This is a genomic window from Mariprofundus ferrinatatus, from assembly GCF_002795825.1.
Classification (GTDB): domain Bacteria; phylum Pseudomonadota; class Zetaproteobacteria; order Mariprofundales; family Mariprofundaceae; genus Mariprofundus; species Mariprofundus ferrinatatus.
The window spans coordinates 2,085,886-2,301,665 of record NZ_CP018800.1 but is presented as its reverse complement, the minus strand read 5'-3'; the positions used below and the strand labels follow the sequence as shown (position 1 = coordinate 2,301,665).

Here is a 215,780-nt window from a genome sequence, read left to right as displayed (position 1 = left end):
ATTATGCGCGACCCTTTTTAAGCGACTGCTTATCAAGGTTGCTAGGTATCAGGAGACATAACCATGAGCTTTACATATAAGCCAAGCCGAATTCGCCGCGCACGCCGTCATGGTTTCCGTGCACGTATGGCAACCCGTGCCGGTCGTGCAATCATCAACCGTCGCCGCGCTAAAGGTCGTAAGAGCCTTTCAGTTTAATTCGGTCTGAACCAGCGATTCCCCAAGTCAGGGCGCTTGCGCTCAAAAGCTGATTTTTCCGCTATGCGGAAAGGTAAGCGGATCAATGTTGGTGGAATACGTCTGGCCTATCGTTTTAACGGTTCAGGGAAATCCCGCTTAGGCCTTGCTGTTTCAAGAAAATTCGGCAATGCTGTCCAGAGAAACCGTTTAAAGCGCCAGCTGCGCGAACAGTTTCGCCGCAGCGATTGTAGTTCACTCGGTGTAGATCTGCTGGTGATACCGACTGTGAATGTGGATAGAATGGTGGACGCTATACATGACTTTTCCGAAGCATTGGCCAAGATTCGTCAGTAAGTCAGGGGAAATAAATTCCAATGCGTAAACTGATTCTTCTACCGGTTCGTTTTTACCAGCTCTGTATTTCGCCAGTAATGCCATCGCATTGCAGGCATTATCCTACCTGTTCTCACTATATGATGGAGGCCGTGCAGCACCATGGTGCTTTGCGCGGTGTTTGGCTTGGCATCAAACGTCTGTTACGTTGCCACCCGTTTTCAAAAGGTGGGTTTGACCCGGTGCCGGAAGCAGAGGCGATCACGGGTGTTAAAGTTTTGAGGGAGAAATAATCATGGATCAACGGAATATGATTCTGGCATTTGCACTGTCGATGCTGGTGCTGCTGGGTTGGGGAGTGCTTTTTCCGCAACAGGAACCGGTCGCGACACAACAGGTTAAGACAGAATCCGTCATCCCGGCCGACTCCTCCAGCGAAGTGGTTACCGCTCCTGAAATGAAGCCATCCGCAGAGAGCAGTGAGATGCAGGCGGTTGCCAGCGCGGTCGCACCCGTGCAGCACGTAGCCATCACGCCTGAGTCTTTTGAGATCAGCAATGATCTGATGAGACTGTCAGTCAATGAAAAGGGTTGGCTCACTCGAGCTGTCCTGACCAACTATAAGGAGTCTCTTGAAGCTGATTCTGCTTCTGTTGCAGTGCTTAAAATGGAAGATGGCCATTCCGTATATGTGAACACCGGTGTGATGGGGAGACGTCTGGTGCAGCCCTTCACCGTAGTGAAAAAAGAGGCGAGCACTCTGCTTTTGCGCAGCGTACTAGATGATGGCCGGATGTGGGAACGGCAGGTTGATCTGAGCCAGGGATCCTACGTCATCAGCATACACGACAGGATTATCGATGGCGGAGGCCTTAAACTCTATCGTCAGGTGGTTGAGCGCAATCCGGACAAGGAGGCGAACACCTTCTATGAGCATATGGGTCCGACAGGCCTGCTTGATGGCAAGCTTCAGGAGCCAGATTATGATGAACTGGATGAGAAGGGCTCCATTCGGATGGCTTCCATGGGTGGTTGGACTGCGATCATGAACCGCTATTTTATAGCTGCTCTGCTTTCCAACCCCGATCAGGATTACCCCTATTACTATAAAGGCGATGGACGTTCATATCAGGCTGGTTTGATTGATGATGGAACGGTTGAGGGAAGGGATGCGGTTTTCAAGACACGCATCTATGTAGGTCCCAAATCAATTCCTCTGCTTGAAAGTGCCAATGCTGAGCTGGAGCGCTCTGTAGACTTCGGTTGGTTCTCCCCTATTGCCCAGCCAATGCACAGCTTCCTCGGGTGGTTGTATAAATATCTGGGTAACTACGGCTGGTGCATTATTGTGCTGGTGATCTGTATCAAGATTCTCTTTTTCTATCCGACCCAGAAATCCTACGAGTCGATGGCGGCAATGCGCAAACTTCAGCCAGAAATGACCCGCATGAAAGAGCAGTATGGCGATGACCGTCAGCGCATGGGTCAGGAAGTGATGCAGCTCTACAAGAAACACAAGGTAAATCCTCTGGGCGGATGTCTTCCAATTATCATTCAGATCCCGGTTTTCTTCGCGCTATATAAGGTGCTTCTGATGTCGATAGAGATGCGCCAGGCACCATTTATTGGCTGGATTGAGGATATGTCCGTTCAGGATCCCTTTTTCGTATTGCCGGTCATCATGGGTATCTCCATGTATATTCAGCAGAAACTCAACCCACAGCCACCTGATCCGGTACAGGCCAAGGTAATGCAGTTCCTGCCTTTCCTGTTTACTGCGATGTTCCTCTTCTTCCCTGCAGGTCTGGTTCTTTACTGGGTTGTGAACAACGTGCTCTCCATTATCCAGCAGCGTCTGGTGATGAAGAGGATGAACGTCGATTAATTCTATAATCGAAAAACCTACAATTGCAGCTATCGCCACCCCGCCAGGCAGGGGTGGCGTTGGCGTTATTCGAATTTCCGGTGCTGAAGCCCTGACCATGCTCAAGCAACTCTGTTGCTCTGACCGGACTCTTCAGCCGAGGATGGCAACATTAACCAGCTGGCTTGATGCTGGTGGCGACATACTTGATCAGGGTCTGTCACTCTATTTCCCTGCGCCATACTCCTATACTGGAGAACATACGGTTGAACTTCAGGGTCATGGAGGCCCTGTAATTCTTCGGGCGCTTCTCGATCGCCTCTACCAGCTGGGTTGCAAACCCGCTGAACCGGGAGAGTTCACTCGCAGAGCGGTTGAGAATGGCAAGATGGATCTGGCGCAGGCAGAGGCTGTAGCAGCATGTATTGATGCAGCCACTATCCGAGCGGGAAAACAGGCTCAGCGGCAGTTACAGGGCGCTTTTGGACAGCATATAGAGCTATTGATGCAGCAGCTCACATCTCTGGTGGCACATGTGGAAGCCAGCCTGGACTTTCCGGAAGAGGAGATCCCTGCGCTCTACTTTGACCAGCTTGCAGAAAAGATGCAGCAGCAGTTGATAATGCCTATTCGTGCCATGCTCGATTCCGCACCGCTTGGCGAGCGGCTGTTTGATGGTGCAACTGTTGCAATTATTGGTGCTCCTAATGTAGGAAAGTCCAGCCTTCTTAATGCGCTGGCAGGGCGGGAGCGCGCCATTGTCAGTGATATTCCAGGAACCACCCGGGACGTGCTGGAGGTGGACTTTGAAATTCATGGTATTCCAGTGCGGCTTGCAGATACAGCAGGACTCAGGATCAGTGATGATCTTATTGAGCAGGAGGGCGTACGTCGCGCCGAACTGACTGCTGCCCATGCTGATGCCACGCTGTTTATTGCCGACGCCTCCAGGCCAGAGACATGGGATTGCGCCATTGATGCTGACATATTTATGATGAATAAGATGGATCTCGCGCACAGCAACATTCCTGAACGTTTTATTGCAGCCAGCGTTGCCGATGGCGTTGGAGTAGAGGAGGTGAAGGATGCACTTGCCACTACTCTTGGTGATATAGAGATAGCTGACGAGTCAATGATGGTGACTCGAGAGCGGCATCGCCAGAACCTTCTGGAGGCTCTTTCGTGTGTTGAAGCAGGCATGCATACCCTGCACAGCGAAGAAAAGCTGGAGATCACAGCGATGCAGTGGCGACACGCATGGTCGGCGCTGGGTGGAATTTTGGGAATTGGGGATGTTGAACATATTCTCGACCGCGTATTTTCCGAATTTTGTATCGGTAAATAATTCTCACCCCACTATTTCTGGTTATAAATTACTCTATTGGTGCTTTTCCTTGAATGTTGGGGGTGCTTTGCGTCATAATGGCCAACCTTTTTGAGAGATAAGTCAACAAAAGGACAGGGGAGAAGGCAGACGAGGGGTCTGTAAATACCTGATTTTAAAGAGTTTATTTGGGAGATGTCATGTCAGCAAATCATCCAGTGATTTCCGTAACGGGTTCATCAGGAGCGGGTACCAGTACAGCCAAGGTGGCACTTGAGCATATCTTCAGGCGTGAAAAGGTTACACCTGCGATTGTAGAGGGAGATTGCTTCCACCGTTTTGATCGTTACGAATTCCGCGAGAAATCTAAAGAGTTCGAAGCTGTAGGTAAGCGTCTGAGTCACTTCTCGGATGAGGCCAACTTATTCGACAAGATTGCCGATCTTTTCAAGGATTATGGCGAAAAGGGTGTCGGCAAGGCGCGCACCTATATCCATGACGATGAAGAGGCTAAAATTTACGGTGTTGAGCCAGGCCGCTTCACAGACTGGCGTGATGTCGGAGAGGGCTCCGACCTTCTTTTCTATGAAGGCCTTCATGGCGGTGTGGAAGAGGTTCTTCCTTATGCCGACCTGCTGCTCGGTATCGTCCCGGTTGTGAACCTGGAGTGGATTCAGAAGATTCACCGTGATACCGAAATGCGCGGATACTCTCCTGAGGCAGTTGTTGAAAATATCCTCAGCCGTATGCATGACTATGTTCACTTCATCACACCACAGTTCAGCAATACCGACATCAACTTCCAGCGCGTTCCGCTGGTTGATACATCCAATCCGTTCATTGCTCGCGATGTTCCAACTCCGGATGAGAGTGTTGTGGTGATTCGTGTTCGTAAGCCTGAGAAGTGGGGGATCGATTTCCCTTGGCTCAGCTCAATGCTTCACGACTCATTCATGTCCCGCCGCAACACCATCGTCGTTCCGGCTGGTAAGATGATGTTTGCCATGGAGCTGATTCTCTCACCAATTATTCACGAATTGATGGAGAAGAAGCGCAAAGGTTAAGTTGTTAATGTTCTGAAGGGGGGCCAATTGGCCCCCTTTTTTATTGCTTAGAATTTATTTGGCCCTACGCTTTCCCACCCTTTTGATTTTATTGATGGAGAATGGTTTCACGTGAAACATCCGCAGCAAGTTGATGTGATTGTTATTGGTGCCGGACATGCCGGTTGTGAGGCTGCGTGGGCAGCTGCGAGCCGGGGTGCGCGAGTACGCCTGATCACTCAGAACCTGGATACGATTGCCAAGATGTCGTGCAATCCGGCAATTGGCGGCATAGGAAAGGGGCATCTGGTTCATGAGGTCGATGCGCTTGGGGGGCTGATGGGGGTCGCCGCAGACCGCTCGGCGATCCAGTACCGCGTCCTCAATCGTCGCAAGGGCCCTGCCGTACAGGCTACTCGTGCCCAGTGCGACCGCAGAATTTACCATATGGTAATCAGGGGGCTTCTCGACTCACATCCGCGTATACACCTGCATCAGGGAACGGTTTCCGAGCTTATTTTTGATGGCGGCAGGGTCTGTGGTGCTATAGACGAGCTTGGAGTGGAGCACCATGCCGGCGCAGTTGTTTTAACAACCGGGACATTCCTGGGGGGGCTGATTCATGTGGGAGAAAAAACCATGCCGGCAGGACGAGCGGGAGATGCTGCTGTGCATGGTCTGACTGACGAGTTATACCGGCGCTCCTTCAGGCTGGGTCGCCTTAAGACCGGAACGCCTCCCCGCCTGGATAAGGGCACCATAGATTGGGCCTCTCTTGAGTCGCAGCCTGGAGAATTGGATGTTCTGCCTTTTTCAGCCCTCCATGAAAAAGTCACTGAACATCAAATTCCTTGTGCAATTACTAGAACTACCGAGAGATCCCACGAAATTATCAGGAAGAACATCTCCAGGGCGCCGATGTACTCAGGCCAGATTGAAGGAACCGGGCCAAGATACTGTCCTAGTATTGAAGACAAGGTGGTACGTTTCGCTGATAAATCAAGTCACCAGATCTTTCTCGAGCCTGAAGGCATAGACCATGATGAGGTTTATCCGAATGGGATATCAACCTCGCTGCCTATTGATGTGCAGTGGGATTTTATTCGTTCTATTCCTGGATTAGAGAATGCAGTCATTATTCGACCTGGTTACGCTATTGAATACGATTATGTGGACCCGACTGAGTTGAAGCCCTCATTTGAGAGTAAAAGGGTGGTTGGCCTGTTTCATGCCGGTCAGATTAATGGAACGACAGGGTATGAAGAGGCTGCGGCACAGGGGCTGCTTGCAGGCATTAATGCCGCGGCAAGGGCAATTGATATTGAGGGGTGGGTTCCAGACCGTTCTGAAGCCTATCTGGGCGTTATGGCCGATGATCTTGTAACCAAGGGTGTGACGGAGCCATATCGGATGTTTACTTCCCGTGCTGAGTTTCGCCTTCAATTAAGGGAGGATAATGCAGACCTGCGCTTGGGGGATACAGCCATCCAGCTTGGTTTGTATGATGATGCGCGTGTACGTCGGTTCGAGTCCAGAAGAGCGCTGATTGGGCGTGGAATCGAGGCGGCGCGTGCGACAGTGGTAGGCACCGGGGCTGCTTGGCGGGAGCGCCTGGCGGCAATGGATTTGCCGCTGCCTGCGCAATCCATGCCTCTCTCCTCTTACAGTCATAGGGACGATGTTGCGGCATCCGAAGCGCTCAAGCTTCTGGATGTATATCCGGAATTATCCGTTCGAGACTTGAAAAGCCTGATTGCACTGGTGCATTACGAAGGGTATCTGGACAAGCAGCATGTTGAAATTGAGCGATTCAGGCAGCTTGAGAGTCAGAAAATACCTCCGGATTTTGACTTCTCGGTAGTAAAAGGGCTAAGTATCGAATGTTGCCAGAAGCTCTCATCTGCGCAGCCAGAGACGATTGGTCATGCCTCTAGGTTGTCAGGCATTACGCCTGCAGCTATTACATCTCTGATGTTGCATCTGAGGAGAAGGCAATGAGTTGTGACGCATATGTGCAGGAGGTTATGAAGTTTCGTCGCGCCTTGAATCTTACCTCGATATCCGACCCGGCTCTATTTAACGCCCAGTTTATCGAGCCTTCGCTGGCGCTGGCTGAGTGGCTTCCCCATGAGGGGCGTATGCTGGACATCGGCAGCGGCATGGGGGTTCCAGGAATTCCGCTGATTATTGAGCTTCCCGGGTTGGTTGGTGTTCTGGTCGAGAGAAGGAAGAAGAGGGCTGAGTTTCTTCGACATGTCGTACGTAAATTGCATTTAAATGCCGAGGTGTACGATGCGGACGTTAACGACCTCCCGAGCCTGAAGATCGACGTTTGTGTGGCACGGGCTGTTACCGATGAGGCCGGCTTACTCAATATGTGCACGCCTCATGTCAATGCCAATGCCACGGCTGTGTTTCCAGTGCCTGTCTCCAGGCAGCCTGCTGCTGTGGAGGGTTGGCGGCTGGAAGGGGAGCATAATTTAAACATTGCTGGAGGGGATGGCATCCAGCGCATCCGGTGTTATCGTTATTGCGACGGATTACAGGGGGGTTTCACGTGAAACATCAGCAATTCGGGCCGGTGACTGCAGTGGCAAACCAGAAGGGGGGCGTTGGTAAAACAACGACCAGTATTAATCTGGCAGCCTCACTTGCTGCGCTTGATCAACGCGTTCTGCTCATTGATTTGGATCCGCAGGGCAATTCAACATCGGGCCTTGGTATCGACCAGGCCAATGTTGAGACAGGAACCTACGACGTATTGATGAGCGAAAGCGGGGTGTCAGATGCGATAGTAACTACCGATTGTGAAAACCTTTTTTTACTACCTGCGACCATGGACTTGGCGGGGGCAGAAGTTGAACTGGTTAATGAACCGGGTAGGGAACAGCGGATGAAAAATGCTTTTGCAGCATATGCCGGCGAGCCGTTTGACCACGTGTTTATAGATTGTCCACCTGCATTGAGCCTTCTTACAGTAAATGCACTCACAGCCTCTGATTATATTATGGTGACACTTCAGACAGAGTTTTATGCAATGGAAGGGCTGACCCAGTTGATGGATACCATCCGCCGCATTCGCCGGGGCCTTAATCCCGAGTTGAATATGGAGGGGATTCTTCTGACCATGGTGGATCGGCGCAACAACCTTTCGTGCCAGGTTGAACAGGATGTGCGCGCATATTTCGGTTCACAGGTCTATGAAAATGCGATTCCGCGCAATGTGAGATTGTCGGAAGCTCCGAGTTTTGGCGTTCCGGCCATGTACCATGATCTTAAATCGAAAGGTGCCCAGGCCTATCTGGCCGTTGCACAGGAACTGATGCAGCGCAGGGCGCTCTGATGGAAGCGGAGGATAGTTTGGAAATGATGGGAGAGTATCTATGGCAGCAGTGAAAAACAGGGGGTTAGGACGCGGTTTAAGCGCATTGCTTGCTGATACCCCTACACCTGAGGTAATGCGGCAGGCGTCTCAGGTTCCGATTTCCAAAATTAAACCGAACTCGTATCAGCCCAGGACCCGTTTTTCTCACGATGAACTGGATAGTTTAACTGAATCAATACGCCGAGAGGGGGTTTTGATGCCCATTCTCCTTCGTCCACATGGGGATGGCTATGAATTGATTGCCGGCGAACGACGTTGGAGGGCCTCCCAGGCCGCCGGATTGAAAGAGATTCCGGCCGTAGTCAGGGATGTTGGCGACCTGCAGGCGCTGGAGTTGGCAATCATAGAAAATGAGCAGCGTGATGACCTTACCGCCATTGAGTCTGCCAGGGCTTATCGTCGTATGATGGATGAGTTTGGTTGTACGCAACAGCAGGTTGCAGAGAAGGTCGGAGTCTCCCGCGTTCAGGTGAGCAACCTGATCCGTCTCTTACAGCTCTCTCCGGTTATTAAGGAGATGATTGAAACGAGGGAGCTCAGTATGGGACAGGCTCGCCCATTGGTTGGTCTCTCGAGCCATGTGGCTGAATCGCTTGCCCGTCTCTGCATCAGCAAAGGGTGGAGTGCAAGGCAGATGGAGCATGAAGCCAAGCGAGCAGCAAAGGAGCCGGTCGCGAAGGCGAAGCAGGAACCGGACGCTGATGTTGTTGCACTGCAGGATGAGCTGACACGCAAGCTCGGTTTGCCTGTAGAGATCGTCTGTCGTAAAAACGGTTCAGGAGAGCTGAGAATTGCATATACGCGGCCAGTTGAGCTTGATGGGGTATTAAGAAAGCTCAGGAAGAATTAAAAAGCCTTATAAAACAACAACTTGGGTATAAAGCATGCGGATAGGAAAAAGGTCATATCAGGCCGTTAACTGGCACTCTGAATCAGGCGGAGTGCAGTGGATAGAGCAGCGCTTGCTGCCGCACCGGTTTGAGCAGATTGTAAGCCCTTTTCCAGAAGAGGTTGCCGTTGCCATCGAAACGATGCAGGTGCGAGGGGCTCCCACCATAGGCGCTACAGCGGCTTATGGACTGGCTCTTGCCTGGAAAGCGGATCGAAGCCGTTATTTTGATTACTGGGTCCCCAGATTTCGATCTACCCGGCCTACTGCAGTAAATTTATTTCATGCCTGTGATGCGATGCAGCAGTGTGCAGAAACAGACCCCTCAAATGACGAGATGATCGAGCGGGCAGAGGCCTATGCTGAGGCTGAAGTAGCTGCCAATCGAGCGATTGGGGCAGGGCTGGCCGAGTATCTTGCTGTCGGAGAGCGGCGAATTCTTACTCACTGTAATGCCGGTTGGCTGGCAGCCGTTGACTGGGGAACGGCGACTTCTGGAATATATCATCTGGCGCATGCGGGCGAGAAGCCGTTTGTATGGGTTGATGAGACAAGGCCGCGCCTGCAGGGAGCCAGATTGACTGCCTGGGAGCTTCATCAGGAAGGCATTGATTGCCGCATACAGGCAGATAGTGCTGCGGCCTGGATGATGGCACAGGGCAAGGTGGATGCGATAGTTGTTGGTGCCGACCGTATTGCCGCCAATGGCGATGTTGCCAACAAGATTGGTACCTATGCGCTTTCGCTGGCAGCAAAAGCGCACGGGGTGCCGATGTATGTGGCGGCTCCTAAAAGCACATTCGATTTGGGATGTGCCAGCGGAAAGGGGATTCCCATAGAGGAGCGGGATGGCGGTGAAGTGGTTGAGATGGATGGAGTCGATTGCAAAGGGGAGGTTCAGCAGATACGTGTTGCTGCAACCGGCGTTGGAGCCAATAACCCGGCCTTTGATGTAACACCGTTTGAAAATATAACGGCGATTGTTTGTGAATCGGGTGTCTGGCGCCCGTAACCTTGTGATTACTGTTCCTTGTTGCTTGAATAAGGCTATGAGACGCCTTTCAAAAATAGCGGGGCTTCTGTTGCTCTCGATATTGATCATTGATGCGGTATATGCCCAGCCGCTCGAACAGGTTCATGGTATTAATATTGAAGGTATAGATCGGACACAAGAGATAACCGTGTTGCGCGAATTGCCATTTTCAGTTGGTGCTGTTTGGCGGGAGGGGTTTGCTGAGGTTGCTGAAAGGCGTCTTCGCAATCTTGGTATTTTCAGTAAAGCGGTTGTGACTGCTCCGGATGAAAACGGCAATGTGACGGTGTATTTGAAAGAGCGTTGGTCACTTTGGGTTCTACCGCAGGTTTCACGAAAAGATAATGGGGCATCATCTGCAGCTGTGGCTGTTGATGAATATAACCTCTGGGGTTTAAACCACCACGCACGCATGGCTTACAGGCGCGATACCGGGAGCAACTTCTCTGCATTGCAGGGAAGCTCCTACGAAGCTGCTTATGATTGGCGCAGGGTAGACGATTCAAAACTGAATATATCTGTAAGTGGCAGCAGTGGGCGCTCTCTGTATGATACTTATAATCAGGGTATTCATTCGGCTCAGTATCTTCAAACAGGTAGAAGTGCAACGCTTCTTCTTTCCTATGCATTAGGAGACGTACCGGATGAGGGGTGGAGCGTCAGGGGAGGGTTTACTGCCTCTAATGCCACCTACCGCTTCATTTCAGGGACCCCTCAGGCCGACGTGGTGGGGCATCGTATCAGGGCGCTGCTGGCAGGGGTGAGCTATAGCAGAATGAACGATCGAATCACCTGGTTATCAGGAAATGCATTTGATTATTCACTCTCGGCCGCTCACAAGGGATTGGGCTCAACAGTCAACAGCTACAGCCACACTGCATCGTGGCGCGACTACTATACGTTTTCAGGGCAGAACACCTTTAATGTGCGATTGAATGGCGGCTTGGTGACCGGCAATGTGCTGCGCAGCGGCCTTTTCGATCTTGGCAACAGAGATGGGCTGCGTGGTTATTACCCGGGAGAGTTGCAGGGCACTCACTATTTGTTCGGCTCCCTCGAGGGACGCTTTCCAATCCGGGAAGACTCCAACCTTCAGCTGGTTACATTTGCCGATCTTGGTAAGATCGGAGGCAGGGCAGGAGCATCTGTTACACGCGGCCTTGCAGTTGGTGCCGGCGGCGGTTTCCGCTGGACCTTGCGCTGGTTGGCCAGAGGAACCATTCGAGGCGATGTGGCGTATGGCTTTGCCACAAAAAAATGGCGTTTTTACCTCGGCACGGGACAGGCATTCTGAAAACAAACGCATACAAATCCATGCCAAGCTATTATGGTGCGCATCTGTTGATGGGGGAACATTGAGCAATACAGCCATATATCCGGGTACATTTGATCCAATTACGCTGGGACATGTTGACGTGGTTCGACGTGGCTTAAAGATGTTTGATCGCGTGGTGATCGGAGTAGCTGATAATCCCGGTAAAGGACCGATGTTTAATGCGGAGACCCGTCTTGCCATGGTTCGCGAAACGTTCGCTGATGAGGAAAATGTTGAGGCCGTTCGCTTCTCGGGGCTGCTGGTGGATCTTGCCCATGAGCATCGGGCTGCGGCTATTTTGCGCGGGCTCAGGGCCGCATCCGACTTTGAATATGAGTTCCAGATGGCAACGATGAATCGCAGGCTGGATGAACGAATCGAAACTGTTTTCGTCATGGCGCGCGAGGACTATACATTTGTATCCTCCCGCTTTATCAGGGAGATCTCCAGCATGGGTGGCGATGTCTCCGAACTCGTGCCAGGCGCAGTTATTCCCTTCCTGGCAAAGAAGCAGCCCTGAACTAAAGGGTAAAGCGCTTCTCCTCAAAAAGTTTCAGGCAGGCATCTACAACTTCGGGATCAAAAGCGCTGCCGCGATGGGTTCGGATTTCATCCAGTGCCGCATCTATCCCCAGCGCCGGACGATAGGGGCGGTGACTGCTCATGGCTTCAACAACATCGGCTACGGCAACTATTTTGGCTTCCAGGCATATCTCATCACCCTTTAAACCCTGTGGATAACCCGAGCCATCCATGCGCTCGTGGTGCTGATGGGCCACCTCTGCCACGGGCCATGAAAAACTTATACCCTTAAGAATAGAATATCCTGCTTCAGAATGCTCCTTTATCAGCTGGTACTCAGCATTGGTGAGTTTTCCCGGTCTGCTCAAGATATCTGCCGGCAGTTGAATCTTACCGATATCGTGGATGGTGGCACTCAGGAATACGCCTTTGACCCGTGCCTCATCCAGCCCCATCTCTCTGGCAATGGCTTTGGCAAGTTCAGCTACACGTTGCTGGTGGCCGGACGTGTAGGGGTCCCTTGCGCCAACCGCATTGGAGACCGCGGCAATCGTGCCCTCCAAAGCGCTCTGCAGCTGTTCGCGACTCTGTTTCAGTGCACTTCTTGAACTTACCTGTTCTGTGATATCGAGGAAGGTAACCACGGCTCCAATCACAGACTCATCGCTATAGATCGGATGCACCCAGTAGGATATCGGGAAGCTGCTGCCATCTTTGCGCCAGAAGACTTCATCATCTACATGCGCAGCTTCACCTTGCCTGTAGGCCTGATATACCCTGCAATGCTCCTCGGATAGGGGGGTGCCATCGGCATGGCTGTGATGGATCCTCTTATGCATATTTTTTTGCAGCAGCTCGGATTCGCTGTCGTAGCCCAGCATGGATAAGCAGGCTTTATTGAGCATCGTGCAGTTGCCATCTACGTCGACGCCGTAGATGGCTTCCGCAGCAGAGTCCAGCAACAGGCGTATCTGTTTTTCACTTTCATGCAGCTTCGCTTCAGAACGCTTTCGCTCGCTAATGTCACGAACAGAAGCCATGAGCAGCTGTTTGTCATCAAGGGTGAGCCTGGTAAGCAGTACCTCTGCGGGAAAGATCTCCCCTGATTTGCGCTGATAAGTCCAATCGAACATCTCATACCCATTGATGAGGGCTGTTTCGATGTGTCTGTTCGCCGCCTCTGGCGACGGCGTACCATCGCTTTGCACTGCAGGAGAGAATTCCATCGGATGATGGCCGAGAAACTCACCCCTGTTTGCGCACCCGAACATATGCAGGGTGGAGTCATTGCAGTCGAGGAAACCGTTCTGATCTAGCAACATAAAGGTGTCACGCGACGACTCAAAAATTGAACGGTACTTGTGTTCGTTTTGTTGCAGCTCTTTTTCTGCCTCTTCCCGGGCTTTAACCTCTTTGGCCAGATCATCCCTAGAGACGATGGTCTCTCTAAGCCCGGCCGCCATGGAATTGATGTCGGAGGCGATCTCTCCCAACTCATCACTCGAATATACTTCAACCCTGGTGTCCAGCTTCCCCTGCCCAAGCAGGCCGGTCGCCTGATGCAGTCTGGTAATGTTGGCAGAGATACTTCTCATGATATAGAGAGCCAGTCCAATCACCAGGGTGACAGAGATCATGCCGACCAGGGCTGTGGCTGCCATGTGGCGTTCGAGTTGGTCCTGGAGTTTAACCAGCGCTAAATCTATCTCTTCCTGGGCATCCACTTCCAGGTCGCTGATGATGCCATGCATTTGAATTGCAAGAGGTTCGATTTTATTCTCTATTACGGCCCTGGATCGCTCGACCTCTTCGGCTTCAAGAGATCTCTTGAGCTCATGTGCATGACCGGAGAGTGAAACAAGCAATCTTTTTAAGTGAAAGATTTCCTGAAGTTCATCTTCCTCACCCTCTGCATCGCCATTTTCAATTTGAATCAGCGTCTGCTTCTCCATTAAGGTTACGGCACGCTGTGCCATGTTCAGGCTGCTGTTGAAGTTGCCAATAATTGTCGCACTCGATTCAGCATCATAAGTACCAGTCGCTACTCCATCCATAGCGATCAGCAAGGCATTTTTCTGAAGGTTTTGAATGGCATGGAAGAAAGCTTCTGCATATTCCAGCTCTGAAAGGTTGCTGGAAATAATCTGGTTGATGTGATCTCTTGAATGCTTGAGTTGTACAAACTGTACGGTGCTCACCAGAAAAAACATGATGACGACAGGTAGAAAGCCCAGGGAGATCTTATGGCCTAGCTTCATAACTCCTCTCTATCTCTGGCCACGATCGATCCTGAACGTACCCATGTCACTTTTCTAAAGTGATGCGCGATACGGCGCGCGGGTGGCGAAAATTAACTTGCTACAGACGAGTATAGCAGAAATCTGGAAATTCAAAGTGGCGTGCAGGTGACTGACGGTGGGTTCGACACAATTTCCCGGTCTACAGGCAGCGCTGCCAAACAGAGACGGCTGAGAGGCCTGGGGCGAAGAGGAAAGCCGCCTGAACAACGATATTTCGCTTCCTGCAATCCATTATAAAGCAGGGCTATCTGATGGAAAGAAAGATAGTTTTCAAATAGTGCTTGAGTTCATATTAATGATCGTTATGATGCGCCACCCTTGCCGGCATAGCTCAGTTGGTAGAGCAGCTGATTTGTAATCAGCAGGCCACGGGTTCGAATCCTGTTGCCGGCTCCAGTTTGACCGCATTTTTGCTCTGCTGTTTGACAGTGTGTGGCAAAGGTGCAGAATCGCGCGCCCTTTTGGGCTGACCCGCTTGCGGGACAGTGGCCAAACGGAGTGCGAGATGGAGAGGTTCCCGAGTGGCTAAAGGGGGCAGACTGTAAATCTGCTGGCTCAGCCTACGTTGGTTCGAATCCAGCCCTCTCCACCAGTTTTGAGCTTGATAAAGGCCGTTGCGGGCGTGGTACAATGGTAGCACCTCAGCCTTCCAAGCTGATGACGCGGGTTCGATTCCCGCCGCCCGCTCCACTTTATGGGGCACGGAGCAGGCCCAGGTAGCTCAGGGGTAGAGCACATCCTTGGTAAGGATGAGGTCGCGAGTTCAATTCTCGCTCTGGGCTCCAGAATTTGATGGAAATCTGCATGCAGGTCTCCATTGTAGTAAATACATGTATGGAGAATAAATATGGCAAAGGAAAAGTTTGAGCGTACGAAACCGCATGTGAACATTGGTACGATTGGTCACGTTGACCATGGCAAGACCACGTTGACCGCTGCGATCACCAAGGTTCTGTCTTTGACAGGCGGCGCTACCTTCAAGGATTACGGCGATATTGACGGTGCTCCTGAAGAGCGCGAGCGCGGTATTACAATTGCTACAGCTCACGTTGAGTACGAGACAGAAGCGCGTCACTATGCACACGTTGACTGCCCGGGCCATGCTGACTACGTGAAGAACATGATCACCGGTGCTGCCCAGATGGACGGTGGTATTCTGGTTGTATCGGCTGCAGACGGCCCGATGCCACAGACCCGCGAGCACGTACTTCTGGCGCGTCAGGTAAACGTACCTCACCTGGTTGTATACCTGAACAAGGCTGACATGGTTGATGATGAAGAGCTTCTTGAGCTGGTAGAGATGGAAGTTCGTGAACTTCTGGACTCATACGACTTCCCTGGTGATGACACTCCGATCATTATCGGTTCTGCACTGAAGGCGCTGGAAGGCGACCAGTCTGAAATTGGTGAGGCATCTATTCTTCGTCTGATGGAAGCGGTGGATTCATTCATTCCTACGCCTGAGCGTCCAATCGACAAGACCTTCCTGATGCCAATCGAGGACGTTTTCTCGATCTCAGGCCGCGGTACTGTTGTAACCGGTCGTATTGAGCAGGGTATTGTTAAGGTTGGTGACGAGATCGAGATCGTTGGTATCAAGGCTACCACCAAGACAACCTGTACCGGTGTTGAGATGTTCCGCAAGCTGCTGGATTCCGGCGAAGCTGGCGACAACGTTGGTGTACTGCTGCGTGGTACCAAGCGTGAAGATGTTGAGCGTGGTCAGGTACTGGCGAAGCCGGGTTCCATCACGCCTCACACCACTTTCAAGGCAGAGGCATATATTCTGACCAAGGAAGAGGGTGGTCGTCATACGCCATTCTTCAACGGTTACCGTCCACAGTTCTACTTCCGTACAACTGACGTGACTGGTTCCGTACAGCTGCCAGAGGGCACCGAGATGGTGATGCCTGGCGATAACATCTCTATGGATGTTGAACTGATCACTCCGATCGCGATGGACAAAGAGCTCCGTTTCGCAATTCGTGAGGGTGGTCGTACGGTCGGCGCTGGCGTCGTAACCGACATTAGTAAGTAAAACGTTAAAGACGTGCGGCGGCGGTAGACTTGTGCTACCGCCGCTTTGCCGTCACTGGAGAATAGGAAATGCGTGATTTGTTGGCTTTGGCGTGTGAAGAGTGCAAACGCAAGAATTACACCACTGATAAGAACAAGCGTACCATGACAGATAAGCTGGTGCTGAGTAAGTACTGCAACTCCTGTCGTAAACATACGCCACACAAGGAAACAAAGATTAAATAACACCCTAGGCCAGTAGCTCAATTGGTAGAGCACCGGTCTCCAAAACCGGGGGTTGGGGGTTCGAGCCCCTCCTGGCCTGCCAGTGTTTGTATGTGTGGTTAGTAGGAATAGGAGCTTAAGTATGAGTCGTGTTGCTGAGATGCAGAAATTCATGAATGAGGTGAAGGTCGAAGCCAAAAAGGTGACCTGGCCTGACCGTAAAGAGACGATGCAGTCAACGCTGATGGTATTCGTGATGGTAATCTTTATCGCTCTGTTTCTGTGGCTGGTTGACTGGGGCTTAAGTTCGCTTGTGAAGCAGGTGATCTGATGGCGATGCGTTGGTATGTGGTTCAGGTCTACTCCAATTATGAAGATAAAGTGGAGCAGATGCTGAGAGAAAATGCTGAACGGGCAGGCCTTTCCGACAAGTTCGGAAAGATTCTCGTTCCCCGTGAGGAAGTGGTTGAGCTGAAAGAGGGTCAGAAGGTGACATCTCAGCGCAAGTTCTTCCCTGGTTACATTCTTGTCGAGATGGAGATGAACGATGATACCTGGCACGTGGTAAGAGATACCCGCCAGGTAAGTGGTTTCCTCGGTTCCGGCAACAAGCCGATGCCGATGCCGCAACGCGAGGTCGACGCCCTGATTCAGCAGATTGAAGAGGGTATCGAGCGTCCGAAGCCGAAGGTGATGTTTGATATCGGCGATGCCGTTCGCGTGATCGACGGGCCTTTTGCATCCTTTAACGGCGTTGTCGAAGAGGTGATGGAAGATAAGGCGAAACTGAAGGTGAGTGTTTCAATCTTCGGGCGTCCGACTCCTGTCGAACTGGAGTATATACAGGTTGAGAAGGGCTGAGGGCGCTACCTTCAGTTGTTCAGAAAACGCTTTCACATGGATGTGAAGGATTTACCACAAGAGTGGGAGCAGAGTCACGGATAGTGACATGCGAATAAAGGCGGAGGGCAAGAGGCCCGAAACCGGTTGGAGATATAAATGGCTAAGAAACTACAAAAAATCGTGAAGCTGCAGGTTCCTGCAGGTTCCGCAAACCCATCCCCACCAGTTGGACCGGCACTCGGTCAGGCTGGCGTTAACATTATGGAGTTCTGCAAGGCGTTCAACGCCAAGACCCAGGAGATGGAGAAAGGTCTGACACTGCCTGTTGTGATCAGTGTTTATGCAGACAAATCATTCGATTTTATCATCAAAACCCCACCGGCATCCGTGCTGTTGCTGAAGGCTGCCAAGATCCAGAAAGGCAGTGGCGAGCCGAACAAGAAGAAGGTCGGTACCGTAACGAGCGCTCAGCTTCGCGAGATCGCTGAAACCAAGATGCCTGACCTGAATTGCTATGACGCTGAAGCTGGCATGAAGATTATTGAAGGCACCGCCCGCTCCATGGGTCTGGAAGTTAAGGGCTAAGGGGATATTAAGATGGCAAAAGTAACCAAACGTATGAAAGCAAGCCTTGAGTCCGTACCGGCTCAGGCAGTTACCGTAAAAGCAGCTCTTGACGCGGTACTCGCTCAGCCAAAAGCAAAATTCGACGAGTCTGTTGATGTTGCAATCAAACTGGGTGTTGATCCCCGCCATGCAGACCAGATGGTCCGTGGCTCTATTGCGCTGCCAAACGGTACCGGTAAGACCGTACGCGTAGCAGTGTTCGCCAAGGGTGCGAAGGCTGAGGAAGCGACTGCAGCAGGCGCTGATTTCGTCGGTGCTGATGACCTGGTTGAAAAGGTTCAGGATGGCTTCATGGACTTTGACCGCGTGGTCGCAACGCCTGACATGATGGCTCAGGTTGGTAAGCTGGGTCGTGTTCTGGGTCCTCGTGGCCTGATGCCGAATCCTAAGCTGGGCACTGTAACCATGGATGTGACCAAGGCTGTTGAAGCGATCAAATCCGGTCAGATTGAAGTGCGTGTTGATAAGGCGGGTGTAATTCATGCTCCGGTCGGTCGTCGTTCATTCGACGCTGCCAAGCTCAACGAGAATGTTGAAGCACTGCTTTCAGAGCTCAACCGTATGAAGCCAGCTTCCGCCAAGGGCCGTTATATGCTGAAGATGAGTATCTCTTCAACCATGGGTGCCGGCGTACGCGTGGATGAAACCACTCTGTAAATAATTCACGTGCCGGCCCATGGAGGGCCGGCACGAACTGTTTGCCGGCCACAAGCTGGCGTGCCGAAAGGCAGAAGAATCGATCGAACTGACCCGGGAAGAGCCGGGGAGGCGAAATCGAAAAAAACGATCCGTCCTAGACTGCTGGAGCCAGACTCATCAAGAGCGCGGCTTAATTGGGGTGACCCTTCCTGCATAGATGGGGTGCAAGCTCACTTGCGCGGGTCGAAAAGCAAGGGGGTAAATGTGGATAAACAAGACAAACAACGCATTGTCGAAGAGCTTCACACTGCCTGGTCCGAATCTACAGCTGGCGTAGTAACACACTACCGCGGTCTGAGTGTTTCCCAGATGGGAGACCTTCGCCGTGCTCTGCATAATGCAGATGTGTCGATGCAGGTTGTAAAAAACACTCTGGCGCGTCGTGCGGCAGAGGGTACGGGCTTTAAGGCTGCTGAAGAACTGTTCACTGGTCCTGTCGCGATCGCTTATGGTAAGGATCCGGTTGCAATGGCAAAAGCCATTTCCGAGTTCGCCAAAAAGAATGATGCGCTCAAGGTCTGTGGTGGTGTGCTCGATGGCAAGATGGTTGATGCTGCTGGTGTAAAAGCACTGGCTGATCTGCCACCGCGCGAAGTCCTGCTTGCCAAGATGCTCGGAAGTATGCAGTCGCCAATCAGCGGATTCGTTCGCACACTGGCAGAGGTACCTGCATCGTTCGTTCGCACACTGGCAGCTATTCGTGATCAGAAACAAGCCGCATAACATTTACTACTAATCATTAAACTTTTTAACTTATAGCAAGAGGAGCTAATACAATGGCAATTACAAAAGATGAACTGATCTCAGCAATTGAGTCTATGACCGTTCTGGAGCTGTCCGAACTGGTTTCCGCACTGGAAGAGAAATTCGGCGTTTCTGCTGCTGCACCTGTAGCAGTTGCAGCTGGTCCTGCTGCTGGTGGCGAAGCCGCTGCTGCTGAAGAGCAGACCGAATTCAACGTCGTTCTGGTATCTGCAGGCGAGAAGAAGATCCAGGTAATCAAGGCAGTTCGTGAAGCAACTGGCCTGGGCCTGAAAGAAGCCAAAGCACTGGTTGACGGCGCACCTGGCAACGTCAAAGAGGGCGCAGCTAAGGCAGAGGCTGAAGAGCTGAAGGCTAAGCTGGAAGAAGCGGGCGCAACTGTAGAGCTGAAGTAATCTACTGTTGTTTTACGTTTCGTACGTAAACGTATCGGGTTAATAACCCCGGTGGCGGGCGCCGCCGGGGCTTAGCCTTTTTCGCATTTTAGAGTTTTGGAAAATCTGTACGTCGTTCGAGGTCACCATGGGCAAACAAGCATCACTGAAACGTATTCGTAAAAATTTCGGTAGTATCAAGTCTCCAATCAGCATGCCGAACATGCTGCAGCTGCAGACAGAGTCCTATCACGAGTTTGTCGGCTATGGCGAGGCTGTAAATGATTCAAGGCTGGCAACTGTGTTCCAGTCTGTATTTCCGGTGCGTGACTATGCCGGAAATGCCGAACTTTGCTTCGAGGGACTGGAGTACAGCCCTCCCCGCTACGATCTGGATGAGTGTCGCCGCCGTGACCTTACCTATGCGCTGCCTGTAAAGGTGAAGTTGCGCCTGAAGATCTTCGAAAATGAGGGTGAGAAGCGAAGCAAACGCAAGGTTCGCGAAGTTCGCGATCAGTCTGTATACATGGGCGAGATTCCGCGTATGACCGAGCACGGCTCGTTCATCATCAACGGTACCGAACGCGCCATCGTTTCACAGATGCACCGCTCACCGGGTGTGTTTTTTGATCACGACAAGGGTAAAACCCATGCTTCGGGCAAGTTCCTGTTCAAGGCGCGCGTGATTCCTTACCGCGGTTCATGGCTCGACTTTGAATTTGACGCCAAGGACAAGGTTAACTTCCGTATCGACCTGCGTCGTAAGATGCCTGTTGGTATTCTGCTCAAGGCTCTGGGCCTCTCCACCCAGGAAATCCTCAACCGTTTTTATAACCGCCGTACCTATCGTTTTTCCGATAAGGGCGTGCAGGTAAAATTTGACCCTGAGCTGTTTGAGGGCACCCGTGCGGTGACCACCATCAAGCTGGACAACAAACGCATTGTCGCTGAAGGCAAGAAGTTCACCAAGGTGGCGATCAAACGGTTGTCCGAGGCCAATGTCGAGTGGATTGATGTGCCGATTGAAAGCGTTATCGGCGAGACTGCAGCCGAACCGATCATGATCGAGGGCGGCGAGATTCTCATCGACCACAATCAGGAACTGACTGAGGATTCCATCTCAGCACTGCAGGGTGCCGGAATCGAGCAGTTCGACTGCCTGCTGATCGATACAGCGGTTCGCGGGCCATGGCTGGCGGATACGCTGCGTCTGGATATGGTGCAGTCACGTGAAGAGGCGCGCGTAGAGATCTATCGCATGATGCGTCCTGGCGAGCCGCCGACAGTTGAAACAGCCAAGGCTCTGTTTGAGTCGCTGTTCTACGATCCATCCCGTTATGACCTCTCCCGTGTCGGTCGTATGAAGCTTAACAGCCGTCTTGGCATCAGTAATGATGATGTGCCGCTTGATCAGGGTACACTGCGTGATGAAGATATTCTGATGGCGCTCGATACCCTGCTGAGCCTGCGCGACGGTATTGGTGAAGTGGACGATATCGACCATCTTGGCAATCGTCGCCTGCGTTCTGTCGGCGAGCTGCTGGAGAATCAGATTCGTGTCGGTCTTGTGCGCATGGAGCGTGCAGTGCGTGAGCGCCTGAGCTCGGGCGATCTGACCGAGATGATGCCTTCCGATGTGGTTAACGCCAAACCGCTGATTGCCTCGGTGAAGGAGTTCTTCGGTTCTTCACAGCTTTCACAGTTTATGGATCAGACCAATCCGCTTTCCGAGGTGACGCACAAGCGTCGTCTGTCGGCACTTGGCCCGGGTGGTCTGTCACGCGAGCGTGCAGGTTTTGAGGTTCGTGACGTACATCCGACCCATTACGGACGTCTCTGCCCAATTGAGACGCCTGAAGGTCCGAACATCGGTCTGATCAACTCGCTCGCCACCTACGCGAAGGTGAATGACTTTGGCTTTATTGAATCTCCTTATCGCAGGGTGATCGATGGCAAGGTAACCGATGAAGTCGAATACCTTTCTGCCATCGACGAGAGTACACCTGTGATTGCACAGGCTAACGCCAAGGTGGATGAAAACGGCAAGTTCGTTTCAGATCTGGTTCAGTGCCGTCAGGGCGGTGAGTTCATTATGGCAGAGGCTGATACGATCGATTATATGGACGTATCACCATCACAGGTGGTTTCCGTCTGTGCTGGCCTGATTCCATTCCTTGAGCATGATGATGCGAACCGAGCTCTGATGGGCTCGAACATGCAGCGTCAGGCAGTTCCACTGCTGCGCTCTGAGAAGCCGCTGGTCGGTACTGGCATGGAAGCCCCTCTGGCGCGTGACTCCGGCGTATCGCAGGTGGCGCGGCGCGGCGGTGTTGTTGAGCGTGTCGATGGTGAGCGTATTGTTGTCAAGGTGTATGAAGATGAGCAGGTCGAAGGTGAACCTGGCGTGGATATCTACCGCCTGTTCAAGTATCGCCGCTCCAACCAGAACACCTGTTTTAACCAGCGTCCGCTTGTGAAGACCGGTGAGCTGGTAGCCAAGGGCGATATCATCGCGGATGGTCCATCCACTGATCTGGGTGAGCTGGCACTTGGCCGTAACGCACTGGTCGCACTGATGCCATGGCGCGGCTACAACTTCGAGGATGCAATCGTAATCTCCGAGAAGCTGGTGAAAGAGGATGTATATACCTCGATCCATATTGAAGAGTTTGAAGCAGTTGCCCGTGATACCAAGCTCGGTGCCGAAGAGATTACCCGCGACATCCCGAATGTGGGTGAAGAGGCGCTGCGACATCTGGACGAGTGTGGTATCGCCTACATTGGTGCCGAAGTTAAACAGGGCGACATCCTGGTTGGTAAGATCACACCGAAGGGTGAAACACAGCTCTCTCCTGAAGAGAAGCTGCTGCGTGCAATCTTCGGCGAGAAAGCATCCGATGTTCGTGATACCTCCATGCGCGTCAAGCCGGGCGATGAGGGCGTCGTTGTTGACGTTCAGGTCTTCACCCGTCGTGGCGATGAGAAGGATGATCGTGCCAAGGTGATCGAAGAGGCCTCTATCGAGCAGCTCTACGCCGATAAGGAAGAGGAGCGTCGTATTCTTGAGGGCAATGCCGTGAGCCGCCTGCAGGCTCTGCTTTCCGGCCAGACGGCAGCCAAGTTCAAGGGACTGAAGAAGGGCGACACCATCAAGGAAGAGAACGTCAAGGCGCTGAGCCTGCGCGATCTTTCCGGCGTTTCTGTTGCCGACGATGCCATCAATGTTCGCGTTGCCGAGATTCTCGAGTCGATGGACAAGGAGCGGGGCAGGCTTGAGTCACGCTTTGAAGAGAAGGTTGCCAAGGTTCGTGAAGGCTCCGAGCTGAAGCCCGGCGTGATTAAGGTTGTGAAGGTGTTTGTTGCCGTGAAGCGTAAGCTTCAGCCTGGTGACAAGATGGCTGGCCGCCATGGTAACAAGGGTGTGATTTCGGTAATCGTTCCGGAAGAAGATATGCCTTATACCGCCGACGGCACCCCTGTTGATATCTGTCTGAATCCTCTGGGCGTACCTTCGCGTATGAACATCGGACAGATCTTCGAGATTCATATGGGCTGGGCAGGAAGTGCGCTCGGTAAGAAGATCGACGGCATGCTCAAGGATAAGATGCCAACTGAAGAGCTGCGTTCATTCCTGCTTGAGTGCTACCTTGAGGATGAGCAGGCATGCAGTGACATTAAGGGTATGGATGAAGAGTCCCTGCTCGAGCTGGCGAACAACCTGCGTGGCGGCATTCCGATTGCAACCCCTGTGTTCGATGGTGCCAAAGAGGCTCATATCCAGCGCATGCTGAAGCTTGCCGGTGTTCCTGAATCAGGTCAGACCACCCTTTACGATGGCCGTACCGGAGAGGCTTTCGACCGGCCTGTAACGATCGGTCACATGTATATCCTGAAACTTCACCATCTGGTGGATGAGAAGATTCATGCCCGTTCAACTGGCCCATACTCGCTTGTGACACAGCAGCCGCTCGGTGGTAAAGCACAGTTCGGTGGTCAGCGTTTCGGTGAGATGGAAGTGTGGGCACTGGAAGCATATGGCGCTGCCTATACGCTGCAGGAGATGCTGACTGTGAAGTCGGATGATGTTCAGGGCCGTACGAAGATGTACGAGTCGATTGTGCGCGGTGATATGTCGTTTGAGGCGGGAATCCCCGAGTCCTTCAACGTCATGACCAAGGAATTGAATGCTTTGGGAATTGACCTTGCCATGGTCAAAAGCCCAACAGAGAACGAAGGAGAATAAGTCATGCAAGAGCTTCTCAAGATGTTCCAGAAACCTTCAAGCATCGAGGATTTCGATGGTCTGAAGGTTCGTCTGGCCAGCCCTGAAAAAATTCGTTCCTGGTCCTACGGTGAGGTCAAGAAGCCTGAGACGATCAACTACCGTACCTTCAAACCGGAACGCGATGGTCTGTTCTGTGCCAAGATTTTTGGCCCGATCAAGGATTACGAGTGCCTGTGCGGCAAGTATAAGCGTCTGAAACATCGCGGCGTGGTATGCGAGAAGTGTTCCGTTGAGGTGATTCAGTCCAAGGTGCGTCGTGAGCGCATGGGTCATATCGACCTGGCTGCACCTGTAGCACATATCTGGTTTCTGAAGAGCCTGCCGTCCCGTATCGGCCTGCTGCTCGATAAGACTCTGAAAGAGCTGGAGCGTATCCTTTACTTTGAATCCTACATCGTTCTCGATCCTGGCCTGACCAGTCTGGAGCAGTTCCAGATCCTGACCGAAGAGGAGTACATCGAGGCATTCGAGGAGTATGGTGAAGAGTTCCGTGCCGGTATGGGTGCGGAAGCACTGCGTGAAATGCTCAAGAACATCAACCTGGAAGAGGAGCGCCAGTCTCTGCGCGCCCAGATTCTGGCAACCAAGGCTGTTACCAAGCTGACCAAGCTGACCAAGCGTCTCTCTACCGTTGAGGCAATGCTCGGTTCCGGCAATCGTCCTGAGTGGATGATTCTGGAAGTGATTCCTGTTCTTCCTCCTGAGATTCGTCCGCTGGTACCGCTGGATGGTGGCCGTTTTGCGACTTCCGACCTGAACGATCTCTACCGTCGCGTGATTAACCGTAACAACCGTCTGAAACGACTGCTGGAACTCAATGCGCCTGAAATCATTACCCGTAATGAGAAGCGCATGCTGCAGGAGTCCGTTGACGCGCTGTTCGACAACGATCGCCGCAGCAAGCCGATCACTGGTAACAACCGTCGTCCTTTGAAGTCACTCTCCGATGTTATCAAGGGCAAACAGGGACGTTTCCGTCAGAACCTGCTCGGTAAGCGCGTGGACTATTCCGGTCGTTCGGTGATTGTGGTCGGTCCTGAATTGAAGCTGCATCAGTGCGGCCTTCCCAAGAAGATGGCACTGGAGCTGTTCAAGCCGTTTATCTATAACAAGCTCGAATTGCGCGGTCTGGCCAATACCATCAAGGCTGCCAAGAAGCTCGTTGAGCAGGGTATCCCTGAGGTATGGGATATTCTCGCTGAAGTGATCCATCAGCATCCGGTGATGCTCAACCGTGCACCAACCCTGCACCGTCTTGGAATCCAGGCCTTTGAGCCGATCCTGATTGAGGGCAAGGCGATTCAGTTGCACCCGCTGGTATGTACCGCATTCAACGCTGACTTCGACGGCGACCAGATGGCTGTACATGTGCCGCTCTCAATTGAGGCACAGACCGAAGCACGTGCGCTGATGATGTCGACCAACAATATTCTCTCGCCTGCAACCGGTAGTCCGGTAATCGTTCCTACCCAGGATATGGTTCTTGGCATCTACTACCTGACCCGTGAGCGTCCGTTCTGCAAGGGCGAGAACATGGTATTCTCCTCTCCGGATGAGGTTCAGCGCGCGCTGGATGCTGGCGCTGTTGAGCTGCACAGCCGTATTGTCTGCCGTGTACGCGGCAAGCGTGAGCACACCACGGTTGGCCGTGCCATTCTCTCCACCATATTGCCAAAAGAGCTGCCGTTCTCGTCGGTCAATCGTGAGTTGACCAAGAAGGATGTGGGCACCCTGATTGAGGAGTGCTATCGCTTTGCCGGCAACAAGGCGACTGTTCTGCTGGCTGATCGCCTGAAAGTGTTCGGCTATACCTATGCCACCAAGTCGGGTGCATCCTTCGCTCTGGGCGATGTGGTTGTTCCTGCGAGCAAGCATGAGATTGTTTCCGCTTCCGAGGCTGAGGTGGCCAAGGTTCAGAAACAGTATGCCGATGGTCTGATTACCGCTGGTGAGCGCTACAACAAGGTGGTCGACCTCTGGACGCATACCACCGACAAGGTTGCCCGCGGCATGATGGACAACCTGGCAACAGAAACATTGACCAGTGCCGATGGCAAGGAGACGGAGGAGACGAAGACGTTTAATCCAGTCTATATGATGGCCGATTCAGGCGCCCGTGGTTCTGCTCAGCAGATTCGCCAGCTGGCCGGTATGCGCGGCCTGATGGCCAAGCCGGATGGCTCGATTATTGAGACGCCTATTACCGCCAACTTCCGTGAAGGCCTGACGATTCTGCAGTACTTCATCTCTACCCATGGTGCGCGTAAGGGCCTGGCGGATACCGCACTTAAAACCGCTAACTCCGGTTACCTGACCCGTCGTCTGGTAGACGTTGCACAGGATGCTGTTGTCCGCATTCAGGATTGTGGCACCGATAGTGGTGTGACCCTGACCGCACTTGTTGAAGGTGGTGAAGTGATCGAGCCGCTCTATGAGCGTATTCTCGGCCGCGTTCTGCTTGAGTCTGCTCTGGATCCGATTTCGGGAGCCGAGATTGCACCTGCGGGCGCCATGGTTAACGAAGAGCTGGCCGATAAGATTGATGAAGCCGGTGTTGAATCCGTTCGTATCCGTTCGGTGCTGACGTGTGAAGCAGAAGAGGGCGTCTGCGCCAACTGCTATGGCCGCGACCTTGCTCACGGCACACCGGTTTCCATCGGTGAGGCCGTAGGTGTTATCGCAGCACAGTCGATCGGTGAACCGGGTACACAGCTGACCATGCGTACCTTCCACGTGGGTGGTACTGCATCACGCTCTGCTGAGCAGGCGCACGTTGAAGCGAAGTTCGGCGGCGTTGTGAAGCTTGAGTCTTCGATTACCGTTACCGACAGTTCCGGTGCGGAGATCGTGATCAACCGTCATACCGAAGCTGTAATTACCACAGATAAGGGCAAAGAGCTTGAGCGCCACCGTATCCCTTATGGTGCGCATCTTGTGGTCAAGGATGGGGATGCCATCAAGGCCGGAAACAAGCTGGCCGAGTGGGATCCGTATACCATGCCTCTGATTGCCGAGACCGATGGTAAAATCCGCTTTGTCGACCTCGAAGAGGGCATCACCATGCGTGAGCAGTCCGACGAGGTGACAGGCCTCTCTAGCCGTGTGGTAACGCAGCAGGCTGATACCCGTAAGGATGCCCTGCGTCCTCAGATTCACCTTGTCGATCCTAAGGACCCTGAGGGTGATCCAATTGTCCTTGAGCGTACCGGCACACCGGCACGCTACTTCCTGTCACCAGGTGCGATCCTCAATGCCGATCACGATGTTGAGGTGAAAGCGGGACATGTGCTGGCACGAATTCCTCGTGAAGCAGGCAAGACCAAGGATATTACCGGTGGTCTTCCACGCGTTGTCGAGCTGTTCGAGGCGCGTAAGCCGAAGAACCTAGCATTTATCGCGGCTGCTGACGGAGTCATATCCTTTGGTAAGGATATTCGCGGTAAACGTCGCGTTTATGTTGAGCCAACAGATGGATCCGATCCGCTTGAGTATCAGATACCCAAGGGTTCTCAGATCCTTGTTCAGGAAGGCGACCGCGTACGTCGTGGTGAGCGTCTGATGGAGGGCTCTCCTGCACCTCAGGACATCCTTAAGGTGATGGGCGTAGAGGCTCTTTCGACCTATCTGACCGATGAGATTCAGGAGGTTTACCGACTTCAGGGTGTGAAGATCAACGATAAGCATATCGAAGTGATTGCCCGCCAGATGATGCGAAAGGTTCAGATCAACGATCCTGGACAGTCTAGCTTCGTGGCAGGCGAGCAGCTGGTGCGCAAGCATGTGCTGCAGACCAATCGCGATCTGGAAGCCGAAGGCAAGGCACCTGCAACATTTGAGCCGATCCTGCTGGGTATCACCAAGGCGTCACTGAATACCGACTCCTTCATCTCTGCAGCATCATTCCAGGAGACCACGCGTGTGATCACCGAAGCGGCTCTGGCCGGCAAGGTTGACTGGCTGCTCGGCCTGAAAGAGAACGTGATTCTTGGTCGTCTGCTGCCGGCAGGTACCGGTCTTGCGACCCGCAATGCACCGAAGCCAGCCGTTGAAGAGGTTGAGGTTGCTGAAGAGATCATCGAGAAGGCTCCGGATGCGGATATTCTCGAGGAGCTCAGCCAGGTCATAGATGATAGTGATCTGGGTGCAGCAGAGGATGAAGCCGCGTAAGTTCACTTATGCTGCTACAAATGAAAAGGGCGCCTAAGGCGCCCTTTTTTTGTGCCTGAGAATCCATATTCAAACAGGGGGATTTTTTCCACCTTTTAGGCCGATATCTGACCAGAGTAGCCTGAACCGTCGGCGGGGAGGTACTCCGTCATATTAACTTAGGAGAAAATTATGAAAAAAGCACTGTTTGTTGCAGCCGCGGCTGCATTCGTAATGGGTGGTGTGATGACTGCTGAAGCCAGCGCACTGGGCAAATGCAAGGCATGCCACAATCTGGATTCAGCTGACAAAAAAGTTGGCCCCGGCCTGAAAGGCATTGCCGGCAAGGCACAGGGCGGACTTGAAGGCTTCAAGTATGGCGCATACCTGGAAGCGCAGAATGCAGCAGGCGCAACCTGGACAGACGAAGCTCTGGAAGCATGGGTATGTGACTCCAAGGGCGTTTCAGGCAAGAAGACCAAAATGCCTTCTCAGAAGGTTTGTGGCGATGATGCCAAGGCTGCAGTTGCCGAGCTGAAGGCTCTTTAAAGAGAAGAAGCAGGGATTATGAATGAACGGCCCGTGTCAAACACGGGCCGTTTTTTTTTACGGCAGCCGGGGTGAGGAGCCAGCGGTCTCGTCCAGGCAACTACGCATCTGTGCGACGGTTCCCTGCAGCAAGGGGTCGCTCTCTTTGCCGGCAAGCATGGCCGCATAAACGGGCCTGACGATAGCCGGCGTACCTTCAACTGGAAAAAGTTTGTGCTCCGATATGTGGCGGGAAACCATCTGCTGCGGCAGGTAGGCAGCTCCCCCGGATTTCAGGATCAATTCAAGCGCCACCTTGCCAACACTTGTATGCAGCAGTGACGGCACGCTGTGGCTGTAGTGCTGTTGCATGGCAACGGCAAACGACTCCCCCCAGTTGACATCGACAAATCTGAATTGGAGCGCCTGCTCGGCATTGAGCCCCTTTCGGTCGGCAACCATGATCAGTGATATGGAGCCAAGCTCTTCAACATAGAGTCTTGGCAGTGCAGGGGCATCAAACATCACTGCGATATCGAGTGAGCCGTCAAGCAGTGCCGGCATCAGCGATTCGGGTGTGTGCAGCTCAGAGCGGATCATCATCTCTGGAAAGGCTTTGCTTGCTGTAATCATCCAGTCGGTCAGGAAGATATTCCATAACGTGTCGGTAGCACCGGCCACAAGAGATGCTGTTGCACGCTCGGGCAGGCGCACTTCCTGACAGGCGTGGGCCCATGCAGCCAGAAGCTCTTCAGCATGCGCCATAAAGCGAACGCCTGCAGTCGTCAGAGACACCTGATGTTTGCTCCGTTCAAACAGCTTGGCGCCCAGCCTCTCTTCCAGAAGCTTTATGCGGGCACTCACCGCTGATTGGGTCAGAAACAGCTGTTCAGCAGCTTTGCGGAAATGGCGGGCCTTTGCCACCTGAACAAAGGTTCGTATCAGATCAACGTCCATAAATGGACCACCTCTCCTTGATCACCGTGATCAAGATTATTTGATTTACTCGCAACCTAATAACTGAAGATCATTCCGCCATCGACAATCCTCAAATGGTGAGTGAGAACTGATGAAGTATGAAATCAGGAGGGCAAATGAGAAACAAAAAGCACCGTTTGCACAACACAAAAGATCGACAGGATCTGGACGAGAAGAGCAGGGCGGGGAAATCCGGTAAAGAGAGCGACGATTTCGACAGCTGGGACTACTGGGATGCAGATGATTTCTCGGACATTACGAATCACTTTGAATCTTCGCTCGACAGATAAGAAAGAGAATCACGCAACACAAAACAAGGAGAATTCATGAACAAAATCATTTTGACCACACTGATGCTTTCCGGCCTGGCGCTGGCGGCACAGCCCATTGCTGCTTACGCTGATGAGGCTTCCGAGCAGATTGAAGAGAGCATTGTCATTGATGATGGTGCAGCAGGCGATGCAGAGGCTGCTGAGGAGAGTTACGAAGAGAGCTCTGGCAACTAAGAGGTGACCTTCGTCGATGGTGGCTGCCCTGTTATGAAAGAAGAATTAATTCCTCTCGAATTTGGAAAGCAGGGCGGCTTCCGTCATACTCGAGCCCAATATGAGTGAACACGAATTAGAATTTAAGTTAAGCGGAGAGGCGGCCACTGGCCGCCTTCCTGTTCTTGAGGGGAGCGAAGGACCGTCGGCTGTCGATGTTCGCCAGCTTTACAGTGGCCATGGGCTGCTTACCTTCGATCCCGGATTTAAATCAACCGCATCGTGCAGAAGTGCAATTACCTACATTGACGGCGATAAGGGTATTCTTCGCTACAGGGGATATCCGATCGAAGAGCTCGCCGCCCACTGCAGTTTTACGCAGGTCACCCACCTTCTGTTGCATGGCGAACTTCCGGATGCCTCTGACCTTGATGCATTTAATCGTATCATCCATGACCATAACCTGTTGCATGAACAGGTACTCAGCTTCTACAGGGGTTTTCGCCGCGATGCCCATCCGATGGCGGTGATGGTGGGCGTGGTGGGGGCGCTTTCTGCCTTTTACCAGGATCTGCAGGACTACAGCAAGCCGGAGCAGCAGATGAAGGCGGCGATTCGCCTGTTTGCCAAGATGCCGACAATTGCCGCTTCCTGTTACACCTACAGTATCGGTCGCCCAGCCCGCTATCCTGACAATCGCCTGGATTACGCCAGCAACCTGTTGCAGATGATGTTCGGCAAGCCCAACGAGCCATATGAGGTCGATCCGGTCATTGCCAGAGCCCTCGACCTGATCCTGACGCTTCACGCTGACCACGAACAGAATGCTTCAACATCAACTGTCCGCATGGCCGCATCTTCAGGCGCCAACCCGTTTGCCTGTATCGCATCCGGCATTGCTACGCTGTGGGGCCCTGCGCATGGCGGCGCCAACGAGGCAGTGCTGAATATGCTCGAGCAGATCGGCTCGATCGAAAACATTCCCAATGCCATCAAGCGCGCCAAGGATCGCAATGATCCGTTCCGCCTGATGGGTTTTGGTCACCGCGTTTATAAAAATCACGATCCCCGTTCAGCAATTATCCGTGACATGACCAAATCGGTACTGAAGCACCTGAACAAGGAGAATGATCCGCTGCTGGCGATTGCGCTGGAACTGGAGCGCGTGGCGTTGAGTGATGAGTACTTCATCGAGAAGAAGCTTTATCCGAATGTCGACTTCTATTCCGGTATCCTGCTCAGCGCCATGGGATTCCCCCGCCGCATGTTCACCGCCCTCTTTGCCGTGGCGCGCACTTCAGGCTGGGTAAGTCATTGGCTGGAACTTAAGGGCGACACCGCCCACGGCATTGATCGCCCGCGCCAGCTCTATGTAGGGCCGACCCTGCGCCATGTGGAGAAGCCGCACTCCTGACCACCAGACAAAATAGCCCGGCATGAGTGAGGCCGGGCTAGAAGTCAGATCAATACTCTGGAAGAAATCACTATAGAGGTTTGTGCGAACACGAAGGCCGGCTTGGCTTAGACCGTCCTCCGTGCCCGACTTCGCCAGAATATTATCGCAAGGGGTTTATCAGACAATATGGCAAACTGTCGCATCTGTCTTTCGTCTTCGTTGAGCCCCTTCTTTCGACTGGGTTCGAGTCTTGTTGCTGTCGATAACGCTGGGGCGTACGGCGTTCAGAGGATGCGCTGCTTTAGAGAACTCCTCTAATAGGACATGCTCTTGTCATAAAACCTGAAAGCATTCTTGCCGCTTTTTTTAACGGCATACATCGCTGAATCCGCCTGATTAATGAGATCCGACATATCCTCACTATCTTCCGGGTAGATGGAGATGCCAATGCTTCCGCCAATAATGCATTTATGGTCATTGAGCTTGTATGGTTCAGAAATCAGAGTGATCAGCTTGTCGACAATGGCGGTTACATTTTCCCTGCCTTTCACATCGACAAGAACGAAGGCAAATTCATCGCCACCGAAGCGAGCAACAGTATCGACTTCGCGTGTGGACCGAAGCAGTCGACAGGCGACCTCCCTGAGTAACAGGTCGCCGATCTCATGGCCATGTGTGTCGTTTACGGCTTTGAAGCCATCAAGGTCCAGAAAGAGTGTGGCCACCTCTTGTTTCTGTCTCTTGGCCTGTGCCATCGCACTGCTGAGTCGGTCGTAGTAAAGTGTCCTGTTGGCAAGCCCTGTGAGCGGATCGAAGTGGACCAGCTTTTTCATCGATGCTTCATTCTTCTTGCGCTCGGAAATGTCAGCCACAATGCCGACAAATAAATTCTCATTCTCACTTTCTGAAACCATCTCACTCACAGAGAGTGAGATGGGAAAAATGCGCCCGTTTTTATGCATGGCATCAACTTCGCGTTCAATGCCAACAACATGGGCCGATCGCGTCGACAGGTAGCGTTCAATGTAGCTATCGTGTGCACTCCTGTCCGGCTCCGCCATCAGCATGTTGATATTACTGCCGATAACCTCTGCCTGGCTGAAGCCGAAAAGCCTCTCTGCTGCAGGGTTGAAAACCTTAACGATTCCTTTGGAATCAATGACAATGATCCCCTCCAGTGCACTGGATACTATTGCCTCGGTCAGGAGCATGCTTTTTTCAAGGCTGTTTCGTACATCCTGCATCTGGATGGCCATCTTCCAGATCAGGTACGCCTCATGACCCCCGATGATGCTGCTTGGCCCTATGATTGCCGCTGCAGCTTCCGAGATGGTTTCATTATTTGTAAAATTAAAAGCAGTACACGGGCGGCATGCGTTCAATGCCTCTTCGGCATCATGGTAAATAGGGATATTGAACTTTTCGGCTATCTTAAAGGCCGGGGCATCAGCATTAATATCTGCAATGCCAATAATATCATACAGCGGCACATCTAAAAGCAGCTTAAGGAACTCGGTTCCGCCATGACCGCCGCCAATGATCAGTGTCGGCTGCGGTTTTGATTCCATATCTTGCATTCGACCCTCCCCATGAGGCGTTGAACGGTTTGTTGGATGATTCATCATAACAAGGTTATTTCGCTAACCTGCTTTTCTGCCTGCAATGGCAAAAGTATGACTTGGGTATATCAAAAAGCTAGAGCAGCTCTCTGCCATGGGTGGAGGTTGCGATGATGCCCTCAAAGCTATGCAGCGGAGGCGAATGCATGCGGTTTCGGCGCGCAGATTACTAAGCATAAAGTGCTTCGAGAACCTTGCGATACATTTCATAGACCTTGCGTCGCTTGATCTTCATGGTCGGGGTCATAAGCCCCGATTCGATGGTGAAGGGTTTGTGCAGCAGGTGAATACGGCGCACCTGCTCGAAGGAATTGAGCGGTTTCAGCATGTTGCTGATGCGCATCTGCAGGTGCTTCTTCAGAATGCCCGAATCGCAGAGTTGATCCCAGTCGGTTTCGGGCAGGCCCTGCTCTCTGGCCCATGCAACACATGCCTCCTGATTGGGAACGAGAAGCGCAACGAGATAGGGTTTCTGGTCGCCATAAACCACGACCTGATCAATCTCTTCATGTGTCACCAGTAACCCTTCGATGCGTTGCGGGGCAATATTCTCACCACCCGAATTGACGATGATGTCTTTCTTGCGGTCGGTGATCCTGAGGTATCCATCCTTGTCGAACTCGCCGACATCGCCGGTATGCAGCCAGCCATCGATCAGCGCCTCTTTGGTCGCCTTTCTGTTTTTCCAGTAGCCGGGCATGATGTTGTTTCCGCGGGCAATGATTTCGCCGTCCTCGGCAATTTTGATCTCTACCCCCTTACCTGGCAGGCCGACTGAGCCGATGCGCCGGTCATGCATCGGGTTGGCGGAGAGCAGCGGGGCTGATTCGGTAAGGCCGTAACCCTCCAGTACCGGCAGTTTCAGTGCTTCGAAAAATAGAGCGACCTCCGGATTAAGAGGTGCTCCACCGGAAACCATTACGCGCATCCTGCCGCCAAAGCGTGCGCGGATCTTCTCGCCCACGAGTTTATCCAGCAGCTTCAGCATCCACCCCTCTACAGGGCCGCAGCTCTTTTTGCAGGCCAGGTCGAAATAGGTGTTGAACAGTTTCTGCTTAAGTGGCGACTGTTTTGCGATCTGCCCCAGGATGCGGCTGCGCACCACCTCCAGCATACGTGGAACTGCCACCATAATAGTCGGCCTGGCTTCAGCCATGTTTTTGGCGACGGTGTCCGGTCTCTCGGCAAACGCGACCGATATGCCGTAGGTGTAGGGGAGAAAGTGGCTGGCGGTTCGCTCCAGCGTATGCGCAAGCGGCAGAAACGAGAGCATACGCTCTTCGCGTAGCAGCTCGATGACATTGGGGACTGTTTCAAGGTTGGTGAGGATATTGCCATGCGTGAGCATGACACCCTTCGGGTTGGCTGTGGTGCCGGAGGTGTAAACAATCGTCGCCAGCTGCTCCCGCTCGATTCTGGTCAGCCGCCTGTTCAGCCGCTCTTCGTCAACATCGCCGCCCTCAAGCTTGGTCAGGTTGTGTACAAGCTTGCCATCGCCGTCCTCATCAACGGCATAGATGCGTTTCAGGGCAGGGCATTCGGAGGCCGCTTTTTTCAGGTCGCGCAGCAGGTGGCCGCCAGAGGTGAGAGCCATAGTGGTGCCGGAATCCTCCAGAACATAGGCAATATCCTGTGGCCGGTAGGTGCAGTAGAGCGGAACAGTCACAGCACCGATGGCGAGGATAGCGTAATCGACCACCGCCCACTCCGGCCGGTTCTCCATCAGCAGACCGATTCGGTCTCCGGGGTTGATGCCGGCGCTCATCAGCCCTGAAGCAACACGGCGTACTCTTGTGGTCAGCTGGGCATAGGTGATCGGCAGGTACTCTCCATTTTTGCGATACCACTGCGCGGGGCGTGCAGCCGCAACATCGGTAGTGCGAAACAGTGCCTCCGGGAGGTTGCGAATACTGTCGATATCAGGCATTTCTAGGATCAATACTGTCTCAGAAGCCTTGTGGCCAAGTGATCGTGGTTGCGGCGCATGACATGCCCTCCTATCCGTGAATCCTAGCTTAGCAAAATATTTGCAGCTGGGAAGCGATTCCATACCTGCGGACGCATTGACCTAATCTGCGTCAGGCTCATACTTACCACTGTAAACAACTTCACAGAGGAGAGGATGATGGGAAAGCGCGTATGTATTATCGGTGGCAGCGGCTTTGTGGGTCGCGCTATTGCACGTCAGGCGGTAGCAGCAGGGCATCAGGTGACAGTAGCCTGTCGTCATCCGGCCAGGGCTCGGGATCAGTTGGTCAAGGGGGTTCGTCTGGCACGTGTGGATGTGACCGATGGCAGCGGCCTTGCCGAGGCTGTTGCAGGCGTCGATGTGGTCATCAATCTGGTCGGACTTCTGTTTGAGAAGGGGCGGCAGAATTTTGAAGCAGCGCATACAAAAGGTGCAGGCCACGTGCTGGAGGCGTGCAGGAGCGCGGGCGTAAAACAGCTGCTTCATATGAGCGCGCTTGGGGCAGGTCAGGTGGAGGGGAGCAAATACGCCGGCACCAAGGCTGAAGCGGAAGCGCTGGTGGCCGCGTCAGGTCTGAATTACACAATTTTCCGCCCCTCGATTATCTACGGAGCGGGTGACTCCTTCTTCAATAAGTTCAAGGCGATGAGCCAGATGTTGCCGGTGTTGCCGGTGATTTCAGGCGAAACCCGCTTCCAGCCGGTGTGGGTAGAGGATGTGGCGCGTGCCTTTGTGGCTTCGATCGGTAACAGCCATGTTGCAGGCTGCACCTTCGAACTGGGCGGTCCTGCAAGCTACACCTTCCGGGAGCTGCTGGAGCTGATGCTTAAGGAGCTTGGCATCAAGCGCACCCTGATTCCAGTGCCCGGAGTGGCGGCATTCCTGATGGCTGCGTTTACCTCGGTGTTGCCGACACCGCCGATTACCCGCGATCAGCTGGTGCTTCTGGGGCGCGATAACGTGGTTGAAGGCGATGAGCCGTTCCCGGCCATTTTCGGTAAGGCCGCACCCCTTGAGCAGGTATTGCCGAGTTATATTTGCGGCAACCGTGCCGAAACGATTCAGCATGATCTGGATGATATGCGTACGCGTTATCGTAAGGGCGGCGTTTGAGCCTAAACCTTTCCCTTTCAGTTATTGCGGCTTACCTGCTTGGAGCAGTGCCCTTTGGGCTGCTGCTGAGCAAGTTGTTGGCAAAACGCGATCCGCGAGAGTACGGCAGTGGCAATATCGGGGCCACCAATGCCATGCGCACCGGCGGGAAGCTGGTGGGCATTCTGACGCTGCTGGCCGATATTGCCAAAAGCCTTGTTCCGGTCGCCATTGCGGTTGCCTTGGAATTGCCCGAGGCGTGGATAGCTGCGATAGCGGCTGCAAGTTTTGTTGGCCATGTGTTCCCGGTCTATCTGAAGTTCAAAGGGGGTAAAGGCGTTGCCACAATGTTGGGGGCTATGTTGCCATGGCAGCCGCTTGCATCGCTGCTTGGCGTTATAATTTTTGCTCTGCTGATCTGGCGGTTCAGGTATGTGTCACTGGCCTCAATAGGAGGTGCAGTGGCACTGCCGCTGCTCATCTGGATTACAGGCGGTTCAATCCCGGCATTGATAGTTGGGCTTCTTTTTGCTTCACTGGTGGCAATAAAGCACGCTGGCAACATTCGCAGGCTGATTGATGGTAGCGAACCGGCCCTTGGCGAAAAGCGCAAGGCCAGTCCGAATGCGTAGAATTTCGCCGGATCAACCAGAGAACATGCAGGTACAGTTACGGCAACAGTGTGGAGGCAGTTATGAAATTTAGTCCGGTAATCCTGATCGTCGCGCTGTTCAGCATATATGCATCACCTGCCGCTGTTCAGGCAGATGAGCTTGTGGTGAATGAGGTGGTCACGGCCAGTGATCTCAAGCCGAATGTGCCGCAGCCCTATATCGTAAAGAAAGGGGATACCCTTTGGGATATCGCCGACCACTTTTTCAAAGACCCATGGAAATGGCTGAAAATATGGGAGCGCAACCTGTATATCACCAATCCGGATCTGATCTACCCCGGCAGCGAGATATGGTTCGATGGCGGACGCCCTGGTGGGCTGAGAGTGGTGAAGCTTGCTCCGCACATAGTGGTTAAGCCAGTTGAGCGGCTGGAGGGAGCTGTCGACTCCTCAATCGTGATGACAGCCCTCATGCGGCAGGATTTCATCCACCCGGACCAGTTGCAGGGGGTTGGGCATATCCTTGATGCAAGAGATGAGCGCATCAATTTCGGCCTGCACGAACTTGTCTATGCGGAGCTGAATCAACCGGCGAACTCCGGAACGCTGTTCGATGTTTTCCGTACCACCAAAACAGTTGTTGATCCGGCCAGCGGCGATGCAGTGGGCGTGCTTGTCGAACACCTTGGCCAGATAAGGGTGACTTCCGAAGAGGGTGGTGTACATCGTGCCGTTGTGGAGAAGGTGTTTCAGGAGATCTCGCGCGGAGACCGCCTTAAGCCTGCTCGCGATCCCGACCTGAAAGTCGTGCCGCAGAGTGCTGCGCGGCCAATGTCCGGCTCAGTGTTATATATCCGCCACAATGGCGAACTGGCGGGCCAGCATCAGGTGCTCGGCATCAGCCTCGGCATAAGGGACGGCATCAAGGCCGGAACGGTGATGTCAATCTACCAGAACGGCCGTGTCATCAATGATGCGGTGAGCGGAGAGAAGGTTCGTCTGCCAAGGGAGAAGGTGGGTCAGGTGATTGTGCTGGTTCCTCAGGAACAGGCCTCTCTTGCTCTGATTACCGATTCGACTGCCCCTATCAAGATCGGCGATACGGTGCTGAGTACCGGCCAGCAGTAGTACCTCTTCTGTGGCAGTAGCAGCTGCGAGCAGGCAGGCGATTGCATGGCTTCGGCTGTCACTTGTTTCAGGCATAGGGCCGCTGCTTGGCCGCAAGCTTGTCGATGCGGCGGGCAGCGTGGAGGGAGTCTTTTCTGCCGGTGACGAAACCTGGTCGAATGTTGCCGGTATCGGCCCCTCATTGCGAACTGCTCTGAAGGGTAGCCATCCCGAGCACGCTGTTGCCGTTCTGAAACAGTGTGAGGTTGCAGGCATCAGGCTGATCTCTCCCGATGATGATCTCTGGCCCGAAGCGCTGAAGGGAATTGATGACGCGCCACTGCTGCTTTTCGCGAAAGGCGATGCGGTCGCTCTTAACAGTGAAAAGATGCTGGCTGTGGTCGGGGCGCGACGGGCAAGTCGCGAGGGGGCCCTGATTTCACGGCGCTGGAGCCGTTACCTTTCCGATCAGGGGGTCACCATTGTCAGCGGCATGGCCTGCGGGATCGATGCGGCATCCCATGGCGGTGCACTGGAGGGAGGTTCACCAACCATAGCTGTTCTTGGCTGCGGACTGGCCAGCCTGAGTGGGGAGCAGCAGGCGCAGGCAGAGGCGATCTGCAGGCAGGGCTGTGTGATTTCAGAATTTCTTCCGGACCAGGGTGCGCGCCCTGAGCAATTTCCCCGGCGCAACCGGATTATTGCCGCGCTGGCTCCTGCGACGCTTGTTGTGGAGGCGGATGTACGATCCGGGTCCCTGATTACGGCACGGCTTGCGGCGGGATATGGCCGCGAGGTGTTTGCCGTACCTGGCTCACTGCAGACAGGCAATCACGCAGGATGCCATCAGCTGATTCGGGATGGTGCCGTGCTGGCCACGGATCCATCCTGCATCATGTCAGAGCTTGGCTGGGATGCAGGCAAAAGCGTGCGCAACCAGAAGCAGAGAAGCTACCAGCCGGTCAATGAATATGAGGCTAAAATCGTTGCGGTCCTAGGCCATGAAAGACTGCATCTGGATGAACTCACAGAAACTTGCGGGTTGACCCTGCCAGAGCTTTCCCCCATCTTGCTCGCCCTTGAGCTGCAGGGTGTCATCGAACGCCTGCCCGGCAGCCGCTATCAGTTAAGCGCGGAGTAACAATTATTCATGAGTGCTGTTGTTGTGGTGGAGTCGCCCGCCAAAGCTAAAACGATCGAAAAATACCTGGGAAAAGGCTACAAAGTTCTGGCCTCCTATGGCCATGTGCGCGCCTTTCCCAAGAAGGATGGTTCTGTCGACCCGGACAACGATTTTGCTATCAAGTATCAGGTGATTGCCGATAAGAAGAAGCGGCTGGATGCCATCAACACGGCCATGAAGAAGGCCGACACGCTTATTCTCGCAAGCGATTTGGATCGCGAGGGAGAGGCGATTGCGTGGCATGTTGCCGAGGTGCTCAGGGAGCGCGGCAGCCTGAAAGGTAAAACGGTACAGCGCATTACCTTCAATGAGATTACCAAGAAGGCGATTACCGAGGCCATTGCGAACCCATCGGAGGTGGACATGCAGCTGGTCGATGCCCAGCAGGCCCGAAGTGCGCTTGACTATCTCGTGGGGTTTACGCTTTCGCCGCTGCTGTGGCGCAAGGTGCGCAGCGGCCTCTCTGCCGGCCGCGTTCAGTCAGTCGCGCTGCGCCTGATCTGTGAGCGCGAACAGCATATTCGCGAATTCAAACCGAAAGAGTTCTGGACTATCAATTCCGAATGCGAGGTCGCTGATGGCCTTTTTCAGGCCCAGTTGCATGCGGTCGAAGATAAACCGTTAGGCAAATTTGCTATTACCGACGGTGTTAATGCGAAGGTGATGGCGCGACGGGTGGCAAAAGGCGACTTTCTCGTTTCAGAGGTGCAGAAGAAGCAGAGCAAGCAGCAGCCGGCCGCCCCGTTTATCACCACCACTTTACAGATGGATGCCTCCCGCAAGCTGGGCTTTACAGCCAGGAAAACGATGCAGGTGGCGCAGAAGCTTTATGAAGGTATCGAGGTGGAAGGAGAGCCTGTCGGCCTGATCAGCTACATGCGAACCGACTCCGTCTCCCTCTCTGAAGATGCCATTGTCGAGATGCGCGACTATATCGGCAACAACTACGGTGACAGTTTTCTGCCTGCTCAGCCTCGCCGTTTTAAGACCAAGAGCAAAAACGCGCAGGAGGCCCATGAGGCGATTCGCCCTACCTCTATCCATCGCACGCCGGATTCACTGAAACGCGTACTCGATAGCGATGGTCTGAAGCTTTATAAGCTGATCTGGAAACGTGCGCTGGCCTCGCAGATGGCGCCCGCCATTCTCGACCAGGTGCGTGCTGACATTGAGTCGGGCACAGGCGCGGACAAGCTTACGCTGCGCGCTACAGGCTCTACGCTGGCATTTCCGGGTTTCCGTAAGCTCTATATTGAGGGCACTGATGAGCCGGGCAAGCAGGAGCAGGAGAAGTTGCTGCCACCGCTGGCTGCCGGTGATGCCGTAACGATTAAAGAGGCGGAGGCAAAGCAGCATTTCACCGAGCCCAAGCCGCGGTTCTCCGAGGCGACGCTGGTCAAGGAGCTGGAAGCGGACGGCATCGGTCGCCCCTCCACCTATGCATCGATCCTCAACGTTCTGAGGGAGCGGAAATATGTCGATATGGAGAAGAAGCGCTTTGTGCCGACCGATACCGGCGAGCATGTGAACGACTACCTTCTTGGCAAGCTCGAAAACACGATCAGTTTCGATGATATCATAGACGTAAAGTTCACTGCCAATATCGAGGACAGACTTGATGGCGTGGCGCGTGGTGAGCAGGAGTGGAAGCCTGTATTGCGAGACTTCTGGACTCCATTCAAGGCCAAGGTGGACAGCGCCATGGGGCGCCCTAGGCCCGCAGGTGAGATGACCGACGAGAAGTGTCCCGAGTGCGGCAAGCCGATGGCAATCAAGCTGGGTAAATATGGCAAGTTCCTGGCCTGTACCGGTTATCCCGAGTGCAAACAGGCCAAGCCGCTCAATGGAAATGGTAACGGCGAGGCAGCAGAGGAGCCCGAACTTTCCGACCAGAAGTGTGAAAAGTGCGGTGAACCGATGGTAATCAAGAGTGGCCGCTACGGTAAATTCCTCGGTTGTTCTGCTTATCCGGCGTGCAAGAATATCCAGCCTATGGAGAAGCCGGTGGATACCGGCATCAAATGTACAGCGTGCGGCAAGGGCACCTTCCTGGAGAAGAAGTCGCGTCGCGGCAAGGTTTTCTACTCATGTTCGGGTTATCCGAAATGCAAGAGTGCGCTGTGGGATAAACCGATCGACAGACAGTGCCCCGAGTGTCAGGCGCCGTTTGTAACAGAGAAGAAGACCAAGCGCCGTGGTACCGAACATGTCTGTGTCACGGAAGGTTGCGGCTGGAAAGAGCAGGTGGAGTTACCTGAATCTGCCTGACCGATATTCACTGCGTAGTGGCGGCATCGAAGACCTTGATGCCGTTTACCGCCTGAGTCGAGAGAGTTTCGACTCCAGCTGGTCTTACGAGTCACTCTATTCGGCCTTGGAAACAGGTTATGACCTGATCATCTGCGAGCGAGGCCATGAACTGGCCGGATACCTGCTGAGCATGAGTATCCTTGATGAAACACAGATCATGCAGATTGCCGTAGGCGAGCAGTTTCGCAGACGAGGGCTTGCCGAAGCGATGACACAGGCGCTTATCGAATCCAGTAGCGGTATTGCAGTTATCATGCTGGAGGTGCGTGTTTCCAACGCGGCAGCGCGAAGCCTGTATGCCAAACTGGGCTTCAGAGAGAGCGGCTACCGAAAAAACTATTATGCGCCGGATGCGTCGGGGCTTTCAGAGGATGCCGTTCTGATGGAGCTTAAGCTCGATTAATTCCCTTATTTTCAACGGGTTTAATCGAACTCGCTTTCTTGACCCTCAGGCGGACGGGGTGCAGCTTTCCGGATTCTATTTTTTCCTTCTGAGAGTGGTAAAACGACCATGAAACTGAGCGGCGCTGAAATCTTTGTTGAATGCCTGAAACGTGAAGGCGTGGATACCATATTCGGATACCCCGGTGGTTCGGTGCTGCAGATCTATGATGCGATTTTCCAGCAGAGCCATTTCAAACATTACCTTGTCCGCCACGAACAGGCTGCACTGCATGCAGCCAACGGCTATGCGCGCGTCTCAGGAAAGTGCGGCGTGGCACTGGTAACCAGCGGGCCCGGGGCCACTAATGCAGTCACAGGGCTTGCCGACTCGCTGGCCGATTCGATTCCGACCGTATGTTTTTCCGGGCAGGTGCCCTCGGCACTGATCGGAAACGATGCCTTCCAGGAGGCAGATGTTGTCGGTATTACCCGTTCGGCCACCAAGCACAACTTCCTGGTTAAACGTGTTGAGGATCTGGCGCTGATTATTCGTCAGGCTTTTCATATTGCCACGACAGGGCGACCGGGGCCGGTTCTTGTCGATATTCCCAAGGATATCAGTATCGATATCTGCGAATTTGTCTGGCCGGAAAAAGTCAGCATGCGCTCTTACCAGCCGGTCACGCAGGGACATCCGGGCCAGATCAAGCGGGCGGTCAGGTCAATGGCAGCGGCCAAGCGTCCTGTTATCTATACCGGCGGCGGCATTATGAACTCGCATGGAAGCGCGGCACTGCTGCGTGAGCTTTCGCATGCGCTGAATGCACCGGTGACCAATACGTTGATGGGATTGGGCGGTATTCCTCATGACGATGAACATTTCCTCGGCATGCTCGGCATGCACGGCACCTATGAGGCAAACATGGCAGTTTCACACTGTGACCTGCTGGTTGCCATCGGTGCGCGCTTTGACGATCGTGTAACCGGACGCCTTGATGCCTTTGCACCGGATGCAGAGGTGATCCATATTGATGTGGATCCATCCTCAATTTCGAAGAATATTCGCGCGCATCTGCCTATCGTGGGTGATGTCGGCGTGGTCCTGAAGCAGCTTCTCGAGGAGATTGCCCGCCGCAATATCACCCCCAACGGTGAAGCGCTCGAGCTCTGGTGGGAGCAGATTGAAGAGTGGCGTGCCAAGGATTCTCTGGGCTTTGTTCAGGCCGAAGATGGGCCGATTAAACCTCAGACGGTGATCCGCAGGGTATATGAGAAAACTGAAGGTAACGCGATTGTAGCCACTGACGTAGGTCAGCATCAGATGTGGGCCGCTCAGCACTACGGATTCAATCGCCCCAACCGCTGGCTCACTTCCGGGGGTCTCGGCACGATGGGTTATGGCCTGCCGGCAGGGATCGGGGCCCAGGTTGCCAAACCGGATGAGAAGGTCGTGATCTTTACCGGCGACTCATCGATCCAGATGTGCAGTCAGGAGTTCTCCATGGCCTTCCAGTATAACCTGCCGGTTGTCGTGATTATTCTTAACAACGGATACATGGGCATGGTTCGCCAGTGGCAGGAGATGTTCTACGAGTCCCGCTATTCGCAGTCCTATTTCGACTCCCTGCCGAACTTCATCAAACTGGCAGAAGCCTATGGTGGAACCGGCATTCGCGTGGACAGGCTCGATGAACTGGATGCGGCGCTGGACAGGGCATTGGGTGAGAATGATCAGTTTGTCATTGTCGATGTTGCGGTATCCAAAGAGGAAAATGTGTTCCCGATGGTTCCGGCCGGAGCCGCTCTGGATGAGATGGTGCTGTCATGAGACATACGATTACGATTCTTGTTGAAAACGAATTCGGTGTTCTGACCCGTGTGGCAGGGCTCTTCTCTGCGCGTGGCTATAATATCGAAACGCTGAATGTGGCGCCGCTTAAGGATAGAACGGTAAGCCGCATGACGCTGGTGACGATTGGTGATGAGCATGTGATTGAACAGATCAAGAAGCAGCTCAACAAGCTGGTTCCGGTGATCAAGGTGGAAGATATATCACATACCGTTCATTTTGAGCGGGGCATGCTGATGGTGAAGGTCAAAGCCGATGGTGACAGCTACGATGGCCTGCTTGAAGTGGCCGAGAAGCATGATGCCAGAGTGATTGATGACCATATCGATAGCCACATGATTCTTGAGTTTACCGGCAAGGTGGAGCTGCTTGATAGTGTGCTCGAAGAGCTTGAACCATTCGGAATCATCGAGATGACACGAACCGGTCCGCTGGGGATGCGTCGCGGCGTTGAAGGTTTTAACGTCGATTAACAAGGGTCGCCCGCCATCCTGGCTGGGCTCAAGCTATTGCTTTAGCTGGTCGCTGTGCCGGAGAATTTCTGCCACGGTGATGAATGAGCCCAGCACTAGAAATGATCCGTCTGGGTGCAGACAAAGCTGCTCCTTCAGGGCAGCTGGTGCAGAGATCGACTCCAGCCTTGTAACTACTGATTTCGTGTAAGGCGCAAGCAGCGGGATGCAATCCTCAAGGGAGCGGTCCTCCCGGGTAAAAACCAGGATTGCATCTAACGGGTCAGCCAGCATCTTCAGCGTAGGCAGCAGGGCTTCAACGGCGTGGCGGTTATGTGCCGCATCCAGCCAGACTTCAGCCCTGCCAAGCGTGATTTTCTGCAGTCTGCCGGGAACATGGCAAGCCGCGATGGCTTCTCTGGCGCGCTTCAGGTCACAGGAGATACTCCCGTGATCAGCCAGAACCTTTACAGCGGCATAGGCGAGGGACGCGTTCACCAGCTGGTGCCGGCCTGTAACTGCGAGCGAAGGCCATGGTTCAGTCGTTGTTTCGACGAGCTCCGGATTGAACAGCCTGAGCTGTACCATCACATCCGGTGGTTGCGGTGCAGAGAGACAATAGCGGCAGCCAGCCATCACAAACGCCTTCTCATCGGAGATCTTGCACAGTGTGTCGCCCAGCCATGCCTGATGATCGATGCCTATAGGTGTGATCAGTGCCATATCCGCATCCACCGCCGTGGAGGCATCAAGTCTTGCTCCGACTCCTGCTTCGAGGATTTCGACATCCACGTTGGCTATCGCGAACTGATCCAGCGCCAGCGCAGTCGCCGTTTCAAAGTAGGAGGCGCCAGCGGCAATCGCATGCGGCATCAGTCTGGAAAGACCCTGCTCAAGCGCTTTGGTTGCTACCGGAACCCCATCAATGCGGATGCGTTCGTTGAATTCGAGAATGTGAGGCGAGGTATAGAGCCCGACCTTAAGTCCGCAACTTTTCAGGGCCGCAGCCAACATGAAACAGGTGGAGCCTTTGCCATTGGTGCCGGCAACGCGAATGCGCAGCTTCGGGCGAAATGGCCGGATGTGTGACAGCAGCTGGCGGACCCGTTCATGTCCCGGCTTGTAATCGCGGTCGGCGGACGGATTCCCCAGCTCCGCCAGCCACGCATCGATGCTGGAGGGTTTCTCTCTGTTCAGAGTAAAACCTGCTTCAGCCTGCCTGGCGGAATGAACGGTCGGTAAGGTGATTGAAGAGCGTGGCCAGATAGTCGCGCAGGTCGCGTCTGTCTACCACAGCATCGATCAGGCCGTGCTCAAGCAGGAATTCGGAGCGCTGGAAGCCTTCGGGCAGCTTCTGTCCTACGGTTTCCTGAATCACGCGAGGTCCTGCAAAACCGATCAATGCACCTGGCTCGGCAATGATCACGTCACCCAGCCATGCATGTGATGCAGAAACACCACCCATGGTCGGATCGGTCAGCAGGCAGACAAAAGGCAGCTTGGCACTGTTAAGCTGGTTGACGGTCGAAGATGTTTTTGCCATCTGCATCAACGAGAGGACGCCCTCCTGCATGCGTGCACCACCGGAGGCCGTGATCAGAATATAGGGGCAGTTGCGCTTCAAGGCATGCTCCATGCCACGCACGATTTTTTCACCTGCAACAGAGCCCATGCTCCCGCCCATATAGGCAAATTCGAAAATCGAAGCCGATACGGTGCGTCCCTGAATATCACCAAGGTAGTTGCGAACAGCATCTTCAGGCCCGGCCTTCTTATTCGCGTCGCGGGTGCGATCCTTATATTTTTTCTTATCCTTGAAGTTCAATGGATCTTCGGAACGCAGCTCTTTGTCGAGCTCCTCAAATGTGTTGGCATCGAAAAGCAGTTCGGCTCGCTGCAGGGAGGACATGCGCATGTGATGGCGGCATTTCGAGCAGACCATGCCGTTGCGTGCCAGCTCTTTGTTGTAGAGCGCTTCGGAACATCCCGGGCATTTGACCCACAGTCCTTCCGGCGATCCTGAATCATTCGATTTCAGAATGTTTTTCGGTGTTTCAATCAGGCGTGTAAACCAGCTCATAGTGGTGACCTCAACCTATCCTTAGAAGAGAAATTCATCTACTTGCGTCAGCATGCGCAGAAGCGGGATATTCATTGCCTCCACCTCAGCGGTCATGACATTCAGCGTCTCCGGCTTCATATGATACAGATAGACCGGAACCCTACCAACTGCATTGAACTTTTGCAGTTCCCGTTTGACACCATTCGGCGTCAGGTGACCGCTGATATCGGCAAGGTTCTGGTAACTGTTCGGGAATGAGCAGTCCAGAATCACCGCCTTCAGATTGGGCTGCCGGTTGGCAATTTCCCAGATGCGGTCGGTGTTACCCGTGTCCGCACTGTAGAGAAGCTGTTTCCCTTCCTGTTCCAGCAGGAATCCTGTGCAGGGTACAGGATGGTTCACGCCGATGGCTGTAACTTGCACGCCGTCGATCTCAAATGGCTGTTCGGCCACGATGTCATGAAGCTGGATGATCGCATCCTCCTGCGTCGGGATGGATGTGAAATCGGGCCAGATGTCATCGTTAAAGAAGTGGCTGCGCAGGGTTTCATTGTTCGGCGGGAGGCTGTGGACATGCACTGTACGGTTGGCTTTATTGCCGCCGAGACGTTTGAGCGAGCGGTTGTCGGCGAGAAAAGCGATATCCTTGATATGGTCAAGATGCGTATGCGACAGGCAGATGTGTCGAACGCTGTGCTGCTCTTCAAGCGTCAATACCTCGGTGGGGGAGCCCGCATCAAGCAGGATGGAGTCGTTTACAAGAAACGAGGTCAGGCGAAAGCCAAGCAGCTGGCCACCATAACATCCTAGAACCTTGAGCCTCAAATCCTCTCCTTATCCTTTTTTAGCGATGGCGCTTTTCATGGCCAGAGCGGATCTGTCTAGCGCAGTTATGATACTTCCGCTGTCCGGATTTGATGTGATTTGCGATACGAAATGGCTGCCAACCACAACACCATCCGCAAAGGCACCAACTTCTGCAACTTGTTCGGGAGTCTTAACTCCGAATCCGACACAGACAGGCATGTCGGTCATCGACTGGATATGGGTTGTCTTCTGGCGAATCTGATCGATGGCCCCCATCTCGGCGCCGGTAATGCCGGTCAGCGAAACGTAATATATAAAACCGGTGCCCTTGCTGCAGGCGAGGCGAATGCGCTCATCTGTCGATGTGGGCGATAACAGCAGGATGCGATCAAGACCGTGGCGCGCAAAGATATCATCACAGATACCCCCCTCTTCAGGAGGTATGTCGACAAGCAGAACCCCATCGGCGCCAGCCGCCACTGCCCTTTCGGCAAAGGTGTCAAAGCCCATGGCGTAGGCAATATTGGCATAACCCATCAGCACGATGCCCAGGTCGGGATTGGCCGAGCGCAGTTCTGCAGTAAGTGCAAACACATCGGCAATTTTCGTGCCGGAGGCAAGGGCGCGTTCGCTTGCCGCCTGAATCACCGGCCCGTCCGCCATCGGATCGGAGAAGGGCATGCCAACCTCGAGAATATCGACATGCTTTGCCAGCGTTGCCAACAGATCACGGCTGGTGGACACGTCTGGGTCGCCTGCTGTCAGATAACCTACAAGGGCGGCGCGCCCCTCGTTTCTGCAGCGTGTGAAGACCCCGCTTAATCGCATCGCGCTCATGCCTGCTCCCCTTCGATCTCATCGCCAAGCAGTTCGAAAACAGTTCCCATATCCTTGTCGCCGCGACCCGAGAGGTTGATCAGTACGGTTTGCTCGGGAGACATCGCTGCTGCAATGCGCATACCCGCGGCCAGTGCATGGCTCGACTCCAGGGCAGGGATAATTCCTTCGCAGCGGGTCAATATTTTAAAAGCATCCAGCGCCTGATTGTCGGTAGCTGAATCAAGGTCAAGACGTCCGGCATCGAGCATGGCGGCAAGTTCCGGCCCGACACCGGGATAATCCAGACCGGCTGAGATACTGTGTGTACCTTTGACCTGACCCTCATCATCCTCAAGAAGGTAGCTGAGGCTGCCGTGGATAATTCCGGGTTTGCCTGCAGCCAATGATGCCGCATGCTCATCTCCATCCAGCCCGTGGCCTCCTGCTTCAACGGCAACCAGTCGGACATCGTTATCATCATAGAAGGGGTGCAGCAGGCCGATAGCATTGGAGCCGCCTCCAACACATGCCACGGCGACATCGGGCAGTCGACCGGTCTGAGCCAGACACTGGTGACGCGCCTCCTGTCCTATGACGGTATGGAACTGTCGCACCATCAGCGGGAACGGATGCGGGCCGGCTGCGGTTCCGAAGATGTAATAGGTATCTTCACAGGTGGCGACCCAGACCCTCAGCGCTTCGTTGACGGCATCTTTTAGCGTGGCGGTTCCGGAATCAACCGGCACCACTTTGGCACCGAGCAGCTTCATGCGGAATACGTTGGGTGCCTGGCGCCTGATATCTTCGCGTCCCATATAGATATTGCACTCCATGTTGAACATGGCTGCAACTGTGGCCGTTGCCACGCCGTGCTGGCCGGCTCCAGTTTCGGCGATCACCTTCTTTTTGCCCATGCGACGTGCCAGCAGCGCCTGCCCGATTGTGTTGTTCACCTTGTGGGCGCCGGTGTGATTAAGGTCTTCGCGTTTCAGATAGATCTGGGCTCCGCCAACCTCTTTGGAGAGGTGTCTGGCATGGTAGAGGGGTGTGGCACGACCGACATAGTTTTTCAGCAGGTCGATTCGCTCCTCATGGAATGCAGGGTCGGCCCAGGCCTCAAGAAACGCCTCTTCGATCTCCTTTAGCGGCTGCATCAGCGTTTCAGCGGCAAAGCGGCCGCCAAAACGGCCGAAATGGCCGCCGGCATCCGGCGCATGTTTGATCTCCAGATTGTAGATCGACGAAAGATCTCTGTTTTGATCTGACAAACTCACAGACTCTCCTTGGGGTCAGCCGTTGTTCACGGCCGCGATGAAAGCGCGCATTTTTTCAGCACTTTTGATGCCGGGCGAAGTTTCCACGCCGGAGGATACATCCAGCGCAAACCATTGGCGAACGGCGAGGGCTTCCTTGACGTTGTCCGCATTCAGGCCGCCGGCAAGTGACAGCGGGTAGTTGTGTTTAAATCCTTTGAGCAGGGACCAGTCGAATGAGGTGCCGGTGCCGCCGTAAACGCCTGCAGGCGCTTTGGCATCAAGTAGCAGCGGGCAGTTGTAGCTGGCAGCCCGTTTCAGGTCATCAGGGCCGGAAACAGGAATCGCTTTCAGGACCCGGCGACGCTGCGCCTGGCAGAATTCGGGCGACTCATCACCATGCAGCTGGATGACGCCCAGCGGCACGCTTTTCAGAATCTCGGCGATCTGCGCCTGATCCGGATTAACAAACAGCCCGACTGCAGAGACGAAAGGGGGGAGCTGGCGGATAATGGCAGCTGCTTTGGCGGGCTCAATGTAACGCGGTGATTTGGGATAAAAGACAAATCCAACCGCATCCACTCCCAGCTCAGATGCGGCAAGGGCATCCTCAAGGCGGGTGATTCCACATACTTTGATGCGGGTGCGAAGCTGTGGTGTGGGCCTGCTCATGGCGCCATCCTAACCGGAAAGCGGGGCGTTTCCATCATTGTGGTACAGAAGGAGCTGAAGAAAAAAGGCGAAACCGTCGTCTTTATGCGTATTTTTGCGTGAAATGGGTGCGAAACGACTCCGCCTGACGTAAACTGTGCCGCATGAATGCTGTCATGAATACCTATGCCCGGTTCCCGCTTACACTGGTGCGCGGCCAGGGCGCCCGAGTCTGGGACGATGCGGGCAACTGTTATCTCGACTTCATCTCCGGCATTGCCGTGGATACGCTGGGCCATGCCCACCCGAAAATGACAGAGGCTTTGAGTGCTCAGGCGGCCACCATGTTGCACTGCTCCAATCTCTTTCATATTCCCAAACAGCAGCAGCTGGCAGAAAAACTGACCTCACTTTCAGGTCTTGCCAGTGCTTTCTTTTGCAATTCGGGGGCGGAAGCCAATGAGGCGGCCATCAAGCTGGCGCGCAAATATTTTTACGATCAGGAGTCAGGGCGGCGCACGGTTATTTCGGCCACAAAGTCATTTCACGGACGGCTTCTCTCGACGCTGACGGCGACGGGGCAGGATAAGGTTAAGATCGGTTTTGACCCGCTTCCACCCGGATTCATTCATGTGCCGCTGAATGACCTTTCTGCACTGGAGGGGGCGGTGAACCAGCAGACAGCAGCCATTCTTCTGGAGCCCTTGCAGGGTGAGGGCGGCGTCAACATTGCTGACCCGGCCTATCTGCGGGGGGTGCGCAGCCTTTGTGATGATCTGGGTCTTCTGTTGATTCTCGATGAGGTGCAGACCGGCATCGGCCGTTGCGGCACGATGTTTGCCTTTGAGGCGGCCGGCATCCGGCCGGATATCCTGACCCTCGCTAAGGGGTTGGGGGGAGGCGTGCCCATCGGAGCTATGCTGGCAGGCGAGCATGTGGCTGCCTCTTTCGGGCCGGGCACACATGGCTCCACTTTCGGCGGCAATCCCCTGTCCTGCAGTGCGGCATTGACCGTTCTTGATGTGATTGAAGAGGAGTCGCTGCTGGAGAATGTGAATAAAAGAGGTGAGCAGTTGATGAAGGGGCTGAAAGCGATGCAGTCGCGCTTTCCTATGATTCAGGAAGTACGAGGCAAGGGGCTGCTGATAGGCGCCGAGCTGAGCGGTGAGGCTGCCCCCCTGATTGCCGATGCGCGCGCGCGTGGCTTGCTGGTGCTTTCAGCAGGGCCCAATGTGGTCAGGCTATTGCCTCCGCTTAATATTACCGAAGAAGAGATCGATGAGGCGTTGGTCACACTGACTGCCGTCATGGAGAACGCCAAATGAGACATTTTCTGACTCTGCTGGATGTCTCGCCTGAAGAGGCGCGCTACATCCTCAAGCGCGCTGCCAAAATCAAGCGCAAGCTTAAAGCCGGCAAGGCTACCCATTCGCTGGAGGGTAAAACGCTGGGCATGGTTTTCGATAAGGCGAGCACCCGTACCCGTGTTTCGTTCGAGACAGGCATGTATCAACTTGGTGGCCATGCGCTCTTCCTGCATTCTGGGACCACGCAGTTGGGCCGGGGTGAGCCGATCGAGGATTCGGCACGTGTGCTTTCGAGCATGGTTGATTGCGTGATGATACGCACCTACGGCCACGATATTGTGCAGAAGTTTGCAGAATACTCGAAAGTTCCCGTGATCAACGGACTGACCGATCTTACGCACCCCTGCCAGATTCTTGCGGATGTCTTTACCTATGAAGAGCAGCGTGGTTCGATCGAAGGAAAAACAGTGGCCTGGATCGGCGATGGTAACAATATGGCCCACTCATGGATCAATGGCGCCGTCTCTTTCGGATACCATTTGAAGATTGCCAGCCCAGAGGGTTATCGGCCGGATGCAAAGCTGCTGGAGGCTGCCTGTGCCTTGGGGGCGAATGTAACACTGACTGATGATCCCATTGCTGCGGCTGATGGTGCAGACCTGGTGACTACCGATGTCTGGGCATCTATGGGGCAGGAGGAGGAGCAGGCTGAGCGTGAGCAGGCTTTCGTCGGTTTCCAGGTGGATGACCGTGTTATGGCGCACGCCAATTCCGATGCCCTTTTCATGCACTGCCTGCCCGCCCATCGCGGTGAAGAGGTGAGTGCGTCGGTCATCGATGGTCCGCAATCGGTGGTCTGGTCAGAGGCTGAGAATCGCCTGCATGCCCAGAAGGGGTTGCTTGATTTCCTGCTGCGCGGTCAGGACTGATAGCGCGCAATCAAAGGCGGGTGTAGTCTGCGCCGCCGAATCGCCGTAAAGGCAGATATTCCAATGTGTTGAGGGCTTAATGATGTCGCATTCCGATGTAAAGAAGGCAGTGCTCGCCTACTCCGGGGGTCTGGATACCTCCATTATCCTGAAGTGGCTGCAGGATACCTATCACTGCGAGGTGGTGACCTTTACTGCCGATCTCGGTCAGGGCGATGAGGTTGAGGATGCGCGTGCCAAGGCGAAGGCCGGCGGCGTAAAGTCGATCTATATCGAAGATATGCGTGAAGAGTTCGTGCGCGACTATGTATTCCCGATGTTCCGCGCTAATGCTATCTATGAGGGCGAGTACCTTCTCGGCACCTCGATCGCACGTCCGCTGATTTCAAAGCGCATGATTGAGATTGCCAATGCCGAGGGTGCTGATGCAGTGTCGCATGGCGCCACCGGCAAGGGTAACGATCAGGTTCGTTTTGAGTTCGGCTTCTATGCCCTCAAGCCCGATGTGAAGGTAATTGCGCCGTGGCGCGAGTGGGATCTCGTATCGCGTGAAGACATGCTCAATTATGCTGAAAAGCACGGCATTCCGGTTGAGCGCAAGCGCGAAGGTTCCAAATCCCCCTACTCGATGGATGCCAACCTGCTGCACATCTCCTATGAGGGTTACGACCTTGAGGATCCTTGGTGCGAGCCTTCTGAGGAGATGTGGCGCTGGAGCGTTTCCCCTGAAGCGGCCCCCGACGTGCCTGAATATGTTGAGCTGAGCTATAAAGGTGGCGATATTGTAGCGATCAATGGTGTTGCCATGACGCCTGCCCAGGTGCTGACGGAACTGAACCGTCTGGGTGGCAAGCACGGAATCGGGCGCATCGATATTGTTGAAAACCGCTATGTCGGCATGAAATCACGTGGCTGCTACGAAACACCGGGCGGCACCATCATGCTGAAAGCACATCGTGCGATTGAGTCGCTGACCGTGGATCGTGAAGCTGCCCACCTCAAAGATGAATTGATGCCACGTTACGCCAAGCTGGTCTACAACGGTTACTGGTTTGCAGCAGAGCGTGAGATGCTGCAGCAGGCGATCGATGCTTCGCAGGCCACTGTCAACGGCGATGTCAGGCTGAAGCTCTACAAGGGCAATGTCATGGTGGTGGGCCGCCGCTCCGATCAGTCGATGTTCGATGAGCGCCTCTGCACCTTCGAGGATGATCAGGGCGCATACGACCAGAAAGACGCGGGTGGCTTTATCAAACTCAACGCTCTGCGTCTGCGCATGCGGGCTCTGGCAGGCAAGTAATCCAGCTGGATGTCTGCGGAATTGGATGAAAGGAGAGGGGGGCAATCGCCTCCCTCTTTTCATTTTTACCTGTAGGCAATTGATTATAAACGTGCTATGAATAGGTTAAGCTCGCAGCCAAGGAGGGAAACCATGATCAGAAGTGGTAAGATTGTCGTTCCGACGGATTTCACGGAGCAGTCGAGTGAAGCGCTCAGGCGGGCATGCGTGCTGGCAAAGAAGTTCGATGCTGAAGTGCATCTGGTACATGTGATTGATCCCTCCCTCTATTTCGAAACAGACATGATCTCAATCATGCCGCTCGATGAGATCAGTGAAGCGCAGCATGAAGGCGCAAAAAAACGACTCGATGAGCAGGCTGCTACGGTGGATTGCCCGGTAATCACGCATCTGGAAGATGCGGTAACCGAGGCGGCGCGCACAATATCCATATTTGCGGGGAAAATGGATGCGGATCTGATTGTTATCGGCCGACATGGTCGTCAGGGAATGCTTGAGCATATGCTGCTTGGTTCTACCGTTGAGCGGGTCGTCCGATATGCACCGTGTTCAGTGCTGGTGGCCATGCCACATGGGCTGGTCGGGGCAGCCGAAGCTGAATAAACCCGATGGGTCTCGACAGTCAGGAAAGCTCGGAGCATCTGCGCTCTATTTTTAAAGCACTGGGCGACCCGATCCGGCTCAGACTTTTTTCACTACTGACTCATGAAGAGTTATGTGTATGTCACCTCACTGAGTCACTCAAGCTTCCGCAGAGTACCGTATCGCGCCATCTTGGCGTATTGCGCTCTGCTGGCCTTGTAAGCACCAGACGTGAAGGTAAATGGATGCATTATCGGCTGGCAGAGGATGTGCCCAAACAGCTGATCGAAATGGCAGGGCCATTAGCTGATCGCCCAGCTGACGGTGAGAGAGGGGAGTGTTCCTCCCTGGCATAACCATTTACACATCCGCATAGGTGGATATCATGCTCCTGCTCAGGAGAAGCATGATGTCCGGTTCAAAATCTATGGGCCTGTTCGCCCGCTATCTAACCCTCTGGGTTCTGCTCGCAATCGTGGTCGGAATTGCACTGGGGTCACTTTTCCCCGCGCAGCTACATGCACTGGGCGGAATGGAAATGGCCCATATCAACCTGCCAGTGGCGTTGCTGATCTGGGCGATGATTTTGCCGATGCTGCTCAAGATCGACTATTCAGCACTACATGAGGTATGGGATCATCGGCGTGGTGTGGGGGTGACGTTAGCCATCAACTGGCTGGTCAAACCCTTCTCAATGGCGCTGCTCGGATTCATTTTCCTGAGGGTTCTGTTTGCCCCCTATCTGGATGAGGGACAGATCGACAGCTATATCGCCGGTCTGATTCTTCTGGCTGCAGCACCATGCACGGCGATGGTCTTCGTCTGGTCCAGGCTTGTAGACGGTCACCCTCAATTCACGCTTTCGCAAGTTGCACTTAATGATGTCGTTATGGTTTTTGCGTTCGCCCCGATCGTCGGCCTGCTACTTGGCGTGGCATCAATCACAGTGCCATGGGACACCCTCTTTCTCTCAGTTCTTCTCTATATCGTCATTCCAGTGATTCTGGCTTATGTTGGTCGCAGACTGTTGCTGGTCAGCGGCAAGCTGGATGATCTTCTGCATGTCATGGACCCGATCTCCATGGCGGCACTGCTGATGACGGTTGTGCTTCTCTTCGGATTTCAGGGCGAGCAGATTCTGGCGCAGCCGCTGGTCATTTTATTGCTGGCGATTCCAATTACTATTCAGGTCTATTTCAACTCAATGCTGGCCTACTGGCTGAACCGGAAGCTGGGAGTGGCACATTCGGTTGCCGGTCCCTCAGCTTTGATTGGAGCCTCCAATTTTTTCGAGCTGGCAGTGGCTGCTGCTATCGCACTGTTTGGCTTTGAGTCAGGTGCAGCTCTGGCAACCGTAGTCGGTGTTCTGGTCGAGGTGCCAGTTATGCTCACTGTTGTTGGTATCGTCAACCGCAGTAAGGGGTGGTATCAGCGAGGTAAGGTCGTGACATTTCAGTGACATATTCACTTGGCAGGATCTGTTTCGAATCGTTTTCAGGAGATGGTAGATGAAGGTTAAGGTGGGCATTAACGGTTTTGGACGCATGGGTCGTCTTGGTCTGCGGGCAGGTTGGGAGATGGATAATTTTGAGGTGGTTCAGGTCAATGAAACCGCCTGTCGTGCCGAGTGTTCGTCCCATCTGCTGAAATTTGATTCGGTACACGGTATATGGCCTTACGAGTGTAGTGCGGATGGCGAGACGATGCTGATAGATGGCAGGCAGATTGGCCACTCAGGCAATCATGCCATTGGCGACAGCGACTGGTCGGGTTGCGATATCGTAATTGAGGCGACCGGGCAGTTCCGCAAGCCGGAGCAGCTGCAGGCCTACTTCGATCAGGGGGTGAAGAAGGTGATTGTGGCAGCACCGGTGGATGGCGCACTGAATATTGTCTACGGCATTAACGACCACCTCTATGATCCTGCGCAGCATGATCTGCTGACTGCCGCCTCCTGCACCACCAACTGTTTGGCACCGGTAGTCAAAGTGATGCAGGAGCGGATTGGCATCAAACATGGCTGCATGACCACGATACATGATATCACCAATACCCAGACGATCATTGATAAAGGGCATAAGGATTTGCGTCGGGCACGCGCTTGCGGTCAGTCACTGATCCCTACCAGCACAGGCTCCGCGAAGGCGATCAGCAAAATCTTTCCTGAGCTGGAAGGCAAACTCAATGGCATGGCGGTGCGTGTGCCACTGCTCAATGCATCACTGACCGATTTCGTCTTTGAAGCGGAACGGGCAGTGACCGTCGAAGAGGTTAACGGTTATTTCAAAGAGGCGGCTGAGGGCGAGTTGAAGGGGGTTCTCGGTTACGAAGAACGCCCGCTGGTATCGGTTGATTACACCAATGATCCGAGATCTGCGATTGTTGATGCACCGAGCACGATGGTGGTGAACGGGACACAGGTCAAAATCTATGTCTGGTATGATAATGAGTGGGGTTATGTGAACCGGATGATGGAGCTGACGCAAAAGGTAGCAGGTTCTATCTGATGCAGGCGCTATGATGGATCAGGGGTTTAAGCACTACCTGACCGTCACCGGCGGTTACTGGGCTTTTACCATTACCGATGGTGCCATCCGTATGCTGGTGGTGCTCTACTTTCACGGCCTCGGTTATTCGCCACTTGAGATCGCCATGCTGTTTCTCTTCTATGAGTTTTTCGGCATTGTCACCAATCTGATCGGCGGTTGGCTGGGGGCTCGCGTTGGCCTCAATCGCTGTATGAATATCGGCATGATAATGCAGATCGGGGCGCTGTTGATGTTAACCGTGCCGGACCCATGGCTGTCGGTGGGCTATGTGATGGCAGCCCAGGCACTCTCCGGCATCGCCAAGGATCTGAACAAGATGAGTGCCAAGGCGGGTGTGAAACTCTTCCTGCCTGATAAATCGGAGAAAAAGCTCTTCCGTTGGGTGGCAATCCTCACCGGTTCCAAGAATGCATTGAAAGGGGGCGGTTTCTTTATCGGTGCGCTGCTGCTGGCGTGGCTGGAGTTCCGCGGAGCACTTCTGGCCCTCTCCGCACTGCTTCTTGTGGCGCTGATCATCACCTCGATCCTGCTACCGGGTGAGCTGGGCAAGAGCCCCTCTAAGCCGAAATTCTCACAGATATTCTCCAAGTCAGCGCAGGTGAATCGACTATCAGCCGCCCGCTTCTTCCTCTTCGGAGCACGAGACATCTGGTTTGTGGTGGGGCTGCCTCTCTTTCTCTATACGGAGCTGGGCTGGAGCTTTACCGAGGTGGGCGCTTTCTTTGCGTTGTGGGTGATCGGTTACGGTTTTGTGCAGGGCTCTGCACCGGCAATGTTGCGCACTTTTAGCAGCAGGGATCCCGATGGCTCTCTGGTGGCAGGTGCAGCGTTTGTCCTGCTTGTGGTTCCAGTCGCCATTGCCCTGGCGATGAGTCAGGGGTGGGATCTGCAGCTTGTGATTATCTTGGGACTCTCCCTGTTCGGCATCGCCTTTGCGATCAACTCGGCTGTGCACTCCTACCTGATTGTCTCATGGTCAGAGCGTGAACATGTCTCGATGAACGTCGGTTTCTACTACATGGCCAATGCCGGTGGCCGCCTGAGCGGGACACTGCTCTCCGGCTGGGTCTATCAGAGTCAGGGTCTGACAGGTTGCCTCTGGTGGTCGGCTGCTTTTGTACTGGCCGCAGCTTTGATTTCTCTTTTCCTGCCCAGGCAGTCGGGGCATGCCACCTAGATCGAGCCTGTCGATACATTCCGTTGTGCTCTATAATGTAGATACTCCTCCGGATTCCTGCACAGGACATCAGGTGTCCGGCGACCTCATGGAGGGCAGAATGAGTGCATCAAATATGATTAGACCGGAACCGGGGTGAGCCATTTCTGTCCTCGATGTCACCTGCAAGGTGAAGGAGTAGGTGCTATCACCGTCATTTTCTGCATAAGCAGGAGCGGATCCTAGATGGAAGCGAGCGAATTCTTTCTTTCTCTGGTGTTGATTCTCCTCTTTGCCAGGCTGCTCGGCGAACTGGCCGCCTGGATGAAGGTGCCTCCGGTAATGGGGGAGATGCTGGCTGGCATCATTCTCGGGCCGAGCCTGTTTGGCTGGGTTGAAGTCAATGACATCATTCTAACCCTGGCTGAAATCGGATTGATTCTTCTGCTCTTCGAGGTGGGTCTGGATACCGATATCTCCCGCCTTGCGAACCGCGGCAGCAAGGCGGTGGTCGTAGCGCTCGGCGGTTTTATCGCTCCATTTGCCGGCGGTTTTATCCTTGCCTATCTTGTTTTTGACCTCTCCCTGCTGCTCTCTCTGTTTATCGGTGGAACCCTTACAGCTACCAGTATCGGTGTGACGGTGCGCGTACTTCGCGACCTTAATCGGCAACATTCCCAGGAAGCGCAGGTGGTGCTGGCCGCCGCCGTTCTTGATGATGTAATGGGCGTAGTGCTTCTGGCTCTGCTTTACGAATTTTCAGTTTATGGCGGCATCAGCCTGGCGAATGCCAGCAAAGTTCTCGCGTTCATCGCTATCTTCATGATTCTCGCACCGGTGGTGGCCAAGATCATGGCAGAAACAATCGGACGCTATAATAGTCGAAGCCGCATTTCAGGATTAATTCCAACCACCATTGTGTCGCTGGTACTGTTTTTCGCCTGGCTCGCCCATCTTGTCGGGGCACCTGCGCTGCTTGGCGGATTTGCAGCAGGCCTTGCCCTTTCCCGCCGTTTCTTCCTGCCGTTTGGCGTTGCCCTTTCCAGGGTGTTCCACTCCGACGGAAAATTTGTTCACCGTATCGATGACTCTATAAAGCCGATCATCCAGCTTTTCACACCGATCTTCTTTGTCACAGTGGGGTTGTCGCTAAACCTGCAGGAGGTCGACTGGGGTTCAGTCTCAGTATTGATGATGGGTTTCGTGTTTATCGTGCTGGCGATGGGCAGCAAGCTTGCCGGTGCATTTATGATTGATGAGCCGCTCCATTTTAGATGGGTCGTTGGCCTTGCAATGATTCCGCGTGCCGAGGTGGGGTTGATCTTTGCCGAGCTGGGTCGTGTTTCCGGTGTTTTCGACAATACCCTCTATGCGGTTATGATTATTACCATTGCAGCAACGACCATACTTCCGCCGTTTATTCTGAAGTGGTACTACGGTCGCTACGGCCACCTTATACCAGAAGATCAGGATCAGGGCTGACGATTGACCGGGTTTAGTTAAGTATTCATACGATGTTCAGATTCTACCGCCACTTTCTCGATGGCATGCCCATCTATCTGGTACGCCACTACTGGTGGGCCTACCTCTGGCCGAAATCGGTCTGGTTTTTCGATCACCAGCCGATCATCAATGCAATCCTCTTCGGTCAGTACCGAGGCCTGATGCATGCAACGCTGGAGCGGCTGAAACAGGCGCCGCTGGAGCGGGTGCTGCAACTTACCTGTGTCTACGGTTCTCTCACACCCAACCTGATCTGCCAGGTACACCCTTCCCCCCTACACATCATCGATGTGGCCGATGTGCAGCTCGATCTTGCAAGAAGCAAGGTCGAGGCGGGGCAAAAGCTATGCGGAGCCCGTATGAATGCGGAGTCTCTTGGCTATAAAGCCAACAGTTTCTCGACAGTGATACTTTTCTTTCTGCTGCATGAGATGCCTGCAGAAGCGCGCCGAAACACACTTGCTGAGTGCATGCGAGTGATACGCGATGGCGGCGTGTTACTGGTGACCGAATATGGGCGGTTGCCGAAACAGCACTGGCTATACCGTTTCTATCCCATCCGCTGGATTACGACCAGGCTCGAACCATTTCTGGAGAGTTTCTGGCATGATGACGTCGAGGCGCTGCTAAATGAACTAGGAGAGGCTTACGAAAAAGAGGTGAGAGTCACATCGCACAGGGATATCTTTTCGGCATTCTACCGCGTAACTGAGTTTACTGTTACGAAGCGCGGCGGTTAAGGAGGGGCATGGAAGATCTGATTACACAAGGAAAGGCGTTTTTCGATGCCTACGGTCTCTGGATCGCGGCTGGCTCGATCGCAATGTTTGTCATCAGCCTGGCCTCGATTCCGTTTATCGTTGCCCGCATTCCGGTCGACTATTTTCACCACCATCATCGACACCGTCTAAACGGTGATCTTCGCCACCCGCTGGTGAAGCTCATGCTGGTGATTCTCAAGAATATTCTGGGAGCTATCCTTCTCGTAGCCGGATTCATCATGCTCTTCACACCTGGCCAAGGTCTGCTCGCAATCCTTTTCGGCCTGATGATTATGAACTACCCCGGCAAATACAGGCTGGAGTGCTGGATTATCGGCCGCCCGATGATTCTCTCTGCCGTGAATAACATGCGCGAAAAGCATGGCCAGCCGCCTCTGATTCCTCCTGAATCATCATGATTGGTTGAGGGAAATATCCCCTCAATTCAGCATGAGTGGGGCAGTTTCCTCGTCCACCGATCACCTTCACATGTGCCATTTGTGTATATTGGGCTATAATAGGTAAGTGACAGTTTATTCCTTCTGTTGGAGGGTTTATACAAGTGGTGCGCCCAACAAGCCTAAAGAAACGAATACTGGTACCGCTTGTCACTGCTGGCTTGTGTGTTGCTGTAGCCGGCGGCTTCTTCCTCAACAGTACTGAAACGCGACAAAAACATCATGCGGTAGAGCAGCAGGCCGAGGCGATGGAGAGTCATCTCCTTTCATCTATGCAGATTAAGGCAGAGGTGATGGAAGCAATGCTTGCCTTTATAATTGAAGACAGGCGGATTATTGCTGCACTTGAGTCGGGGGATCGCAAGCAACTTCTGGAGTTGGCCACCCCGATATATGAGCGCTTTAACCAGCAGAACAACATTACGCACTTCTATTTTCATGATGGGCAGCGGGTTAATCTGCTGCGTGTCCATAAACCCGAGAAATATGGGGACACCATCAATCGCTTTACAGCACTTGGCGCGGAGAAGAGCGGATCCCTCTTCTCCGGTATTGAGCTGGGACCTCTTGGCACATTTACGCTTCGTTCAGTACTTCCTGTGTTCGGTGGGGGAAGGTTGCTCGGCTATATTGAGCTCGGTCAGGAGATAGATGGCATCATTGAGGAGGCCCACACCATGTTTGGTGTTGAGCTTCTACTGCTAATCGCCAAGCAGTACCTCTCCCAATCCGATTGGGAGGAGGGCATGCGCATGCTTGCCCGCCCGTTCGACTGGAGACTTCTCACTAACATGGTGCTGGTGTCACAAAGCCTTGAAGAGGCACCTATCGTGCTGCTTAACAGGGTCGATTCTGAGCTGGTGGAAGAGATCGATGTTCACAGGGATGTTGAGCTAAATGATCGCAACTACTGGGCAGCTGTCATTCCCATTAAGGACGCAGGAGAGCGTAAAGTGGGTTCGCTGATCATGCTGCATGACATGACATCGCTCAACCAGGATTCGAAAACTGAAATGCTCTGGTTTGCAGCGCTCTCCACACTGATTAGCTGGATAATATTCCTGCTCTTTTACCGGGTTCTGGGAAATACTGAACAGGAACTGAGTGATGCCAGGGCACGACTGATCGAAGAGGGGGAGGCGCGAACAAGGCAGGTTGAACAAGCTCTGAATATTCAGCGCGTACTTGATGAGATGCTCAATATCTCGCTTCCTCCGTTAACGATGAAAGAGGTTTTGTCGAAGTCGCTTGATGCGGTTTTGACAATTCCTATTTTCACGCTGCAGCAGAAAGGGGCAATATTTTTTGTGGCTGAAGATGGCAAGAGCCTTGAAATGGCAGCACAGCGGAATCTTTCTGAAGTCTTGCTGCAATCATGTGCCATGCTCCCATTCGGAAAATGCCTTTGCGGCAGGGCTGCGGCAACACGTGAGCTTGTGTTTTTTGACCACCTCAATGCGCAGCATGAAATCAGCTATGATGGTATTGAGCCGCATGGGCACTACTGTATCCCCATCATCTCAGAGGGACGGTTGCTCGGTGTGCTCAATGCTTATGTGGATGCCGGCCATGTCAGAGAAGCTGCCGAAGAGGGCTTCCTTAAAAACGTGGCGAACACCCTTGCCGTAGTTATTGAGCGCAAGCAGGCCGAAGAGAAGCTTGAAGAGATGGCGCATCACGACACCCTTACGGGGTTACCCAATCGCATTGTTCTTTATGATCGGTTGGACCAAAGCCTGGCACTTGCCCGGCGACACAGGGAATCCTTTGCGGTGGTCTTTCTTGATCTGGATCACTTCAAAGAGGTCAATGATACCCTGGGCCATGATGCCGGGGACCAGCTGCTTATCGATGCATCGACCAGAATTTCAGGCTGTATCCGAGAAGTGGATACGCTGGCCAGGGTTGGCGGCGATGAGTTCTGCCTTATTCTGATGGATACGCGTGATCCTGCCGGCGCAACAGTTGTTGCTGAAAAGATTCTCAAGGCCCTTACCACACCATTCGATATTTCTGGACAGTCGTGCCAGGTCGGAACAAGCATTGGTATAGCCATATTCCCTGCTGATGGCGAGGATAGTGAAACCCTGATCAAGAATGCCGATGCGGCGATGTACCGTGCCAAGAGGCAAAGAAACACCTACTGCTTCTTTAATAACAAGGGTTAGAAAGTCCGCATCAAATGCTGCGGGGACGCTCGGTTTGCCGCTTAGATCATGCTCTCTATGCCTGTGAGGGACAGGCGGACGATCAGGGCGGTAATCAGAGCGACACCGATCGAGAGGAGGATGGAGAAGATAGCCTCCTTCCTGCCGATCACCTTCAGCATCACCGCGAAGGTGGAGATGCAGGGAATATAGAAGAGCAGGAATACCAGGAAGGTGGTGATCTGAATCCAGTCCATCACCAGCCCTACCTCGAAGGTGCCGAGCGCCTGATAGACCATCACCAGCGACAGCTCTTTTCTCAGGACACCAAAGAGGATCGGAACACCGAGAACGGCGGGCAGGCCAAGTGCCCATAGTGTAATGGGGGCAAGCGCAGTGTTGATCCATACATCCGCACCGAAGAACTGCAGTAGTGCAAGCACCACGCTGCCGCCGACAAGCAGTGGCGTGACAATCGTGAGAATATCGCTGGTACGGTTCCAGGTGGAATGCATTAACGGTCTCCACTCAGGCCAGGCATAGCTTGGAATTTCCTGAATCAGCCCGGGGCTGATCTCGGGATAGCGATGTGAGAGCAGGCGGCCAAGGATGGCGATGACCAGCAGGCTTAATACGAAGAGAAGAAACACACCTGTGGCACCAAGGTATTTGGCACCCAGCGCCAGTACAATGGCAGATCTGGCCGAACAGGGAACAAAGGTGATTAACAGGGATGCTACAACACGGTCACGGCCACTGGTTAATCCTTTGGTGGCCGCGATGCCGGGCACATTACAACCAAGTCCCAGCAGGAACGGAACGGCCACCTTGCCATGCAGGCCGATGGCATGGAAAAACCGATCCACAACAAACGCGATTCGATGCATGATCCCTGACTCTTCCAGCGCAACCAGCATCAGAACCAGCGGTAGCATGTAAGGTACAACGATGCCGACCAGCCCGATCAGGCCATCAACAACGGCGCGTCCAACTACGCCGGAAAGCGTATCCGGCTGCCAACCGGAAACCATATCAGCAAGCCTTGCTGCGGACATCGCATCCAGAGCGGTACTTACCTCAAACACCATGAACAGCACCGCGGCAAATACTGCCATCGATCCAACCAGGCCCCAGCGTGGATGCAGGAAGAGCATATCCAGCTTCTCTTCCCATGTGACCTCAGGTTTGTGTACAAGACTCGCAACCTGTTCAAAGAGACGTACTGCCCGGTGATGGCGGTCGGCTTCGATCTCCTCAGGCAGAGAGCGGGGTAGCACTTGTGCCGCCTCTTGCTGTAGCGCCTCGACATCGGCAACGGCTTCAGGAAAGTGGCTGGCCAGCTCACTCATGAAATAGGTGTCTGACTCAAGCAGGTGCATTGTCAGCTGGTTCTTTGGCATGGCAAAGGCATCCTGAATTTCAGGAATGTCCACCCGCTTCTGCATGATTGAGGCCCATTCCATAATGTGAGGGTTGGGAGGCTGAGGCAGCGGACAGCTGCGAGCGCGGGCACTTCTCAATACCTGATCAAACAACTCAGTCAGGCCGTGGCCCTTAAGGGCGACAGTAGGGATCACTGGCACACCAAGCTTCTCGGAGAGGGCATCGATCTCAATCTCGACGCCCTTTCGGTGCGCCTCATCCATCATGTTCAGGGCCACCACGATAGGGAGGCCCAGCTCAGCCAGTTCCAGTGTGAGTTCAAGACTGCGCTGAAGTACGCTTGCATCGATAACATGGACAATGATATCCGGCCTTGAAAAAGGGGCCGGGGGTTTATCCCGTTCATGGCGGGAAACCAGTGGACGGGCATCGCCCCATAGCAGGTACTTCAGAGCCTCAAGGTCGGCCCCCGTCAGGTTCCGTAGCGAGTTGATATCAGGCAGGTCAACCAGATGAACTTCATCAACGCCGATCTGTACCGGGCACTCTGCATAGGGTTTCTGGGTGCCGGCCAGCTTGCCGGTGCGGTAACTTGTACTGGCCACGGCATGAAAAATGGTGCTTTTGCCACTGTTGTGCTGGCCTACAAGCGCTACGCGCAGACGATTCTCTCCACGATAGACATGGGTGTGAATAGTGATTGGCTGGCTGTTCATATCAGGATCTTGCATACTCAAAACGGAGTCACACTGAGATGCATTGGCGGCAAGTCAAGATTATCGTATGTAACTTGCAGTTTTTCCTGTTCTGCAATACGTTAAAGACAGGGGGGTGCTGCTCGATTGCGAGGAAGAGAGACAAACAGGCAAGCCTGGTATCGGAGGTGCGATGGACTACAGCTATCTGAATGAAGCCCTGATTATCCTGTTGGCTGCGGTTTCGGTTGTCACCCTGTTCCTGAGAATCGGGCTGCCTCCGATCATTGGTTATCTGGTTGCCGGGCTTATGGTCGGTCCGTTTGGAATTGGTCTGATCTCGGATGTTGAACACATTAAGACGTTTGCTGAATTCGGAGTGGTATTCCTTCTTTTTACAATCGGCCTTGAATTTTCCATCTCGCTTCTTATCCGGATGAAAGGAACCGTGCTGGGGTTGGGTGGCGCGCAGGTGTTTGTTACTACGGCAGCTGCCACGGCGATTGCCTACACTTCCGGCATTGCCTTTGTAAATGCGCTGGTGCTGGGCGGCGTGGTTGCCATGTCCTCCACCGCACTGGTGACCAAACAGCTTGTCGACCAGGTTGAACTGCATACCCGTCATGGTCGAAACAGTCTCGGAATTCTTCTCTTTCAGGACATGATGGTTGTGCCGTTCCTGATTCTTGTGGCCAGTATGAGCAGGGATGCGATTGAGCCCTCCCTGGCTGCTCTGCTCATTATCTTTGCCGAGGGTGTGCTGGTGCTGGGGCTGATATTCGTGCTCGGCAGGTGGGTGCTGCAGCCGCTGTTCCATATGGTGGCGCATTTCCGCTCGGCTGAGCTGTTTACCCTGACAGTGCTGCTGGTTGTGATCTGCTCCTCATGGCTTACCCATGCGATAGGGCTGACCTTTGCGCTGGGCGCTTTTCTTGCCGGCGTCATGCTCAGTGAGACCGAGTTCCGGCATCAGGTTGAGTCTGAAATCAGGCCATTCCGTGATGTGCTGCTTGGACTCTTCTTTATCACCGTAGGCATGATGCTAAATACTGGTTTCTTGCCTGAGGTGTGGCCTGCGGTTCTGCTTCTTCTGGTCGGGCTGGTGATATGTAAGCTGCTGCTGATTGGCGTGCTCTGTCGACTTTCCGGCTGGAACAGCGCGGTTTCGATGCGTACCGGCCTGATTCTGGCACACGGCGGAGAGTTCGGTTTTGCCATACTTCTCTTGGCGATGGATGGTGGCTTGCTCGATAGCCGTGTAGGGCAGACCATGCTGGCCGCCATGATCTTAAGTATGGCACTGGCCCCGCTTGTTATACGCTACAATGGCTTGATCAGTACGCATCTGATGCCCGCTGCTGCTGCGCGCAGCAGGCAGGAGATCAAAGAGAAAATCATGGATGTGTCGCGCGAGATGCGTCATCACGTGATTGTCTGCGGCTTCGGCAGGGTTGGGCAGCACAGCGCCAGCATGCTGGATGAGACGAAAGTGGCCTATATGGCGATCGATCTCGATTCGGGTAAGGTACAGGAAGGCATGGCTCAGAAGCGCCCTGTCTCCTACGGTGATGCGGGCAGCCTTGAGCTGCTGCATGCCTGTGGCCTGAAGCAGGCATCAGCGCTGCTGATCACCATTATTGATTTCAATACGGCGATGAAAATCATCTCAAGGGTGCGCCCACTCTATCCGGATCTTCCCATCATTGTACGAACCCGCAAGGAGATGCACCTTTATCAGCTCTATCAGGCCGGCGCATCCGAAGTGGTGGCAGACACCTTCGGAAGTGACCAGATGCTGACCCGTGAGATGCTGCGCCGCTTTAAATTAGGGCAGTGAATGGCTCCACCCCGCTCGCAACAGGAGTGTCAGGACTGGATATAGAGCAGGAACAGGTATGCGAAGAAGCCGCAGGCAAGCAGGCCTCCTTCTATACGGGTGATTCTTCCACCGACCTTGAATCCGAATGAAACTGCCAGCAGGGCGATGGTGAACGCGATCATGATGGGAAAGTCGCGAAGCAACGCTTCGGGAGCAAAAATGCCCGGTGCAAGCAGCCCCGGCATGGCAAGTACGGCCAGCAGGTTGAACATGTTGGAGCCGATCACGTTGCCGACGGCAAGATCGGCCTCGCCCTTAACCGCACTGGCAACAGAGGCAACCAGCTCAGGCAGACTGGTGCCGACGGCAACGATGGTCAGGCCGATAATCAGATCGCTGACGCCAAGGAAGTGGGCGATTTCAACTGCTCCCCAGACCACCATGCGCGAACTGACCATGAGAACAATCAGGCCGGCCACAAACCAGAGGATGGAGGATTTCATATCCATCTTTTCGGGGATGGATTCGGTAAACTCCTCGATCATCGGATCGTGGCGATCTCTCATGGCGATACGGGATATCCAGAAAAGCATCAGCACAAGTCCGATAGCCAGGATGGCACCATCGATCTGACTGAGTGCTCCATCGGCCAGCAGCGCAAAGGCAAGAAAGGTGACAAGAAACAGCACCGGAATTTCGCGGCGCAGTGTCATGGATTGAACTGTCAGAGGAATAATAAGGGCGGTAATACCGAGGACAAGGCCGATATTGGCGATGTTGGAGCCAAGCACGTTGCCGATGCCAAGGTCGCGATTGCCATCCATGGCCGCCATGGCGGCGACGATCATCTCGGGCAGGCTGGTTCCCAGGCTGACGATTGTCAGGCCGATCACCATCGGAGGAACACGAAGGTTTTTTGCTACTGAGGCAGCGCCATCCACGAAGCGATCGGCTCCCCAGACCAGTAGTGCGATGCCAATGGTCATGGCTGCAGTTGCCAGTAGCATGAAAGGTTTCTCCTCCTGTCCGTCTGTTTCTAAATTACTCAGCCCTGGCATCAATGGATAACGATGCCGAACCGGAAGAGCGGGTTAGCAGCTCAACTTGTCAGTGTGCGCAGTGCCTCAAGGTACTTTTCCGAGGTCCTGTTCTTGATCTCATCGGGTATGACAGGTCCCGGTGCCTGCTTATTCCAGTCGAGTGTCTCCAGCCAGTCGCGAACGATCTGCTTGTCAAAGCTGGGTGGGCTTACTCCTGGCTTGTATTCAGAAACAGGCCAGAAACGGGATGAGTCCGGAGTCAGGGATTCGTCGATCTGGTGCAACACGCCATTGGAATCCAGTCCGAACTCAAACTTGGTGTCGGCAATGATGATGCCCTTCTCCAGCGCGTAGGCGGCAGCCTCTTTGTAGAGATTCAGGCTGACGTCTCGCACCTGCTCGGCAAGCTCGGTACCGAGAATGCCGCACATGGTGTCGAAATCGATATTTTCGTCGTGATCACCGACAGCCGCCTTGGTGGAGGGGGTGAATATCGGTTCAGGAAGGCGGTCCGCCAGAACCAGCCCTTCCGGCAACGGGATGCCACAGACAGATCCTTTGCCCTGATACTCTTTCCAGCCGGATCCGATTAGATAGCCGCGTACGATTGCCTCGATGGGTAACGGCTTCAGCCGTTTTACGATGATGGCGTGGGAGCGGACGCGTTCACGCTCTTCGGCATCAGGAATGGCCTCCTCCAGCGTCATCTCTGCAGTATGGTTCGGAACAATATGGCCAAGCTTTTTGAACCAGAAGTCGGAAACGGCGTTCAGGACGATGCCTTTACCCGGGATTGGCGTGGGCAGGATTACATCAAAAGCGGACAGGCGATCAGTGGTGACAATCAGCAGGTGATGATCATCGATCTCGTACATATCGCGAACTTTGCCGCGATGGAGCAGCTTCAGGCTTTTAATATCGGCATTCAACATAGCATCCATGTTGGGATCTCCCGGTGTTGTCAGGTCTTGAAAGTGGCGAAAAATGCCCGAATGAGGCAAAACAGACAAGCTGCGGCGAGATATTCTGCCACAGAAGCAGACAGGGTGTTATCTGTTTGTGTCTGATTTACTGTGCATTTAAATGGAGATAAAAAGCGTGCAGGATTAGCGCAACACGATTCACCTGTTCGATTAATATACGGCAAAGGAATTTATCATGAAACAGCTTACTCTATTATTATCAATGCTGGTGGCGCTATTTCTGCCGGGCCTGGCGATTGCCTCAGGCGGGGCTGCCACACCGCTGGATCTGACCGCAACCTGGTTCGGTATCACGGCATTGATCATTTTTGTCTTTGCCTATGCGCTGGTGATTGGCGAGGAGGTGCTGCATCTGCGTAAGTCGAAACCGGTGATGGTTGCAGCTGGCCTGATCTGGGTTCTGGTGGCGATCGCCTTCAACAGTCACGGCGACACAACCAGCGCGCATGAGATGATTCAGCACAATATCCTTGAGTATGCTGAACTGTTGCTATTTCTCCTTGCCGCGATGACCTATGTGAACACCATGGAGGAGCGCAATGTATTTGCAGCGCTACGGTCATTTCTGGTGTCGAAAGGGCTGTCCCTCAAGGCGATATTCTGGCTGACGGGCCTTTTGGCCTTCTTTATCTCTCCTGTTGCCGACAATCTGACTACGGCGCTGGTAATGGCGGCTGTCGTCATGGCGGTGGCCAGGGATAATGCAAAATTCGTAACACTTGGCTGTATCAACATTGTTGTTGCTGCCAATGCAGGCGGCGCATTCAGCCCCTTCGGCGATATCACCACGCTGATGGTATGGCAGAAAGGGATGGTTCACTTTCAGGAGTTCTTCGGGCTGTTTATCCCATCGCTGGTCAACTGGTTTGTTCCGGCAGCCATCATGGCCTTTTTCCTGCCCAATGCCGTGCCCGAGAGCATGAGTGAAGAGGTGCGGGTGAAGCAGGGCGGCTATATTATCATTGCCATGTTCCTTGGCACCATCGCGCTGGCGGTCTCATTCCACAGTGTCCTGCACCTGCCGTCGATGCTCGGCATGATGACCGGCCTGGGTTTTTTGAAGCTTTACGGATACTGGCTGAAAAAGTCGGGCTTCCGTGCCCAGGAGCCATTTGAAGAGAACACTCAGATCGACACGAATCCGGGGGGTGCCCCGTTCGACATTTTCCACCAGCTGCAGCGCTCGGAGTGGGATACGCTGATGTTCTTCTATGGCGTGATTCTCTGCGTTGGCGGCCTGGGCGCACTCGGGTACCTCAACCTCACCTCCCAGCTGATGTATGAACAGCTGGGAGCCAGCTGGGCCAATATCCTGGTCGGTTTCCTCTCCGCTATCGTCGACAATATTCCAGTGATGTTTGCTGTACTTAGCATGCTGCCTGATATGGGGTTGAATCAGTGGCTGCTGGTGACACTGACTGCGGGAGTTGGCGGTTCGCTGCTCTCTATTGGATCTGCGGCCGGGGTGGCACTGATGGGTCAGGCACGCGGCATCTATACCTTCGGCAGTCACCTGAAATGGACATGGGCGATTCTCCTCGGCTATGTCGCATCCATCGCTACGCACTACTGGATTTCCGGGATGGCATTTTAGGATTCAAATGAATTCGACTGATATCTATATATTAATAGGAGGAGCACATTGCGAATTCTGCATGCCATGATCCGGGTGGGTGATCTGGAGCGCTCCATCGACTTCTATACCCGTGTGCTGGGCATGCGGCTGTTGCGCAAGAAGGATTATCCGGAAGGGAAATTCACGCTCGCCTTTGTCGGTTACGATGATGAAACGGAAGGCGCAGTGATCGAGCTTACCCATAATTGGGAGAAGGAAAGCTATGATCTTGGGGACGGGTTTGGGCATGTTGCGATTGGTGTGGATGATATCTATGCCGTCTGTGATAGGATTCGCGAAAGTGGCGCTTTGATCACCCGCGAGCCGGGAGCGATGAAGCACGGCAGTACTGTGATCGCCTTTGTGAAGGATCCTGATGGATATGCAATTGAACTGATTGAAAGATCCAGCCAGGTCTAAAAATGGTGCAATTTGCCTGATCTGAGAAAAACTGCGTAATAGTGCTTGATTAACCGACGCAAGGACGCTAGAAATCGCGCCCCTTAAAAATTGACGGAGAAATGACGTGAAAGCTGACATTCATCCAGAATATCTCGCATCCAAGGTAACTTGTTCATGCGGCAACACATTCGAGACGCGTTCGACCAAAGGCGATATCCACGTGGAAATCTGCTCTTCCTGCCACCCGTTCTACACCGGTAAGCAGAAGATCATTGACACGGAAGGTCGCGTTGAGCGCTTCTATAAGAAATACGGCAAGCCTGGTAAGGCTGCGTAAGGCTATTGGAGTTTTAGATGTACGCTGTAATCAAGACTGGTGGCAAACAGTACCGTGTTCAGGAAGGCGATATCCTGCGCGTTGAAAAACTGGATGCCGAAGCTGGCAAGAAAGTCACCTTTGACGACGTTCTTATGGTAGGCGAAGGCGAGTCCATCAAGGCAGGCGCAGATGCAGCCAAGGCCAAGGTGACTGCAGTCGTGACCGAGAACGGCCGTGGACAGAAGGTTGTTATCTTCAAGAAACGTCGCCGTAAAAACTATCGTTTGACCCAGGGTCATCGCCAGAGCTTTACCTCTGTGCGTATCGAAAAGATCAAGGAGTAAACCATGGCACATAAGAAAGCTGGTGGTTCAAGTCGTAACGGACGCGATTCCAATTCCAAACGCCTTGGCGTGAAAAAATATGGCGGTGAAGCAGTCATTGCCGGAAACATCCTTGTTCGTCAGCGCGGCACTAAAATCCGCCCGGGCGATAATGTTGGTTGTGGTCGCGACTACACCCTGTTCGCTCTGACCGACGGCAAAGTCGAGTACTACAAGAGCAACGGTCGTACGACTGTCCGTATCACTGCCTAAGGGCAGGTTCTGAACGTTGAAAGGGGGGTGCGCTTGTCGCACCCCCTTTTTTGTTTGTGAGAAATTTTACTGCAAATGCGCCGGAGTTGTTGTCCGATATCTTTGTGGTTCAGGTTAAATATGGTGTAATACAGCATGCGTTTTATTGATGAAGTCAAAGTCGAGGTTCGTGCCGGAAATGGCGGCAAGGGATGTAGTTCATTCCGGCGGGAAAAGTATGTTGCCAAAGGTGGCCCTGATGGAGGCGACGGCGGACGTGGTGGCCATGTGATCTTTGTGGCCTCAGGCAGCAAAAACACCCTGCAGGAGCTCTATTTGCGAAAGCGGCTGGTTGCAAAGAACGGCCAGCAGGGCATGGGATCCGATTGTCACGGCAAGTATGGGGATGATGTGATTGTGCAGGTCCCGGTAGGCACCATCGTCAAGGATGAGGATGGCCATATTCTTGCCGATCTGGCACACGATGGTCAGGAGTTCTTTGTTGCCCGCGGCGGCGATGGCGGCATGGGCAATGCCCGTTTCGCCACCAGCACCAACCGGGCACCGCGCTACTGTCAGCCGGGCAGGGAGGGTGAGCAAGGCATCCGCTATCTGGAGTTGAAGCTGATGGCCGATGTCGGTCTTGTGGGACTCCCCAATGCGGGCAAGTCCACGCTTCTTTCCCGCATCTCCAATGCGCGGCCCAAGATTGCTGATTATCCATTCACCACTATTAAGCCGATGCTGGGACAGGTGTTTATGGATGATGGTGATGGTTTTGTGGTTGCCGATATTCCCGGGCTGATTGAAGGAGCGCACGAAGGCAAGGGGCTGGGGCACCGCTTTCTGAGACATATCGAACGCACCGCTGTTCTGCTGCATCTGGTTGATGCTGCATGCGAGGATGGCAAGCCTGTTCGCGAACAGATCAGCGAGATTCAGGGTGAGTTGGAGGGCTATGGCGAAGCGCTGACCAGCAAGCCGCGTTTACTTGTGTTCAATAAATCCGATGCGCTGCTGGATGATGAACGGGCAGCTATTGAGGAAGAGATTGCGACGATGGGTGTTGAGGCCTATTTTATCTCGGCTGTAAGCGGCGAAGGGGTTCAGCAGCTGTTGCACCGGATATACGAGCAGGTTTTGAAGCTTCGTGAGCAGCTGGCAGCGAAGGATAGAGAAGAGGCTGAGGAGATAAATGATTCGTTCGAGAAGTGACCTGAAGCGTGCCCGACGGGTGGTGGTGAAAATCGGCAGCTCACTGCTTGCCGATGCTGAGCACGGCATTCGTCAGGATGTGATCGATCACCTTGTTGATGAGCTGGAGGAGTTTATCGCCGCGGGCATGCAGCTTGTGGTTGTTACCTCCGGGGCTGTGGCGCTCGGACGAGTGCAGATGGGATGGCTGGAGCGCACACTCTCAGTGCATGAAAAACAGGCGGCAGCAGCAATTGGGCAACCCAAATTAATGGATGCTTACGGCAGGGCCTTTGCCAGGCACGAACGGACTGTCGCCCAGATGCTTCTCACCAAAGACGATCTCAGGCACCGTCGCCGATACCTCAATGCCAGCAATACCAGTGAGACGCTTTTCTCAGCAGGTGTCGTTCCGATCGTTAATGAGAACGACACGGTGGTCGTGGCAGAAATAAAATTCGGGGACAATGATTCACTGGGCGCGCTGGTCAGTCTGGTTGTTGATGCTGATCTGCTGGTCATGCTGACTGATGTTGATGGTCTCTATGATAAGAATCCAGCCACGCATCCTGATGCGCAGCGTGTGGGTGTCGTCGGCCATCTTGGAGAGGAGCATGCTGCAATGGCTGGTGATGTCGGATCATCGTTCGGCACAGGCGGAATGGCGAGCAAGCTTTCGGCAGCACGGGTGGCCACAACCGGAGGCGTTACAGCAGCCATCATCAGCGGTAAGGAGAATGGAAGACTTAGCCGGCTTCTGGCTGGAGAGGATGAAGGAACTCTGTTTCTTTGTGGTGTGGACAGACAAACCCGCCGTAAACACTGGATTATGGAGATACTCTCGCCACGCGGGGAGATTCATGTTGATGCCGGTGCGGCCAGGGCGATTGTGGCTCAGGGAAGCAGTCTCCTTCCGGTCGGTGTGAAAGATATCAACGGCATTTTCGATAAGGGCGACTGCGTAGAGATTGTAGATCCGGACGGTGCGGTGATCGCACGCGGCCTCTGCAATTACGCCGTTGATGAGTTGCGCCGGATTATGGGTCACTGCAGCAGCGAGATCGAATCCATACTTGGATTCCGGGATTTTTCATCGGTGATTCATCGCGATAACCTGGTGTTAAGCAGAGAGGAGTTGGAGCGAGCTGAATAGGTGCCGGTGCGCACCAGTCAGAATGCCTTTTGTGGGAGAATAGAATGGAAACTGATGCACAATCGATCATGAACAAGCTGGGCAGGCAGGCAAAGGATGCAGCCAAGGCGATGCGAATGGCGAATACCCGCTCCAAAGATGAGGCACTGCTTCTTGCGGCGGCCGTGATGCGCCGGGAGATGAACGAAATTCTTGCCGCCAATGCACTCGATATGAAAGCAGCGGATGAGAACGGCCTGGATAGCGCAATGAAGGATCGTCTGATGCTAAATGGCGACCGCGTAGAGGCGATGGCTGAAGGGCTGGAGCAGATTGCAGCGTTGCCTGATCCGGTTGGTGCGATCGACAATCTGCGTTATCGCCCCTCCGGTATTCAGGTTGGTCATATGCGGGTGCCACTGGGCGTGATCGGTATTATTTTCGAGTCTCGCCCCAATGTCACTGCCGATGCTGCGGGCCTCTGTCTGAAATCGGGCAATGCAGCGATTCTACGCGGGGGATCGGAAGCGATTCACTCCAACCGTGCTATTGCCGCCTGTCTGCGCCGCGCACTCGTGGACAAGGGACTGTCTCAGAATGCTGTGCAGCTTGTCGATTCGACCGACCGTGCACTTGTCGGGGCTCTGCTGAGAAGCGATAGCTATGTCGATGTGATTATTCCACGCGGCGGCAAATCACTGATCGAGCGTGTCTCTGCCGAGTCGCGCGTGCCCGTCATTAAGCATCTGGACGGCATCTGTCATGTTTATATTGATGCCGCAGCAAATACGGAAATGGCACGAAATATCGCGTTGAACGCCAAAACGCACCGCTATGGCGTTTGCAATGCGATGGAAACATTGCTGATCCATCGGGATGTTGCCACAGATGCGGTGCAGTCGCTGATACAGGCCATGCTCGACAAGGGTGTTGAGGTGCGAGGCTGTGAACAGACGATAGCCCGCTGCGCCGGCATGGGTGTGAAAGAGGCCAGCGATGCGGACTGGGCCACAGAGTATCTTGCCCCGGTACTTTCGGTACGCATTGTCGACTCGCTGGATATGGCCATGGACCACATCGACGCATATGGATCAGGCCATACCGAAACGATCGTGACCGAGGAGTACGAGGCGGGCAATCGCTTTCTGCGGGAGGTCGACTCCTCTTCGGTGATGTGGAACGCGAGCACCCGTTTTGCCGACGGCTTTGAGTACGGACTGGGCGCTGAGATCGGGATCTCGACGGATCGCCTGCATGTTCGTGGCCCCGTTGGCCTTGAAGGGCTGACAACACAGAAATGGATCGTGCTCGGCCACGGCGAGATTCGAGGATAGAAGCGGTCACCCATCTATTGTCCTGTAGCGGCATTATGGCTGTGTTCGAATCCTCGCGTATCGCCAGTACGCTATGGCTCTGTTCGCCTCCTGCCTTGCTGCAGAATAAAACTCTGACAATCTCTCAATTGTCCGGGGAGACAGGATGAATTCAGATGCTGTTCTCAGGCATATCGGGTTGTTTGGCGGAACGTTTGATCCCCCGCACAACGGCCACGTGGCACTTGTTGAGGCGGGCCTGAATGTGATGGGGCTTGATGAGGTGTGGGTGATACCTGCAGAGCCCGTGCACCGAGAGTTGTCGGGCTTTGCCGATGGTGCAAAACGCCTTGGCTGGTTGCAGGAGATTTATAAAAGCAGGCCGGAAGTGCAGGTGTTTGACTGGGAAGTGAGGCTGGGCAGGCCCGTTGCAGCGGTGGAAACCCTGCGTGATTTTCAGCAGCGTTACCCCGGCACTGTGCCATGGCTGATGCTGGGTGCCGATGCATGGGCGGGTCTCGAAAGCTGGCGCGAATATCCGGCGCACCTTGAGCTCTGCAATATCGCCGTATTTGCCCGAACCGGGCTTGATGTGGAAGCGCTTCCAGATCATGCAGGTTGGCAGCAAGTTGACGTACGGCAGTGGCAGGAACGCAATGCTCCAGGCCACTGGTGTTATCTGCCGGTAGCGCTGCCGGATATATCGGCCACCATGTTGCGCAGTGATGCGAGGCAGGGAATATCGCTTCTCGGAAGGGTGCCTGAGCAGGTGAGAAGCAGGATTGAGATGAGTTACAGGGTTCCCCCGGACAGGTAAAGGAATCCCTATAAGGAGAAGATGTGACACAGGTAGCAGTTAAAGATAGTGAAAGATTCGAGCAGATGACCGAAGCACTGGTTGAGGCGCTTGAGGATAAGAAGGCACAGGATGTGCTGGTGATTGACGTTCACGGCAGGTGCGATTTTACCGATCGCTTCATCGTCGCAAGTGGCCGTTCTGATCGCCAGATCAAAGCGCTCTCTCAGTCGGTGTCTGAGGTGGCGCATCAGTACGGGCTCGCTGCCAAGGTAGAGGGGCTGGAGGCGATGGAGTGGTTGCTGGTTGATCTGGGCGACATTGTGGTTCACCTCTTCCTTCCCGAGGTTCGCGAGAGTTTCCAGCTCGAGCGGCTCTGGCGTGTGCCCCATAAGGAGTCGGACAGCGCATCGTGAAGCTCAGGCTGCTGGTGATTGGGCGTGGATCGCGCGAACTCTCCGAGTTCGAGGCGCGCTTTCTTGAACGCCTTAAACCGTTTGCAGCCTGTCAGGTCATCGAGTTGCCTGAAGGCCGGGGCAAACAGGTCTCCCAGCGTAAACAGGAGGAGGCCAAGCAGATCCTCAAGCACGCCGGCAGCGGCTTTGTGCTGTTCGATGAGCGAGGCCTGCTCAACGGCAGTAAACAGTGGGCGGGGCATCTGGGCTCGCTGGCGGGTGATGCTCAGCTGGATTTTGTGATTGGCGGTGCTGACGGTGTTGCCGATGAGGTGCGCAGAGCTGCTGGTGCATGCTGGAGCCTCTCCAGGCTTACCCTGCCGCACCAGCTGGTGCGGGCGGTGGTGCTGGAGCAGCTCTATCGGGCATTTACCATTATTCAGGGACACCCTTATCATCGCGTATGAGCACTCTTTTGCGGTATATCTCTTCTCTTTTGCTGCTGCTCATGCTGTCGTGGGGTCTGCCAGGGATAGTTGCTGCAGAGACGGACACCCAGGGGAAAATTGAAAAAATCAAGGCTGAACGACAGCGCCTGGCCAAGGTGCGCAGCCAACTTGAAGGACAGATGGGCGATATCGGGCGTGAACTTCGCAAGCTCGACTCAGGCCTGATCTCTGCACGCAAGGCAACCGGCGCAGCAAGAAAGCAGGTAAAAGAGGCGGACATACGTCTGGCCAGGCTGAATCGGGAGCGGGATCAGCTGCAGTCACGAATCAAACAGCTGAAGAAACAGATGCTAGATGAGAGTGCTGCAGCATGGCAGCGCAGTAGTCGTGCATCTGAGTGGATGGGTATCTTTACCGGCGTGCCGGTCAGTGATATTCCACACCGCAGATATCTGTTGAACCGGGTTATGAATTCTCAGGAGCAGGATCGCCTTGCATACCTTCAATCTGTGCAGGATCTGGAGCGCGTTGAGGTCGAGCTGCTGGAGGAGCGTGAGCGGCTTGATGCTTTACGCAGGGAGAAGCAGAAAAGTGAGCAGGAGCTTGCCGGAAGGGTGCACGATAAACGTGCCATGCTTGATCGGATACGCGGTGATGTTGTCTCCAAGAAAAAGCGTGACCAGCAGCTGGCGCGCGAGGAGAAGGCGTTGCTCAGGCTGCTCGATAACATGAGTGAAGGGCTGCTTGCCACGGATAAGTCCGCTTTAGAGCAGAAGATTCGCAAGCGTAAGGGGCATTTGAAGTGGCCTGTTACAGGCAAGATCGTTGCAAGCTTTGGCTCTCGTCCCAGCCCCTCGATGCCAGAATTGCAGGGCGTTCAGCTCAGGCCGAATTCGAGTGCGCATGGAGTGAAGGCCATGGCATCCGGACAGGTGCGTTATGCCGACTGGTTTGGTGGATTCGGACTGATGACGATTATTGACTACGGCGACGGTATCCTCGGGGTTTATGCCCATAATGATGTGCTCTACAAGCAGTTGGGAGACTGGGTGGAAGAGAATGAGACGATTGCCGAGGCGGGGAGCACGGGCTGGATCAACAGCGTTGCGGTCTATTTTGAAATAAGGGATCGCGGGAAAGCCGTAAACCCGAAAGGCTGGTGTCGGCGCTGATGCGCTGGCATGCTGCTGCTTCACGCAGCATGTGGCGCAGAAACATGATGACAAGGCAGTTGCGGCTGCCGGAGTGTTGGAGAAAGGTATGTCTTTGAAGTTTCGTCGAGTTTTATTAGGTACAGGCGCTCTCGCTCTGCTGGGCGCGGGTATTATGGCGTGGGAGCCCGGAACGGGTCACCGTCAAGCCAATGCCGCCACCGATTATCAACAGCTGCAGAAATTTTCACAGGTGATGGAGATGGTGCGCCAGGCTTATGTCGAGGAGGTCAGCGATGAAAAGCTGATCGAGGGTGCGCTCTCAGGCATGCTCTCCAGCCTGGATCCACACTCCACCTATCTTGATAAAGAGATGTACAAGCAGATGAATGTGGATACCAAGGGCGAATTCGGAGGCCTTGGCATCGAGATTCAGGCTGCCGAGGGCGGCATCCGAATTATTGCACCGATTGAGGATACCCCGGCAGATCGTGCAGGCGTCAAAGCAGGTGACCTGATTATCAAGATCGATGATGAACTGACACGTGATATGTCCCTGATGGAAGGGGTGAAGAGGATGCGTGGCAAACCCGGTACCAGCACCGTGCTGACGATTTACCGTGAAAGTGAAAACATTTCACTCGAGGTGAAGATTACCCGCGCCATTATCAAAGTGGAGTCGGTAAAGGGCGATATGCTGGCGCCCGGTTATGCCTACCTGCGTATTACCCAGTTCCAGCAGCCGACGGTAACCCTGCTCTCCAAGCAGATCAGGGAGTTGAAGAAACGTGCCGGTGGCAAACTTTCCGGTGCCGTACTTGATCTTCGCAATAATCCGGGCGGCTTGCTTAACCAGGCGGTGGCAGTTTCCGACCTGTTCCTGGAAAAGGGCAATATTGTTAGCACCAAGTCGCGGGCGGGTAACAACCTCTCATTCGATGCGGAGCCGGGCGATATCCTCAATGGCTTGCCCATGGTGGTGCTGATGAACAATGGTTCTGCATCGGCATCCGAGATCGTCGGTGGCGCCCTTCAGGATCATCACCGCGCAATTGTGATGGGAACCAAGAGCTTTGGTAAAGGGTCGGTGCAGTCAGTCGTTCCGCTCAATGACGGTACTGCAATTAAGGTGACCACGGCGCTCTACTTTACCCCGAGTGGCCGCTCCATTCAGGCGACCGGTATCGACCCCGATATTCTGGTTGAGCAGGTGGTATTGAAGAAGGACGAGCAGAGCAATGGTCTCATTCCCAGGGTAACTGAACGTGATCTGAAGGGGCATCTTGAGAATGGCAACGGCAAGTCCAAGAAAACGGTAAAAGAGGTTGCCGGAGACGGTCCGAGCGACAAAATGAAGGAGCGACTTGAGCTTGATGCCCAGCTGCAGCGTGCGCTGGATCTTCTCCGAGGTCTGCATGCGCTTCGTGGATGATAAGCCCGCTTAATGCCGGGTATCGTACAGGAAGTGTGAGAGGATCATGAGCCATAAAAAAATGCAGCCGCAATGGCTGGCGCTGCTGTTCCTGATTGTTTTGAGCCTGCTTCTTGTTGTGGTGTCTCTGCAGGGGACTGCGTCCCAAAAGCGGGTTGAGGTGCCTGATGCTACGGTTAAGGCCGTCGCACCCTCCCTCCCCGAACCGGAGAGGGATGCACTGTTAAACATGGAGCCCGGTTTGCAGCATCCTGAGTCGGGTCTGGCTCTGATTATGGATGATGTCGGATATGATCTGGCTGCACTCAGGCGGATTCTGGCACTCCCCATGCCTGTGGCTATTTCGATTATCCCTGATGCGCCATTCGCACATGATTCGGCAGAGATGGCACATGCAATGGGACAGCTGGTGATGCTGCACCTGCCGATGGAGCCGACATCGGAGAAGTACCGGAACAGGATGACGCCCTATTTCCTGAATGAGAAAATGGACAGGAGTGAGTTGCGCCAGACTTTTCTTCGCGGCCTGACTGCGGTTCCCTACGTCCAGGGGGTTAATAACCATATGGGCTCCCACCTGACCGAGCTGATAGAGCCGATGCGCTGGGTTATGGAGGTGTGCAGGGAGCAGGGGCTGTTTTTTGTCGATTCTGTAACCAGCAACAGAAGTGTTGCAGCGGAGGCCGCCGAACTGGCCGGAGTGGCCTGGGCCAGCAGACGCATATTTCTAGACCATGATAAAAGTCCCGAAGCGATGCAGCGTGCATGGCAAAAGGCAGAGCGCTGCCTGGAGCAGGAGAAGCAGTGCATCGTGATTGCCCACCCATACCGAAGCACAATCACCTTTCTTGAAGAACAGCTGGGAACAGAGCTGATGGAGTCAGCATCATCGGTGAATCAGCTGCTACATGAGAGCAAGCCTGTGCATCAGGCGAAAATCAAACCTGAGGTGCTGCTGTAGTGGCTTCGTTACGTAAATATCTGCTGGCAGGTGTCGTTGCCCTGGCGCCACTGCTGGTTACGGTTGCATTGATCAACTGGTTGATCGAACTCTCTGATGATGCGCTTTCGCTGCTGCCGGCAGGATATGCCCCTGAGACGCTGATCGGCATCGATATCCCGGGTCTGGGTATTATTCTGGCCCTGCTTTTCATTATCACCATCGGCATGCTGACCACTCACTTTATCGGGCACCACCTGATGCGCCTTGTGGATCGAATTATGGGGCGTATCCCGCTGGTGCGATCGATATACAAGGCAACCCGCCAGCTGCTTGAAGCGACTTTGAGCGATAGCTCGAGCGCATTTCAGAAGGTGGTCATGGTACCATTCCCTGACAAGGCAACCATGGTGATAGGCTTTGTCACCGGTGAGACCGCAGTCGCGATTCATGGGGCCAGTGAAACACGGGTGTCTGTCTTTGTCCCCTCTACACCTGTCCCCACGACCGGCTGGCTGCTGTTTGTCGATCCTGTGCAGATTGTCTATCTCGACATGAGTGTCGAAGAGGGGATGAAGCTGGTTCTTTCCGGAGGCACGCTGCCCGCCGGAAATGGAGGCAAGCCTGAGGAGCAGGGCAAATAGAACTTGTTCATCGCTTCAGCCTAATTACGATATCTGTATGGAGCCGAATTTATAGGTTGGAGCTGATCATGGTTCAGCCGCCAGGTACGGAAGAGGGAGGAGATAATTGATGAGCAAGGAAGAGAAAGCCTCCAAGGTGGAGAGCCTCTCGGACCGCCGCTTTCAGCAGATGGCCGATGAGAACAGGGAGCTTAAGGGGTATGTCGCCGAGGTGATGCAGCGTCTGCGTCAGAACGAGCGGCTGTTTTCACGAATGTTTGATCTTGAGTCACAGGTGCTAAAGTCCACCGACCCCGAAGATCTCTGTTTCACCCTGCTGCGTGGCCTGCGTTCCAATTTTGAACTCGACTTTGTCCGCTTCTGGCTCGACCGCTCCAGCTTTATAGGTGGCCATAAGCTCGATGCACTCTCGGAACGCGATCTGGTCTGGGTTGAGAATGATGAGATAAGGCAGATGGGCATTTCACGTAAGCAGGCATGGCTGATGCAACTCTCCCCGGAACATGAGTTCGACTGGCTCGATTCACAAGATCGCCATCTCGGTTCGATTGCACTGCTAACACTGGGTGACCTCGACAATCCTTTCGGCGTGCTGGGGGTAGGGTCGATCGACCGTGACCGTTTCGCGCCCGATCAAAGCAGTGATTTTCTGCAGCACTTGGCGCAGGTGGTCGGTCTTACTCTCGAGCATGCTGCAGCACGTGAGCACCTTGCCCGCCTGTCGGTTACCGATACTTTGACCGGCAGCCAGAATCGCCGCTTTCTGCAGCCTCACAGCCATCAGCCGCTATCGCAGTGGTTTGGCAGTGAAACGGAGGTGGCGTGTATTTATGCCGATGTGGATCGGTTTAAGTCGCTCAATGAACGCCTGGGCGATGATGCCGGCGATAGGGTGCTGGGCATGGTCAGCAAGGCGATGCGCCAGTATGTGCGCTCTAATGACCCGCTGATCCGTATGGGCGGCGATGAGTTTGTTCTGTTGCTGCCGGGCTGCAGTCAGGAGAAGGCGTGTGATATTGCAGCGCGTGCTGTCAACTGCGTAGCAGAGAGTGAACTGTTGGAGGATGAGAAGGTTACGGTAAGCATTGGTGTGGCCTACTCTCCTGCCGGCAAGGATCCTGCCGTTAAGCAGCTGGTCGCCAAGGCAGATCAGGCAATGTATGTCGCCAAGGCCCTGGGCGGCAATCGGGTTGAGATCGCCGAATCTGAACAGGGAGATTCCGACGGCAGCTGAGATGTTACTCAGCAAGGCGATAGACCAGTTTCTTCATGAACTGGCCGATGTCCGCCTTGCCTCAGAGCATACGGTTGCCGCATATCGCCGCGATCTTGTACGGTTTGTCGCGTTCTGTGGTGAGGATGCGTCACTCTCAGCAATCAATCGAACCCAGGTGCAGGACTGGCTGGTGGATAGCCATGCAGCGGGACTTGCCGCTTCAACGCTGGCCAGGAGGCTTTCAGCGCTCTCCAGCTTTTTCGATGCAGCCGTGCAGGCGGGCTGGTGCAGGGCCAACGTGGCGGCTGGTGTGCGTCCTCCCAAATTGCCGAAACGACTGCCGCGCACCCTGCCGCCGGAGCAGACCGCCGCCCTGATGAACCATACCGATCGCGCCAGCGAGTTACGGGATCTGGCACTGCTGGCTGTGATGTACGGCTGCGGCCTGCGTGTATCCGAAGTGGTGGGACTGAACCTTGATGATATTGATATGGATCAGTTTGAACTGCGGGTTTTCGGAAAAGGGCGTAAAGAGCGCATCGTGCCACTGCCGCAGGGCGCGGTGGAATATCTTCAGGCCTATCTAGGTGAACGTATCTCAGCCGTCGAGGAGAAGGCGGTATTTCTTAACCGTTTCGGAAGGCGTTTAACCGTGCGCAGCGTGCAGCGCATGCTTAAAGACAGGGCACTGGAGAATGGCGCTGATATTTCGGTAACGCCGCACCGGCTGCGCCACTCATTTGCCACACACCTTCTCGCCAGCGGTGTTGATCTGCGCGCCATACAGGAGTTGCTCGGCCACGCATCGCTTGCCACTACCGAGCGCTATACCCATCTCGATATCGCCAAACTCACCGAGGTTTATGACGAAGCCCATCCCAGAGCCAGACGCAAAGGTTAAGCCGAACAATAATTTGTTGCCCACATCACAGCGGAATCATCATCCTGCCTGTTAATCTGTATCTGCTTCTCCAGTTTGGCATATTGATGGAGGCAAGTATGGCTGCTTCTCTATACAGACTATTCAATTTTGAGGAACTTGAACGACTTAGGATCAGGGAGGGTGGTGTTTCGTTTAAGCTGAAGGGGATCGCACGGATTATCACCATTCGGGCTCACTGGGATATTCTTACGACCCGGCCTCAGCACAGAACATATAAAATACAAGCCAATTTTGCACTCAAGACCCCGGCAATGTCACACGCCTATATCCCTGAGAAAATAACGGCCAATGATGAGAATCAGGCGATTCTTGAGTATGTAGCACGTATGCTGGAGTACTATCGTGAGGCGACCATCCAGCGGCACCACAGGCCTGGCGTATCGTGGTTGCGTCCTCTGCCGGGTGGCTGGCTGTAAAGTTAAACTCCGGAAATGAGCGGAAGCATGCCGAGATTGGCTTCGGGCATTGGATAACTCTCCAGTTCATCAATGGATACCCATGCATGTTCTGATTCGGCATTCAGGGTTCCCGGTTCACCGCAAATGCAGCTGAATAGGAGAAAATGGAGAATCCTGTCAGGATATTCAAAGTGGTGCATGCCGAGCAGCTTCCAGTTGTCCCCCGACAGCCCCGTCTCCTCCTGAAGCTCGCGCATGGCAGCCTCTTTTGGCTTCTCTCCGACCTCAATCTTGCCGCCTGGGAATGACCAGAGGGCTCCGCAGTGCTGACTGGCGCTACGCTTGAGAAGCAGTACGTTCCCTTCGCGATCAAAGGGAGCGATCAGTGCGATATTGCGGGTTCTCAGGTCCGGTACTCTGCGTTAATGGTGATATATTCGTGGGTCAGATCTCCAGTCCAGACGGTTGCTTGCGCATCGCCCATGCCGAGGTCGAGCGAGATGGTGAACTCATCCTGACTGAATACCGCCATACCCTGCTCATCGCTGTAATCCGGATGCAGGTTGCCCTTCTCGAACATCAGCACATCATCGGCCGAGAGGGTGATGCGGTTGGTGTCGATGGCTATGCCCGAATTACCTACTGCGGAGAGTATGCGTCCCCAGTTGGCATCACTGCCTGCAAAAGCGGTTTTTACAAGTGGAGATACAGCAACTGCTCGACCGACAGTACGGGCATCCGCCTCGCACGCTGCGCCGGAAACCTCAATGGTGACAAACTTTGAGACACCCTCACCATCACGAACGATCTGCGTGGCAAGTTCGATGCAGAGTTCAGTCAGCGCATGCTCGAAGAGGGATGTGTCTGCAAGCGGTGCATGACCGAGCCCTATGCCGGAGGAGAGCAGATACAGGGTGTCGTTGGTTGAAGTGTCGCCATCCACCGAGATGCAATTGAACGAGCGGTCGGCGGCACGTTTGAGCATAGGGCCAAGTTCGGCCGCTTTGATCGGTGCATCGGTGGCAACAAAAGCGAGCATCGTTGCCATGTTCGGATGGATCATACCGCTGCCTTTGGCAATGCCTGTCAGCGTATAACGGTTGCCCTCGATCTCTATCTCAGCCGAGGACCACTTGGCGAAGGTGTCGGTGGTGCGGATGGCATGTGCTGCGGCCTCCCAGTTATCCGCAGCAAGAGAGTCAGAGGCTTCATGCATCTTCTCCTGAATACGTTCGATTGGGAACGGAGTGCCGATGACGCCGGTCGAGGCGGAGAGTACGCTGTCAGAAACGACGCCTGCAGCCTCGGCACCGGTCTCAATAAGCTGGCGTGCCCAGACCGTTTCCATTTCACCAAGCCCTGCATTGGCATTGCCTGCATTGGCTACAATGGCACGTACATTTTCACTGTTTGATGCGAGGGTCTTCTCGCCGCTGCGAACGCAGGCAGCGCGGAAGCGGTTTTTTGTAAAAACGCCGGCCGCGTGACAGGCGCACTCGGCGACAATCAGTGTCACATCCTGGCGCTTTCCACGCAGTGCAGGCGACTTCACGCCGCATGAGGCAGTGCCGACTTTGAAGCCGGGAACAGGCAGCGGATGCTTCTGGTTCGGTGGGTTTACAGACATGATGTATGGGCCTCGATCGTAATCCTAATCTTGTGCAGCTTTCCCATTCGGTCGGCGATTAATTCCGCCTGCCGTGGCACTGCTTGTATTTTTTTCCGGAACCGCACGGACATGGATCATTACGACCAACCTTGGGGTGCTCTCGTTTGTAGGTGTGGTGATCTTCATCCGTTTCGTCAGCACCGTGGCTGTAATTGACCTTGGATGGGTCCTCGCGTGCAGGTTCTTCCACGATGGGTGCCTGCTGCTCTACCTGTACACTGTGCAGGGCGACCATGGTCTGTTCGCGCACTTTATCGAGCATGCCTTCGAACAGTTCGAATGATTCGCGCTTGTACTCCTGAATCGGCTGCTTCTGGGCGTAACCGCGAAGGCCGACACTCTGGCGCAGGTGGTCCATCGCCAGCAGGTGCTCTTTCCAGTGGTGATCTAGAATGTTTAGCACGAGGTACTTCTCGAAGCCGCGCATCTGCTCAGCCCCTGTGATTGCCTCCTTGGCAGCCATATGCGCCTGCAGCGCTTCCTTGATTTTGACAGCCATATCGTCTGCAGTATCAACATCATCACTGGCCAGCCATGCCTGAGGGTCGCTCTCCACAGTCAGCCGCTCCATCAGCGCATCTTTCAGCTCATCCATGTGCCACGCTTCAGGATGGCCATCGAGGAACTCGGCAGCAAGGTGAGCTGCAAGGTCCGCCTGCATGTCGTCAATGACATCGGCGACATCATCGGCTCTAAGCAACTCACGGCGCTGCGAATAAACCACATCGCGCTGCTGGTTCATTACATCATCGTACTCAAGCAGCTGCTTGCGAATATCAAAGTTGCGACCCTCAACCTTCTTCTGTGAGTTCTCAATAGCCTTGGTGACCCATGGATGTTCGATCGCTTCGCCCTGTTCGAAGCCCATCTTGGTCAGCATCGACTGCATCTTTTCTCCACCGAAGATGCGCATCAGGTCATCTTCAAGGGAGAGGTAGAAGCGGGTTACACCCGGATCGCCCTGACGACCGGAACGGCCTCGCAGCTGGTTGTCGATGCGACGGGATTCATGACGCTCGGTACCGAGAATATGCAGGCCTCCAAGCTCTACTACCTCAACATGTTCTGCCTGACATGCTTCACGAATCTCCTTCGCTTTGGTCTTGCGGTCGGCCTCCGAGAGGCCCTGTGGGAGCTGGGAGATGAGCATGTCGGGATTGCCGCCGAGCATGATGTCGGTACCGCGGCCGGCCATGTTGGTGGCGATGGTAACCGCATTCTTGCGACCGGCCTGGGCAACGATCTCCGCCTCGCGTTCATGGTGCTTGGCGTTGAGAACCTCATGTTTGATGCCTTTCTTTTTCAGCAGCTCGGAGAGGTATTCGGATTTTTCGATCGAGGTGGTGCCGACCAGTAGCGGGGCCCCCTCTTTGTGCACGGTTTCAATATCGCTGACGATCGCGTTGAACTTGTCCTCGGTATCGCGATAGATCACATCGGCGACATCGTTACGGATCATATCCTTGTTGGTCGGTACGATGACCACTTCCAGGCTGTAGATTTTCTGGAACTCTTCCGCTTCCGTATCTGCCGTGCCGGTCATGCCGGCCAGCTTGTCATACATGCGGAAGTAGTTCTGGAAGGTGATTGAAGCCAGTGTCTGGTTTTCAGGCTGAACCGTTACCCCCTCCTTGGCCTCCAAAGCCTGATGCAGGCCATCGGAGTAGCGGCGCCCCGGCATCATGCGGCCGGTGAACTCGTCGATGATGATCACCTCATCGCTACGCACAATATAATCCTTTTCGCGGGCAAACAGGTGGTTGGCGCGCAGTGCCTGTGTGGCGGCATGCATCAGATTGACGTTTTCAGGATCATAGAGGTTGCCGTTGATCAGCAGTCCCGCGTTGCGGAAGAGTTCCTCGACATGATCGTTGCCGATCTCGGTATAGGAGATGGCGCGATCTTTTTCATCCTTTTCGTAATCCTCTTCGTTAAGCTGCTTGATCAGGCCGTCCGCCTGCTTGTAGAGCTCGGTCGCCTGCTCGGCAGGGCCGGAGATGATCAGCGGCGTACGTGCCTCATCAATCAGGATCGAGTCCACTTCATCGACGATCGCGTAGTGGTGGCCACGCTGTACCAGCTCCTCGGCGGAGAATGCCATGTTGTCGCGCAGGTAATCGAAACCGAATTCGTTGTTGGTGCCGTAGGTGATATCGGAAGCGTAAGCCTGCTGGCGCTCTTCATTGCTGATGCCATGCACGATAACGCCGGTGGAGAGGCCCAGGAATCCATAGAGTTTGCCCATGTTTTCCGCATCGCGTCTTGCCAGGTAGTCATTCACGGTAATGACATGCGCGCCCTTGCCGGGCAGTGCATTGAGATAAACAGGCAGGGTTGCGGTCAGGGTTTTACCTTCACCGGTCTTCATTTCGGCAATCTTGCCCTGATGCAGGATGATGCCGCCGATCAACTGTACATCGAAATGGCGCATGCCGAGGGCTCGCACTGATGCTTCGCGTACCACGGCAAAGGCTTCGAAAAGAAGGTCATCAACGGTTGCACCATCTGCAATACGCTGACGGAACTCAACAGTTTTTCCGGCCAGCTCTTCATCGGAGAGTGCCTGCATGTCGGCTTCCAGCGCGTTAATCTGTTCGGCCATGGGCCATAGTTCTTTCAGTAAACGGTCGTTGCGGCTACCGAACAGTTTGGTCAGGACATTAAACATGATGGTGTGTTCTCCGGTTTGATCTCAAAGCTGTCGACGCCGGCAGGCGTCATTGGATGCGCAGCATAGCATCGTAAGCCGCAAAGACGAAGCGAATCAGGGAATAAAACGGTTATTTCGTGGCGAGGCTCAGGTATCGGCGAATCCTGTCGACACCTTCACGGATATCTTCAAGTCCCGTGGCATAGGAGAAGCGCACATGTTGATCCGACCGGTAACTGCCAAAATCCTCGCCCGGAGTGATCGCCACGCCGGCTTTTTCAAGCATCTGCCAGCAGAAACTGCGCGAGTCATCGGTGAGCCTGCTGACATTGGCGTAAATGTAAAATGCCCCCTGCGGTTCCACCACAATATCGAATCCGAGCTTTGGCAGCTCACTTAAAAGATAGCTGCGCCGTTCATCATAGGCCCTGCGCATGACTTCAATTTCATCACTGGCCGCAAGGGCCCTGATCGCCGCATATTGCGAAAGGGTGGGAGCGGCAATAAAGATATTCTGCATCACCCGGCGGCAGGCATCGATCAGGCTGTCAGGCACGATGACCCAGCCGATGCGCCAGCCGGTCATGGCCCAGCGTTTGGAGAAGCCGTTGACGATAATGGCGTCATCACTGAACTCCAGGGCACAGCGCGCTTTGGCGCCATAGGTGAGGCCATGGTATATCTCATCGGAAATCAGGTATCCGCCCAGCCTGCGGCAACTGTCAGCTACTTTTTTCAACTCCCCATCATCGATCAGTGTTCCGGTAGGGTTGGATGGATTGATCACCACGGCGGCGCGTGTTCCCGCTTTCCAGTGATGCTCGATCAGTCCGGCTGAGAGGTGGTAGCGCGTTTCGGGGCTAACCGGGATGTTGAGAGGCTCGCCCCCTGCAAGGCGAATAAAGTTGCGCTGGCAGGGGTAGCCGGGGTCGGAGAGAAGCACTGATTCACCCGCCTCAAGCAGGGTCGCATAGATCAGGCTGAATGCACCGGATGTGCCTGGGGTGATCAGAATGCGTTCGGGGGCAACGGCAACACCGTATTCGCCCAGATACCACTGCGACAACGCCTTTTGCAGTTTAGGGTTTCCGGTGGACGGGGTATAATAGTTGTCTCCGCTATCGAGGGCGGCTTTCGCAGCTTCGATGACTGAAGGGGGGGTTGGGAAATCGGGTTCGCCGATCTCCATATGGATAATCTTCTGCCCTTCGGCCTCCAGCTCCTTGGCGCGCTCGAGCAGCTGCATTACACGGAACGGTTCAATCTGATCAATTCTTCGCATGCCGGCAGCTTAAACGATGGATTCAGGTTTGTCCTGACGGCACTGAATAGCATAGAGTCGCAGCATGAGTGAGCGATACGATCTGATAGTTGTCGGCGCCGGGATTTCCGGTCTGGCGATGGCATTTGAAGCGAAGATGGCCGGGCAGAAGGTGCTGGTACTGGAGAAGAGCGAGCGGGCCGGCGGCTGCTTTGATTCGGCCACGGTTGCGGGTGAAAAGCCTTTCTGGCTGGAGATGGGGACGCACACCTGCTTCAACTCCTACGGACGGTTATTGAAAATTTTCGACAAACTGGGACTGATGGATCAGCTCAGCGCACGTGAGAAGCAGAGCTACAAGATGCTGGCCGATGAGCAGCTGGTTTCAATTCCTTCTCGGCTGAAATTCCTTGAACTGTTTGCCAACGCATGGCGCATCTTTTCGGCCACGAAGGATGGCAAATCAGTGGCTGACTACTATCGCGCCATTGTCGGGCCGAAAAACTATCAAAATGTATTCCGCCACGCCTTTAACGCCGTGATCTGCCAGCAGGCTGACGAGGTGCCTGCCGACATGCTTTTCCGTAAACGGCCCCGCGATAAAAGTGTGATGCGCAGCTACACCTTCCCTGAAGGGCTGAGCCGTATTATCAGCGAACTGGAGAAGCGCGTGCAGTGCAGGACAGGGGTAAAGATCGAGGAGATCACTTTTGACAAGAATCATGGATTTGCCGTTGCACTAGCCGATACAACCCTGCATGCCGAGCGACTGGCGATTGCAACGCCGGTTCTGGCAGCCTCTCGTCTGTTGCAGGGGGCTTTTCCTGATGTTGCAGAGCAGCTTGGCTGGGTGAATGAGGTGGAGATCGAGTCGGTCGGCATCGTCATCAACAGGAATGATCTGGAGCTGGATCCGGTCGCAGGCATTATTGCAGTCGATGGTGATTTCTATTCCGCTGTTTCCCGCGACTATATTGCAGATGCTGAATTGCGAGGCTTTGCATTTCATTTCAAGCCGGGGATGCTGGACGATGAGGCGAAGGTTGAGCGTATCTGCAAGCTTCTGAATGTGAAAAGAAGAAAGCTGGTGGCGGTTTTCCATAAAACCAACCGGCTGCCGGCACCCGATATGGGGCATCACACACTGATGGCTAAGGTGGATGAGCTGCTGGATGGGAAACCGCTGGCGCTGGTTGGCAATTACTTTGAAGGGGTAGCGGTTGAGGACTGCCTTGCCCGGGTGGAGAGCGAATTTAGTCGTCTGTCCGGCCAGATATGAACCTCAGGCCTGTTTTATTCGCATTGCCCCTGCTGCTTATGTCCGGTTGCGGCAGTGAAAAAACCGATATTCTCTTTGAGTGCCCTTCACCGGATGGGGGCGAAATCGCCACAATCTATCTGGTTTCAGATGGGGTGCAGGATGTGAACCGGGAAACGAAGCTCAACGTTCGCCCTGCCTCAGAGTCATTTAACAGTAGCATGTTCAGCTTTTCCATGCGCCATGGCTTTGACGCGATCATCCGCTGGCAAGGTGATGATCAGCTTGAGCTTGTATATCCGCAACATGCCATGCTGACGCACCAGGAGCAGGTGATCTTCGGTACCAGCCAGACCTTCAATCCGGATGCGCGCATTCGCGTAAGTTACAGCGAGCAGCCCTCAACCCACGGTTATTTCGTGGTCGAAAAGCGCTGCTTTAGCGGATCATTTGAGTAGATAATCCCCTCTCAACACCCTGCTCAACGCAGTTTAAGATCTGCCGGATGTTGGCTGAAAGGTCGCTGATGCCTAGCCATTGCGTCGCTGATTCCAGGCCATCACCATGCAGCACCAGAATTTCGCTGGGTTCAACTTTTTCAGTCGCCATCTGATACATCTTGGCAAGACCAAAACCCACCCTGCTTCTGGCGATAATGGCCAGTTTTCCGCGGTGTTGTCGATGCCTGCCGAGACGCATCCTTTTTCCTGCGGCGCATATGGTGTGATACCTCAACAGGGAGGCGGATGCACCCTCACTCAGGATCGCCAGTCGCACTTTGTCTTTGGTGTCATATTTATCCAGAAGCAGCTCATCTACGAAGCTCTCTAACTCATGGGCCGTCACGGGACCATGAAAGATGGCGAGAATAAAGTTACGACCTGCATGAAGCGTGATGTGAATGCCCATATATTTCCGCCCTGTTAATGATGATGAAGCAGAGAACTGCATCACCTTATTCATAGCAGACATTCACAATTTAGCTATACAGGCTTCTCCTGGTGAAGCGTGATTACTCCTGCCAGACCAGTACCGGTTTTCTTGCTGCCTGGGTCTCATCGAGCCTGCGGCGGAACGGTTTGACCGGCGCATCGTGCAGCATTTCTGTTTCACCGGCTTCACACTGATCCGCAATCTCCAGCATTGCATCGCAGAAGGCATCAAGCGTCTCGCGGGACTCGGTTTCGGTCGGTTCGATCAGCATCGCCCCATGTACGATCAGCGGGAAGTAGACGGTCATCGGATGGAAGCCGAGATCGATCAGCCGTTTGGCAATGTCGAGCGTTTTTACGCCGTGACTGTTCTGATATTCGTCGGTGAGCAGGCACTCATGCTTGCAGAGCCCTTCAAACGGTACGTGGTAGCGCTCTTTCAGACGGTGCAGCACATAGTTGGCGTTCAGCACCGCATCTTCGGCAATCTTGTGCAGATGCTCGCGGCCAAAGGCTGAGATATAGGCATTGGCGCGCAGCATGACTCCGATCTGGCCTGCAGAGCCAAGTACCGGGCCAATCGATTGTTGATCATGGTGAATCAGCTTGTACTGACTACCCTGTTTCTCTATGCGGGGAACTGGCAGGTAGGGGGCCAGTGTTTCATTCACAACGACAGGGCCACCACCCGGGCCGCCACCGCCATGCGGAGTAGAGAAGGTTTTATGCACATTGATATGCAGGCAGTCGATGCCCATATCCCCGGGGCGGGCCACGCCGACCAGCGCATTGAGATTGGCGCCATCGCCATAAACGAGGCCGCCGGCATCGTGCACCAGTTGGCAAATCTCCCTGATATCCGATTCAAAAGCACCGGCTGTATTCGGGTTGGTCATCATCAGCGCAGCAGTATCGCCATCCAGATGCGCTTTCAGTTCATCCAGATCGATGCGGCCGTCAGCCCCCGATTTCAGTTCAACCGTTTGCATGCCGCAGAGTGCTGCGGAAGCAGGGTTGGTACCGTGGGCTGAGTCGGGAACCAGTACCTTGCGGCGATTTGATTCTCCGCGAGCATCGAGGCAGGCGCGGATCATCATCAGGCCAACCAGTTCGCCATGTGCTCCGGCAGCAGGCTGCAGGGTGACATGCGGAAGTCCGGATATTTCCCCCAGCCACTGCTGCAGCTCATAGAGCAGTTCCAGCGCACCCTGAACGCTCTCTTCCGGCTGATCCGGATGAATATGGGCGAGTCCCGGCAGACGAACCACTTGCTCGTTGACACGCGGATTGTACTTCATTGTACAGGAGCCGAGCGGATAGAAGCCTGTTTCGATGCCGTGGTTCCACTGTGAAAGGCGAACGAAATGGCGCACCGTTTCCGGCTCCGACAGGCCCGGAATATTGGTTGGTCTCTTGCGTGCAAAGGCGGCGAGTTCAGGGGAGATGTCGCCATCCACACCCGGCATATTGAGAGCTTCGGGTGCATCGTGGGCATGCTCGAAGAGCAGCGGCTCTTCATGCTGGATTCCGCAGGTTCCGGAGTACTTGTAGTCAGGATTGATCATTTGGCCACCTCCAGCGCTGCGATAAAGTCTGCGATATCGGACTCCTCCACCATCTCGGTGGTGGCAACCAGCAGGTGGTTTGCCCCGGCTCCCGGCTCGATCTGCTCAAGTGGAATGCCGGCAAAGATATCCTCAGAACGGGCAGTTGCGAGGAAGCGGTCGCGTGCCGCCTGATCGCTGAAGCTCAGTACGGTTTCGTTGTAACGGGCGTCGAGGGGAGCTGTAACGTGTGCAGGCAGCTTTGTCACCAGCATCTGCAGGGCAGCGGCAGAGTGTCGGGCCACCTTTTCCAGCCCTGCCTCTCCCATCAGCGTCATATAGGTGGCGGCGGCAGTGCACATCAGTCCCTGATTGGAGCAGATGTTGCTGGTCGCCTTTTCGCGGCGGATATGCTGTTCACGGGTGGAGAGGGTGAGCACGAAACCGCGCTTGCCGTTCACATCCGTAGTCAGACCGCAGACGCGTCCCGGCATCTGTCGCAGGTGTTTCTGCTTGCAGGCGAAGAGCCCGAGGTGCGGTCCGCCGAACCCCATCGGGATACCGAGCGCCTGGCCGGAACCAACCGCAATATCTGCCCCCATGGCGCCGGGCGATTCGATCAGCGCGAAGGCGGAAATATCAGAAAAGGCGACCACCATCAGACACTTGGCTGCGTCGCAGGCAGCACGCAATGGTGCCAGGTCATAAACCGAGCCATAGAAGTCCGGGTACTGGACGATTACACAGGCGGTAGTCTCATCAATGGCGGCAATCACCTTGCTGAGATCGGTGCCGAAGCCGCCCATGTCTACTTCAGTATATTCGCCCTCAAGGCGAGAAAGGTAATTTGCTGTAACGCTGCGGTAGCGTGGGTTCACCGATCCCGCCATCACCACGCGGGATTTACGGGTGACCCGGCGCGCCATCAATGCGGCTTCGGCCGTAGCTGTGGCCGCTTCGTACATCGAGGCATTTGAGACATCCATGCCGGTCAGGCGAGCGATCATGGTCTGGAACTCGAAGAGCGCCTGCAGTGTGCCCTGCGAAATTTCCGGCTGGTATGGGGTGTAGGCGGTGAGGAACTCGCCGCGCGAGATCACATAGTCGACCACGGCAGGAACGAAGTGGTGGTAGGTGCCACCGCCCAGAAAATATCGGCTGTTGGTGGCGTTGCGGTTTTTTTCGGAAGCCCTGGTGAACTTGCGTACGATGGCCGCTTCAGAGAGCGCCGGCTCTAGTCCAAGGCTGCCTCTCTCTAGCTGGAACTCAGCAGGGATATCGGCAAAAAGGTCGCGAATGGATGAAGCGCCCATCGCCTCGAGCATGGCTGATCTGTCGGTGTCCGTGTGCGGTAAAAATCTCATGATATTCTCGGTTTATCCATTGAATTAAAATCAAAAAAGCCCGGAAGCCATCTGGCCATCCGAGCCTTTTTCATCAAAGCGATTGATAATTACTCTTCCAGGAAGGTGTTGTACTCGTCGTCACTCATCAGTTCGATGGTGTCACCGCTCATCCTTACCCTGGCAATCCAGCCGGCACCGTAAGCGTCGCTGTTCACCTTTTCGGGCTCACTTTCCAGATCTTCATTGACCTCGACCACTTCACCGGCAGCAGGTGCATAGACATCGGAAACGGCCTTGACTGACTCAACCACGGCATAGGCTTCGCCTGCATCGATAGTGCGGCCAATTTCTGGCAGCTCCACGAATACGATATCGCCAAGTGCTTCCTGCGCATGGTCGGTGATACCGAAGGTGGCGATATCGCCTTCGATACGCACCCACTCGTGATCTTTGGTATATTTCAAATCAGCAGGAATTGTCATGACCTCTCCTCAACCCGGTTAGTGTCGGCTAAATTTAGCGTCGTACGTTGCTGCGCACAAATGGTAAAGTGGTGCGCTCGGCTTCCACCTTATTGCCGCGAATTTCGATGGCAAGCGCAGCCGTCTCGGCATGCTCGGGTTTCACATAAGCGAGAGCAACCCCTCCCGCCATAGGACTAAACATACCGGAAGTCACTTCGCCGGTGTCCACGCCATCGGCAAATACGCGATAGTGCTCGCGAGGAATGCCTCGTCCGGTCAGCTTCAGTGCGATCAGGCGCTGCCTTGGCCCTTCTGCCTTGCGTGCCTCAACAGCTGATTTGCCGATAAAGTCACCCTTGTCGAGTTTGGTGATCCACATCAGTTTCGCTTCCACCGGCGTCACCTGGTCTGATATCTCATGGCCGTAGAGCGCATATCCCATCTCGGTGCGCAGCATGTCGCGGGCAGCAAGGCCGATTGGTTCGGCACCGTTTGCCAGCAGCTGTTTCCACACATCCACGGCGATATGGTTCGGGATATAGATCTCGAAACCGTCTTCACCGGTATAGCCGGTGCGGGAGACAATTGCATCAGCACCACCGATCACAACCTGCGCAAACCTGTAATAACCGATGTTCTCAAGGTCACCATCAACCAGCGGCTGCAGGGCTTTCTGCGCCGCAGCACCCTGCAGCGCCAGCAGCGTGGTCTCGTCGGACTCGTCGCTCACCGTCACATCGAAGCGCTTTGCCTCACCTTGAAGGTGGGCTACATCCTTGTGGCGGTTGGCGGCATTGATACAGAGGTAGTATTCGGTGTCTGAAATCCTGTAGGTGGTGATATCGTCGATGAATGTGCCGGCATTATTGAGCAGGGCAGAGTAGTGCACCTGCCCGTCGGCCAGTTTCGATACATCGTTGGTGGTGACATGCTGCAGGAAAGCGAGAGCCTCTGCCCCCGATACGCGTACCTGCCCCATATGGGTGATATCAAAAATGCCTGCACCACCTTCACGTACGAAGGTATACTCTTTAAGGGCGCCGCTCTTGTACTGCACCGGCATCTCAAAGCCAGCGAAGGGGACCATCTTGCCGCCCATGGCAACGTGCTCCGAGAAGAGCGGTGTTTTTGCAAGTTCTGACATCTACTCGTCTCCCAGATGTGCCTTGAAGGCTTGAATGGTATTGGCCAGCAACATGGTAATGGTCATCGGTCCGACACCGCCCGGTACGGGGGTAATCCAGCCCGCCCGCTTGCTCGCCGTCGCAAATTCGACATCACCGGTCAGCGAGCCGTCCTCGATTCTGTGGATGCCGACATCAACAACAATGGCACCCTCCCTGATCCACTCGCCCTTGATCAGCCCGCGCTTGCCGGCCGCAGCAATGATGATTTCGGCTCGCTCAATATGCTGCTGCAGGTTTCGGGTGAATCGGTGGCAGACGGTGACGGTTGCGCCGGCCAGCAGCAGCTCAAGCGCCATCGGGCGACCGACGATATTGGATGCGCCGACAATCACACACTCCTTTCCGTGCAGATCGATGCCGGTCTCGGCAAGCAGTTTCATGCAGCCGTAGGGTGTGCAGGATCGAAGCGCGGGCTGTCGAGCCGCGAGGCGACCGACGTTATAGGGGTGAAAGCCGTCAACATCCTTGCCCGGATCGATCGCTTCGATGATCGTCTCAGGGTTGATATGGGCGGGAACCGGGAGCTGCACAAGAATGCCATCAACCTTCGGATCATGGTTCAGTTCAGAGATGAGGCCGAGCAGATGTTGCTGTGTGGTGTCGGCAGGAAGCTCGTGTGAAAAGGAGCGGATTCCCGCCTTTTCGCAGCCCAGTTTCTTGTTTTTAACATAGACGTGGGAGGCCGGGTCATTGCCGACAATGATTACAGCGAGTCCGGGCGCGCGGCCATGCTTTTTTGTCAGTAGAGAAGCCTCTTCACCGAGTTCACCGCGCATGCGGTCGGAAAGAGCCTTGCCGTCGAGGATGTTTGCATTTGAAGTGCTCATAAGGATGCGCATTGTTGCAGTTAGCTCCGCTTCAGACAATCATAAGCTGCATGAATGTATTGGATAAAAATGGCCTGCGTATCGGCATCGACCTTGGCGGCAGCAAGATTGAGTTGATTGCCATGGATCGTGATGGGAATGAGCTGCTCCGCTTTCGCCGCGCCACTCCGGCCAAAGACTATATGGCGACCGTTAAAACAGTCGCAGAGATGGTTGGCGAAGCGGACAGGGAACTGGCGGCGGCGGCCAGTATCGGTATCGGCACACCGGGGGCGATTTCCCTGAAAACCGGTCTGATGAAGAACTGCAACTCCACCTGCCTGAATGGACAGATGCTGAAAGAGGATATTGAGGCGGAGCTTCGCAGGGAGGTGCGCATGAGCAATGATGCCAACTGTTTTGCCCTCTCTGAGGCGGTTGATGGCGCAGCTGCCGGTGCAGGTGTTGTGTTCGGCGTCATTCTCGGCACCGGGGTTGGCGGAGGCATTGTCGTCAACGGCCATGTGCTGAGTGGCATCAACAGCATTGCAGGAGAGTGGGGGCATAATCCGCTGCCATCCCCATTCGGCAGCGAACTCACCGGGCATGGCTGTTACTGCGGCCGCAAAGGGTGCATCGAGACCTGGCTTTCCGGCCCGGCCATGGCGGATGATCATCTGCGCTCAGGCGGGGGCCTGATGAGGCCGGATGAGATTGCTGCCGGAGTCGAGCAGGGCGACCCTCTCTGCAGATTTACGCTGGAGCGCTACTGTGACCGTCTGGCGCGTGCGCTGGCGGGCGTGATCAATATCCTCGATCCCGACGTGATTGTGCTTGGCGGCGGCCTCTCCAACATCAAAATGCTTTATGATCAGGTGCCTAAGCTGTGGGGCCGATATATCTTCTCCGATGAGGTAACCACGCAGCTGCTGCCGCCGAAACATGGTGATTCGTCCGGTGTGCGTGGCGCTGCATGGCTCTGGGGCCACGAGTAATGCCGGGCATGAATCCATGAAAATTATGCATGCAGGGTTGATTGTTGCTGAGCTTGAGCGGTCGGCAAGCTTTTACGAGGGCATTCTGGGGCTGAAGCGGATAGAGCGCCCCGATCTCGGGTTCGACGGGCTGTGGTATGGTCTGGATGGCGGGCAGCAGATTCACCTGATGCTGCTGGATAATCCCTATGCCGGATGTGACAAGTCTGAACATGGTGGTCGCGACAACCATCTTGCGATGCAGGTCGATAATTTCACTGAGATCGAAGGCCGGCTTAGTGCGGCGGGAGTCACATACACATTAAGCAGGTCGGGCAGGCAGGCGCTCTTCTGCCGCGATCCGGACGGCAACACCATCGAACTGACCGCCTGAGTTCAGGAGTTAACAGGCTGTTTCCTAAGAACGTAGATAATAACATCCCCGTAAAATGGGACTTTGCCGCGCATCTTTTCCGGCAGTGATCGGGTGAACCATGGGCGCACCAGCTCTTGAAGCCAGAGGGCAACACCTCTGTCCCTGTTCTGCTGCACAGTTTGTATGTCGATGATTTCCAGGCCGGCCTTTTTAGCCGCCCCATGCATAAAGACCATATCTACCGGCTGCAGATGCCCTGATGCTTTGCTCTCCATGTCCATTGGGTTGAAATATTTCGGGTAGCCTTTCCATATTGTGACAATTCGTGAGCGAAAACTGTCCGTATTCGGTGTGCTGATAACCATGATACCATCATCTTTAGTGCACCGTGCCATCTCGCGAAGAAGCTGGGAGCCGTTTTCTACGTGCTCGATACCTTCGATGCTTACCATGAGATCGAATGTGTTGTTGGCAATGGGCAGGAAATCGTTGGCATTGGCGAGGGCACGGGAAGTGGAAGGGCCATAATATGGGCGGACATCTTCTATATCAAAGGCGAAGACTTCAGCGCCCTCTTCATGCAACCGTTTTGAGAAGAGGCCTGCTCCACATGGCAAGTCACATGTCCGCCTGTTTGTTAATGAGGGGAGGTGCTTCCTGATCACACGCATTACGGTGTCATGGGTTCCCACAGCGGCAGCATGAGCCGGCCAGGAGGTTGCTTCTGTCTGTTCGGTGATTAAATCCATTTCAGTCACTCTTATAATACTGGTTTCTTAATTGTTTGTTTAGTTGTGCATCGCCTCAAAGAAGACACGGTCGATATTTCTGTTCCATGCGCCGTTGTACAGGTTGAGCCAGAATTCAGCCTGTGTCTGTCCTGCCGCAATGGCAGTTTCCAGCGGCTTCAGGAATATAGTTTCGTTTTCCCCTGAGCTGTTCAGGGCATTTAGCCGTTCAAGGCCGCCCCGGCTGATCTCCAGCATCTGTTGGCACAGCTGCAATGCGGTTGTCTCCCGGAACGGGGTGGCCAGCGCGGTTTTCGGAACCTCGCTCCGCAGCTTTACCACCTCGCCATGGCTCCAGTCGGCGATCATCTCCCACGCTTCTGTTTGCGACTGTTCATCGTAGAGCAGGCCCTTCCAGAGTGCCGGCAGTGAACAGATCCACGGCCATGGCCCGGCATCGGCACCGCGCATCTCCATGTACTGTTTAAGGCGCACATCGGGAAAGAGGGTGGAGATATGCAGTTCCCAGTCCGCCATGGTCGGATATTCGCCGGGCAGCTGGGAAAGGTTGCCGTTCAGAAAGTCGCGGAAACTGGCGCCGGCACAATCTATATATGTACGATTCCGGATCACGAAGTACATCGGTGCATCCAGTGCCCACTCCGTATATGCGGCAAACCCAAAGTCCTCTTCAAAGGCGCAGGCGGGGATGCCGGTACGATTCGGGTCGGTGTCGAGCCAGCATGCGGCACGGCGCGAGAGGAACCCGGATGGTTTGCCGCCTTCAAAAGGGCTTGCTGCATAGAGGGCGGTAACCAGTGGCTGCAGGCAGAGGGAGATGCGCATCTTGCGCGCCATGTCCGCCTCCGATCCGAAATCGAGGTTGGCCTGCACCGTGGCGGTGCGCAGCATCATGTCGAGTCCGCCACTACCCACCTTCGGCATGTAGTTGCGCATCACCCTGTAGCGGGCCTTGGGCATCCACGGGATATCGGCCTGCTGCCATTTCGGCTGGAAGCCGACGGCGAGAAAGCCGATGCGCAGTTCGTCGGTGATCGCCTTCAGAATCCTGTGATAACCGGTGGTCTCCTCACAGGTCTGATGAATCGTGGCGAGGGGAGCTCCAGAGAGTTCAAGCTGCCCACCCGGCTCAAGCGTGATCGAAGCCAGTCCTTTTTTCAGGGCGATGATGTTCCCGCTCTCTTCAACTGGCTGCCAGTTCTGTTCTGAAAGCAGCTTCAGCAGGCTGTTGATGCTGCGTTCACCCTCGTAGGGGATGGGCTTAAGCGTATCCATGCAGAAGCCGACCTTCTCGTGCTCAGTGCCGATACGCCACTGATCGCGAGGTTTGTTGCCATCGGCAAACCAGTTGGCAAGGTCGGATATGGTAAGGCGCGATGTCATGGTTGCAGATTAACCTATTATTTATATAGAGGCGATTGGATTTGTGGGTGTGGAAGCATGGCCGAATGTCTGATTACGAATTCGACGACGCTTTGATGTATTTCCTGAGTGGGGCAAGCTGCTCTTCGTAGTGCTTCCAGCGAGCGACGGATTTCTGGTGAATGGGCTGTCGAACCTGGAACAGACTTGCAGTATTCACTGATCCTGTGGCTTTATGCGTGGCCAGGCAATCAGGATGCCATTCGAGGCCACAGTATTCCAGTATGCGCCGCAATTCTGCCTCGGTATTGCTGACCAGGTTTTCGTAGCTGGTCTCAAACATTACTCCTTGCGGCAGCACGTTTCTCCAGTGCTGCATGAGCTTCTGATAGCGGGCATATTGACGCCCCAACTCATCGAGGTTGAAGGAGTAGTGTACATTGTCAAAGTTCGCCTGAAACATGGAGAGACAGGAGGCCATGGGCTCACGTTGTATATGGATGATGTGTGCATTGGGGAGAGCTTTGGCAATTGCTCCGATAAAGAGATAGTTGCCCAGAGATTTGTCTACGGCCGTTCCTTCGACTTGATATTCGTTCCTGATTCGGCGGATGTATTCTCTGCCTACTCCAAGCAGGGCTTCGTCATCCAATGTCTTCAGGTTTTCGATGACCAGTTGATTGCTTCTCAAGCGCATGCGACCGGCGATGGATTGACCCAGGGCATCGATTTCGCCGGCATCGGTAAGCATAGGATGGCGGGAGAGGGCCCGTTCAAGCAGTGTGGATCCACAGCGTGGCATGCCAACAATGAAGATGGGAGATGCGCTGCTGCAGTTCTCGGAAGTCTCATGCAAAAAGCGGGGCGCGGGGAATGCCTCGATAGCAGCCTGGTGGATGCTCTCCTGATCCTGCTCGTTGTATCCTGTATGGTTCCTGTGAATTCGGTTGCCTTCACTCCAGTAGTCAAAGGCTTCAGGATAGTGACCTTCCTTGTCTTCAGCATCACCAAGTGCAAAGGCGGGTAAAATGCGATGGCTGCTTTCCGGGGGAGCTTGCCGATAGATCTCGCGCATTTTGGCCAGGTCATCCTCCATTCCCTGATATGGCCCGGTTTTTATGAGAAGGAACAAAGCATCAATAAAGCCTGGCTTTATGGCCAAAGCCTTCTTCAGCAAGGCCCTGGCCTCTTCGTTCCGGTTTTGCTTGATGAGGATGGTTGCAATCTCGTAAGGGATTCTTGGATCAGTCGGCGCTGTCGTTTGCGCCTTCTCAAGCAGTGAAACTGCAACATCGGGCTTCCCGAATTCATTATACAGCCCAGAGGCTTTGATAGCTGTATCTGCATCTTTCGAGTTGGTTCTGGCAACCGCCTGCCCTAAGAGTTTCATGGCCTGCTGGTATTCTCCAAGGTCGATAAGCAGGTCACCAAAAACAGCATGGCCGTTCATTCTCTCGAATAGATCCGGTGCCTTCTCCATGATCCGGGGGAAAATCGCAGCGGTCTCTTCCTTTCTGTCACATAGAGACATGCTGCTGGCAAGATTGGCCAGGCAATCGAAGCGTTTTGGCATGGCGGCGCAAGCCGGTTCCAGCCATTTGCATGAAGTGGGGTAATCCTCCTGAAAAGCGGCAATCATGCCACGCGCATACATGATCTCAGGAAAGTTTTTAAAAATATCGTCAGCCTTGTCGCACAGGGTTGCTGCAGCCAGGATTTTTCCGTCGTTAATATGCAGCAGCGCCTGTTGGGCGATCTGGTTCAGTTGGCGCCTCTTATTGTTGGAAATCTTTCTGGATGAAGCCTTCGTTTTCATGTTACCTGGTCCTTTACGAATTTCATGAGAGGAGCGAGCTGTTCTTCGTAGTGTTTCCAGCGGGCAATCGATTTCTTGTGAATGGGCTGGCGCACCTGAATGAGACTGGCTGTGGCTACTGTACCCTTTGCTTCGTGGGTGGCAAGGCAGGCGGGATCCCACTCGAGGTTGCAGAAGGCAAGAATGCGTCGCAGCTCAGGCTCGGGATCGCTCACAAGACTCTCGTAACTTGTCTCCAGCATAACATGTTCCGGAAGTGCCTGGCGCCAGTGCTGAATCATAGCGTCATACCATTGATAGCGCTGGCCCATCTCCTCGAGATCGTAGCTGTATGGCTGGGAGCTGCCAAAATCCTCCTTGAACATGGAGAGGCATGCCGCCAAGGGGTTTCGCTTTATATGGATAATGCGCGCGCCTGGCATGGCCACTGCGATCAGTCCGGCATACATATAATAGTTCAGTGCTTTGCAAACCGCCCTGCCTGCAATGCGGTGCTCCTCTTGCAGTCGCCGCTGGATCTCGAAGCCCACTTCGCGGAGGAGGGTGTTGTCAGATGAGAGCATCATCTCCAGAGGCTGCTGATCGCGCACCTTGCGCTTGCGGCCGACAATGGCCTGTTCGATCACATCGATCTCTCCGATACTGCTCAGGTCGTGATGATGGATAAGCGCCCGCTCCAGCAGGGTGGAGCCGCTACGAGGAGTGCCAACGATAAAAACGGGTGACGTCCCGGATGTTGAGATGCCGGCATCGGGGGTGGGGGTAAAGCGTGAGGCGGGGAATGCGGCAATGATAGCGTCATGCATCGACTTAACGCTGCTGGCCTCATATGTGAAGGTTTTGCGACGCTGCGCGTTGGCCTCCTGCCAGAGCCCAAAAGCCTGCTCGTAATCCCCATGTGATTCAGCTGCGTTGCCAAGGGTATAAGCTGCTGTAACATGAAGCTGGCTGCCGGCCTCACTCTGGTCATAGACCTGTCTGATTAATGCCAGGGTGGCGTCATTTCCCTCTTTGCTGCTGTTTGCCAGCAGGGAGAGTGCATTGATATGCTGAGGGTTGCGCTCTATTACCTGTTTCAGAAAATTCCGACCCGACTCAATGTTGCCCTGGCCAATCAGGTAAATGGCCGTATCAAATAGAATGTCAATATTATCAGGTGACAGCTGCCGGGCTTTTTCCATGAGATCTATGGAGTTTTCGGTTTCACCTAGATCGTTGTAGATGTCAGCAAGTTTCTTGTACATGCGGAGATGCTTGGGGTTGATGCTCAAGCCATGTTCGAGAACCTTGATGGCCAGACGATACTCACCTGCTGCAGCCAGTGCGGTAGCATAGCCGAGATGGACTTCACCCTGACGCGGCAGTTCCTGTACGACTTTTGGGTAAATCTCCAGAGCCTGCTCTTCCTGGCCGCAAAGAATCAGGCATCCGGCGTAATTGGCCTGAATCTCGATTTGCTTCGGTGCGGCTTCAGCGGCACTGGAAAGCCACTTCAGGGCGGAAGTGTTGTCTCCCTTCAGCAGAGAGATCAAACCACGAACATTCATGATTTCAGGATGGTCTTTGTATATCTTGTCTGCCTGATTGCAAAGTTGATCTGCTGCGGCGTAGTGCTTTCCCTGAAGTCGGGACTTCGCTTGATCGGCAAGCGAGACGAGTTGGCGCCTTTTGTTGTTGGAAAGTTTTGCCGCCTTCATGTGCTGCTTCCTCTCAATTCCGGGCCATGATGATTCGTTCTCGCATGTTGCGATGACGTGCTGATGAGGAGCGGCATGCCCATTGCAGGGGGTAACAGCATAGGGCGATCACTGTGTAAGGTGTTTTTTGAGCGGGGCCAGTTGCGCTTCATAATGCTTCCAGCGGGCGATCGACTTCTGATGGATCGGCTTGCGCACCTGGAAAACACTTGCAGTACTGACTGAGCCGCCCGCCTTGTGTGTCTGCAGGCAGGCGTCATTCCACTCGACATTGCAGAATTCAAGAACACGATGCAACTCAGATTCGGTGTTGCTGACAAGCTCTTCATAGTGAACTTCCAGCATGACCCCCGATGGAAGCACGTCGCGCCAGTGCTGCATGGCTTTCAGGTAGCGGTTGTAGTGACGCCCCAGTTCATCAAGATCAAAGGAGTAGTTGACGCCTGCGGTGAAGTGGGCCTGAAACATGGAGAGGCAGGAGGCCATCGGATCTCTGGCAAGGTGAATAATACGCGCATTCGGAAGTGCCTTGGTGATTGCGCCAATAAGGCCAAAATTGCCCAATGACTTGTCGATTGCACGCCCGTCAATATTGTGCTCTTCAGCGAGACGCCGGGCATACTCTGTGCCGACTTCGAGAAATCCGGCGTCATCCAGGCTTTCCAGTCTCTCCATGATGAGGCCGGTTGATGGTTTGCGCATGCGTCCGGCGATGGATTGCTGCAGGGCACCTATCTCGCCGGCATCCGTCAGGTCAGGATGAAGGGAGAGTGCCCGCTCCAGAAGCGAGGAGCCGCAACGGGGCATGCCAACAATAAATATCGGAGCGGCATCGCTGGCACCTTTGCATGCTGCATGCGTGAACCGCTCAGCTGAAAATGGGGCGATGGCAGCCTTGAACAGCCTCTCCTGCTCGGCATCATGATAGGCGACCTGAGCCCGGCGCATCCGGTTACCTTCACTCCAGTAGTTGAATGCTGCGCTGTACTCTCCACTCCTGTCAGCTTCATCTCCAAGGGCATAGGCTCCGATGAGGCGGTCATTACTGTCAGGTTCTGCCTGCTCGTAGATTGTTTGCAGACGGGTAATATCTGCCTGGCGCTCCTCGTACTCCCCGCTCGCCACCAGTAACGACAGGGCCCCTATATGGCCCGGGTGGATCCGCAATGTCTCGCGCAATAGCGCGCGGGCCTCGTCATGTCTGTTCCATTGCATAAGCAACAGGGCCATCTGAAACGGTATCGAGTAATTTTCAGGATGTGACGACCTTGCCTTTTCAAGCAGTGAGATGGCCTTGTCGCTATTGCGGCGTACATGGCAAATATGGGCAGCCTTTTTGATCAACTCCAGATCCCCCGACTGGATTCGTTTGATGGCCTCATCGAAGAACTGCATCGCCCGGTTGTACTCCCCGAGCTCCGAGAGTGCTATGGCATAGGCGCCATAGCCATTGGCTTTCTCAAACAGCTGCGGGTCGTTCTCAAGAATATGGGCATACAGCGGAACTGCCTCCTCTTCTCTGTTGGAGAAAAGAAGCGCATTCGCGAGATTAACCATCAGGCTGAGGTTTTTCGGCATGGCCTTGCTGGCCTGTTCAAGCCAGGTGCTGGCCGATGGGTAATCTCCCTGCATGGCAGCGCTCATGCCGCGCACATAGACTATCTCCGGAAAGTTCTCGAACAGGCTGTCGGCTTTGTCGCAGATGTTTAGTGCAGCAGCAAACTTGCCTTTGGATGCATAGGCCCATGCCTGTTCGGCAAATTCATTCAGCCGGCGCTTCTTGTTGTTGGAGAGTTTTTGTGTCATGCAGACTCCTTTGGCAACGAACCATAGCGATGTACTCCTGCCTGTTGCAATCGTTGCCTTGCTTTCCGTGGGTTGATTTTACAGGTCAAATGCCGGCATGTGTCATTTTAACACACACCAGATGTGTCTTGTTGACCCAGTGATGCGGGTCACGCAAAGTTCGCATCGTCCACCCGTGGGGACGAGTGCTGAAGCGCTTGGAACGAGGGGCGGGTAATGATTTGCACTGGCTCCACGGAGTCAAATAACTTTTACGAGGATATTAAACATGAAGAAGATGCTTCTTTCTGCTGCTGCCTTCGCTGTTGTTGCTGTTTCTGCTGTTGCAGTTGCTCCAACCACTTCTGAAGCAATTCCGGCGTTTGCACGCCAGACCGGCGCTGCCTGCTTGGCATGCCACCACCTGAGCTTCCCTGCTCTTAACGCTTTCGGTGCTGCTTTTAAAGCTGGCGCTCTGACTGACGTTGGCGAACAGGCTCTGGTTGAAGACGATCACCTGTCAATCACCTCTTCTGTGAACATGACTCTGGTTCTGCGTCCAAACTTCACTTCTGTTAGCACCGCTGCTGGTACTACCAAGACTGCTGCAATCACTGCTGACCAGGTAGTTATCGTAGGTGGCCGTGTTGGCACCAATACCGGTACTTTCGTTGAGATCGCATTCGGCGGCCCAACTGCTACTGGCGGCTTCGGCAACTTCAAGCTGACCCACTCTGTAGATATGGCTGGCGGTAAAGCTGGTGTCTCTATCTTCAACTCTGGCTTCGGCGAGACTTATGCTTACGAAGTAGGTTCTACTTTCGGTCAGCACGGCGGTATGCTGAGCGGTAAAGGCCTGTCTGCTAACAACAACCTGAGCATCGGCACCGGTGGTGCTGGTTTCTTCTACGGCAACGAGCTGGTTCATGCTAACCTGTCTCTGGTCACTACCAGTTCTGCTCTGGGCGTAACCAACAGCTGGAAGCTGGCTCCTGTTGCACGTCTGTTCCTGACTCCTGAAGTTGCCGGCATGCGCGCTGGTATCGGTTTCGGCATCAACTCAGGCAAGACCGGTAACGCTAACACTCTGAACGCACTGGTTGGCGCTCCTGTAGGCACTAATGCTGACATGAAGAAGTGGTTCATCGACGGTCAGCTGCAGGGCGAGATCGGCGACATCGGCATCGGTTTCTATGCTGACTACGCTCACGCTGCTGCATCTACTGCAACAAACGTAAACGTTTACAACACTTCAACTTCTGCTATGAAGGGTTACTCTGCACGTATCGAAGTTAAGCCTACCCACAACATCATCGTTGGTGGTGGTATTGGCCAGCTGAAGAACGCTGCGTCTAAGACTGCTCAGTGGCAGGTTGCTGCAGAGTACGAGATCTACCAGAACTTCGTAGTTGCTCTGATCTACAACAACAGCAAGACCACTCCTACCGGTGGTGTTGGTGCTACTACCAAGACTACTGTACTGGACATCGAAGCACTGCTGTAATAGCGGCTTCCTTACCAGGAAATGTCTTAGAGAGGAGGGCTTCGGCCCTCCTCTTTTTTTTGCGCGAAAAAACTGCGAGACGCCATGCTTGACCTAATGCTTGTCAGGGGATGGAATCGCGCTCCATGAAAAATATCATTCGCCCCCTTCTTTTAATCGCTCTGCTTATCTCCCTGACTGGCTGTGACAGCATGCCCAAACTGTTCTGGAGTACTGATGAAGGCACTGGCCGGCCCGATTACAGATCGGGTGGTGATGTTCCTCTCGATGTGCCCCCGGTGCTGACCGAAACAGCCAGTTCGGATACAAGCCAGATGCCGGATGGCTACAGTCAGGCCGTCGCAGGTAAGGCGGTAGCAGTTCATGCACGACAATACAATGCAGATGCCCGTCACCTCTTCTCAGCCGTAGAGAAGGCTATGCTTTCATTGAATATTCCCGTTACATCCTCTGATCTTCAGGGCGGCGTTGTAATTTCGGAGTGGATTAAAAAGGTGCTGGAAAGTCCCGGTTTGTTGGCTGGTCTGACTGGGGATTCCTCACCGCGCGCAACGCGACACCGGTATATTGTCCGAGTCTTCCGCCTTGAGGGTGAACAACAGAAGAGCAGGCTTGAAGTGCGAACGCTTCATCAGGAGTACAGGGGTCACTGGGTCAACTCCAGAAACCATGATACGGACGATGTGAATCTGTTCGGAGAGATTGAGCGTCAGTTGGCTCTTTTGTAGGGCTTAATTCTCTGCCGGTAGCATGGGTCGGATGGACTGCCTGTTTTGATCAGGCAAACTGAGCTTGACCCAGGGCCGGTGAATGGATGGAATCCGCCTATGAAACATACCGTTCACTACCTTCTTCTGTTAATCACGATCATCTCGTTATCAGCCTGCAGCAGCGTGCCCAAGATGTTCTGGGATAGCGATGACAATGGCGGCTCAGGTGAGGCTTTCCGTGCGCCGCTTAATCTCCCCCCTGAACTAACAGGAGAACTTAATCTTCCGGCAGTGGATGAAAAGGCGACTCTGACTGCTGCGGCAGCCCCGCTGCCTGAAAAGTATGATGTGATCGTTGCGAAAGCAGGTAAAAAGGTAGCCCTGAATGCCCGGCTTTACGATGTTACGGCAGGCCAGCTTCTCTCATCTGCCTTGGATGCAATGACTCAGATGAACCTTCCGGTTAATTCAGTTGACTCGCCAAGCGGCATCATTACCACTGACTGGGTCAGAAAGGGCGATTCAGCACTTTCCGATTCAATTCTCGGGTCAATTGGAATGAGCAGAATCAATGTTGTTCGTTATCGCTTTATTGTGCGTGTATTCCGCCTTAACGAGGGTGGCATTCATCGCAGCCGGGTCGAAGTGCATCTGCTTACGCAGGCATACCAGAATGGCCATTGGCTGAATAAACGAAGCCTCTCAGACAGGAGTGATGAATTGTTTGCCGCTATCGAGGAGCAGGTGGCGAGAATTCCGCCTGCCAGAGAAGCGCCTGCTGAAGCGGCCAGGAGTATTGAACCATGATGAATCCGATGCGAATTGCTTTGATCGCCTCACTTGCCTTGGCGCTCTCTGCCTGCGGTGGAATGCCGAAGCTGTTTTGGGAGGCCGATGGCGGCCAGGGTGCTCAGCAGGATTCAGATCTGCAGGGTGAAGCTTCACATGCGCAAACGGCAGCATCTCCGGAATCTCGTTCCGGCTATGTGATGCCTGTGGCCGGAGTGGTGGGGAGTAAGGCTGGAGCTATGCCTGAGGCCTATAAGGGTATGCTGGCCGGAAGGGCTGTTACCCTGGATGCGCGTACTTTCAATGCACAGCCCGGCAGGGTGCTTTCATCTGTAGTGGATGCTATGTTCTCGCTGAATATTCCGGTTGATGTTGTCGATTCACCCAACGGCATTATCACCTCGGACTGGGTTCGCGAGGGTGAAAATGATCCGACCTTCCAGCCCTCTATAATAGGGTTTACCCGTCATAGCTTTGTGGTGCGCGTGGTTGCGGAAAGTGAAGGCAGTAGCATGCTGGAAGTACATACCATTGGTCAGGAGTATGTAAGCAGCCAGTGGGAGGATCGGCCATTAAAACGCAAGGTGTCTGAGGAGCTGTTTTCCGCTGTCGATGAACTGCTGAAGCGTTAATTCACTCCCTGTTTCAGCCCCAATTGGGACAATACAGTTTCACTTAAAGATTATACGGCAATGAGTTCAGCCAGTGCTCTGCCCGGATCGGGCTGGCGCATCAGTGACTCCCCAACAAGGAAGCCGTAAACAGCGTTATCATTCATCAGCCGGATATCTTCCGGTGTGAAGATGCCGGACTCGGTAATCACCGTTCTCTCATCGTCGATCTCTGCAAGCAGCGAGAGGGTCGTATCAAGGCTTGTTTCGAAGGTGTGCAGGTTGCGGTTATTGATGCCGATCAGCTGCGTATCGAGTTTAAGGGCCCGTTCAAGCTCCTCCGCATTATGCACCTCAGGCAATACAGACAGTCCCAGCTCATTGGCGCATGCAGTCAGTTCAGCAGCCAGCGTATCATCAACCATGGCAAGGATGACAAGGATTGCATCTGCGCCCATCGCACGCGCCTCTGCGATCTGATAGGTATCGAGCATGAAATCCTTGCGCAGGATCGGGAGGCCGACAGCAGCGCGAATCATGCGGACATATTCATCCGCACCCTGAAAATATTTCACATCGGTGAGCACCGACAGGCAGGTTGCCCCGCCGCTTTCGTAGCTTCTGGCAATAGAAACCGGATCGAAATCGGCGCGGATAATCCCCTTGGAGGGGCTCGCCTTCTTCACTTCGGCAATGACGGCGTTCTCTCTGGCTGCAGTCCGGTTATGCAGTGCAGCGGCAAAATCGAGCGGGGTCTTCGCCTTGCCCTGCAGCAGCAGCTCCGCTTCGGAGAGGCTCTGCTTGCATGTCGCTACCCAGCCGCGTTTATATTCGGCAATCTCATTAAGGATCGAGCTCATGCCGCGCTCCGGGTGAACGCAACAAGTTTGTTGAGTGTTGCAGTGACGCGACCTGAATCAATGGCGTCTGCGGCCATGCTGATGCCGTCACCGATTCCGTTTACCTTGCCTGCCACCCAGAGGGCAGCAGCAGCATTAAGCAGTACGATATCGCGACCGGCGCCTTTCTGGCCTGCAAAGATATGTTTCAGGATCTCGGCATTGGTGGCTGCATCGTCACCTGCAAGTGCGGCAGGTGTGGCATAGGGCATGCCGAAGGCGGCGGGATCGATCTCGAAGCGGATCGGCTCCTCACCCGCCTCGATAAGGATCGCATCGGTAATGTCGGTCGTGGTGATCTCATCGAGTCCATCGCGGCCATGCACAACCAGCGCCCGCTTGCTGCCCAGCTGGCCAAGTGCGCCGGCCACCAGTTCCAGTTTGTCGGCGCCGTAAACGCCCAGAACCTGATACTCGGCACCGGCCGGGTTGGTCAGGGGCCCGAGAAGGTTGAAGATGGTGCGTACGCCGAGCTCACGCCGTACAGGCCCTGCATGTTTCATGGCCGGATGCAGCTGCTGGGCGAAGAGAAAGCCGATGCCGGTTTCATCGATGCATTCGGCCACCTTTTCTGGGGTAATGTTCAGGTTGACGCCAAGCGCTTCCAGCACATCCGCCGCACCGGATTTGGAGGACATGGCACGGTTGCCATGCTTGGCAACCGGCACACCGCAGGCTGCGACAACCATCGATACGGCGGTGGAGATGTTGAATGTTTTGGCACCATCGCCGCCCGTGCCACAGGTATCAACCAGTCCGGTCGCGTTCGGTGTGATCTTAGTGGAGGCGGCACGCATCGCTTTCGCAGCTCCGGCCACGACCTCGGGCGTTTCACCGCGGATGGAGAGTCCCATCAATACTGCAGCAATCTGAGCTGGCGAGGCAGCGCCGGCCATGATCTCGGTAAACACCAGTTCGGCAAGCCTGCCGCAGATCTTTTCACCGCTCTGCAGCTGGCTGATCATTCGTGCCACGCCTTCACTCATTGCATTCTCCAGGCTGTTGCCCTCTGCGCCAGAGGCATCATGCCTTCACCGCAAGAAAGTTCTTCAGCATCGTATGCCCATGCTCTGTGAGGATGGACTCCGGATGAAACTGCACGCCGAAAGTAGGGTGATCGCGGTGGCGCAACCCCATCAGCTCCCCCTCTTTTGTCCAGGCCGTTTTAACCAGGCAGTCGGGCAGAGGCTCCGGCACGATCAGCGAGTGGTAGCGGGTGGCAATAAACGGTGATGGCACGCCCTTGAATATCCCCTCGCCGTCATGTTCGATCGGGCTTGTTTTGCCGTGCATCAGTCTTGGCGCACGAATCACCCGGCCGCCGAACACGGCGGAAATCGACTGGTGGCCGAGGCAGACGCCGAGAATCGGGATGGTGCCTGAGAAGCGGCGGATTACATCCATGGAGATGCCTGCATCATATGGGGTGCAGGGGCCCGGTGAGACCAGGATATGGTCAGGGTTCAGTTCCGAGATCTGATCTGGTGTGATCTTGTCGTTGCGGTAAACCTGCGGGGTTTCACCCAGTTCACCCAGATACTGCACCAGATTGAAGGTGAACGAATCGTAGTTGTCGATAACGAGAATCATGAATCCTTCCTCTGAGCCTCTGCCAGTGCGACGGCACGGAACATCGCGGTTGCCTTGTTCACGCACTCAATATGTTCGCGTTCGGGTACCGAGTCGGCCACGATGCCTGCGCCTGCCTGAATATGGACCTCGCCACCGTGGATTACCGCGGTGCGGATCGCGATGGCGGTATCCAGACGCTCCCCGCCAAAGCCGATGTAGCCGACCGTGCCGGCGTAGGGGCCTCGTGCCACAGGCTCCAGTTCATGGATTATCTCCATGGCGCGCACCTTGGGGGCGCCGGATACCGTGCCGGCAGGGAATGTGGCCGCCAGCAGGTCGAGACTGTCGGCATCACTGCGTATCTTCCCCTCAACCTGCGAAACAATATGCATCACATGGCTATAGCGTTCGATGGTCATCGATTCGGTCAGTGAAACCGAGCCGTATTCGCAGACGCGCCCCAGATCATTGCGGCCCAGATCCACCAGCATGACATGTTCGGCAAGCTCTTTGGCATCGGCGAGCAGGTCGGCCTCCAGCGCTTTGTCCTCAGCAACTGTTTTGCCGCGCGGGCGGGTGCCTGCGATCGGGCGTACCACCGCCTTCTCCATTTCTCGCCGCACCAGAATCTCAGGTGATGAACCGACAAGAATCGTTTCGCCAACAGAGAGGTAGAAGAGGTAGGGCGACGGATTGATGTGGCGTACCGCGCGGTAGATATCAAACGGCGCACACTTCAGCGGCTTGCTGAAGCGTTGTGAGAGCACTACCTGAAAGATATCACCGGCGAGGATATATTCGCGCGCCTTGCTGACAGCTGCCTCAAAATCAGCCTGAGTAGTCTGCGGTGTTGGAGGTTCGGAGCGCGAGGTGTCGGCATCGAGCTTCAGTACATGCGCCATCTCTCCCTCGTAAAGGCTTGCCTCCATGCGGTCCAGGACACTCTCGGCCTCGTCCGCTTCATCTTCGGGGAGACGCACGCAGCAGGTCAGGGTGCCTTTGAGATTGTCGAATACCATGAACCGGTCCACCAGCAGGTAGGCGGACTCGGGGGCGCCAACAGGATCGGGAAGGTCGGCAGGAATATTCTCAAAATGGGACACCAGCTGATAACCGAAATAGCCGACGGCACCACCGGCAAATGGCAGATCATCCTCGGGGATAAATTGCTGGCTTAAGACGGCGTCGTGCAGCCAGTCGAGAATGCCGCCCTGAAATATCTCTTCACTGCCGTCGCGGTATCTCAGATGGGTGGTATCGCCATTGGCGGTGGCCCGGCAGGCGGGATTGATGCCGAGGATGCTGTAACGGCCCCACTGCTCGCCCCCTTCAGCCGACTCAAACAGAAAACAGTCGCCGCGATCCACAAGCCGGGAAAAGACTCCGGGAGGGGTCAGGCAGTCTGCGGAAAGGGTGCGCAGGAACAGGCGAACGGGTGTACTCATGTTGACAAGCCTACCTTGCTGTGGCGAAATGCGCCGCCTTCGCAAAAGATCGCTGAAGGAATGGGGCCATAGCTCAGCTGGGAGAGCGCCACACTGGCAGTGTGGAGGTCAGCGGTTCGATCCCGCTTGGCTCCACCATATTGAAAACCGGGCACGTTGTGTCCGGTTTTTTTATGCCCTGAATTTGCGGGCGCGGGAGCAGGCAGAATCTTCATTGCCGCGAAGGTTATATTTTCTGCAATCACCGGGCTACCCCAATTCGCAGTTCGGTGCGCTCTGCGGCTGCTTCGATTTCCATTGCATAAAAGGCGTTTATCGATTCGAATCGCTATTACGTCGAAGGTGGAGGCTGGCAGGAGAGCGAATGAGTTTTGATGCAGGATTGACGGATACGCTGATCAAGCTGTTTGCAGCATGGATGCTGATTGCCGGAGCCGCCTACTGGGCCAACCGCGAGGGGTTCGGCCTCTCCCGGCGCATGCTGATTGCGTCGGGTCGCGGCCTGCTGCAGCTACTGGCTCTGGCCTTCGTATTGCACTGGGTCTTCGATATCCAGTCGCATCTGGCACAGGCGGCGCTGATAGCGGGCTTTTGCATCATGGGCGGACATAACAGCGCCTCGCATTACGATGGCGCATTGGGCACATGGCTGGCGTGCGCAGCCGGGCTTGCCTGCGCATGCCTGCTGACGCTGCCTTGGCTGGCGCTTTCCGGAGCCATATCCAGTGAGACGCGTACGCTGGTTCCCTTGGGGAGCATGGTTGCGGCAAATGGCATGAACGCAATCTCGATCATGATTGAACGGTTGAAGTCGGGCAGCCAGATCGGCGATGGTGTGAAAACCGCAATGATCCCGACGATCGATACCCTGCGCGTGGTGGGGCTTGTGCACATGCCGGGTATTTTTGTCGGTATGCTGCTGGCCGGTGCTGCTGCATTCGATGCTGCAGTTGCCCAGCTGACCGTGCTTTACATGGTCGTCACCTCGAGCTTTGCCGCCTGCCTTGTCAGTTTTCTGCTGATGAATCACCTGAACAAGGCGAAGGCAGGGCAGTAACAACGCTGTTGCGACAGGCGAAAAAACAGCACTGCTTCATCTTGAAATAGATCACTGTTCCTGCGACTCTCTGCCTTATGAGAAGGGAGAGGGGATCCGTACCCGTTAAGACATTGCAGGTGATTTTCAGATGCGGCTGAAGCGGATCGAACTGGCCGGCTTTAAATCGTTTGTCGATCCGACCAGGATCGATCTGGATCTCGGCATTACCGCCATTGTCGGGCCTAACGGTTGCGGCAAATCCAACATCGTTGACGCACTGCGCTGGGTGCTGGGTGAACACTCAGCCAAACATCTGCGCGGCGGTGTGATGGATGACCTGATCTTCCAGGGCTCCGATACCCGTTCGCCCGTGGCCGTTTGCGATGTGGAACTCACCTTTGCCATTGAAAGGGGGGCTCTGGCGACGCCTTACCATGAACTCGAAGAGATCACCATTCGCCGCCGCCTGACCCGCGAGGGCGGCTCCGACGCCTTTATCAACGGCAAGATGGTGCGCATGAAGGATGTTGTCGATCTCTTCCTTGATACCGGCATCTCGACGCGCGCTTACGCCATCGTAGAGCAGGGCTCGATAGCCCGTATGGTGACCGCGAAGCCCGAGGAGCGGCGTGTCATTTTTGAAGAGGCGGCCGGCGTAATGAAATATCGCTCCCGTCGCAAAGAGGCCGAGCGCCGCATGAAGGATACGCAGCAGAACCTTGACCGTGTGCTTGATCTGCTGGAAGAGGTACGAACCCAGTGCCGCAGCCTCAAGCAGCAGGCAGGACGCGCCGAACGTTTCAAGAAGCTGCAGGAGGAGTTCACGCATCTGCAGTCGGTCAGCCTGGGGCTGCGTTACCGTCATTTGAGAGCCGGGTTTGAGGAGACCGAGAAGCGGCTTGCGAAGGCGAGAACGGCGGAAGCAGAAGCATCAAAACTGTTGGCCGCGACAGAGAAGGCGGTCTCCGAAGCACGCGAGAAGGTGATTGGGCATGAGAGCGAGGCGCAGGCGTCGCAGGACCAGCTCAGGGTTGCCGAACGCCGTCGCTCTGACCTGCAGCAGCAGGCCGAACGCGTGGCGGGTGACCGGCGTCTGCTGAGCGAAAGAAAGAGCGCGCTGACCGGACGAATTGATGAGGCAAACCAGTACCTCAGCCGTATTGGTGAAGAGCTTGCAGGGGCAGAGCAGCGTTTGAGCGAACAGGATGACTCTGAACTGCAGTCGCTGAAAACATTGGCTGAGAAAGGTGTCGAGCAGGCACAGCTGCATTTCCAGCAGCAGGGAGTACAGCGCGATGCCAGGCTCTCCGAGTTTGAGCGGCTCAGGCACAGTGGCGAGCAGGCAAAACAGCAGCGGGATAAGGCCGCGGCAGCACTGCTCAGGCTGAGCGAGAGGGAAGAGCGGTTTGCTTCCCAGCTCGCCGAGATAGAGCTGCAGATCGGCAGCAACACGGAAGCGGTGAAGGAGTCAGAGAGGCTCCTGGCCAGCAGTGAGCAGCTCTACCGCAACGCCGAGCAGCAGCTTGTTACGGCCCAGAGCGAGTTGGATCGCAGTCGCAGTGACCGTGAAGCAGCAGCCCGGGAGCTGGCTGAACAGGAAGCTGTCGTGCGCGAACTTAAAGGCACCGTGCAGGAGTTGCGCGGACGCACAAAAAACCAGGATGTTTCCGATGAGCTGCGCGACGGATTGAGGGCGCAGGGCGCTGTATGGGTCGATGAGTCGCTGAATGTGCCCGAAGGCCTTGAAGCCGCCGTGGCTGCAGCACTGCGCGGCCGCTCTGCCGATGCGCGTATTCCGGTCAATCCTGATCTCACCAGCTGGAAAGGGCTGTTCGGTCGCGTCGCGGAGGCACCTGTAGCCCTGTTTGCCGGCAACAGCTCGAAAGCAAAGCCGGCGGTATCAGAGTCGCTGGCAACCGCGATCGGCCTGGATGCGGGGCATACGCTCTATGACCTTTTTGCGCCGATTGCGCTGGTGGAAGACATCACCGAGGCCTTCGGCAGCAGTGAGAGTTGCGTAAGTCGTGATGGCTGGCGTCTGGAACCGGAGGGTTGGCTGGTTCCGCCGGCGGGAAACCGTACGGCAAACCGACTGGCCACGCAGCGGAAACTGCGTGATGCCGAAAGCAAACTTGATCGGGCTGAAGCACGCCTTGTCTCCGTATCCGAAACCTTTGCCAATGCGGAAAGCCGCCTGGAGCTGCAGCAGAAGAGCTGGCAGCAGGCGCATGTTGAGGTTACCCGGGCCGAAGGCGACTGGCACAAGTCCCAGTCCGGACTCTCGCACGCCAAAGCGGAGCAGATTTCACTCAATGAACGGCGGCAGCGACTGCAATCCGATATTCATGAGGCGAGCGGTGAGCGCGAACACTGGCAACAGCAGCTGGATCAGGCTGGCGGTGTTGATCAGGAGGAGCTGGAGAAGGCCCGTCACAGGCTGAGCGAGCAGAACGATGCTGTTGCCCGGGCCGAGCAGGCGCTGAACCAGGCGCGAACGGGACTGTCGCAGGCTGAACAGTCACTCGCCCTCTTCGCACAGGCACAGGATAATATTCACCGGGAGTGCACACGGCTTCAGCAGGAGCAGTCGCGCCTGAACAGTCAGGTGGAAACCGATAGTGAGCGTCTTCGTCAGGCCGAGGCTGAGTTGTCGAGAGTGCGTGCGGACAGTGACCTCGATCAGCACCTTGCCTCCGCAGCAGCAGAGGTTGAGAAGATGCACCAGGCGATGAACGCTATCCGGCAGCGAGGCCATGAACTGCAACAGGCTCAGCATGAGTGCGAGAGAGCGGAACGTCAGGCACGCCAGCAGCTGCATCTGGCTTCCGGGCAGCGTCAGTCGGTCGAACTTTCCGAGGCGCAGGATGCGACCCGCTTACAGGACCTGGAAGGGGAGATTGAGAGCCGCTGCCAGGTCTCTGCAGCGACACTGCTCAAGCGGATTGATGCCATGGAAGGGATCGATGATGCCGAGGCGATTATTGAACGCACCCATGAACTGGGCGACAGGCTGGAGCGTTTCGGGCCGGTGAATCTTCTGGCCATCGATGAGTTTGAACAGGCGAGCGAACGTGAACTGTTCCTCTCTGAACAGGCGGCGGATCTGGAGTCGAGCCTGACGACACTCTCCGATACGATTTCCCGTATCGACCGCACGACAAAGCAGCGTTTTCGTGAAGTGTTTGATCAGACCAATGCCTACTTCAAGCAGACCTTCCCGCAGCTCTTCGGTGGCGGACGGGCAGAGTTGCGTCTGGACTCCGACGATGTGCTGACAGCGGGTGTTGAGGTGATTGCACAGCCGCCGGGCAAGCGGCTGCAGGATGTTACGCTTCTCTCAGGCGGGGAGAAGGCGCTGACGGCCGTGGCGCTGGTATTCTCGATTTTCAAGATCAAGCCGGCACCGTTCTGCGTGCTTGATGAGGTAGATGCACCGCTTGATGATGCCAATGTCGGGCGTTTCGGCGAGATGGTGCGCGAGCTCTCCGACCGCGTTCAGTTCCTCTCCATTTCGCATAACAAGATCACCATGCAGCAGGCCGACCGCCTGATCGGCGTCTCAATGCCCGAGCCTGGTGTATCCAAGATTGTCGCTGTCGATATGGCTTCCGTGCCTCACTAGGCGTTGCCCGGATCGGGGAGCGATTCCCGTTTCTTGGAAATTCAACCTCAGGAGAAGAGTTCGGGCATAATCTGTCTGGTGCGGGCCATCTCTCTCTCGATCAGTCGATAGGTCTCCTCATTATTGAGCGGTATTTGAAGTTCAGATGCAATAAAGCGATCGTTGATGGCTGCATAGGTGCAGCCCTGAGGCGTCCAGATAAGCCTGCCCATATTCTCCTCTCCAGCTGCAGTGAAATGCCGGAGTATGATGTGTGCCAGACTTACCGCGACCATGCCGTGGCGCAGCCCTATAGGGATTGCAGAGGCCGGCAGGCTGGAGGCGTGGTGATGGTATGAGATATACTGTCGTACCTGTTTCGGCAGCCGCCAGTGCAGGGCAAGCGAAATGCCGGCATCGATATGGGTGTATCCGAGTATTTTATGCTCTGCCCAGAGCGTCTCCTCCCCTGACGCGATCGCTTTTTTCAGTGCCGCCAGTTTGTCATCGCTCTCAATATAGAGAATGGCAAGCTTGCCGATATCGTGGAGCATGCCCATCAGGCTTGCATCATGGAGGGAAAGGCGGTGACACGGCGCGACCAGGATGCGGGTGAGCGATGAGATGACCTGGCTGTGCATCCATATTTGGTGAACCTGAAATCGATTCTCTTCACCTTTTTCGAGCTTCGGCGCAACTGTCTGGAAGATGATATTGCTTGTCGCATCGAGGCCCAGTCGCGCAATCGCCAGAGGCATATTTGTGATCTCGGGGCTGGCCGGGCTCCTGTAGGCTGATGAGTTGCATACCATGAGAACCTTGGCGGAGAGTACCGGATCCTTGGCGATGCACGCCCCCAATTCCGTGGCCGAGGCTTCAGGTTTATCCAGAATCTGCTGGATCTGATGCCAGATCTCAGGCATGGGTGGAATGTCGTGAATCTTTGCGCGCAGACGATTCAGGGTATTGCCATGCAGGCCTGGAGGCGAGATCAGATCATAGACATCTGCCGGGGGATTGGCGGTGGCGCGAAGGCTCCTGAGAATGGCGGCGATAGAGGCATCAGCATCCGCCTGTCCGGCGGTGCCCTGATCCGGCGCTGCTTCTTTGGCAGCGGAGGGCAAACGCTTGTTTCTGGTGCCGGCAGAAAGGAGTCGTGAAAAAAAGTCGCCAAGCAGTGGCATGATGGTCTCCGGTAAGTCGATAGTGAGGTTCAATGCGACAAGCAAAAGATGCGCCATTAAGTTGCCTGCACTTGACCGCCACTCTAGCCTGCGCCGCCTGATGAAAACCGAGACGAAAAAAATCGAAAGCCTGGACACGCTGTTTATCAGGACCTACGGCTGCCAGATGAACGAGTACGACTCCGGGCGCATGGCCGACATGATGAAGCAGGCCTATGGCCTGAGGCTGGTCCCTACGCCCGATCAGGCCGATGTCATCCTGATGAACACCTGCTCGGTACGCGAAAAGGCGGAGGAGAAGGTCTACTCCGAACTCGGCCGTTACAAGAAGCTGAAGGAGAAGCGCCCCGACATGATTATCGGTGTCGGCGGCTGTGTCGGTCAGCAGGAGGGTGAACGCATCCAGCAGAGGGCACCCTATGTCGATGTGGTCTTCGGTCCGCAGACCTATCACCGTCTTCCTGAGATGATCAAGGAGATCCGTCGTGACCGCGTCTGCCTGACCGAGATCGATATGCCGGAGATCGAAAAGTTTGACCATCTGCCGAAAGCGGAGAGCCACGGTGTCTCAGGATATGTCACGATCATGGAGGGGTGCGACAAGTTCTGCACCTTCTGCGTGGTTCCCTATACGCGAGGCCCCGAAATATCGCGCCCGGTGGATGATATCATCGAGGAGTGCAGGCAGCTGCTGGACGGCGGAGCGGTGGAGATCAATCTGCTCGGCCAGAATGTGAACGCCTACCGTGGTGACGGACCGGATGGCGAGGAGTGGGATTTCACCATGCTGCTCTACGCTGTAGCCGAGCTTGACGGGCTGAAGCGACTGCGTTTTACAACCAGCCATCCGATGGAGATGACCAGCGAACTGTGTGTCGCTTTTGCCGAGATTCCGCAGCTGATGCCGTACCTGCACCTGCCGGTGCAGAGCGGATCGGATCGCATGCTGAAAATGATGCATCGCGGCCATGACCGTGAAACCTATTTCCGCATTATCGAGGAGCTTCGCAGTCACTGCCCCGATATCGCGCTCTCCTCCGATTTCATTGTCGGTTATCCGGGCGAAAGCGAAGAGGATTTCGAGGCGACACTCGATCTGGTGCGCAGGGTGGTGTTTGATTCCGCTTACTGTTTCAAATATTCACCGCGTCCCGGCACGCCGGCCGCAAAGTCCGAGGACAGTGTATCCGAGGATGTGAAGGATATCCGGCTGCAGCGGCTGCTGGCGCTGATGCGTGAGCAGGCCAGAGAGGGGATGCAGCGCCAGGTCGGCAAAATCATTGATGTGCTGGTCGAGAAAGAGGGGCGCAATCCCGGTGATATGGCAGGGCGCACGCCCGACTTCCGGATTGTCCACTTCAAGGGGCAGATGCGGCAGATCGGCCAGATCATGCCGATGCGGATCATCGAGGCCTACGGCCAGTCGCTGCGCGGAGAGTTGATCATCACCGATGGTTAGAGGCATGATTACCCTGCTATGACAATTTCCCTGCGCCTTGAGGCGCCAGATTCACTCTCCCTGCAGAGCCTGTGCGGCGCAGGTAACCGCATTCTGAACAGGGTGGAGCAGTTCTATCAGGTCCGTTTCCACGGCCAGCCCGGCGAGTGGGAGATCGACGGCGCGCGTGCCGGGGCCGCGCGTGATGCCATGCTGCGCCTTGCCGCCTGTGCCGCATCCCGTCCGGGGGAACTCAGCGATGTCGATATCGAAGGGGCGCTGAAGGACGATGCCGGAAATGCTCCCGAGACAGCAGGGCAGGGGCTGCTGATTGCAGGGCGCCGCCATGTCGGCGGCAAAACCCCGAATCAGAGAAGTTATCTCAAATCAATCCAGAAACATACGCTGACGCTTGCAGTCGGTCCGGCCGGATCGGGCAAAACCTATCTGGCGGTGGCCGCCGCCGTGGCCGCACTCAACAGCAATCGTGTCGAACGCATCATTCTGACCCGCCCGGCCGTTGAGGCGGGTGAGCGGCTCGGCTTTTTGCCAGGCGACCTGCAGCAGAAGGTCGACCCCTATCTCAGGCCGCTATTCGATGCGCTGGCCGACATGCTGGGTGTCGAGAAGATGAATGCGATGCTCGAGCAGGGACGCATCGAGGTGGCGCCGCTTGCCTATATGCGCGGCCGTACCCTCAACGATGCTTTTATCATTCTCGATGAGGCGCAGAATACCACCCGCGAGCAGATGAAGATGTTCCTCACCCGACTCGGCTTCGGTTCGATGATGGTGGTCACCGGCGACGTCACCCAGATCGACCTGCCGAAGCATCAGCAGAGCGGACTGCTGCATGCCCTGCAGGTGCTGGAGCATGTCAAAGATATCGGCATCTGCCGAATGAGCGGACGCGATGTGGTGCGTCACCAGCTGGTTGAGCAGATCGTCAACGCCTATGAAGGGCTGGAGAAGAGAGAGAAGTGATCGAGATCGTCGTAGATGAAGAGATCGAAGCGCGTTTCACTCCGCCTGCCCGGATTGAAGAGGCGGTAGCCGCCGCATGCCGGGCGGCCGGTTTTCAGGGTTCTGAGCCGGAGCTCTGCATCCGCTTTGCCACAGACGATGCTGTGAAGGCGCTGAATGAAGCATGGCGGAAGAGGGAGGGGGTTACCGATGTGCTCTCCTTTCCGATGCAGGAAGGTCCGGATTTCGATCTCGGTGAGTCGCTTGGCGATATCGCTCTTGCCGTTCCTTTTATTGCAACTGAGGCTGCGCGACTCGGCCTGCCGGAGCAGGATCATGCCCTGCATCTGATTGTACATGCCACACTGCACCTGCTCGGCTTTGATCATATCAATGATGATGATGCCGACACGATGCAGGCGATTGAGAGAGAAGCGATGAACAGGCTTGGCCTGCACGACCCCTACCCGTTTGACGTTGAAGAAAACCCGGAGAAGTTATGAGTTCCACCCAGCAGAAATGGCTGCACAAAATAAGAGAGACCCTGATTGAACAGCTGCGACCGGGACGCGATGAAGGTGAGCTGCTTGCCGTACTCGGGCGTGCCGAGGCGGTGCAGTCGGACGAGCTTCGCAGCATGCTTGAGCAGGTGGTTGCTTTCAGCGATACCCGTGTGCGAGAGGTGATGGTGCCGCGCTCTGATATTCACGCCGTCACCGTGGAGGCGTCGCTTAGCGAGGTGGAGAGCTGTCTGGTCGAGCATGGTGTTACCCGCCTGCCGGTCATGGCGGCGGATATCGACCATGTACTCGGCGTGGTCCAGATACAGGATGTGCTGGCGGCCAGGGTTCGTGGCGAGAGCCCTGCACTGACAGAGATACTGCGCCCCTGCCTGCGTGTGCTGGAGATGGAGCAGGTCTCAGGCCTTCTGGAAGAGATGCGCGATCAATCCTGCCATATCGCCATGGTGCTTGATGAGTACGGCGGCACGGCAGGGCTGGTGACGCTTTCCGACCTGCTGGATGAGATTGTCGGCGAGATCGGGGAAGAGGGTGATGATGAGGATACCGAGTGCCAGTCTCTGCCCGATGGCAGCTACCTGGTTCTGGCCCTGATGCATGTCGAGGATCTCGGCAAGGAGCTCGGAGTTCAGTTGCCGCAGGGGGATTACGATACCGTCGGTGGCTGGCTGACCTCCAGGCTGGCACGAATTCCGAAGGTCGGAGAGGTGGTCAGGCTGGATGGTTTTCAGGTGCATGTTCTGGAGGCTGAGCCGCGACGCATCATCAAGGTTCGCATGATGCGTCTGCAGGATATCAAGCAAGTCGCTGCCGGTGACTGACCGGAAACTGCGCATGCTGCTGGCACTGGCCCTGGGCGGGCTGATGCCATTTGCCTTTTCACCCTACGATTATGCCTGGCTGGCCATTCCTGCGCTGGCTGGATTTCTCTGGCTGATCTGCCAGGGCATGCCGTTTCGGATCGGTTATGCGTTCGGTTTCGGCTGGTTCGGTCTCGGCGCCTGGTGGCTGGCACCAACCCTTCACACGTATGGTCACCTTCCATGGGTGGTGGCCGGCTTCTGCGTTATTCTGGTCGGCGCTGTCATGGCGCTGCTGCCTGCACTCTGGGCATGGATTACGGCAAAGTCGGGCGGAAGGTCACACTGGATTATGGTCACCTTTCCCATCGCTGCCGTAGGAGAAGAGTGGCTTCGTGGCCATATCTTCACTGGCCTGCCATGGACCGCGCTCGGCAACCTGATGCTCGATACGCCGGCGATCGGCTGGGCGTCATGGTTCGGTGTATACGGTCTTGCACTGATTCCCTCTTTTCTTGCCGCTTCACTGCTGCTGGTTGTTACCCATGAGGAGAAACGGTGGGGCGCTGCAGGCGTTGTACTGGTTGCGCTGCTGATGCTTGCAGCCCCCGAGCCGTTTGAAAGCAGTGACAGGGTACAGCATCGTGCCGGCCTGATTCAGGGGAATATTCCTCAGGACAAGAAGTGGGATGCTTCGTTTCTGAATGAGACGATGAACCGTTATGCCGATCTCTCCGCTAAAGTAGCGGATGAGAGCGATGTTATCATCTGGCCTGAGGCGGCCATACCCTTCTTTCTCGAGCGGGCGCCGCAGTGGAACCTCTGGCTCAGTGACCGCATCAACTGGTGGCGTACGCCTCTACTCTTCGGCGGGCTGAAGCTGACCGGCAAGGATACGGCCAATAACGGCCTCTTCGCCGAGGATCCGGCCCTCGACTACCGTGAATTTGCAGGCAAGCAGCATCTGGTTCCATTCGGCGAATATGTGCCGTCGTGGGTGCCGTTTCTGCGCACGCTGGTGCCGGAGATCGCCAATTTCGAGCCTGCCGAGGATTCCGGCGTGGTTGAACTGCGGGGCATCCGATACGGTGCCCTGATCTGCTACGAATCGCTCTTTCCTGAACAGTCACGCCAGCGTGTGAATGCCGGCGCCGGGGTTCTGGTCAATGTCACCAACGATGCATGGTATGGCACCTCACCCGCGGCATGGCAGCATTTTCAGGCGGCGCGCATGCGTGCGGTGGAGACAGGACGCTATGTGCTGCGTGTGGCCAATACCGGTGTTACAGCCATCATCGGGCCTGACGGCAGGGTGATGAAGAGTCTTCCATGGTGGAGCGAATCGGCACTGACAGGCGAGTTCTCCTCTTCCGATGCGATCACGCCCTATGTGAAGCGGGGTGATGCTCCTTTGCTGATCCTTCTGGTTTTGATAGTAATTCCTCTGTTTGTGAGGAAGGAGAGCATATGAGCAGGCAGCAGGTTTGTGTATTGGGAGCAGGCTCGTGGGGAACGGCGCTGGCGCTGGTGCTGGCGCGAAGCGGGGCGCGCGATGTATGGCTGGTTGCCAGGGATGAGGCACAGGTGGCCGAAATTGCCGCGATTCGTGAAAACAGCCGTTACCTGCCGGGCATCCATCTGCCCGACAATATCCGTATTACGGCCGATATGGCGCATGCCATTGCAGGTATTGATGCCTGTGTCTATGCCCTGCCCTGCATCGCAGTCGATGATTACCTTCCGCAGCTCGCCGAAGGCGATTTCCCTGTTATTGCCGCCTGCAAGGGGCTGCATCCCGAGACGCTTACCCGAAGCGATGAGATGCTGGCAAAATATATCGCCAAAGATCGCATAGCCCTGCTGTCCGGCCCCTCATTTGCACTTGAGGTGGCGAAGGGTCAGCCGACAGCGATCACCATGGCGGCTGAGAATCTGGAGCTGGCCGCTGCAGCTGCTGCCTTTTTTGACGATACCAATTTCCGCATCTATCTCAGCGATGATCTGATCGGCGTCGCCATGGGCGGTGCGCTGAAGAACGTCATCGCCATTGCCGCAGGCATGGCGGACGGACTCGGTTTCGGCCACAACTCGGTTGCAGCCGCGGTGACCCGTGGCCTGGCCGAGATGGCCCGCCTTACCGTCGCCTGTGGCGGAGAGACCGAGACGCTGATGGGGCTCTCCGGCCTCGGGGACCTGGTGCTGACCTGCACCGGCGAGCTGTCGCGTAATCGTCAGTTCGGTATCGCCATAGCCAGAGGCCAGAGCTGTGAGGCGGCGATTGAGCAGGTCGGTCAGGTGGTCGAAGGTGTGCGTACAGCCCGGGCTGCAAACCAGCTGGCCCTGAAGCTGAATGTCGAGTTGCCGCTGATGCAGAGCGTGCACCGCGTAGTGAGCGGCGAGCTCGGTATCCATGATGCCGTGGCAGCGCTGATGGCGAGGCCGGAGCGACCTGAATAGATGGCGGATGAGGATGAACTGTTTGCCGAAGCGATGGGCAGGGTTCAGCCGCTTGCCGCTTCAAAAAAGATTGAGCCGGAATCCCTGAAGTCGGGAAGAAAGAGGCCGCGGCTCAAGCCTGTCCGCACGGCAAAACTGGTGATCTCCCCTGCATCCCACGCCCCCGCCACAACCGATGATCCCTGGCAGCTCGTTGCCGATGGCGTATCCCGGGAGCGACTGAGGCGGCTGGCTTCGGGGCATCTGCCGGTCGAGTTTACGCTTGATCTGCACGGCGTAACACGCGATGAGGCGCTGCTGCTGCTGGCGGGATCGCTCGAAGCGATGCTGACAGAGGGCAGGCGGGTGGCCCGCATTATTCACGGGCGAGGCCTGCACTCGCAGGGCAAACCGGTCCTGAAAGAGGCGGTTTACCGCTGGTTGCGTGAGGGCCCCCTGGCACATGCGGTGCTGGCGGCGGTGGCGGAGCCGGGCAGCGGCGGTGGCGCCTGCCTTCTGCTGTTGCGCAAGGTGGCGCATAAGTGATCCGTGGCAACAGCTCCGGAATGTAAAAAGTGCTGTGCGAATGCGTTGCTGTTGCTATAGTAGCTGCATGATGATGCGATACCTCCTCCTGCCTGTTTCACTCTTTCTGATGCTCTCTTCCAGCGCTCTGGCTGAAGAGCATGATGTTCCGCCCCCGCCGGACTCCAGTGCGGCTGAGAGTACGCCTCCTGCTGAAAATACGGGCCTGCAGGAGAGCGCTCCGAACCTGCAGGACGAGCTGGCGGCGCCTGACAGTGATGTGGCTGTCGATGTGCGCTCCTATCAGCGAAACGATGGCGCAACCATCACCGAGTATGCGGTGCACGGGCGCGTATATAAGATCAAGGTGCAGCCTGCCGGCGATCTTCCTGCCTACTATCTCTATGATCCGAACGGTGATGGCAACTTCGAGCAGCGCCTTCCCGGTGGCGGCAAGCGGCTCTCTGTGCCGAACTGGGTGTTGAAAGAGTTCTGATCCGTGCGGGCTGATATCCCGTCCCTTATTCTGATTACAGACTGTAACCGCTTTCCGGAAGATCACCTCCTTGAGGCGGTGGAGCCGGCGCTAAAGGGCGGTGTTGATGCCGTTCTGCTGCGGGAAAAGGGGCTCAGCTCCGCAAAGCTGCTGGCGCTGGCATCAGGACTGCGTGCAGCAACTGCGGCACACGGGGCAAGGCTCTACATCCATACGCAGGCCGATATTGCCGGCGCAGTGGGAGCCGACGGCGTCCATGTGGCGAGCGGCGATATCGGAAATATCCCGGCCATCCGGCGCTGGCTGAACGATCCGCAGAAAACCGTCTCCGCCTCCTGCCACAATGAACAGGAGTTGAAGCTGGCCGGGGATAACGGCGCTGATTTCATCTTGCTGTCGCCGGTCTTCCCTACACTGAGCCATCCGGATGCGCCGCATCTCGGGGTGAAGCGCTTCAATGCGCTGGCAGCGCAGAGCACCTTACCGGTGGTCGCACTCGGCGGCATCGACACAGGCAATTGCCTCGAACTGAAAGGGCACAGCATGGCAGTTATCGGTGCCATTCTTGCAGCAGGGGATCCGGCCGCTGCGGCCCGCACGCTCACAGCCGCTGCCCGGGAGGAGTAAACCATGAAACAGCTGATTCTGATCCGCCATGCCAAATCGAGCTGGGATGATCTGGCAGCCCGCGATTTCGATCGCGACCTGAGCGGCAGGGGCCTGCGCGATGCACCAGAGATGGGGCGCAGGCTTGCCGAACGCGGCCTTGTTCCGGATGCGCTGGTGATCAGCGCATCGCGCCGGACAAGGGCGACGGCAGCGCTGCTGGTCGAACCGCTGGGGCTGCCTGATGAGGCGATCGAGGCGAGAAACGAGCTCTACCTGGCAAGCCCCGACACCATGCTGAAGCTGATCCGGCACACCCCCGACCATATCGGACGACTGGCAATGCTGGCGCACAATCCGGGCATTACCGAGCTCGCCAACCGGCTGTCGGAGTCCCGGATCGATAACATTCCCACCTGCGGGGTGGCCATCTTTGAACTGCCGGTTGATTCGTGGCGCGATGCGGGACGCGGAGGGCGTCTTCTCGATTTCGATTATCCGAAACGGCAGCAGCGATAAGGAGAACAGACCCCTCTGTAATGACCTGAAAAACAGAGGGATGCAGTTTTCCGGCGCTTCCCTAGAATTCCGCGCATGAGCCTTGGCGATCGAATCAAAACATTTACCCCTGCACTGCTGCTGGTGCTGGCAGGCTTCGTCGTGGCCTACCAGTTTGTTGATCCCGCTCCGCCAACCACGCTGACCCTCTCGGCTGGCAGCAAGGGGGGCGCCTATTATGCCCATGGCGAGGCCTATCGTGATTACCTGAAACAGCACGGTATCACCGTCACGCTGCTGGAGTCGGGCGGCTCGCTGGAGAACCTGGCGCGCCTGAAGGCGGGCAAGGCGGACCTGGCGTTTGTGCAGAGCGGTATCGCCACCGATGCGGATCAAGGCATAGAGTCGCTCGGCAGCATCTATTATGAGCCGCTCTGGCTGTTTCTCCGCAACGGTGTGCAGATCGCATCTCTTGGAGAGTTGAAAGGCAAATCGATTGCCATCGGCGGCGATGGCAGCGGTACGCAGGTGCTGGCGCAACAGCTGCTCGCGGCCAACGGTATCGATGCAGCCAATGCTAAACTCATGGCAAGCGGCGGGGATGCTGCGGCCGATGCGCTGCTGGCTGGCCGGATTGATGCACTCTTCCTGGTTGCATCGGAAAAGGCCGATACGGTGCAAAGGCTTAACGGCAGCCCTTCCGTGCAGCTGTTCAGCTTCGAGCGCGCCGAGGCCTACACCCGCCGTTTTGAAACCCTTTCGGCGCTGACACTACCCGAGGGGTCACTTGATCTGGCGGCCGACCTGCCATCTGACGATCTCCTGCTCCTTGCCGCCACAGCAACGCTGCTGGTCAATGCCGATCTGCACCCGGCACTGCAGGATCTGCTGCTGCAGGCGGCGGCCGGGATACACGGCGGCCGCACCCTCTTCTCTGCGGCCGGCGACTTCCCTAGCCCGCGCTACTCCGGCATGCCCTTAAGCCGCGAGGCGGAACGCTTTTACAAGTCAGGCCCCTCATTCCTGCAGCGCTATCTGCCGTTCTGGGCGGCCACGCTGGTGGATCGCCTGAAGGTGATGCTGCTCCCCTTTATCGCACTCCTGTTGCCGCTGTTCAAGGTGATGCCGCCGCTCTACCGCTGGCGGGTACGCTCGCGCATCTACCGCTGGTATGAGGAGCTTAACCGCATTGATGAAGCGCTCGGCAACGGCTTCGACCAGGCACTGCTTGACGATCTCGACCGCATCGATCGCGAGATCAGGAAGGTGCATGTGCCGCTCTCCTACTCCGATGAGCTCTATAACCTGCGCATGCATCTCTCGCTGATCCGCAAGTCGGTCAAGCGGGCAAAAGGATAATTGATGACCAAACCACAGATTGAACTGCTGGCTCCGGCCGGAACCATTCGCAATATGCGTTACGCTTACGCCTTTGGTGCTGATGCCGTCTATGCCGGCCAGCCGCGCTATTCACTGCGTGTGCGCAACAACGACTTCCAGCTGGAGAACCTGAAAACCGGTATCGACGAGGCGCATGCCCTGGGCAGGAAGTTCTTTGTCGCCAGCAATCTGCTGCCGCACAACAGCAAGCTCAAACGTTATCTCGAGCACATGCAGCCGGTGATCGATATGGCACCGGATGCGCTGATTATGGCCGATCCGGGGCTGATGATGATGGTGCGCGAGAAGTGGCCTGAGATGCCGATCCATCTCTCCGTGCAGGCCAACACCATGAACTGGGCGGCGGTCAAATTCTGGCAGTCGGTCGGTGTGAAAAGAGTGATCCTCTCGCGGGAACTGTCACTGGATGAGGTGGAGGAGATCCGCCAGCGCTGCCCCGATATCGAGCTTGAGGTGTTCGTGCACGGCGCACTCTGTATCGCCTATTCGGGAAGATGCCTTCTCTCCGGTTATTTCAACCACCGCGATGCCAATCAGGGTACATGCACCAACGCCTGCCGCTGGGAGTACGGCATGGAGGGGGCCAAAGAGGATATCAGCGGCGATGTGATTCCGATCAAGGCGCTGGACGGCATGATGTCGCCACCGGAGCCGTTCGCAGAGACCGGTCATGTGGCGCGCCACCCGCTGGCAGATCAAGTCTACACACTCACCGAGCCGAACCGCCCCGATGACCAGATGCCGGTGTTCGAGGATGAGCACGGCACCTATATTATGAACTCGAAGGACCTTCGGGCCGTGCAGCATGTCGAGCGGCTGGTGAAGATTGGAATAGACTCTTTGAAGATCGAGGGGCGCACCAAGAGCCACTACTACGTGGCGCGTACGGCACAGGTCTATCGCAAGGCGATTGATGATGCGATTGCAGGGCGGCCGTTCGACGAGTCACTGATGTTCCAGCTCGATGCGCTGGCGAACCGGGGCTATACCGACGGCTTCTATTCGCGCAAGCGCGCATCCTCGACACAGAACTACGAGACCGGCAGCTCAACCTGGCTCACCCAGCGTTTTGTCGGCGAAGTGGTCGGCTATGACGAGGAGAAAAAACTTGCCGAGGTGATCGTGAAGAATAAATTTTCGGTCGGGGACTCGATCGAATTGATCAATCCCGGTGGCAACCACACTTTTGTCGTCGAATCGATCAACGATGCCCGCTACGGCAACCCGATGGATGTCGCTCCCGGCAGCGGCCACCAGGTGAAGATTCCGGTGCCTGTAAAACCGGATGAGCACGCACTGCTGGCGGTCAACATTCCCGCATAAGCAGCTGGATGATCCGGTCTGGGCCTGCTATTATGGGTGATAATATTGTTTGCTTGTATAGCTTATGCACAGCCATACAAGCAAAGATCTCCGGAGTATCTGGCTGCCCGAAAAATTGTGAGGAGGCTTAATGTGGCGAGAAAATCGGCAATTTTCAGCTCTTCTACTCTGCTTCTTTGCTTTTTTTTACTCTGCTCCGATGCTTTGGCAGATGAAGCTTCCGAATTTTCTGTCTCCTCCAATATCGGCATAACATCTGACTACACCAGTCGTGGCCTGCGAATGAGTTGGGGAGAGCCTGCCATTCAGCTGGGGGTCGATCTTCTGCATCAAAGCGGATGGTATGTATCCGCCTGGGGTTCACAGGTGTCGGATGACTACTACGCCAATGGCACTCTGGAACTTGATCTGTACCTTGGACATGGCGGCAGCCTTACCGATTTGATCGCTTATGACTTTGGTGTCGGGGCATACTTCTACCCTGGCGCAAACTACAGTCATGCGGCTCCGAAGGGGGCCTATCCGGACAAGCGTTATGACACGGTGGAGGCGTACCTCGGTTTTACATACGACTGGCTCACCCTGAAGTATTCAGTCTGCATCACGGACTATTTTGGCTACGATGAGCGCACGGCGCCGGTAGCGACATGGAACAGCGGCATTGTCGGGGGAGTGCATGCGGGCAATGGCACCAGGGGCTCAAGCTACCTGGAGGCAAATGCCGATTTCGATCTCGGATCCGCATTTACTTTGGGATTGCACGCGGGGCTGCAGTTGGTCACCAACAGCAGTAACCTTAGTTACAGCGACTACAGGGTCAGCCTTGCTAGAGAGGTCACTTCAGGATGGTCCGTTTCAGTTGCTGTAACCACGACACAGGGTGCAGAGATATACAACAACTTCCTCTCCGTGGCAGGCAACGGCAGGGTGAAGAATATCGGTGGTACCCATTGGCAGGCCTACCTTAACAAGGCATTCTGACCCGGAGATGAAGACTTTCCCACGCTCCAGCAATATCTATGTGGCACTGTTCGCGGGGATTGCGTGCACCCTGATCGGCACCATCGGCATTCGTCTTGCCCATGATCCTGTATGGATTCGAATCTTCGACAATCTCCACTGGACAGCGAGCACTTCAGCCGCGGCGGTTGTAGCCTGGCTGGTATTCAAGCGCGCCGAACCCGATGATGCCAAAGGGTTATTCTGGATAGCGCTCGGATTGAGTGGCTATGCGGTCGGGCAGATATTCTGGGATATTCAGGCGGCAACCGGATATACCAATTTTCCCGCTCCGTCGGATATCTTCTATCTCCTGCTGGGGCCGCTTGTCGCGGTCGGCCTGTTTCGTGAAATCGCCAGTTACACCACTCCAGCGCAAAGAAAAACGATCTGGCTTGATACAGCCACCCTTACCGTGGTCCTGCTGACGCTGGTGTTGGCACTCTACCTGCCCAAGCGCGGCGAAACCGACTGGCTCTCCATGCTGGTGCTGGTTGCCTACCCGACCACGCTGCTGACTGCAGCGATTACCGCGCTGACCATGCTCCCGACGCTGCGCCTGAGAATTAATACAAGCCTGCTGCTGTTTATCTCCGGGCTTGTTGCAACCGGCATGAGCTGGATGCACTGGAACTTCCTGGCCCTCGATGGCATTGCTATTGACGGCAGCTGGTTTAATCCCTCGTTCTCTGCAGCAGTGCTGCTGATAGCTGTCGCTCTGGCCCGCTGGAAGGTTGAGGTCAACCCTGCCCCCGAGTGGGATCGGGTATGCGAGTCGGCGTTGCGCCTGCTGCCGCTAATAACGGTGGTGATAGCCTCGGTTTCGGTTGTTTTGTCGCATACGCTTGCTGACCTTCCCTATTTTGTGCAGGTGGTTGCTGATACAGGGGCGGTTGTTGTCGTTGTTCTGTCGATGATAAGACAGGGCACACTGATGAAAGAGCGGGATGAGCTCGTGGCGCTCCAAAAGGCTCTTATCGAGAGCCAGGGTCAGCTGGTGAAGGAGCAGGGACAGCTCAAGACGCTTCTCTCAACGATCCCTGACCTGGTCTGGCTGAAGGATGCGGACGGGGTTTACCTCAGCTGCAACCGGAGCTTCGAAAAGCTTTATGGCTGTTCCGAACATGAGATCGTAGGCAAAAGCGACTACGATTTTGTCAGCAGCGAACAGGCTGATTCTTTCCGCCAGCATGATCTGGCAGCGATGGAGACGAAAGGAAGTCGCATCAACGAGGAGTGGCTCACCTTTGCGGATGACAGCTATCGCGGCCTGTTCGAGACCATCAAGACCCCCATGTATGACAACCACGGCAGCCTTATCGGGGTGCTCGGCATTGCCAGGAATATCACCGAGCGAAAACAGGCGCAGGATGAGATTCTGGCCCAGCAGCAGGAGTTGTCCAGATTGTCACAGGCGCTGCAGCAGGCGGGAGAGTGCATCATCATCACCTCGCCCGATGCGGAGATTGAGTATGTGAATCCCGCTTTCAGTGAAATCACCGGCTACACCTATGATGAGGTGATGGGCAGAAAAACTTCACTGCTCAAAAGCAACCAGCAGGATGCATCCTTTTATCGTGAGTTGTGGCAGACGATCACCGCAGGGCGCAAGTGGGAGGGGAATCTGATCAATCGTCGCAAGGATGGCAGCTTCTTCCCTGCCATGATATCGATCGCCCCGGTATTCAATGATGAGCGGGAGATTGCCCACTATGTTGCCATTATCAAGGATGTCACCGAACTCAAGCAGCTGGAGCAGCAGTTGGTTCAGATCCAGAAGATGGAAGCGGTTGGCACACTGGTGGGCGGCATCGCCCATGATTTCAATAACATGCTGGCTGCGGTGCAGGGCAACCTCTATGTCGCCAAGAAGGCAATCGATGATAAGCTGACCATCGCCGAAAAGCTGGAGAATATTGAGACACTTGTTGGCCATGCTGCCGGGGTTGTCCGGCAGCTTCTCTCCTTTGCCAAGAGGGATATCACTGAAGCCGAGGTGATCAATCTGAATCGCCTGATCGAGGAGGGTTTCAGCCTGGCCCGCAGCACGATTCCCGAGAATATTCAGCACAAGCTGCAGATTTGTGAGGAGCAGCTAAACATCGAGGTCGATCCCGTGCAGCTGCAGCAGGTGATGATCAACCTGTCCAACAATGCACGGGATGCACTTGAGGGGGCGGATCAGCCGCTGATCGAGTGGCGTCTTGAGCACTATGTGGCGGATGAACCATTTATGAACATTCATCCGGACATCAACTCCCGAGAGTTGGCAAAAATCTCGGTCAGCGATAATGGATCCGGTATTGAGAGAGAAAGGCTGGGTTCGATCTTCGATCCGTTTTATACCACCAAGGAGGAGGGCAAGGGGACAGGCCTGGGTCTGGCGATATCTTTCTCCACCGTGCAGAGATTTGGTGGAGTGATCGAAGTTGATAGTATGCCGGGCAGGGGCACTACGTTTGAGGTCTACCTCCCTCTTTCGCAATCGTCACAGATTGAGCCCGCAGCGGAAACGGAACCCGTCTTGGCCTCCGGCAATCAGGAGGGAATCCTGCTTGTTGATGATGAGGAGCATGTGCGAAGCACAACTGCGGAGGTGTTGCGCGATCTTGGCTACCGGGTGTTTGAGGCAGGTGATGGCGAACAGGCGCTTGCGCTCTATCAAGAGCACGCCGATGAGATCGATCTGCTTCTCTCTGATGTTATTATGCCAAAGATGGGCGGCCCTGAGCTGGTGGAGGCAATTCGCAGGATCGATCCGGAGATTCCGGTTATTCTCGCCTCGGGCTATGATCAGGATAATAGCGCCTCCAGAAAGAGGGTGATAGAGAACTGCCGCTTTTTGACCAAACCCTATTCGTTCGAGAGGCTGGGGAACTATATTCAACAAATGCTCTCCTGAACCTGTTGTCGGCCGGACGGCAAAGCCGAGATCATCTGCTATTCGCTCTCTGGCGGAGGTCATATGGTCGAATATCTCCAATCTACAGTGCATGGCGCGTTACCACCGCTGCATGAATGAGGGGCTCTATGTCGGGGTAAAGGAGCAGGATCGCGAGGCCTTTTTCGCTGCGATCCCGTTGCTTGTAAAACCGGATGAGCACGCACTGCTGGCGGTCAGTATTCCCGCCTGACAGGCCTCCTGCCCGCTGGCCGATTTTCAGCTAAGGGTGTTGATTTTTAAGGCGACCCTCGACAGAGGAAGAAAGCTACTCACGATTAAATCGAACTGTGTGCTGGGTGCCGATCGCTTTGATGCGATTCGCGCCTCCATTATGTTGCATCTTGAGGGAACTGAAGGGTGGGCGCTGGTGATTGACCATTCAGAAAGTTTTCCCGACAAGCTCGATTACCGCCAGGTCAATGCGCTGACTGAAAAGTCAAAGGTGTTCGACTCTTTGATGCTTAGAAATTTCATCGTTGTGGTTCATCCGAAGCACTACGGATTCGGCCGCATGTGGGAGATTATGGCCTCGAATAAGATGCGCTGTAATACCCGGGCTTTCAAGTCGATTGAAGAGGCAGCCCTGTTTCTGGAGAACAGCTGATCATGCAGTGGTGAGCAGGAGCGGGGCAGTCAGATGTTCCGGGTCAGAAAATGCAGGGCAGCCACCACTGCTGTGGCCAGAACTACAAGAACAGTTTCCAGCAGGCCCATAACCTTCACCTCCATGGCTAACTTCAGCTTCGTTCGCGATGCCGATATTGCAATCAGATCATGGACAGTTTATCGGGCAGCCGCATGAATACTTTAGCCACAGAGAGCGGATAATCTGCTATGCTCTCTCCATCGGAGGACATATGGTCGAATATCTCCAGCGCATGGCGCGATACAACCGGTGGATGAATGAGAGGCTCTTTGCCAGGGTTAAGGAGCTGCCCGCCGATGCGATTGCTGAGGATCGCGATGCCTTTTTCGGATCGATCCTCGGCACCCTCAACCATATCCTGATTGCAGACATTCTCTGGCTGCACCGCTTCGCCGCAAGCTCCGGTTGCCGCGATGCGCTGGCGCATCCGCTCACCGAGTACCCCACGCCGGCAAGGCTTAACGAGATTCTTTTCGATGACTTCGCCGAGCTGACCGAGAACCGCCGCAGCCTCGACGGGCTGATCCTCGAATTTTCCGAAACATGGACGGACAGGCTGCTGAATGAGCCGGTCCGCTACCGCACGATGAAGGGGGAGAAGCAGGAGCGTGCTTTGGGTGATCTGTTGCAGCACCTCTTCAACCACCAGACCCACCACCGCGGCCAGGCCACGACCCTGCTCTTTCAGGCAGGTATCGACCCCGGCCCAACAGATCTACTCTTCATGATGATGGAAGAGAGCTGAGCTTAACCGCTCATTTCTTCGACGAGCTCTGCACGGGGAACGCTAAGGGGCTCGAATTTCACTATTACCGATGCTATTGGCCATTACACGACTGTTGAAAACCGGCCAATCAATATCGTTCGAAAAGACGATGAATTGACCTCAGAAATTGAATTTCTGGACTTCAGGGTCCAAAGCACCATAGTTCAACGCCTTATGAAGATACAGGTTTCAAAATCCATCGTTTGGCTATGGCTACTAATCCCATCGCCTGCGATTTCTATTGTCTGATTTTTACCTGATTTAAAACATTACAGAGCAATCGCGGAAGTTAGTCGCGTTTTGCTCAGGTCTCTCCTCATTCACTACAAGATTACTTCTGCTTTGCTCCTTAATAGGGAGTAAAAAATGAACGCAATTATTCGTTCAATATCAAATATAAAAGCATTAAATTCACACATAATGTATGGCCTGTTGTTGGCTATCGGGGCTGCGCTTGGCTTTTCTGTAAAGGCTATATTCATCAAGCTTGCATACAACTATGAAGCAGATGCAATTACATTGTTAATGTTTCGTATGGCTTTTGCTTTACCGTTCTTTGTCGTAATTGCGATAGCCGAAGAACGTAAGGCAAGTGTTCCTTTAGGAGCACGGAACACGCTGGTTATATGCATGTTGGGAATGATTGGTTACTACTTTTCCAGCTTACTCGATTTTATTGGGCTTCAATATGTTTCAGCTGGGTTAGAGCGATTGATATTGTTCATATATCCCACCTTCGTCGTGATCATTTCTTCAATCTTTTTTAATAAGAAGATCGGCAAAGAAGCTACCATTGCATTGTTCCTTTGTTACATCGGCATTGCATTTGCAGTGTTTCATGATCTTCATTTCACTGGCGAGCATGTCTTGTTCGGGTGTTTGTTGATACTTGGGGCAACATTGACTTATTCACTATTCTTAGTCGGAAGTGGAGAGATAATTCCAAAGGTAGGAGCCAAACGTTTCACTGCATATGCAATGATAGTGTCATGTGTTGCTGTGATTATTCAGTTTGCATTGATGCGGGACGCCAGCTACTTAGACCAGCCTCTTACTGTATATGGATACGGCTTTATGTTGGCAGTGGTCTCTACTGTCATTCCGGCATTCCTGCTGGCTGAAGCTATTCATCGCATAGGCGCCAGCAGCACCTCCATCATAGGTGCCCTTGGCCCGGTTGCGACAATAATCATGGCAGCATTGATATTAAACGAACCTGTATCAGTAATGCAGATAATAGGGGCCCTCTTTGTTGTGGGAGGGGTCATAACTTTGGGAATGAAGAGGCATTGAATAGATGACTTCGCGTAAGCTCCTTGGCAACTGGTTATCCCATGGCTGCCTTTTGCGTGGCTGGGGTGGAGTGACGGTTCGGATTAGTACTCGTCTATCCTGAGTTCCGGTTCAATTTCATTGTTATCCTCATTAAACTCATCAATGGAGTGGGTGGCATCGGCTTCAATGGTGAAGCTGTAGAGCGCATGGTTGTACTGCGGCGTGAAGTCAAAGCGGACGCTCTCTTTGGCCTCCCCGCACCCCTTGCTTCTGCATGGCGGCAGTGAGTGGATGCTTTTGGAGCCGAGCTGCACCACCTTATCAACCCCCTGCGCCTGCACCCGCATCTCTGCCTTAACCGAGAAGATGCCCGTATCGCACTGGCCTCTGTTCACGACGATAACAGGGACGCTGAATGGCAGTGTGACCGTGATGCCTCCGGAGCTGTTGAGAACGGCGCCACCCTGAATGCCGGATCCGTAGAGCGCTTCGATATCCGGCAGCGGGGCGCCTTCACACGTCGGCTGCTGAAAACTTGCCGAGCTGAGGGTCTGGGGTGATATCGCAGTCGTGGCCTGCACAGGCCTGGTTCTTAGCTCCGGCTTCCTGACGCTGCGTGTATCATGCTGAACAACCCTGCTCCGGGCAGGGGCGGTGGCCTGAACCCCTGCAGCCCCTGCACTGCCGCCTTGAACCGTGAACTCCCTGCTCAGCTCCGGTGGAACCGCTGCGCGTGAGTGGGTGGTGGTCACAATCCTGAAATAGACCTTGTGCGATCCCGCGGTCGCTCTCCAGCTGAATCGCATGTTGCGGCTGCGATCAGCCCTCAGCTCTCCGAGCTCTTTTTTGAACAGCTGTTTGCCATCAATGCCGCCAACCACGGCAAAGCCGGTGGCGGCCTCTCTGCCTGCCCTGACCGTGACCTGAAAGGTGGCCCGCTCTCCTGCTACCGGCGATTGCGGCCGCAGGGTGATATCGGAGGCCCACTGGATATCCTGCGCGAAAACGGGAAAGGCGAAGAGGGGGAGTAGTGAGAGAAAGAGAGAAGCAGTGATCGGTTTTGAGCGATTAAGCATGGCGGCATCCTCGATGTTTGTTGCTTCCCATCCCTGCTATAGTATAGATGATAAATGAAAAAATGGCGGTAGCCGGGTCGCCGTTGCTTAGTCCGCGTCCTCTTCCTGTTCGGGATCGATCTGGCGCAGTTTCCGCTGCCTTGTTTTGGAGGGGGCAATGCGGCTGGCATTTTTTCCCTTTCGCCGTTTCTCCACATAGCCGGTCTGCTTTTTATGGTGGCGCGCCTCGCTCTGGATTTTCAGATAATTTTTATAGTGATCGCTGCGCAGTTCCCCGCTTTTCAGGGCCGCCAGAATCGCACAGCCGGGTTCGCTGTGATGGGTGCAGTTGGAGAAGCGGCAGCTCTGCGTAAGCTCGATAATATCGGCAAAGCTCTCCTCAATACCCTCCTTCACCTCGGAGATGGCCAGTTCGCGCATGCCTGGCATATCCACCACCAGGCCTCCCTGCCTGAGCAGAATCAGGTGGCGGCGTACGGTGGTATGGCGACCCTGCCCCGACTCACTCACCTCCTGAGTGGCAAAGGTCTCCTCGCCAATAAGCCGGTTCATCAGCGTGCTTTTGCCGACACCGGAGGAGCCGAGCAGGCAGTAGGTTTTCTCAGCTTCGATAAAGCGACGCACCCGATCCAGCCCCTCGCCCGTGCTGTTGCTGATGCAGAGGATCTCGATCCCGATGCCGGCAGCGCGGATATTATCGATCAGCTGCTGCAGCGCATCAGCTGCGATCAGGTCGGTTTTGGTGAACAGCAGTACCGGCCTGATATGCGCTTCGTGAATCATCACCAGGAAGCGTTCGAGCTTGGCGACATGGAAATCGTAATTGCAGGCCATGACGATAAAGGCGACATCGATATTGGATGCCAGAATCTGGAACTCTTCATCGTAGCCGACGGTCTTGCGCTTGAGCAGGGTTCTGCGCGGCAGGATACTGTGAATGGAGAGGAACTGACTGGCCGGATCATCGCTCTCGCTGCCGTGATGATCGAGGCATACCCAGTCGCCCACGCAGGGGAACCTGGCCGCGGATTCGGCCGCGTAAAAGAACTTGCCCAGCAGTTCGGCGGAGAGCTCGCGCGCTCCGTCATGCACCACGATACGGCCGCGATCGATGGCCACCACGCGGGCGATACTCTGCCCGCTGCCGCACAGCTTTTGCGCGTGCTCCTCAAACCAGCAATCCAAACCAAGCTCACTTAATCCCATTCGCGATAACCATGCCCTCTATGGCGTGGAGACTAGGTAGATGTGCATATTTGTAAAAGTATTGAGCGGAACCGGGCGATTTGCGGCCTCGCTGCGCTATCCCTGCTGTTTTTAGTGGTGAAGGATTGGCCTGCCGGGGCTAGAGTCGGGCAATGGAAGTAATCATGGCTGAAGAGGGCATTTGTCAGATCTACCCCGTCCTGATCGGGCTGATGGGTTGCGGTAAAAGCAGCATCGGCAAGCTGCTGGCTGCTGAGCTTGGAATCACCTTTCTCGATCTGGATCATTATATCGTTGAAAAGGCGGGCAGAACGATCCCCGAGATCTTCGCTGAAGTTGGCGAGGAGGGTTTCCGCGATCTTGAGACGAAGGCGCTCAGAGAGGTGCTGGGAACGCCTGTAGTGCTTGCCAGCGGCGGCGGCGTGGTGATGCGTGCGGAGAACAGGGCGATGCTTGCAGCGCATGCGCCGGTGATCTGGCTGAAATCGTCGCTCCACTTCCTGGCTGGCCGTATCCAGGGCGATGAGAACCGGCCGCTGACTGCCGGCCGCGATGCCCTGACGGTGCTGCAGCAGCTGGCGGAGATCCGCTATCCCTATTACACGCAGTGCGCCGACTACATCCTCCACCGCGGCGAGATGAACAAGGCGCAATCACTGCATGCGGTGATCGAGTATCTGCGGCAGTGGAAGTTCGAACACAGCGAGGGCTTCGCCAATGCTCCCCGGCACGATGCGGCAGCCCTGCTTGCGCAAGACGATACGACTATTCTGGACGAGTAACTGTCAGCCTTGATCAGGGCCTGATACGGCAGAGCCGCGCCTCCGGCGTTTTCCCCCTGATGCCATCGCAGCGAAAACGGCGTCGAGTTGCTATAATAGGATGATGCCCGGCAGGCATTGCTGCTCTCTGCTGCCGGTGAATGTGAGGATCCTATGCAAACCAGACTTGAACAACTGCGCCGCATGACAACCGTTGTCGCCGATACCGGCGACATCGAGGCGATACGCAAGTGGCGTCCCGTCGATGCCACCACCAATCCATCCCTTCTGCTCAAGGCGGTAAGTCAGCCGGAGTACGAACATTTTATTGACGATGCGCTTGCCTGGGCCGGGAAGCAGGGGAGTGATCCGTCGCGGCTGATCGAGGATGCCGGCGATATGCTGGCTGTCATGGTCGGCCGAGAGGTGCTTGAGATCATCCCCGGGCGGATCTCCACCGAGGTGGATGCACGCCTCTCCTTCGACAGCGAGGCGACGGTTGCCCGCGTTCACAGGCTGATCGATCTCTATGCCGGCCACGGTGTCGGGGTCGAGCGTATCCTGATCAAGATTGCCTCGACCTGGGAGGGGATACGCGCCGCAGAACGGCTGCAGCGCGATGGCATCAACTGCAACCTGACGCTGCTCTTCTCGATGGCACAGGCGCGCGCCTGCGCCGATGCCGGCGTCTTCCTGATCTCCCCCTTTGTCGGCCGGATTCTCGACTGGTACAAGGCGAAAGAGGGGCATGATTTCGCGGCCGCGGAGGATCCCGGAGTACACTCCGTGCAGCGTATCTACCGCTATTACAAGCGCTGCGGTTATCCGACCGAGGTGATGGGGGCCAGCTTCCGCAATATCGGCGAGATTCTGGAGCTGGCCGGCTGTGACCGGCTGACGATCAGCCCGGCACTGATGCAGGAGCTGGAGGCATCGGATGAGCATGTGGAGCGCAGGCTGTTCGACGATGGCGCGCGCCTTGAACGCGAGCCACCGCTGAAGGAGTCCGAGATGCGCTGGCAGCTCAATGAGGATGCCATGGCCAGCGAAAAGCTGGGCGAGGGGATTCGCAGTTTCACGGCCGATCAACTCAGGCTGGAGAAGTTGCTTTCAGCCAGGGTCTGACAGGCCTTCACTGACGCCCCTGCGATACCCGACGGTCTGCGGCGTCTCGCTGATTTTCAGGTTGCCCGTGCAGGCGTATTGCATGCAAAGTTGCAGCCATGCCATTGAACTACCACATGCCGCTCTACCGGCCGCCGAGCGAGGGGGATAACCTGATTATCCAGGTTACACTCGGCTGCAGCTTCAACCGCTGCAGCTTCTGCTCGATGTACCGCGAAAAGGCTTACCAGCAGCGGCCACTGGCGGATCTGGTTGCCGATATCGACAGGGCGGCGCGAAGCTGGCCGGATGCGCGCCGCGTCTTCCTGGCCGACGGCGATGCCCTGGGTCTGCCGACCGCTCAGCTGTCGGCCGTTCTGGATGCGCTGCATGAGCGGCTGCCGAACCTTGCCCGCATCTCCTGTTACGCCACCCCTGCCAATATCCTGCAGAAGAGTGATGCGGAGCTGGCGCAGCTCAGGGAGCAGGGGCTGACGCTTCTCTATCTCGGCATCGAATCGGGTTCAGACAGCATACTCAGGAGGATCACCAAGGGGGCCAGCAGCCGCGGAATCGCCAGGGCGATGCAGCGGGCAGATGAGGCGGGACTGAAGGTGTCGGCCACGGTGATTCTGGGGCTTGGCGGCAAGCGTCGTGCAGATGAGCATATTGACGGCACCATCGCGCTTCTCAACGCAGCACCCGTCACCTACCTCTCCACGCTGCAGCTCTATCTCGATGCGGGGATTTCAGGCGAATTCATGGAAAAGTTTGCTGCAGAGGGGGGTGAGCCGTTCGAGATGCCGGACGACCGATCGATGCTGGAGGAGCAGCTGCGGCTGCTTGCGGGCCTGAATCCGCCAAAGCCGCTGATCTTCCGTTCCAATCATGCATCCAATGCGCTGGCGCTGGCCGGGAACCTGCCGCGTGACCGCGCGCGACTGCTGGCGCAGGTCGAGGGTGCGCTGCACGGCGAGGTAGGGCTCAGGCCGAGCTATCTGCGCGGGATGTAGTGCGCCTGAGCCTGTCGATGATCCCGAACGGGGTGTGGACGTCGGCGAGGTTATTCATGCGCGGCGTGGACTCCATCTGGCCGGGGATTGGCATCTGGCTCTGGTAGGCGGTGGTGATCGCCTCGAAACCGAGCACGATGGAGCCTGAACCATCCCTGTTCTCGAACTTCTGCAGATTCTCGATCTCGCCGATAGCAAGGTAGTGCGCCTGTTTTTTGCGGATGCCGGATAGGATAATGATGCGGCGATCAGTGATGCCGTAGAAGGTCTTTTCGCGAAGTTTTGCATCGTAGTAGAAACGTCCGGCGATCAGGTAGAGGCCGATGGCGACAAACGGCAGGCCGATCAGCGCCATCAGCAGCGGCGCATCGCTTACCAGCACCTGATACTCCCAGATAATGGAAAATCCGCCCCATATCAGGCTGAAGGGGATCATGAAGGCATCGGAGGGGTGCAGGAGAAACCCCTGCCGGGGCTGCGCGCTCCAGAGCCGCTGCTCCCCATCCTCCAGTTCGCCACCGATAACGGCTTTGTGATCATACATCGTGCAAATATCCATCCATTGAAGAAAATTCTCAATGCTGGAAATGGTCCATCGGCGCATAAGGAAACAGCGGAAACGGTACAGGGCTAACAGTTTTGTGAATTTTCTGCGATACTGCGCCGCGGTCGGCGGCAGCCGCACCAGATAGAGTGGGATTCGGGGGCCTGACAGTCATGGCTATGAAGTACAATACAGACGATCTGCGCATCAGCGGCATGAGTGAAATTGCAGCGCCTAAACAGGTGCACGCCGAGCATGCGATCACCGAAACGGCTGCCCGCACCACCCATGATACCCGTGTCTCTATCCATGAGATTCTGCATGGCGAAGATGACCGCCTGCTGGTGGTTGTCGGCCCATGCTCCATCCACAATCCCGATGCCGCGCTCGAATATGCCAGGCATATCAAGCGTATGCGGGGGGAGCTGGGCAAGGATCTGCTGATCGTGATGCGCGTCTACTTCGAGAAGCCGCGCACCACCGTCGGCTGGAAGGGGCTGATCAACGATCCCAACCTTGATGGCTCTTTCGAGATCAATAAGGGCATCCGCCTTGCCCGTAAGCTGCTGCTTGATGTCAACGAGATGGGGGTCCCTGCCGGCACCGAATTCCTCGATCTGATCACGCCGCAGTATATTGCAGACCTGGTCAGCTGGGGCGCCATCGGCGCACGCACCACCGAATCACAGGGTCATCGTGAGCTGGCCAGCGGCCTCTCATGTCCGGTCGGTTTCAAGAACAGCACCGAGGGCGGCTTCCAGATCGCTATCGATGCCATTCATGCCGCCAAACATCCGCATGTATTCATCTCGCTGACCAAGGAGGGTACATCTGCGATCTTCTCGACCGCCGGCAATGACGACTGCCATATCATCCTGCGCGGTGGCAAAGAGCCGAACTACGATGCGGCGAGTGTTGCGCGCGCCGTCAGTGAACTGCAGGCGGCCAAACTCTCCTGTAGCCTGATGGTCGACTGCAGCCACGCCAACAGCCGTAAACAGTTCAAGCGCCAGATAGAGGTGGGTGAGGATCTTGCCAGCCAGATTGCAGCCGGCAACCGCTGCATCTCAGGCGTGATGATCGAGAGCCATCTTCATGAGGGGCGCCAGGATGTTAATCCGGGCGAGAAGCCCGATTTCGGCATCAGCATCACCGATGCCTGCCTTGGCTGGGAAGATACCGAGGCGCTGCTCAACACGCTGGCCGAAGCGGTGCGTAAACGTCGCGAGGTTGCTACCGACTAAACCGCGATAACCGGAAAAATAAAAAAGCGCGGCAACTGCCGCGCTTTTTTTATGATGCAGGGGAAATTCCCTACGATCTTGAATCCCGCTTCTGCGCCTCGTTAACACGCAGGGTACGGCCGGCGTAGTCGGTATCGTTGAGATGATCGATTGCCGCTTTGGCTGCACCGCTCTCCATCTCGACAAAGGCGTAGCCCTTGAAACGGCGGCTTCTGCGATCCTTGACCAGCCGGATATCCTCCACCTTGCCGAACGGGGCGAAGATGTTGCCGATCTCCTCCTTGCCGACATTGAAAGGCAGGTTGCCGACATAGATGTTGCTGGTGCCGCTATCCCTCTTGCTGCCTTCGCCCTTCTCTGACGGGTAGAGCGCGACCAGCAGGCCCCCGAAGATGGTGCCGAGCGTCAGGCCGCTGGCGAACAGGGAAGAGGGGTGTATGCTATCAAGGCCGACCAGCTGGATGGCGTAACTGCCGACCACGGAAACGGCGATGGCCGCCGCAAACAGTTTTGCAAAACATGAAACACTCATTCATTGACTCCATATCTGATTCGAACAAAAAATCAGCGCGAACACTGCCAACAAAGTTTCACAAACGCACGTACGGGCAAACGATTATCCATAAAAGATGGCGGATGTACGCAGGCATCTCATTCGCTAGCATGCCGCGATGAGCAGAAAAGTGATTCCGATCCAGGTTGAGGGCGAGGCACAGCCGATGGCCGGCAAGCCGAAATGGCTCAAGGTTCGCGCGCCGATGTCCAAAGAGTACAAATCAATTGCCGAGATGATGCGCAAGCTGAAACTCAATACGGTATGCGAGGAGGCATCCTGCCCCAATATCGGCGGCTGCTGGAAGCAGGGTTCAGCCACCTTCATGATCCTGGGGCGCGTCTGTACCCGCACCTGCGCCTTCTGCGATGTGGCAACAGGCAGGCCCGACCCGGTCGATGCCGACGAGCCGGTGAATCTGGCGAAAGCTGTGGCGGAGATCGGCCTTAAACATGTGGTGATCACCTCGGTGGATCGCGACGACCTCAGGGATGGCGGTGCCGGCCACTATGCTGAAGTGATCCGCGAGCTGAAAGCGCGCCAGCCCGATGTGACGATCGAGATTCTCACCCCCGATTTCCAACGCAAGCCGGAGAGCTGCCTGAACACGATCATCGAAGCGGGTCCGGATATCTTCAATCATAATCTGGAGACCGTACCGCGCCTCTACCGCTCGGTGCGTCCCGGGGCACGCTACTTTACATCCCTGCGTCTGCTGCAGCGCGCCAAGGAGCTTGATCCGGGCGTGGTGACCAAGTCCGGCATCATGGTTGGTCTGGGTGAGGAGCGCGACGAGGTGCTGCAGGTACTCGACGATATGCGCGAGGCGAATATCGATATTCTCACCATTGGCCAGTATCTCAGGCCGAGCGCCAAACATCATCCTGTGATGAAGTACTGGTCGCCCGAAGAGTTCGACGAGCTCAAATACCTCGCCGAGAAGAAGGGTTTCGGCATGGTCGCGTCAGGGCCGCTGGTGCGTTCATCCTTCCACGCCGACGAGGTGTTCCGGGCGCTGAAGCTCAAAAGCAAACGCAATTGATCCCCTGAGAAAATAGGCTTCTGGCAAGCAGCGCAAAGCGAGGCTAGGTTTCGAGCTCGATTTTTCGGGAGGGCGATTGCCGTGACCTTTCAGGACCTGATCCTAACACTTCAACAATACTGGGCTTCCAAAGGGTGTGTCGTACAGCAGCCCTATGACAGTTCGATGGGCGCCGGAACCTTTCATCCGGCCACATTCCTGCGTGTGCTCGATGATAATGCGTGGAGCACCGCTTATGTGCAGCCGTGCCGTCGCCCGACCGACGGGCGTTATGGCGAGAACCCCAACCGCATGCAGCACTACTACCAGTTCCAGGTGATTCTCAAGCCTGCCCCTGAAAACATACTCGAGCTCTACCTCGACTCTCTGCGCACCATCGGCATCGATCCCGAGGTGCATGATGTCCGTTTCGTTGAGGATGACTGGGAGTCGCCCACGCTGGGCGCCTGGGGCCTTGGCTGGGAGGTTTGGCTTAACGGTATGGAGATCACCCAGTTCACCTACTTCCAGCAGGTGGGCAGTGTCGAGCTGACCAAAACGCCGGGCGAGATCACCTACGGCCTGGAGCGCCTTGCGATGTATCTGCAGGGGGTTGAGAATGTATTCGACCTGGCATGGGTAACCACCGAAGATGGCAAAACCGTCACCTACGGCGAGGTATTTCACCGCAACGAGGTGGAGTTCTCCACCTACAACTTCGATGTCGCAGATGCCTCCTGGCTGCATGAACAGTTCGATCGCGCCGAGGGTGAGTGCAAGCGTCTGGCTGATCACAATCTGGTGCTTCCCGCCTATGAAGAGGTGATGAAGGCATCGCACGCCTTTAACCTGCTTGATGCGCGTGGCGCAATCTCTGTTGCCGAGCGGCAACGTTTTATCGGCCGCGTACGGGGACTTGCTAGAACCGTGGCGCGTGCCTACGCGGGGGTGGACGCATGAGCCTGAAACCTTTGCTGATCGAGATTGGAACCGAAGAGATCCCTGCAGGCGTTGCGCCGCGCATGGGTGCCGCCCTGAAAGAGGCGGTCGAAAAACTTTTGGCGGACGCCAATGTGGCTGTCGATACGCTCCAGCTTGGCGTGACACCGCGTCGTCTGCTGCTGCATGTGGCAGCATGCCCTGTCATGCAGGAGGATCGCGAAGAGGTGGTCTGGGGACCACCCGAACATGTTGCCTACAAGGATGGTGAGCCGACCGGGGCAGCGATCGGTTTTGCCAAAAAATCAGGTATGTCGCTGGATGATTTCGAGCTGGCCGACAAAGGCGATGGCAAGGCACGTTACATGAAGGCGGTTCGCAGTGTTGCGGGTCGCCCTGTGGCCGCGATTATCGCTGAGGCGATGCCTGCGATCCTGCGCAAGCTGCCGAGCCCGAAACAGATGAAGTGGAACGATGGCGAACATCGCGATGATGCCTTTATCCGTCCGATCCGCTGGATCGCAGCCAGAATTGGCGGCGAGGTGATCGATTTCTCCTTCGCCGGTGTTACATCCGGCAAGATCAGCCGCGGCCATCGTGTCCACGGCAGCTCCGGTGAGATCGATGTGAATGATCCTTTTGCATGGCTTGAGTCACAATCTGTTGTCGCGGATCGTGCCAAGCGCCTGACCGATATCTCCAGTCAGCTGAATAAAGCTGCCGATGCAGCAGGCGTCGAACTTGTCGAGGATGCCGATCTGCTTGAGGAGGTCGCCGACCTGACCGAGTGGCCGCATGTGATTACAGGCCGCTATGATGAGGACTTCCTGCGCCTGCCTGAAGAGGTGAGCCGTATCGAACTTAAGCATCACCAGCGCTGCTTCTCCACGCGGGATGCGGATGGAAAGATGAGTAATGTCTTCTTTGCGGTAGCCAATATCGCTTCCAAAGACCCATCTGCAGTGGCTACGGGCAACGAGCGCGTGGTGAATGCGCGCCTTGCCGATGCCGCCTTCTATTTTGACCGCGATCCGAAAGAGACATTGGATGCGCGTGTTGAGAGGCTCTCCGAGATCGTTTTCCAGGATGGTCTAGGCATGGTTGGTGACCAGGTGCGCCGTATGCGCGGTTTTGTGCTCGACAACGCCACCGCCCTGGGTGTGGATGCCAACAGTGCACAGCGCGCCGCCTATCTCTGCAAATCGGACCTTACCACGGGACTGGTCGGCGAGTTTCCGGAGCTGCAGGGGTATATGGGCGGCATCTATGCCCGCATGGATGGCGAGAGTGCCGAGGTGGCGGAAGCGATCGCGTTTCATTATGCACCGGCAGGTGCCGATGATGATCTGTCGCCAAACACCATTTCACGCGCACTGGCGATTGCCGAGCGGGCAGACAAACTGCTCGGTTATTTCCATATCGGCCGTATCCCGACCGCCAGCGCCGATCCGTTCGGCCTGCGCCGAGCCGCCATTGGCCTGATCCGGCTGCTGGCAGATGATGGAATCGCAGTAGACCTCACCCTTTCAAAGGTGCTCGATGAGGCTGCCAAACAGTGGAACCAGCAGCGTGTAACGATCCATATCACCAAGGAGACCAAATCGGCAGTGGCCGAATTTGTGCGTGAGCGCTGGCTTGGCATGACTGGCAGCGGCTACTCAAGACAGGCTCTGGAGGCGGCACTGCATGCTGCCGTTGAACTGCCGTTCCACCAGAGCGTTGCCGTGGCACAACTGCTGACCGGCTTTGCCGACTCCGAGGCGGGCCAGGCTGCGGCTGCGGCCAACAAACGCATTGCCAATATCCTCAAGAAGGCGGGAGCGGTTTCTCTTGAAATCGATAGATCGCTGCTCATCGAGGTGGCCGAGCAGAATCTGTACGACAAGTTGTGCGAGGCGGAGCAGGAGTTCCCCGAAGTACCTGAGCACCAGCTCAATGTGCTGGCCGATCTGCGTGAAGCGGTGGACGGTTTCTTTGATGATGTGATGGTGATGGCCGAGGAGGAGAAGCTGCGCGCCAACCGTCTGGCGCTGCTGGCCCGGCTGCGGGGACTCTTCCTGCGGCTGGCGGATATCTCCCGCCTCTGATGGCGGTTCAGGACGCCGGTTGAGATGAACAGCTTCAGCTGGTGGCGACGGGGCGATCTCGACGGCTTTTTCGGCCTCTTCGTCGACAACCTGATCCAGCTGATCCTGATCTCCGTGCTCTGCACGCAGCTGCTCGCTTTTCCGGCCGAGCTTCTGTACGGGAACATTCTGCCCGGCGTTGCCGTAAGCCTGCTGATCGGCAATCTCTTCTACGCATGGCAGGCTCGAAACCTGAGCCTTGCCACCGGCAAACCGGCAACCGCGCTTCCCTATGGCGTCAACACCGTCTCACTCTTCGCCTATGTGCTCTTCGTGATGCTGCCGGTGGTGAAAAGCACAGGTGATGCCCGGCTTGCCTGGCAGATGGGACTCGCCGCCTGTCTCGGTTCGGGGTTGATCGAACTGGCCGGAGCTTGGATCGGAGCGCGGGTGAAAAAGGTGACGCCGCGTGCGGCCCTTCTGGCTACGCTGGCCGGTATCGCCATCACCTTTATCTCGATGGATTTCGCCTTCCGCATCTTTGCCGATCCGCTGATCGGTTTCGCTCCGCTGGCGCTGATCTTTATGCAGTATATCGGTCGCATGCCGCTGCCGCGCGGCATTCCAGCAGGGTTTGCTGCGGTTATTGTCGGAACCGTTCTGGCCTGGGGGCTGGGGCGTATGGATGCATCCGCACTTTCTGCGGCCATGACGATCTCGCTGCAGCTGCCAACACCACAACTCTTCGAGCTGCTTACGGCGTTCACATCACCTGAACTGATCGGTTCTATCGCCGTGATCCTGCCGATGGGGCTGTTCAACCTGATCGGGTCGCTGCAGAACCTCGAGAGCGCCGAGGCGGCAGGCGACAGCTACGCCGTGAAGCCGTCACTGGCTGCCAATGGTATCGGTACTATTGCTGCAGCCTGTTTCGGCAGCTGTTTTCCCACCACCATCTATATCGGCCACCCGGCCTGGAAGGATATGGGAGCCGGAGCCGGTTACTCGGTTGCCAACGGCATTGTCATAACGCTGCTCTGTACGCTTGGTCTTGTCGGTTTCGCGGCTTCCCTGATTCCGATCGAGGCGGGGGCGGCGATCCTGCTCTGGATCGGCATTATCATTGCCGCACAGGCGTTCCGCGATACGCCGCACCACCATGCCGCAGCGGTGGTTGTCGGTCTGATCCCGGCCATCGCCGCGTGGGGGCTGCTGATGCTGGAGAGCGGGCTGCGTGCTGCCGGTACCACCATTGGCGCAGTGGGGATCGATGCACTGGCCATGCAGTTCCCCGTTGCCGGCATGATTGCGCTGGAGCGCGGCTTTATCTTCACCTCAATGTTGCTGGCTGCGATGACTGCCGCACTGCTGGATGGCAGGTACAGGGTTGCCGCCAACTGGGCCTTTGCCGCGGCCATCTTCAGTGCCACAGGCATCATCCATGGCTATGAGGTGACCGGCTCTGCGATCGTGAACAGTTATGGCCCTGCCGGAAACTGGCCGTTTGTGATCGGATATATGCTGATCGGCGGCTTCTTCCGGCTGCAGTCACTGAAAAGGGAGGCTGCCTGAAATGAAGCAGTGCACTGACCCGCCATCTGAAACGAATGACTATCAGCTTGAGCAGCTGCGGCTGCTCAGTGACAGCCTGAAACGATGGAGCGGCTGCGGCCTGCTTGATGATGATTCCGATCCTGCAGTTGCTGCCCGCAGGGTCTACTTCGCACCATACGCACTGCTTTCACACGGAACCGGGGAGGATCCGGTCATCAACTACGCCAACCATACTGCCCAACAACTGTTCGAGATGGATTGGCATGAGTTTACGCAGCTGCCATCAAGGCTGTCGGCAGAAGCGGGTGTGCAGGCTGAGCGAAATGCGCTGTTGAAAAGGGTCACGGAGAACGGCTATATCGACGACTACTCCGGTGTGCGGATTGCCAGCAGCGGCCGGCGCTTCCGTATTCAGGATGCCACGGTCTGGAACCTGATCGACAAGGGTGGCAACTACCGCGGTCAGGCGGCAATGTTTACCCTCTGGCATTACCTCGGGTAGGGTAACTGCCGGACCATTCTAGGGTGAGAAGTGGTAATAGTTTTTTCTGAGATGCATTTGATCCGATGAGTAGGAAAAGTTCGTTCAACTTTGGCACTTTAATTGCTCTATCTATTTGAATTAGGTAAATGTTTGTTCGCAGATTCCAGTTTTATTGCTGGATGAAGTTGGAACCACAAGTTTCTTCCGGAAACTGGCGAAGGATGGGCATATGCAAGCGGTAATACTGGCTGGAGGACTCGGGACGCGGATCAGTGAGGAGACTCACTTGAGGCCAAAACCGATGGTGGATGTTGGAAGCAAACCGATTCTTTGGCATATTATGAAGAGTTACAGTGCATATGGGATCAACGATTTCATTATCTGCCTTGGCTACAAGGGTTATCTAATCAAGGAGTATTTTGCCAACTACTTCCTGCACATGTCAGATGTCACCTTTGATATGCAAAATAACTCTATGCAGGTTCATCAGAATATGGCTGAGCCGTGGCGGGTAACGCTGGTTGATACCGGTGAGAATACACAGACGGGTGGCCGTATGCGACGAGTCGCTGACCATTTGAAGCCAGATCAGCCCTTCTGTTTCACCTATGGCGATGGTTTGTGTGATGTTGATATCAGAAAACTGATCGACTTCCATAATGCGCAAGGCTTACTGGCTACGGTGACAGCAGTGCAGCCACCCGGACGCTTTGGCTCACTGGAGATCTCTGGTGATCGCATCAACCACTTTAATGAGAAGCCAAAGGGTGATGGTGGCTGGATTAATGGGGGCTATTTTGTGCTGTCGCCGGAAGTGCTTAAGCTGATAAAAGGTGACGCAACGGTCTGGGAGAAGGAGCCACTGCAGCGCCTCTCTGAACAGGGTCAGCTTTCAGCCTATCGCCATGCAGGGTTCTGGCAGCCGATGGATACCCTGCGCGATAAGGTACGGCTTGAAGGACTATGGGAGAGTGGCGAGGCACCTTGGATGGTATGGTGACAGCAGTGTCGTTTGGCGACATCTATCAAGGCAAACGGGTATTGATTACCGGTCATACTGGCTTCAAGGGCAGCTGGCTTTCTGTCTGGTTGAACCGACTAGGCGCCAAGGTGGCCGGAATTGGTTTGGATCCCGATACCGACCCGGAGCACTGGCAATTTTGCCAAGCGCTATTAGATGGTGAAATTGAGGATCATCGGATTGATATTGCCGATATTGAGGCGGTGCGGCGGATTGTTGGAGCATTCGAGCCCGAGGTTGTCTTTCACCTGGCAGCCCAGCCATTGGTGCGTCGCTCCTACAATATGCCGGTTGAAACCTGGACTACGAATGTAATCGGCACGGTGAATGTGCTGGAGGTGTGCAGGAGCGTGCCCGGATTGAAGGCGATCGTGGTGGTCACTTCGGATAAATGTTACGACAACAGATCCCTAGATCGTGGTTATAACGAAGAGGATGCCCTTGGAGGGCATGATCCCTATTCAGCATCGAAGGCCGCTACGGAGTTGGTCGCTTCCAGTTATCGTCGCTCCTTCTTTTCGGAGGCTGAGGCGCCGCTATTGGCGACGGCGCGGGCCGGCAATGTGATCGGTGGTGGCGACTGGAGTGAGGATCGTCTCATCCCCGATCTCTATCGGGCGGTTGCAGCTGGCAGTGAACTAGAGATTCGCTCACCAGATGCCACTCGCCCTTGGCAGCACGTGTTGGATGCGCTCTCGGGTTACCTGCTGCTGGGTCAGCGCCTGTTGCTCGGCGAGCGGGGTTGTGCTGCTGCCTGGAATTTCGGCCCAGATTCGACAGGGACATGCAGTGTACGCGAACTGCTGAGCCGCATGCAGGTCTACTGGCCGGGATTCAGCTGGCATGTGGGCCAAGAGGTGCAGCTGCATGAGGCGGTGATACTGCAGCTGGATATCGGTAAGGCGGTTCGCGAGCTGCAATGGCAGCCTGTCTGGGCTCTTGAGCAGGCGATTGCCAATACAGCAGAGTGGTATAGCGCGTATCTTGAGAACGGTGAAGTCCTTAGTGCCAAGCAGTTGGATACTTTCTTAGACGATGCCCATGCTAAAGGGGCTGTCTGGATATGAGCATGCGCATCCTTGCGTGTGAGATTGATGGAGTATATCAGGTCGAGTCATCGGTTGTGGCTGACAGCCGTGGTCGTTTTGCCAGACTCTATTGCGAAGATGAACTGGCTGCTGTTTTGATGCAACGCAAAATCGTACAGGTCAACCGTTCACTGACCCACAAATGCGGAGCAGTTCGAGGCCTTCATTTTCAGTATCCGCCGCATGCGGAGATGAAGCTGGTTCGCTGCCTTAAAGGGAGGGTATGGGATGTCGCCGTTGATCTGCGTGCCGGTTCACCAACCTTCCTGAAATGGACTGCCTGCGAACTGTCACCGGAGAACGGCAGGATGATGGTCATCCAGGAGGGGTGCGCGCACGGCTTTCAGGTGCTCGAGCCCGATTCAGAGTTGCTCTATCTGCATACTGCTGCCTATACGCCTGAGTCCGAAGGTGCGGTACGCTTTGATGATCCCGCCGTGGCTATTGTCTGGCCGTTGCCGGTTTCAGAGTTGTCGGAGCGTGATCGCAACCATCCCCTGCTGGATAAGAGCTTCCAAGGATTAATGATATGAAGTGTCGCCATTGCGGCAGTGAGCTGAAGTCGCTTTTTCTCGATCTTGGCAGCATGCCGCCATCCAACGCCTATTTGAGCGCAGACCAGCTTGATAAGCCTGAGCCAGCCTATCCGTTGCGAATCTTTGTTTGCGAATCGTGCTGGCTGGTGCAGACCGAAGACTTCTCCCGCTGTGATGAGCTTTTTACCAGTGATTACGCTTATTTCTCTTCTGTGTCGGATAGCTGGCTGAAGCATGCGGCAGACTATTGCCGGATGATTGGCAAGCGGTTGGGTCTGGGAACAGAGTCGAGGGTGGTTGAGGTCGCTTCCAACGATGGATACCTGCTGAGAAATTTCGTTGCAGCTGGTATTCCCTGTCTCGGTATTGAGCCGACTGACAGTACGGCGGCAGCTTCCGAGGCTTTGGGAGTGCCAGTACTGCGCCGATTCTTTGGTGAGCAACTGGCTGATGAACTGGTTTCCGATGGGTACAAGGCTGATCTGATTGTAGGAAACAATGTCTTTGCGCATGTGCCCGATATCAATGACTTCGCGCTGGGCTTGGTGCGCTTGCTTCAGCCTGAAGGAACCATCACCCTTGAATTTCCACATTTGAAGAACCTGATCGAGTTTACCCAGTTCGATACCATCTATCATGAGCACTACTCCTATCTGTCGCTGCATGCGGTACAGTCGGTGTTACAGCTGGCTGGATTGCGACTCTACGACGTCGAAAAGCTGCCAACCCACGGTGGTAGCCTGCGTGTTTATGCAGCCCATACCGGCTCTGCCCATGCGTTGGCGGAAGCTGTGAATAGTGTTCTGCAGGAGGAGCGGCAGGCCGGATTGCTGGATATCGAGACCTATCGAGCCATGCAGTCTCGGGTGGAGAGGATCAGGGAGGAGCTGTTGGCCTTCCTGCATGAGCAGAAGAGGGCAGGGAAGATGGTGGCAGCTTACGGAGCGGCGGCCAAGGGCAATACGCTGCTTAATTTCGCCGGGGTTACCCCCGATCTGTTACCTTTTGTTTGTGATGCCGCGCCATCCAAGCAGGATAAATTTATGCCAGGGAGCCATATCCCGATTTTGCATCCGGATCATATCGCCGAGGTGAAACCCGATTACCTGTTGATTCTCCCATGGAATATTTGTGAGGAGATTATCGAACGTCAGCAGCAGATCAGAGGTTGGGGTGGTTGTTTCGTGGTGGGGGTGCCAAAGCTGGAGATAATCGGGTGAAGGTGCTGGTGACTGGCGGCTCAGGTTTTGTGGGTCGTCATGTGGTGACGCGGTTACTGGAGCGAGGGCATGAGCCGATCGTTCTCGGACGCGATCCGGCCCGAATCGAGGAGATGCCGTGGCGCAATGCCGTTCGATTTGTCTGTTGCGATATCCATGGCAGCCAGACGCCTTTGCTTACCGAGTTGGGCGAGCCCGATGTGTTGGTGCATCTGGCCTGGGACGGATTGCCCAATTATCGCGAGCCATTCCATTACGAAATTAACCTTCAGGGCGATTACCGTTTTATCAAGAGGCTGGTCAGTCAGGGGTTGAAGCAGGTACTGGTAAGCGGCACCTGTCTCGAATACGGCATGCGAGAAGGGTGTCTGGATGAGTCGTTGGTGAGTGATCCGCAACTCTCCTATCCGCTGGCCAAGGATGTGTTGCGGAAGTTCTTGCAGCAGTTGCAGCAAAAAGTGCCGTTTCAGTTGGTTTGGGCGCGACTCTTCTATCTCTTCGGTGAGGGGCAGAATCCCAACAGTCTGCTGGCACAGCTTGATCGTGCGGTTGCGAGTGGCGATAAGAGATTTAACATGTCCGGAGGCGAGCAGTTGCGCGACTATCTTCCGGTCGAGAAAGCAGCGCTTATTCTCTCTGAACTTATTGAAAGAAAAGAGGATTTTGGAATTGTGAATGTCTGTTCCGGAAGCCCGGTAAGGGTGCGCGATCTGATTGAGAAGCGCCTGCGTGAACAGGGTGCATCGATGGCGCTTAACCTTGGCCATTATCCTTATCCTGACTATGAGCCGATGGCATTCTGGGGGTCGACAGCAAAGTTGGAGTCCTGCTTGCTAGGGCATAAAGATACCCATGGCATATGAATAATGCCGTGGCACCAAGGAGCCATAGATGAAAGCGGCAATCAAGCCACGTATCAACCTGGATGACCGGACACCTTTGCAGGAGGTTATTCCGCTAGCTACGCCATTCGTACTGTTTGTTGATCCGGCCAGTGCATGCAATTTTCTCTGCCCGTTTTGCCCGACCGGCCATCGCGATCTTATCGAGCAGACCGGTCGTTTTCAGGGGGTGATGAAGTTCGACCTGTTTTGTAAGGTGATTGATGAGCTGGATGGGTTTGCTGAGCCGGTCAAGGTGCTGCGTATGTATAAGGATGGTGAACCGTTTCTTAACAAGAACCTGGCACGCATGGTGGCCTATGCCAAACAGAGCGGCCAGATCGGTTACATCGACACCACCACAAACGGATCTCTGATGACGCCCGAGCGGCTTGGGCCGGTTCTGGAGGCAGGGCTGGATAAGATCAATATCTCGGTCGACGGCATGAGCAACGAACAGTATAAGCGCTTCACTGGATTCGACTTTGACTTTGATGCGTTTGTTGAAAACGTGAAGTGGCTGGACGCAAACAGGGGCGATTGCGAGGTGGCGATCAAGATTCCGGGCGAACTGATCAGCGAAGCGCAGAAGCAGGATTTTTACGACACATTTGGCAACTATTGCGATCGAATCTTTATTGAGAATTTTGCTCCCTGCTGGCCTGAATTTGATGTTGAGGCCTTTACAGGTGTTACGATCCGTGAGGGAATCTATCAGCAGCCGGTGACGCCAACCGATACCTGCCCCTATATCTTCTACTCGATGTCGGTTAACGCCGATGGGCTGGTGAGCTCCTGTTTCCTCGATTGGGGTCGGAAGTTGCTGATCGGTGACGCCAATAAGCAGAGTTTACAGGAGATCTGGAATTCCGGTGCGATGAACGCGCTACGTAGACAACATCTAGAGGGTCGGCGCTGCGATAACGGCGTATGCAGTAAATGCGGCCAGCTGACCCATTGTCTGCCAGATAATATTGATGCCTATCGCGATGAGTTGTTGCCGAAATTGCTGAGTTATGCAGGCAGTGAAATCGACGATCGGGCGCCCGGAGGCGCTGCAGTTCAGTCAGTTGCTTCATGAGCCGAATTCTCCATATCGCCGCACACATGGGAGGCGGAGTCGGCCGGGCACTATCTGGACTCCTCATCGATGCAAAACAGCAGTCGTTACATGAGCATCATCTGGTCTGCCTGGAAAAGCCTGAAAAGCAGCAGTTTCTCGATCCTCTTGTGCATGCCGGATGCAAGGTCACTACCGCGCCGGATGAGAAGAGTCTGCGCTTACTGATCACCGATGCAGATATTGTACAACTGGAGTTCTGGAACCATCCGACGCTGCTCCGATATATCTGCGGTGAGCCACTGCCTCCTGCGCGGGTGGTGGTGTGGTGTCACACATCGGGGCTTCACTTCCCTGTGATTCCTGCCGGTTTGGTTGATCTTTGCCATCGTTTTGTGATGACCTCCGCCTGCTCGCTTCAAGCTGAAAATATATCGCAGCTGGATGCCGAGGTGCAGAGGAAGCTCGCGGTCATCTCGAGCGCTGCAGGCATGGAGCAGATGCCTGCGATCCGTCGCAAATCGCGGACCTCTCTACGGGCTGGCTATCTCGGCACATTGAACTTCAGCAAGCTGCACCCTGACTATATTTCGCTACTGGCTTCAGTTGATGATCCGACATTTTCCGTACGCATGGTCGGTGATGTGGCCAATCGGGAGATTCTCGAGAGGCGCTGCAGGGAAGTCGGACGACCGGCATTGCTGAATGTGGCTGGCTACTCCACTAATGTGACAGCTGAACTTGCTGAAATGGATCTGTTTCTCTATCTGCTCAACCCGACCCACTACGGCACCGCCGAGATTGCCCTGCTGGAGGCAATGGCACTGGGGGTTGTACCAATCGTGCTCGATCATCCGTGTGAGCGAGAGATAGTCGAAGATGGTGTGAACGGGTTCGTCGTGCATGATGGTAATGAGCTAGCCGAGCGCATTGCCTGGATTCAGGAGAATGACGAGGTGCGACTGGAGATGGCTGTGCGTGCCGCAAAGGATGTGCGCGAGCGCTTTTCATTTCCCCATCAGCGAGAGTCGTTTACCGCGCTCTACGAAGAGGTGATCATGATGCCTAAGCAGCGCTTCGATTATCGAGAGGCCTTTGGTGCTACTCCGGCAGAGTGGTTCCATGCCTTTGTTGCAGATTCCGCCATATACAGTGATGATGGAAGCATTGCGTTACCACAAGGATATCTTCGTCATGCAATGCTCGAACAGAAGAAGGGGAGTGTATTCCACTTTGCTTCGGCATTCCCTGAAGATGCACAGCTGGAGAGTTGGCGGCATGCAACTGAGAAGCGGCTACAGTGATCGAGCGTCATTTTCCTCTGCCTGATCCGGCGGCTTCAAATGTCTTGCTGAAGAGGATAGCTGAGGCAGAGCCGGTGGTGGCACCGCGCCCGGTTGAGTCTCCGCTGGTGCTCTACGGCGCCGGCAATCTTGGGCGCATGGCCAGATCCTATTTCAATTATCTCGGCATACCGGTCGAGGCAGTCGTCGATGCCGATGTTGCTGCGCATAAGAACGATCCCTTCTGGCTAGGCGTCTCGCTCTATAGTGCTGATGCGGTACCTGAAACACTTAAGCGGGAAGCGATGCTTGCAGTCTGTATCGCCACGCTTCCCATTGTTCCGCTTGAGCTGGCACTGCATGCAGCCGGCTGGCGGGATGTGGTGCCGTTTTACGATATCTGCGAGGCATACAGGGATCGACATCCGCTCGGCAACGGGTGGTTTTCGGGGCCATTGGAAGGCGATGTGGCCAAAATCACCACCATACTTGCACGTTGGGATGATGATATTTCACGGGCACATCACCTGCAGTTTATCGCTTGGCATTCGCTGCGCGAGGAGTGGAGCTTTGAAGGGGCACCGGTAACGACCGGCGACCGCTATTTCATTCCCGAACTGATGTCGCGCCTGAGGCCGAACGAATCACTGGTCGATGTGGGGGCACACCTCGGTGAAGTGAGCCGGCAGTGGCTGGATCGTATGGGGGATGTTCGTTCTATTACTATGATTGAGGCTGACCCGTTGAACTACCAGGCTTGTGCCGAATTGGCCGACACAGATGTTAGAATCAGTTCGTACTGCCTGGCAGTAGCAGAATTTAAAGGCAGGTCTGCATTCAGTGCGGGATTGGATTACGTTTCTCAACTCAATGTGCTTGGCAGCGATGAAGTAGAAGTCGTACGACTGGATGACTTGGCTATTCCTGAGGTGAATTACCTGAAGCTGCATCTGGAGGGTGGAGAGTTTTCCGCACTTAAGGGAGCAATAGAGATGTTAAAGATTCAGCGGCCTATTGTGGCTGCAACGGCATATCATAATCGGCTCGGCTTATGGGCTTTGCCATACTTGTTAGACGAGCAGCTGGAGAACTACCAGATGCTGTTCAGGCTGCACAGCTGGTGCGGCACTGGAGCAGTAGTCTATGCCATTCCGAGGGAGCGATTATGCCAAAGCAAGTAAATGTCCTATTTGTCATTCCGCCCTATTTCAATCTGGATGATTTTATCAGCAAGGATCGTACAAATGTTCTGCCTGCTTTTACCATGCCCTATGGCGTGTTATCGCTGGATGCCTATATCAAAGCGCGTTGCGAAGCATCAGTTGAAACCGCGATTCTTGATCTGAATGTGCCTCTGGCACAGATACTCGGGCAGCCAGGAGTAAGTCAGGATCAGGTATTGGCGATGCTGAATAATGAAGTGGCGAAGGCTTTAACTTGTTTTCAAGCCGATATCGTAGGGGTGTCAGCACTGTTCAACTCCTCCTTTCGCTATATCGAGGATATAGCCACTGTGGTAAAACAGGCGTTACCGAATGTCTTGGTGACAGCTGGAGGAGGACTGCCTTCCGCCGCATTCGATCGCATGTTGGGCTATTGCCCTTCGATCGATGCGGTTTGCAAGGGTGAGGGAGAGATCCCGCTAGCCGATTTAATTGATACTGATGACCGCAGTGCACTGCTGGAATCGCACCAATCTTGGATTACCCGTAGCGGCCTAGCTGTTGGTAAACAGCCGGGTCATACCTTTGTGCAGAATCTTGATGATATTCCACCGCTTGATTACCGGACGATCGATCTCAACCACTACAACTCCCGCTCAATCGATAAGCGCTATATCGGCATGAAGAAGCGGGAGATGGCGATCCATACCTCTCGCGGTTGCCCGTTTCTCTGTGTCTTCTGCTCTAATCCATCGCTGCACGGGCGGGCGGTGCGCACAATGTCAGTTGATCGTGTGGAGGCGGAGGTCAAACGCATGCGCGACGAGTTCGGGCTGACTGTGTTGATGATCGAGGATGACCACTTCTTTCATGATAAGGAACGCGCCAAGGATGTTCTGCGGCGCTTGATTGACCTCGATATTCGAATCGAGTTCCCCAATGGGGTGGCAGTCTATGCCATCGACGATGAGGTGGCCGAACTGTTTGCTAAAGCCGGGGTTTCAACCGTGGCATTAGCCGTAGAGTCAGGTTCCGATTATGTGCTCGATCACCTGATTAAGAAGCCGTTGAAGAAGAAGCTGATTAAGCCAGCTGTGGAGGCCCTTCGCAGGCATGGCGTGCAGAGCCATGTCTTTATTGTGATTGGTTTGCCTGGCGAGATGGATGAGCATCGGCAGGAGACGCTCGAGATGATGATTGACAGCGGTTTCGATTGGGCACATATCTATTGTGCAATTCCGATCTTCGGTAGCAGACTCTACGATATCTGTGCTGATAACGGCTACATCGAGAACAGCAACCCACTCGATTTTATCAATACCAAATCGGTGATTAGGGCGCCTGGCGTTGACCCGGATGCAATTGCCGATATCGCCTATCATATGAACTTGGTCGCGAACTTCGTTGAAAATCACAATATGAAAATTGAGAATTACTCTACCGCGATTAAGTACTTCAAGAATGTTTGTGAGAAATATCCAGATCACGCATTTGGCCAATATTTTCTGGGGATGGCCTGTAAATTGTCCGGTATGGATTTGGCCTCTGCAGACAAGTGTATGAAAAAGTTCAACGAGATTGTTGCCAGTGATGAGTGGTGGAGGTCCAAGGCTGTGAAATATGGTTTGCTTAAGTCGCCGGTAGAGGGGTAATCAGTTGGTGATAAACAGAGATACGAAGTCGAAGAAGACGCTGCTCATTAATTCATTTGGTGTCCCTTTGAAAATTATGGAAGAGATGCTCGATGGCAAGGCGAGAGATGTTCCGATATATATATCCTATCCACTCGGGGTGATGACACTTGCCGCGTGGTGCAAACAGGAGTTGCCGCATCACGATCTGCAGATCCTCGATCTGATGATGGAGCTTCATAAAGCGGTAAAGCGTGATCGGATTCATGGCACAACCATTGAAGAGTTTATCTCGATGAAACTGGATGCGGTTGGCTGTGCTCCCGACTTTATTGGATTGTCCTTGAACTTCTCCAATGGTCATTCGATCACATTGAAAGTTGCTGAAATGTGCAAAGCGAGGTGGCCAGAAACGAAAATTATTGTTGGCGGCATGCATGCTACGACGTTTAGTTCACACATCATTGTTAATGACAGTATCGACTTTCTGATCAGAGGTCCGGGAGACCTCTCATTCCCTCAATTGCTGACATGTCTTGAAAATGGTGATGATATCAGTTCCGTTCCAGGAATAGTGACCGGTTTGCACAATATCATGAATATGGGACAGGTCCTCTACGATCTGGACCGGATTCCGAGATACCCGTACGAATTGCTCGATATGGATTATTTGATGGCGCATGAGTCCACCGCTCCGATCAAAAAGGAAGGGGCCAGAATTGCTACAATATTTATGTCCCGGGGTTGTCCGTATCCCTGCACCTACTGCTCTGCAAGCAAGGTTCACGGCAAGAAAATTTATTTTAATAGCATCGCATACATGATGAGAGAAATTGAATATCTGATCAACGAATATGGCGTGAACCAGATTAATATTGTGGACGATCTCTTTGGTTCGAATAAAGAATATTTCTTCGACTTTTTCAAAGAAGTGAAAAGAAAGGAGCTAAAGTTTGATTTGAGTGTGCCCGCAGGATTGGCGGTCTCCGTGTTCAATGAAGAGATGATCGACACTCTTGTCGATCACGGGTTGGAAGCAGTGACGATTCCACTTGAGTCGGGCTCGAAATATGTTCAGCAAAAGATTATAAAAAAACGGGTAGATATCGAAAAGGCATTGAGACTCCTTGATTTCACCCGTAGTCGCGGCGTCTTTACCGGGGTGAATATTGTCATTGGATCGCCGGGAGAAACGCGAGAGTTGATGGATGAGACATTTGAGTTTTTGAGGACGGCGCCTGTAGACTGGATTACCTTCTTTATTGCATACCCGTATCCAGGAACGACGATGACGGATGTGTTGATTGAAAAAGGAGAGATTTCTGAGGAGAAGTTAATCGAGGTCTGGGATAGCTCGACTCAGGGGTTCAGGGAGCGGCCTTTCGATACCGAAGAGATTTCGGGCAAAGAACTTTTTGAACTTGTGTATGATTACAATATCAAACTGAATTTCTTCCATAACTATAATATCGAGCATGGCCACTACGATACAATTGTTCCCAAGCTGGATAAGATAGTGAACAACCATCCATGGCATATCGTTGCCGTTGCTTGTATTGCAAAATGTTATCACGAACTGGGTATGGATGATTTAGCCCAGGAATACGTAAACAGGATTCCCAAGCTTGTAGCGACAGAATCATTGTCAAAACAGATGTTCGAGACATACAGGCAGAACATTGAAGGGATGATCGAATCGTTCGCCGTCCTGCCATCGTGGAGTAGCCATTGATGGATTTTGCTAACTGCTATTTACAGCTTCGGAGAGCCGGCAGTCCGGAAGAGCTATGGCAAGTGTGTGATAGTATGGCCATGCAGCATCCGTTGTTCGTAAAGAACGACCCTGATTCATTGCTCGTTCATTCGGAAAATATCGTTCTTTATGGCGCGGGTCGTTTTGCCCTAAGTGTTATCAATGCCTGGAAAGCGCGCTATGGAATAGCGCCTGCCTATTGCGTCGATAGCAATGAGGAAAAGTGGGGTGGTGAGATTGCAGGTATTCCGGTTTGCAGCCCTGACAGTCTGTTCTCCGATCAACATGCTCCGCTTGTAGTGATTGCTGCGATGATTACCTCTGGAATCCAGGATATGCTTGATGCCCAAGGGTTTTCCTATCTATTTGCAGAACAGGATGGTTCTGTCGGGTATTTTTCCGGTCACTGGCTGTATCGGAACAGGGGCAAGTTTTCTGAATTGTTTCATCTGCTCGCAGACAGTGCATCACGTAAGATCTTAATGGATGTCGCAAAGGCCCGCATGTTCCAGCAATTTCATTTCTCAATGCCAGGAAACGTGTTGCTGGCGAACTCCGCCTGCTATCCGCAATACTTCCAGAAAGATATATTCAGCTTTTCAGAAGGGGAGTTGTTGATTGATTGCGGCAGTTTTGATGGCGATACTCTGCTTTCCTATTTTTCCTTCATGCAGGATTCCGGAATAGGGGCATTTAGCGCCATCGGCTTTGATGTTGATAAGGTGAATATCGCCGGGGCGATTCAATCGTTGAATAAATACGGGTTTGAGGATGTGGAGGTTATTCACTCTGCAGTCGGTAACACAGTGGGTCGATCCAAAGGTTCGGATTTTCATAACTGTAGGGATCAGGCTGTCGAAGGAGACGTTCCATCAATAAGCCTGGATGATTTCCTCGTAAATAGTTGCCCGACAATGATCAAAATGGATATCGAAGGCGCTGAACTGGATGCATTGGATGGGGCGAGGGAGGTCATCAAACGATGCAAGCCGAAATTGGCGGTTTGTATTTACCATCAGACTAGCCACTTGTTGGATATCCCTTTATTCATTCACGATCATTTTTCTTTTTATGATCTATTCATCAGGCATCATGCAGCTGGTTCGTTGTGGGAAACTGTCTGTTATGCAGTTCCGGCTTCTATGAAAACAAAGGAGATTAATTATGGATGAGAACAGGAAGTTCGAGCTATTTGTGCAGAATAATGTCAAGAAAATAGGGGAAGACCTATCTTTTATGAATCTCTCAAATAACTGGATTCGAGAAGCGGGTGGGCACCAATATGCATATAATTTTAGTTGGCTCGGACGTCCTATTATTCAGATCCCTCAGGATATTTACGCTGTTCAGGAGCTGGTTTGGCGAGTAAAACCTGATCTTATCATTGAAACGGGAATTGCCCATGGTGGCTCATTGATCATGAGCGCTTCGATGCTGGCTTTATTGGACTACTGTGATGCTGTGGAAGCTGGAACAGTACTTGATCCGAAAGTGGTTGGGCGCAAGGTGGTGGGTGTCGATATTGATATTCGGGCACATAATCGTAAGGCTATTGAAGCACATCCAATGGCACATAAAATTGAAATGATCCAGGGTTCTTCTATCGACCCTGAAGTGGTGACCCAAGTCAAGAATCTGGCCTCGAAATATAAACGGATCATGGTGTTTCTGGATTCAAACCATACCCATGAGCACGTGTTGGCAGAATTAGAGGCTTATGCGGAGCTGACAACTGTAGGAAGCTATTGTGTAGTCTGGGACTCAGGGCTGGAGGATATGCCGGAGGATTTCGTGATCGACCGCCCATGGGGTAAGGGTAATAACCCAAAGACTGCGTTGCTTGAATACCTTGACCGTTGTGAACGCCGGGGGGGTAACATCCGTTTTGAAATCGACAAGCAGATCGAGCACAAAATTGTCTTATCGGCATCGTGGGACGGTTTTCTAAAACGAATTGATTAAGGCTCTTTATGCTTGCCTGTTTATAGATTGAATGATGATTGGCGCCGAGAAATCGCTCCATAGGCAGCTTTAATTTTTCGTTATCAAGTGGATTATAGTTTAATCAGCTGTGAGCTCTTTCTTTGTGATGCTTGCACCATTAGCCCGTAATGAACTGGCCCTTATGGATCGAGAAGAACAGTTGGCATTTAGTACTTCCTTGAGATACGCAGCGATGAAGCTTTCGGCCTATCCATTCTGCCAAGTCTTGTCTGGATCAATGCGGGCCACCAGGGAAGTGCTTATTTTCATGCAGCTAAGCTACGAAAGCAGTGAATTGGCTACCACGCTCCAACACCATTGCGAGTAGGTTCCGTTCACCATCCATAACCTTGAATGATGGCTCCAGTGGCGAGCCGATACAGAAGACAAAACCTCATCCTTTACCAATAGATCCTGAAGCCTGTATTCGTTCTTCTGCCTGTCCTCGGCGAAGTTAATGCGCCATAAAGTATCTTGTGTGCAGTGTTGGATTTTATCGCATGCGTTTACGCTTACTCCAGCTTGCTGCAAATTTATGCTCTTTTCAGAGCCTTTGCACTCGCCCAGTACTTTCTTGTCGCCACTTATCTAGGGTTATCGATTGATTTCTGCAAGCCAAGCATGCCAATCGGTCCAGATGCTTTGCAATGCTTTGGCTGCATGTGCAGCGGTCTCAATGCCGCACTGAGCACAGTTGATACTTATCATCATTGAATTGGGGTTGAACCCCTGAAGTGGAGCGTGATCGAAAGCAATCTTTTCTGGAATCTTAGAGAAGTCGATGCTTAGGCTATGAATTTTTGCTAGTTCCTTTATCTCCGTGAGAGTTTGTTCATATCTATGAGGATTTATATTTATGCTCCCAGCCATGGCATTCAAAAGGGCAGGGGGATCGAAGTTGATCTCTGCGTCATCTGGAAAGAATATTTCTTTATTCACAAGCAATTCTCTCGCCATTAGCACAGGCAGCATTGTTGAGTCTGTTATCTGTTCTTTACAGAATTTTCCATAGTCGATGGTTCGTTTGCAGCCATTTTGCGTAAACTCTATCTGCTGGGGAAGTTCTGCATTCCATTGCGTTAATTTTTCTTTTTGGTCTTTATTCAGCAAATGCGACCACATATAGCTAGACCCAGCACTGTTTTTGGAGTTGCCAGATAGAGATAGGGCTCTATCGGTGTAGCAGTATTGGTCTGAAAAATATGCATTTAGAATTGCTGAGGATGCATCTGGGTTCTGGGTTATAAAATAGCGCCCATGCATCGATTTTATCTTGTCAATTATCTTTCGATGTACGAAAGAGTTGTAGAGGCCAGGGAGGTCATCATAGACAATTTTGTGAGCACAGTACTTCTTTAGCATCTCCCTAGAGTTCATCAGGCTGATGCTTTTCTCTCTCAGAGAGGCGTGAAGCCTTCCCCGCTGGAAGGGGACGATAGAGTTAGACCACCAATAGACTGCTTTTCTCCATGTCACAATGTCACTTTGATATTTTCTGATTAATGCATCTGCAATGACGAGAGCATCCGGCATGATGGCATCATCGTCGCCGAGAAAAAATACATATTCGCCTTGGCTATGACTAAATCCTAGCTCCCAGTTCTCATTCATCGGTAACCTTTCCGATGAGCGGAAGTACTTGATTTTATCATCGCTGAAGGAGGAAACTACATTATAGGTATCCTCTGAACTGAGGTTGTCCATGACGATGATCTCATAATCATCGAACTCCTGCTGATTCAACGCACTCTCAATCGCTGACTGCAACGTGTCGTGGCGTTCCCTAGTAGGAATGATAATGGAAAACCTCGGTGCTCTCAGGGTCTCAAAGCTTTTGAACTCACCCGCATTCTTGGCGGCCAGAAGTTTCTCTCTATATTTTAACTCTTCGTTCGGGAGCCCTAGATTGGAAAGCTCAGCATTAAGCTGAGTCAGGTGTTCGAGGCTCGAAGAGAACGATGTTGGGTTTATTAACAACTCTGCTTGCGCGAGTGCTTGGGCCAGCATCCATTCGGCAAGGTTGTTGTGCACAGTCTCACTGTCGTGTTTCTTCGACATTGGCAGGAAAGGCTCACTGGCCGTGAATTCTTGGAGGGTTTTTATGCCTTCTGCGACCATCTCTGATGCCTGCTTGGCGGCATTATAATTTCCTAGTTCAGAGGCAATACGTACAACGGTGGATAAACGTGCCGTGTTGGATAGGAGCCCTTCCGTATTCAGCAGAATGTTCAGGGATGCTGACAGAAAGGCATAGCGTTGCTCTGTCGTGGTATCACTTTGGTTTGCCATGGCGTAGGCGCATAATGCGGCTTGCACCAACTCCCACTCTTTAGAAACCTGTTGCGCCTTAACCTGCTCTATCCAGCGAGGTAATAGCCCGTCGGCGAAAGGGCGGTGTTCGATGGCGTTGATCCAGTATGACTGGTCATCAGGCAACTCAATTGATTCCAGCTCCTGTTGGATCAGGAACCCTTCCGAGGCAAGCGCATCAGCTCTCTCCGGCTTACAGAAAAACAGCTGTTGATGCCACGACCCAGGTGAATAATCCTCCGTTATAGCTATTAGAGTGTTCAACCCTGGCAGCAGGCGATAGGGAATATATCCAAGTTGTTGCATATGCATGATAAGGGAGGTGTTAATGCCCCCCTTGTCGATGCCATGGAGCATCACAACCGGAGAGCTGTCAGCCGGGATATCCAGCTTGTGAGATATAGAATCGACCCCACCTGATGGGTGAATGATGATATCGATGCCGCCCTGCAAGACGGCAGACATGTTGTTGCCGCTTTCGATTTGCAGCCAATCAAATTCATTTAGTCTTGTGCTCTCTTCCAGGAGTTTACGCTTACTGGCATCGCTCTGCAGCGCCAGTACTTTGCCTGCTTCCCCTACCTGTTTCGCCAGGCTTAAGCAGAAACAGCCATACTCCGGACTTAAGTCCAGTACTCGCATACCCGGCTTGGTGATCAGGCGCAAAAAGCGCAATTCATCTTCATACCAATCACCCTGCTCAGATAGTACATACGTTGTTATCTCGTTAAGGTCCTGAGGCACCATGATAGAAATATCATCGTTCATGGTGGCTGCGACCGCCTTCGTAAAGGCCGCCTCCCCCATTTTCTCCTGCCAGGCCTGTAGAAAAAGGTCTTCCATCTGCCGGGTAAACTGATCCGGCTGATGAAGGCTGGAGTGCTTGAACAGGGCAGGTAAAACTTTCCTCAGCATGGAAAGATTTTCCGGTTGCCCCGCTAACTGTACGGCCTTTTCAACATAGGAGTCTACACTGTCGGTAATCGTCTCCTCATAGCCGATGTTTTTCAGAATAGAGTAGGAGACGCGCTGTGCATGTGTTTTGCCGATGATTGTTACAACAGGTGCGCCCATAATCAGGGAGTCGCAGGTGGTCGTCGTGCCGTTGTAGGGGAAGGTATCAAGTACAATGTCGATCTCATTGTACTGTAGCATGTGTTCCTTGTGGCTATCCACATATGGAAGGAACAAAATGCGTTCCGCTTCAATGCCGTGGCTCGCGAACTCACGCAAGATATTGTCCAGGATGATAGCACCTCCGGACTCGACACTTCTTGCTTTCATTACGAACTTTGAACCGGGAACACGGTTCAGGATTCTGCTCCAAGCCTCAATGGTCTGAGGTGTCAATTTTCTTAAATGATTTAGAGAACCGAAGGTAATAAAACCATTACGTTCAACAGGAGCACCATTGGCTGGTGGTGGAGCCAGTTGTGCGCTGTAGCAGAGAAAGCTTTGTGGCATGTAGAGAAGTTTTTCCACATATCGTGTTCCCTCATCACACTCTGCAAATCTGTCTGTAATACGATAGTCAACTGTCGGCAGGCCAGTTGTATTTGGATAACCAAGGTAGGAGATCTGTACCGGGGCCGGTTTGTAAGCCAGGGAACCCACCCTCGAGTTGCTCGTGAACCCACCTAGATCAATAAGAATATGGACTCCGTCAGTATGAATATGCTTTGCCAATTGCCCATCGTTTAGGTCTGTGATATCGATGAAATGCTCAGCATGTGTACGGAAATATCTAGTCATTGAATCTTCTTTTTCTATATGGGCGTAGCAATAGACCTCAAACTTTGTTTTGTCGTGCAGGCGAATGAGCTGATGCATAAACATGCCAACAGGATGTGCATTAAAATCAGCTGATACGTATGCAATTTTTAAGCGTTCGTTGACTGAAGGTGCAGGGGTGTTAGAGGTGTAGAACGGCTGCACGCTTCCAACCAGGTTGTCTCCCCAGTTCCTATGGATATTATATACTATTTCTGACGATAGACTTGGGATAGTGCATAATTCAATGAACACGGCTGAAGCTAGCGTGGGGGTCATTTTACCATGATGAAGAAGCTCGATGACCTGGGCTTGTATTTTTTCCGCACGCTTCCAATCTAAGACAGCAAGATAGCTCCTGAAAGCCAGAAGCAGTTCATCGGCACTCAGGGGAGCACGGGCAAACTCATGGGCAAGTGTTAGCATCTGATCGAAATCCTCTGCATCTCTATAGACGCCCCACAATGTCAGGCGCGCACTAGGATCCCGAGGCCGCACTTGTAGAACTTTTCTGAGAGCCTCTGCAGCTTCGCTATAACGCTTGCGAACATAGTACACGTATCCAACTTGGAATAGAAAGTCAGGGTCTTCTTTGTTTTTGGGGAGTGCATTATCACAGACCAGTTCTGCATTGTTGATGTCACCACTCTCCATGTATTTGCGAATTTTTTTCGTCAGCTTCAGTGCGGACAATGAGTTGGTTTTGGTCATGTGTATATCTCCCACAGGTGGCAGTCAGCCCAATCCCTTAGGCACTGTTGCGAAAACACAAAGCAAGAGAAGGGCCACCCTTTGTGGCATTGGCTACTGAAGCCGGAGTGCCCTTGCCGATCAGTGGCTACCATTTGAATATGCACTAAAGCACCAGGCTGTCCTCATAGCTCTATCAATAAGCATCACGATACAAGTTGCCACAGGAATCCATAAAAAATTAAAGTTAAAAATTTCTCTGGCGATAGATATTTGTGCCGGGAGAAAGAACCTTCCCGGAAGAGCCAAGGCTCGAACGTAACAGGGCATGATGTCGTTACGAAAAATATATAAGAAACACTAAGGAGAGAATATTATGGCAATGTCCGTACAAACCAACATGGGTTCAATCTCAGCCCTGAAGAACATGAACATCAACTCGTCAAACATGAACAAGTCACTGGAGCGCCTGTCTTCGGGCTTCCGGATTAACTCTGCATCAGACGATGCAGCAGGTTATGCGATTTCAGCCAAGCTTCAGGGCGAGAAGGGTAAGCTGGAAGCAGCTTCTCAGAATTCACTTCAGGCAACCGCCATGGTGAAAACTGCTGAATCTGGTGTAAATGAGATTGAGAACATGGTTCGTCGTTTGCAGGTTCTGGCAACTCAGGCTGCAAGTGCGAACAACGGTGCAAATGAGCGCACCAAGCTGGCTGGCGAGGCCGCTAACCTTCTTGGTCAGATCGACAAAATCGCCAACGGTGTTAACTACAACGGTACCAAGCTGCTCGACGGTTCCGGGGCTTCAACTACCACCTTCCAGGTTGGCGCTGCAAACAGTGCTAATGACCAGGTGGCGGTTGATTTCAGTGCAGACTTTACCACAGCCACAACCGGCCTGGGTATTGCTGCTATTGACCTCACTACTGCATCGGGTGCAGCTACAGCTATTGACACCCTCAATACTGCACTGGACGGCCTGACTACAGACCGTGCTTCGTTTGGTGCTGCTGTGAACCAGTTGAGCTACGTAAGTGCTAATCTGGCGACTCAGATGGAGCAGGTAAGTGCCTCGATCTCAACCATCAAGGATGCCGACATGGCGAAGGAGATGGCTGACTTCACGAAGTCTCAGGTTCTGGTGCAGGCCGGCACATCGATGCTGGCTCAGGCCAACCAGTCTTCGCAGAACGTTCTTTCACTGTTCAGGTAATCAATCAGCTTGATCCATGAGTAGAAGGAGAGGCCGGTTGAGGCGAAAACCTTTGCCGGCCTCTTTTCTTTCAAAACCCAAAAGGAGGTAAATTGTTATGAGTGCAATCAATATTAATAATATTGCTTCATCAACAGCTACTTCTAGTGCCATAGGGACAGCGGCGCAGCAAAAGCCCCTTGTTGTAAGCAATTCGAAAGATTTGGATAAAACGGTACAGAAGCAAGACGCACCTGTTGATAGTGAGGCTGTTAAGGAGGCTGTTGCGCAAGCGAATGCCAGATTAACAGCAGCTTCAAGCGAGCGGTTGAGCTTTGGTTATGAAGAGCGTTTGAACAGGCTCTATGTGCAGATCAAGGATAACGCAACAGGCGAAGTCGTGCGGGAAATACCGCCCAAGAAGCTCATTGAGCAGCAGGCCGCCATGAGTGAGATGATTGGCATGATCCTTGACAAGAGTGTTTAAGAGAAAGCATGGATAGCTCAAGAAGAATGTCTGGCTTGATGGCAGGTTCATGCTCAGGACAACAAAGAAAAGTAGCGCCTTCAAATCAGGAATAAGAGGAGACTATCATGACAGGCTATAAGCAATATCGCGGAGTACAGGTAGAAGGGGCAAGCCCTCTGGAGCTTATTCTTTTGACTTATGATGTTATGATTAAATCCCTGAGTCTGGCCAAACTGGCAGGGAAAGAGAACAATAAAGCAGCAGAGGCGGACCAGCTTTCACGTGCGATTGCAGCGCTGGTTGAGCTTGTCACCAGCCTCGACATGGAGAATGGAGGCGCAATAGCAGCCAGTCTGGGCAGCCTCTACACCTATATGAGCCGCAGAATCCTGGAAGGTAGCGCCGGTGACACAGCCGCTGCCATTGATGAGGTGCTGTCATTGGCAAACACCCTGCGGGAAGGGTGGCAGGGCCTAGCCGACGCCAATTCAGCCCCCCAGCGAAGACAGGTTAATGGCTAAAAGATAATCAACACTTTTCACGCTGCCTGCTTCTGATAAAGAGCATGTGTCGACTTATACGGCAAGGAAAGAGGCAGAAGCTATCAACGCTATAGTACGAATATGACCAAACCTTCACACAGCTGAAGGTGACAAGAGAAGTGCCAAGCGTTTCCTGCAGGCAGCGTCCAATGGTAAGCCTGCATTTGCAATAAAGTATCAGGTTACTCCATAACCCCAAAAAGTATCGCGATACAAGCTGCCAGAAATTTCTGAAAAAATTTAAAGTTGGAGATTTCTCTGGCGATAGATATCTGTACCGGAGGAAAGAATCTTCCCGGAAGAGCTCAGAGGCTCGAACGTAACAGGGCATGATGTCGTTTACGTAACCTATTATACATACTAAGGAGAGAATATTATGCCAATGTCCGTACAAACCAATATGGGTTCCATTTCAGCCCTGAAGAACATGAACATCAACTCGTCAAACATGAACAAGTCACTGGAGCGCCTGTCTTCGGGCTTCCGGATTAACTCTGCATCAGACGATGCAGCAGGTTATGCGATTTCAGCCAAGCTTCAGGGCGAGAAGGGTAAACTGGAAGCAGCTTCTCAGAATTCACTTCAGGCAACCGCCATGGTGAAAACTGCTGAATCTGGTGTAAATGAGATTGAGAACATGGTTCGTCGTTTGCAGGTTCTGGCAACTCAGGCTGCAAGTGCGAACAACGGTGCAAATGAGCGCACCAAGCTGGCTGGCGAGGCCGCTAACCTTCTTGGTCAGATCGACAAAATCGCCAACGGTGTTAACTACAACGGTACCAAGCTGCTCGACGGTTCCGGGGCTTCAACTACCACCTTCCAGGTTGGCGCTGCAAACAGTGCTAATGACCAGGTGGCGGTTGATTTCAGTGCAGACTTTACCACAGCCACAACCGGCCTGGGTATTGCTGCTATTGACCTCACTACTGCATCGGGTGCAGCTACAGCTATTGACACCCTCAATACTGCACTGGACGGCCTGACTACAGACCGTGCTTCGTTTGGTGCTGCTGTGAACCAGTTGAGCTACGTAAGTGCTAATCTGGCGACTCAGATGGAGCAGGTAAGTGCCTCGATCTCAACCATCAAGGATGCCGACATGGCGAAGGAGATGGCTGACTTCACGAAGTCTCAGGTTCTGGTGCAGGCCGGCACATCGATGCTGGCTCAGGCCAACCAGTCTTCGCAGAACGTTCTTTCACTGTTCAGGTAATCAATCAGCTTGATCCATGAGTAGAAGGAGAGGCCGGTTGAGGCGAAAACCTTTGCCGGCCTCTTTTCTTTCAAAACCCAAAAGGAGGTAAATTGTTATGAGTGCAATCAATATTAATAATATTGCTTCATCAACAGCTACTTCTAGTGCCATAGGGACAGCGGCGCAGCAAAAGCCCCTTGTTGTAAGCAATTCGAAAGATTTGGATAAAACGGTACAGAAGCAAGACGCACCTGTTGATAGTGAGGCTGTTAAGGAGGCTGTTGCGCAAGCGAATGCCAGATTAACAGCAGCTTCAAGCGAGCGGTTGAGCTTTGGTTATGAAGAGCGTTTGAACAGGCTCTATGTGCAGATCAAGGATAACGCAACAGGCGAAGTCGTGCGGGAAATACCGCCCAAGAAGCTCATTGAGCAGCAGGCCGCCATGAGTGAGATGATTGGCATGATCCTTGATAGGAATGCCTAGGAGCTTTCAAAATGGTGAGTAGCAGTAGCATATCAGGATTATCGTCAGGCATTGACTCGGCAAACATTGTCGATCAGCTAATGAAGATTGAGGGTAGAAAGGTAACCCTCTTGCAAGACAAGCAGGCTGATGAGTTGATCAAGCAGAGGCTCATTAGTCAATTGGACTCATCACTCTCATCACTGCGTTCCAAGTTTCTCGAACTGGCTAACCAAGCTAATTTTCTGGTAAACCAGTCAACGCTTGGAAGCAATACCGCTACCAGTGCAGATTCACTACTGACTGTAACACCTTCATCAAGCGCTGCAGCGGGCAGTCACACCATTAAGGTAAATCAGCTGGCTGCCGCTGAGAAACTGGGCTCAAGCTCAGCCGTCAAAGACTCTACAGGCACTGCTATTACCAGTGATACGGCTGGGCTAGGCTATACAGCTGGCACTTTTACCATTCAGGGTAAATCCGCGAGTGCAAAAACCATCAATGTGGCAAGTACGGACTCACTTCGAGACATAAGGGATAAAATCAACCAGTTGAATACGGGCAGTGATGCCACTGGCGTGAGCGCAAGCATTCTCAAGGTTGGAGCCAGTGATTTCCGTCTGATTCTGGCCGCCGATGATACCGGCTTGACCAATGGTGTGGTAAATCTTGCCGGTACAGATCTGGATGCGGCTGGAGGTCTTGCCAACCTGCAGCTTGGTGCTGCTGCCCAGGGTAATGCAAGGCAAACCCTGCAGGCTGCGGCTGATGCCTCTATCGATGTGGACAACCTTACAATTAGCCGTGAAAGCAACTCGATCAGTGATGCCCTTGCCGGCTATACGCTTGATTTGAAAAGTGCCGACCCAGCTACAACCATCACAGTGAATACGTCTGTTGATACGGCGGCGGTGAAGGGGAAGGTTCAAGCGGTTGTAGATAGCTACAATGAGGTCATGGACTTCATCAATACGCAAATGACTTTCAACCCTGATACCAAGACAAGCGGCCCCCTTGCCAATGAGTCCTTATTACGCCAGGTCAAGTCTCAGCTAGCTGGAAGCCTGCTTAGCACTGTTTCGGGTCTGGCCAGCGACAGAAATAGCCTGGCCATGATCGGCGTAGAGCCGGACAGCAAAGGACATCTTGGCATCAATTCATCCAGACTGGATAACCTTCTGAGCACAGATCCTAACTCCGTACGGGATCTTTTCGCAGCAAGCGGTACGAGCAACAATTCTGCCTTGGAATTCCTAACATATGGAGCGAACACAGTAGCTGGCAGCTATGCAGTGAATATTACAGCTGCTGCCCTGCAGGCGACAGTCACTGGCACAACGGACCTTTCGGGCGGACTTGCCGGAGCCGAGCAGGTGACCATTACAGATGGATCAGCTCGCCAGGCTGTAGTGAACCTTACCAATGGTCAGAGTTTGAGTAGTATTGTTTCAGCTCTTAATGCTGAGTTTACTGCAACCTATACAGAGCAGCGCCAGATGAGCACGGCTCTGGTCACCGGCCTTGGTACGCCTGCCACCAGCGCTTCGCTGTTGCAGGATTTGACCGATGGCGCCGGTGGCAGCCTTGGAATTGTGGCGGGAGACACCATTACTATTGGCGGCACAAACCGATTCGGCTCTGCAGTTAACTATACTTTTACTGTTGCGGATCCGGCAACTGACACTATTGCGGATCTTTTGGCCTCCATTCAGGTGGAATTTGGTCAGAATGTTGCGGCCAGTTTGAATGCATCAGGACAGGTCACCATTACTGACAATCAGTCTGGGGATAGTAATCTTACACTCTCTATGACCGCTAACAATGAAGGCGGGGGATCCCTTGCATTCGGAGCTGATACGGTTGTTCAGGAGGGGCGTCATGCCATGCAGCTTAGCGCTTCCGCTTCCGGAAACTTCCTGCAGCTGCAGAGCAATGATTATGGATCTGCGGAGAGCTTCACGGTTGCACAGTCCGCCAATAACCTGGGCATTATTGACCAGACATATGCTGGTCAGGATGTAGCTGGAACAATTGGTGGCATTGCTGCCACAGGAAATGGACAGGTACTTACCGGAAGCAGCGGAAATATTGATGGCTTATTGCTGGCCTACTCCGGAACAGCCACAGGGGCTGTTGGTACTATGTCCGTGAACCTTGGGCTTGCAGCCCAAATGAGCAGCACTCTGGAGGCTTATACGTTTCCTGTTACCGGTCTAACTCAGATGAGTGTTGATTCATCAGTTAGTACATATGACAGTCTACAATCACAGATTGACAGCCTTACCTTGCAGTTGGACAAGGAGCGGGAGCGCCTTATGAGCCAGTTCTTGGCGATGGAACGGTTTATGTCTCAATCCAATGCCACAGGAGCGTGGTTAAGTCAGCAGATCACTGCAATGAGTGCGAACCAGAGATAGAGGAGAATTCTATGACAGGGTATCAAAAATATCGCGGTGTTCAGGTAGAGGGCGCCAGCCCACTTGAGTTAGTGCTTTTGACTTATGATGTTTTGATCAAGTCACTGAACCTTGCCAAGTTCGCAGGTAAGGAGAAAAACTATGTCGCTGAGGCACAACACCTTTCTCGCGCAATAGAAGCACTTGTCGAGCTTATTACAAGCCTAGATTCAGAAAATGGCGGAACAATCGCTAGCAGCCTGGGCAGTCTTTATGCCTATATGAACCGAAGGCTAATGGAAGCTAGTACTGGCGGTGATATTGCAGGAGCCATTGATGAGGTGTTGGCACTTGCAAACACCCTTCGCGAAGGATGGCAGGGGCTGGCTGACGGTGATTCATCCTCCCAGTCAAGACAGGTTAATGGCTATTAATGATTGATCATCATATTTCACATTGCCTGCGCCTGATAGAAAGCATGCAGCGCTTTATACGGGCAGATAAGTGGCAGAAACTGTCAACGCTTGAGTCTGAATATGAGCAAACCTTCATGCAGCTGAAAGCGGGGGTTGCTGCAGACGATATGGATAATACTGCCCTGCAGGCCATGGTACACCTTGATCAGCAGCACCGTCGGCTGCAGAGGCTTGTGTCGCATAGATTAAAAGAAACAGCTGAAAAACTTTCTGCTGTTGAAGGCGCCAGCAAAAGACTAAACACCTCCAGTCAGGTGGCCTCTATTTTGAGCTGACAGCCCCGACCTGCCACCAAGCGTAGTGCCAATTCGCAGTTAGTAGATCCGCTTTCATCCCCTTAGAATCAGGTGCTGGTTTTTATCCGAAGTGCGTCGCGAGCATAAGTCTGTGTCGCCTGCCCAATGGTTGGTGCTATTTTGTCAGGGGATATTGCCTCTTGCCCCGCCTGTTGCAAAATCTGCTCCGCAGGAGTCATTTCACCTGTAGTCACGGCATATTCCACCTCTGCCGGAATCAAGGCCAGTACCTTTGCAATGTAGTTTGATGTCTCTGCAGGTAGCCTGCCGGGTTGGCGTTCAAGGTTCCCCATTCCCCAGTTATAAGCGGCAAGAGCAAGGCGCAGGTCACCATCGTAACGGTCAACAAGCCCCTTCAGGTAGCGACTGGCACCCATGATGTTCTGCTCTGGATCATAAGGGTTTGTGACGCCGAGTTCCGCTGCCGTAGCTGGCATCAACTGCATCAGCCCCTGAGCTCCTGCGTGTGACACGGCATTTTTATCAAAATTACTTTCGGTATGGATAACAGCAGCAATCAGATCTGGGTTCAGGTTATAGTGTTGGGCCGCCTGATGAATAATGCCATCCACACCACTTCGCTTCGCTTTGTATTGAACCGCATCCATCCCAAATGGTTGTTCTGGCCTGATTTGGATAGTAGCTGACATCTCGGCCAACAGGGTACTGGTGGATGGCCGGACAGCTGTGGAAGTTGCGATTTCCAGAGATGCGGCGGCGGAAACCTTTGCCACAAACCTTTCAACCTCCAGCGGTGGTGGATTCGGATTCCTATCCACATTTCCCATGCCCCATGTATAAGCCCTGAGGGCTCGACCCATATCACCATCGTACCGGTCAACGAGGCTTTTCAGATAGCGGCTGGCACCCATAACATTCTGTTCCGGATCAAATGCATCCTTGATGCCGAGCTCGGCCGCTGTTTCTGGCATCAGCTGCATTAAACCCTGTGCTCCTGCCGGAGATACAGCTTTGGGATCACAATTACTCTGCGCCTGAATCACAGCCCTTATCAATCCCGGATCAAGATCATTGAATTGCGCTGCCTTGTGAATGATTCGCTTCAGGTTCGCTTCGTCGGTTTCGTGGTTGTTGACATGGGTTCTCAGTGATTGACGAAATGCATCTGCCTGGCCATTTGCAACCGGGCGCATACGGTTGTTTGTACGCAGATGCGCTTCTTGAGCAATCGGTTGGGCTATAGTTGGCGGACTCATCATTTATTACTAAGCATTGACCATGCCAAACTTGATGGGCTAGATCGGTTCTGAACCCTGTTTAGATGAAGAAGGCGTCTCGATTGCGGGTAAGTCATCCGGCATCTCAGTTTTTTCGTGATTAATTATCTCTTCACGTTTAACGGAGATACTTCTGGGAGCATTGATGCCAATGCGTACTTGGCCGTTCTTATTGGAGAGGACTTGTATGCGAATATCATTGCCGATCATGATAGTTTCACCAGCCATGCGAGAGAGGATGAGCATAAATAAATTATCGCCCCTGAGTTAATAGTATTGCCGACTGCATCAAGCCGCTTTCTTGTCATCAGCCTTAGGTGGCTGTGGCATCCATTGGTGGCGAAGCTCAAGATTTGTATTCGCCTGAATGCACTGCATACCAAATCCTGTATTCTGGTTCAGAGCAACAGGAGCTTTCAGGTTGGCCAGTACCCAGTCCTTGTCAGCAAATGGGTTTAACACCAGCAGCCAGAGAATATTATGTTTGTCGGAATATTTCAGCGCAGCCTTTTGATCCGGTGACAGAGAAGGTGTCGGGCCAAGGCGATCCTCATCCCATGGCGTCATCAGAAAAGAGGCCTCCGTCTGCTCCGTAGACTGGAAGCAGACAATGTCTCCACGGCCCGAATTAAGAACAACATACTTTTTGGCTTCTGGAAAACCAACCATGCCGTTAGGGAAGCAGAGTGTTTTTGCGTCATCAATTTCGATTTCCGCTTTCCAGCCTTTTAATTCACTCTTCATTTGATATCTCCTTGAGCCAATCCAAGATGTTGCCGTTGATGGCTGCGAAGTTTTCAGCCTGAATCTTCTCGTAAATTTCCAGGCGGTGAATACTGATTTCATCTGGTGCTTCTATGCCCAGATGAACACGACCATTTTTTTCGGTTTCAGTTACAACAATTCGGATATCATCGCCTATATGAATTGCCTGCCCAAGTGTCCTGCGCAGGACTATCATCTCAGGAAGTTTACCAGGCTCAGTTTATTAAAGTTGGAAACTTCAGCATAGGCCGCCTGCAGGGATACCTCTGACTGTTTCAGGTTTGTGGCCACCTCTGCAATATCCACGCTTTCATGCTGGTTAAGCTTAATCTGCATCTGTGTTTTCATGCTAAGAAGCGTCTCTTCGCGCAAATTAATGGAGTTCAGTTTACCGCCAACCTCCGCGTTGAGGCCAACCATTGCAGCGGTGGCGCTGGATAGCAGGTCGATAGAGGCCTGAATGCCAGGCACATTGTTGCCAGTAAGGGCGTCTTTAAGTGCCTTGATGGATGAGAACACCTGAGTGAATGCAGTGTGATCTGCCCGCACATTGCTGACGATACTCTCTGACGGCGTAATGGCTACACTCCTATCCTGAGTATTGCCCTGATAGACGGCATTTCCAAGACCATCTATCTGAATGGGTTGTACGTCCGTAGCTGTGCCGGCAAACAATGCCTTGCCTTCAAAGGCAGTGTTTGCCAGAGAGATCAGCTGGTTTTCCAGTGCCGCGACCTCCACAGCAGCTGTCTGGCGCTCGCTGGCAGTAAGCCCTGAGTTCGCTTGCTGAACGGCAAGAACTTGGGCTCTCTGCATGATTGGAGTGAATTGCGCTAGGGCATTTTCACTAACGCCCAGCCGCAGCTTTGCCACACCGATAGCGCTAAGGCTTGAATCGATACCGCTTTGAACATGGCGAATGTCCAGTGATGTCTTATAGGCAACACCATCCTGGCTCGGGCGGGAAAAACGTCTGCCTGAGCTAATCTGCTCAGTGCCCTCTCGCTGTGTCTGCATCTGGTTGCGGATGCCAGCCATGAGTGTGTCATAGATCGTTTGTGATGTAATTCTCATCGCAGTATTCCCATCAGTGTAGTAAGCATCTGGTTGGCAGTCTGGATCACCTTGGCCGAAGCCTCATAACTACGTTGAAAAATCATCATATTGATCATCTCCTCATCCAGATTCACGCCGGAAACTGCCTCGCGCTGGGCGGAAAGAGAGGTCGCCTGAGCTTCGCGGAAAACGCTATCCTGAGTGGCCGTGGCAATGTCCAGGCCGAACTGACCCGCCAGATTGCCGGCGCGTTGCGTCAGGCTTAAAGGGGTGTCGCCATCCACGTTCAGGGCCTGGTCGCGAAGGGCCAGCATTCCCATGGCAGCACTATTATCCGTGATTGCTACAGCGGAAGTTGCAGGGTCTGCAGTAGCGGTAGCGATTCGTCCTGGATCACGCAAAATGGCAGCATCAACAGTGATGTCGGCAGCGCCTCCACCCTGGAAGAAGGTGTTAATTTCATAGGCGGCCAGGAAGTTGCTGCTGTCATTTGAAAATACAATGCGGTTGGCCCCGCCATCAATGACCAGGGCACCGGCTGCGTTGACAGAGGCTGTGACGCCTGCAACGGCTGATATGTCGGCGGCAATCTGATTCAGGCTGGTAGTGCCGGCAGTAATGTTGATGGCGGTACCACCAGGGTTGGTTGGCGGGTTGCCATCGAGAACATGTATAGTGAACGACCCGTCCACAATGTTGGCTGCAAATGGAACCTCCGGAGCAGCATTTACAGCTCCGGCAGAGTTGGAAGTGGCCAAGCCGGATGTGTAGCTGGTTACGGCAGTTGTGCCTGTGCCGCTCGCATGCAGCTGATTGACGGAGAATATAATGTTCCGTGCTATGCCATCGAGTGCATCGATATAGTTGGAAATTTGAGTGTCCCTGATGGTGACGAGACCGCCAATTTTCCCCCCGCTTTCAATACCTGTTGCTGGCAGTCCGGTGTCAGCAAACTGCACCTCGTTAAAGGATGAGCCGGGAATCGGTCCTGTTTTCAGCTGGCGCACCAGCCCATCCTGGACAAGAAGATCACCGCCTGGTGTCTGTAACATCAGTCCGCCGTTTTTGGTGGCGACCTTCTGGACGGGAATAATTGCCGCCAGCTCCATGACCGCAAGATCCCGCTGATCCCTCAGATCGTTCGCGGCACCTGAAACCTGTCCACCCACTTCATTGCGGATAATTTGTGTGTTCAGTTGAGCAATTTTATCAAGCAGTGCATTGGCTGTGTCAACCTGAACGGCTACTTCCTGATCGGCACTCAGCTGCCTTGAGACCAGCTGCTGCTGCATGCTGGAAGCCAGGTTGGTAAAGTCGGTGGCTTTGGCGACCATATCAGTGCGGGTGATCGGGTCGTCAGGTGAGTTGGTAAGCAGCTGTTGGGCCGTAAAGAATGCGTCGAGAGAGGAGGTTAAGCCCGGGGCTCCAAGATTACCGAATGTAGCTTCAACACTGGTCAATCCATCCCTTATCGTATTGGCATAGGCTGACTGAGTGCTGTTAGAAATCTGGGCATTGGCCACCAGAGGATCCATGGATCGGGAAATGCTCGCCAGTTCAACGCCGTTTCCGAAGTTATGCAGTCCAATACGGTCGGGCTGGGAGGTTGTAAGGTTGGCCGACTGGCGCGAATAACCTGCCGTATTGACGTTCGCAATATTCTGCGAAACCGTATCCATGGCCTGCTGTTGCGTTGTCAGGCTTTTGGATGCGATCTGAAGAGTCCGGACGATCACAGCGTACCATCCTGGCTGTACGTAGTCTTTGCTTTCTGCAGGCCAAGGCCCTGCAGGGTGCTGGAAATAGCCTGAACTGCGGCCTTGAGGCGAATGGCGTTAAGCTCATTCTCCCTGCTGATATTTATGATTCGTACATTCAGTTCCTGACGCTGTTTGTGAAGGTCGGTGGCATCCTCTGCCAGACAGGTATCAATAAGCTGGCTGAGGTCACTCTCCTGCGGCATATCGTGCTGCTGGAACAGCTGCTGGCACTGAGATTTGCAGTCATTAAGCTCCTGCCAGAGTGCTCTCCTGTTTTCGGTCAGCTGATGAATTGCTTCGCCATTGAGTTGATCAATGGCGATCTTTTCCAGTGGAATGATCTCCTCGATTGCAGCGATACAGGCGTCCATCTCCTTGAGAATAGCTTGCAGCCTTTCTGATGTCTGGAGGTGCATTACCATGGCTTTTCTCCCAGGGCGTTGGTTACAATCTGCACGGCAATTTCTTTCTCATTCACCTGATAGCTGCCACTTTCCAGAGCATCACGAATCTCCTCGATGCGTTCCATGCGAACGTCGGAGATGTCGGATAACATCACTTTCGCTTTTTCCCGCAATGCGGATGCATCGCCGACATGAATCTGTCCACCCTTTGAGGTTGAACTGCCTTTGGATGCACGTTTTTTATTTGCTGAACCTGTGGAGGCCGGGGCTTTCACCCCTGTCGGTTTATCAATCCGCACCATATCCGCTTACTCCTCTGGCCTGGCAGGCATGTTACCTGTATCTCTATCGGCAGATGTTGGGTTTGCATTAGTCTGGTTGCTGCTCATCTGCCGATAGATGTTTTCAGCAATCCCCATGCTGCCACTTTTACTGCTGGTCTCTGTAATGGCCTGATCAAACATGGAAGTGTAGATGTCATTGGCGAAGCCGGCTGATAAGACGCCATCCTGCGGTACCGTCTTGCGCATGGCTGACATCATCTGCTGCATCAGCATGGCTTCAAATTTCAGGCTGACCTCCCAAAGCGCGGGGTCTTTTTCGTGACCTGCCGGTTGACCAGCTTTCTTGGCACTGCCGACCTGCGGATGCTCCTGCAGGGCATTCTGAGCCATGGCCAGTCTGGCGGAGGAGAGCGTCATGTCACTCATATCACCCTCAACTCTGCATGCAGTGCCCCTGCCGCTTTGATCGCCTGCAGTACAGCGATAAGATCGCTAGGGGTGGCACCGACGGCGTTCAAGGCGGCAACCAGTGTGCTTAGCGAGACCTGTCGTGGCAGCACGACAAGCTGGGCCTCCTCTTCATCGACCTGAACATCCGTGCGGTCAACTGTCTGGGTCTCTCCACCTGCAAATGCATTGGGTTGTGAAACCTGCGGGGATTCGGTTACAGAGACGCTGATCGTGCCGTGGGCTACAGCTACGGTGTCGATGCGAACCTCCTGACCCATGACGATGGTTCCGGTTCGCTCATCCATTACCACGATAGCGTGGTGGTCGGTGGTCAGTTCAATCTGTTCCAGCCGGGCAATCAGTTCAATGGCATCAGCCTCGGGATTCCATACTTCGATGGTGCCTGCATCGATGGTTCTGGCCATGTCGGTGCCAAAATTGCTGTTGATGGCATCACGCATACGTTTGATGGTGCTGAAATCGGGATTGTTCAGCTGCAGTGTAATCTTCTCCTGACCGGAGTGCATGGTGGTTGGAGCAGCCCTTTCGATATTAGCTCCGTTTGGAATGCGTCCAACTGTCGGGTGTCCCACTGTTTTTGATGAAGCATTGCCACCAGCTGTAAAGCCTCCCACGGAGAGTGCACCCTGGGCAACGGCGTAAACCTGATTGTTTCCGGCCAGCAGCGGCGTTAAAAGTAGTGTGCCGCCGCGCAGGCTTTTTGAATCGCCCATGCTTGAAACTGTTACATCCAGTTTCTGCCCGGGTCTTGCAAACGGAGGCAGGGTTGCCGTGATCATCACGGCGGCAATGTTTTTCGGCTTCATCGTGGCGATTTTTGAGCGGACGTTGATGCCAAACCGTTCCAGCATCGCGTTGATACTACTGATGGTGTATGGGGATGAATTGGATGAGTCGCCTGTGCCATTCAGGCCAACGACAAGACCGTAGCCGATCAGTTCATTGCTGCGCACTCCCTGTACTGTAGCCAGGTCTTTAATGCGCTCTGCGTATGCAGTAGAGGATGCTAAGAAGCCAACCAGCAGCGCTGTAATCATGAACAGTGCAGTGGTCAGTTTGCCGCCGGCTTCTGCGATTGTCGCTTGGTCGTTATGGTCCCGATGCATACTCATACTCCTTTAGAACGGCCATACTTCATTAAGTGTGCGCGCGAGCCATCCCTGATGTGCCACTTCAGCAAGTTCGCCGCCACTGCCATAGCTGACCATGGCCTGGGCCACCTTGGCGGAGGCGATGGTGTTGTCTGAACTGATGTCGCTGGGGCGAATAATCCCTGTAAAGACAAGGGCCTGAGGCTGGTGGTTGATGGAGACCTGCCTGCGGCCGGTAATCTCCAGATTGCCATTCGGATAGACCTTGGTGACCACGGCGGTGACGCTTGCGGTAAGTGTATCCGAGTTGTTTGTTGAACCGCTGCCATCGAAACTTGATGCATCACTGATGTCCATACCGATTTTCGGATCCAGAGGGGTTAATGCCCTGTTTTTGGCAATGACGGCATTGATGCCATCGAGAACACCGAATGCAGCATTGAGATCGGTTTTCCGGCTCGATTTCTTACTCTTCTTGGTGCCGAGGTTGCGGGTGGCGGATGCCTGCTCGAGCACGAGTACGGTGACGAGGTCGCCGACACTGTGCGCCTTGGCATCGGTAAACAGCAGCGGGCTGCTTCCTGTCCATAGGGATCCGGTTTTTGACGGGTCGGGCAGGGGAGCCTGCAGCGCAGCTTCGACTTTATCTTTATTGACATCGGTGGTCACAGACCTTGCCGAAGGCATGCAGCCGGAAAGGAGCGCGAGCAATCCTATTATCCATATCAGTTTCATAGTGTTTCTCCGGTAATAACTTGGACTGTGGAGGCGCTGACGACCACGCCCTGAACAACCTGTTTGCTTTTAAGGTTTCGTATCGATACGCGGTCTCCCATTCCGGCAGATCGCAGGGCCTTACCGACTGCGGTCACTTTGAGATCACCGTAGCTGGCAATCATGGTGACCTGATCGCCTCGGCTGATCAGCTTGGGGCGGCGCACATAAGATGCGTAGATGGCATCGCCAGCCTTCAGCGGGCGGGTCAGCATTGTGCCGGTCAGGCCCTCATATTTATTCCACCATGAACCGGAGTGACCGGCAATATTGGTGCGGGCGATATCGAGCATCTCTGCTGATAGTCTGGTGCGTACAGGCAGATCTTTTTTGGCGATAACTGTTTTCGTCCACCAGTTCAGGCGTACCGGCACATACCAGCGTTTCAGGGATTGTCCGTGCCCCTGTTCTGCGATCAGGGAGATGCGGTCGGGATGGTTTTTGTGCTCCGGCATGCGCCAGCGCAGCTCTCCTGTCGCATCAGGCCAGTGCAAAACTTCAACCAGTTCTGCTCTGGCTCCTTTCAGAAACACCCCCTGGGCAAAATAGTTCCTGATGGAGTCCTGCATGGCACTGTCCGGTCCGGCACCTGCAACCGCAGGAAGCATAAACAGGAGAAAAAGGGCGGACAGAGCGTTACGCAGCATGGTTATGCCCGGATGTTGTTGGCTGTATGCAGCATTTCATCAGAGGCCTTGATGGCCTTTGAATTCATTTCGTAGGCGCGCTGTCCTGCGATCAGGTTTACCATCTCCTCTACGATGTTGACGTTGGACATCTCCAGCATGTTCTGGCCGATGCTGCCAATGCCGTTGCTGCCCGGTGTGCCGAGGATCGCCTCTCCGGAGGAGTTACTGGGCCTGTAGAGGGAGCTTCCAAGCAGCTCAAGGCCTGCAGGATTGCTGAAATCAGCCAGCTGAATCTGTCCCAGCACTGAGCTGACGCCACCCGGCTGAAGCACTGAAACGGTTCCATCCGCACCCACGCTGATGGATACGGCATCGGCCGGGATGTTGATGGCTGGCTGTAGAATATTGCCGTCGGATGTAACAATCTGACCCTGGCTGTCGAGGCTGAAAGCGCCTGCCCGTGTATACGCAAGCTCGCCGTCTGGCATCTGAATCTGGAAGAACCCCCGTCCTTCAATGGCAAAATCCAGGGGGTTGCCGGTGGGTTTCAGGCTCCCTTCCAGGAAGATGTTTTCCACACCCGCCGCTTTAACACCGAGTCCCACCTGAATACCAGTGGGAACCTGTGTGCCAGCTGAGCTGGCATCGGCGCCAGGGGACTTGATCTGCTGGTACATCAGGTCCTGGAAATTTGCCCGCCCACGCTTGAATCCGGTCGTGTTGACGTTCGCAAGATTGTTGGCAATCACATCTACGTTAAGGTTTTGTGCCGACATGCCTGTGGCGGCAGTCCATAAAGCGCGCATCATATATTTTCTCCTGTTAACCCTGGACCATTCCAACCCGGTCATTGAGCTGGCTTGTCTGTTGATTGTATTGTTCGATTATTTTCATTGTTGCTTCAAAACTGCGTGTGGTGGCAACCATTTCTGTCATGGCAAGAATAGAGTTGACGTTCGACCCTTCCACGGAGCCCTGACGGACAGTCACGCCCTCTTCAGCTGGCGCGGTGTTCTCTACGGGGGTTGTCATCAGTGTGTTGCCATGCCTGTCCAGCAGTGATGCATCCATAATGGTTACCATGCCGAATCGGGTTACCGGATTATTATCCACAGAGAGGGTGCCATCCTGGCTGGCAGTAACCTTCCCTGCCGGCAAAACAATTTCAGCACCACCCTGATCCAGTACCGGCTGTCCGCTCTGGGTAAGCAGGCCGCCATTGGCACCCAGCTTAAAGTTTCCGGCTCTGGTATAGGCAGCCTCTCCGTTATCGAGGCGAACCTTGAAGAAGGCGTTTCCCTGAATGGCAAAGTCGAGGTCATTGCCGGTCGCTCTGATATTGCCCTCTTTCATGTCAACAAATGAGTTGTTATAACTGGAATATGAGGTTGGGGATGCAACTGTTTGGCCGTTAATCTGATCTGCCAGCGTTGAGGAAAATGACGAACGGCTGGCCATGAAACCAATCGTGTTCACATTGGCCAGATTATGGTTGATGTCATTAAGCTTCTGCTGAGTCATCTGACTGGCGACACCGGACAAATAAAAACCTGATTGCATCTTATCTCCTTTCAATTGCGAACTCTTGTTCCTTACGCATCTCTCATGCCAAAGTCGTATTGCCCGGAAATGGCCTGTTTACATGGGGTTTGCGATCGCCACTTGAGTATGAGGTCGTGCAAACGGCATTTTTTTCCGCTTTACTTGGAAATCTTTTCCTTCAATGCCCGGTCAGTCTGGTAAAGAAAGGCAAGAATTTCCGCGACCAATTGATAGGCGGTTTCCGGTATTTCATATCCAACTGGAACCTGGGCGAGAATCTGGGCCAGGTTATCGTCCTGATGAATATGTATGCCCTCCTTGCTGGCGATGGCCATAATCTGCCTGGCAATATGGCCATATCCGGCGGCCAGAACCTTGGGTGCATCGCCAAGCTCGGAGTCGTAACCCAGGGCAATAGCCACTTCCCGTTCACTCATCCCTGAACTCCACCTGCAAGCGCTGTCATGCTTTCCGGCATGCCGTAGAGCACCTCGCCATCCAGCTTTGTATGCTTCTCCTGCTCCCCTTGCAGCCATATGTTGAAATGGGCCCGCAGGTAGGAGAGCAGCTGGGGATTGGTGGAAAAGAGCTTCAATGACCAGTCACACGCTTCACCACCATGGAGATTGAATGCCACAGGGCCAATCTGCTCAAGGTCAACACGTCCAAGCAGGGAGAACTGATCGCCTTCAATCGTACTGCTCAGCAGCACATCACGGTGCTTATGTTCGCGATCCTGAATGGTCAGATGCTGGCCATGCGCTGAAACCTCTGCATTAAATGGCAGCGATCCGGTATCCAGTTTTCCCCAGCTCTGCTCGGAGGTCTGTTTTGATAGCTGGGGTTCAGACGAGCTGGCTGCTGACTTCTGCAGCATTCTAGTGAGCACTGTTTCAGCCTGGGCGTTGTTCAGCAGGCGCAGTTGTGCCGGCATGTCACGGTTGATCAGCTGAAGCCAGATATCCCCCATCGGAGTGGATGGTGGAACTTTCGCGGTCAGTCGGTAGCCGCCGACTACAAGCTGGGCTACACCCGCAGTCTCCGTTGGACTCAGCTTTGCAGCCATCAGGCTGCCATTTGTCCAGGGAAGTCGCTGGTTTGCCTGCTTGGTGGCACCTGTCTCCGGCAAGCTGAGTAGCTGTGGAATGATAATGGAATACATCCGTTAACTACCCCTTGTCGAATGCATCTTAAGCATCAGGCGAACCTGATCTATCGGAATGTTCAGCGAGCCCGCAATATCTTCATCTGACTTTCCTTCACGCTGCAGGAGAAGTGTGCGCACGAGGAGGGTATCACCTGACTGGTTGGCAGTTGGGGTCGGGATGCTCCTCGGCTGCCTGTTTGATCGAACCTCTTTTTCAGAACGCTTCTCTTTTTCAAATTCCCGGATGTGAGCCATTGCCTGCTGTAACTGCGAGGATGCATGATCCAGCTGTTGAATGCTTTCGACCAGAAGGCTCTCGGTTTTTTTTAGTCGATTCAGGTTTCGCCACCAGGCCAGCCATAAGCCTGCGACAGCTGTGATGAGCAGCAGATCCAGAAGCATGCCATAGTGGAGCGCATCAGAGGCGAACTCAGCCATAGCAGTCCAGGCCCCCCTCTTTCTTACTGTCATCCATCGGCTTCTGCTGCTCTTCCAGCTCCCGCCTGACCGCAGGGGAGTCGGGATGGTTATCCTGCTCTTTTTTTCTGGGGTCTCGCTGGATAACCCTCGGGACAGCCGGGACGGGGGCTACCGGAGCGATTCTGGTCGAATCACCCATTGGGAAGGTCCAGCCCGAGCTTGCTCCTGAGTCGCAAAACCATCTGGCTGTGCAGCTGGGAGACGCGGGATTCCGTGATATCCAGAACCAGCGCGACCTCTTTCATGTTCAGCTCTTCATAATAATAGAGGGAAATAAGCACCTTCTCCCTCACAGGGAGATCCATAATGGCCCCGGCCAGCCTTTGCGTGAAATCTGAGATTTCCAACAGCGAGTCGGGCATCTGTTCCGGATCGCCGGAAATGGTATCGATAATACTCGATGCATCATCATCATTTCGGATTTGAGGCAGGTCATCGAAATAGATCACGGAGAGGCTGCGCACATCCATAAGGCGGTTGCGGTACTCTTCGAGGCTGATGCCAAGATGGTCGGCAACATCGGCCTCCTCGACCGGGCGATCGTATTGCTGCTCCAGAATGGACATTGCCTGCTGCAGCTCCTTCGATGAATCACGCAGGGATCTCGGCATCCAGTCGAAGGCTCGCAGGTAATCGATCATGGAGCCCCGGATGCGGTAGGAGATAAAGGTTTTGAACTGTGCATTTTTTGCAGGGTTGAAGCGGCCGGCCCCATCGAGAAGGCCGAGTACGCCGGCATCAATCAGATCATCCATCTCAATGGAGTCCGGGACGCGCCGGATCAGCTGGTTGGCATGATAGCGAATCAGCGGCAGATGTGCCTCAAGCAGCTGCTCGGGAGTCTGGGATTGAGGGGATGCCTGTTTGTCATACGGTGTTGTCATGGCGGTTAATTCTCTGTTTCGACTGAATCGCGCTCTTCGTTTTTTGGCAGCAGATGATCCAGCCAGGCAATGATGGCCCCCATCCATGCTCCGCAGATACTCAGGGTGAGAAGCCGGTAGGCGGCATCAGCAAATGGCAAGTTGTAAACGAGCGTAATCACTGTTCCGAGAAGAAAACCTGCAATGCCACCGTAGGCGCTGATATAACGCGCTTTCATGATGAAATGCTCTCATCTGCACGCATGGCATTGGCATGCAGCCCTTCAGCCAGCGTGCTCTGCCAGGAGAACTGCAGGCCGCTGCCTCCGGAGCTGGGCCTGGGGCGGGAGAGTGCGGAATCGGCAAGTTTATTAAGATTGTTGATATCCTTCTGGCTGCCGCAGGCGTACAGCAGCTTTTGCGACTGGATAGCCGTTCTGACCGAACTGCACTCAGGCATATTGCCGACATAGTCGAGGATGACATCCAGATAGCGGTCCGAAACGGCCAGGAGGCGGCGGAATACAACCTGGGCGGCAACTTCATCGGCCTGATTTACAGCAACCATAAAGCGGGTTGTGTTGTGTCGCGTTGAAAGCACTTTGATCAGTGCATAGGCATCGGTCAGTGATGTGGGATCCGGTGTCAGTACGATCAGGACGGATTCGGAGCTGGAGGCATAGAACATGACGTTCTCACCTATGCCCGCACCCGTATCAACCAGAACCAGATCATAGTTGCGGGTCAGGTTATCCAGTTCGCTGAGGAGGATATGCTGATGCGAAGAGGAGAGGTGCGCCAGTTCATGCAGACCGCTGCCTCCAGGCAGTACATCCAGTCGCTCTGCCCCTTTTACCAGAATATCATGAATCTCTGCCTGACCCTCAATGACTTGCAGGATGGAGCCTTTGGCAGTCAGGCCCAGCATAATATCTACATTGGCCATGCCCAGATCCGCATCAATCAACAGTACCCGTTTGCCCTGTTGGGCAGCCCGTGCAGCCAGATGGACAGAGATAAATGTTTTGCCAACACCCCCCTTGCCACTGGAGACAGCAATAACTTGCGGTGAGCGCTGGGTAATTAGCCCGTCAGGGGAATTGTTCATGATGACTCCTTGGTTTTTGTCTGACTGTCCAGCAGTGCTGTAATCGCCTTGGCTGAAAGCCATCCCATCTGTTCCGGAATCTCCGGGCCGAAGCTGCAGTAAGAGATGGCAATGCCTGAAGCCGCCCAGTTAATCAGTTTCCCGGGATAGGAGGTTTCATCCAGCTTGCTGAATGCCAATTCATTGATACCCATCTTCTGCGCCTTGAGAAGCGTTTCCATTCCATCTGCCTCGTCCATGTTGGCTGGAAGTACAACAAACTTCCGGCTGCATGGAATCTGGTTCCATAAGTCAAACTGCTTGCGCAGTTTGACTGGCTGGTTCCTTGAGTAGCTCTCGGTATCTACTAGCACTAACTGTGCCGATTTTACCTGGCGCAGAGCAGGCTCAATATCCGATGCCCTTGCGACAGGGACTAGAGGTACGCCGAGGCTGGTGGCGAACGTTTGCAGGTCATTAAGGCCGCCGATGCGTTCGGTATCGGTGCTAAGGAACGCCACACTTGCACCGTTGATCATAAAGTGCGCGGCAAGTTTGGCGGCCAGCGTGGTTTTGCCGCAGCCGCTTGGGCCGCTGAGCAGCACGACTTCACGTTTCTCTGTCGGGTTAATGGCGCTTCCCCATGTCAGCAGCTCTTCCGCCACGGGCGCATTGTTAACGAAGTCCTCTGCGATGTCAGAGGCGAAATTCGGGGCTACGCCTAATTTTATCAGGGTATCAAAGCCATGTTTGCTGCGTTGATCCGGGAGTGAGGCCCGCAGCCCTTCAAACTCCTGCCTGCCGAGGCCGTCTACAATACGCTCCAGCTGACTCATGGCAGTTAATAGTTTTTTATGGGCATTCTCAGAATCCACAGACCTGTTCTCTGCAGAGGCCTTGGAGACCTGCATGCTGTCTCCGACATCGCGCGCCGCATGGACATGCCAGACCGGTTCCCCGTTCTCATCGACACTTTTATGGCGATCCATGATAATCGCATCAGGACCATATCCCTGACGCACTTTAGCCAGAGCTTCATGCAGTTTGGGGGCTGAGAATATCTTAATTTGCATCTTGTAATCCGATGCTTCCTAAGGTCTGAACCTTGATATAGGAAGGTATTTCGGCAATGGAAAGTATTGCGATACGCGCCATGGCCTTGCTAAGGGAGGCAGAGAGCGGCGCCCTTAATTCCGGTGTGGTGAGGATGATTGTTGTGCTCATATCATGCCCTGATACGGCATCATTCAGGCGCATCAGGAAACTCTGCCAGCGGTTGATGTTCAGCGGCAGTGTCCATTCACTGTACTGTTCCAGTCTCTCCATCATCTCCTGCTCGATATCGGACTTGATCGTGAACACACCCAGTTCGCCTGCCTGGTTCAGGTGCTGTTGCACAATGTTGCGTCCCAGACGAATTCGCACCCTGGCCGTCAATTCAGTGACACTAAGATTCTGGCCGCTGTTGTCGGCAAGTGTTTCAATGATCATGAGCAGGTCGCGGATGGGCACCCACTCTGCAAGCAGCTGATGCAATACATTCTGCAGCAACCCTATGGACACCTGTGATGGAATGATCTCATCTACGACCTTGCCATGCTGTTCGGAGAGTGTGTCCACCATTTTACGTACCTGCGCCCGGTCAAGTATTTCGTGTGAGTATTTGCGCAGTATTTCGGTCACATGCGTCGCGATGACTGTCGCCGGTTCCACTACGGTGTAACCGGACAGCTCTGCCTGCTGCCGTTTCTCATTTGATATCCACAGGGCAGGAAGGCCGAATGCAGGTTCCTGCGTAGGCTCACCCTCGATGCTTGGGCCGGTTGCCTGGCTCTCCAGCGCCAGCAGGCTGCGTGGTTTCATCTCTCCACGACCAACCTCAGCACCACGGATCAGAACTTTATACTCACCGACGCCGAGCTGAAGGTTATCCTTGATATGAACGAAGGGCAGGATAAAGCCAATTTCCTGTGCAATCTGCTTGCGCACGCTTTTCAGCCGGTCAAGCAGGTTCCCCTCATGGCTTGATTCCACCAGGTCAATCAGTCCATAGCCCACTTCCAGCCTGATGGGATCTACAATCAGCAGGTCGGTCAGTGGCGCCTCCTGCGGCTCCCCTTCAACTGCTTGTGAGGGAGTGAGCGATTCGGCTTCAAGGGCACGGCTTTCAGCTTCTGCGTTAAGGTACCACCAGGCCATGCCGGCCCCTGCAGAGAGGATGGCGAACGGAATGAAGGGGAGGCCGGGCATGAATCCGAGCAGCAGCATGGCACCGGAGCCAACTAGGAAGAGGCGCGGGCTCTGGGTGAACTGGAAGCTGAGCTCATCCGGCAGCGATTTGTCGCCTCCGGCCCTGGTAATAATAATACCGGCCGCAGTTGAGATGACGAGTGCGGGGATCTGAGAAACAAGACCGTCACCAACCGTCAAAATACTGTAAATCGACATCGCTTCCGACAGAGGCATTCCCTGCTGCATGGTGCCGATGACGAGTCCGCCCAGAATGTTGATGGCCGTAATAATCAGGCCGGCAACCGCATCTCCGCGGACAAATTTTGAAGCACCATCCATGGAGCCGTAAAATTCCGCTTCACGGGAGACCGCATCGCGGCGTGCTCTGGCCTGGTTATCATCAATCAGGCCGGCATTGAGATCGGCATCGATGGCCATCTGCTTGCCGGGCATGGCATCGAGCGTGAAGCGTGCGGATACTTCAGCAATACGGGTGGAGCCTTTGGTGATGACGATAAAGTTGATCAGCACCAGAATGAGAAAGATGATCAGTCCGACAACGGTATTGCCTCCGACAACAAACTGCCCGAAGCCTTCGATGACATGCCCGGCTGCAGAAGGGCCATCCTGTCCGTTGAGCAGAATGAGTCGGGTGGTGGCCACGTTCAGCGCCAGCCGGAACAGTGTGGTCAGTAGCAGCAGCGATGGGAATACGGAAAAATCAAGCGGCTTGAGGACGTAGAGTGACGTCAGCAGGATCAGGACACCAATGGAGATATTGATGGCAAGAAACATGTCCATAAGAAACGTGGGCAGTGGCACGATCATGATTGCCAATACGCCGAGAACACCGATCGCAAGCAAAACATCCGAGCGTCCGGCCAGGCGTTTGAAAGCCATCGAGGCTATAGCCTGCATGTTACGCACCCCTCATGTTCTGCTGATATGCAGAGTCGCTGCTGAAATGTAATGAGAAGAACAGGCATGCAGTCTCCCGCCTGACAGCGGGCTGCAGTAGTGAGAAGCCTGATGTTTGCCCGTTAACCCTGAGCTCTGGCATTTTCTTCCGCCTTTATTCTGTAAATTTCTGCGATGATGACGGCGACCGCCTCATACAGATGTTCAGGAATTTCATCTCCTATCCTGACGCTCTTAAACAAGGATCGCGCCAAAGGTTTGTTTTCCCTGATGGGGATCTCATTCTCGCGGGCGATTTCCCTTATTTTTTCAGCCACTTTCCCTTTTCCTTTTGCCAGCACCTTTGGCGCACCGGTACTGCCAAGCGGGTAGGACAGAGCGATGGCGATATGGGTAGGGTTGGTGATAATGACATCTGCCTTGGGAACATCTGACATCATGCGGTTCCTGGACTGCTCCATCTGAATCTGCCTGATTTTGGCTTTAAGGTGGGGATCGCCTTCACTTTCCTTGTGTTCATCACGAATCTCTTTTTGTGCCATGCGCTGGGATTTGGCGTGTTCCCAGCGCTGGTAGATCACATCCATCAGGGCGATAAAGAAAAAAATAAATGCCACCAGGCCGATCAGCGTCAGGCTTCCTTCGACTGCAAGACTGGCAATTGAGGCGGTATCCTTTCTTACGGCGGAGATGGTTAGTGGAAGAAGATCGACCATGCAGACCCAGCACGCCAAACTAATGACGGTTAATTTCAACAAAGATTTGACGAACTCTGACAGTGCGCGGGTTGAGAAGAGTCGCTTGATCCCCTTCATCGGGCTTATCTTTTCCAGTTTCGGCTTCAGTGTTTCAAATGAAAACACCGGACCCGTAACCATCACCGTGGCCAGAATGCCGATCAGCATAATCGGGATAACAATGGGCAGGACAAAGGCTGCAATGTCTATGAATACCCTGAGAATAAGATCTTGCATGCCGCTCGGGGTGGTTTCAAGAATCAGGTTTCCTGAGAATGAGTCGCGCATCAGGGACATGATGCGCCCGATCACAAACTCACCCGCCCCGGTAATGCCGAGCGATGCCAGTATCAGGAAAGCAAATGCTGTTGATGGCTCTTTGCTGTTGGCAACCTGACCCTTTTTGCGCGCCTCTTCTTGGCGCTTCGGGGTGGCCTCTTCCGTCTTTTGACTCTGATCCTGATCGTCAGCCATTAGTTAAACCTGTCGTAAGCCATATCGCTTACACACCGGATAAGGCCCGCAGCAGCACCGGCAGGCTTTCTGAAATACCGGTAAAACTATCGTGCATCAGTGAGATAATGCTGGGAAGTGCAAGCGCAAATGCCAGAAAGCCGATCCCGACTGTGAGGGGGAAGCTGACAAAAAACACCTGAATCTGGGGTACTGCTCGGGAGAGCAGGCCCAGGGCGACATAGAGAAAGAACAGCAAAAGCAGCATTGGGGCGACAAGTCGCAGGGCAAGTACGAACATGCTGCTGGCCATCTCATTTAGCGCCAGGAAGCCGGAAACATCCAGTGGCTGACCGATGGGAAGGAGGTCGAATGAATCTGCCAGTGCGAACAGGAATGCGTTATGGGCACCTGCGGAAAGCCAGATCAGCATGGAGAGTACGATTGAGAATTGACCGACGATGGAGATCTGGGCACTGGTCGTAGGATCAAAAACATTGGCAATGGCCAGACCCATCTGATAACCCATGACCTGTCCTGCAAATTGAGCGGCTGCGAATATCAGCTGAGCTACCATGGCAAGCATGGCTGCAATCAGGATCTCCTGTATCGCGACGAGCATCAGGGCGAGCGGTGTTGCGGGCATCTGGGGCAGGGAATTGGCCACCGCAGGATAAAGCAGGATTGCAAGCAGTGCGCTCAATCCGATTTTTACCTGAGCAGGCACCAGCCGGTGCCCGAGTACGGGCATCAGAATCAACAAGCAGCTAACCCTTATCAGAACAAGCATGGCAGCGATGACATCTTCAATGTTGAGGGTGGGAAGCTCCATGTTAATTGGTGATGGTTGGGATAAGTGAAAAAATATGCTTGGTATAGTCCACCATGATCTCAATCAGCCAGGGGGCAGTTAGAGCGATGCAGAGGAAAACGGCAACAATCTTTGGCACGAAGGTCAGTGTCATCTCCTGAATTTGTGTGACTGCTTGAAACAGGGAGATGGCTACACCAACGATCAGGGCTACGGCCAATGTTGGCAGTGAAAGTTGAAGAACCATGTATAGGGCTTCAGTGCCCAGATTGATAACGCCGTCTATTCCCATGCTGCCAATGAGCAAATTACAGGCCATCTCTGACGTATGTGAGCCGGTATTTGTGCCTGCCAGATCTGGGCCGTTTGCCTGTTTGACAGCATTCATTCACATATATGCTTGCCTTTTGGGTTTTGGGCGTCATTATTTTGACTGGCAAATAAAGTGCCTCAGCCTGCAGAGGAGTCCTATCAATGGAGCAGTCCGCGTTTATATTACTGGTTGAAGATAATGAGGAGTTTCGGCTAATCCTCAGGGAGTACCTGGAGGCATCAGGATTTCATGTCACTGGCGCCTCAAATGCAACCCGGGCCCGTGAGGCGCTCGACCTCGGAAAATTTGATCTGTGTATTCTTGATGTGCGCCTTCCAGATGGTAATGGCATCGAGTTGATGCGTGAATTCCACAGCTCTGATCCGGAAATGGGCATCATTATCATGACCGGCTATGCCGAAGTGGATACGGCAATTGATGCGGTTCGCCTGGGGGCAAATGATTTCCTTAAAAAGCCGTTTGACCTTGATGAGCTGGGGGTGCGTGTTGGCGAGTTCCTGAAAACTCAGCAACTGCAAAAGGATAACCGTACACTGCGGGAGCAGGTTAGATCGGCAGAAAACCTTACCGGTTTCACAGGCCATTGCGCAGCTATGCGACACCTGCAGGAAACGGTGAAATTGCTGGCCAACTCCGACAGTACCATTCTGATCTCTGGCGAGTCCGGCAGTGGCAAGGAGGTGCTGGCCAAGGCACTGCACAGCAGCGGTTCGCGCTCAAAGAAGCCGCTGGTTTCGATCAATTGCGGCGCTATTCCAGAGGAGCTTTTGGAGTCTGAGCTGTTTGGTCATGTGAAGGGGGCTTTTACCGGCGCTATCAAGTCGCGCCCCGGCCGTTTTGAGCTGGCCAATGGGGGGGCAATCTTCCTTGACGAAATCGGAGATATGAGCCCCAAACTTCAGGTGAAACTGCTGCGTGTTTTGCAGGAGCGCTGCTTTGAACCCGTGGGCAGCCAGCAGAGCATCGAGGTGGATGTGCGTGTCATTGCAGCGACGCATCGGAACCTGGAGGAGGAGATTGAAGCCGGACGATTCAGGGAAGATCTCTACTACAGGCTAAACGTTATTCCATTGCATCTTCCCCCACTTCGGGAGCGGGGGGATGATATCCTGCTGCTGGCCAACCATTTCCTGGGATATTTCAATACCGAGAAGGGTTCTAATGTCACAGGTCTTTCCAGTGAAGCCAAGCAGGTGCTGCTCTCCTATGTGTGGCCGGGCAATGTGCGCGAGCTGCGCAATCTTATCGAGCGCGTCTGTACGCTTAAGCGGGAGGGGGTGGTCGAGATCGATGACTTGCCTTCACGCATGATCAGTGAACAGGCACGCCTGGTGCAGAATTTCCAGATCGATATCAACGAGGTGGACCATATTGACCTGAAAGCCACTGTGGATGAGTTTGAAAACCACCTTATTCAGTCGGCCCTTGAGCGATTTGACTGGAATAAGAACCGTGCTGCCAATTTTCTCTCAATGAACCGGACAACGCTGGTTGAGAAAATCAAAAAGAAGGGCATCGTCCAGTCCCAGGAGTGAACTGCTGAGGGCTTGTAGATTGATCGGTTCATCTGCTTGCCTGCAGGCTTCGATCAGTCAGCGTTTGTGGATCAACTCCGGTCCCATTTCAACGATAAACTCAACGCGGCGGTTCTTTGCCCTGCCCTCGGGGGTGGCATTGGTGGTGATAGGGCGCGTGTCGGCATAACCAGTCGCGTGTAATCTGCTGGCAGGAATGCCGATCTCTATAAGGGATTCAACTACGGAGGCGGCACGTGCCGATGAGAGTTCCCAGTTCGAGCGGTAGCGCCCTCCGGAGACCGGAATATTGTCACTATGGCCTGCGACTTCGACCCTGCCCGGATAGCCCTGTAACAGTCTTGCGAGATCCTTTAACGGGGTGCCTGCCGAGTCGTTGAGATTGGCCTCGCCTGCTCCAAAAAGCATGCTGGCGTGCATCTGCAGGCGAATCTGGCCGGGGGATACCTTGACGTCCATGACGCCGCCCAGTGAGTTGCTGCCGATGATACGGTTGAGCTCCTCCTCCAGCCCCTGCTTCTGGCCCTGTCGTTTGATGGTGGCATCCATGCTTACAGGCGTTTCCTGATTCTTGGCATTCATGCCGTTAGAGGTCTCCTGCACCTGAATGCCCGCTTTTGGTGCATTGAGTGTCCCCATTACAATGAATAGGCTCAACAGCAGGGTGACCAGATCCAGATAGGAGACCATCCATGTGTCTTGCGTTATCTCAGGTGAGTCATCGATTGGCTCCGGCTCATCCAGGGCGTGGGTTCGAAGCAGTGAAAGGCCTGCAGGGCTATCACCTGGCTGTTCCTTGTTCAGTATCTCTTGCATTAGAAGTTGTCATCCGGACTGGCGCGAAGCGAACGTTTTCCGGTTGATGCGCGAAGCTCATCTTCGGATGAGTGGCTGCTGCCGCGTAGTTCATCCTCATATTGGGCTGAAAATGATTTCAGTGTTTCCCGGATAAATATCGGGCCTCGGTCACTTGCGAGCATGATGGCACCCTCGACAATCATGCGCATGATCATGGTGCGTTTCTCTGTTCGCCGTTCAAGCTTGATTGCTACGGGTTTAAAAATCAGATTGGCCAACAGTACGCCGTAGAGTGTTGTCATCAGTGCCACAGCCATATTGTGTCCCATATTCAATGAGTCGGGACCATTCACGCCATAGAGCATGTTGACCATGCCTACGAGTGTGCCGAACATGCCAAAGGCGGGCGCATAGGCGGCCATGGTGTGAAACACCTGCGCCTCAGCCCGCTCCTTCTCTCTTAAACGTTTAATCCGCCATTGCAGCATGTTCACAATCTCATCGGCAGGCGTGTTATCAACCACCAGCTGGATGGAGGTACGCAAAAAAGGGTTTTCGATTTTTGCGAGGCGCTCTTCTATGCCGGCCAGATTTCCATGCCTGCGAAAGCGGGCGGCCTGGGCGATCTCGTAAATGTCATCACGGATAGAGTATTCGGTGCGATGGAAAACATTGGCCAGCGCTTTGCTGATTTTCCTCAGTTCGTGGGTTGGATAGCTGACCAGCGTGGCGGCCATGGTGCCGCCGATAACAATAATCAAACCAGTCAGATTGACGTATATTCCCGGTTCCACGGCTGAGAGGAATATGGAGAGCACGATCAGCCCGAATCCTGCCAGAATACCGGCAATGGTTGAGAAATCCATTTAAACCCCCTCCTTGTTTAGAACGGTTGCGTTGAATTGAATACGATGTTTGCGGTGAACCGAGCAATTTATCTGCCAACAGCCATGAAGGTGGCTGATCTTTTGCTTATGCCGATGAACTGGGTTCAAAAAATGGCTGTCCAGTTGTCAGAAGTGTATTGGGGGAGATGGTAGAATGTCTTTACGTTGGTCCTGGAGCTTATTTGCAGCATTTCTGACTTTAGCCGGTTCGGCTGTCATGGCGCTGAGTATTATTGCTGTTGAGCGGGATGCGTTGCGAGTCGAGCGGGATGATTATGTGCGATATACACTCTCCATGCTGTCAGGTGCCCTGAGAATGCCGATGATGGCAGACAGCAGGACGGAAGTTGACCGACTGATGGAGGAGTTTGTTGCAACATCGCCCGGATCGATAGTTTATCTTCGCTGGGCCAATGGCGAGAGCGAGCAGTTCGGGGAAGGGGTAATCCCTGATGCGGTAAGTTCTCTCCCTTCCCATCATTTGCAACTGCTCTCGGTTGAGGGGCAGGAGCGCTGGTATGCCCAGGGGGTTAATCTCAACAAAACAGATCTGGGTGTGATTGCATTGCATATGCCGGCTCCTGAAGAGGATGTTTACAGCAGCGGAAAGAAGTTGCTTATCGCCATGGTCGCACTGCTTCTTGCCATGCTGGCCGGAGCCTTGATGTACCGCTTCTCTGGCACCCTTACAGACTTGATGCGAAGGATTTCCATGGCATCAAGGCAGGTTGGGGGTGGAGATTTCTCTGTCCATATCCCCGGTTATGGAAGCGGAGAAATCGGAGAGGCTGTTGGCGACTTTAATCAGATGGTTTCCCGGCTTTCACATCGCCAGATGACGCATGAGGTGTTCGGTCGTTACCAAAGCCCGCAACAGGTTTCCGATGGCTTCGAGAGAACATTGGTTAATACAGACCATCCGGCGAGGACGGTTGCTGTCATGGCAGTGGAGATGGTTGATTTTGCAGGCTATATCTCTGATCTCCGTGAGCTTGGCGGCTTGTCTGAACTAAACAGGTTCTTCAGAATATTGCATGCCATCGTATCGGAGAACGGCGGGCATCTTGATGCAATTTCAGGCGGCCATATGGTTGCGGTGTTTAATCACCCGTTTAATCTGAGGAACTATCAGGATCGGGCGGCAAAGTGCGCCCTTGAACTCATTGAGGCGTCAAAAATGCTGTCGTTGCATCGATCCGACGGAAGCACTGTCGCGTTCAAAATCGGTCTGGCTCAGGGAGAAGTGCTTACCGGTTTCTTGGGGGCGGGCAGACACAGGGAGTTCAGGGCTGTCGGTGCGGCTGTGTCACTGGCAGAGCATCTGGCCTTGCTGGGCAGCGAACATGATGTCATTGCCGGTGGTGAGATTTTGCATCAGCTTGCATATGCCTTTGAGAAGAGCGGCGTGGAAAACCGGACGCTCGCCGGAGGAGAAAGCTTGCAGGTTGCAAAAATCAGCCCTAAAACAGAGCGCCTGATTGCTGAGGTGCAAAAAGCCGCCTCCACTGCCATCCATCATTTGGAAACCGAAGGTGCGACCGGAGTGTCCAAATGAAAGTGCCGCAAAAGGATCCGTTGCTTGCAGTCCGGGATCCCAGTGGTGATGTCGTCAGCCCTGATGGTTGCTTCCGGCGAATCGCAATTTTCAATAGTATCTGGAAACCGGTGGAAATGTGCACCAAACATCGTGGGTGGAGCAGGAAACAGGTCTGACAAACGAACAGGTCAGTGTTGTGAAACAAGGAATATCTGGATCAACAATAAGGGGAAGGTTACAAGCATGATCAAAGCACTTTTGATAGTCCTGCTGTCACTGGTGATTTCCTGCTGTGCGGGCACATCTCCGGCAAAAGATTTGCAAAATACCGCTTCCGGAAGAGATGGGGCCGACTGGGGAGTTATCCCGATGTCTGTTATCAACACTACCGACAATACATTTATTATGGATGGCAAGTGGAGCTCAACGATGGGGGCCTTGACCACCAAGCGCTTTGGGCTTGCGTGTGACAACACCGTAAGTGATATGAGATTCCATCATGGTGATTACCGTCATTGGTTCGTGGCACCAAGCGACTCACCTGCGCTACTGGGGATGAAAAAGTGTTCGAAAGACTCCCAGTCAGAGCCCAGCTGTATTGAAAACTGGAACCTGTGTGGAAGAAAGGTACGGGTTAAATGCCTGGATGATGAATTTTGCGGGCAGAGTGGCGAACCGTCTCTGATCGCACAAATCAACGACAACAACCCTCCCACCAATAATTACTTGCCAGGGGGTATAGTTGAAGATCTGACCCAGGCGCTCGGAAAAAGGCCAAAGGTGGCGAAATCAGTGGTGCTTTACATCACAGACTTTTGTCCAGCAGAGCATTCGAACAATATAAAAAGCAGGCAGTGCCAGAGGGCGCAGGTTGATGTTTCGACCCCGGCTTTTCTGTTGATGGGAAAAACCAATCCGCAGGGCTATATCAATGCAAACGTGGAAGTTTCTGTGGAGTTGCTGGACTCGAAAGACCCGACGCCGGTTGGCCCGGAATACTAGCGCTGTTTTGACGATTTGAGTCGGTACTGAATCAGAAACAGCACCTGGTCAGGGGCGCTCATTCAGCGGAGCAGCTCTTGCCTCAGATAAGCAGCCCGGCGGCGGTTGGGGCGCCATTCAGATTTCGGCCATATGCATTGTCTGAATACGGCATGGGTTTTGCTTACCCTTACTACTATGCATTCAGCTTCAGTAATTATTTCGACTATTCTGGCTATATTTGTCCTTAATACGGGCATCTGCCATGCGGCGGATGAGCGGGGTGTTGATGATGTCCGTTCTTTTTTGACGCAGGGAGAGGTGCATCGCGCTATCAACCTGACCCGCACGCTGCTGGCCGATACTGAGCTGAACGATGATCAGCGCTTTGAGCTGCTGCTTGTTCTGGCTGAGTCCGAGGAGAAGCTTGCTGCTGCAAGGAAGTATAACAAAGCAGAAGTAAGTATCCGCGCATACCAGGATCTTCATAAAGAGTACCCCCAGAGGTTCGAGGCTGTAAAAATGCACTGGAAGGTGGCATGGCTAAGCTGGAATCAGGGCAGGTATGATCAGGCGAATTCTGCCCTGCAGACGATTTTACTCGACTACCCCTACTCTCAGGAGGCAAAAAAAGCGGCGCTCTTGCATGCGCGCTATCTCATCCAGAGAAGCAAGTTTCAGAATGCACGCTCGGTACTTCTCAGATATTTCGGCCTGAGTTCAGATATCTCTGATCTGGAGGAGACAGAAGGGTTTGTCTGGTTGGCAATCATTGAAGAGGCTGACGGCAATTCTGAACTGGCCTATAAAAACATGGTGGATGCCTATACCCATCACCCTGAAGTGATAGAGGGTGATGCTTATGTTTATGAGGTATACATCCGCCTCTTATCCCTCTATGAAACCACCCAGGTACAATATGTCCATGTTAAGCGCTTTCTGAAGAGATACGTCTCAAGCCCAGAGGCCTTGTCCGTACGCCTGTTGCAGGCGGATATTCTGGTGGAGCAGGGTGATGCCAAGGGTGCGGAGACAATGTATGGCATTCTGGCAAGTCGACATGGGGAGAGTGCTGTCGGCAAGAAGGCCTATATGCGCCAATTAATGCTGCAGAGCAAAGGCATCAGTGACACTGCAAAACTGAAGGTGGCCCTGCAAAAATTCTCCCGGCTGGTGGCGAGTAACCAGCTTTCTGAAGTTGAGACTGAGGCAACGCTCTATCAGGCGCGTATTCTGGCGAGACTGGGAGAGGGTGATGCGGAATACATGACCAGAGCCACGGCATCCTATGCAATTGCGGCATCCTATGAGTCTCCGTCCCGTTTTGCGGATGCAGCGCGCAGTGAGGGAAAAGAGCTGCTGGGCAGACATATTCTTAATATGCTGGAGAAGGAGCAGTGGCTTCAGGCTGTCGTGTTATGGAAGCGCTATCCGCAGATCAGGCCAGAAAGGTCGCAGCAGCTGGCTTTCGGAGTAGCACAGGCTTACATTCATTTATTGGACTTTGTGCATGCAGAGGAGATGCTGGATCGCCTCTATGTTGAGGCGGGCGGTTCGGTCTGGTCTCACCGTATTATGCTGGAAAAAGCCCGCCTCTGGGCTGAGCGCAGGGATCAGGACGGCGTTATCAAGATCATGCAGTGGCTAGCCAAACATGAGAAGACGCTTTATCGCCAGGATCTCCTGCTGATCGTCGGAAGCATACAGAATACCCGGGGGGAGGCTTCAGCGGCCAGCCAGACTCTGGCGAATATCAATCCGAATGATTTAACGCCCGAACTGCGCAAAACCTACTGGCTTACCAGAGCCCGTATTAATCTGAATTTGAAACGCTGGCATACAGCCGCCGAGGCATGGAAGCAGCTGGCAGCTGTAAGCGAGGGGGATAAGCGATGGGAGTATGTCATAGAACAGGCTGATGCCCTGATCCAGGGTATGGGTTATCTGGATGCTGAGACGGCGTTACTTCAGGTGCCTGAGTCCGAGCAGAAGGCGGCATGGCACTATGCGATGGCACTATGCGCGCAAAATACCGGGCGCTGGAATATGGCGAAGGAGCATCTTACCCTGTTGAGTAGCCCGGATTCCGATCCTGACTACCAGCTGAGGGCTCGCATGCTGCTGGCCCAGGAGCAGGCAGAGCAAGTGAAGAGGCAACATTAATGAAAAAGATATATTTGTTGGGCTTTCCTGAGGCTGTTGCAGCGGAGTTAAGCGTTCAGCTTGGGCGGGTGGCCTCCGATCTACCTGTGGAGTCGCAGGAACAGTTTCAGGTCGAACAGCTGCAGGCTGATTCAGAGACGCTATTTTTCCTGATGGACTCGCATCTTGCCAATATGCAGGCGAAACAGGTTTTTCAACATGCACCGATGGCCACTCTGGTTGTGCTGGCAGATCAGATGAACGCAGATCGCGCATCGCAACTCATGAGTGCCGGCGCTACAGATTACCGTGCCCTGCCGTGCGCGGATGAGATTCTCAGTATTTATATACGTAAAGCGCAACATCAGGCGGATCTCTCTTCACAGGCCAGCAAGCAGCGTAAAGGCACCAACATATTTGTTACCCGTGATATCGAGACCAGGCGCTTGCTGGATCAGGTGGCCCTTGTTGCGCCCAGCCGCGCTTCCATTCTCGTGCTTGGCGAATCGGGAACTGGCAAGGAGCGGCTTTCCCAGTATGTCCACCAGTGTTCGAATCGACACGACTGCACCTTTGTTGCGGTCAACTGCGCAGCTATTCCCGAGGGGATGATTGAGGCGGAGTTGTTCGGTTATGAAAAGGGGGCGTTTACCGGTGCTACAGGCTCCCGGCCCGGCAAGTTCGAACTTGCACATGGCGGCACGCTGCTGCTGGATGAAATCACTGAGATGCCGATGCATATGCAGGCGAAGTTACTCCGCGTGATCCAGGAAGGGGAGGTTGACCGCCTGGGTGGCAGAAGCCCTATCAAGGTGGATGTGCGCCTCATCGCCACCAGCAACCGCAATATCGAGGAGGCAATCAATGAAGGGGTGTTTCGCCAGGATCTCTATTATCGCCTGAATGTGGTGACGGTTTCGCTTCCCCCGCTCCGAAATCGCCCTGACGATATCATCCCGCTGGCCGAGCATTTTCTCCAGCGTTTTAGTGAGATGTATGGTAAGCCTGCACCGGCTATCAGTGAGGCCTGTGTTGAATATCTGCAGCACTACAACTGGCCTGGCAATGCCCGCGAGATCGAGAATTGCATGCACCGTGCCTTCCTGATCTGTGCGGGAGATCAGCTTCAGGTTGAGTACCTGAATCTGGAGGCTGCATCAAAGCTGCTCCCTTCCGAGCGCTCCGAAGAGCATGCGATCAAGGCTGGCGTAAGCATCCGGGATATGGAGCAGGCGCTGATAAAGCAGACGATCAAACATGTGAAGGGAAATCGTACCGAAGCGGCAAAACTGCTTGGTATTAGCATTCGTACATTAAGAAACAAGCTCCGGGATATGGATACTGGCATGCCGCTTGCTCAAGACATGGTGTCATCTGCCTGACGCTTTTCAGTGCAGATAAACTGATTGAGAGAGGTATGTCATGAGTGGTTTGTTTAGCAGTGGATTCCTCAAGCTTGAGACAGCATTGGTTGCACGAGAGAAGCTGCAGACCACCCATGCATCCAATATCGCAAATGCCGACACCCCCAACTACCGGGCGGACAGGCGCACCTTTGACGATATCTTTTCGGCAGAGCAGGCCAAGCGGAACCGGCTTGATCAGGGTCTGTTCTCAAAATCAAACAGCACCATTTTTAATGGTTCCGGCGCTGATTCGGCCGATGCCTCCCTTCGTCTTGATGGGAACAACGTAGACACACAAAAAGAGATGGCTCGCATGGCTGAAAATCAGTTGATGCATGAACTTACAATGCGAATGATCAAAGGCAAGATCAGCAGTCTGGCCAATGCCATCAAGGAAGGTAGGTAATGGCAGATTCGCTTTTAAACTCAATGCATATCAGTGCTGCCGGCATGTCCGCACAGCGCTCACGTATGGATGTTGTGGCAGAGAATATTGCCAATGCGGAATCCACCCGTACAGAGGATGGTGGCCCCTATCAGCGGCGCCAGGTCATTTTTGAAACCGTTGCTCCTCAGGGAAGCTTCAGCAATGTCTTTTCATCATCGCTGAAAAGCAACCAGCATCAAACAGTAAAGGTGGCGGATGTGGTAAAGGATAGTCGCCCGCCCCAGGAGTTGTTTGACCCGTCCCATCCGGATGCGGACAGCAATGGCATGGTGAAGTTCCCCAACGTAAATACTGTTGAAGAGATGGTGGATCTGAACTCTGCATCCAGGGGTTTTGAATCCAATGTCACTGTGATGCAGGCATCAAAACGGATGTTCCTGAAAACAATAGAACTATTGAGATAGCGGCTGCCGGAAACCAGAAGGTGTCAATTTTTCAACGCTGTGATAAATAATAAGTGTAGGTCAAGAGGTCAAAGATGAATATCAACTCAGTAGGAAGCATCAATACGCAGGTTCCATCACCTCAGCCGGTGGCCAAAAAACCGGATAATTTTGCGGCGCTTATGCAGCAATATGTGGTGCAGGCCAATCAGGAGACCAAGGCTGCAAACGCAGCAGGCGTGGAGCTTGCTATGGGTAAGAGTAACAATGTTTCTGAAACCCTGCTTGCCATGCAAAAGGCAGACCTCTCGTTCCAGTTGATGGTGGGTGTCCGGAACAAACTGGTGGATGCATATCGTGAAGTGATGCGCATGCAGGTGTAAAAAGCCTAGAGAATCATTCTGTTCTCTGGAGAAGGTTGTCTCCGATCAGGCTCAGAGAGACGCAGTATGAAACGGAGATCCGGATGTTTTTGCAGCAAAGAAGATTAACTATTACTCCCGACAAGGAATTGAACCATGGCCAATGAAATCGCTCCTTCACAAACGCAGGCCGTTGCCGCCAACCCATCAGCGTCCGCTTCTTTTTCGCGGGGTGAGCAGTCGTTTCAGGCCAGTGTCTCCAATATTCAGGGCATGCTGTTAAAGAATCGCCGCCTGTTGCTGCTGATTGCCAGTATTCTGATGCTGGCAGGTTTTATCAGCCTGCTTTTCTGGACTGCAGATGCTCCCTACAGGCCGCTGTTTTCAAATATTGATGAAAAAGAAGCCGCTTCAATTATTGAACTGCTCCAGAAAGAGAAGGTGCCTTATCGTCTTGAAGGGGGCGGAACAGTGCTGGTGCCATCCGATCAGGTGTATGCATTGAGACTGAAGTTGGCAGGGCAGGATATGTTGCCGGGCAATAAAACAGGTTATGAGCTGTTTGATAATGGTAATCAGCTCGGTATCAGTGATTTTGTTCAGAATGTGAACCTTCAGCGGGCTCTGCAGGGTGAGTTGGCACGCACGATAGAGATTCTTCCTCAGGTCTCAGCAGCCAGGGTTCATCTGGTTCTGCCTAAAGAGTCTGCCTTTATTAAGCGAAAGAGAAAGGCATCCGCATCAGTGATGCTGCAGCTCGCCGGCTCAAGCCGGCTTTCCAAGCAGTCTATCCTGGCGATTCAGAATCTGATCGCTGCCGGTGTACCGGAGCTAGAGCGGGATGACGTTACTGTGGTTGATTCGGCAGGTAATCTGCTGACCACAAAGGGCGAATCAAATTCTCCGACCAGCGCTGTGCAGACCTATCAGGAATACCAGATGAGTTTTGAAAGGAGAATGGAAGAGCGCCTGACGCGGATGCTGGAACAGATTGTCGGTGCCGGGCAGGCAGTTGTCAGGGTTTCGGCGGAGATCAACCGGGAACATGTGGAGCAGAGCAACCAGATTTTCAATCCTGATGAGGCGGTGCTGCGCAGCGAGAGCGTGATTGAGGAGAGCAGGAGGGCATCTGATCGCAGGGCATCCGGCATTCCGGGTGTTGCCTCCAACACCCCGGGTGCGCAGCAGGCCGATGCTTCGCAGCCACAGGAAGAGGCCGGCCGCAAGGAGCACATCAGTAGTTTTGAAATAAGCTCCACGACAGAAAAACGTATTATTCCATTCGGAGAGGTGGAGAAGTTATCCGTTGCAGTTCTGGTTGGAGGCAATGTTGCCACGCAAGAGGATGGCAGCTCCACGATGACCCCCAGAAGCCAGGATGAGCTGAAGTCTATACGGGGGCTGGTTGAGAAAGCCATGGGATACAATGAAGATCGCGGAGACTCCCTGGAAGTGCAGAGCATGTCTCTGGTTGATATATCCAGCAACGAAGATGCGGCTGCCATGCAGGATATGGAGGCAAAAGCCTACTACCTGGAACTGGCACGTTATGGAGTAGCCGGGCTTGCGCTGCTGCTGCTGGCCTGGTTTGTCCTGCGCCCTCTGGGCAAGCGGGTTTTAGTACAGGATTCAGATGCTGGAAATGTGAATGACGAGCAGCCGGCTCTAAGTGGCCAGCCTTCCGATTCGGTTGAGGCCGCCATAGAAGCTATGCAGCTATCTATCGGGTCAGAGAATTTGGAGCACAAGGCACTGCAAGTGGCCGCAAAAGAGATGATTGGCAAGGACACCCAGATGGCGGCACGAATCATCCAGCAGTGGACGAGGCAGTCATGAGTAAAGGCGCGAATAACAGGGTAATCTCAGGGCTGGACAGGGCCGCAATTTTTCTACTTTCCGTGGGGCCTGAGGTGGCTGCCGGTGTGTTGCGGCATATTGATGACCAGGGGCTGGTAGAACTCGCCAAGCGTATGCCGCAAATAAAAGAGGTTTCAGCGCAAACAATCGAGGAGATCTACACTGAATTTATTCAGATGCACCGCTCAGGAGATGCATTTGTTCCATCTTCTGCGCTGGATATTCACGAACTGTTGAGGGATGTGGTGGAGCCTGAAAGGCTGCAGAGGATAATGGAGAGCCTGGAGGATGGCGGTCCTATCCGGATGCCGGTGTGGGAGAAGCTCGCCCGCATGGATCCAGGGACCATTTTCAACCTGATCAAGGATGAGAGCGCACAAACGACGGCGGTAATTTTAGGGCGCCTTGAGTCAGAAAAGGCAAGCGCCGTTATTCAGCTGTTTCCGCAGGATAAGCAGATGGCAGTGGTCATTCGCATGGCCAGAATTGAAAGAATCAAGGGTGATGTGACCAGGGATATCGAAGCTGCTCTGGATGAACAGGTCAATCGGCACCAGGGCGGTGGCTCAGGCCTTGCCATGAACGGCATGGATCAGGTCGTCGAAATTCTGAAAACCCTTGATGGAAAAAGCTCCAAGTTCATCCTCGATAACCTGAAGGAGCACGACCAGGGTCTGTATGAGCAGGTGGATAGCCAGTTGCTCATGTTTGAAGACTTTACCGATCTGGATGGCCGCGACATTCAGGCCATTCTGAAGAATGTCCAGTCGGAGGATCTGATGCGCGCCCTTAAAGGAGCCTCTGATGAGCTTCGTGAACACTTCTTCTCCAACATGTCCAGTCGTGCAGCCGATATCATGCGCGAGGATATTGATGCGATGGGTGGGCTGAAGGTATCAGATGTTGAAAAGGCTCAGCGCGCGATCCTGGATGTGGCCAGAACCCTTGATAGCGAGGGTGTGATCAGTCTCGGTACTCAGGAAGATATGGTCTATTAAGATGCAGAACAGTTCATTTGAACCCCTGGAGTTAAAGCTGATTTCCAGCATCGAAGAGAAAGCCGCTTTTCCATACGAGGATTTTTCTCCGCAACCACCCGGAATAGCGCCTGAAAAAGCGTCTGAAAAAGCGCCTGAAATCTCCGCGGTCTCCAGAATTCAGCAGCTGGAATCCATGCTGGCTGAAAAGCACGCCTTTGATGCCAATATCGAGCGTGATGCCTACGACAAAGCCTATCTGTCGGGAGAGAAGGCCGGTCTGGCACTGGGAGAAAAGCGTGCCGAGCAGATATTGGAAAAGATGGTGCAGCTTCAGAAACAGGCGCAGCAGCAGCTTGATGAGATCAGAAATTCAATGTGCGAAGCGGTAATCGACATCAGCGGCATGCTTGCAGAGTGGCTGGTTGGGGAAATTACCGCCGAAGATCGGGGACGCCTGCTGGAGATGGCTGAAAGGGCGGCGCGAACCTTTCCTGAAACGGAACGCCTGATGATGTATATTCATCAGGATGAGTTCGCCCAGTTTGAGAAGCTTATCTCTGAATCTGAGTTCAAACCCCATTTGCTGACTGATAACTCCATCAAGCCGGGCTGCATACGCATTGCCAGCATCGCACAGGATATTCTCATTGATCCGCGAGCGCCTGTTGCGGATGCCGTGGCGAAGCTGAAGAAAGATCTCCTCTCCGGAGAGATTGATGTCAGCACCCCCTAAATTATGCGATAAACAATCCAGGCTTAGCGCACTGTCAAAGCTTGTGAGAGAACCTTCATTTCCCCCCAGAGGGCTGGTACAGAAGGTTATGGGGCCGATGCTCGAGGCCAGTGGTATTAAGGCGGAGGTGGGAAGGGCCTGTTATGTGCAGGCTGCCGGTGATGTCAGCCTTGAAGCTGAGATTGTAGGTTTTCGCGATGGCCGCAGCCTGATTATGCCGGTGGGTTCCACGCGGGGTATTGCGCCCGGTAGCGTGGTTCAACCGCTGTCTACGCCCCCCTCCATTCCGGTTTCAGATGCACTGCTTGGGCGGGTTCTGGACTCCAGGGGTCAGCCACTGGATGGCAGGCTGCTGCCGGAAATCAAGACAAGCTTCCCCATCCATCGCAGGCCTCCCAACCCAATGCTACGTCATATTATTGACACGCCGATGCAGCTCGGTGTGCGTGTCATTGATGCCTGCATGACCATGGGATGGGGGCAGCGCATGGGGTTGTTTGCCGGAGCGGGCGTCGGAAAAAGCACCTTGCTCGCTATGCTCGCCAAGGATTCTGATGCGGATGTTATTGTTATCGCCCTGGTAGGTGAGCGAGGCCGGGAACTCAGGGAGTTTCTGGACAATGCACTGGGACCGGAAGCGCTGTCGAAATGCGTTGTTGTGGTGGAAACATCGGATGCCCCGCCGCTGCTGCGTGTGCGTGCAGCCCTGACAGCAACAACGATTGCCGAGGTGTTTCGGGATCAGGGTAAGCGTGTTCTGTTGCTGACGGATAGTCTGACGCGCTTTTTGCAGGCACAGAGGGAGATCGGGCTGATGCTGGGGGAGCCACCAACCAGCAAAGGTTACACGCCATCCTGTTTCTCCATGCTTGCAGAGTTGCTTGAGAGAGCAGGGCCAGGCATTGATGGAAGGGGCAGCATCAGTGCGTTATATACGGTGCTTGTGGAGGGGGATGATCTCTCAGATCCGGTTGCAGATGCGGCGATATCCATGCTCGACGGTCATATCCTCCTGGACAGAAGGCTTGCTGAGAAAGGACTCTATCCGGCGATCAATATTCTCGGCAGCGTCAGTCGCCTTGCCAATAAGTTGACTGCACAAGCTGTGCAAAATGCGGCACGCTCCTTGCGAGAAGACCTTGCATTGTTTGAACGCATGGAGGACATGGTGAATATGGGCGCATATGAAAAGGGAAGTAACCCAAACCTCGACAGGGTAATCCAGCGCCTGCCTGAGATCGTAAAGTTCCGACGTCAGCATGAAGATGAATCTGAGGCTCTGCAAGATGCTCAAGATGCTCTGCTCGAGTTGATGAATCCATGAGTAACACATTGCAGCCACAAAAAGTGTTATCACAGCTTGAGGATCAAAAGTGCAGCGAATTAACGCTCAGGCTTGCGGATCTGAACCGAAAGCGAGAGATGCTTAAGCATGAGGTTGAAGCAGTAGATATGCGCCTGGCAGATCTCGGAAAACAGCGGGAGCGGCTTATTCAGGAAACGACGACCGCATTAGAGCTCTCCACCCTGGAAGTTGTGCGTCAGGAAGAGCTTGGGCGAAAAAAAATGTTGCTGGCAGAACTGGTCGCTATTCCTGTCGAGGAGAAGGCAATCAGGGCGGATATGTTTACCAGCATGAACAAATCAAAGGCCTATACAAAACTGATTGAGAATGAAGAAAAAGCGCAGAAAAAGCATGTTGCGAAAGTCGAGCAGCAATCTATTGATGACCTGATGGCGCATCGCCGCATACGGGAGAAATAATGATGAAACGCTACAATGTATTAATCTTTCTCGTTTTGCTGACTGTTTTTACACTGGTAAATATCAGCATGACATGGTGGCCGGATACAGGACGCTATTCGGCGGCTATCAGTGATATATCTTCGACACCGGTAGCGCAGGCGGCAGAGGTATCTCAAGCAGCCGCTCACTCCAGTGCGGGCGAAAGGGCTGAGCCTGAACAGGATGGTTCAGATATTATCCCGACAGCTGAGGCATCTGTATTTTCCGGCTCGATAACCGGGAGTGTCAGTCAGGAAGAGGCCGAGGTGCTCCTGAACCTGCGTACCATGAAGGAGAATCTCGATCTGCGCGCCAAGGCGCTCGATGAACGTCAGCATTCGATAGAGCAGGCTGAGGAGGGGATGGCTGCGCGGATCAAAGAGCTTGAGAGCCTGGTGGCGAAAATGCAGGACCAGTTACAGCAGGAACAGGGGCTGAAGAGCAAGAAGATCAAAAAGCTGGCGGCAGTTTATTCAAGCATGAAGCCGGAAAAGGCTGCCGAGGTCGTCACCAGGATGGAGCTCGGGACTGTCGTGAAAATGTTTGCCCGCATGGATGATAAAAAGGTGGGCAAGATCCTCTCGTTCATTGAGCCGGAAAAGGCAGTCGCTATTACGCAGGCATTAACTCGGCAGTCGAATGAGCTTTAATAACCTCCGATGCATGAAGCTGGCTGTTTATTTCCCTAAAGTTTTGGCCGGCACTGCCGATAGAGACCTGTTAATGTCCAAGGTGGTGTATGAATCCTGTGGAAAACCGGTATCCATGCATGGAAAGCTTCAAGCAGAGGGGATGGGGGGTATTTTATGAGTTTCTTTGATAACCTGTTGCAGGCTGGCAATAATCTTTCCATCAGAGCGAAGATCAATGCAACCATCGCGATTATTCTGCTGGTCAATATCAGTGTGGAGATAAGCCTCACCATTTCGGCTGAAAAAGAGCAGGCCATTGCCCAGGTTGAGGAGAACGTCTCAAATATGGCTGCCTCCTATTTTGACAGCCTTAATCTGTTGATGTTAACCGGCGGCATGGATGAGCGTGGCACCCTGCAAGGGAAGGTGCGCAACTTGCCTCATGTACTGGATGCCCAAGTGATTCGCGGAGAGGCGGTCAACAGGCAGTACGAGGGGGGGCTGGATGCTGAAAATGCTCACGATGACCTGGCTCGCCAGGCTCTGAAAGGAGAGACTGTCTCTCAGATTGTTGATGGGGGAGATAAGGGCCGTGTGTTAACGGTTGTTTCACCCTTTATTGCCACTGAAAATACACGGGGTGTCAATTGCCTGAGCTGTCATGATGTCGCATCCGGCACGACACTCGGGGCTGTTCGAATTTCCTACTCTCTGGCAGATAACGACAACCACATAGAGAATAATATGTGGAAAGCGATTGGTACCAGCCTCACGCTGTTGGCGCTGGGGTTGATCCTTATTAATCTCATATTGAATCGTATCATCATTGCCCCGATCAACAGATTTAAAGGTCGCTTGGCTGAAATTGCCGGAGGCGATCTGACCCAGCGTGTGGATGTCACCAGTAAGGATGAAATCGGTCAGCTTGGCGTTTCACTCAACAGTTTTGCAGCGGAAATCAGTGACTCTATCCGGGCCATATCCAGCAACTCCCAGACCTTGAGCGGTGCCGCTGAAGAGCTGACATCGGTCAGCCAGCAGATGGGCGCCAATGCCGAGGAGACATCGGCGCAGGCCGGTGTGGTTGCAGGCGCTTCCGAGACGATCAGCAGCAACGTGCAGACCGTTGCCAGCGGCATCGAGGAGTTGAGCGCCACTACACGTGAAATTGCCGGCAATGCCTCAGAGGCGGCCAAGGTTGCACTCTCTGCCGTAGAGACTGCTGATGTTGCCAATGCCACCGTCAGCAAGCTCAATGTGAGCAGCACCGAGATCGGTGAGATCATCAACGCCATCAACTCCATTGCGCAGCAGACAAAACTGCTGGCACTCAATGCCACCATTGAGGCGGCCCGTGCCGGCGAGGCAGGCAAAGGCTTCGCGGTGGTCGCCAACGAGGTGAAGGATCTGGCCATGGAGACAGGCAAGGCTTCCGACGATATCGCCAGGAAGATCGAGATTATCCAGTCGGATACCACAGAGGCTGTGGCGGCGATCAGCAAGATCAATGAGGTGATTGCGCTGGTAAATGAGTTCCAGAGCACCATTGCCAGTGCTGTGGAGGAGCAGAGTGCGACGGCCGGCGAGATATCCAGGAATGTCGCCGATGTGGCGCAGGGAAGCGGTCAGATCACCCAGAATATCGCTGGTGTGGCCGAGGCTGCACAGAGCACCTCAACGGGTGCCAACGACACCCTGCAGGCCTCTGCCGAGCTCTCCCGCATGGCGGCTGAACTGCAGCAGCACGTGGCCAAGTTCAAATTTGAATAGAGCGGATTGATATGGGTTGGCTGGAAGGAGGTGGCAGATGAAATGCCTTCCTCCTTGCCTGCTCTCTGTTACCGGCCATACCCTCTTTCCAGAAGAATCCTCTCATCGGTTTTCCTGAAACGGGCGTACAAAAAAATATTTTATAGTTTTATGATATTCTTCCTAAAGTTTGTTGATCTGCTGCCGATAGTCTATAAACGCAGAAGACTCTTTTGCTGAAGGAGGTTTATCATGGCTATCAACTTTCATCCCGCAGATGCGCTGATTCATCGTTTGTTGCAGCAGCAGGGAAGCTCCTTGAACCAGAGAACCTCCTCGCAGCAGGGAGGCGCCGCCGGTCCGTCAGAGAAGGTTACAATTTCCGACAGGGCCAGAGAGGCCGCTGGCAGTGAATCAGCATCCGGTACTTCAGCATCCAAATTTAAACCAAACCTGTTAGAACTCTACGGACCGCGTGGTGCCTAAAAAGAGTAATAAATGTCACTTGCTGATCATTGAAGATGATACAGCCCTGGCTGCTTTGCTTGAAGAGTATTTAAGCGCCTTCGATTATGATATTCAGGTGATTAATAACGGGGAAGCGGCAATCGAACTGTTGTCCCGCCAGCACTTTGATATGGTGTTAAGCGATATCATGCTGCCAGGCGCCAACGGCATGACCGTTTTGAAGGCAGTGGGCGGGGATTTTGTCCGAACCATTGTTGTCCTGATGACCGGCTATTCAGGGATCGAAGATGCGCTGTCTGCCGTCAAGCAGGGTGCCTATGATTTTGTCAGCAAACCCTTTCAGTTACCTGAAATGAAGATTCGGCTCGATAATGCTGCCAACTATCAGGCACTGTTAAGAAAAGTGCAGGGTGAAAAAAACTTCGACCAAGCCAACCAGAAAGCGGAGCAGCGAGCTGCGAAGATTTACCGCTCACTGCAAGCTGGCGGGCGGTAGGGGTTAGAGATGCAGAATATTGTACTGCTCGAAGATCAGGCCATGGTTCGCAACGTTATCGTTGAAACTGCCAGTGAACTATCAGACCGAATCCAGATTACATGTGCCGATAGCGTCAAAGCAGCCCGCGAGCTATTTGAACATCAGTACTGGGATGGGATGATCGCGGATCTGACGCTTGGCGATGGAGAGTCGCTGGAGTTGATATCAGAATTGCGGGAACGGGACGTTGATATCCCGATCATTCTTGCCAGCGGATTTCTATCACCTGAGAAGCTGCAGGAGGCAGGAAAACTTGGCATCGGGCATATCCTGCACAAGCCCTTTCATCCTGCCGCACTGCTTGATTGCATGGACAAGGCATTTCTCAGCTCAGGCGCTGTTTCACCACATCCTGCCGCGCCCAAATCATCCCCTCATGAGGAAACAGAGGAAGCGCCGCATCTCATGCATGGCCACCTGTTGCCTGATCTGTTTGCCATGGATCGACACCTTGGCCTTCTGTTTCGCCTGTTAAATGATATTCCCAAGCACAAAGAAGTGGCCAAGATATGCAGCAGTTCGCTGACGCTTGCGATGGATATTGTGCGCGCACACAGCGGCCTGTTGGCGCTGTATGACCGCGGTAAAAAGAAGCTTGTTCTTGCCACGCATAATGGGCTGGATACTGATGATCTGCCGAAAAACCTGGTAAACAGCTGTGGCCTGGATGCCACCCCGTTTGAACCATTGCTGGAGGGGCGTGAAGATTATATCCAGTCAGTAGTGGAAACAGGAACCTCATACAGTTGCTGGCCGGGACTCTCGGCGCATAGTTACATCGCGATTCCAATCCGACTTGAACAGAGGGCCATGGGTGTTATCTGCCTGATGGATTATCGTGAAGCATCCCTGAGCGAACAGCATAAGAATACGCTGGGGCTGCTTGTGGCCCACCTGGACACACTGCTTGATAACAGGGCAGTCCACGCTGCCCTGCAGGACAGTATGAAAGAGACCCTGATCACGCTGGCAAGCCTGCTGGAGGCCCGGGACCGATACACCAAGGACCATTCGTCCAGAGTAAGCCAGATGAGTGTTATATTTGCCACGAAAATGGGCCTGGACCAGGAGACGATCGAACTTGTCCGGATGGGTGGTCTGTTACATGATCTCGGCAAGGTGGGAATCCCTGACAGTATCCTGCTTAAAGAGGGCAGGTTTACCGACCAGGAATTTGCACGCATGAAAGCACATCCGGCAATTGGCGATGCAGTGCTGAAAAACCTTGATGGTCTTGGCAGAGAGCGCCAGGTCGTGCGCCATCATCATGAGCGCATCGATGGCACCGGATACCCTGACCAGCTCAAGGGCGACGAGATTCCGCTTGAAGCGAGAATCGTCTGCGTGGCGGATGCTATCGATGCCATGACCTCACATCGGGTATACAGAAAGGCACAGCCGCTCTCTTTCTGTGTTGAACAACTCCAACGTGCATCTGGCACGCAATTTGATAGTGCAGTAGTAGAGGTCGCCATTGAAGCCATTGAGGAGGGTCTGATTCACACTCAGGCCACGCATCAAATGGAGAAAGTAAGTATCTGAGTGGCTGCCCTCACTAAGGCCTGTTAAAGGAGAACCACATGTCCAAAGATGAAGGGCGCAAACTACGGGAGACATTCCGCCAGGATGAAGTGCTCGCCATAAACATCGAACTTTTGACATTTGATCAGTTCAGAGTGGAGATGAACAAGAGCGGCGTTGTTTCGCATCACACCCGCATGATGCAGGAGTTCATCAGCCATGAGAGTGGTTCCGATCGCTATGGCAGCGGCTTGAGTCCTGAAATAGCGGGGGCTCTCGAGGCGCTGGATCAAAAGCTGAATTATCTCATTTCTCTGCATATGGATAACAGTAGATCTAAAGACAGCAAGTTTACCCAGCAGTTTGTGAACCTGAGTGCTACCGGCATCGGTTTTTCTGCACCGGCGAGAAAGTTCAAGAAAGATGATCGTCTGAAAATAACGATGAAGCTGCCTCTGTTCCCACCCATAGAGCTGGAGTTGATTGGCAAGGTGGTTAGCGTTAAAGCCAACAAAGAGAATCTAAGTGAGGTGTGGGTCGGCGTTGCATTTCTGCAGCGCTCAGATCTCGAAGAGGACATGCTCATCAAATATCTTTTCAAGCGTCAGCGGGAAAGGCTTCGTGCCAAAGAATTGACTAGTCCAAATAAAGAAGAGCTGCTGCCCGGCATTTAAGAGTTGAAAGAAGGGAAACGGTTTCTGAAGTAATTCTCAGACATGCATATAAATTAAAGGCCGCCCTTTTGGGCGGCCTTTAATTTATATGCTGTTATCATAAGGGATGATTGCATTTATTCATGCTGGCTATGTCCGTTTTACTGCTTAAGCTTGCTGCGGGCTGTTTCAGCCTCTGAACTGGAGGGGT

Annotated in this window: 210 protein-coding genes and 6 tRNA genes (1 of these 216 running past the window's edge); 149 read left to right on the top strand and 67 right to left on the bottom strand. The window is 54.1% G+C overall.

Going from position 1 to position 215,780, the window contains the following annotated elements:
- The first annotated feature begins 63 nt into the window (after positions 1–63).
- The 13 genes from rpmH (at position 64) to coaD (ending at position 11,886) form a co-directional block, all read left to right on the top strand.
- Positions 64–198: a 50S ribosomal protein L34 gene (gene rpmH, locus Ga0123462_RS11290; protein ID WP_100266388.1), complete on the top strand. Its 135-nt coding sequence runs from the start codon at positions 64–66 to the stop codon at positions 196–198.
- 6 nt (positions 199–204) lie between these two features.
- Positions 205–534 (top strand): ribonuclease P protein component, encoded by a 330-nt coding sequence (gene rnpA / locus Ga0123462_RS11285; protein WP_257790541.1) that lies wholly within the window; start codon positions 205–207, stop codon positions 532–534.
- 20 nt (positions 535–554) lie between these two features.
- Positions 555–806 carry a membrane protein insertion efficiency factor YidD gene (gene yidD / locus Ga0123462_RS11280; RefSeq protein ID WP_100266386.1) on the top strand — a complete coding sequence of 84 codons (252 nt, stop codon included), beginning with the start codon at positions 555–557 and terminating at the stop codon, positions 804–806.
- A gap of 2 nt (positions 807–808) precedes the next feature.
- On the top strand, positions 809–2,398 hold the full coding sequence (gene yidC, locus Ga0123462_RS11275; protein WP_100266385.1) for a membrane protein insertase YidC: 1,590 nt from the start codon (positions 809–811) through the stop codon (positions 2,396–2,398).
- Positions 2,394–3,722 (top strand): tRNA uridine-5-carboxymethylaminomethyl(34) synthesis GTPase MnmE, encoded by a 1,329-nt coding sequence (gene mnmE / locus Ga0123462_RS11270; protein WP_100266384.1) that lies wholly within the window; start codon positions 2,394–2,396, stop codon positions 3,720–3,722. Before yidC ends, mnmE begins: the two co-directional genes overlap by 5 nt.
- 179 nt (positions 3,723–3,901) lie before the next feature.
- Positions 3,902–4,765, top strand: coding sequence for a phosphoribulokinase (locus Ga0123462_RS11265; protein ID WP_100266383.1), 864 nt, complete (start codon positions 3,902–3,904; stop codon positions 4,763–4,765).
- 111 nt (positions 4,766–4,876) lie between these two features.
- Positions 4,877–6,742 (top strand): tRNA uridine-5-carboxymethylaminomethyl(34) synthesis enzyme MnmG, encoded by a 1,866-nt coding sequence (mnmG, locus tag Ga0123462_RS11260; RefSeq protein WP_100266382.1) that lies wholly within the window; start codon positions 4,877–4,879, stop codon positions 6,740–6,742.
- Positions 6,739–7,305 carry a 16S rRNA (guanine(527)-N(7))-methyltransferase RsmG gene (locus Ga0123462_RS11255; RefSeq protein WP_100266381.1) on the top strand — a complete coding sequence of 189 codons (567 nt, stop codon included), beginning with the start codon at positions 6,739–6,741 and terminating at the stop codon, positions 7,303–7,305. Before mnmG ends, Ga0123462_RS11255 begins: the two co-directional genes overlap by 4 nt.
- A complete protein-coding gene (locus Ga0123462_RS11250) occupies positions 7,302–8,087 on the top strand; it encodes a ParA family protein (RefSeq protein WP_100266380.1) in 786 nt (261 codons plus the stop codon). Before Ga0123462_RS11255 ends, Ga0123462_RS11250 begins: the two co-directional genes overlap by 4 nt.
- Positions 8,088–8,127: 40 nt before the next feature.
- Positions 8,128–8,979: a ParB/RepB/Spo0J family partition protein gene (locus Ga0123462_RS11245; protein ID WP_100266379.1), complete on the top strand. Its 852-nt coding sequence runs from the start codon at positions 8,128–8,130 to the stop codon at positions 8,977–8,979.
- A gap of 34 nt (positions 8,980–9,013) precedes the next feature.
- The gene (gene mtnA / locus Ga0123462_RS11240; protein ID WP_100266378.1) at positions 9,014–10,030 is read left to right on the top strand and encodes an S-methyl-5-thioribose-1-phosphate isomerase; all 1,017 of its coding nucleotides are present in this window, start codon (positions 9,014–9,016) and stop codon (positions 10,028–10,030) included.
- Positions 10,031–10,067: 37 nt separating this feature from the next.
- Complete coding sequence (locus Ga0123462_RS11235; protein WP_157821346.1) at positions 10,068–11,345, top strand: BamA/TamA family outer membrane protein; 1,278 nt, start codon at positions 10,068–10,070, stop codon at positions 11,343–11,345.
- A 61-nt stretch (positions 11,346–11,406) separates the two neighbouring features.
- A complete protein-coding gene (gene coaD / locus Ga0123462_RS11230; RefSeq protein WP_100266376.1) occupies positions 11,407–11,886 on the top strand; it encodes a pantetheine-phosphate adenylyltransferase in 480 nt (159 codons plus the stop codon).
- 1 nt (position 11,887) lies between these two features.
- On the opposite strand, the gene Ga0123462_RS11225 is transcribed toward coaD, so the two are convergent.
- Positions 11,888–14,146 (bottom strand): HD domain-containing phosphohydrolase, encoded by a 2,259-nt coding sequence (locus tag Ga0123462_RS11225; RefSeq protein WP_100266375.1) that lies wholly within the window; start codon positions 14,144–14,146, stop codon positions 11,888–11,890.
- A gap of 362 nt (positions 14,147–14,508) precedes the next feature.
- On the opposite strand from Ga0123462_RS11225, the gene Ga0123462_RS11220 reads away from it, so the two are divergent.
- The 16 genes from Ga0123462_RS11220 to Ga0123462_RS11145 all read left to right on the top strand — a co-directional run bounded on the left by Ga0123462_RS11220 (position 14,509) and on the right by Ga0123462_RS11145 (position 28,714).
- A tRNA-Thr gene (locus tag Ga0123462_RS11220) sits at positions 14,509–14,584 on the top strand.
- A gap of 111 nt (positions 14,585–14,695) precedes the next feature.
- Positions 14,696–14,780: transfer RNA gene (locus Ga0123462_RS11215), tRNA-Tyr, on the top strand.
- A 24-nt stretch (positions 14,781–14,804) separates the two neighbouring features.
- Positions 14,805–14,878, top strand: a tRNA-Gly gene (locus tag Ga0123462_RS11210).
- A gap of 20 nt (positions 14,879–14,898) precedes the next feature.
- Positions 14,899–14,973 (top strand) — tRNA-Thr (locus Ga0123462_RS11205).
- A 62-nt stretch (positions 14,974–15,035) separates the two neighbouring features.
- Positions 15,036–16,226: an elongation factor Tu gene (tuf, locus tag Ga0123462_RS11200; protein WP_100266088.1), complete on the top strand. Its 1,191-nt coding sequence runs from the start codon at positions 15,036–15,038 to the stop codon at positions 16,224–16,226.
- Positions 16,227–16,294: 68 nt separating this feature from the next.
- Positions 16,295–16,450 (top strand): 50S ribosomal protein L33, encoded by a 156-nt coding sequence (rpmG, locus tag Ga0123462_RS11195; protein WP_100266374.1) that lies wholly within the window; start codon positions 16,295–16,297, stop codon positions 16,448–16,450.
- A gap of 6 nt (positions 16,451–16,456) precedes the next feature.
- A tRNA-Trp gene (locus Ga0123462_RS11190) sits at positions 16,457–16,532 on the top strand.
- A 39-nt stretch (positions 16,533–16,571) separates the two neighbouring features.
- Complete coding sequence (gene secE / locus Ga0123462_RS11185; protein ID WP_100266373.1) at positions 16,572–16,760, top strand: preprotein translocase subunit SecE; 189 nt, start codon at positions 16,572–16,574, stop codon at positions 16,758–16,760.
- Positions 16,760–17,290, top strand: a complete 531-nt coding sequence (nusG, locus tag Ga0123462_RS11180) for a transcription termination/antitermination protein NusG (RefSeq protein WP_100266372.1) — start codon at positions 16,760–16,762, stop codon at positions 17,288–17,290. Before secE ends, nusG begins: the two co-directional genes overlap by 1 nt.
- A 138-nt stretch (positions 17,291–17,428) precedes the next feature.
- Complete coding sequence (rplK, locus tag Ga0123462_RS11175) at positions 17,429–17,857, top strand: 50S ribosomal protein L11 (protein ID WP_100266371.1); 429 nt, start codon at positions 17,429–17,431, stop codon at positions 17,855–17,857.
- 12 nt (positions 17,858–17,869) lie between these two features.
- Entirely contained in the window at positions 17,870–18,556 is a 687-nt protein-coding gene (gene rplA, locus Ga0123462_RS11170; RefSeq protein WP_100266370.1) for a 50S ribosomal protein L1, read from the top strand.
- A 246-nt stretch (positions 18,557–18,802) separates the two neighbouring features.
- A complete protein-coding gene (gene rplJ, locus Ga0123462_RS11165; protein ID WP_100266369.1) occupies positions 18,803–19,321 on the top strand; it encodes a 50S ribosomal protein L10 in 519 nt (172 codons plus the stop codon).
- Positions 19,322–19,380: 59 nt separating this feature from the next.
- On the top strand, positions 19,381–19,755 hold the full coding sequence (rplL, locus tag Ga0123462_RS11160) for a 50S ribosomal protein L7/L12 (protein ID WP_100266611.1): 375 nt from the start codon (positions 19,381–19,383) through the stop codon (positions 19,753–19,755).
- 127 nt (positions 19,756–19,882) lie between these two features.
- On the top strand, positions 19,883–23,977 hold the full coding sequence (gene rpoB / locus Ga0123462_RS11155; RefSeq protein WP_100266368.1) for a DNA-directed RNA polymerase subunit beta: 4,095 nt from the start codon (positions 19,883–19,885) through the stop codon (positions 23,975–23,977).
- 3 nt (positions 23,978–23,980) lie between these two features.
- On the top strand, positions 23,981–28,186 hold the full coding sequence (gene rpoC / locus Ga0123462_RS11150) for a DNA-directed RNA polymerase subunit beta' (RefSeq protein ID WP_100266367.1): 4,206 nt from the start codon (positions 23,981–23,983) through the stop codon (positions 28,184–28,186).
- A 171-nt stretch (positions 28,187–28,357) separates the two neighbouring features.
- On the top strand, positions 28,358–28,714 hold the full coding sequence (locus tag Ga0123462_RS11145; RefSeq protein WP_100266366.1) for a c-type cytochrome: 357 nt from the start codon (positions 28,358–28,360) through the stop codon (positions 28,712–28,714).
- Positions 28,715–28,771: 57 nt separating this feature from the next.
- Here Ga0123462_RS11145 and Ga0123462_RS11140 read toward each other — a convergent pair whose 3' ends face one another.
- Positions 28,772–29,650, bottom strand: coding sequence for a LysR family transcriptional regulator (locus tag Ga0123462_RS11140; RefSeq protein ID WP_100266365.1), 879 nt, complete (start codon positions 29,648–29,650; stop codon positions 28,772–28,774).
- Positions 29,651–29,787: 137 nt separating this feature from the next.
- Between Ga0123462_RS11140 and Ga0123462_RS11410 the strand changes: the two genes are divergently transcribed.
- The 3 genes from Ga0123462_RS11410 to Ga0123462_RS11130 all read left to right on the top strand — a co-directional run bounded on the left by Ga0123462_RS11410 (position 29,788) and on the right by Ga0123462_RS11130 (position 31,570).
- Positions 29,788–29,961: a hypothetical protein gene (locus tag Ga0123462_RS11410; RefSeq protein ID WP_157821344.1), complete on the top strand. Its 174-nt coding sequence runs from the start codon at positions 29,788–29,790 to the stop codon at positions 29,959–29,961.
- A 36-nt stretch (positions 29,962–29,997) separates the two neighbouring features.
- On the top strand, positions 29,998–30,177 hold the full coding sequence (locus Ga0123462_RS11135) for a hypothetical protein (RefSeq protein ID WP_100266364.1): 180 nt from the start codon (positions 29,998–30,000) through the stop codon (positions 30,175–30,177).
- Between the two features lie 100 nt (positions 30,178–30,277).
- The gene (locus Ga0123462_RS11130; RefSeq protein ID WP_100266363.1) at positions 30,278–31,570 is read left to right on the top strand and encodes a citrate synthase; all 1,293 of its coding nucleotides are present in this window, start codon (positions 30,278–30,280) and stop codon (positions 31,568–31,570) included.
- A 296-nt stretch (positions 31,571–31,866) separates the two neighbouring features.
- Here Ga0123462_RS11130 and Ga0123462_RS11125 read toward each other — a convergent pair whose 3' ends face one another.
- Together Ga0123462_RS11125 and Ga0123462_RS11120 are read right to left on the bottom strand one after the other, a co-directional pair.
- Positions 31,867–33,129 (bottom strand): diguanylate cyclase domain-containing protein, encoded by a 1,263-nt coding sequence (locus tag Ga0123462_RS11125; RefSeq protein WP_100266362.1) that lies wholly within the window; start codon positions 33,127–33,129, stop codon positions 31,867–31,869.
- 211 nt (positions 33,130–33,340) lie between these two features.
- Positions 33,341–35,098, bottom strand: coding sequence for an AMP-dependent synthetase/ligase (locus Ga0123462_RS11120; protein ID WP_100266361.1), 1,758 nt, complete (start codon positions 35,096–35,098; stop codon positions 33,341–33,343).
- Positions 35,099–35,296: 198 nt separating this feature from the next.
- On the opposite strand from Ga0123462_RS11120, the gene Ga0123462_RS11115 reads away from it, so the two are divergent.
- The 8 genes from Ga0123462_RS11115 (at position 35,297) to ilvN (ending at position 44,151) form a co-directional block, all read left to right on the top strand.
- Positions 35,297–36,253: a complex I NDUFA9 subunit family protein gene (locus Ga0123462_RS11115; protein WP_100266360.1), complete on the top strand. Its 957-nt coding sequence runs from the start codon at positions 35,297–35,299 to the stop codon at positions 36,251–36,253.
- Positions 36,250–36,864, top strand: coding sequence for a glycerol-3-phosphate 1-O-acyltransferase PlsY (gene plsY, locus Ga0123462_RS11110; RefSeq protein WP_100266359.1), 615 nt, complete (start codon positions 36,250–36,252; stop codon positions 36,862–36,864). The genes Ga0123462_RS11115 and plsY overlap by 4 nt, the downstream gene beginning before the upstream one ends.
- A gap of 62 nt (positions 36,865–36,926) precedes the next feature.
- Positions 36,927–37,973 (top strand): LysM peptidoglycan-binding domain-containing protein, encoded by a 1,047-nt coding sequence (locus tag Ga0123462_RS11105; protein WP_100266358.1) that lies wholly within the window; start codon positions 36,927–36,929, stop codon positions 37,971–37,973.
- A gap of 10 nt (positions 37,974–37,983) precedes the next feature.
- Positions 37,984–39,093 (top strand): DNA-processing protein DprA, encoded by a 1,110-nt coding sequence (dprA, locus tag Ga0123462_RS11100; protein ID WP_100266357.1) that lies wholly within the window; start codon positions 37,984–37,986, stop codon positions 39,091–39,093.
- A gap of 9 nt (positions 39,094–39,102) precedes the next feature.
- Positions 39,103–41,403 carry a type I DNA topoisomerase gene (gene topA, locus Ga0123462_RS11095; RefSeq protein ID WP_100266356.1) on the top strand — a complete coding sequence of 767 codons (2,301 nt, stop codon included), beginning with the start codon at positions 39,103–39,105 and terminating at the stop codon, positions 41,401–41,403.
- The gene (gene rimI, locus Ga0123462_RS11090; protein ID WP_232726460.1) at positions 41,348–41,848 is read left to right on the top strand and encodes a ribosomal protein S18-alanine N-acetyltransferase; all 501 of its coding nucleotides are present in this window, start codon (positions 41,348–41,350) and stop codon (positions 41,846–41,848) included. Before topA ends, rimI begins: the two co-directional genes overlap by 56 nt.
- A gap of 108 nt (positions 41,849–41,956) precedes the next feature.
- Positions 41,957–43,657, top strand: a complete 1,701-nt coding sequence (gene ilvB / locus Ga0123462_RS11085; protein ID WP_100266354.1) for a biosynthetic-type acetolactate synthase large subunit — start codon at positions 41,957–41,959, stop codon at positions 43,655–43,657.
- Positions 43,654–44,151, top strand: a complete 498-nt coding sequence (gene ilvN / locus Ga0123462_RS11080) for an acetolactate synthase small subunit (protein WP_100266353.1) — start codon at positions 43,654–43,656, stop codon at positions 44,149–44,151. Before ilvB ends, ilvN begins: the two co-directional genes overlap by 4 nt.
- Positions 44,152–44,184: 33 nt before the next feature.
- Here the strand turns inward: ilvN and Ga0123462_RS11075 are convergent, their stop codons facing one another.
- From Ga0123462_RS11075 to Ga0123462_RS11050, 6 genes are read right to left on the bottom strand one after another with little or no spacing between them, the layout of a single operon-like run.
- Positions 44,185–45,282: a bifunctional folylpolyglutamate synthase/dihydrofolate synthase gene (locus Ga0123462_RS11075; protein WP_100266352.1), complete on the bottom strand. Its 1,098-nt coding sequence runs from the start codon at positions 45,280–45,282 to the stop codon at positions 44,185–44,187.
- Between the two features lie 58 nt (positions 45,283–45,340).
- A complete protein-coding gene (gene accD, locus Ga0123462_RS11070) occupies positions 45,341–46,210 on the bottom strand; it encodes an acetyl-CoA carboxylase, carboxyltransferase subunit beta (protein WP_100266351.1) in 870 nt (289 codons plus the stop codon).
- A gap of 21 nt (positions 46,211–46,231) precedes the next feature.
- Positions 46,232–47,017: a 3',5'-cyclic-nucleotide phosphodiesterase gene (locus Ga0123462_RS11065; protein ID WP_100266350.1), complete on the bottom strand. Its 786-nt coding sequence runs from the start codon at positions 47,015–47,017 to the stop codon at positions 46,232–46,234.
- 9 nt (positions 47,018–47,026) lie between these two features.
- Positions 47,027–47,836, bottom strand: coding sequence for a tryptophan synthase subunit alpha (gene trpA, locus Ga0123462_RS11060; protein ID WP_100266349.1), 810 nt, complete (start codon positions 47,834–47,836; stop codon positions 47,027–47,029).
- Positions 47,833–49,086 (bottom strand): tryptophan synthase subunit beta, encoded by a 1,254-nt coding sequence (gene trpB, locus Ga0123462_RS11055; protein ID WP_335645286.1) that lies wholly within the window; start codon positions 49,084–49,086, stop codon positions 47,833–47,835. Before trpB ends, trpA begins: the two co-directional genes overlap by 4 nt.
- 21 nt (positions 49,087–49,107) lie before the next feature.
- On the bottom strand, positions 49,108–49,743 hold the full coding sequence (locus tag Ga0123462_RS11050; RefSeq protein ID WP_100266347.1) for a phosphoribosylanthranilate isomerase: 636 nt from the start codon (positions 49,741–49,743) through the stop codon (positions 49,108–49,110).
- A 143-nt stretch (positions 49,744–49,886) separates the two neighbouring features.
- On the opposite strand from Ga0123462_RS11050, the gene Ga0123462_RS11045 reads away from it, so the two are divergent.
- The 12 genes from Ga0123462_RS11045 to Ga0123462_RS10990 all read left to right on the top strand — a co-directional run bounded on the left by Ga0123462_RS11045 (position 49,887) and on the right by Ga0123462_RS10990 (position 62,435).
- Positions 49,887–51,047 (top strand): acetylornithine transaminase, encoded by a 1,161-nt coding sequence (locus tag Ga0123462_RS11045; protein WP_198507344.1) that lies wholly within the window; start codon positions 49,887–49,889, stop codon positions 51,045–51,047.
- Entirely contained in the window at positions 51,044–51,958 is a 915-nt protein-coding gene (gene argF, locus Ga0123462_RS11040; RefSeq protein ID WP_100266346.1) for an ornithine carbamoyltransferase, read from the top strand. The genes Ga0123462_RS11045 and argF overlap by 4 nt, the downstream gene beginning before the upstream one ends.
- Positions 51,959–52,040: 82 nt before the next feature.
- Positions 52,041–53,258 carry an argininosuccinate synthase gene (locus tag Ga0123462_RS11035; RefSeq protein WP_100266345.1) on the top strand — a complete coding sequence of 406 codons (1,218 nt, stop codon included), beginning with the start codon at positions 52,041–52,043 and terminating at the stop codon, positions 53,256–53,258.
- 132 nt (positions 53,259–53,390) lie between these two features.
- On the top strand, positions 53,391–53,861 hold the full coding sequence (locus tag Ga0123462_RS11030; RefSeq protein ID WP_100266344.1) for a universal stress protein: 471 nt from the start codon (positions 53,391–53,393) through the stop codon (positions 53,859–53,861).
- A gap of 5 nt (positions 53,862–53,866) precedes the next feature.
- Complete coding sequence (locus tag Ga0123462_RS11025) at positions 53,867–54,196, top strand: ArsR/SmtB family transcription factor (RefSeq protein ID WP_100266343.1); 330 nt, start codon at positions 53,867–53,869, stop codon at positions 54,194–54,196.
- Between the two features lie 71 nt (positions 54,197–54,267).
- Positions 54,268–55,299 carry an ACR3 family arsenite efflux transporter gene (gene arsB, locus Ga0123462_RS11020; RefSeq protein WP_100266609.1) on the top strand — a complete coding sequence of 344 codons (1,032 nt, stop codon included), beginning with the start codon at positions 54,268–54,270 and terminating at the stop codon, positions 55,297–55,299.
- Between the two features lie 49 nt (positions 55,300–55,348).
- Complete coding sequence (locus Ga0123462_RS11015) at positions 55,349–56,347, top strand: ArsJ-associated glyceraldehyde-3-phosphate dehydrogenase (RefSeq protein WP_100266342.1); 999 nt, start codon at positions 55,349–55,351, stop codon at positions 56,345–56,347.
- A gap of 13 nt (positions 56,348–56,360) precedes the next feature.
- Positions 56,361–57,566, top strand: a complete 1,206-nt coding sequence (gene arsJ, locus Ga0123462_RS11010; RefSeq protein ID WP_100266608.1) for an organoarsenical effux MFS transporter ArsJ — start codon at positions 56,361–56,363, stop codon at positions 57,564–57,566.
- Between the two features lie 225 nt (positions 57,567–57,791).
- The gene (locus tag Ga0123462_RS11005; protein WP_100266341.1) at positions 57,792–59,027 is read left to right on the top strand and encodes a cation:proton antiporter; all 1,236 of its coding nucleotides are present in this window, start codon (positions 57,792–57,794) and stop codon (positions 59,025–59,027) included.
- A gap of 32 nt (positions 59,028–59,059) precedes the next feature.
- Complete coding sequence (gene rquA / locus Ga0123462_RS11000) at positions 59,060–59,788, top strand: rhodoquinone biosynthesis methyltransferase RquA (RefSeq protein WP_100266340.1); 729 nt, start codon at positions 59,060–59,062, stop codon at positions 59,786–59,788.
- Positions 59,789–59,796: 8 nt separating this feature from the next.
- Positions 59,797–60,228 (top strand): PGPGW domain-containing protein, encoded by a 432-nt coding sequence (locus tag Ga0123462_RS10995; RefSeq protein ID WP_100266339.1) that lies wholly within the window; start codon positions 59,797–59,799, stop codon positions 60,226–60,228.
- Positions 60,229–60,428: 200 nt separating this feature from the next.
- Entirely contained in the window at positions 60,429–62,435 is a 2,007-nt protein-coding gene (locus Ga0123462_RS10990; RefSeq protein ID WP_232726457.1) for a diguanylate cyclase domain-containing protein, read from the top strand.
- Between the two features lie 41 nt (positions 62,436–62,476).
- Here the strand turns inward: Ga0123462_RS10990 and feoB are convergent, their stop codons facing one another.
- Positions 62,477–64,513 (bottom strand): ferrous iron transport protein B, encoded by a 2,037-nt coding sequence (gene feoB / locus Ga0123462_RS10985; RefSeq protein WP_232726456.1) that lies wholly within the window; start codon positions 64,511–64,513, stop codon positions 62,477–62,479.
- A gap of 172 nt (positions 64,514–64,685) precedes the next feature.
- Between feoB and Ga0123462_RS10980 the strand changes: the two genes are divergently transcribed.
- The gene (locus tag Ga0123462_RS10980) at positions 64,686–66,329 is read left to right on the top strand and encodes a cation:proton antiporter (RefSeq protein WP_100266606.1); all 1,644 of its coding nucleotides are present in this window, start codon (positions 64,686–64,688) and stop codon (positions 66,327–66,329) included.
- 29 nt (positions 66,330–66,358) lie between these two features.
- Here Ga0123462_RS10980 and Ga0123462_RS10975 read toward each other — a convergent pair whose 3' ends face one another.
- Positions 66,359–67,318: a calcium/sodium antiporter gene (locus tag Ga0123462_RS10975; RefSeq protein ID WP_100266337.1), complete on the bottom strand. Its 960-nt coding sequence runs from the start codon at positions 67,316–67,318 to the stop codon at positions 66,359–66,361.
- 92 nt (positions 67,319–67,410) lie between these two features.
- Entirely contained in the window at positions 67,411–68,292 is an 882-nt protein-coding gene (locus tag Ga0123462_RS10970; protein ID WP_100266336.1) for a phosphoribosylaminoimidazolesuccinocarboxamide synthase, read from the bottom strand.
- 217 nt (positions 68,293–68,509) lie between these two features.
- On the opposite strand from Ga0123462_RS10970, the gene nhaD reads away from it, so the two are divergent.
- From nhaD to Ga0123462_RS10880, 18 genes are all read left to right on the top strand, one after another.
- A complete protein-coding gene (gene nhaD / locus Ga0123462_RS10965) occupies positions 68,510–69,928 on the top strand; it encodes a sodium:proton antiporter NhaD (RefSeq protein WP_100266335.1) in 1,419 nt (472 codons plus the stop codon).
- 48 nt (positions 69,929–69,976) lie between these two features.
- Entirely contained in the window at positions 69,977–70,369 is a 393-nt protein-coding gene (gene gloA, locus Ga0123462_RS10960) for a lactoylglutathione lyase (RefSeq protein WP_100266334.1), read from the top strand.
- Between the two features lie 106 nt (positions 70,370–70,475).
- Complete coding sequence (rpmE, locus tag Ga0123462_RS10955; RefSeq protein ID WP_100266333.1) at positions 70,476–70,688, top strand: 50S ribosomal protein L31; 213 nt, start codon at positions 70,476–70,478, stop codon at positions 70,686–70,688.
- A gap of 17 nt (positions 70,689–70,705) precedes the next feature.
- The gene (rplU, locus tag Ga0123462_RS10950; RefSeq protein ID WP_100266332.1) at positions 70,706–71,014 is read left to right on the top strand and encodes a 50S ribosomal protein L21; all 309 of its coding nucleotides are present in this window, start codon (positions 70,706–70,708) and stop codon (positions 71,012–71,014) included.
- Positions 71,015–71,017: 3 nt separating this feature from the next.
- Positions 71,018–71,266 (top strand): 50S ribosomal protein L27, encoded by a 249-nt coding sequence (gene rpmA, locus Ga0123462_RS10945; RefSeq protein WP_100266331.1) that lies wholly within the window; start codon positions 71,018–71,020, stop codon positions 71,264–71,266.
- 135 nt (positions 71,267–71,401) lie between these two features.
- Positions 71,402–72,460 (top strand): GTPase ObgE, encoded by a 1,059-nt coding sequence (obgE, locus tag Ga0123462_RS10940; protein WP_100266330.1) that lies wholly within the window; start codon positions 71,402–71,404, stop codon positions 72,458–72,460.
- Positions 72,441–73,592, top strand: coding sequence for a glutamate 5-kinase (proB, locus tag Ga0123462_RS10935; RefSeq protein WP_100266329.1), 1,152 nt, complete (start codon positions 72,441–72,443; stop codon positions 73,590–73,592). The genes obgE and proB overlap by 20 nt, the downstream gene beginning before the upstream one ends.
- Positions 73,593–73,636: 44 nt before the next feature.
- Entirely contained in the window at positions 73,637–74,905 is a 1,269-nt protein-coding gene (locus Ga0123462_RS10930) for a glutamate-5-semialdehyde dehydrogenase (protein WP_100266328.1), read from the top strand.
- Between the two features lie 145 nt (positions 74,906–75,050).
- On the top strand, positions 75,051–75,701 hold the full coding sequence (gene nadD / locus Ga0123462_RS10925) for a nicotinate (nicotinamide) nucleotide adenylyltransferase (protein WP_100266327.1): 651 nt from the start codon (positions 75,051–75,053) through the stop codon (positions 75,699–75,701).
- Between the two features lie 23 nt (positions 75,702–75,724).
- Entirely contained in the window at positions 75,725–76,096 is a 372-nt protein-coding gene (gene rsfS, locus Ga0123462_RS10920; protein ID WP_232726455.1) for a ribosome silencing factor, read from the top strand.
- Positions 76,093–76,542, top strand: a complete 450-nt coding sequence (locus tag Ga0123462_RS10915) for a 23S rRNA (pseudouridine(1915)-N(3))-methyltransferase RlmH (protein ID WP_100266326.1) — start codon at positions 76,093–76,095, stop codon at positions 76,540–76,542. The genes rsfS and Ga0123462_RS10915 overlap by 4 nt, the downstream gene beginning before the upstream one ends.
- Positions 76,539–77,696: a murein hydrolase activator EnvC family protein gene (locus Ga0123462_RS10910; protein WP_100266325.1), complete on the top strand. Its 1,158-nt coding sequence runs from the start codon at positions 76,539–76,541 to the stop codon at positions 77,694–77,696. Before Ga0123462_RS10915 ends, Ga0123462_RS10910 begins: the two co-directional genes overlap by 4 nt.
- Before the next feature lie 88 nt (positions 77,697–77,784).
- Positions 77,785–79,107 (top strand): S41 family peptidase, encoded by a 1,323-nt coding sequence (locus Ga0123462_RS10905; protein ID WP_100266604.1) that lies wholly within the window; start codon positions 77,785–77,787, stop codon positions 79,105–79,107.
- Positions 79,108–79,153: 46 nt separating this feature from the next.
- Positions 79,154–80,068: a divergent polysaccharide deacetylase family protein gene (locus tag Ga0123462_RS10900; RefSeq protein ID WP_100266324.1), complete on the top strand. Its 915-nt coding sequence runs from the start codon at positions 79,154–79,156 to the stop codon at positions 80,066–80,068.
- Positions 80,068–80,691 carry a DUF502 domain-containing protein gene (locus Ga0123462_RS10895; RefSeq protein WP_100266323.1) on the top strand — a complete coding sequence of 208 codons (624 nt, stop codon included), beginning with the start codon at positions 80,068–80,070 and terminating at the stop codon, positions 80,689–80,691. The genes Ga0123462_RS10900 and Ga0123462_RS10895 overlap by 1 nt, the downstream gene beginning before the upstream one ends.
- A gap of 109 nt (positions 80,692–80,800) precedes the next feature.
- On the top strand, positions 80,801–81,925 hold the full coding sequence (locus tag Ga0123462_RS10890) for a DUF484 family protein (protein WP_100266322.1): 1,125 nt from the start codon (positions 80,801–80,803) through the stop codon (positions 81,923–81,925).
- Entirely contained in the window at positions 81,882–82,808 is a 927-nt protein-coding gene (locus tag Ga0123462_RS10885; protein ID WP_232726454.1) for a tyrosine-type recombinase/integrase, read from the top strand. Before Ga0123462_RS10890 ends, Ga0123462_RS10885 begins: the two co-directional genes overlap by 44 nt.
- A 98-nt stretch (positions 82,809–82,906) precedes the next feature.
- Positions 82,907–83,266, top strand: a complete 360-nt coding sequence (locus Ga0123462_RS10880) for a hypothetical protein (RefSeq protein ID WP_100266320.1) — start codon at positions 82,907–82,909, stop codon at positions 83,264–83,266.
- A gap of 2 nt (positions 83,267–83,268) precedes the next feature.
- On the opposite strand, the gene Ga0123462_RS10875 is transcribed toward Ga0123462_RS10880, so the two are convergent.
- The 4 genes from Ga0123462_RS10875 to Ga0123462_RS10860 form a co-directional block, all read right to left on the bottom strand.
- Positions 83,269–83,634, bottom strand: a complete 366-nt coding sequence (locus Ga0123462_RS10875) for an NUDIX domain-containing protein (protein WP_100266319.1) — start codon at positions 83,632–83,634, stop codon at positions 83,269–83,271.
- A gap of 17 nt (positions 83,635–83,651) precedes the next feature.
- Positions 83,652–84,875, bottom strand: coding sequence for a bifunctional glutamate N-acetyltransferase/amino-acid acetyltransferase ArgJ (argJ, locus tag Ga0123462_RS10870; protein WP_100266318.1), 1,224 nt, complete (start codon positions 84,873–84,875; stop codon positions 83,652–83,654).
- A gap of 58 nt (positions 84,876–84,933) precedes the next feature.
- Positions 84,934–87,585: a preprotein translocase subunit SecA gene (gene secA, locus Ga0123462_RS10865; protein WP_100266317.1), complete on the bottom strand. Its 2,652-nt coding sequence runs from the start codon at positions 87,583–87,585 to the stop codon at positions 84,934–84,936.
- A 112-nt stretch (positions 87,586–87,697) separates the two neighbouring features.
- Positions 87,698–88,849, bottom strand: coding sequence for an aminotransferase class I/II-fold pyridoxal phosphate-dependent enzyme (locus Ga0123462_RS10860; RefSeq protein WP_232726453.1), 1,152 nt, complete (start codon positions 88,847–88,849; stop codon positions 87,698–87,700).
- A gap of 64 nt (positions 88,850–88,913) precedes the next feature.
- On the opposite strand from Ga0123462_RS10860, the gene Ga0123462_RS10855 reads away from it, so the two are divergent.
- Both Ga0123462_RS10855 and Ga0123462_RS10850 read left to right on the top strand, forming a co-directional pair.
- On the top strand, positions 88,914–90,107 hold the full coding sequence (locus Ga0123462_RS10855; RefSeq protein WP_100266316.1) for a protoporphyrinogen/coproporphyrinogen oxidase: 1,194 nt from the start codon (positions 88,914–88,916) through the stop codon (positions 90,105–90,107).
- 23 nt (positions 90,108–90,130) lie between these two features.
- Positions 90,131–90,544, top strand: a complete 414-nt coding sequence (locus Ga0123462_RS10850) for a hypothetical protein (RefSeq protein WP_157821343.1) — start codon at positions 90,131–90,133, stop codon at positions 90,542–90,544.
- On the opposite strand, the gene Ga0123462_RS10845 is transcribed toward Ga0123462_RS10850, so the two are convergent.
- The 6 genes from Ga0123462_RS10845 to folD form a co-directional block, all read right to left on the bottom strand.
- Positions 90,525–91,049, bottom strand: a complete 525-nt coding sequence (locus Ga0123462_RS10845; protein ID WP_100266314.1) for a hypothetical protein — start codon at positions 91,047–91,049, stop codon at positions 90,525–90,527. The genes Ga0123462_RS10850 and Ga0123462_RS10845 overlap by 20 nt on opposite strands.
- Before the next feature lie 49 nt (positions 91,050–91,098).
- A complete protein-coding gene (gene gcvPB, locus Ga0123462_RS10840) occupies positions 91,099–92,583 on the bottom strand; it encodes an aminomethyl-transferring glycine dehydrogenase subunit GcvPB (protein WP_100266313.1) in 1,485 nt (494 codons plus the stop codon).
- On the bottom strand, positions 92,580–93,926 hold the full coding sequence (gcvPA, locus tag Ga0123462_RS10835) for an aminomethyl-transferring glycine dehydrogenase subunit GcvPA (RefSeq protein WP_100266312.1): 1,347 nt from the start codon (positions 93,924–93,926) through the stop codon (positions 92,580–92,582). Before gcvPA ends, gcvPB begins: the two co-directional genes overlap by 4 nt.
- An 89-nt stretch (positions 93,927–94,015) precedes the next feature.
- A complete protein-coding gene (gcvH, locus tag Ga0123462_RS10830) occupies positions 94,016–94,390 on the bottom strand; it encodes a glycine cleavage system protein GcvH (protein ID WP_100266311.1) in 375 nt (124 codons plus the stop codon).
- A 34-nt stretch (positions 94,391–94,424) separates the two neighbouring features.
- Positions 94,425–95,516: a glycine cleavage system aminomethyltransferase GcvT gene (gcvT, locus tag Ga0123462_RS10825; protein WP_100266310.1), complete on the bottom strand. Its 1,092-nt coding sequence runs from the start codon at positions 95,514–95,516 to the stop codon at positions 94,425–94,427.
- A complete protein-coding gene (gene folD, locus Ga0123462_RS10820) occupies positions 95,517–96,386 on the bottom strand; it encodes a bifunctional methylenetetrahydrofolate dehydrogenase/methenyltetrahydrofolate cyclohydrolase FolD (RefSeq protein ID WP_100266602.1) in 870 nt (289 codons plus the stop codon).
- A 50-nt stretch (positions 96,387–96,436) separates the two neighbouring features.
- Here folD and Ga0123462_RS10815 point away from each other — a divergent pair, with 50 nt between their 5' ends.
- Entirely contained in the window at positions 96,437–97,360 is a 924-nt protein-coding gene (locus Ga0123462_RS10815; RefSeq protein WP_232726452.1) for an ROK family protein, read from the top strand.
- A gap of 16 nt (positions 97,361–97,376) precedes the next feature.
- Positions 97,377–97,733 carry a VOC family protein gene (locus tag Ga0123462_RS10810; protein ID WP_100266309.1) on the top strand — a complete coding sequence of 119 codons (357 nt, stop codon included), beginning with the start codon at positions 97,377–97,379 and terminating at the stop codon, positions 97,731–97,733.
- A gap of 2 nt (positions 97,734–97,735) precedes the next feature.
- On the opposite strand, the gene Ga0123462_RS10805 is transcribed toward Ga0123462_RS10810, so the two are convergent.
- From Ga0123462_RS10805 to Ga0123462_RS10785, 5 genes are all read right to left on the bottom strand, one after another.
- Positions 97,736–98,464, bottom strand: a complete 729-nt coding sequence (locus Ga0123462_RS10805; protein ID WP_100266308.1) for a class I SAM-dependent methyltransferase — start codon at positions 98,462–98,464, stop codon at positions 97,736–97,738.
- Between the two features lie 39 nt (positions 98,465–98,503).
- On the bottom strand, positions 98,504–99,847 hold the full coding sequence (locus Ga0123462_RS10800; RefSeq protein ID WP_100266307.1) for a glutamate--cysteine ligase: 1,344 nt from the start codon (positions 99,845–99,847) through the stop codon (positions 98,504–98,506).
- 73 nt (positions 99,848–99,920) lie between these two features.
- Positions 99,921–101,642, bottom strand: coding sequence for a tetratricopeptide repeat-containing sulfotransferase family protein (locus tag Ga0123462_RS10795; protein ID WP_100266306.1), 1,722 nt, complete (start codon positions 101,640–101,642; stop codon positions 99,921–99,923).
- Positions 101,639–103,339, bottom strand: coding sequence for a tetratricopeptide repeat-containing sulfotransferase family protein (locus Ga0123462_RS10790; protein WP_100266305.1), 1,701 nt, complete (start codon positions 103,337–103,339; stop codon positions 101,639–101,641). The genes Ga0123462_RS10795 and Ga0123462_RS10790 overlap by 4 nt, the downstream gene beginning before the upstream one ends.
- A gap of 108 nt (positions 103,340–103,447) precedes the next feature.
- Entirely contained in the window at positions 103,448–105,145 is a 1,698-nt protein-coding gene (locus Ga0123462_RS10785; protein WP_100266304.1) for a tetratricopeptide repeat-containing sulfotransferase family protein, read from the bottom strand.
- A 268-nt stretch (positions 105,146–105,413) separates the two neighbouring features.
- On the opposite strand from Ga0123462_RS10785, the gene Ga0123462_RS10780 reads away from it, so the two are divergent.
- The 4 genes from Ga0123462_RS10780 to Ga0123462_RS10765 all read left to right on the top strand — a co-directional run bounded on the left by Ga0123462_RS10780 (position 105,414) and on the right by Ga0123462_RS10765 (position 108,759).
- Positions 105,414–106,628 carry a hypothetical protein gene (locus Ga0123462_RS10780; protein WP_100266303.1) on the top strand — a complete coding sequence of 405 codons (1,215 nt, stop codon included), beginning with the start codon at positions 105,414–105,416 and terminating at the stop codon, positions 106,626–106,628.
- A 125-nt stretch (positions 106,629–106,753) separates the two neighbouring features.
- Entirely contained in the window at positions 106,754–107,356 is a 603-nt protein-coding gene (locus Ga0123462_RS10775; RefSeq protein ID WP_157821341.1) for a hypothetical protein, read from the top strand.
- Positions 107,357–107,455: 99 nt separating this feature from the next.
- Positions 107,456–108,145 (top strand): hypothetical protein, encoded by a 690-nt coding sequence (locus Ga0123462_RS10770; RefSeq protein WP_100266301.1) that lies wholly within the window; start codon positions 107,456–107,458, stop codon positions 108,143–108,145.
- Complete coding sequence (locus tag Ga0123462_RS10765) at positions 108,142–108,759, top strand: hypothetical protein (protein WP_100266300.1); 618 nt, start codon at positions 108,142–108,144, stop codon at positions 108,757–108,759. Before Ga0123462_RS10770 ends, Ga0123462_RS10765 begins: the two co-directional genes overlap by 4 nt.
- 50 nt (positions 108,760–108,809) lie before the next feature.
- Here the strand turns inward: Ga0123462_RS10765 and trpC are convergent, their stop codons facing one another.
- From trpC to trpE, 4 genes are read right to left on the bottom strand one after another with little or no spacing between them, the layout of a single operon-like run.
- A complete protein-coding gene (gene trpC, locus Ga0123462_RS10760; RefSeq protein WP_100266299.1) occupies positions 108,810–109,598 on the bottom strand; it encodes an indole-3-glycerol phosphate synthase TrpC in 789 nt (262 codons plus the stop codon).
- Positions 109,595–110,623, bottom strand: coding sequence for an anthranilate phosphoribosyltransferase (gene trpD / locus Ga0123462_RS10755; protein WP_100266298.1), 1,029 nt, complete (start codon positions 110,621–110,623; stop codon positions 109,595–109,597). The genes trpC and trpD overlap by 4 nt, the downstream gene beginning before the upstream one ends.
- 37 nt (positions 110,624–110,660) lie before the next feature.
- Positions 110,661–111,227 (bottom strand): anthranilate synthase component II, encoded by a 567-nt coding sequence (locus Ga0123462_RS10750; protein WP_100266297.1) that lies wholly within the window; start codon positions 111,225–111,227, stop codon positions 110,661–110,663.
- Positions 111,224–112,654, bottom strand: a complete 1,431-nt coding sequence (gene trpE, locus Ga0123462_RS10745; RefSeq protein WP_100266296.1) for an anthranilate synthase component I — start codon at positions 112,652–112,654, stop codon at positions 111,224–111,226. Before trpE ends, Ga0123462_RS10750 begins: the two co-directional genes overlap by 4 nt.
- A 62-nt stretch (positions 112,655–112,716) precedes the next feature.
- Between trpE and Ga0123462_RS10740 the strand changes: the two genes are divergently transcribed.
- From Ga0123462_RS10740 to smc, 3 genes are all read left to right on the top strand, one after another.
- A tRNA-Ala gene (locus Ga0123462_RS10740) sits at positions 112,717–112,792 on the top strand.
- Between the two features lie 226 nt (positions 112,793–113,018).
- Positions 113,019–113,711, top strand: a complete 693-nt coding sequence (locus Ga0123462_RS10735) for an ABC transporter permease (RefSeq protein WP_100266295.1) — start codon at positions 113,019–113,021, stop codon at positions 113,709–113,711.
- A gap of 130 nt (positions 113,712–113,841) precedes the next feature.
- The gene (smc, locus tag Ga0123462_RS10730) at positions 113,842–117,315 is read left to right on the top strand and encodes a chromosome segregation protein SMC (RefSeq protein ID WP_100266294.1); all 3,474 of its coding nucleotides are present in this window, start codon (positions 113,842–113,844) and stop codon (positions 117,313–117,315) included.
- A gap of 47 nt (positions 117,316–117,362) precedes the next feature.
- Here smc and Ga0123462_RS10725 read toward each other — a convergent pair whose 3' ends face one another.
- Positions 117,363–118,535 carry an HDOD domain-containing protein gene (locus Ga0123462_RS10725; RefSeq protein WP_100266293.1) on the bottom strand — a complete coding sequence of 391 codons (1,173 nt, stop codon included), beginning with the start codon at positions 118,533–118,535 and terminating at the stop codon, positions 117,363–117,365.
- 43 nt (positions 118,536–118,578) lie between these two features.
- Between Ga0123462_RS10725 and miaB the strand changes: the two genes are divergently transcribed.
- The 18 genes from miaB to Ga0123462_RS10640 all read left to right on the top strand — a co-directional run bounded on the left by miaB (position 118,579) and on the right by Ga0123462_RS10640 (position 136,133).
- Positions 118,579–119,937 (top strand): tRNA (N6-isopentenyl adenosine(37)-C2)-methylthiotransferase MiaB, encoded by a 1,359-nt coding sequence (miaB, locus tag Ga0123462_RS10720; RefSeq protein ID WP_100266600.1) that lies wholly within the window; start codon positions 118,579–118,581, stop codon positions 119,935–119,937.
- 18 nt (positions 119,938–119,955) lie between these two features.
- Positions 119,956–120,900, top strand: a complete 945-nt coding sequence (locus Ga0123462_RS10715) for a PhoH family protein (protein WP_100266292.1) — start codon at positions 119,956–119,958, stop codon at positions 120,898–120,900.
- A complete protein-coding gene (gene ybeY / locus Ga0123462_RS10710; protein ID WP_100266291.1) occupies positions 120,897–121,382 on the top strand; it encodes an rRNA maturation RNase YbeY in 486 nt (161 codons plus the stop codon). The genes Ga0123462_RS10715 and ybeY overlap by 4 nt, the downstream gene beginning before the upstream one ends.
- A complete protein-coding gene (locus Ga0123462_RS10705; RefSeq protein ID WP_100266290.1) occupies positions 121,379–122,221 on the top strand; it encodes a hemolysin family protein in 843 nt (280 codons plus the stop codon). The genes ybeY and Ga0123462_RS10705 overlap by 4 nt, the downstream gene beginning before the upstream one ends.
- Positions 122,214–123,671, top strand: a complete 1,458-nt coding sequence (gene lnt / locus Ga0123462_RS10700; RefSeq protein WP_232726451.1) for an apolipoprotein N-acyltransferase — start codon at positions 122,214–122,216, stop codon at positions 123,669–123,671. The genes Ga0123462_RS10705 and lnt overlap by 8 nt, the downstream gene beginning before the upstream one ends.
- A complete protein-coding gene (locus Ga0123462_RS10695; protein WP_100266289.1) occupies positions 123,668–124,657 on the top strand; it encodes an NAD(P)H-dependent glycerol-3-phosphate dehydrogenase in 990 nt (329 codons plus the stop codon). The genes lnt and Ga0123462_RS10695 overlap by 4 nt, the downstream gene beginning before the upstream one ends.
- The gene (locus Ga0123462_RS10690; RefSeq protein WP_100266288.1) at positions 124,658–125,182 is read left to right on the top strand and encodes a Smr/MutS family protein; all 525 of its coding nucleotides are present in this window, start codon (positions 124,658–124,660) and stop codon (positions 125,180–125,182) included. It abuts the gene before it with no gap.
- Positions 125,183–125,249: 67 nt separating this feature from the next.
- Complete coding sequence (locus Ga0123462_RS10685) at positions 125,250–125,657, top strand: DUF2782 domain-containing protein (protein WP_232726450.1); 408 nt, start codon at positions 125,250–125,252, stop codon at positions 125,655–125,657.
- Positions 125,658–125,660: 3 nt separating this feature from the next.
- A complete protein-coding gene (locus Ga0123462_RS10680; protein WP_100266286.1) occupies positions 125,661–126,284 on the top strand; it encodes a thiamine phosphate synthase in 624 nt (207 codons plus the stop codon).
- A 3-nt stretch (positions 126,285–126,287) separates the two neighbouring features.
- Positions 126,288–126,782, top strand: coding sequence for a SixA phosphatase family protein (locus tag Ga0123462_RS10675; RefSeq protein WP_100266285.1), 495 nt, complete (start codon positions 126,288–126,290; stop codon positions 126,780–126,782).
- Positions 126,783–126,857: 75 nt separating this feature from the next.
- On the top strand, positions 126,858–128,120 hold the full coding sequence (locus Ga0123462_RS10670; RefSeq protein ID WP_100266284.1) for a TAXI family TRAP transporter solute-binding subunit: 1,263 nt from the start codon (positions 126,858–126,860) through the stop codon (positions 128,118–128,120).
- Positions 128,121–128,123: 3 nt separating this feature from the next.
- Entirely contained in the window at positions 128,124–129,485 is a 1,362-nt protein-coding gene (trhP, locus tag Ga0123462_RS10665; RefSeq protein ID WP_100266283.1) for a prephenate-dependent tRNA uridine(34) hydroxylase TrhP, read from the top strand.
- A 132-nt stretch (positions 129,486–129,617) separates the two neighbouring features.
- Positions 129,618–130,466 (top strand): TorF family putative porin, encoded by an 849-nt coding sequence (locus tag Ga0123462_RS10660; RefSeq protein WP_157821340.1) that lies wholly within the window; start codon positions 129,618–129,620, stop codon positions 130,464–130,466.
- 7 nt (positions 130,467–130,473) lie between these two features.
- Positions 130,474–133,386, top strand: a complete 2,913-nt coding sequence (locus tag Ga0123462_RS10655) for a hybrid sensor histidine kinase/response regulator (RefSeq protein WP_100266281.1) — start codon at positions 130,474–130,476, stop codon at positions 133,384–133,386.
- Between the two features lie 91 nt (positions 133,387–133,477).
- Entirely contained in the window at positions 133,478–133,618 is a 141-nt protein-coding gene (locus Ga0123462_RS11405) for a hypothetical protein (RefSeq protein ID WP_157821339.1), read from the top strand.
- 39 nt (positions 133,619–133,657) lie between these two features.
- Positions 133,658–134,032 (top strand): hypothetical protein, encoded by a 375-nt coding sequence (locus Ga0123462_RS10650; protein WP_157821338.1) that lies wholly within the window; start codon positions 133,658–133,660, stop codon positions 134,030–134,032.
- A 253-nt stretch (positions 134,033–134,285) separates the two neighbouring features.
- Positions 134,286–134,819, top strand: a complete 534-nt coding sequence (locus tag Ga0123462_RS10645) for a DinB family protein (protein WP_100266279.1) — start codon at positions 134,286–134,288, stop codon at positions 134,817–134,819.
- A 387-nt stretch (positions 134,820–135,206) separates the two neighbouring features.
- Entirely contained in the window at positions 135,207–136,133 is a 927-nt protein-coding gene (locus Ga0123462_RS10640; RefSeq protein WP_198507342.1) for a DMT family transporter, read from the top strand.
- Positions 136,134–136,216: 83 nt separating this feature from the next.
- Here the strand turns inward: Ga0123462_RS10640 and Ga0123462_RS10635 are convergent, their stop codons facing one another.
- Positions 136,217–137,191: a CARDB domain-containing protein gene (locus tag Ga0123462_RS10635; protein ID WP_100266278.1), complete on the bottom strand. Its 975-nt coding sequence runs from the start codon at positions 137,189–137,191 to the stop codon at positions 136,217–136,219.
- A gap of 87 nt (positions 137,192–137,278) precedes the next feature.
- Positions 137,279–138,397 carry a ribosome small subunit-dependent GTPase A gene (gene rsgA, locus Ga0123462_RS10630; RefSeq protein ID WP_100266277.1) on the bottom strand — a complete coding sequence of 373 codons (1,119 nt, stop codon included), beginning with the start codon at positions 138,395–138,397 and terminating at the stop codon, positions 137,279–137,281.
- Between the two features lie 152 nt (positions 138,398–138,549).
- Here rsgA and Ga0123462_RS10625 point away from each other — a divergent pair, with 152 nt between their 5' ends.
- From Ga0123462_RS10625 to Ga0123462_RS10615, 3 genes are all read left to right on the top strand, one after another.
- Entirely contained in the window at positions 138,550–139,179 is a 630-nt protein-coding gene (locus Ga0123462_RS10625) for a shikimate kinase (RefSeq protein WP_232726449.1), read from the top strand.
- A 153-nt stretch (positions 139,180–139,332) separates the two neighbouring features.
- Complete coding sequence (gene tal / locus Ga0123462_RS10620) at positions 139,333–140,283, top strand: transaldolase (RefSeq protein ID WP_100266596.1); 951 nt, start codon at positions 139,333–139,335, stop codon at positions 140,281–140,283.
- Positions 140,284–140,381: 98 nt separating this feature from the next.
- A complete protein-coding gene (locus Ga0123462_RS10615; protein ID WP_100266276.1) occupies positions 140,382–141,275 on the top strand; it encodes a radical SAM protein in 894 nt (297 codons plus the stop codon).
- Here Ga0123462_RS10615 and Ga0123462_RS10610 read toward each other — a convergent pair.
- A complete protein-coding gene (locus Ga0123462_RS10610; RefSeq protein ID WP_100266275.1) occupies positions 141,247–141,819 on the bottom strand; it encodes a PH domain-containing protein in 573 nt (190 codons plus the stop codon). The two genes, Ga0123462_RS10615 and Ga0123462_RS10610, sit on opposite strands and share 29 nt — an antisense overlap.
- A 173-nt stretch (positions 141,820–141,992) precedes the next feature.
- Between Ga0123462_RS10610 and Ga0123462_RS10605 the strand changes: the two genes are divergently transcribed.
- A complete protein-coding gene (locus tag Ga0123462_RS10605) occupies positions 141,993–143,063 on the top strand; it encodes a 3-deoxy-7-phosphoheptulonate synthase (protein WP_100266274.1) in 1,071 nt (356 codons plus the stop codon).
- Between the two features lie 70 nt (positions 143,064–143,133).
- On the opposite strand, the gene Ga0123462_RS10600 is transcribed toward Ga0123462_RS10605, so the two are convergent.
- Entirely contained in the window at positions 143,134–143,595 is a 462-nt protein-coding gene (locus tag Ga0123462_RS10600; protein WP_100266273.1) for an RNA recognition motif domain-containing protein, read from the bottom strand.
- A 139-nt stretch (positions 143,596–143,734) separates the two neighbouring features.
- On the opposite strand from Ga0123462_RS10600, the gene lipA reads away from it, so the two are divergent.
- The 17 genes from lipA (at position 143,735) to Ga0123462_RS10515 (ending at position 163,278) form a co-directional block, all read left to right on the top strand.
- Positions 143,735–144,658: a lipoyl synthase gene (gene lipA, locus Ga0123462_RS10595; protein ID WP_100266272.1), complete on the top strand. Its 924-nt coding sequence runs from the start codon at positions 143,735–143,737 to the stop codon at positions 144,656–144,658.
- Positions 144,659–144,739: 81 nt separating this feature from the next.
- Entirely contained in the window at positions 144,740–145,597 is an 858-nt protein-coding gene (locus Ga0123462_RS10590; RefSeq protein WP_100266271.1) for a glycine--tRNA ligase subunit alpha, read from the top strand.
- Positions 145,594–147,663: a glycine--tRNA ligase subunit beta gene (glyS, locus tag Ga0123462_RS10585; RefSeq protein ID WP_100266270.1), complete on the top strand. Its 2,070-nt coding sequence runs from the start codon at positions 145,594–145,596 to the stop codon at positions 147,661–147,663. Before Ga0123462_RS10590 ends, glyS begins: the two co-directional genes overlap by 4 nt.
- Positions 147,664–147,687: 24 nt before the next feature.
- Positions 147,688–149,214, top strand: a complete 1,527-nt coding sequence (locus Ga0123462_RS10580) for a SulP family inorganic anion transporter (RefSeq protein ID WP_100266269.1) — start codon at positions 147,688–147,690, stop codon at positions 149,212–149,214.
- A 1-nt stretch (position 149,215) separates the two neighbouring features.
- Positions 149,216–149,698, top strand: a complete 483-nt coding sequence (locus Ga0123462_RS10575; RefSeq protein WP_100266268.1) for an MEKHLA domain-containing protein — start codon at positions 149,216–149,218, stop codon at positions 149,696–149,698.
- 211 nt (positions 149,699–149,909) lie between these two features.
- A complete protein-coding gene (rfbF, locus tag Ga0123462_RS10570) occupies positions 149,910–150,680 on the top strand; it encodes a glucose-1-phosphate cytidylyltransferase (protein ID WP_100266267.1) in 771 nt (256 codons plus the stop codon).
- On the top strand, positions 150,674–151,768 hold the full coding sequence (rfbG, locus tag Ga0123462_RS10565; protein ID WP_198507341.1) for a CDP-glucose 4,6-dehydratase: 1,095 nt from the start codon (positions 150,674–150,676) through the stop codon (positions 151,766–151,768). The genes rfbF and rfbG overlap by 7 nt, the downstream gene beginning before the upstream one ends.
- A gap of 2 nt (positions 151,769–151,770) precedes the next feature.
- Positions 151,771–152,322 carry a dTDP-4-dehydrorhamnose 3,5-epimerase gene (gene rfbC, locus Ga0123462_RS10560; RefSeq protein WP_100266265.1) on the top strand — a complete coding sequence of 184 codons (552 nt, stop codon included), beginning with the start codon at positions 151,771–151,773 and terminating at the stop codon, positions 152,320–152,322.
- A complete protein-coding gene (locus tag Ga0123462_RS10555) occupies positions 152,319–153,545 on the top strand; it encodes a class I SAM-dependent methyltransferase (RefSeq protein WP_100266264.1) in 1,227 nt (408 codons plus the stop codon). Before rfbC ends, Ga0123462_RS10555 begins: the two co-directional genes overlap by 4 nt.
- Entirely contained in the window at positions 153,542–154,408 is an 867-nt protein-coding gene (locus Ga0123462_RS10550) for an NAD-dependent epimerase/dehydratase family protein (protein ID WP_100266263.1), read from the top strand. Before Ga0123462_RS10555 ends, Ga0123462_RS10550 begins: the two co-directional genes overlap by 4 nt.
- Before the next feature lie 28 nt (positions 154,409–154,436).
- Positions 154,437–155,507, top strand: a complete 1,071-nt coding sequence (locus tag Ga0123462_RS10545; RefSeq protein ID WP_100266262.1) for a radical SAM/SPASM domain-containing protein — start codon at positions 154,437–154,439, stop codon at positions 155,505–155,507.
- The gene (locus Ga0123462_RS10540; protein ID WP_100266261.1) at positions 155,504–156,790 is read left to right on the top strand and encodes a glycosyltransferase family 4 protein; all 1,287 of its coding nucleotides are present in this window, start codon (positions 155,504–155,506) and stop codon (positions 156,788–156,790) included. Before Ga0123462_RS10545 ends, Ga0123462_RS10540 begins: the two co-directional genes overlap by 4 nt.
- Positions 156,787–157,950 (top strand): FkbM family methyltransferase, encoded by a 1,164-nt coding sequence (locus tag Ga0123462_RS10535; protein WP_100266260.1) that lies wholly within the window; start codon positions 156,787–156,789, stop codon positions 157,948–157,950. The genes Ga0123462_RS10540 and Ga0123462_RS10535 overlap by 4 nt, the downstream gene beginning before the upstream one ends.
- Positions 157,935–159,584, top strand: a complete 1,650-nt coding sequence (locus Ga0123462_RS10530; RefSeq protein WP_100266259.1) for a B12-binding domain-containing radical SAM protein — start codon at positions 157,935–157,937, stop codon at positions 159,582–159,584. Before Ga0123462_RS10535 ends, Ga0123462_RS10530 begins: the two co-directional genes overlap by 16 nt.
- 76 nt (positions 159,585–159,660) lie before the next feature.
- Positions 159,661–161,295, top strand: coding sequence for a B12-binding domain-containing radical SAM protein (locus tag Ga0123462_RS10525; RefSeq protein WP_232726703.1), 1,635 nt, complete (start codon positions 159,661–159,663; stop codon positions 161,293–161,295).
- Positions 161,295–162,488 carry an FkbM family methyltransferase gene (locus Ga0123462_RS10520; RefSeq protein WP_100266257.1) on the top strand — a complete coding sequence of 398 codons (1,194 nt, stop codon included), beginning with the start codon at positions 161,295–161,297 and terminating at the stop codon, positions 162,486–162,488. The genes Ga0123462_RS10525 and Ga0123462_RS10520 overlap by 1 nt, the downstream gene beginning before the upstream one ends.
- Entirely contained in the window at positions 162,481–163,278 is a 798-nt protein-coding gene (locus tag Ga0123462_RS10515) for a cephalosporin hydroxylase family protein (RefSeq protein WP_100266256.1), read from the top strand. The genes Ga0123462_RS10520 and Ga0123462_RS10515 overlap by 8 nt, the downstream gene beginning before the upstream one ends.
- Before the next feature lie 615 nt (positions 163,279–163,893).
- Here Ga0123462_RS10515 and Ga0123462_RS10510 read toward each other — a convergent pair.
- The gene (locus Ga0123462_RS10510) at positions 163,894–168,090 is read right to left on the bottom strand and encodes an O-linked N-acetylglucosamine transferase family protein (RefSeq protein WP_100266255.1); all 4,197 of its coding nucleotides are present in this window, start codon (positions 168,088–168,090) and stop codon (positions 163,894–163,896) included.
- A gap of 355 nt (positions 168,091–168,445) precedes the next feature.
- Between Ga0123462_RS10510 and Ga0123462_RS10505 the strand changes: the two genes are divergently transcribed.
- The 8 genes from Ga0123462_RS10505 to fliT all read left to right on the top strand — a co-directional run bounded on the left by Ga0123462_RS10505 (position 168,446) and on the right by fliT (position 175,077).
- Positions 168,446–169,282: a flagellin gene (locus tag Ga0123462_RS10505; RefSeq protein WP_100266254.1), complete on the top strand. Its 837-nt coding sequence runs from the start codon at positions 168,446–168,448 to the stop codon at positions 169,280–169,282.
- Positions 169,283–169,379: 97 nt separating this feature from the next.
- The gene (locus Ga0123462_RS10500) at positions 169,380–169,748 is read left to right on the top strand and encodes a flagellar protein FlaG (RefSeq protein WP_100266253.1); all 369 of its coding nucleotides are present in this window, start codon (positions 169,380–169,382) and stop codon (positions 169,746–169,748) included.
- Between the two features lie 107 nt (positions 169,749–169,855).
- Positions 169,856–170,251, top strand: coding sequence for a flagellar export chaperone FliS (fliS, locus tag Ga0123462_RS10495; RefSeq protein WP_100266252.1), 396 nt, complete (start codon positions 169,856–169,858; stop codon positions 170,249–170,251).
- A 397-nt stretch (positions 170,252–170,648) separates the two neighbouring features.
- A complete protein-coding gene (locus Ga0123462_RS10490) occupies positions 170,649–171,485 on the top strand; it encodes a flagellin (protein ID WP_100266251.1) in 837 nt (278 codons plus the stop codon).
- 97 nt (positions 171,486–171,582) lie between these two features.
- Entirely contained in the window at positions 171,583–171,951 is a 369-nt protein-coding gene (locus tag Ga0123462_RS10485) for a flagellar protein FlaG (RefSeq protein WP_100266250.1), read from the top strand.
- Positions 171,952–171,962: 11 nt separating this feature from the next.
- Complete coding sequence (fliD, locus tag Ga0123462_RS10480; RefSeq protein ID WP_100266249.1) at positions 171,963–174,347, top strand: flagellar filament capping protein FliD; 2,385 nt, start codon at positions 171,963–171,965, stop codon at positions 174,345–174,347.
- 11 nt (positions 174,348–174,358) lie between these two features.
- A complete protein-coding gene (gene fliS / locus Ga0123462_RS10475; protein ID WP_100266248.1) occupies positions 174,359–174,760 on the top strand; it encodes a flagellar export chaperone FliS in 402 nt (133 codons plus the stop codon).
- A complete protein-coding gene (fliT, locus tag Ga0123462_RS10470) occupies positions 174,760–175,077 on the top strand; it encodes a flagellar protein FliT (protein WP_100266247.1) in 318 nt (105 codons plus the stop codon). Before fliS (Ga0123462_RS10475) ends, fliT begins: the two co-directional genes overlap by 1 nt.
- A 68-nt stretch (positions 175,078–175,145) precedes the next feature.
- On the opposite strand, the gene Ga0123462_RS10465 is transcribed toward fliT, so the two are convergent.
- The 26 genes from Ga0123462_RS10465 to fliQ form a co-directional block, all read right to left on the bottom strand.
- On the bottom strand, positions 175,146–176,252 hold the full coding sequence (locus tag Ga0123462_RS10465; protein ID WP_232726447.1) for a transglycosylase SLT domain-containing protein: 1,107 nt from the start codon (positions 176,250–176,252) through the stop codon (positions 175,146–175,148).
- A gap of 102 nt (positions 176,253–176,354) precedes the next feature.
- Positions 176,355–176,582 carry a carbon storage regulator CsrA gene (gene csrA, locus Ga0123462_RS10460; protein WP_100266246.1) on the bottom strand — a complete coding sequence of 76 codons (228 nt, stop codon included), beginning with the start codon at positions 176,580–176,582 and terminating at the stop codon, positions 176,355–176,357.
- A gap of 42 nt (positions 176,583–176,624) precedes the next feature.
- Positions 176,625–177,080, bottom strand: coding sequence for a flagellar assembly protein FliW (gene fliW / locus Ga0123462_RS10455; RefSeq protein ID WP_100266245.1), 456 nt, complete (start codon positions 177,078–177,080; stop codon positions 176,625–176,627).
- Positions 177,070–177,297, bottom strand: coding sequence for a carbon storage regulator (locus Ga0123462_RS10450; protein WP_100266244.1), 228 nt, complete (start codon positions 177,295–177,297; stop codon positions 177,070–177,072). The genes fliW and Ga0123462_RS10450 overlap by 11 nt, the downstream gene beginning before the upstream one ends.
- Positions 177,294–178,175 (bottom strand): flagellar hook-associated protein FlgL, encoded by an 882-nt coding sequence (gene flgL / locus Ga0123462_RS10445; RefSeq protein ID WP_100266243.1) that lies wholly within the window; start codon positions 178,173–178,175, stop codon positions 177,294–177,296. The genes Ga0123462_RS10450 and flgL overlap by 4 nt, the downstream gene beginning before the upstream one ends.
- Positions 178,172–179,893, bottom strand: a complete 1,722-nt coding sequence (gene flgK, locus Ga0123462_RS10440) for a flagellar hook-associated protein FlgK (protein ID WP_100266242.1) — start codon at positions 179,891–179,893, stop codon at positions 178,172–178,174. The genes flgL and flgK overlap by 4 nt, the downstream gene beginning before the upstream one ends.
- Positions 179,890–180,339: a flagellar export chaperone FlgN gene (gene flgN, locus Ga0123462_RS10435; RefSeq protein WP_100266241.1), complete on the bottom strand. Its 450-nt coding sequence runs from the start codon at positions 180,337–180,339 to the stop codon at positions 179,890–179,892. Before flgN ends, flgK begins: the two co-directional genes overlap by 4 nt.
- Complete coding sequence (gene flgM, locus Ga0123462_RS10430) at positions 180,333–180,623, bottom strand: flagellar biosynthesis anti-sigma factor FlgM (protein WP_100266240.1); 291 nt, start codon at positions 180,621–180,623, stop codon at positions 180,333–180,335. Before flgM ends, flgN begins: the two co-directional genes overlap by 7 nt.
- Positions 180,624–180,629: 6 nt before the next feature.
- Positions 180,630–181,031, bottom strand: a complete 402-nt coding sequence (locus Ga0123462_RS10425; RefSeq protein WP_100266239.1) for a rod-binding protein — start codon at positions 181,029–181,031, stop codon at positions 180,630–180,632.
- Positions 181,028–182,113, bottom strand: a complete 1,086-nt coding sequence (locus Ga0123462_RS10420; protein ID WP_100266594.1) for a flagellar basal body P-ring protein FlgI — start codon at positions 182,111–182,113, stop codon at positions 181,028–181,030. Before Ga0123462_RS10420 ends, Ga0123462_RS10425 begins: the two co-directional genes overlap by 4 nt.
- 81 nt (positions 182,114–182,194) lie before the next feature.
- Positions 182,195–182,902, bottom strand: coding sequence for a flagellar basal body L-ring protein FlgH (locus Ga0123462_RS10415; RefSeq protein ID WP_198507340.1), 708 nt, complete (start codon positions 182,900–182,902; stop codon positions 182,195–182,197).
- Positions 182,899–183,588, bottom strand: a complete 690-nt coding sequence (gene flgA / locus Ga0123462_RS10410) for a flagellar basal body P-ring formation chaperone FlgA (protein ID WP_100266238.1) — start codon at positions 183,586–183,588, stop codon at positions 182,899–182,901. Before flgA ends, Ga0123462_RS10415 begins: the two co-directional genes overlap by 4 nt.
- 2 nt (positions 183,589–183,590) lie before the next feature.
- On the bottom strand, positions 183,591–184,379 hold the full coding sequence (gene flgG / locus Ga0123462_RS10405) for a flagellar basal-body rod protein FlgG (protein WP_100266237.1): 789 nt from the start codon (positions 184,377–184,379) through the stop codon (positions 183,591–183,593).
- 13 nt (positions 184,380–184,392) lie between these two features.
- Complete coding sequence (locus Ga0123462_RS10400; RefSeq protein WP_100266236.1) at positions 184,393–185,130, bottom strand: flagellar hook-basal body protein; 738 nt, start codon at positions 185,128–185,130, stop codon at positions 184,393–184,395.
- 140 nt (positions 185,131–185,270) lie between these two features.
- Positions 185,271–185,549 (bottom strand): EscU/YscU/HrcU family type III secretion system export apparatus switch protein, encoded by a 279-nt coding sequence (locus Ga0123462_RS10395; RefSeq protein ID WP_100266235.1) that lies wholly within the window; start codon positions 185,547–185,549, stop codon positions 185,271–185,273.
- Positions 185,546–186,274 carry a hypothetical protein gene (locus tag Ga0123462_RS10390; protein ID WP_100266234.1) on the bottom strand — a complete coding sequence of 243 codons (729 nt, stop codon included), beginning with the start codon at positions 186,272–186,274 and terminating at the stop codon, positions 185,546–185,548. Before Ga0123462_RS10390 ends, Ga0123462_RS10395 begins: the two co-directional genes overlap by 4 nt.
- A 3-nt stretch (positions 186,275–186,277) precedes the next feature.
- A complete protein-coding gene (locus tag Ga0123462_RS10385; RefSeq protein WP_100266233.1) occupies positions 186,278–186,697 on the bottom strand; it encodes a hypothetical protein in 420 nt (139 codons plus the stop codon).
- On the bottom strand, positions 186,690–186,878 hold the full coding sequence (locus Ga0123462_RS10380) for a hypothetical protein (protein ID WP_100266232.1): 189 nt from the start codon (positions 186,876–186,878) through the stop codon (positions 186,690–186,692). Before Ga0123462_RS10380 ends, Ga0123462_RS10385 begins: the two co-directional genes overlap by 8 nt.
- Positions 186,871–187,623 (bottom strand): FliA/WhiG family RNA polymerase sigma factor, encoded by a 753-nt coding sequence (locus Ga0123462_RS10375; protein ID WP_100266231.1) that lies wholly within the window; start codon positions 187,621–187,623, stop codon positions 186,871–186,873. The genes Ga0123462_RS10380 and Ga0123462_RS10375 overlap by 8 nt, the downstream gene beginning before the upstream one ends.
- Positions 187,624–187,628: 5 nt before the next feature.
- The gene (locus Ga0123462_RS10370; protein ID WP_100266230.1) at positions 187,629–187,841 is read right to left on the bottom strand and encodes a hypothetical protein; all 213 of its coding nucleotides are present in this window, start codon (positions 187,839–187,841) and stop codon (positions 187,629–187,631) included.
- Entirely contained in the window at positions 187,838–188,710 is an 873-nt protein-coding gene (locus tag Ga0123462_RS10365) for a MinD/ParA family protein (RefSeq protein ID WP_157821335.1), read from the bottom strand. The genes Ga0123462_RS10370 and Ga0123462_RS10365 overlap by 4 nt, the downstream gene beginning before the upstream one ends.
- Positions 188,707–189,762 carry a flagellar biosynthesis protein FlhF gene (locus Ga0123462_RS10360; protein WP_100266228.1) on the bottom strand — a complete coding sequence of 352 codons (1,056 nt, stop codon included), beginning with the start codon at positions 189,760–189,762 and terminating at the stop codon, positions 188,707–188,709. The genes Ga0123462_RS10365 and Ga0123462_RS10360 overlap by 4 nt, the downstream gene beginning before the upstream one ends.
- Positions 189,752–191,839 (bottom strand): flagellar biosynthesis protein FlhA, encoded by a 2,088-nt coding sequence (flhA, locus tag Ga0123462_RS10355; RefSeq protein WP_100266227.1) that lies wholly within the window; start codon positions 191,837–191,839, stop codon positions 189,752–189,754. Before flhA ends, Ga0123462_RS10360 begins: the two co-directional genes overlap by 11 nt.
- Positions 191,840–191,961: 122 nt before the next feature.
- The gene (gene flhB, locus Ga0123462_RS10350; protein WP_100266226.1) at positions 191,962–193,050 is read right to left on the bottom strand and encodes a flagellar biosynthesis protein FlhB; all 1,089 of its coding nucleotides are present in this window, start codon (positions 193,048–193,050) and stop codon (positions 191,962–191,964) included.
- Positions 193,051–193,078: 28 nt separating this feature from the next.
- A complete protein-coding gene (gene fliR, locus Ga0123462_RS10345; protein ID WP_100266225.1) occupies positions 193,079–193,861 on the bottom strand; it encodes a flagellar biosynthetic protein FliR in 783 nt (260 codons plus the stop codon).
- A gap of 1 nt (position 193,862) precedes the next feature.
- Positions 193,863–194,228: a flagellar biosynthesis protein FliQ gene (fliQ, locus tag Ga0123462_RS10340; RefSeq protein ID WP_335645277.1), complete on the bottom strand. Its 366-nt coding sequence runs from the start codon at positions 194,226–194,228 to the stop codon at positions 193,863–193,865.
- Positions 194,229–194,314: 86 nt separating this feature from the next.
- Between fliQ and Ga0123462_RS10335 the strand changes: the two genes are divergently transcribed.
- Positions 194,315–195,709, top strand: a complete 1,395-nt coding sequence (locus Ga0123462_RS10335) for a sigma-54-dependent transcriptional regulator (protein ID WP_100266224.1) — start codon at positions 194,315–194,317, stop codon at positions 195,707–195,709.
- Between the two features lie 57 nt (positions 195,710–195,766).
- Here Ga0123462_RS10335 and Ga0123462_RS10330 read toward each other — a convergent pair whose 3' ends face one another.
- Positions 195,767–196,525 (bottom strand): OmpA/MotB family protein, encoded by a 759-nt coding sequence (locus Ga0123462_RS10330; RefSeq protein ID WP_100266223.1) that lies wholly within the window; start codon positions 196,523–196,525, stop codon positions 195,767–195,769.
- Positions 196,525–197,373 (bottom strand): motility protein A, encoded by an 849-nt coding sequence (locus tag Ga0123462_RS10325; protein WP_100266222.1) that lies wholly within the window; start codon positions 197,371–197,373, stop codon positions 196,525–196,527. The genes Ga0123462_RS10330 and Ga0123462_RS10325 overlap by 1 nt, the downstream gene beginning before the upstream one ends.
- Positions 197,374–197,548: 175 nt before the next feature.
- On the opposite strand from Ga0123462_RS10325, the gene Ga0123462_RS10320 reads away from it, so the two are divergent.
- From Ga0123462_RS10320 to Ga0123462_RS10235, 19 genes are all read left to right on the top strand, one after another.
- Positions 197,549–198,949 (top strand): adenylate/guanylate cyclase domain-containing protein, encoded by a 1,401-nt coding sequence (locus Ga0123462_RS10320; protein ID WP_100266221.1) that lies wholly within the window; start codon positions 197,549–197,551, stop codon positions 198,947–198,949.
- Between the two features lie 225 nt (positions 198,950–199,174).
- On the top strand, positions 199,175–199,933 hold the full coding sequence (locus tag Ga0123462_RS10315; RefSeq protein ID WP_100266220.1) for a hypothetical protein: 759 nt from the start codon (positions 199,175–199,177) through the stop codon (positions 199,931–199,933).
- A gap of 177 nt (positions 199,934–200,110) precedes the next feature.
- Positions 200,111–202,075 carry a tetratricopeptide repeat protein gene (locus Ga0123462_RS10310; RefSeq protein ID WP_157821334.1) on the top strand — a complete coding sequence of 655 codons (1,965 nt, stop codon included), beginning with the start codon at positions 200,111–200,113 and terminating at the stop codon, positions 202,073–202,075.
- Complete coding sequence (locus Ga0123462_RS10305; RefSeq protein WP_100266218.1) at positions 202,075–203,436, top strand: sigma-54 interaction domain-containing protein; 1,362 nt, start codon at positions 202,075–202,077, stop codon at positions 203,434–203,436. Before Ga0123462_RS10310 ends, Ga0123462_RS10305 begins: the two co-directional genes overlap by 1 nt.
- Positions 203,437–203,476: 40 nt before the next feature.
- On the top strand, positions 203,477–203,866 hold the full coding sequence (flgB, locus tag Ga0123462_RS10300; RefSeq protein ID WP_100266217.1) for a flagellar basal body rod protein FlgB: 390 nt from the start codon (positions 203,477–203,479) through the stop codon (positions 203,864–203,866).
- Positions 203,866–204,312, top strand: coding sequence for a flagellar basal body rod protein FlgC (gene flgC, locus Ga0123462_RS10295; RefSeq protein ID WP_100266216.1), 447 nt, complete (start codon positions 203,866–203,868; stop codon positions 204,310–204,312). Before flgB ends, flgC begins: the two co-directional genes overlap by 1 nt.
- A 74-nt stretch (positions 204,313–204,386) precedes the next feature.
- Positions 204,387–204,674, top strand: a complete 288-nt coding sequence (gene fliE / locus Ga0123462_RS10290) for a flagellar hook-basal body complex protein FliE (RefSeq protein ID WP_100266215.1) — start codon at positions 204,387–204,389, stop codon at positions 204,672–204,674.
- 135 nt (positions 204,675–204,809) lie between these two features.
- Entirely contained in the window at positions 204,810–206,489 is a 1,680-nt protein-coding gene (fliF, locus tag Ga0123462_RS10285; RefSeq protein WP_100266214.1) for a flagellar basal-body MS-ring/collar protein FliF, read from the top strand.
- Positions 206,486–207,508, top strand: a complete 1,023-nt coding sequence (fliG, locus tag Ga0123462_RS10280; protein WP_100266213.1) for a flagellar motor switch protein FliG — start codon at positions 206,486–206,488, stop codon at positions 207,506–207,508. The genes fliF and fliG overlap by 4 nt, the downstream gene beginning before the upstream one ends.
- A gap of 1 nt (position 207,509) precedes the next feature.
- Positions 207,510–208,223: a FliH/SctL family protein gene (locus Ga0123462_RS10275; RefSeq protein WP_100266212.1), complete on the top strand. Its 714-nt coding sequence runs from the start codon at positions 207,510–207,512 to the stop codon at positions 208,221–208,223.
- A gap of 43 nt (positions 208,224–208,266) precedes the next feature.
- Positions 208,267–209,547 (top strand): FliI/YscN family ATPase, encoded by a 1,281-nt coding sequence (locus Ga0123462_RS10270; protein WP_232726445.1) that lies wholly within the window; start codon positions 208,267–208,269, stop codon positions 209,545–209,547.
- A complete protein-coding gene (locus Ga0123462_RS10265) occupies positions 209,544–209,987 on the top strand; it encodes a hypothetical protein (RefSeq protein ID WP_100266210.1) in 444 nt (147 codons plus the stop codon). Before Ga0123462_RS10270 ends, Ga0123462_RS10265 begins: the two co-directional genes overlap by 4 nt.
- The gene (locus tag Ga0123462_RS10260) at positions 209,987–210,658 is read left to right on the top strand and encodes a MotE family protein (RefSeq protein WP_100266209.1); all 672 of its coding nucleotides are present in this window, start codon (positions 209,987–209,989) and stop codon (positions 210,656–210,658) included. The genes Ga0123462_RS10265 and Ga0123462_RS10260 overlap by 1 nt, the downstream gene beginning before the upstream one ends.
- 13 nt (positions 210,659–210,671) lie before the next feature.
- The gene (locus Ga0123462_RS11400) at positions 210,672–210,818 is read left to right on the top strand and encodes a hypothetical protein (protein ID WP_157821333.1); all 147 of its coding nucleotides are present in this window, start codon (positions 210,672–210,674) and stop codon (positions 210,816–210,818) included.
- Positions 210,815–212,410 (top strand): methyl-accepting chemotaxis protein, encoded by a 1,596-nt coding sequence (locus Ga0123462_RS10255; protein ID WP_100266208.1) that lies wholly within the window; start codon positions 210,815–210,817, stop codon positions 212,408–212,410. The genes Ga0123462_RS11400 and Ga0123462_RS10255 overlap by 4 nt, the downstream gene beginning before the upstream one ends.
- A 231-nt stretch (positions 212,411–212,641) precedes the next feature.
- The gene (locus Ga0123462_RS10250; protein ID WP_100266207.1) at positions 212,642–212,875 is read left to right on the top strand and encodes a hypothetical protein; all 234 of its coding nucleotides are present in this window, start codon (positions 212,642–212,644) and stop codon (positions 212,873–212,875) included.
- A 19-nt stretch (positions 212,876–212,894) separates the two neighbouring features.
- Positions 212,895–213,353: a response regulator gene (locus Ga0123462_RS10245; RefSeq protein WP_157821332.1), complete on the top strand. Its 459-nt coding sequence runs from the start codon at positions 212,895–212,897 to the stop codon at positions 213,351–213,353.
- Positions 213,354–213,362: 9 nt separating this feature from the next.
- Positions 213,363–214,937 carry an HD domain-containing phosphohydrolase gene (locus tag Ga0123462_RS10240; RefSeq protein WP_100266205.1) on the top strand — a complete coding sequence of 525 codons (1,575 nt, stop codon included), beginning with the start codon at positions 213,363–213,365 and terminating at the stop codon, positions 214,935–214,937.
- A 38-nt stretch (positions 214,938–214,975) separates the two neighbouring features.
- Positions 214,976–215,590, top strand: a complete 615-nt coding sequence (locus Ga0123462_RS10235) for a PilZ domain-containing protein (RefSeq protein WP_100266204.1) — start codon at positions 214,976–214,978, stop codon at positions 215,588–215,590.
- A 140-nt stretch (positions 215,591–215,730) separates the two neighbouring features.
- Here the strand turns inward: Ga0123462_RS10235 and ybgF are convergent, their stop codons facing one another.
- Positions 215,731–215,780 carry the end of a tol-pal system protein YbgF gene (ybgF, locus tag Ga0123462_RS10230; protein WP_100266203.1) on the bottom strand. 754 nt of this gene lie beyond the right edge of the window, so 50 of the gene's 804 nt are visible here — the last part of the coding sequence; its start codon lies beyond the right edge, outside the window — the gene reads right to left on this strand; the stop codon is at positions 215,731–215,733.

Excerpts from the sequence above, each read along its gene's own strand:
- rpmH (WP_100266388.1), top strand. The coding sequence starts at position 64 with ATGAGCTTTACATATAAGCCAAGCCGAATTCGCCGCGCACGCCGTCAT.
- yidD (WP_100266386.1), top strand. The coding sequence starts at position 555 with ATGCGTAAACTGATTCTTCTACCGGTTCGTTTTTACCAGCTCTGTATT.
- yidC (WP_100266385.1), top strand. The coding sequence starts at position 809 with ATGGATCAACGGAATATGATTCTGGCATTTGCACTGTCGATGCTGGTG.
- Ga0123462_RS11265 (WP_100266383.1), top strand. The coding sequence starts at position 3,902 with ATGTCAGCAAATCATCCAGTGATTTCCGTAACGGGTTCATCAGGAGCG.
- Ga0123462_RS11255 (WP_100266381.1), top strand. The coding sequence starts at position 6,739 with ATGAGTTGTGACGCATATGTGCAGGAGGTTATGAAGTTTCGTCGCGCC.
- Ga0123462_RS11245 (WP_100266379.1), top strand. The coding sequence starts at position 8,128 with ATGGCAGCAGTGAAAAACAGGGGGTTAGGACGCGGTTTAAGCGCATTG.
- mtnA (WP_100266378.1), top strand. The coding sequence starts at position 9,014 with ATGCGGATAGGAAAAAGGTCATATCAGGCCGTTAACTGGCACTCTGAA.
- Ga0123462_RS11235 (WP_157821346.1), top strand. The coding sequence starts at position 10,068 with ATGAGACGCCTTTCAAAAATAGCGGGGCTTCTGTTGCTCTCGATATTG.
- Ga0123462_RS11225 (WP_100266375.1), bottom strand. The coding sequence starts at position 14,146 with ATGAAGCTAGGCCATAAGATCTCCCTGGGCTTTCTACCTGTCGTCATC.
- tuf (WP_100266088.1), top strand. The coding sequence starts at position 15,036 with ATGGCAAAGGAAAAGTTTGAGCGTACGAAACCGCATGTGAACATTGGT.
- rpmG (WP_100266374.1), top strand. The coding sequence starts at position 16,295 with ATGCGTGATTTGTTGGCTTTGGCGTGTGAAGAGTGCAAACGCAAGAAT.
- secE (WP_100266373.1), top strand. The coding sequence starts at position 16,572 with ATGAGTCGTGTTGCTGAGATGCAGAAATTCATGAATGAGGTGAAGGTC.
- nusG (WP_100266372.1), top strand. The coding sequence starts at position 16,760 with ATGGCGATGCGTTGGTATGTGGTTCAGGTCTACTCCAATTATGAAGAT.
- rplK (WP_100266371.1), top strand. The coding sequence starts at position 17,429 with ATGGCTAAGAAACTACAAAAAATCGTGAAGCTGCAGGTTCCTGCAGGT.
- rplA (WP_100266370.1), top strand. The coding sequence starts at position 17,870 with ATGGCAAAAGTAACCAAACGTATGAAAGCAAGCCTTGAGTCCGTACCG.
- rpoB (WP_100266368.1), top strand. The coding sequence starts at position 19,883 with ATGGGCAAACAAGCATCACTGAAACGTATTCGTAAAAATTTCGGTAGT.
- rpoC (WP_100266367.1), top strand. The coding sequence starts at position 23,981 with ATGCAAGAGCTTCTCAAGATGTTCCAGAAACCTTCAAGCATCGAGGAT.
- Ga0123462_RS11145 (WP_100266366.1), top strand. The coding sequence starts at position 28,358 with ATGAAAAAAGCACTGTTTGTTGCAGCCGCGGCTGCATTCGTAATGGGT.
- Ga0123462_RS11140 (WP_100266365.1), bottom strand. The coding sequence starts at position 29,650 with ATGGACGTTGATCTGATACGAACCTTTGTTCAGGTGGCAAAGGCCCGC.
- Ga0123462_RS11410 (WP_157821344.1), top strand. The coding sequence starts at position 29,788 with ATGAGAAACAAAAAGCACCGTTTGCACAACACAAAAGATCGACAGGAT.
- Ga0123462_RS11135 (WP_100266364.1), top strand. The coding sequence starts at position 29,998 with ATGAACAAAATCATTTTGACCACACTGATGCTTTCCGGCCTGGCGCTG.
- Ga0123462_RS11130 (WP_100266363.1), top strand. The coding sequence starts at position 30,278 with ATGAGTGAACACGAATTAGAATTTAAGTTAAGCGGAGAGGCGGCCACT.
- Ga0123462_RS11125 (WP_100266362.1), bottom strand. The coding sequence starts at position 33,129 with ATGCAAGATATGGAATCAAAACCGCAGCCGACACTGATCATTGGCGGC.
- Ga0123462_RS11120 (WP_100266361.1), bottom strand. The coding sequence starts at position 35,098 with ATGCCTGATATCGACAGTATTCGCAACCTCCCGGAGGCACTGTTTCGC.
- Ga0123462_RS11115 (WP_100266360.1), top strand. The coding sequence starts at position 35,297 with ATGGGAAAGCGCGTATGTATTATCGGTGGCAGCGGCTTTGTGGGTCGC.
- Ga0123462_RS11105 (WP_100266358.1), top strand. The coding sequence starts at position 36,927 with ATGAAATTTAGTCCGGTAATCCTGATCGTCGCGCTGTTCAGCATATAT.
- topA (WP_100266356.1), top strand. The coding sequence starts at position 39,103 with ATGAGTGCTGTTGTTGTGGTGGAGTCGCCCGCCAAAGCTAAAACGATC.
- ilvB (WP_100266354.1), top strand. The coding sequence starts at position 41,957 with ATGAAACTGAGCGGCGCTGAAATCTTTGTTGAATGCCTGAAACGTGAA.
- ilvN (WP_100266353.1), top strand. The coding sequence starts at position 43,654 with ATGAGACATACGATTACGATTCTTGTTGAAAACGAATTCGGTGTTCTG.
- accD (WP_100266351.1), bottom strand. The coding sequence starts at position 46,210 with ATGAGCTGGTTTACACGCCTGATTGAAACACCGAAAAACATTCTGAAA.
- trpA (WP_100266349.1), bottom strand. The coding sequence starts at position 47,836 with ATGAGCGCGATGCGATTAAGCGGGGTCTTCACACGCTGCAGAAACGAG.
- Ga0123462_RS11050 (WP_100266347.1), bottom strand. The coding sequence starts at position 49,743 with ATGAGCAGGCCCACACCACAGCTTCGCACCCGCATCAAAGTATGTGGA.
- Ga0123462_RS11045 (WP_198507344.1), top strand. The coding sequence starts at position 49,887 with ATGAATGCTGTCATGAATACCTATGCCCGGTTCCCGCTTACACTGGTG.
- argF (WP_100266346.1), top strand. The coding sequence starts at position 51,044 with ATGAGACATTTTCTGACTCTGCTGGATGTCTCGCCTGAAGAGGCGCGC.
- Ga0123462_RS11035 (WP_100266345.1), top strand. The coding sequence starts at position 52,041 with ATGTCGCATTCCGATGTAAAGAAGGCAGTGCTCGCCTACTCCGGGGGT.
- Ga0123462_RS11030 (WP_100266344.1), top strand. The coding sequence starts at position 53,391 with ATGATCAGAAGTGGTAAGATTGTCGTTCCGACGGATTTCACGGAGCAG.
- Ga0123462_RS11025 (WP_100266343.1), top strand. The coding sequence starts at position 53,867 with ATGGGTCTCGACAGTCAGGAAAGCTCGGAGCATCTGCGCTCTATTTTT.
- arsB (WP_100266609.1), top strand. The coding sequence starts at position 54,268 with ATGGGCCTGTTCGCCCGCTATCTAACCCTCTGGGTTCTGCTCGCAATC.
- Ga0123462_RS11015 (WP_100266342.1), top strand. The coding sequence starts at position 55,349 with ATGAAGGTTAAGGTGGGCATTAACGGTTTTGGACGCATGGGTCGTCTT.
- arsJ (WP_100266608.1), top strand. The coding sequence starts at position 56,361 with ATGGATCAGGGGTTTAAGCACTACCTGACCGTCACCGGCGGTTACTGG.
- Ga0123462_RS11005 (WP_100266341.1), top strand. The coding sequence starts at position 57,792 with ATGGAAGCGAGCGAATTCTTTCTTTCTCTGGTGTTGATTCTCCTCTTT.
- rquA (WP_100266340.1), top strand. The coding sequence starts at position 59,060 with ATGTTCAGATTCTACCGCCACTTTCTCGATGGCATGCCCATCTATCTG.
- Ga0123462_RS10995 (WP_100266339.1), top strand. The coding sequence starts at position 59,797 with ATGGAAGATCTGATTACACAAGGAAAGGCGTTTTTCGATGCCTACGGT.
- feoB (WP_232726456.1), bottom strand. The coding sequence starts at position 64,513 with ATGAACAGCCAGCCAATCACTATTCACACCCATGTCTATCGTGGAGAG.
- Ga0123462_RS10980 (WP_100266606.1), top strand. The coding sequence starts at position 64,686 with ATGGACTACAGCTATCTGAATGAAGCCCTGATTATCCTGTTGGCTGCG.
- Ga0123462_RS10975 (WP_100266337.1), bottom strand. The coding sequence starts at position 67,318 with ATGCTACTGGCAACTGCAGCCATGACCATTGGCATCGCACTACTGGTC.
- Ga0123462_RS10970 (WP_100266336.1), bottom strand. The coding sequence starts at position 68,292 with ATGGATGCTATGTTGAATGCCGATATTAAAAGCCTGAAGCTGCTCCAT.
- nhaD (WP_100266335.1), top strand. The coding sequence starts at position 68,510 with ATGAAACAGCTTACTCTATTATTATCAATGCTGGTGGCGCTATTTCTG.
- rplU (WP_100266332.1), top strand. The coding sequence starts at position 70,706 with ATGTACGCTGTAATCAAGACTGGTGGCAAACAGTACCGTGTTCAGGAA.
- rpmA (WP_100266331.1), top strand. The coding sequence starts at position 71,018 with ATGGCACATAAGAAAGCTGGTGGTTCAAGTCGTAACGGACGCGATTCC.
- obgE (WP_100266330.1), top strand. The coding sequence starts at position 71,402 with ATGCGTTTTATTGATGAAGTCAAAGTCGAGGTTCGTGCCGGAAATGGC.
- proB (WP_100266329.1), top strand. The coding sequence starts at position 72,441 with ATGATTCGTTCGAGAAGTGACCTGAAGCGTGCCCGACGGGTGGTGGTG.
- Ga0123462_RS10930 (WP_100266328.1), top strand. The coding sequence starts at position 73,637 with ATGGAAACTGATGCACAATCGATCATGAACAAGCTGGGCAGGCAGGCA.
- nadD (WP_100266327.1), top strand. The coding sequence starts at position 75,051 with ATGAATTCAGATGCTGTTCTCAGGCATATCGGGTTGTTTGGCGGAACG.
- Ga0123462_RS10910 (WP_100266325.1), top strand. The coding sequence starts at position 76,539 with ATGAGCACTCTTTTGCGGTATATCTCTTCTCTTTTGCTGCTGCTCATG.
- Ga0123462_RS10905 (WP_100266604.1), top strand. The coding sequence starts at position 77,785 with ATGTCTTTGAAGTTTCGTCGAGTTTTATTAGGTACAGGCGCTCTCGCT.
- Ga0123462_RS10900 (WP_100266324.1), top strand. The coding sequence starts at position 79,154 with ATGAGCCATAAAAAAATGCAGCCGCAATGGCTGGCGCTGCTGTTCCTG.
- Ga0123462_RS10890 (WP_100266322.1), top strand. The coding sequence starts at position 80,801 with ATGAGCAAGGAAGAGAAAGCCTCCAAGGTGGAGAGCCTCTCGGACCGC.
- Ga0123462_RS10880 (WP_100266320.1), top strand. The coding sequence starts at position 82,907 with ATGGCTGCTTCTCTATACAGACTATTCAATTTTGAGGAACTTGAACGA.
- argJ (WP_100266318.1), bottom strand. The coding sequence starts at position 84,875 with ATGTCTGTAAACCCACCGAACCAGAAGCATCCGCTGCCTGTTCCCGGC.
- secA (WP_100266317.1), bottom strand. The coding sequence starts at position 87,585 with ATGTTTAATGTCCTGACCAAACTGTTCGGTAGCCGCAACGACCGTTTA.
- Ga0123462_RS10860 (WP_232726453.1), bottom strand. The coding sequence starts at position 88,849 with ATGCGAAGAATTGATCAGATTGAACCGTTCCGTGTAATGCAGCTGCTC.
- Ga0123462_RS10855 (WP_100266316.1), top strand. The coding sequence starts at position 88,914 with ATGAGTGAGCGATACGATCTGATAGTTGTCGGCGCCGGGATTTCCGGT.
- Ga0123462_RS10845 (WP_100266314.1), bottom strand. The coding sequence starts at position 91,049 with ATGAATAAGGTGATGCAGTTCTCTGCTTCATCATCATTAACAGGGCGG.
- gcvPB (WP_100266313.1), bottom strand. The coding sequence starts at position 92,583 with ATGATCAATCCTGACTACAAGTACTCCGGAACCTGCGGAATCCAGCAT.
- gcvPA (WP_100266312.1), bottom strand. The coding sequence starts at position 93,926 with ATGAGATTTTTACCGCACACGGACACCGACAGATCAGCCATGCTCGAG.
- gcvH (WP_100266311.1), bottom strand. The coding sequence starts at position 94,390 with ATGACAATTCCTGCTGATTTGAAATATACCAAAGATCACGAGTGGGTG.
- gcvT (WP_100266310.1), bottom strand. The coding sequence starts at position 95,516 with ATGTCAGAACTTGCAAAAACACCGCTCTTCTCGGAGCACGTTGCCATG.
- folD (WP_100266602.1), bottom strand. The coding sequence starts at position 96,386 with ATGAGCACTTCAAATGCAAACATCCTCGACGGCAAGGCTCTTTCCGAC.
- Ga0123462_RS10815 (WP_232726452.1), top strand. The coding sequence starts at position 96,437 with ATGAATGTATTGGATAAAAATGGCCTGCGTATCGGCATCGACCTTGGC.
- Ga0123462_RS10810 (WP_100266309.1), top strand. The coding sequence starts at position 97,377 with ATGAAAATTATGCATGCAGGGTTGATTGTTGCTGAGCTTGAGCGGTCG.
- Ga0123462_RS10805 (WP_100266308.1), bottom strand. The coding sequence starts at position 98,464 with ATGGATTTAATCACCGAACAGACAGAAGCAACCTCCTGGCCGGCTCAT.
- Ga0123462_RS10800 (WP_100266307.1), bottom strand. The coding sequence starts at position 99,847 with ATGACATCGCGCCTTACCATATCCGACCTTGCCAACTGGTTTGCCGAT.
- Ga0123462_RS10795 (WP_100266306.1), bottom strand. The coding sequence starts at position 101,642 with ATGAAAACGAAGGCTTCATCCAGAAAGATTTCCAACAATAAGAGGCGC.
- Ga0123462_RS10790 (WP_100266305.1), bottom strand. The coding sequence starts at position 103,339 with ATGAAGGCGGCAAAACTTTCCAACAACAAAAGGCGCCAACTCGTCTCG.
- Ga0123462_RS10785 (WP_100266304.1), bottom strand. The coding sequence starts at position 105,145 with ATGACACAAAAACTCTCCAACAACAAGAAGCGCCGGCTGAATGAATTT.
- Ga0123462_RS10780 (WP_100266303.1), top strand. The coding sequence starts at position 105,414 with ATGAAGAAGATGCTTCTTTCTGCTGCTGCCTTCGCTGTTGTTGCTGTT.
- Ga0123462_RS10775 (WP_157821341.1), top strand. The coding sequence starts at position 106,754 with ATGAAAAATATCATTCGCCCCCTTCTTTTAATCGCTCTGCTTATCTCC.
- Ga0123462_RS10770 (WP_100266301.1), top strand. The coding sequence starts at position 107,456 with ATGAAACATACCGTTCACTACCTTCTTCTGTTAATCACGATCATCTCG.
- Ga0123462_RS10765 (WP_100266300.1), top strand. The coding sequence starts at position 108,142 with ATGATGAATCCGATGCGAATTGCTTTGATCGCCTCACTTGCCTTGGCG.
- trpC (WP_100266299.1), bottom strand. The coding sequence starts at position 109,598 with ATGAGCTCGATCCTTAATGAGATTGCCGAATATAAACGCGGCTGGGTA.
- trpD (WP_100266298.1), bottom strand. The coding sequence starts at position 110,623 with ATGAGTGAAGGCGTGGCACGAATGATCAGCCAGCTGCAGAGCGGTGAA.
- Ga0123462_RS10750 (WP_100266297.1), bottom strand. The coding sequence starts at position 111,227 with ATGATTCTCGTTATCGACAACTACGATTCGTTCACCTTCAATCTGGTG.
- trpE (WP_100266296.1), bottom strand. The coding sequence starts at position 112,654 with ATGAGTACACCCGTTCGCCTGTTCCTGCGCACCCTTTCCGCAGACTGC.
- Ga0123462_RS10735 (WP_100266295.1), top strand. The coding sequence starts at position 113,019 with ATGAGTTTTGATGCAGGATTGACGGATACGCTGATCAAGCTGTTTGCA.
- smc (WP_100266294.1), top strand. The coding sequence starts at position 113,842 with ATGCGGCTGAAGCGGATCGAACTGGCCGGCTTTAAATCGTTTGTCGAT.
- Ga0123462_RS10725 (WP_100266293.1), bottom strand. The coding sequence starts at position 118,535 with ATGGCGCATCTTTTGCTTGTCGCATTGAACCTCACTATCGACTTACCG.
- miaB (WP_100266600.1), top strand. The coding sequence starts at position 118,579 with ATGAAAACCGAGACGAAAAAAATCGAAAGCCTGGACACGCTGTTTATC.
- Ga0123462_RS10715 (WP_100266292.1), top strand. The coding sequence starts at position 119,956 with ATGACAATTTCCCTGCGCCTTGAGGCGCCAGATTCACTCTCCCTGCAG.
- Ga0123462_RS10705 (WP_100266290.1), top strand. The coding sequence starts at position 121,379 with ATGAGTTCCACCCAGCAGAAATGGCTGCACAAAATAAGAGAGACCCTG.
- Ga0123462_RS10695 (WP_100266289.1), top strand. The coding sequence starts at position 123,668 with ATGAGCAGGCAGCAGGTTTGTGTATTGGGAGCAGGCTCGTGGGGAACG.
- Ga0123462_RS10690 (WP_100266288.1), top strand. The coding sequence starts at position 124,658 with ATGGCGGATGAGGATGAACTGTTTGCCGAAGCGATGGGCAGGGTTCAG.
- Ga0123462_RS10685 (WP_232726450.1), top strand. The coding sequence starts at position 125,250 with ATGATGATGCGATACCTCCTCCTGCCTGTTTCACTCTTTCTGATGCTC.
- Ga0123462_RS10675 (WP_100266285.1), top strand. The coding sequence starts at position 126,288 with ATGAAACAGCTGATTCTGATCCGCCATGCCAAATCGAGCTGGGATGAT.
- Ga0123462_RS10670 (WP_100266284.1), top strand. The coding sequence starts at position 126,858 with ATGAGCCTTGGCGATCGAATCAAAACATTTACCCCTGCACTGCTGCTG.
- trhP (WP_100266283.1), top strand. The coding sequence starts at position 128,124 with ATGACCAAACCACAGATTGAACTGCTGGCTCCGGCCGGAACCATTCGC.
- Ga0123462_RS10655 (WP_100266281.1), top strand. The coding sequence starts at position 130,474 with ATGAAGACTTTCCCACGCTCCAGCAATATCTATGTGGCACTGTTCGCG.
- Ga0123462_RS11405 (WP_157821339.1), top strand. The coding sequence starts at position 133,478 with ATGGCGCGTTACCACCGCTGCATGAATGAGGGGCTCTATGTCGGGGTA.
- Ga0123462_RS10645 (WP_100266279.1), top strand. The coding sequence starts at position 134,286 with ATGGTCGAATATCTCCAGCGCATGGCGCGATACAACCGGTGGATGAAT.
- Ga0123462_RS10640 (WP_198507342.1), top strand. The coding sequence starts at position 135,207 with ATGAACGCAATTATTCGTTCAATATCAAATATAAAAGCATTAAATTCA.
- Ga0123462_RS10635 (WP_100266278.1), bottom strand. The coding sequence starts at position 137,191 with ATGCTTAATCGCTCAAAACCGATCACTGCTTCTCTCTTTCTCTCACTA.
- rsgA (WP_100266277.1), bottom strand. The coding sequence starts at position 138,397 with ATGGGATTAAGTGAGCTTGGTTTGGATTGCTGGTTTGAGGAGCACGCG.
- Ga0123462_RS10625 (WP_232726449.1), top strand. The coding sequence starts at position 138,550 with ATGGAAGTAATCATGGCTGAAGAGGGCATTTGTCAGATCTACCCCGTC.
- tal (WP_100266596.1), top strand. The coding sequence starts at position 139,333 with ATGCAAACCAGACTTGAACAACTGCGCCGCATGACAACCGTTGTCGCC.
- Ga0123462_RS10615 (WP_100266276.1), top strand. The coding sequence starts at position 140,382 with ATGCCATTGAACTACCACATGCCGCTCTACCGGCCGCCGAGCGAGGGG.
- Ga0123462_RS10610 (WP_100266275.1), bottom strand. The coding sequence starts at position 141,819 with ATGTATGATCACAAAGCCGTTATCGGTGGCGAACTGGAGGATGGGGAG.
- Ga0123462_RS10605 (WP_100266274.1), top strand. The coding sequence starts at position 141,993 with ATGGCTATGAAGTACAATACAGACGATCTGCGCATCAGCGGCATGAGT.
- Ga0123462_RS10600 (WP_100266273.1), bottom strand. The coding sequence starts at position 143,595 with ATGAGTGTTTCATGTTTTGCAAAACTGTTTGCGGCGGCCATCGCCGTT.
- lipA (WP_100266272.1), top strand. The coding sequence starts at position 143,735 with ATGAGCAGAAAAGTGATTCCGATCCAGGTTGAGGGCGAGGCACAGCCG.
- glyS (WP_100266270.1), top strand. The coding sequence starts at position 145,594 with ATGAGCCTGAAACCTTTGCTGATCGAGATTGGAACCGAAGAGATCCCT.
- Ga0123462_RS10580 (WP_100266269.1), top strand. The coding sequence starts at position 147,688 with ATGAACAGCTTCAGCTGGTGGCGACGGGGCGATCTCGACGGCTTTTTC.
- Ga0123462_RS10575 (WP_100266268.1), top strand. The coding sequence starts at position 149,216 with ATGAAGCAGTGCACTGACCCGCCATCTGAAACGAATGACTATCAGCTT.
- rfbF (WP_100266267.1), top strand. The coding sequence starts at position 149,910 with ATGCAAGCGGTAATACTGGCTGGAGGACTCGGGACGCGGATCAGTGAG.
- rfbG (WP_198507341.1), top strand. The coding sequence starts at position 150,674 with ATGGTGACAGCAGTGTCGTTTGGCGACATCTATCAAGGCAAACGGGTA.
- rfbC (WP_100266265.1), top strand. The coding sequence starts at position 151,771 with ATGCGCATCCTTGCGTGTGAGATTGATGGAGTATATCAGGTCGAGTCA.
- Ga0123462_RS10555 (WP_100266264.1), top strand. The coding sequence starts at position 152,319 with ATGAAGTGTCGCCATTGCGGCAGTGAGCTGAAGTCGCTTTTTCTCGAT.
- Ga0123462_RS10545 (WP_100266262.1), top strand. The coding sequence starts at position 154,437 with ATGAAAGCGGCAATCAAGCCACGTATCAACCTGGATGACCGGACACCT.
- Ga0123462_RS10540 (WP_100266261.1), top strand. The coding sequence starts at position 155,504 with ATGAGCCGAATTCTCCATATCGCCGCACACATGGGAGGCGGAGTCGGC.
- Ga0123462_RS10530 (WP_100266259.1), top strand. The coding sequence starts at position 157,935 with ATGCCAAAGCAAGTAAATGTCCTATTTGTCATTCCGCCCTATTTCAAT.
- Ga0123462_RS10525 (WP_232726703.1), top strand. The coding sequence starts at position 159,661 with ATGGAAGAGATGCTCGATGGCAAGGCGAGAGATGTTCCGATATATATA.
- Ga0123462_RS10520 (WP_100266257.1), top strand. The coding sequence starts at position 161,295 with ATGGATTTTGCTAACTGCTATTTACAGCTTCGGAGAGCCGGCAGTCCG.
- Ga0123462_RS10515 (WP_100266256.1), top strand. The coding sequence starts at position 162,481 with ATGGATGAGAACAGGAAGTTCGAGCTATTTGTGCAGAATAATGTCAAG.
- Ga0123462_RS10510 (WP_100266255.1), bottom strand. The coding sequence starts at position 168,090 with ATGACCAAAACCAACTCATTGTCCGCACTGAAGCTGACGAAAAAAATT.
- Ga0123462_RS10505 (WP_100266254.1), top strand. The coding sequence starts at position 168,446 with ATGGCAATGTCCGTACAAACCAACATGGGTTCAATCTCAGCCCTGAAG.
- Ga0123462_RS10500 (WP_100266253.1), top strand. The coding sequence starts at position 169,380 with ATGAGTGCAATCAATATTAATAATATTGCTTCATCAACAGCTACTTCT.
- fliS (WP_100266252.1), top strand. The coding sequence starts at position 169,856 with ATGACAGGCTATAAGCAATATCGCGGAGTACAGGTAGAAGGGGCAAGC.
- Ga0123462_RS10490 (WP_100266251.1), top strand. The coding sequence starts at position 170,649 with ATGCCAATGTCCGTACAAACCAATATGGGTTCCATTTCAGCCCTGAAG.
- Ga0123462_RS10485 (WP_100266250.1), top strand. The coding sequence starts at position 171,583 with ATGAGTGCAATCAATATTAATAATATTGCTTCATCAACAGCTACTTCT.
- fliD (WP_100266249.1), top strand. The coding sequence starts at position 171,963 with ATGGTGAGTAGCAGTAGCATATCAGGATTATCGTCAGGCATTGACTCG.
- fliS (WP_100266248.1), top strand. The coding sequence starts at position 174,359 with ATGACAGGGTATCAAAAATATCGCGGTGTTCAGGTAGAGGGCGCCAGC.
- fliT (WP_100266247.1), top strand. The coding sequence starts at position 174,760 with ATGATTGATCATCATATTTCACATTGCCTGCGCCTGATAGAAAGCATG.
- Ga0123462_RS10465 (WP_232726447.1), bottom strand. The coding sequence starts at position 176,252 with ATGCGCCCGGTTGCAAATGGCCAGGCAGATGCATTTCGTCAATCACTG.
- csrA (WP_100266246.1), bottom strand. The coding sequence starts at position 176,582 with ATGCTCATCCTCTCTCGCATGGCTGGTGAAACTATCATGATCGGCAAT.
- fliW (WP_100266245.1), bottom strand. The coding sequence starts at position 177,080 with ATGAAGAGTGAATTAAAAGGCTGGAAAGCGGAAATCGAAATTGATGAC.
- Ga0123462_RS10450 (WP_100266244.1), bottom strand. The coding sequence starts at position 177,297 with ATGATAGTCCTGCGCAGGACACTTGGGCAGGCAATTCATATAGGCGAT.
- flgL (WP_100266243.1), bottom strand. The coding sequence starts at position 178,175 with ATGAGAATTACATCACAAACGATCTATGACACACTCATGGCTGGCATC.
- flgN (WP_100266241.1), bottom strand. The coding sequence starts at position 180,339 with ATGGTAATGCACCTCCAGACATCAGAAAGGCTGCAAGCTATTCTCAAG.
- flgM (WP_100266240.1), bottom strand. The coding sequence starts at position 180,623 with ATGGTGCGGATTGATAAACCGACAGGGGTGAAAGCCCCGGCCTCCACA.
- Ga0123462_RS10425 (WP_100266239.1), bottom strand. The coding sequence starts at position 181,031 with ATGAGTGACATGACGCTCTCCTCCGCCAGACTGGCCATGGCTCAGAAT.
- Ga0123462_RS10420 (WP_100266594.1), bottom strand. The coding sequence starts at position 182,113 with ATGATTACAGCGCTGCTGGTTGGCTTCTTAGCATCCTCTACTGCATAC.
- Ga0123462_RS10415 (WP_198507340.1), bottom strand. The coding sequence starts at position 182,902 with ATGAAACTGATATGGATAATAGGATTGCTCGCGCTCCTTTCCGGCTGC.
- flgA (WP_100266238.1), bottom strand. The coding sequence starts at position 183,588 with ATGCTGCGTAACGCTCTGTCCGCCCTTTTTCTCCTGTTTATGCTTCCT.
- flgG (WP_100266237.1), bottom strand. The coding sequence starts at position 184,379 with ATGATGCGCGCTTTATGGACTGCCGCCACAGGCATGTCGGCACAAAAC.
- Ga0123462_RS10400 (WP_100266236.1), bottom strand. The coding sequence starts at position 185,130 with ATGCAATCAGGTTTTTATTTGTCCGGTGTCGCCAGTCAGATGACTCAG.
- Ga0123462_RS10395 (WP_100266235.1), bottom strand. The coding sequence starts at position 185,549 with ATGAGTGAACGGGAAGTGGCTATTGCCCTGGGTTACGACTCCGAGCTT.
- Ga0123462_RS10390 (WP_100266234.1), bottom strand. The coding sequence starts at position 186,274 with ATGTATTCCATTATCATTCCACAGCTACTCAGCTTGCCGGAGACAGGT.
- Ga0123462_RS10385 (WP_100266233.1), bottom strand. The coding sequence starts at position 186,697 with ATGGCTGAGTTCGCCTCTGATGCGCTCCACTATGGCATGCTTCTGGAT.
- Ga0123462_RS10380 (WP_100266232.1), bottom strand. The coding sequence starts at position 186,878 with ATGGGTGATTCGACCAGAATCGCTCCGGTAGCCCCCGTCCCGGCTGTC.
- Ga0123462_RS10375 (WP_100266231.1), bottom strand. The coding sequence starts at position 187,623 with ATGACAACACCGTATGACAAACAGGCATCCCCTCAATCCCAGACTCCC.
- Ga0123462_RS10370 (WP_100266230.1), bottom strand. The coding sequence starts at position 187,841 with ATGAAAGCGCGTTATATCAGCGCCTACGGTGGCATTGCAGGTTTTCTT.
- Ga0123462_RS10365 (WP_157821335.1), bottom strand. The coding sequence starts at position 188,710 with ATGAACAATTCCCCTGACGGGCTAATTACCCAGCGCTCACCGCAAGTT.
- Ga0123462_RS10360 (WP_100266228.1), bottom strand. The coding sequence starts at position 189,762 with ATGCAAATTAAGATATTCTCAGCCCCCAAACTGCATGAAGCTCTGGCT.
- flhA (WP_100266227.1), bottom strand. The coding sequence starts at position 191,839 with ATGCAGGCTATAGCCTCGATGGCTTTCAAACGCCTGGCCGGACGCTCG.
- flhB (WP_100266226.1), bottom strand. The coding sequence starts at position 193,050 with ATGGCTGACGATCAGGATCAGAGTCAAAAGACGGAAGAGGCCACCCCG.
- fliR (WP_100266225.1), bottom strand. The coding sequence starts at position 193,861 with ATGGAGCTTCCCACCCTCAACATTGAAGATGTCATCGCTGCCATGCTT.
- fliQ (WP_335645277.1), bottom strand. The coding sequence starts at position 194,228 with ATGAATGCTGTCAAACAGGCAAACGGCCCAGATCTGGCAGGCACAAAT.
- Ga0123462_RS10335 (WP_100266224.1), top strand. The coding sequence starts at position 194,315 with ATGGAGCAGTCCGCGTTTATATTACTGGTTGAAGATAATGAGGAGTTT.
- Ga0123462_RS10330 (WP_100266223.1), bottom strand. The coding sequence starts at position 196,525 with ATGCAAGAGATACTGAACAAGGAACAGCCAGGTGATAGCCCTGCAGGC.
- Ga0123462_RS10325 (WP_100266222.1), bottom strand. The coding sequence starts at position 197,373 with ATGGATTTCTCAACCATTGCCGGTATTCTGGCAGGATTCGGGCTGATC.
- Ga0123462_RS10320 (WP_100266221.1), top strand. The coding sequence starts at position 197,549 with ATGTCTTTACGTTGGTCCTGGAGCTTATTTGCAGCATTTCTGACTTTA.
- Ga0123462_RS10315 (WP_100266220.1), top strand. The coding sequence starts at position 199,175 with ATGATCAAAGCACTTTTGATAGTCCTGCTGTCACTGGTGATTTCCTGC.
- Ga0123462_RS10310 (WP_157821334.1), top strand. The coding sequence starts at position 200,111 with ATGCATTCAGCTTCAGTAATTATTTCGACTATTCTGGCTATATTTGTC.
- Ga0123462_RS10305 (WP_100266218.1), top strand. The coding sequence starts at position 202,075 with ATGAAAAAGATATATTTGTTGGGCTTTCCTGAGGCTGTTGCAGCGGAG.
- flgB (WP_100266217.1), top strand. The coding sequence starts at position 203,477 with ATGAGTGGTTTGTTTAGCAGTGGATTCCTCAAGCTTGAGACAGCATTG.
- flgC (WP_100266216.1), top strand. The coding sequence starts at position 203,866 with ATGGCAGATTCGCTTTTAAACTCAATGCATATCAGTGCTGCCGGCATG.
- fliE (WP_100266215.1), top strand. The coding sequence starts at position 204,387 with ATGAATATCAACTCAGTAGGAAGCATCAATACGCAGGTTCCATCACCT.
- fliF (WP_100266214.1), top strand. The coding sequence starts at position 204,810 with ATGGCCAATGAAATCGCTCCTTCACAAACGCAGGCCGTTGCCGCCAAC.
- fliG (WP_100266213.1), top strand. The coding sequence starts at position 206,486 with ATGAGTAAAGGCGCGAATAACAGGGTAATCTCAGGGCTGGACAGGGCC.
- Ga0123462_RS10275 (WP_100266212.1), top strand. The coding sequence starts at position 207,510 with ATGCAGAACAGTTCATTTGAACCCCTGGAGTTAAAGCTGATTTCCAGC.
- Ga0123462_RS10265 (WP_100266210.1), top strand. The coding sequence starts at position 209,544 with ATGAGTAACACATTGCAGCCACAAAAAGTGTTATCACAGCTTGAGGAT.
- Ga0123462_RS10260 (WP_100266209.1), top strand. The coding sequence starts at position 209,987 with ATGATGAAACGCTACAATGTATTAATCTTTCTCGTTTTGCTGACTGTT.
- Ga0123462_RS11400 (WP_157821333.1), top strand. The coding sequence starts at position 210,672 with ATGAAGCTGGCTGTTTATTTCCCTAAAGTTTTGGCCGGCACTGCCGAT.
- Ga0123462_RS10255 (WP_100266208.1), top strand. The coding sequence starts at position 210,815 with ATGAGTTTCTTTGATAACCTGTTGCAGGCTGGCAATAATCTTTCCATC.
- Ga0123462_RS10250 (WP_100266207.1), top strand. The coding sequence starts at position 212,642 with ATGGCTATCAACTTTCATCCCGCAGATGCGCTGATTCATCGTTTGTTG.
- Ga0123462_RS10240 (WP_100266205.1), top strand. The coding sequence starts at position 213,363 with ATGCAGAATATTGTACTGCTCGAAGATCAGGCCATGGTTCGCAACGTT.
- Ga0123462_RS10235 (WP_100266204.1), top strand. The coding sequence starts at position 214,976 with ATGTCCAAAGATGAAGGGCGCAAACTACGGGAGACATTCCGCCAGGAT.